General features: G+C 38.0%; 155 protein-coding genes, 1 tRNA gene, 1 other RNA gene, 1 pseudogene and 5 riboswitches (1 of these 163 cut by a window edge). Of the genes and pseudogenes, 127 read left to right on the forward strand and 31 right to left on the reverse strand.

The window, feature by feature from the left end; translation table 11 throughout:
• The 9 genes from prfB to ACE199_RS09495 form a co-directional block, all read left to right on the forward strand.
• The gene (gene prfB, locus ACE199_RS09455) for a peptide chain release factor 2 (RefSeq protein WP_375349536.1) occupies positions 1-537 on the forward strand (it extends 562 nt beyond the left edge of the window). Within the gene, positions 1-537 belong to an annotated coding region that runs on past the window's edge; the region does not span the whole gene.
• Between the two features lie 265 nt (positions 538-802).
• The gene (locus tag ACE199_RS09460; protein ID WP_375349537.1) at positions 803-1,666 is read left to right on the forward strand and encodes a YitT family protein; all 864 of its coding nucleotides are present in this window, start codon (positions 803-805) and stop codon (positions 1,664-1,666) included.
• A 50-nt stretch (positions 1,667-1,716) separates the two neighbouring features.
• On the forward strand, positions 1,717-2,037 hold the full coding sequence (gene cccB / locus ACE199_RS09465) for a cytochrome c551 (RefSeq protein WP_375349538.1): 321 nt from the start codon (positions 1,717-1,719) through the stop codon (positions 2,035-2,037).
• 207 nt (positions 2,038-2,244) lie between these two features.
• Positions 2,245-2,931, forward strand: a complete 687-nt coding sequence (ftsE, locus tag ACE199_RS09470; protein WP_375349539.1) for a cell division ATP-binding protein FtsE — start codon at positions 2,245-2,247, stop codon at positions 2,929-2,931.
• Entirely contained in the window at positions 2,921-3,814 is an 894-nt protein-coding gene (ftsX, locus tag ACE199_RS09475; RefSeq protein ID WP_375349540.1) for a permease-like cell division protein FtsX, read from the forward strand. The genes ftsE and ftsX overlap by 11 nt, the downstream gene beginning before the upstream one ends.
• 61 nt (positions 3,815-3,875) lie before the next feature.
• Entirely contained in the window at positions 3,876-5,183 is a 1,308-nt protein-coding gene (locus ACE199_RS09480) for a murein hydrolase activator EnvC family protein (protein WP_375349541.1), read from the forward strand.
• Between the two features lie 169 nt (positions 5,184-5,352).
• The gene (locus ACE199_RS09485; protein WP_375349542.1) at positions 5,353-6,258 is read left to right on the forward strand and encodes a nuclease-related domain-containing protein; all 906 of its coding nucleotides are present in this window, start codon (positions 5,353-5,355) and stop codon (positions 6,256-6,258) included.
• Positions 6,259-7,101: 843 nt separating this feature from the next.
• Positions 7,102-8,547, forward strand: a complete 1,446-nt coding sequence (locus tag ACE199_RS09490; RefSeq protein ID WP_375349543.1) for a S41 family peptidase — start codon at positions 7,102-7,104, stop codon at positions 8,545-8,547.
• 205 nt (positions 8,548-8,752) lie between these two features.
• A complete protein-coding gene (locus tag ACE199_RS09495; RefSeq protein ID WP_375349544.1) occupies positions 8,753-9,940 on the forward strand; it encodes a PDZ domain-containing protein in 1,188 nt (395 codons plus the stop codon).
• 81 nt (positions 9,941-10,021) lie between these two features.
• On the opposite strand, the gene ACE199_RS09500 is transcribed toward ACE199_RS09495, so the two are convergent.
• The gene (locus ACE199_RS09500) at positions 10,022-11,683 is read right to left on the reverse strand and encodes an N-acetylmuramoyl-L-alanine amidase family protein (protein WP_375349545.1); all 1,662 of its coding nucleotides are present in this window, start codon (positions 11,681-11,683) and stop codon (positions 10,022-10,024) included.
• A gap of 557 nt (positions 11,684-12,240) precedes the next feature.
• Between ACE199_RS09500 and ACE199_RS09505 the strand changes: the two genes are divergently transcribed.
• The 9 genes from ACE199_RS09505 (at position 12,241) to ACE199_RS09545 (ending at position 22,927) form a co-directional block, all read left to right on the forward strand.
• Positions 12,241-12,474, forward strand: coding sequence for a CsbA family protein (locus ACE199_RS09505; RefSeq protein WP_127762057.1), 234 nt, complete (start codon positions 12,241-12,243; stop codon positions 12,472-12,474).
• A gap of 202 nt (positions 12,475-12,676) precedes the next feature.
• Positions 12,677-14,662: an excinuclease ABC subunit UvrB gene (gene uvrB / locus ACE199_RS09510; protein ID WP_375349546.1), complete on the forward strand. Its 1,986-nt coding sequence runs from the start codon at positions 12,677-12,679 to the stop codon at positions 14,660-14,662.
• 7 nt (positions 14,663-14,669) lie between these two features.
• Positions 14,670-17,540 (forward strand): excinuclease ABC subunit UvrA, encoded by a 2,871-nt coding sequence (gene uvrA / locus ACE199_RS09515; protein ID WP_375349547.1) that lies wholly within the window; start codon positions 14,670-14,672, stop codon positions 17,538-17,540.
• A gap of 148 nt (positions 17,541-17,688) precedes the next feature.
• Complete coding sequence (locus tag ACE199_RS09520; RefSeq protein WP_375349548.1) at positions 17,689-18,795, forward strand: DUF4097 family beta strand repeat-containing protein; 1,107 nt, start codon at positions 17,689-17,691, stop codon at positions 18,793-18,795.
• Between the two features lie 244 nt (positions 18,796-19,039).
• The gene (gene hprK / locus ACE199_RS09525) at positions 19,040-19,975 is read left to right on the forward strand and encodes an HPr(Ser) kinase/phosphatase (RefSeq protein ID WP_375349549.1); all 936 of its coding nucleotides are present in this window, start codon (positions 19,040-19,042) and stop codon (positions 19,973-19,975) included.
• A 19-nt stretch (positions 19,976-19,994) separates the two neighbouring features.
• Positions 19,995-20,807, forward strand: a complete 813-nt coding sequence (gene lgt, locus ACE199_RS09530; protein ID WP_375349550.1) for a prolipoprotein diacylglyceryl transferase — start codon at positions 19,995-19,997, stop codon at positions 20,805-20,807.
• Positions 20,808-20,830: 23 nt separating this feature from the next.
• On the forward strand, positions 20,831-21,778 hold the full coding sequence (locus ACE199_RS09535; protein ID WP_375349551.1) for a nucleoside recognition domain-containing protein: 948 nt from the start codon (positions 20,831-20,833) through the stop codon (positions 21,776-21,778).
• Complete coding sequence (ppaX, locus tag ACE199_RS09540) at positions 21,768-22,421, forward strand: pyrophosphatase PpaX (protein ID WP_375349552.1); 654 nt, start codon at positions 21,768-21,770, stop codon at positions 22,419-22,421. Before ACE199_RS09535 ends, ppaX begins: the two co-directional genes overlap by 11 nt.
• The gene (locus tag ACE199_RS09545; protein WP_127762048.1) at positions 22,418-22,927 is read left to right on the forward strand and encodes an acyltransferase; all 510 of its coding nucleotides are present in this window, start codon (positions 22,418-22,420) and stop codon (positions 22,925-22,927) included. Before ppaX ends, ACE199_RS09545 begins: the two co-directional genes overlap by 4 nt.
• A gap of 45 nt (positions 22,928-22,972) precedes the next feature.
• Here the strand turns inward: ACE199_RS09545 and ACE199_RS09550 are convergent, their stop codons facing one another.
• From ACE199_RS09550 to ACE199_RS09560, 3 genes are all read right to left on the reverse strand, one after another.
• Positions 22,973-23,116: a hypothetical protein gene (locus ACE199_RS09550; RefSeq protein WP_252291818.1), complete on the reverse strand. Its 144-nt coding sequence runs from the start codon at positions 23,114-23,116 to the stop codon at positions 22,973-22,975.
• Positions 23,117-23,217: 101 nt separating this feature from the next.
• Positions 23,218-23,838 carry a class D sortase gene (locus tag ACE199_RS09555; RefSeq protein WP_375349553.1) on the reverse strand — a complete coding sequence of 207 codons (621 nt, stop codon included), beginning with the start codon at positions 23,836-23,838 and terminating at the stop codon, positions 23,218-23,220.
• A 3-nt stretch (positions 23,839-23,841) separates the two neighbouring features.
• Complete coding sequence (locus ACE199_RS09560) at positions 23,842-24,855, reverse strand: processed acidic surface protein (RefSeq protein WP_375349554.1); 1,014 nt, start codon at positions 24,853-24,855, stop codon at positions 23,842-23,844.
• A 473-nt stretch (positions 24,856-25,328) separates the two neighbouring features.
• On the opposite strand from ACE199_RS09560, the gene ACE199_RS09565 reads away from it, so the two are divergent.
• The 15 genes from ACE199_RS09565 to ACE199_RS09635 all read left to right on the forward strand — a co-directional run bounded on the left by ACE199_RS09565 (position 25,329) and on the right by ACE199_RS09635 (position 39,086).
• A complete protein-coding gene (locus ACE199_RS09565) occupies positions 25,329-26,513 on the forward strand; it encodes an ATP phosphoribosyltransferase regulatory subunit (RefSeq protein ID WP_127762045.1) in 1,185 nt (394 codons plus the stop codon).
• Positions 26,506-27,132 carry an ATP phosphoribosyltransferase gene (hisG, locus tag ACE199_RS09570; RefSeq protein WP_119117679.1) on the forward strand — a complete coding sequence of 209 codons (627 nt, stop codon included), beginning with the start codon at positions 26,506-26,508 and terminating at the stop codon, positions 27,130-27,132. The genes ACE199_RS09565 and hisG overlap by 8 nt, the downstream gene beginning before the upstream one ends.
• A 30-nt stretch (positions 27,133-27,162) precedes the next feature.
• The gene (gene hisD / locus ACE199_RS09575; RefSeq protein WP_375349555.1) at positions 27,163-28,428 is read left to right on the forward strand and encodes a histidinol dehydrogenase; all 1,266 of its coding nucleotides are present in this window, start codon (positions 27,163-27,165) and stop codon (positions 28,426-28,428) included.
• A gap of 103 nt (positions 28,429-28,531) precedes the next feature.
• Positions 28,532-29,119 (forward strand): imidazoleglycerol-phosphate dehydratase HisB, encoded by a 588-nt coding sequence (hisB, locus tag ACE199_RS09580; protein WP_119117681.1) that lies wholly within the window; start codon positions 28,532-28,534, stop codon positions 29,117-29,119.
• Complete coding sequence (gene hisH / locus ACE199_RS09585) at positions 29,120-29,749, forward strand: imidazole glycerol phosphate synthase subunit HisH (RefSeq protein WP_127762043.1); 630 nt, start codon at positions 29,120-29,122, stop codon at positions 29,747-29,749.
• Complete coding sequence (gene hisA / locus ACE199_RS09590; RefSeq protein ID WP_375349556.1) at positions 29,746-30,480, forward strand: 1-(5-phosphoribosyl)-5-[(5-phosphoribosylamino)methylideneamino]imidazole-4-carboxamide isomerase; 735 nt, start codon at positions 29,746-29,748, stop codon at positions 30,478-30,480. The genes hisH and hisA overlap by 4 nt, the downstream gene beginning before the upstream one ends.
• A gap of 1 nt (position 30,481) precedes the next feature.
• Positions 30,482-31,240 carry an imidazole glycerol phosphate synthase subunit HisF gene (gene hisF, locus ACE199_RS09595; protein WP_127762041.1) on the forward strand — a complete coding sequence of 253 codons (759 nt, stop codon included), beginning with the start codon at positions 30,482-30,484 and terminating at the stop codon, positions 31,238-31,240.
• Positions 31,237-31,881, forward strand: coding sequence for a bifunctional phosphoribosyl-AMP cyclohydrolase/phosphoribosyl-ATP diphosphatase HisIE (gene hisIE, locus ACE199_RS09600; protein ID WP_375349557.1), 645 nt, complete (start codon positions 31,237-31,239; stop codon positions 31,879-31,881). The genes hisF and hisIE overlap by 4 nt, the downstream gene beginning before the upstream one ends.
• A 302-nt stretch (positions 31,882-32,183) precedes the next feature.
• Entirely contained in the window at positions 32,184-33,686 is a 1,503-nt protein-coding gene (locus ACE199_RS09605) for a tetratricopeptide repeat protein (RefSeq protein WP_375349558.1), read from the forward strand.
• A 97-nt stretch (positions 33,687-33,783) separates the two neighbouring features.
• On the forward strand, positions 33,784-34,734 hold the full coding sequence (trxB, locus tag ACE199_RS09610; protein ID WP_375349559.1) for a thioredoxin-disulfide reductase: 951 nt from the start codon (positions 33,784-33,786) through the stop codon (positions 34,732-34,734).
• A gap of 599 nt (positions 34,735-35,333) precedes the next feature.
• Positions 35,334-35,792: an NUDIX hydrolase gene (locus ACE199_RS09615; RefSeq protein WP_375349560.1), complete on the forward strand. Its 459-nt coding sequence runs from the start codon at positions 35,334-35,336 to the stop codon at positions 35,790-35,792.
• A 33-nt stretch (positions 35,793-35,825) separates the two neighbouring features.
• On the forward strand, positions 35,826-36,737 hold the full coding sequence (rapZ, locus tag ACE199_RS09620) for an RNase adapter RapZ (protein WP_375349561.1): 912 nt from the start codon (positions 35,826-35,828) through the stop codon (positions 36,735-36,737).
• Positions 36,712-37,677 (forward strand): gluconeogenesis factor YvcK family protein, encoded by a 966-nt coding sequence (locus tag ACE199_RS09625; protein ID WP_375349562.1) that lies wholly within the window; start codon positions 36,712-36,714, stop codon positions 37,675-37,677. The genes rapZ and ACE199_RS09625 overlap by 26 nt, the downstream gene beginning before the upstream one ends.
• A 176-nt stretch (positions 37,678-37,853) precedes the next feature.
• The gene (whiA, locus tag ACE199_RS09630; RefSeq protein WP_375349563.1) at positions 37,854-38,807 is read left to right on the forward strand and encodes a DNA-binding protein WhiA; all 954 of its coding nucleotides are present in this window, start codon (positions 37,854-37,856) and stop codon (positions 38,805-38,807) included.
• Between the two features lie 21 nt (positions 38,808-38,828).
• Positions 38,829-39,086 carry an HPr family phosphocarrier protein gene (locus ACE199_RS09635; RefSeq protein WP_252287324.1) on the forward strand — a complete coding sequence of 86 codons (258 nt, stop codon included), beginning with the start codon at positions 38,829-38,831 and terminating at the stop codon, positions 39,084-39,086.
• Positions 39,087-39,289: 203 nt separating this feature from the next.
• Here ACE199_RS09635 and clpP read toward each other — a convergent pair whose 3' ends face one another.
• Complete coding sequence (clpP, locus tag ACE199_RS09640; RefSeq protein WP_375349564.1) at positions 39,290-39,895, reverse strand: ATP-dependent Clp endopeptidase proteolytic subunit ClpP; 606 nt, start codon at positions 39,893-39,895, stop codon at positions 39,290-39,292.
• Positions 39,896-40,187: 292 nt separating this feature from the next.
• Here clpP and ACE199_RS09645 point away from each other — a divergent pair.
• The 18 genes and pseudogenes from ACE199_RS09645 to ACE199_RS09730 all read left to right on the forward strand — a co-directional run bounded on the left by ACE199_RS09645 (position 40,188) and on the right by ACE199_RS09730 (position 59,248).
• A tRNA-Arg gene (locus ACE199_RS09645) sits at positions 40,188-40,259 on the forward strand.
• 481 nt (positions 40,260-40,740) lie between these two features.
• Complete coding sequence (gene rpoN / locus ACE199_RS09650) at positions 40,741-42,063, forward strand: RNA polymerase factor sigma-54 (RefSeq protein WP_375349662.1); 1,323 nt, start codon at positions 40,741-40,743, stop codon at positions 42,061-42,063.
• Positions 42,064-42,084: 21 nt separating this feature from the next.
• Complete coding sequence (locus tag ACE199_RS09655; RefSeq protein ID WP_375349663.1) at positions 42,085-42,321, forward strand: glutaredoxin family protein; 237 nt, start codon at positions 42,085-42,087, stop codon at positions 42,319-42,321.
• 142 nt (positions 42,322-42,463) lie between these two features.
• Positions 42,464-43,486: a sugar-binding transcriptional regulator gene (locus tag ACE199_RS09660; RefSeq protein ID WP_375349565.1), complete on the forward strand. Its 1,023-nt coding sequence runs from the start codon at positions 42,464-42,466 to the stop codon at positions 43,484-43,486.
• A gap of 38 nt (positions 43,487-43,524) precedes the next feature.
• Positions 43,525-44,532 (forward strand): type I glyceraldehyde-3-phosphate dehydrogenase, encoded by a 1,008-nt coding sequence (gene gap, locus ACE199_RS09665; RefSeq protein WP_252282708.1) that lies wholly within the window; start codon positions 43,525-43,527, stop codon positions 44,530-44,532.
• A 347-nt stretch (positions 44,533-44,879) separates the two neighbouring features.
• Complete coding sequence (locus ACE199_RS09670; protein ID WP_127762006.1) at positions 44,880-46,064, forward strand: phosphoglycerate kinase; 1,185 nt, start codon at positions 44,880-44,882, stop codon at positions 46,062-46,064.
• A 33-nt stretch (positions 46,065-46,097) separates the two neighbouring features.
• Positions 46,098-46,859 (forward strand): triose-phosphate isomerase, encoded by a 762-nt coding sequence (gene tpiA, locus ACE199_RS09675; protein ID WP_375349566.1) that lies wholly within the window; start codon positions 46,098-46,100, stop codon positions 46,857-46,859.
• Positions 46,852-48,387 (forward strand): 2,3-bisphosphoglycerate-independent phosphoglycerate mutase, encoded by a 1,536-nt coding sequence (gpmI, locus tag ACE199_RS09680; RefSeq protein WP_375349567.1) that lies wholly within the window; start codon positions 46,852-46,854, stop codon positions 48,385-48,387. The genes tpiA and gpmI overlap by 8 nt, the downstream gene beginning before the upstream one ends.
• A gap of 27 nt (positions 48,388-48,414) precedes the next feature.
• Complete coding sequence (gene eno / locus ACE199_RS09685) at positions 48,415-49,710, forward strand: phosphopyruvate hydratase (RefSeq protein WP_375349568.1); 1,296 nt, start codon at positions 48,415-48,417, stop codon at positions 49,708-49,710.
• A 159-nt stretch (positions 49,711-49,869) separates the two neighbouring features.
• Positions 49,870-50,772, forward strand: a complete 903-nt coding sequence (locus tag ACE199_RS09690) for a tyrosine-type recombinase/integrase (RefSeq protein ID WP_375349664.1) — start codon at positions 49,870-49,872, stop codon at positions 50,770-50,772.
• 700 nt (positions 50,773-51,472) lie between these two features.
• Positions 51,473-52,729: a hypothetical protein gene (locus ACE199_RS09695; protein WP_375349569.1), complete on the forward strand. Its 1,257-nt coding sequence runs from the start codon at positions 51,473-51,475 to the stop codon at positions 52,727-52,729.
• Positions 52,730-53,145: 416 nt separating this feature from the next.
• The gene (locus tag ACE199_RS09700; protein ID WP_375349570.1) at positions 53,146-53,955 is read left to right on the forward strand and encodes an SHOCT domain-containing protein; all 810 of its coding nucleotides are present in this window, start codon (positions 53,146-53,148) and stop codon (positions 53,953-53,955) included.
• A gap of 227 nt (positions 53,956-54,182) precedes the next feature.
• A complete protein-coding gene (locus ACE199_RS09705; RefSeq protein WP_375349571.1) occupies positions 54,183-54,770 on the forward strand; it encodes a recombinase family protein in 588 nt (195 codons plus the stop codon).
• Between the two features lie 115 nt (positions 54,771-54,885).
• Positions 54,886-56,019 carry a restriction endonuclease gene (locus ACE199_RS09710; protein WP_375349572.1) on the forward strand — a complete coding sequence of 378 codons (1,134 nt, stop codon included), beginning with the start codon at positions 54,886-54,888 and terminating at the stop codon, positions 56,017-56,019.
• Between the two features lie 292 nt (positions 56,020-56,311).
• Positions 56,312-56,428 (forward strand): annotated as a pseudogene (locus ACE199_RS09715) (hypothetical protein); the annotation flags it as partial.
• A 285-nt stretch (positions 56,429-56,713) separates the two neighbouring features.
• Positions 56,714-57,928 carry a translocation protein TolB gene (locus ACE199_RS09720; protein ID WP_375349573.1) on the forward strand — a complete coding sequence of 405 codons (1,215 nt, stop codon included), beginning with the start codon at positions 56,714-56,716 and terminating at the stop codon, positions 57,926-57,928.
• A gap of 246 nt (positions 57,929-58,174) precedes the next feature.
• Positions 58,175-58,438, forward strand: a complete 264-nt coding sequence (locus ACE199_RS09725; RefSeq protein WP_375349574.1) for a CD3324 family protein — start codon at positions 58,175-58,177, stop codon at positions 58,436-58,438.
• 159 nt (positions 58,439-58,597) lie between these two features.
• A complete protein-coding gene (locus ACE199_RS09730) occupies positions 58,598-59,248 on the forward strand; it encodes a FusB/FusC family EF-G-binding protein (protein ID WP_375349575.1) in 651 nt (216 codons plus the stop codon).
• Between the two features lie 41 nt (positions 59,249-59,289).
• On the opposite strand, the gene ACE199_RS09735 is transcribed toward ACE199_RS09730, so the two are convergent.
• From ACE199_RS09735 to ACE199_RS09745, 3 genes are all read right to left on the reverse strand, one after another.
• Positions 59,290-60,741 (reverse strand): DHA2 family efflux MFS transporter permease subunit, encoded by a 1,452-nt coding sequence (locus tag ACE199_RS09735; RefSeq protein ID WP_375349576.1) that lies wholly within the window; start codon positions 60,739-60,741, stop codon positions 59,290-59,292.
• A 160-nt stretch (positions 60,742-60,901) separates the two neighbouring features.
• Positions 60,902-61,708 (reverse strand): M15 family metallopeptidase, encoded by an 807-nt coding sequence (locus tag ACE199_RS09740; RefSeq protein WP_375349577.1) that lies wholly within the window; start codon positions 61,706-61,708, stop codon positions 60,902-60,904.
• Between the two features lie 23 nt (positions 61,709-61,731).
• Complete coding sequence (locus tag ACE199_RS09745) at positions 61,732-62,280, reverse strand: hypothetical protein (protein WP_375349578.1); 549 nt, start codon at positions 62,278-62,280, stop codon at positions 61,732-61,734.
• A 439-nt stretch (positions 62,281-62,719) separates the two neighbouring features.
• Here ACE199_RS09745 and secG point away from each other — a divergent pair, with 439 nt between their 5' ends.
• The 5 genes from secG (at position 62,720) to ssrA (ending at position 67,353) form a co-directional block, all read left to right on the forward strand.
• On the forward strand, positions 62,720-62,950 hold the full coding sequence (gene secG, locus ACE199_RS09750; RefSeq protein WP_127761997.1) for a preprotein translocase subunit SecG: 231 nt from the start codon (positions 62,720-62,722) through the stop codon (positions 62,948-62,950).
• Positions 62,951-63,209: 259 nt separating this feature from the next.
• A complete protein-coding gene (locus tag ACE199_RS09755; protein WP_375349579.1) occupies positions 63,210-63,956 on the forward strand; it encodes an alpha/beta hydrolase in 747 nt (248 codons plus the stop codon).
• 32 nt (positions 63,957-63,988) lie between these two features.
• Positions 63,989-66,346: a ribonuclease R gene (rnr, locus tag ACE199_RS09760; protein WP_375349580.1), complete on the forward strand. Its 2,358-nt coding sequence runs from the start codon at positions 63,989-63,991 to the stop codon at positions 66,344-66,346.
• Between the two features lie 50 nt (positions 66,347-66,396).
• Positions 66,397-66,864, forward strand: coding sequence for an SsrA-binding protein SmpB (gene smpB / locus ACE199_RS09765; RefSeq protein WP_252287308.1), 468 nt, complete (start codon positions 66,397-66,399; stop codon positions 66,862-66,864).
• A gap of 127 nt (positions 66,865-66,991) precedes the next feature.
• Positions 66,992-67,353: a transfer-messenger RNA gene (ssrA, locus tag ACE199_RS09770) on the forward strand.
• A gap of 231 nt (positions 67,354-67,584) precedes the next feature.
• Here the strand turns inward: ssrA and ACE199_RS09775 are convergent.
• Positions 67,585-68,907 carry a M14 family zinc carboxypeptidase gene (locus tag ACE199_RS09775; protein ID WP_375349581.1) on the reverse strand — a complete coding sequence of 441 codons (1,323 nt, stop codon included), beginning with the start codon at positions 68,905-68,907 and terminating at the stop codon, positions 67,585-67,587.
• An 842-nt stretch (positions 68,908-69,749) separates the two neighbouring features.
• Between ACE199_RS09775 and ACE199_RS09780 the strand changes: the two genes are divergently transcribed.
• Positions 69,750-70,136: a sporulation protein gene (locus ACE199_RS09780; protein WP_375349582.1), complete on the forward strand. Its 387-nt coding sequence runs from the start codon at positions 69,750-69,752 to the stop codon at positions 70,134-70,136.
• Between the two features lie 110 nt (positions 70,137-70,246).
• Here ACE199_RS09780 and ACE199_RS09785 read toward each other — a convergent pair whose 3' ends face one another.
• Positions 70,247-71,017, reverse strand: coding sequence for a serine/threonine-protein kinase (locus tag ACE199_RS09785; protein WP_375349583.1), 771 nt, complete (start codon positions 71,015-71,017; stop codon positions 70,247-70,249).
• Positions 71,018-71,321: 304 nt separating this feature from the next.
• Complete coding sequence (locus ACE199_RS09790; RefSeq protein ID WP_375349584.1) at positions 71,322-73,190, reverse strand: N-acetylmuramoyl-L-alanine amidase; 1,869 nt, start codon at positions 73,188-73,190, stop codon at positions 71,322-71,324.
• 307 nt (positions 73,191-73,497) lie between these two features.
• Here ACE199_RS09790 and ACE199_RS09795 point away from each other — a divergent pair, with 307 nt between their 5' ends.
• The 7 genes from ACE199_RS09795 (at position 73,498) to ACE199_RS09825 (ending at position 80,064) form a co-directional block, all read left to right on the forward strand.
• Positions 73,498-73,953 carry a hypothetical protein gene (locus tag ACE199_RS09795; RefSeq protein WP_375349585.1) on the forward strand — a complete coding sequence of 152 codons (456 nt, stop codon included), beginning with the start codon at positions 73,498-73,500 and terminating at the stop codon, positions 73,951-73,953.
• Positions 73,954-73,976: 23 nt separating this feature from the next.
• A complete protein-coding gene (locus ACE199_RS09800) occupies positions 73,977-74,273 on the forward strand; it encodes a hypothetical protein (protein WP_375349586.1) in 297 nt (98 codons plus the stop codon).
• Positions 74,274-75,557: a glutathionylspermidine synthase family protein gene (locus ACE199_RS09805; RefSeq protein WP_375349587.1), complete on the forward strand. Its 1,284-nt coding sequence runs from the start codon at positions 74,274-74,276 to the stop codon at positions 75,555-75,557.
• Positions 75,558-75,559: 2 nt separating this feature from the next.
• Positions 75,560-75,973, forward strand: coding sequence for a DUF350 domain-containing protein (locus tag ACE199_RS09810; protein ID WP_375349588.1), 414 nt, complete (start codon positions 75,560-75,562; stop codon positions 75,971-75,973).
• A gap of 660 nt (positions 75,974-76,633) precedes the next feature.
• Positions 76,634-77,065: a helical membrane plugin domain-containing protein gene (locus ACE199_RS09815; RefSeq protein WP_375349589.1), complete on the forward strand. Its 432-nt coding sequence runs from the start codon at positions 76,634-76,636 to the stop codon at positions 77,063-77,065.
• A gap of 42 nt (positions 77,066-77,107) precedes the next feature.
• Positions 77,108-78,289 carry an NAD(P)/FAD-dependent oxidoreductase gene (locus tag ACE199_RS09820; protein WP_375349590.1) on the forward strand — a complete coding sequence of 394 codons (1,182 nt, stop codon included), beginning with the start codon at positions 77,108-77,110 and terminating at the stop codon, positions 78,287-78,289.
• A 371-nt stretch (positions 78,290-78,660) separates the two neighbouring features.
• Positions 78,661-80,064 carry a polysaccharide deacetylase family protein gene (locus ACE199_RS09825; RefSeq protein WP_375349591.1) on the forward strand — a complete coding sequence of 468 codons (1,404 nt, stop codon included), beginning with the start codon at positions 78,661-78,663 and terminating at the stop codon, positions 80,062-80,064.
• Between the two features lie 196 nt (positions 80,065-80,260).
• Here the strand turns inward: ACE199_RS09825 and ACE199_RS09830 are convergent, their stop codons facing one another.
• The 3 genes from ACE199_RS09830 to ACE199_RS09840 form a co-directional block, all read right to left on the reverse strand.
• Positions 80,261-80,686 (reverse strand): MarR family winged helix-turn-helix transcriptional regulator, encoded by a 426-nt coding sequence (locus tag ACE199_RS09830; protein WP_375349592.1) that lies wholly within the window; start codon positions 80,684-80,686, stop codon positions 80,261-80,263.
• 199 nt (positions 80,687-80,885) lie between these two features.
• A complete protein-coding gene (locus tag ACE199_RS09835) occupies positions 80,886-81,620 on the reverse strand; it encodes an SDR family NAD(P)-dependent oxidoreductase (protein WP_375349593.1) in 735 nt (244 codons plus the stop codon).
• 13 nt (positions 81,621-81,633) lie between these two features.
• Positions 81,634-82,383, reverse strand: coding sequence for an SDR family NAD(P)-dependent oxidoreductase (locus tag ACE199_RS09840; RefSeq protein WP_375349594.1), 750 nt, complete (start codon positions 82,381-82,383; stop codon positions 81,634-81,636).
• Between the two features lie 241 nt (positions 82,384-82,624).
• A riboswitch (cobalamin riboswitch) is annotated at positions 82,625-82,836 on the forward strand.
• Between the two features lie 180 nt (positions 82,837-83,016).
• Here ACE199_RS09840 and ACE199_RS09845 point away from each other — a divergent pair.
• From ACE199_RS09845 to ACE199_RS09880, 8 genes are all read left to right on the forward strand, one after another.
• Complete coding sequence (locus ACE199_RS09845; RefSeq protein ID WP_375349595.1) at positions 83,017-84,576, forward strand: ABC transporter substrate-binding protein; 1,560 nt, start codon at positions 83,017-83,019, stop codon at positions 84,574-84,576.
• 5 nt (positions 84,577-84,581) lie between these two features.
• Positions 84,582-85,511 (forward strand): nickel ABC transporter permease, encoded by a 930-nt coding sequence (gene nikB, locus ACE199_RS09850; protein WP_375349596.1) that lies wholly within the window; start codon positions 84,582-84,584, stop codon positions 85,509-85,511.
• A gap of 14 nt (positions 85,512-85,525) precedes the next feature.
• Positions 85,526-86,353: a nickel transporter permease gene (gene nikC / locus ACE199_RS09855; RefSeq protein WP_375349597.1), complete on the forward strand. Its 828-nt coding sequence runs from the start codon at positions 85,526-85,528 to the stop codon at positions 86,351-86,353.
• 1 nt (position 86,354) lies between these two features.
• Complete coding sequence (locus ACE199_RS09860) at positions 86,355-87,071, forward strand: ATP-binding cassette domain-containing protein (RefSeq protein ID WP_375349598.1); 717 nt, start codon at positions 86,355-86,357, stop codon at positions 87,069-87,071.
• Positions 87,068-87,853 carry an ABC transporter ATP-binding protein gene (locus tag ACE199_RS09865; protein WP_375349599.1) on the forward strand — a complete coding sequence of 262 codons (786 nt, stop codon included), beginning with the start codon at positions 87,068-87,070 and terminating at the stop codon, positions 87,851-87,853. Before ACE199_RS09860 ends, ACE199_RS09865 begins: the two co-directional genes overlap by 4 nt.
• A gap of 225 nt (positions 87,854-88,078) precedes the next feature.
• Positions 88,079-89,104 carry a Delta(5) desaturase DesA gene (desA, locus tag ACE199_RS09870; protein ID WP_375349600.1) on the forward strand — a complete coding sequence of 342 codons (1,026 nt, stop codon included), beginning with the start codon at positions 88,079-88,081 and terminating at the stop codon, positions 89,102-89,104.
• Between the two features lie 78 nt (positions 89,105-89,182).
• Positions 89,183-90,322 carry a sensor histidine kinase gene (locus ACE199_RS09875; RefSeq protein WP_375349601.1) on the forward strand — a complete coding sequence of 380 codons (1,140 nt, stop codon included), beginning with the start codon at positions 89,183-89,185 and terminating at the stop codon, positions 90,320-90,322.
• Positions 90,319-90,918 (forward strand): response regulator, encoded by a 600-nt coding sequence (locus ACE199_RS09880; protein WP_375349602.1) that lies wholly within the window; start codon positions 90,319-90,321, stop codon positions 90,916-90,918. Before ACE199_RS09875 ends, ACE199_RS09880 begins: the two co-directional genes overlap by 4 nt.
• 129 nt (positions 90,919-91,047) lie before the next feature.
• On the opposite strand, the gene ACE199_RS09885 is transcribed toward ACE199_RS09880, so the two are convergent.
• Genes ACE199_RS09885 through ACE199_RS09895 form a run of 3 tightly spaced genes read right to left on the reverse strand, consistent with a single transcriptional unit; the run spans position 91,048 to position 94,819 of the window.
• Complete coding sequence (locus tag ACE199_RS09885; RefSeq protein ID WP_375349603.1) at positions 91,048-92,220, reverse strand: Ger(x)C family spore germination protein; 1,173 nt, start codon at positions 92,218-92,220, stop codon at positions 91,048-91,050.
• Complete coding sequence (locus ACE199_RS09890) at positions 92,217-93,719, reverse strand: spore germination protein (RefSeq protein ID WP_375349604.1); 1,503 nt, start codon at positions 93,717-93,719, stop codon at positions 92,217-92,219. The genes ACE199_RS09885 and ACE199_RS09890 overlap by 4 nt, the downstream gene beginning before the upstream one ends.
• A complete protein-coding gene (locus ACE199_RS09895) occupies positions 93,716-94,819 on the reverse strand; it encodes an endospore germination permease (RefSeq protein WP_375349605.1) in 1,104 nt (367 codons plus the stop codon). Before ACE199_RS09895 ends, ACE199_RS09890 begins: the two co-directional genes overlap by 4 nt.
• 137 nt (positions 94,820-94,956) lie before the next feature.
• On the opposite strand from ACE199_RS09895, the gene msrA reads away from it, so the two are divergent.
• The 9 genes from msrA (at position 94,957) to ACE199_RS09940 (ending at position 102,466) form a co-directional block, all read left to right on the forward strand.
• Positions 94,957-95,472: a peptide-methionine (S)-S-oxide reductase MsrA gene (gene msrA / locus ACE199_RS09900; protein WP_375349606.1), complete on the forward strand. Its 516-nt coding sequence runs from the start codon at positions 94,957-94,959 to the stop codon at positions 95,470-95,472.
• A gap of 114 nt (positions 95,473-95,586) precedes the next feature.
• Complete coding sequence (locus tag ACE199_RS09905) at positions 95,587-96,282, forward strand: response regulator transcription factor (RefSeq protein WP_375349607.1); 696 nt, start codon at positions 95,587-95,589, stop codon at positions 96,280-96,282.
• Positions 96,279-97,607 carry a sensor histidine kinase gene (locus tag ACE199_RS09910; protein ID WP_375349608.1) on the forward strand — a complete coding sequence of 443 codons (1,329 nt, stop codon included), beginning with the start codon at positions 96,279-96,281 and terminating at the stop codon, positions 97,605-97,607. Before ACE199_RS09905 ends, ACE199_RS09910 begins: the two co-directional genes overlap by 4 nt.
• Before the next feature lie 66 nt (positions 97,608-97,673).
• Positions 97,674-98,186 carry a PepSY domain-containing protein gene (locus tag ACE199_RS09915; RefSeq protein ID WP_375349609.1) on the forward strand — a complete coding sequence of 171 codons (513 nt, stop codon included), beginning with the start codon at positions 97,674-97,676 and terminating at the stop codon, positions 98,184-98,186.
• 193 nt (positions 98,187-98,379) lie between these two features.
• Positions 98,380-99,651: a right-handed parallel beta-helix repeat-containing protein gene (locus ACE199_RS09920; RefSeq protein WP_375349610.1), complete on the forward strand. Its 1,272-nt coding sequence runs from the start codon at positions 98,380-98,382 to the stop codon at positions 99,649-99,651.
• Complete coding sequence (locus ACE199_RS09925) at positions 99,648-100,202, forward strand: nitrous oxide reductase accessory protein NosL (protein WP_375349611.1); 555 nt, start codon at positions 99,648-99,650, stop codon at positions 100,200-100,202. The genes ACE199_RS09920 and ACE199_RS09925 overlap by 4 nt, the downstream gene beginning before the upstream one ends.
• Before the next feature lie 143 nt (positions 100,203-100,345).
• Positions 100,346-101,158: an ABC transporter permease gene (locus ACE199_RS09930; RefSeq protein ID WP_375349612.1), complete on the forward strand. Its 813-nt coding sequence runs from the start codon at positions 100,346-100,348 to the stop codon at positions 101,156-101,158.
• A complete protein-coding gene (locus ACE199_RS09935; protein WP_375349613.1) occupies positions 101,155-101,850 on the forward strand; it encodes an ABC transporter ATP-binding protein in 696 nt (231 codons plus the stop codon). Before ACE199_RS09930 ends, ACE199_RS09935 begins: the two co-directional genes overlap by 4 nt.
• Positions 101,851-101,863: 13 nt before the next feature.
• Positions 101,864-102,466 (forward strand): SAM-dependent methyltransferase, encoded by a 603-nt coding sequence (locus ACE199_RS09940; RefSeq protein WP_375349614.1) that lies wholly within the window; start codon positions 101,864-101,866, stop codon positions 102,464-102,466.
• A gap of 547 nt (positions 102,467-103,013) precedes the next feature.
• On the opposite strand, the gene shc is transcribed toward ACE199_RS09940, so the two are convergent.
• Both shc and ACE199_RS09950 read right to left on the reverse strand, forming a co-directional pair.
• Positions 103,014-104,891 carry a squalene--hopene cyclase gene (gene shc, locus ACE199_RS09945; RefSeq protein WP_375349615.1) on the reverse strand — a complete coding sequence of 626 codons (1,878 nt, stop codon included), beginning with the start codon at positions 104,889-104,891 and terminating at the stop codon, positions 103,014-103,016.
• A 137-nt stretch (positions 104,892-105,028) separates the two neighbouring features.
• A complete protein-coding gene (locus ACE199_RS09950) occupies positions 105,029-105,307 on the reverse strand; it encodes a DUF1450 domain-containing protein (protein ID WP_375349616.1) in 279 nt (92 codons plus the stop codon).
• Between the two features lie 417 nt (positions 105,308-105,724).
• On the opposite strand from ACE199_RS09950, the gene ACE199_RS09955 reads away from it, so the two are divergent.
• The 5 genes from ACE199_RS09955 (at position 105,725) to ltaS (ending at position 112,620) form a co-directional block, all read left to right on the forward strand.
• On the forward strand, positions 105,725-106,678 hold the full coding sequence (locus ACE199_RS09955; RefSeq protein ID WP_375349617.1) for an ABC transporter permease: 954 nt from the start codon (positions 105,725-105,727) through the stop codon (positions 106,676-106,678).
• A complete protein-coding gene (locus tag ACE199_RS09960; protein WP_375349618.1) occupies positions 106,668-107,624 on the forward strand; it encodes an iron chelate uptake ABC transporter family permease subunit in 957 nt (318 codons plus the stop codon). Before ACE199_RS09955 ends, ACE199_RS09960 begins: the two co-directional genes overlap by 11 nt.
• Positions 107,621-108,388 carry an iron ABC transporter ATP-binding protein gene (locus tag ACE199_RS09965; RefSeq protein WP_375349619.1) on the forward strand — a complete coding sequence of 256 codons (768 nt, stop codon included), beginning with the start codon at positions 107,621-107,623 and terminating at the stop codon, positions 108,386-108,388. The genes ACE199_RS09960 and ACE199_RS09965 overlap by 4 nt, the downstream gene beginning before the upstream one ends.
• A gap of 254 nt (positions 108,389-108,642) precedes the next feature.
• Positions 108,643-109,665 (forward strand): siderophore ABC transporter substrate-binding protein, encoded by a 1,023-nt coding sequence (locus tag ACE199_RS09970; protein ID WP_375349620.1) that lies wholly within the window; start codon positions 108,643-108,645, stop codon positions 109,663-109,665.
• A gap of 981 nt (positions 109,666-110,646) precedes the next feature.
• The gene (ltaS, locus tag ACE199_RS09975; protein ID WP_375349621.1) at positions 110,647-112,620 is read left to right on the forward strand and encodes a lipoteichoic acid synthase; all 1,974 of its coding nucleotides are present in this window, start codon (positions 110,647-110,649) and stop codon (positions 112,618-112,620) included.
• Between the two features lie 57 nt (positions 112,621-112,677).
• Here ltaS and ACE199_RS09980 read toward each other — a convergent pair whose 3' ends face one another.
• Positions 112,678-113,295, reverse strand: coding sequence for an RraA family protein (locus tag ACE199_RS09980; RefSeq protein ID WP_375349622.1), 618 nt, complete (start codon positions 113,293-113,295; stop codon positions 112,678-112,680).
• Positions 113,296-113,423: 128 nt separating this feature from the next.
• A riboswitch (guanidine-I (ykkC/yxkD leader) is annotated at positions 113,424-113,525 on the forward strand.
• A 53-nt stretch (positions 113,526-113,578) separates the two neighbouring features.
• Here ACE199_RS09980 and sugE point away from each other — a divergent pair.
• Both sugE and ACE199_RS09990 read left to right on the forward strand, forming a co-directional pair.
• A complete protein-coding gene (gene sugE, locus ACE199_RS09985; RefSeq protein ID WP_127761957.1) occupies positions 113,579-113,899 on the forward strand; it encodes a quaternary ammonium compound efflux SMR transporter SugE in 321 nt (106 codons plus the stop codon).
• An 82-nt stretch (positions 113,900-113,981) separates the two neighbouring features.
• On the forward strand, positions 113,982-115,661 hold the full coding sequence (locus ACE199_RS09990; protein WP_375349623.1) for a glycoside hydrolase family 13 protein: 1,680 nt from the start codon (positions 113,982-113,984) through the stop codon (positions 115,659-115,661).
• A 54-nt stretch (positions 115,662-115,715) separates the two neighbouring features.
• Here the strand turns inward: ACE199_RS09990 and ACE199_RS09995 are convergent, their stop codons facing one another.
• Entirely contained in the window at positions 115,716-117,167 is a 1,452-nt protein-coding gene (locus ACE199_RS09995; RefSeq protein WP_375349624.1) for an amino acid permease, read from the reverse strand.
• 175 nt (positions 117,168-117,342) lie between these two features.
• A riboswitch (Lysine riboswitch) is annotated at positions 117,343-117,526 on the reverse strand.
• Positions 117,527-117,905: 379 nt separating this feature from the next.
• Between ACE199_RS09995 and ACE199_RS10000 the strand changes: the two genes are divergently transcribed.
• The 5 genes from ACE199_RS10000 to rodA all read left to right on the forward strand — a co-directional run bounded on the left by ACE199_RS10000 (position 117,906) and on the right by rodA (position 122,766).
• Positions 117,906-118,826 (forward strand): metal ABC transporter solute-binding protein, Zn/Mn family, encoded by a 921-nt coding sequence (locus ACE199_RS10000; protein ID WP_375349625.1) that lies wholly within the window; start codon positions 117,906-117,908, stop codon positions 118,824-118,826.
• A gap of 12 nt (positions 118,827-118,838) precedes the next feature.
• Positions 118,839-119,591: a metal ABC transporter ATP-binding protein gene (locus ACE199_RS10005; protein ID WP_127761953.1), complete on the forward strand. Its 753-nt coding sequence runs from the start codon at positions 118,839-118,841 to the stop codon at positions 119,589-119,591.
• Between the two features lie 10 nt (positions 119,592-119,601).
• Positions 119,602-120,531: a metal ABC transporter permease gene (locus ACE199_RS10010; protein ID WP_375349626.1), complete on the forward strand. Its 930-nt coding sequence runs from the start codon at positions 119,602-119,604 to the stop codon at positions 120,529-120,531.
• Positions 120,524-121,402, forward strand: coding sequence for a metal ABC transporter permease (locus ACE199_RS10015; RefSeq protein ID WP_375349627.1), 879 nt, complete (start codon positions 120,524-120,526; stop codon positions 121,400-121,402). The genes ACE199_RS10010 and ACE199_RS10015 overlap by 8 nt, the downstream gene beginning before the upstream one ends.
• Before the next feature lie 203 nt (positions 121,403-121,605).
• Complete coding sequence (gene rodA, locus ACE199_RS10020; protein WP_375349628.1) at positions 121,606-122,766, forward strand: rod shape-determining protein RodA; 1,161 nt, start codon at positions 121,606-121,608, stop codon at positions 122,764-122,766.
• Between the two features lie 156 nt (positions 122,767-122,922).
• Here rodA and ACE199_RS10025 read toward each other — a convergent pair whose 3' ends face one another.
• Positions 122,923-123,057 (reverse strand): YuzL family protein, encoded by a 135-nt coding sequence (locus tag ACE199_RS10025; RefSeq protein ID WP_252283586.1) that lies wholly within the window; start codon positions 123,055-123,057, stop codon positions 122,923-122,925.
• Between the two features lie 198 nt (positions 123,058-123,255).
• On the opposite strand from ACE199_RS10025, the gene ACE199_RS10030 reads away from it, so the two are divergent.
• The 21 genes from ACE199_RS10030 (at position 123,256) to ACE199_RS10130 (ending at position 145,818) form a co-directional block, all read left to right on the forward strand.
• On the forward strand, positions 123,256-125,646 hold the full coding sequence (locus ACE199_RS10030; RefSeq protein ID WP_375349630.1) for a 3-hydroxyacyl-CoA dehydrogenase/enoyl-CoA hydratase family protein: 2,391 nt from the start codon (positions 123,256-123,258) through the stop codon (positions 125,644-125,646).
• Positions 125,647-125,702: 56 nt separating this feature from the next.
• Positions 125,703-126,881: an acetyl-CoA C-acetyltransferase gene (locus ACE199_RS10035; protein ID WP_375349631.1), complete on the forward strand. Its 1,179-nt coding sequence runs from the start codon at positions 125,703-125,705 to the stop codon at positions 126,879-126,881.
• Positions 126,882-126,928: 47 nt separating this feature from the next.
• On the forward strand, positions 126,929-128,713 hold the full coding sequence (locus tag ACE199_RS10040) for an acyl-CoA dehydrogenase family protein (protein WP_375349632.1): 1,785 nt from the start codon (positions 126,929-126,931) through the stop codon (positions 128,711-128,713).
• A gap of 121 nt (positions 128,714-128,834) precedes the next feature.
• Positions 128,835-129,191, forward strand: a complete 357-nt coding sequence (locus ACE199_RS10045; RefSeq protein WP_127761945.1) for an arsenate reductase family protein — start codon at positions 128,835-128,837, stop codon at positions 129,189-129,191.
• Positions 129,192-129,289: 98 nt separating this feature from the next.
• Complete coding sequence (gene gcvH, locus ACE199_RS10050) at positions 129,290-129,673, forward strand: glycine cleavage system protein GcvH (protein WP_127761944.1); 384 nt, start codon at positions 129,290-129,292, stop codon at positions 129,671-129,673.
• 137 nt (positions 129,674-129,810) lie between these two features.
• A complete protein-coding gene (locus tag ACE199_RS10055; RefSeq protein ID WP_483878201.1) occupies positions 129,811-130,185 on the forward strand; it encodes a toprim domain-containing protein in 375 nt (124 codons plus the stop codon).
• A gap of 3 nt (positions 130,186-130,188) precedes the next feature.
• Positions 130,189-130,503, forward strand: a complete 315-nt coding sequence (locus ACE199_RS10060; protein WP_375349634.1) for a thioredoxin family protein — start codon at positions 130,189-130,191, stop codon at positions 130,501-130,503.
• A gap of 83 nt (positions 130,504-130,586) precedes the next feature.
• Positions 130,587-130,689: riboswitch (SAM riboswitch) on the forward strand.
• 98 nt (positions 130,690-130,787) lie between these two features.
• Positions 130,788-132,092 (forward strand): O-acetylhomoserine aminocarboxypropyltransferase/cysteine synthase family protein, encoded by a 1,305-nt coding sequence (locus ACE199_RS10065; protein WP_375349635.1) that lies wholly within the window; start codon positions 130,788-130,790, stop codon positions 132,090-132,092.
• Positions 132,093-132,217: 125 nt separating this feature from the next.
• A riboswitch (SAM riboswitch) is annotated at positions 132,218-132,330 on the forward strand.
• A gap of 208 nt (positions 132,331-132,538) precedes the next feature.
• Positions 132,539-133,573 (forward strand): methionine ABC transporter ATP-binding protein, encoded by a 1,035-nt coding sequence (locus tag ACE199_RS10070; RefSeq protein WP_252287263.1) that lies wholly within the window; start codon positions 132,539-132,541, stop codon positions 133,571-133,573.
• Positions 133,566-134,234, forward strand: a complete 669-nt coding sequence (locus ACE199_RS10075) for a methionine ABC transporter permease (RefSeq protein ID WP_127761939.1) — start codon at positions 133,566-133,568, stop codon at positions 134,232-134,234. Before ACE199_RS10070 ends, ACE199_RS10075 begins: the two co-directional genes overlap by 8 nt.
• 15 nt (positions 134,235-134,249) lie before the next feature.
• Entirely contained in the window at positions 134,250-135,098 is an 849-nt protein-coding gene (locus tag ACE199_RS10080; RefSeq protein ID WP_375349636.1) for a MetQ/NlpA family ABC transporter substrate-binding protein, read from the forward strand.
• A gap of 541 nt (positions 135,099-135,639) precedes the next feature.
• Positions 135,640-136,425, forward strand: a complete 786-nt coding sequence (sufC, locus tag ACE199_RS10085; RefSeq protein WP_252291661.1) for a Fe-S cluster assembly ATPase SufC — start codon at positions 135,640-135,642, stop codon at positions 136,423-136,425.
• 15 nt (positions 136,426-136,440) lie between these two features.
• Positions 136,441-137,748 (forward strand): Fe-S cluster assembly protein SufD, encoded by a 1,308-nt coding sequence (gene sufD, locus ACE199_RS10090; RefSeq protein ID WP_375349637.1) that lies wholly within the window; start codon positions 136,441-136,443, stop codon positions 137,746-137,748.
• Entirely contained in the window at positions 137,748-138,977 is a 1,230-nt protein-coding gene (locus tag ACE199_RS10095) for a cysteine desulfurase (protein ID WP_127761936.1), read from the forward strand. The genes sufD and ACE199_RS10095 overlap by 1 nt, the downstream gene beginning before the upstream one ends.
• A complete protein-coding gene (gene sufU / locus ACE199_RS10100; RefSeq protein ID WP_127761935.1) occupies positions 138,967-139,398 on the forward strand; it encodes a Fe-S cluster assembly sulfur transfer protein SufU in 432 nt (143 codons plus the stop codon). The genes ACE199_RS10095 and sufU overlap by 11 nt, the downstream gene beginning before the upstream one ends.
• Before the next feature lie 53 nt (positions 139,399-139,451).
• Positions 139,452-140,849, forward strand: coding sequence for a Fe-S cluster assembly protein SufB (gene sufB / locus ACE199_RS10105; RefSeq protein ID WP_375349638.1), 1,398 nt, complete (start codon positions 139,452-139,454; stop codon positions 140,847-140,849).
• A gap of 210 nt (positions 140,850-141,059) precedes the next feature.
• Positions 141,060-141,905 carry a DUF72 domain-containing protein gene (locus ACE199_RS10110; RefSeq protein WP_375349639.1) on the forward strand — a complete coding sequence of 282 codons (846 nt, stop codon included), beginning with the start codon at positions 141,060-141,062 and terminating at the stop codon, positions 141,903-141,905.
• Between the two features lie 70 nt (positions 141,906-141,975).
• Positions 141,976-142,806, forward strand: a complete 831-nt coding sequence (locus tag ACE199_RS10115) for a sulfite exporter TauE/SafE family protein (RefSeq protein WP_375349640.1) — start codon at positions 141,976-141,978, stop codon at positions 142,804-142,806.
• A gap of 12 nt (positions 142,807-142,818) precedes the next feature.
• Positions 142,819-144,204, forward strand: coding sequence for a bifunctional metallophosphatase/5'-nucleotidase (locus ACE199_RS10120; RefSeq protein ID WP_375349641.1), 1,386 nt, complete (start codon positions 142,819-142,821; stop codon positions 144,202-144,204).
• Between the two features lie 71 nt (positions 144,205-144,275).
• The gene (locus ACE199_RS10125) at positions 144,276-144,569 is read left to right on the forward strand and encodes a YunC family protein (RefSeq protein ID WP_373995349.1); all 294 of its coding nucleotides are present in this window, start codon (positions 144,276-144,278) and stop codon (positions 144,567-144,569) included.
• Positions 144,570-144,744: 175 nt separating this feature from the next.
• Entirely contained in the window at positions 144,745-145,818 is a 1,074-nt protein-coding gene (locus ACE199_RS10130; protein ID WP_375349642.1) for an HD-GYP domain-containing protein, read from the forward strand.
• Between the two features lie 85 nt (positions 145,819-145,903).
• Here the strand turns inward: ACE199_RS10130 and yunB are convergent, their stop codons facing one another.
• The 3 genes from yunB to ACE199_RS10145 all read right to left on the reverse strand — a co-directional run bounded on the left by yunB (position 145,904) and on the right by ACE199_RS10145 (position 148,668).
• Positions 145,904-146,662, reverse strand: coding sequence for a sporulation protein YunB (yunB, locus tag ACE199_RS10135; RefSeq protein ID WP_375349643.1), 759 nt, complete (start codon positions 146,660-146,662; stop codon positions 145,904-145,906).
• Between the two features lie 234 nt (positions 146,663-146,896).
• Positions 146,897-147,889, reverse strand: a complete 993-nt coding sequence (locus ACE199_RS10140) for a M23 family metallopeptidase (RefSeq protein ID WP_375349644.1) — start codon at positions 147,887-147,889, stop codon at positions 146,897-146,899.
• Between the two features lie 125 nt (positions 147,890-148,014).
• On the reverse strand, positions 148,015-148,668 hold the full coding sequence (locus ACE199_RS10145; protein ID WP_375349645.1) for a YhcN/YlaJ family sporulation lipoprotein: 654 nt from the start codon (positions 148,666-148,668) through the stop codon (positions 148,015-148,017).
• Between the two features lie 114 nt (positions 148,669-148,782).
• Here ACE199_RS10145 and ACE199_RS10150 point away from each other — a divergent pair, with 114 nt between their 5' ends.
• Entirely contained in the window at positions 148,783-149,058 is a 276-nt protein-coding gene (locus ACE199_RS10150) for a YutD family protein (protein WP_119117223.1), read from the forward strand.
• A 134-nt stretch (positions 149,059-149,192) separates the two neighbouring features.
• Here ACE199_RS10150 and ACE199_RS10155 read toward each other — a convergent pair whose 3' ends face one another.
• Both ACE199_RS10155 and ACE199_RS10160 read right to left on the reverse strand, forming a co-directional pair.
• Entirely contained in the window at positions 149,193-149,486 is a 294-nt protein-coding gene (locus ACE199_RS10155; protein ID WP_375349646.1) for a cytosolic protein, read from the reverse strand.
• Positions 149,487-149,553: 67 nt separating this feature from the next.
• Positions 149,554-149,820: a DUF3055 domain-containing protein gene (locus ACE199_RS10160; RefSeq protein WP_375349647.1), complete on the reverse strand. Its 267-nt coding sequence runs from the start codon at positions 149,818-149,820 to the stop codon at positions 149,554-149,556.
• A gap of 597 nt (positions 149,821-150,417) precedes the next feature.
• Here ACE199_RS10160 and ACE199_RS10165 point away from each other — a divergent pair.
• The 3 genes from ACE199_RS10165 (at position 150,418) to ACE199_RS10175 (ending at position 153,010) form a co-directional block, all read left to right on the forward strand.
• Positions 150,418-151,611: an EAL domain-containing protein gene (locus tag ACE199_RS10165; protein ID WP_375349648.1), complete on the forward strand. Its 1,194-nt coding sequence runs from the start codon at positions 150,418-150,420 to the stop codon at positions 151,609-151,611.
• 21 nt (positions 151,612-151,632) lie between these two features.
• Entirely contained in the window at positions 151,633-152,070 is a 438-nt protein-coding gene (locus tag ACE199_RS10170; RefSeq protein ID WP_119117227.1) for a DUF86 domain-containing protein, read from the forward strand.
• A gap of 172 nt (positions 152,071-152,242) precedes the next feature.
• Positions 152,243-153,010 (forward strand): TIGR01457 family HAD-type hydrolase, encoded by a 768-nt coding sequence (locus ACE199_RS10175; protein WP_252291635.1) that lies wholly within the window; start codon positions 152,243-152,245, stop codon positions 153,008-153,010.
• 118 nt (positions 153,011-153,128) lie between these two features.
• Here the strand turns inward: ACE199_RS10175 and ACE199_RS10180 are convergent, their stop codons facing one another.
• Positions 153,129-153,626 (reverse strand): phosphatidylglycerophosphatase A family protein, encoded by a 498-nt coding sequence (locus ACE199_RS10180; protein WP_252291634.1) that lies wholly within the window; start codon positions 153,624-153,626, stop codon positions 153,129-153,131.
• Between the two features lie 152 nt (positions 153,627-153,778).
• Here ACE199_RS10180 and yutH point away from each other — a divergent pair, with 152 nt between their 5' ends.
• From yutH to thrB, 5 genes are all read left to right on the forward strand, one after another.
• A complete protein-coding gene (gene yutH, locus ACE199_RS10185; RefSeq protein ID WP_375349649.1) occupies positions 153,779-154,819 on the forward strand; it encodes a spore coat putative kinase YutH in 1,041 nt (346 codons plus the stop codon).
• A 353-nt stretch (positions 154,820-155,172) separates the two neighbouring features.
• On the forward strand, positions 155,173-156,078 hold the full coding sequence (locus ACE199_RS10190; RefSeq protein WP_375349650.1) for a L,D-transpeptidase family protein: 906 nt from the start codon (positions 155,173-155,175) through the stop codon (positions 156,076-156,078).
• 226 nt (positions 156,079-156,304) lie between these two features.
• Entirely contained in the window at positions 156,305-157,603 is a 1,299-nt protein-coding gene (locus ACE199_RS10195; protein WP_375349651.1) for a homoserine dehydrogenase, read from the forward strand.
• A complete protein-coding gene (thrC, locus tag ACE199_RS10200) occupies positions 157,600-158,661 on the forward strand; it encodes a threonine synthase (protein ID WP_252291627.1) in 1,062 nt (353 codons plus the stop codon). The genes ACE199_RS10195 and thrC overlap by 4 nt, the downstream gene beginning before the upstream one ends.
• Positions 158,658-159,596 (forward strand): homoserine kinase, encoded by a 939-nt coding sequence (thrB, locus tag ACE199_RS10205; RefSeq protein ID WP_375349652.1) that lies wholly within the window; start codon positions 158,658-158,660, stop codon positions 159,594-159,596. The genes thrC and thrB overlap by 4 nt, the downstream gene beginning before the upstream one ends.
• A gap of 135 nt (positions 159,597-159,731) precedes the next feature.
• On the opposite strand, the gene ACE199_RS10210 is transcribed toward thrB, so the two are convergent.
• Positions 159,732-159,974, reverse strand: coding sequence for a NifU family protein (locus ACE199_RS10210; protein ID WP_252282673.1), 243 nt, complete (start codon positions 159,972-159,974; stop codon positions 159,732-159,734).
• 136 nt (positions 159,975-160,110) lie between these two features.
• Between ACE199_RS10210 and ACE199_RS10215 the strand changes: the two genes are divergently transcribed.
• Positions 160,111-160,443, forward strand: coding sequence for a YuzD family protein (locus tag ACE199_RS10215; protein ID WP_375349653.1), 333 nt, complete (start codon positions 160,111-160,113; stop codon positions 160,441-160,443).
• A 60-nt stretch (positions 160,444-160,503) separates the two neighbouring features.
• On the opposite strand, the gene ACE199_RS10220 is transcribed toward ACE199_RS10215, so the two are convergent.
• Positions 160,504-161,571 carry an NAD(P)/FAD-dependent oxidoreductase gene (locus tag ACE199_RS10220; RefSeq protein WP_375349654.1) on the reverse strand — a complete coding sequence of 356 codons (1,068 nt, stop codon included), beginning with the start codon at positions 161,569-161,571 and terminating at the stop codon, positions 160,504-160,506.
• Between the two features lie 311 nt (positions 161,572-161,882).
• Between ACE199_RS10220 and ACE199_RS10225 the strand changes: the two genes are divergently transcribed.
• Positions 161,883-162,119: a YuzB family protein gene (locus tag ACE199_RS10225; RefSeq protein WP_375349655.1), complete on the forward strand. Its 237-nt coding sequence runs from the start codon at positions 161,883-161,885 to the stop codon at positions 162,117-162,119.
• A gap of 50 nt (positions 162,120-162,169) precedes the next feature.
• Here ACE199_RS10225 and ACE199_RS10230 read toward each other — a convergent pair whose 3' ends face one another.
• Positions 162,170-162,859, reverse strand: a complete 690-nt coding sequence (locus ACE199_RS10230; RefSeq protein WP_375349656.1) for a DUF2225 domain-containing protein — start codon at positions 162,857-162,859, stop codon at positions 162,170-162,172.
• Positions 162,860-163,067: 208 nt separating this feature from the next.
• On the opposite strand from ACE199_RS10230, the gene ACE199_RS10235 reads away from it, so the two are divergent.
• Together ACE199_RS10235 and ACE199_RS10240 are read left to right on the forward strand one after the other, a co-directional pair.
• The gene (locus ACE199_RS10235; protein ID WP_375349657.1) at positions 163,068-163,430 is read left to right on the forward strand and encodes a HesB/IscA family protein; all 363 of its coding nucleotides are present in this window, start codon (positions 163,068-163,070) and stop codon (positions 163,428-163,430) included.
• Positions 163,431-163,805: 375 nt separating this feature from the next.
• A partial coding sequence (locus tag ACE199_RS10240) for a helix-turn-helix domain-containing protein (protein ID WP_375349658.1) occupies positions 163,806-164,060 on the forward strand: 255 nt, incomplete at its 3' end.

Genomic DNA, 164,060 nt, shown 5'->3' on the forward strand with positions numbered 1-164,060 from the left:
TATGGCTATTTAAAAGCAGAAAAAGGGGTACATCGTTTAGTTCGAATTTCTCCATTCGATTCATCAGGTCGTCGCCATACCTCTTTCGTTTCTTGTGAAGTAATGCCGGAATTCGATGAGAATATTGAAATTGAAGTTCGTACAGAGGATTTGAAAATTGATACGTACCGTGCAACAGGTGCTGGTGGTCAGCACATTAATACGACGGACTCAGCGGTGCGTATTACGCATATCCCAACGGGCGTTGTTGTGACGTGTCAATCAGAGCGTTCACAAATCAAAAACCGTGCTCAAGCGATGAACATGTTGAAAGCGAAGTTATACCAACGTGAATTAGAGCAGCAACAAGCTGAATTAGATGAAATTCGTGGAGAACAAAAGGAAATTGGCTGGGGAAGCCAAATTCGTTCTTACGTCTTCCATCCATATTCAATGGTTAAAGACCACCGTACGTCAACGGAAACAGGAAATGTTCAAGCGGTTATGGACGGAGAACTTGACTTGTTTATTGATTCTTACTTACGTTCAAAATTATAATTTTTGTGAAGAGTGTCCAATTTGGATGCTCTTTTTTTATTTGGCGAGATTAGGCTTTGAATTGGTGAGATTATCTTTAAAATTGGCGAGATTTTTGGCTGAATTGGCGAAATTATTGTAAGGGCACCAAGGCAGGCTTACTCTTTAACGCTTTATCACGCTGTCATTTACCGAGAGGAGAGCGGATGTTATACTACTTTCGGTCAAATACTAACTCATAATGAAAATTATAGATAAAGGTTGGTCGTATAAGGAGGAATTTGTTGTGAGAAAGCGACGTCGAGAGCCGCAGCATCCGGTCATCGAAAAGGTTTTAGAATACATATTTATTTTAATTGGTTCGGCGTTAATTGCGCTTGCTTTTAATGTATTTTTGTTACCAAATCAAATTGCATCGGGTGGAGTTAGTGGGATTAGTACCATTTTTGCAGCGACGTTTGGGTTTGAGCCCGCGTATGTGCAATGGGCGTTCAATATCCCGTTGTTTATTGCTGGATTAATTTTTTTAGGGATGCAATTTGGTGTGAAAACACTGATTGGTACGCTTTTTTTGCCGTTTATTGTGTTTATGACACGAAGCTGGGAGCCGTGGACGAACGATGCTTTGCTTGGTTCTATTTGTGGGGGAATTCTTGTGGGCGTCGGTTTAGGTATTGTTTTTCTTGGCAAGGCTTCGACAGGAGGAACGGACTTAGCGGCGCAAATTATTCATAAATACACGCATTTATCGTTAGGTATGTGTGTCGCCATCATTGATGGACTTATTGTATTAAGTGCAGCGATAGTGTTCGATATTGAGAAAGGTCTGTATGCATTAATTAGTTTATATGCAACGAGTAAGACGATTGATCTTGTGCAAATTGGCTTTAATCGTTCTAAACTTGCGCTTATTATTACGAATAGAGAGCCTGAAGTGAGGAAGGCTATATTACATGAGTTAGATCGGGGTGTCACGAGACTATCTGGTCAAGGTGGATATACCGATGATACACGTCCGATTTTAATGTGTGTGGTGGATCAGTCCGAATTCACAAAACTGAAACAATTGGTCAAACTAGTTGATGCTAAAGCGTTTGTCATTGTAACGGATGCTTCGGAAGTACTTGGCGAGGGTTTTAAACGTGTATAAAGTTGCTATAATAGGATTTGGGTAAAATATACTCAGGAGGGGGATTATTCATGAAAAAGAAAATACTCGCTTTATTAATGGGAACATCACTCGTACTAGCTGCTTGCGGCGGCGGGAATGATGAGGGCGCTGAAACAACAGATACAGCAGGTGCCGGGGATGCTGCTAAGTTGTATGAAAATAAATGCTCTGCTTGTCATGGGGGTGATTTAGTAAGCGGTTCAGCTCCGGACTTAGATAAAATTGGTTCTAGATTGTCACAAGAAGATGTTGAGAAAGTGATTCTAGAAGGGCAAGGAGCTATGCCTAAAGGCTTATTAGATGAAAATGACGCAGCTAAAGTAGCGGAATGGTTAGCGGAGAAAAAGTAAGAATAACGATTATTTTAAAAAATAGTTCAAAAGCACCTGTTTAAGGTGCTTTTTTCATGTTCCAAATGAAATTAAATTGTAATATATTTATTCTTAAATTGTCAAAGTTTGATGTTATAATGGTGTCTGTGAGTAAAAAGAAGGTAGTTTCTTGTTGATTTTTGTCGAAGGAAGATAGAATTTAAAAACTAATTAGGTGGTTTTTATATGATAGAAATGAAAGATGTGTCTAAGACATATCCCAATGGCGTAGTAGCTGCCAATGGAATTAATGTGAAAATTGCAAAAGGTGAGTTTGTTTATGTAGTCGGTCCAAGTGGAGCCGGTAAATCAACATTTATTAAAATGATGTACCGCGAAGAGAAGCCTTCAAAAGGGAATATTATCGTTAATGGGATTAGCCTTCCAAGTATTCGCAACTCGAAAGTCCCTCTATTTCGCCGTAATATCGGCATGGTATTCCAAGATTTTAAATTGTTAGAGAAGTATACGGTTTACGAGAATGTAGCTTTCGCCATGGAAGTAATCGAAACGGATCCTGCAGAAATTAAACCAAGAGTAATGGAAGTATTGGACCTTGTTGGACTGAAGCATAAGGCCAGAATGAAGCCAACCGAACTTTCAGGTGGAGAACAGCAGCGTGTTGCGATTGCCCGTTCGATTGTTAATGATCCTAAAGTGGTTATTGCCGATGAACCGACAGGAAATCTAGATCCGGAAACATCATGGGATATTATGAACATATTTGAAGAGATTAATCGACGTGGCACGACGCTCGTCATGGCGACGCATAATAAAGACATCGTGAACAATATCAAACATCGCGTTATTGCGATTGAAGGCGGCCGTATTGTTCGAGATGAGCAGCGAGGAGAGTACGGATATGAGAATTAGTACGTTAGGTCGTCATTTCCGTGAAAGCTTTAAAAACATTGCGCGTAATGGCTGGATGACCTTTGCATCGATTAGTGCTGTAACGGTCACGTTGTTATTAGTCGGTGTTTTCTTAGTGATTATGATGAATTTAAACCATATTGCGGACAATGTGCAGAATGATGTTGAAATTAAAGCGTTTTTGGACAATGCAGCGGACGATGCTGATCGAGTTTCGGTTGAAAAGGATTTGAAACAGATTTCTGGTGTAGATACGGTTGTGTTTTCTCCAAGGGATAAAGAGTTAGATAATTTAATTGATGATCTCGGTGACAACGGTGATGTGTTTAAACCGTTTGAACAAGATAACCCGCTTCGTGATGCGTATATTATTAAAACGAAAACGCCAGAAGATGTAATTAAAGTCGCGAAAAAAATTGAAAAAATTGAGCTCGTTCAAAGCGTGAACTATGGTCAAGGTTTTGTAGAAAATTTATTTAGTTTTGTAGATATTGCTCGAAATATAGGGCTTGTATTAATTGCTGGATTGCTATTCACAGCTATGTTCTTAATCTCTAATACCATTAAGATTACGATCGTTGCGAGAAGTAAAGAAATTGAGATTATGAGACTCGTAGGAGCAACGAATTCATTTATTCGTTGGCCGTTCTTCCTTGAAGGATTATGGTTAGGTGTTTTCGGTTCTATTGTACCGATAGCGTTAATTTCCATTTTTTATTCTCAATTATATACATGGGCTATGCCGCAATTTACGATTAAATATTTAGAAATGCTGCCGACTGGTACATTTATTCTCCAAGTGTCTACGGCTTTACTGTTACTCGGAGCAATAATTGGTATGTGGGGAAGCTTAATGTCTGTTAGAAAGTTTTTGAAAGTATAAGCAAATGATTAACCTTCTCCTTGAAGCTCAGATTTTTGGAGAAGAAAGGAGAATGTAAGAAATGAAGAAGAAAATGATAGCATTGAACGCCGCTCTTGTACTGGGAGTAAGCAGTATATTTACAGCTCCAGCAGCTTATGCTGAATCTCTTTCGGATTTAAACGAAAAGAAAGAGAGTATTCAAGAGAAGAGTTCTGATATAAAGGTAGATATTAAGGATACGGAAGCAGAAATTGATAAATTGGAAGCTCAGCAGCTCACCGTTGAAGAACAGCTGGAAGAGCTTGCGAAAAGTCTAGAAGAAACAGCTAGTAAAATTGAGCAAAAAAATAATCAAATTGCTGAAACGAAAGCAGAAATCGAAGCGTTAAAAGCAGAGATTATAGTGTTGAAAGATCGAATTGCAAAACGAAATGAAGTATTGAAAGACCGAGCTGTTTCTTTCCAAGAATCAGGCGGCGATGTGAATTATTTAGAAGTAATCTTTGGTTCATCTAGCTTTAGTGACTTCCTTGATCGTGTGAATGCAGTAGCCACAATTGCTGAAGCGGACCGCGATATTTTAGTACAACATGAGCAGGATAAAAAAGAGTTAGAAACAAAGCAAAAAGCAGTAGAAGACAAATTAGCCAGTTTAGAAGCGATGAAGGCTGAGTTAGTAAAATTGGAAGAGAAGCAAAAGAAACAAAAGCAGCAAAAAGAAGCGCTTCAGAAAAAACTGAAGCACAAACATGAAGAAGCAGAAGAGTATAAAGTAGGTCTTGAGGAAGAAGCAGCGAACCTTGCTGCACAGGAATCGGCGATTAAAAAGGCGATTGAACTAGAAAATTCGCGTTTAGCAGAAGCAGAATCGGCTCGTAAAAAAGCAGCAGCAGAAGCGAAGCAGCAAGCAAGTAGTTCGTCAGCAGCATCATCGCCATCATCTTCGTCTTCATCTTCATCATCAGCTGTAAAAGAGGCTCCTGTTTCATCAGGCAGTTTCACGCGACCATCTGCAGGTGTTGTCACATCTCAAATGGGACCGCGCTGGAATAAACAGCATGCTGGAATTGATATTGCTGCAAGTGGAACAGTTTCAGTTGTTGCAGCCGCAGATGGGGTCGTGAGCCGTTCCTATTACTCAGATTCTTATGGAAATGTTATCTTTATTTCTCATTCGATTGGCGGCCAGTTATATACGACGGTTTATGCGCATCTAAACTCTCGTCAAGCAAGTGCTGGACAAGTTGTATCAAAGGGTCAACAAATTGGTATTATGGGGAATACGGGGCATTCTTACGGACAGCATTTACACTTTGAGGTACATAAAGGACCATGGAATGTTTCGAAATCCAATGCCGTTAATCCATTAAACTATGTTTCTTATTAATTGATAAAAAACGGGGCTGTCTCATAAGCTCCTAAAATAAAGCAGGTGGAGGGTTTTCCTCCACCTGCTTTTGTATTTTTTCCGTTAGTTCTTTTTTAAACTTATGACTTTTAACAAAATATTCATTAAAATAAATGTAGAATTCCAAAACCAAGAAAGGATGTGGGTTATGGCGTATAAATCTCGTACTAAATCATCTCAATTACTAATTCTGAAGTCGTTAAATATTCGTATGAATCTTTCTGACGATGAAAAGCAGCAATATTTCAACCTTGAAAAGGGCTATGAAGGGGAGATGTTTTTTGATACATTGACAGAAAAGCTGCAATGTGAATGCTTGATATTAAATGATCTGCTGCTCAAAATGAATAGCACCATATTTCAAATTGATTCACTTATTATTACGTCAGAAGCCATTTACTTTTACGAAGTGAAAAATTATGAAGGGGATTATTATTATGACTCTGACAGAATATATAAGAAATCCAAATTTGAAATTATTAATCCAATCAACCAATTGAGTAGAAGCGAATCTTTGTTACGTCAGTTACTCCACAATCTTGGATTTAATCTGCCTATTAATGCTTCAGTTGTTTTTATCAATCCGGAATTTACCCTATACCAATCACCTCTCAACAAGCCATTTATTTTCCCAACACAGGTTAATCGTTATTTAAACAAACTAAATAAGATATCTTTAAAACTAAATGAAAAGCACAAAATGCTAGCCGACAAATTAGTTAAGTTGCATATTGAAGATTCTCCTTTTCAACAGTTACCATCTTATGATTATGATCAGTTACGAAAGGGAATGACATGTGTAAAGTGCGATTCATTTGCTATTTCTATTGAGGGACACAAATGTATTTGTAAAGGATGTGGCCATAAAGAATTGGCTGAAACAACTATAATGCAAAGTGTGAAGGAATTTAAGCTTCTTTTTCCTAATCAAAAAATTACTACAAATCTAATCTATGATTGGTGTAAAGTAGTGAAGTCTAAAAAGAGGATACGGAGGATTCTAGAGAAAAACTATAAAAAAGTGGGAGTTCATCAATGGTCCTTTTATCAATAAAAGTAGAATGATAATTATCTACTTTCTAAATTAAAACTTTATTGGGGGGCTATTCTTTAATGTCCCCCTGGATAATGTCCTTCGTGATCTGGATGAAGGGCTTTTTGTGTGTGGGAATGCAGGATGATGTACTTCAAAGCTCGGATGAAGGCCATTTCGCGTATTGAAATGCAGGGAAAAGTCCTTCATGACGCAGATGAAGGCCATTTGGTGTGTGAGAAGGCAGGAAAAAGGCCTTCATAACGCAGATGAAGGCCATTTGGCGTGTGGGAATGCAGGAAAAAGTCCTTCATGCCCCGGATGAAGGCCATTTGGTGTGTGAGAAGGCAGGAAAAAGGCCTTCATAACGCAGATGAAGGCCATTTGGCGTGTGGGAATGCGGGAAAAAGGCCTTCATAACGCAGATGAAGGCCATTTGGCGTGTGGGAATGCAGGAAAAAGTCCTTCATAACCCGGATGAAGGCCATTTGGAGTGTGGGAAGGTGGGGAAAAGGCCTTCATAACGCAGATGAAGGCCATTTGGCGTGTGGGAATGCGGGAAAAAGGTCTTCATAACGCAGATGAAGGCCATTTGGCGTGTGGGAATGCGGGAAAAAGGCCTTCATAACGCAGATGAAGGCCATTTGGCGTGTGGGAATGCGGGAAAAAGGCCTTCATCCCCCGGCTTGAAGGCCTTTTTGTCCACCTAAACGGAGAGGCTGTCCCGAAATTCATTCTTCATGATTCGCCTTTTTTAATAGATAGGTAATCAGCTTCAGAGCTTTCGCTTTTCTAAATATCATCATATTTCTCTTAATTTACTCATATAGTGAAGTACATTACAGAGTAGAAAAGGTGAATAGGATGACTAAAAAATGGGTATTTCCGTTAGTAATTGTCGTCTCGCTATTGATGGGGTTTTCTGGTGGTTTATATTGGACAAGTTTTCAAAAGGATAGCGGGCAGCAGAGCAAGCAAATGGGAAATGAAGTAGAGGAATGGGATAAAATCGAACAAGCTTATCACTTAATTTTGAATCAATATGTGGAGAAAGTAGAGAGTGATCAATTAATTGAAGGTGCGATTCAAGGGATGGTTTCCACCTTAAAGGATCCGTATTCCGTTTATATGAACAAAGAAATGTCCCAACAATTCAATGAAACGCTCGATTCATCCTTTGAGGGGATTGGTACAGAAATTGGAATGGAAGAGGGGAAAATTATTATTGTCTCTCCTTATAAAGATTCCCCAGCCGAAAAAGCAGGCTTAAAGCCAAAAGATGAAATTGTAAAAGTAGATGGAGAAAGCGTAGAAGGGCTAGATTTATATGAAACTCGTTTGAAGATTCGTGGAGAAAAAGGCACCGTTGTGAAGCTTGAGGTTAAACGTGAGGGGATTAATAAACCAATTGAATTTAGTATTGAACGGGCAGAAATTCCGCTGGATACGGTTTTTTCTTCTATAAAAGAAGAAGCAGGCAAGAAAGTCGGTTATATTGAATTAACGACCTTCTCGGAAAATACGGCAAAGGATTTTAAAGAGCAATTGAGCAAGTTAGAGCAAGCAGGGATGGAAGGACTTGTCATTGATGTACGGGGTAATCCAGGTGGCTTGCTTTCTAGTGTTCAGGCCATTTTAGAACAATTTATTACAAAAGAAAAGCCTTTCCTGCAAATTGCGGAGCGATCTGGAAACACAGAATCTTTTTACACCAAGCTAACAAAGGAAAAGAGTTATCCGATTGTCGTATTAACGGATGGAGGAAGTGCTTCAGCATCGGAAATTTTAGCAGGAGCTCTCAAAGAGGCTGGTGGCTATCCGCTGGTTGGACAGAAAACATTTGGTAAGGGAACGGTTCAGCAAGCAGTGAAGATGGGAGATGGCAGCAATCTTAAACTGACACTATACAAATGGTTAACACCAGAAGGAAACTGGATTCACAAAAAAGGAATTGAGCCGACCATTCAAGTACAGCAGCCTCGCTTTTTCAATGTCCATCCTTTAACGGTTGAAAAAACATTGGAACGAGATATGACAGATGAACAAATTCAATATGCTCAAGCGATGTTAAAAGGGCTGGGCTTTGAAACAGGACGAGAAGACGGCTATTTTGATGTACAAACAGAAGTGGCCATTAAAGCCTTTCAGAAAGTGAAAAAATTGAACGTAACTGGAAAGCTTGACCGCGAAACCGCCTCAAAGCTAGAAGCGAGTATTTTGGAAAAGATTCAAGATGAAAAGAATGATGTGCAGCTAAGAACGGCGATTAAATATGTAGTCAGTCCATCGTTTAGCCGAACTAACGAGTAGCTACTATGTCATGTATCTAAAGGCTTTGAAAGGTAATACAACTTTTGACTCAGGTGTGCGTGACCACGGTCTCGCACGCCTTTTAACAGTGTTTTATTATCTAAAAAAGAGATCCTTCATCTAATCTTTTAATTAATGAATCCGACCCTCCACCGGCTACTGTATTTTTGGTAGAATAGGAGATAGCAAAGGTGGTGGAGATTTAATGACAGACTGGCTGATTGCGTGCTTAGTTGGATTAGGAGAACTCTTTTTAAATCCATTGTTTTATTTGTCTCTGATATTATGCTGGTGGATTGGATCTCAACGTGTGAAGCAAGAACGGCGCAATTTTAATACGAAAATTTTGGATAGCTCTCATGAATGGCAAGGCTTGTTGCCGCAAGGGCTTCTATGGGGTCTGATTCTTTCGATTATTACGCTTGGGACAGGGCTGACCATTCCGATAGCAGCTATGATTATTCTAACAGCTGTTACGCTAGTACTGGCGTTGACGTTCCAGTTCCGTTTCTTATCACCAGCTTACACGCTTTCGTTGACATTCTTTATCGTATTTTTCATTTATCAACAAAACGTGCAGCTTCCGGTATGGAATGAGTATTTTGAACAGCTAGAGAAGGCTATCTATCCAACATTGGCTATTTTGCTTGGGCTTTTGTTGATTGCTGAAGGATTTATCATTCAGCGAAATGGTGCCAAAATTATGACACCGCAGTTCACTGTTTCTAAGCGGGGACAAACAATTGGATTATATGCATCACGCAGAATTTGGTTGCTTCCGATGTTTGTTTTTATTCCCGGCGGGGAACTTGCTGCACCGTTTACGTGGTATCCAATCTTTTCGATTGGTGAAGCACAGATTGCGCCAATTGTACTTCCAGTCATCATTGGTTTTACCCAGAACGTGCAAGGAACGATTCCAGAACAAGCGGTCAAGGCTCATGGAAAACAAGTTGTCTCTTTAGGTTCCTTTATGACAGTACTTGCACTTCTAAGCTATTGGTATCCAGTGCTCGCGATTGTGACGGCAATCCTTGCGTTAGCAGGGCGTGAACTAATCTATTATCTACAGAAAACGGCTGATGACAAACGTCCATTTTACTTCTCGCAAAGTGCAAAGGGCGTCAAGATTCTTGGAGTTATCCCGAACACTCCAGCGGACAAAATGGGTCTTGAAAAAGGAGAAATAATCTCCAAAATTAATGGTGTTGTCGTGAAAACAGAAGCACAGCTCTACCAAGCTCTGCAAAAGAATCGGGCTCACTGTAAGCTTGAAGTGATTGGGAACAATGGAGAGATGCGTCTTGTACAACGAGCGTTATTTGAAGGAGAGCATTATGAACTTGGGTTGTTGTTTGTGGAAAGTCAGCTGAAGGACCTTCAAGTAATGTGACAGTAATGAATATTTTAACGAAAAGGTTGAAACCCTTAATGAAAAAAGCTTTGGACGACATTGACTCGTCCAAAGCTTTTTTTAAAATAAATCAAAGTATGCTTTTAGTCCATTTGTGATTCCAGTAGCGGCATCATTTTGAAATTCAGTTGTTGAAATAATCTCTTCTTCATCTGGATTAGAAATGAATCCTAGTTCTACTAAAAGCGATGCGCCGTCATTTGTACGTACGACTTGGAAGTTTCCTGTTTTTGAACCGCGATTTTTTAAACCTGTACTTTTAATTAATTCTTTTTGAACGATTTCAGCTAATTCTTTTTCATTCATGTACGTCGTCCAATAGAACGTATCAATGCCGTTGGCTGTTTTATCGGCACTTGAGTTATAGTGAATGCTAATGAATACATCTGCATTATTCTTTTTACTAATTTGTACTCGTTCTGATAGCGTTGGGTAGGTATCTCCCGTTCTTGTCATCACGACTTTAGCTCCAGCTGCTTCTAGTCTTGCTTGGACCTTTTTCGCAGTAGCGAGCGTTAGATCTTTTTCCCTATGCTCACTTCCAAGAGCACCAGGGTCTTGAGCTCCATGGCCTGGATCAAGCACGATAACTTTGTTCTTTAATCCTTTTGTCCACTTTTTATTAGATACATAGGCAAGAGAAACCCAACCGGTTACATTATTAGAAGTAACGACTTTCCCCCAGTCTCCACTTGTTTGTTTTAATGTTAAAGCATCCCCGCGAGAAGCTGTTTCTAAAATGGCAGATGAGGAGCTTGCTGATTGACGAACGTTTAACGTTTCCGATATAACATAGCGCATAGTGCTATTTGAAACCGTCTCAGCACTTGCTGTGACTTTTGGTTTTGTTGTAGATAAGTATTTCATCGAAACCCAACCGGTTACGCCGGAAGCCGTTTTAATTTTTGCCCAATCACCTGATTTTGAATAGTAAGTGACAGCTGCTCCTTTTTTAATGGCTGTAAGCACTTTAGCTGAAGTATTGCCAGCTGCTCTAACATTTAATGAATTCGCCGTCACGTAATACGTTTTTGTTACGGCAGGCTTTGTTTTCGATAAGTATGTAAGCGAAGCCCATCCTATCGTTCCTGAGCTCGTTTTTACTTTTGCCCAGTTACCAGACTTTGAGTAGTAGGTAACAGCATCGCCCTTTTTAATAGTTTTTAAGATTTTTGCCTTAGTAGTGCTGGATTGACGAATATTTAATGTATTAGAAGTCACATAATATGTAGTTGTAGAGGCTGTTGTAGCTGCTGCTTTTGTGCTGGAAATATTCTTTTTTGTAACCCAGCCTGTCTTTTTATTCGATGATACATAGACTTGAAGCCAGCTGCCTTTAGTCGCTTTAATTTGCACAGAGGTACCTTTTTTTAAGGTAGCTAAAGATGTGCTGTTAGAGCTGTTCGATTTGTATAGTTTTAATGTAGTAGAGGTTACATAGCCTATTTCATTTATGTATGTAGTAGAAATCCAGCCCGTTTTTGAGCCATATTTAATTTGAGACCAGCTGCTTTGTTGTTTCGTAATCGTTACAATCTTCCCTTTTTTCAGCGTACCGATTTTTTTGGAACTAGTCGATGCTTTTTCGCGAACATTGAGAGTGTTTGCAGTAACGATGCCTTCCTTACTCGCTGCAGAAACGAGATGGCTTTCGATGGAAGAAGAGAAGGTGGCAAAAAATACAAAGGTAGCTACGAGTATTGTCATTACTTTACTTTTCATAAAGCTTTCCTCCTATGATTTTTGATGGGTTAATACAAGGTTTTTTATACATTTGATAGTCTGGTTTTTACCCTTTTTACTATAAAAATAGAAAATTATTTCAGTCATTATAGTACATTATACGACAGTGGAATGGTAGTTATTTCAATGTGTTTGTGTCAAATTAGGAAATTATGAGTATTAATTTGTATAAAATAGGTATTTTAATAGAGTTTGTTGCAATGATGTGAAGGAGGGAGCATTTTGACTACTAATGAGGAAAAAATCAAAACCGAGCGGAAGACATATTGACAAATAGATGAGGACATCCTATGAAAAATAATTAGAGTGTTTGATTAAGAAGAGAAAGCAAATTTCTATTTCACGGGGCTTTGCTTTTTTTACGAGTTTTTGTTAATCAACAGTGTTTTACCACAGAGGCTTTACTTAATAAGTGTATCTTTTATGATTAAACGTTATAATGAATTCATTTAGGAAGCTATTTGTAAAGATTGTCAAAGAGAATGACTTTCACTAAACTAAGAAATAATGCCCTTTATGATAAGGAGATGGACAATATGATTACGAAATTTCTTGCTGCGCTTTTTTTGCCTTGTCTTCTTGTAATGTTATTTACAAGGGTTACGTATAACCATGTTGTAGGATTAGTTTTAACGGTGGCATTAATTGCAGCATCGGCATATAAAGGCTATACGCATACATGGCCTCTCATTGTGATCGATGCGTTTTCGTTAACGCTAGGTTTTTATTTATCATCGAAAATGATGAAGAGAACATCGAAAAGCGCCTGAGCAGGTGCTTTTTTAGTTAGGTTAATAGTGTTCACTTTTGGAAAAAATGAGCCAGACATTGTGTTATTAACCATATTGTTTAACAAAGCCTTATTTTTTTAAAAAAATAGGAATAAACGTTCGCTTTTGTTGGTTTGTAGATGGTCAGTTGTGGTAGAATGTGTATATATGAGATAAAACGGTTACGTAGGAGGCAATGTTAGTGAAGGATGTTTTTGAGTTAGTCTCTAAATATTCTCCTCAAGGAGATCAGCCTGCAGCGATTCAAAAGATTGTGGAGGGCATTAATGAGGGCAAAAGGTATCAAACATTGCTTGGTGCAACGGGAACAGGGAAGACGTTTACGGTATCTAATGTCATTAAAGAAGTGAATAAACCGACACTTGTGATTGCTCATAATAAAACATTAGCAGGGCAGCTTTATAGTGAGTTTAAAGAGTTTTTCCCGAATAATGCTGTTGAATATTTTGTTAGTTACTATGATTATTATCAGCCAGAAGCGTATGTGCCTTCGACAGATACATTTATTGAAAAAGATGCGAGTATTAACGACGAGATTGATAAATTGCGGCATTCGGCGACATCATCATTGTTTGAACGGGACGATGTCATTATTATTGCGAGTGTTTCTTGTATTTATGGTTTAGGTTCTCCTGAAGAGTATCGCGAAATGGTCGTATCATTGCGCACAGGAATGGAAATTGATCGAAATGCATTGCTCCATAAGCTTGTCGATATTCAGTATGAACGAAATGATATTCAGTTCACAAGGGGAACGTTTAGGGTACGAGGCGATGTTGTTGAGATTTTTCCGGCTTCACGTGACGAACAGTGTGTTCGAGTGGAGTTTTTTGGTGACGAAATTGATCGAATTCGAGAAGTAGACGCATTAACGGGAGAAATTACAGGGGAACGAGAGCACATCGCTATTTTTCCAGCGTCTCACTTCGTTACTCGTGAAGAAAAGATGCGCATAGCGATTGAGAATATCGAGAAAGAATTAGAAGAGCGTTTGAAGGAGTTACGCGACAATGATCAGCTGCTTGAAGCACAGCGCCTAGAGCAGAGAACGCGCTACGACTTGGAAATGATGAGGGAAATGGGCTTCTGTTCCGGGATTGAGAATTATTCACGTCATTTAACCCTTCGTCCGGCAGGAGCAACACCTTATACGTTATTGGATTATTTTCCAAAGGATTTTCTGCTTGTTGTCGATGAATCACATGTGACATTGCCGCAAGTTCGCGGGATGTTTAATGGGGACCAAGCGCGTAAGCAAGTGTTAGTGGATCATGGATTTCGTTTGCCATCAGCGAAGGACAATCGACCTTTACGTTTTGAAGAGTTTGAAGAGAAAGTGAGTCAGGCTGTTTTTGTTTCAGCGACGCCGGGGCCATTCGAATTGGAGCATACGCCAGAGATGGTCGAACAAATTATTCGTCCTACCGGTCTGCTTGACCCGCTTATTGATGTACGACCAATTGAAGGTCAGATTGATGACTTGATTGATGAAATCCAAGAGCGAATTCGGAAGAATGAACGTGTCTTAATTACAACCTTAACGAAAAAAATGTCCGAAGACTTAACCGATTATTTAAAAGAAATCGGCATTAAAGTGCAATATTTACATTCAGAAGTGAAAACGTTAGAACGGATTGAGATTATTCGTGAGCTTCGTATGGGTAAATATGATGTGCTAGTCGGGATTAACTTGCTTCGAGAAGGTTTGGACATTCCAGAGGTGTCGTTAGTAGCCATATTAGATGCCGATAAAGAAGGCTTCCTTCGTTCAGAGCGGTCGCTCATTCAAACGATTGGGCGAGCAGCACGAAATGCAAACGGGCATGTAATTATGTACGCCGATCGTATGACAAATTCAATGGAGCTAGCCATCGAAGAGACAAAACGTCGTCGTGAAATTCAAGAACGTTATAATGAAGAACACGGAATTGTTCCGCAAACGATTCAAAAAGAAATTCGTGATGTCATTCGCGCAACGCATGTAGCAGAAGAATCAGAAACCTATCAAGAACAATCTGCACCAAACTATGCAAAATTATCGAAGAAAGAGCGCGAAAAAGTGATGCAGCAATTAGAATTAGATATGAAAGAAGCGGCTAAGGCGTTAGACTTTGAACGAGCAGCCGAACTTCGTGATTTATTATTAGAGTTAAAAGCGGAAGGATGACGAGAGTATGGCAATGGATAAGATTGTAATAAAAGGTGCCAGAGCCAATAATTTAAAAAATATTGATGTGACGATTCCAAGAGATCAACTAGTGGTTATTACAGGATTATCAGGGTCTGGTAAGTCGTCCTTAGCTTTTGATACGATTTATGCAGAAGGACAAAGACGTTATGTAGAGTCTCTTTCCGCTTATGCACGCCAGTTTTTAGGGCAAATGGATAAGCCGGATGTCGATTCAATCGAAGGGTTATCACCAGCTATTTCCATTGATCAAAAAACCACCAGTCGAAATCCCCGGTCAACAGTCGGAACAGTAACAGAAATCTATGACTATTTACGACTGTTGTTTGCTAGAGTAGGGCGGCCTACTTGTCCGACTCATCACATTGAAATTAGTTCACAAACAATTGAACAAATGGTCGATCGGATTTTAGAATATCCGGAGCGGACAAAGCTTCAAGTGTTAGCGCCCATCGTTTCTGGACGAAAAGGGATGCACACGAAGCTATTAGAAGATATAAAAAAACAAGGCTATGTTCGCGTGAGAATTGATGGAGACATGTATGATTTAAGCGAGGACATTAGTCTTGAAAAAAATAAAAAGCATTCCATTGAAGTGATTGTTGACCGAATTGTCATTAAAGAGGACATTGCGTCGCGTTTAGCCGATTCGCTTGAAAGTGCGCTTAAATTAGGTGAGGGAAAAGTCATCATTGATGTGATCGGAGAGGAAGAATTACTGTTTAGTGAGCATCATGCTTGCCCGCATTGTGGTTTTTCGATTGAAGAGCTGGAACCGCGTATGTTTTCATTTAACAGTCCATTTGGGGCGTGTCCTGATTGTGATGGCTTAGGAGCTACATTAGAAGTGGACCGTGAATTAGTCATTCCAAATCCAGAGCTAACTCTGCGTCAACATGCTATTGCGCCTTGGGAGCCAACGAGCTCGCAATATTATCCGCAATTGCTTGAAGCGGTTGCTAAACATTACAATATCGATTTAGATACTCCGGTCAAAGATATATCAGAAGAACAAATGGAAAAGGTATTAATGGGTTCAGGTTCAGACAAAATCTATTTCCGCTATGAAAATGATTACGGTCGAATGCAAGAAGGGCATATTCAGTTCGAAGGTGTATTGAAAAATATTGCCCGTCGTCATAAGGAAACGAACTCCGATTATATTCGTGAACAAATGGAAAAATACATGTCCACACGTGCTTGCTCAAGCTGTAAAGGAAATCGATTGAAGAAAGAAAGCTTGGCCGTCCTTATTCAAGGAAAACATATTAGTGACACAACTTCATTATCCATTGAAGAGTCACTTGAATTTTTTGAGCACTTACAACTTACGGAAAAAGAAGCAGCGATTGCGAAATTAATTTTACGTGAAATTCGAGAACGACTCACTTTCTTAGCGAATGTTGGATTAGATTACTTAACGTTAAGTCGAGCGGCTGGTACATTATCCGGCGGAGAAGCACAGCGAATTCGTTTAGCGACACAAATTGGTTCGCGTCTAACAGGTGTACTGTATATTTTGGATGAACCGTCGATTGGTTTACATCAACGAGATAATGATCGGTTGATTGCAACGCTAAGAAATATGAAGGAAATTGGAAATACATTGATTGTTGTCGAGCATGATGAAGATACGATGCTTGCTGCCGATTATTTAATTGATGTCGGTCCTGGAGCAGGTACTCATGGTGGGCAAATTGTTTCATCTGGTAAACCGGAAGAAGTTATGAAAGACGAAAATTCCTTAACCGGTCAATATTTATCAGGGAAGAAATTTATTCCGCTTCCTTTAGAACGTCGTAAAAGTGATGGACGTTTTATTGAGGTAAAAGGTGCGAAGGAAAATAATTTAAAAAACGTCAATGTAAAGATTCCACTTGGGATGTTTGTAGCGGTAACAGGCGTATCTGGCTCCGGAAAAAGTACGTTAGTAAATGAAATTGTTCATAAAGAGTTAGCGCAAAAATTAAATCGCTCCAAAGTGAAACCTGGTGCATTCCGAGAATTAAAGGGAATCGAACAGTTGGATAAAGTCATCGATATTGATCAATCACCAATCGGTCGAACGCCAAGATCGAATCCAGCCACTTATACAGGTGTATTTGATGATGTTCGTGATGTGTTTGCGGCAACGAACGAAGCAAAAATTCGAGGGTATAAAAAAGGGCGCTTTAGTTTTAATGTAAAAGGTGGTCGCTGTGAAGCATGTCGTGGCGATGGAATTATTAAAATTGAAATGCACTTTTTACCGGATGTGTATGTACCTTGTGAAGTGTGTCATGGGAAACGGTATAATCGTGAAACACTTGAAGTGCGTTATAAGGGAAAAAATATTTCCGATATTTTAAATATGACAGTAGAAGATGCACTTGTCTTTTTTGAAAATATCCCGAAAATTAAACGGAAAATACAAACGCTTTATGATGTAGGGTTAGGTTATCTCAAGCTTGGTCAGCCAGCGACTACTTTATCTGGAGGGGAAGCACAGCGAGTGAAATTAGCATCGGAACTTCACCGTCGTTCAACAGGACGCTCTTTCTATATATTAGATGAGCCAACGACAGGTCTTCATGTAGATGATATTGCCCGTCTTCTTATTGTGCTCCAACGCTTAGTGGAAAATGGTGATACAGTTTTAGTCATCGAGCATAATTTAGATATTATTAAGGCGGCTGATTATTTAATTGATTTAGGCCCTGAAGGCGGCGATAAAGGCGGAACGATTGTCGGCTATGGAACGCCGGAAGAAATTTGCCAAATTCCTGAATCGTATACAGGGAAATATTTGCAGCCTATACTTACAAGAGATCGAAGTCGAATGGAAAAGAGAATTGAGGAAAGAGAGCAATTTGTGTAAAAAGGCAGGCCATTTTGGCTTGCTTTTTTTGTGGAATTTTTATTCAATATCGATTATTTCCGAGGAAATCGTCGAATGGAAGAAACATGAAACCTTTTAACCATCTGGGCGTATGTATAGAGTATAAAGCAGAAAGTGGGGAGTAGCGATGCAGGAAGAAAAGAAAAGAATTCTTCAACTCGTTCAAGATGGCAAAATCACTGCGGAAGAAGCGTTAACTATTTTAGAGGCATTAGATAAAGCAGGGAAAGAAAGTGAACAGAAAGAGCAAGTGTTGAAAAATGAATTGTCAACAGAAGTAATTGAGGCGAAGAAGCAATATCAAGATGACGCTCATGATACATTTAAGAAAAATATTCAATCATCGAAAGAGAAAATTTTTGAATTTGTTGAAAGTGCTTTTCAAAAAATTAAAGATACAGATTTAGATTTTAATTTTGGGAAATCATTTACTGTTTCTCATATTTTTCAGCATGATGAAAAGATCATTGAAGATTTAGATGTGGATATCGCAAATGGAAAAATAAAAATGATTGCTTGGGATCACCATGATGTGCGTGTAGAGTGTGAAGCAAAGGTGTACCGCGTGGATGACCAGGATCAAGCGCGTGAAGCCTTCTTAAATGAAGTGATATTTGCCATTGAAGATGGAACGCTGAAATTTTACTTACAAGAAAAGGGCATTAAAGCAGATGTACTCATTTATGTCCCGCAAAAAGAATATAAGCAGCTTAGGATTAGGATGTTTAATGGAGGAGTAGCCGCAGAATCCTTAGCTGCAGAAGAAGTCAAAGTCAAATCAGCGAATGGATCGATTTCCATGGATAGCGTCAGAGGAGAGAATTGTGAATTAGAAACAGGAAATGGCACGATTACGATTCAAGCGTCTCACTTTGATAAAGTTGAAGCTGAAACGTTGAATGGGGCGATTGAAGCTGGAGGACACTTTAAAAAGGTGGATGTACAGACCTTTAACGGGCAAATTATTTGTCGGAATGACAATGAAGAAAGTGATTCTTTATACGCTAAGTCGATTACAGGGAAGATTCAGCTATCTGTAGCGTCTGGAGCGGCGGTATCAGGGGAGTTGAAATCGAATTTAGGTGGTTTTAATGTCAACCTAGAAGGAATCAAAATCGTAGAAGAAAAGAGCGATGTAATTCAAAAAGTGTTAAAGTTTCAGACGGTGTACGATCAAACGCCGGTTTTGCATATTTTTGCAGATACGAAGACCGGTGCAATCTCAGTTTCATAATGATAATAAGGAGGCTTGTCGAATTCGGCAAGCCTCCTTATTATGGAAGGCTGTGTTAAATAATATGGTTGATTAAGTGAGCTAAAAATCCACAACGTTCTATAACAAAGCCATATAAAAAAATCACATCGATTTAGAAAATATTTGCTTATAAAAACGCATTGTTTGGATATTACGGGAAAAATGCTAAAATGGAATGAGCATTGAGTCAAAAAATTTTACTCCAAAAAGGAGGGCAGCCTAGATGGCTAAAGTTCGTATAAAAGATGTAATCGATGCGTTTAACCTTGAGCTTGTTAGTGGTGAAGAAGGAGTTAACCGACCGATTTTGACAAGCGACTTATCTCGTCCGGGACTTGAGATTGCGGGTTTTTTTGATTATTATCCAGCTGAGCGTCTCCAATTATTAGGGCGGACAGAAGTGTCTTTTTTTACACGACTTAATGAAGCGGAGCGTAAACATCGTATGAAAGAGCTTTGTCGTGACTCGACACCAGGGATTATTATTACGCGTGGTCAGATTGTGCCGGAAGAATTAATCGAGGCTTCTGAACGAGAATCGGTTCCAGTTATGCTGTCAAATATGAAAACAACACGGCTGTACAGTCGCTTAACAAACTTCTTGGAAAGCAGGTTAGCTCCAACAACAGCTGTGCATGGTGTGTTAGTAGACATTTATGGTGTGGGTGTTCTTATTACAGGTAAAAGTGGTGTTGGTAAAAGTGAGACAGCACTTGAATTAGTGAAGCGGGGACATCGCCTAGTGGCGGATGACTGTGTAGAGATTCGGCAAGAAGATCAAGATACGCTTGTTGGAAATGCACCAGAACTCATTGAGCATTTGCTTGAAATCCGTGGATTAGGCATTATTAATGTGATGACACTGTTTGGAGCAGGAGCTGTTCGCAGTAATAAAAAAATCTCGATTGTTATTCACCTAGAGCTCTGGGAGAAAAACAAGCAATATGACCGAGTTGGGTTAGATGAAGAAACCATGAAAATTATTGATACAGAAATTACAAAATTAACAGTACCTGTTCGACCTGGTCGAAATTTATCGGTCATTATTGAAGTGGCAGCGATGAATTATCGCTTAAAACGAATGGGAGTAAATGCTGCTGAGCAGTTTTCTGATCGTTTGAATCATGCAATTGCAGAAGCAGATCATGATGATTTTTAAGTAGAAAAGAGGGACATAAATGGAACAAGATATTCAACCGATTGGCCGTGTGGCGCTTGATTTAGGTGTGCTTCAAATTAATTGGTATGGCCTTATTATCGGAATTGGTGTGTTACTTGGCCTTGTGCTTGCTATTCGGGAAGCAGAGCGGAGAGGGTTACATAAAGAATTATTTGTTGATTTGATTTTATTTGCGGTGCCCATTGCCATCATTTGTGCACGTATCTACTATGTCATTTTCCAATGGGATTACTATTCGCAGTATCCAGGTGAGATTATTAAAATATGGAATGGTGGTATTGCGATTCATGGTGCGTTAATTGGTTCCGTGTTAACAGCGGTTGTTTTTGCGAAGGTTAAAAAAGTTTCTTTTTGGAAAATTGCTGATATTGCAGCACCGAGTTTATTACTTGGTCAGGCAATTGGCCGATGGGGAAATTTCATTAACCAAGAGGCACATGGCGGAGAGGTCACAAGAGCTTTTTTAGAAAATCTGCATTTGCCACAATTTATTATTAATCAAATGTATATTAATGGTGCTTATTATCATCCAACCTTCTTATATGAGTCATTGTGGAATTTACTTGGCGTAGTGATTCTTTTATTGCTAAGAAAAGTAAATTTACGCCGTGGTGAAATTTTCTTAGCCTATTTATTCTGGTACTCAGTCGGTCGTTTCTTTATCGAAGGATTGCGTACGGATAGTTTAATGCTAACGGAATCGCTTCGAATGGCACAGATTCTTTCATTAACTATTATTGTTGTAGCGGTTGCTTTATTCGTATATCGTCGATTTAGCGGGATGGCGAAGCAGCGATATTTAGATGCTTAGGATGAAAGAAAAGGAGAGAGTTTATGTACGGGGAGTCAGTGAAGAAGGGATTCATCGTTGGATTAAAGACAACATGGACGTTAGGAAAAGTCATTTTTCCAGTTACGTTGATTGTGACCATTCTTCAATATACTCCGATTTTGCCATGGGTGATTGATTTAATTAGTCCATTCATGGCGCTGTTCGGTTTATCTGGAGATGCGGCCATTCCGCTTGTTCTCGGAAATTTTCTTAATTTATATGCCGGGATTGCGGGAATCTTGACGCTCGATTTGACGGTAAAAGAAGTATTTATTATTGCCGTTATGCTTTCTTTTTCGCATAACTTGCTGATTGAGACGGGTGTTGCGATGAAAGTAGGCGTGAAGCTGTGGGTGATTTTGACGGTGCGACTTGGATTAGCTCTACTAGCTGCGGTGATGATTAACCTTTTATGGGATGGGGGATCAGAAATGGCGCAGTATGGGTTTGTCAGTCAACAAACTGCTGAAATTACAGGTGTGTGGGCCATTGTCTCTCATGGTATCGTGAAGGCGCTGTTGGGGATTGTCCAACTTGCGCTGATTGTCATCCCATTAATGATTATTATTCAAATTATGAAAGATAAAAAATGGCTGGAAGCTTTTTCACGAATGCTTGGGCCGGTTATGAAGGTATTAGGCATGAAGGAGAATGCAGCGCTGCCATTTGCAACCGGTTTAACAATCGGGCTTGCTTACGGGGCAGGGGTTATGATTCAAGCTGCTAAAGAAGAAGGTGTGTCGAAAAAAGATATGACATTAGCTTTTATCTTTTTAGTAGCATGTCATGCCGTAGTAGAAGACACGTTAATCTTTATTCCATTAGGGATTCCTGTTTTGCCTCTATTGATCATTCGGTTAGTGACGGCAATTGTCCTGACAATCGCCGTAGGATATATATGGAATCGCTATGAAAGTGTGCAAAGAAAGGGAGCTGTGTATGAGCAGTAATATTTCTACTTTATTATTCGATTTAGATGGAACTTTAATTAATACAAATGAATTAATTATTGCTTCTTTTACGGAAACACTCAATCATTACTATCCAGGACAGTATAAACGGGAAGATATTCTCCCATTTATTGGTCCGTCTTTAATAGAGACTTTTTCATCTATTAACCCGGAGTTTGCCGAGGAAATGATAGCTTTTTACCGCAAACATAATTGGGAGCACCATGACTTGCTTGTGACGCAGTTTGATGGCGTATACGAGACGATAGAAAGCCTGTTTCAAAGCAAGTATAAGTTGGCCATCGTTACGACAAAAAAACGAGATATCGTTGAAAGAGGACTCAAGTTAAGCAGATTAGATCAGTTCTTCGATGTAGTCGTGACGATGGATGATATCGAAAAGCCTAAACCAGATCCGGAGCCGCTTTTAAAGGCGTTGAATGCTCTTGGTTCAGATCCAGCTGAGGCGATGATGATTGGAGATAATTATCACGATATTCTCGGTGGAAAAAATGCAGGGACGAAGACGGCCGGTGTAGCGTGGTCGTTGAAGGGAACTGAGTTTTTGAAAACGTATCATCCAGATTATATACTGAATCATATGTCAGATTTAATCGATATTTTACAAGGGAAAACGGTATGAGAAGAACGGTCCGCTATCCAGTCGAAGGATCTAATTCGCTTTGGCAAGTGTATAAGACCGTGTCCTTTTGGAAAGTTGTCAAGTGCTTTATCATCATTCAAATTGCTCGTATCACACCCTTTATGTCCGTGAAGAATTGGATGTATCGAACATTCCTGCATATGAAAATTGGCAAGCAAACGTCCTTTGCTCTGATGGTCATGCCTGATACGATGTTTCCTGAAAAAATATCGGTTGGGAATAATTCCATTATTGGATATAATACGACCATTCTTGCCCATGAGTATTTAATTCACGAATATCGTTTAGGGGATGTTGTCATTGGTGATGAGGTGATGATTGGAGCAAACTCCACGATTCTTCCAGGTGTCATCATTGGAGATGGTGCGATTGTTTCTGCAGGGTCCCTTGTTCATAAAGATGTGCCAGCGGGTGCTTTAGTCGGTGGAAATCCAATGCGCGTCATTTATACGAAGGAAGAAATGGAAGAGAGAGCGCGAAACTAAATGATTGTAATAGAACTTATTCTCCATTAGGAGGGTAAGTTCTTTTTAGTGTAGTTTTTTAAAGATATCAGATAGGCCGCTTTTAATTTGGGCTAATATCTTTTCAATAGAGACATCTTCATCTGCCGTTGCAGATTCATAGGTTTGTCTTAATAGACGAAAGAAATGTTCTTGCTGTTGTTTATTCATGATTGATTGAGCCCCCTGAATCTTAGCTTTTGAACTTTACCTTACAGTTTGGTCCCCTTTATATTGTGAAAATAGGCTGTGATTTCTCACAGCCTATTTCTCTATTTCGATACTTCAGTTTTTACTAAATCTGCAATTAACACGTATCGTTCAGGCGCATTACCAATATATGAGAAAGGATAGCAGGTGGTGACGGTTAAGGTTGCCTTAGGCTTAGGAACAATGACGGTACGATCATCCGCATCCACAATTCGCACTTTTCGTACTTTAAATGTGAATGTACCTGCTTCTGTGTTCGTAATAAGTAAATCGCCTTTCCCTATTTCGCCTAGCTTTCGAAATACAGTATCGCGGTGTCCTGATAGTACGGAATTGTCTGCTTCACCAGGCAGCACCGAACCTGCATAATGCCCAACACCTTTCTCCAATTCATCTTCATCGGTTCCATGATAAATAGGCAAAGTGCTGTCTAATTTAGGAATGTAAAGATCTCCTATCATATCTCCTTTTTCAGGACGAGTAGAATATAATTCTTTTTGTTCTGTTACTTCGCTCTTTTCTTGAGCAGCCGTAACAGAAGCCTCTTTTTTATCCCCTTTATCATAACTTTTTAGCAGGGGATAAGCATTCGTTGCTGCGAAATATACACCTATAAATAACAGACAGATTGCTAAGAATAGGCTAATTCTTTTCTTTCGTTTGGAACGCCTATTGTTTTTCATAAATTAGTTCATTCTCGCTTTTCTGAATAAAACAAATGCTAAGCCAACCAGTAAAAGTCCTAGGATTGTGTTCATGGCATAATTGCCTGCCGTGTTAGGTAGTAAGCCGCCTTTAACGGTTTTTGGGACAGTTTTGTTTGCGTTAGCTTCTGATTTTATTTCTTTAATGACTTCAGGCGTCTCTTTCAAGCTTTGAGCTGTCTCTTTAATCAAATCACTGCCAAACATCTCACTAGTTACAATCAAATCTAGCAGCAGGTTTCCATTTAAATCATGGATGGCAATTAGTAAACTAGCATCCGGTAATTCTTCCATGCTATACAGTTCCTGTATGGAAATTGGGGTTGTCACACCATCTTTGATTAAGGCAAATTTAAATTGAACTTGAAGTAAGTCTTGTACATCATTATAGATAGAGAATAATTCTGCTATCTGTTCAACCGTTAGATCATCTAATGTTTCTAATTGTTCAAACTGTAACATACGGTCAGATAAAGCAATCATTTGATCTTCAAATCCAGGTTGTTCAAAAATCGGTTCTAGATATGTGAATAAGCGTTCTAACTCTTCCTCATGTATATCAAATTCAGAAAGACCGTCTAACAACTCAGCCGAGTCTATATCACCCATGTCTTGGTCGAAAAGAATGAGCAGTTCGATATCAGAGACGAAATAAAAGGAATCAAGAATCGTTTCTCCTTCTTCCATTTCTCCGTATTCAATGAGTAAAGCGGTTAACTCTTCTTCTGTCATATCATATTCATTTAGTAAATCTTCTAGGCTAGCTGGAGTTAAAGCAGGCCCTAACATATCACGAAGCTCATCAATAGAAGAAAATTCTTCTAATTCGACACCGTAGTAATCTAAGTACTCTTCCAATTCTGTTTGTGTCATATCTACTTCAGTTAAATATTCCTCTAAGTCTTGTTGACTAAGAGAGGCAGCAGCGTATCCAGGGCTGCTTGTTAGTGTAAAAAACACTACTGCTGCTAGAATAACGGATAAAATTTTCTGCATGTTTTTCCTCCTAAGTTATATTACCTAATTATCTATCAAATTCCAATTATAGTTCGTAACAGTTTTAGTTGTAAGCGGTAAATGATTCAAATATGAAATGGGTGAATAGTCCTGATATGATGAGCTTATTAGTTTCAGGTATAACAAGCCCGTAATTTTGGAGGATAACCTTCCAGCTCTGCTGAAAGGCGTGTGAAACCTCAGTTTCATACGAATGAGTCCAAAATCAACAACGTTATGTAACAGGACCATTAAGAAAAGGAAAAAGGAGTTTGCACTTGACTGTTCACAGGGGCAGGAGTACACTACATATAACTTCACTTTGTTACCATATTAGCGAACTAAAGGATTTTGCTTTTTTATTATAATAATTGTGATGATTTATAGGATTCTGTCCACTTTTTTGATACTATTTATAAATTAAAGAAAGATATGGTAAGAAAATATTCATTATATTAAAAGGATGTGCAGTCGTGACAAAGCCATTTATGTTTGAAAAACCGTTAGGCATGAGAGATACGCTGCCGGAGCTTTATGAAACAAAAGCAGCGGTCCGAAATAAAATGAGTGATGAAATTAAGAAATGGGGCTATCAATTTATTGAAACTCCAGCTTTAGAATATTATGAAACGATTGGTGAGGCATCAGCGATTTTAGATCAACAATTGTTTAAGTTACTGGATCAACAAGGGCATACACTTGTTCTTCGCCCAGACATGACGACACCGATTGCACGTGTTGCGGCATCTAAGTTATTAAATCAAAGAATTCCATTGCGCTTAGCGTATTCTGCAAATGTGTATCGAGCACAGCAGCGTGAAGGCGGACGTCCTGCTGAGTTTGAACAAATGGGCATTGAATGCATTGGTAACAAGTCGACTAGTGCCGACGCAGAAATGATTGCTTTAATGGCTGATGTGTTAAAAGCGGCAGGATTAGAGAAATTTAAGATTACGATTGGACATATCGGATTTGTTCAAGAATTGTTCCTAAGTATTTTAGGAAATGAAGAAAGAGCAGCCGTACTACGTAAATTTTTATATGAAAAAAATTATGTAGGCTATCGTGAGCATGTGAAATCTTTAACGCTTTCTTCTATTGATAAGCAACGATTAATTGAATTTATTTCTCTTCGTGGCGGGGAAAACACGCTAACAAAAGCACTTGATTTATTAGAAGGAGAGCACGGTCGCGAACAGCTTTCTGAGTTGCAAGAATTGGCGGTTCAATTAAAAGAATTTGGTGTTGATCAATATGTAAGCTTGGATTTAACACTTGTTAGTCATATGAGCTACTATACAGGAACGTTATTTGAAGTATATGCAGGCGGGGTTGGTTCACCAATTGGAAACGGGGGCCGCTACGATAATCTTCTTGATAAATTCGGATGGGATGCATCGGCAACAGGATTCGGCATTCGCATGGATCGTTTGGTGGAAGCGATTGGTGAAATACAGGAAGCGGACGTACCGGAATGTATTTTATTTAGCCCAGAGCGTCGTAAAGAAGCGTTAGACTTTGCTAAGCATAAGCGTGCGGAAGGCATTATGGTAACGATTCAAGATATTAATGCAGTAGAAAATGTAGATGCTTATACAAGAACGTTTTCAGATGTACATTTATTTGTAGGGAATGGAGGGAGAGTAAGCAATGAGTAGCTTTTTAACGATTGCAATGCCAAAAGGAAGAATTTTTGAAGAGGCTGCAGAGATGTTGCGTAAAGCAGGCTTTCGTCTTCCTCCTGAATTCGATGATTCACGTAAATTAATTATTGAAGTCGAAGAGGAAAATTTACGTTTTATATTAGCGAAGCCAATGGATGTTGTGACATATGTTGAGCATGGAGTAGCGGATCTTGGGATTGCCGGGAAAGATGTAATGCTTGAAGAAGAACGCGATGTGTATGAGCTTCTAGATTTAAAAATTAGTGCCTGTTACTTAGCGGTGGCAGGGCTTCCAAATACAAAAATTAGCGATATTGCGCCAAAGATTGCGAGTAAATATCCGAATGTTGCTTCAAGCTATTTCCGTGAGCAAGGTGAGCAAGTCGAAATTATTAAGTTAAATGGTTCCATTGAATTGGCACCATTAATCGGCTTGGCAGAGCGAATTGTTGATATTGTGTCAACGGGGCAAACTTTAAAGGAAAATGGGCTTGTTGAATACGCACGAATTGCGGATGTTACATCACGATTAGTAGCGAATCCTGTAAGCTATCGAATTAAAGAAGAACGGATTACGGAAATTGTCGACCGGTTAGCAGAAATTATCGAATAAGTGATCGGATTTTTTAAATGAGGTGAGCGTATGAAAATTGAACGATTAACAAAAGATCTTTCCTTGAAGCGCTCGGTTGACTCGGGAACCGAGGATCAAAGAAAAGCCGTTCAAGATATTATTAATGGTGTGAGAGAAAACGGAGATGCAGCTGTATCTCAATACACAGAAAAATTTGACGGTGTACAAGTTAAGGAATTACTTGTTTCCGAAGCAGAATTAGAGGCTGCTGTCGCAACTTTACCAGATCAACAGCTGGCGATTATACAAGAAGCGGCAGATAATATTCGAAAGTTCCACGAGAAACAAACGCGTAATTCGTGGATGACGACAGATGAAACAGGAACCATGCTGGGACAAAAAATGACGCCCCTTGATGCGGTTGGTGTCTACGTTCCTGGTGGTACAGCTGCTTATCCATCCTCTGTATTGATGAATATTATGCCGGCTAGAGTAGCGGGTGTAAAACGAATTGTCATGGTTTCTCCTCCAGGGAAAGACGGTTCATTATCTGCTCCTGTATTAGCGGCAGCCAAAATTGCTGGTGTAACAGAAATTTATAAAGTTGGCGGCGCTCAAGCGATTGCGGCACTTGCTTATGGAACCGAAACGATTGCTAAAGTCGATAAAATTGTCGGACCAGGGAATATTTATGTAGCGCTTGCTAAACGAGAAGTGTTTGGTGATGTAGCGATTGATATGATTGCAGGGCCTAGTGAAATTGCAGTTTTAGCAGATGAAACAGCAGTTGCTGCAGAAGTTGCAGCTGACCTTTTATCACAAGCAGAGCATGATGCTCGTGCGTGCAGTGTACTTATTACGACTTCGCCTGAATTAGCCGAAGAAGTGGCAAGTGAAGTGGAAAAGCAGCTTGCTTTGCTGCCTCGTCGTGATATTGCCGCAGCTTCTATTGCTGATTACGGTCGAATTGTTGTATGTGACAGCTTAGGTGAAGCCATTGATGCTGTAAATGAATTGGCACCGGAACATTTAGAAATTATAACGCGTGATGCGATGGAAGTCATGGCGCAAGTTCGACATGCTGGAGCGATTTTTATAGGTCGTTTTAGCTCGGAACCTGTCGGAGATTATTTTGCTGGTCCGAACCATGTATTACCAACAAACGGAACAGCACGTTTTTCTAGTCCATTGAATGTTGATGATTTTCAAAAAAAATCAAGCATCATTATGTACAGTGAAACAGCTTTTCGACAAAATGCTGAAAAAATCGCTACTTTTGCGCGAATGGAAGGTCTTGAAGCACACGCTCGTGCCATTGAAGCTCGTAAAAAATAAGAGAAGTGCAAAGTCAGCTCTGACCTTGAACTAGACATTAAATATCGAAAATATACTTTCTTACCTTATATATAGATACGATTGGACAGAAGGAGGGTTTATAATGGAGCGTTCTGCAAGTATTGAACGAAAAACGAATGAGACGAATATTAAGTTGGACTTTTCAGTTGATGGAGAAGGAAAAGCTTCGATTGAAACAGCTGTTCCATTTATGACACATATGTTGGATTTGTTTACGAAACACGGAAAATTTGATATGACGATCGATGCAAAAGGGGATACAGAAATCGATGATCATCACACAACAGAAGATATTGGGATTTGTCTAGGGCAAGCTCTTTCACAAGCTCTTGGTGATAAACGCGGGATTAAGCGTTATGGAAATGCGTTTGTTCCAATGGATGAAGCTCTTGCACAAGTTGTCATTGATTTAAGCAATCGTCCTGCCTTTGAAATTCGTGCGGATTTTCCTTCGCAAAAAGTAGGTACATTTGATACGGAATTAATTCATGAATTTTTATGGAAATTTGCCCTTGAAGCACGAATGAATTTACACGTCATCGTGCACTATGGTCACAATACACATCACATTATTGAAGCAATTTTTAAAGCGTTAGGAAGAGCTTTAGATGAAGCAACAATGATTGATCCGCGTGTCAAAGGAATTCCTTCAACGAAAGGGATGTTATAAATGATTGGTATTATTGATTATGGGATGGGAAATTTATTTTCTGTTACGAAAGGATTGGAACGTCTTGAAGCACAGTCCTTTATTTCAAATAATCCGGAAGAGTTAGCGAAAGCAAGCGGACTGATTCTTCCAGGTGTAGGTTCATTTCGTGACGCAATGAACTTGTTAAAAGAAACAGGGCTAGATACGTTTGTTAAACAATATGTGGCGAATGGCGGTTATTTATTAGGAATTTGCCTTGGCATGCAGCTATTGTTTGATGAGAGCGAAGAAAATGGTCCGGCAGAAGGCCTATCGTTGATTCCCGGGAAAGTTGTTCGTTTTACTGGAGAGGACAATGGTGAGAAGTATAAAGTGCCTCACATGGGTTGGAACCGCCTTTCTTTTAATCAATCTTCACCATTATTAAAAGGGTTAGAAGAAGACTATGTGTACTTTGTTCATTCTTATTATGCACAGACGGATGCAAGCTTTGTTACAGCTTCAGCCGATTATCATGTGGCAGTTCCCGCGATTGTGGGCAGCGGCAATGTGTTCGGGATGCAGTTTCACCCAGAAAAGAGCGGACAAATGGGGATGTCGTTATTAAGAAATTACTTGGCGTTAGTGGAAGGGAAGGATCAGGCATGAGCGAGTTCAAGATTTATCCAGCCATTGATATGCGCGGTGGCAAATGTGTACGTTTAATTCAAGGAGATTATAATCAAGAAACGGTTTATGGCGATTCTCCTTTTGATATGGCGAAAAACTTTGCAGACCAAGGAGCAGAGTGGATACATATGGTGGACCTTGATGGGGCTAAAGAGGGCAGCCGTATTAATGATGCGTATGTGATTCAAGCAGCGAAAGAATTAGGAGCAAAAATTCAAATCGGCGGTGGTATTCGGACAGAAGCTGATATTGCAACGTATCTTGATAACGGAGTTGAGCGTGTTATTTTAGGAAGCACAGCTGTTTCGGACCCTGCTTTTACTAAAGAAATGATTCGTAAGTATGGAAAGCATATTGCCATTGGAATTGACGCAAAAGATGGCCTTGTTGCAACGCATGGCTGGCTTCAAACATCTGAAACATTAGCGATTGAACTTGGAAAAGCATTAGCGGATGCCGGTGCCGAAACGTTTATTGTAACGGATATTGCAACAGACGGCATGTTGTCTGGTCCAAATGTACAAGGTGTTGTGGCGATGGCTGAAGCGACAGGAAAAGGTGTTATTGCTTCTGGCGGGATTAGTTCATTGGATGACCTCGTGGCTCTTCAAAACTATGAAAAGAGCGGTATTATCGGTGCCATTATCGGAAAAGCAATTTATACGAATCGCTTTACAGTAAAAGAAGCACTAGAAAAGGTGCGTGGTTAACATGCTCACAAAACGTATTATTCCATGTTTGGATGTGAAAGATGGACGCGTTGTAAAAGGAGTTCAATTCGTGTCGTTACGCGATGCTGGGGACCCAGTTGAATTGGCTGCTTTTTATGATCAAGAAGGAGCCGATGAGCTTGTTTTTCTTGATATTTCTGCTTCACATGAAGGACGTGAAACGATGGTCGATGTCGTTCGTTCAGTAGCAGGAAGCTTAGCCATTCCTTTTACCGTTGGCGGCGGGATTAACTCGCTGGCTGATATGAAGAAAATTTTACGTGCAGGTGCGGATAAAGTATCGCTGAATACAGCGGCTGTTGTTCGTCCTGACCTAATTAATGAAGGCTCTGATTATTTTGGAGCGCAATGTATCGTTGTGGCGATTGATGCTCGCTATGATGAAGAGCTTGGTTCATGGCGCGTCTATACCCATGGCGGTCGAACGGCGACCGATTGGGAAGTTGTTGCTTGGGCGAAGGAAGCGGTAAGCCGCGGGGCTGGCGAAATTTTATTAACGAGTATGGATTGTGACGGTGAGAAGCAAGGCTTTAATATCGCGTTAACAAAAGCGGTAAGTGAGGCGGTTTCTGTTCCTGTTATTGCTTCAGGAGGAGCAGGGAACGCGGAGCATTTCCAAGAAGCGTTTGAAGAAGGAAAAGCAGATGCTGCATTAGCCGCTTCTATTTTCCATTACAAAGAAACATCCGTTAAAGAAGTAAAGTCGTTTTTGAAGGAACAAGGAGTCGTTGTACGATGAAAATCGAAAGCATTAAATTCGATGAAAAAGGGCTTGTACCAGCCATTGTTCAAGATGCCAATACAAAAGAAGTGTTGACACTTGCTTATATGAACAAAGAGTCTTTAAAATTATCAAAGGAAAAGGGGGAAACGGTGTTCTTTAGCCGTTCTCGCCAAGAGCTTTGGCATAAAGGGGCGACAAGTGGCAATACACAAAAGATTGTGGATATAACATTTGATTGTGATCAAGATGCATTAGTTGTACGCGTTATTCCAAATGGTCCGGCGTGTCATACTGGTACAACAAGCTGCTTTACGAAAACAATCTACCAAGACAAAGGGGCGAACAACATGGCTAATCAAGATGCTGCATTTTTATTTGAACTAGAAGAATTAATTGGAAAACGAAAAGAACAAATGCCTGAGGGTTCATACACAACGTATTTATTTACAGAAGGCGTAGATAAAATTTTGAAAAAAGTCGGTGAAGAAGCAGCGGAAGTTATTATCGCAGCGAAGAACCGTGATGCAGAAGAACTGAAATGGGAAAGTGCAGATTTACTATATCACTTACTAGTTTTACTTCAAGAACAAGAGCTTCCATTGCAAGAAGTGTTAGCTGTATTAAAAGAAAGACATGCATCAAAAGAAGAGAAGTAATAAGCAGGGGGGCTGCTCTGAAAGTCATAAAAAATGGCTTTCGGGGTAGTCCTTCCGTCTATTTAAATTTAATCAAACGTTTGATTAAATGAAAAAAATCAATAAACACAAGGGTTTAACTGCTTTACACTCTATAGAAATTTTATAAAAAAGACACGTGATTATTCATGCAATCATGCACAAACCTGCTACAATAGATGTATCTGTGAATTTTCTAGTTCCTGTTATTTATTTACTGGTTCGGCAAATAATCAGCATTATGATATACTACTGTAGTTAACAACTTGTGGATGGAGGATTACATGAGTAAAGACGCTAAACTAGGACAGCCGGCGAAAGTATTGTCCTTTTACCCGACTGGGGAATATTACTTCACCAAGGGATTAAAAGCATATCACAAACGTGAATTATATAAAGCAAAAAAATATTTGGAGAGAGCGCTTGAGCTTGAACCAGGAGAGCCAATGATTTCGTGTCAGTTGGCTATTACATGTACGGAAATTGGCGAATACAATTACTCGAATAATCTTCTTGAAAATATTCTAAACGTGCTGGATCCTTATATGACTGAATGTCATTACTTCTTAGCCAATAACTATGCACATCTGGGTATGTTTGAAGAGGCGTATCGTCATGCTAATACGTATCTTGATAAAGAAGAACACGGTGAATTTAGTGAAGAGGCTGAGGATCTTCTTGAACTCATTATGTTCGAAACAGATGAAACGGAAGAAAGCTTATTTAGTCAAGATGGACTCATTATGAAGCAAGAAAAAGCACGTGAATATTTAGAAGCGGGAAATTTTCCGAAAGCGATTGAAGTACTAAAGAACATGATTGAAGAGTATGAAGATTACTGGTCTGCTTATAATAATCTAGCGCTGGCCTATTTTTATTTAGGACAAATCGATGAGGCGTATGCCACTTTAGAAGAAGTGTTAGAAAAGAGTCCAGGAAATTTGCATGCCCTTTGTAATTTGGCTGTGTTCCATCATTACCAGCAGGATGAAGTGAAGCTGGGAGAGTTAGTCAATACATTAGCGAAGGTTCGTCCAATTTTAATCGAGCATCGTTTTAAATTAGGTGCAACTTTTGCGTTAATTGGAAAGTATTCATTAGCGTACAAATGGTTAAAGCAGCTGCAAAAGAAAGGATTTGAAGGCGACGCCTCTTTTTATTTTTGGTTAGCTACGTCTGCATACCATTTAGGGCATGAACAGACTGCTCATAAGGCTTGGAAAAAAGTCGTGGAAATAAATCCTGATAAAGAGGGAATGGAGCCTTGGAGCGAATCCAATGTAGCTATTGCTGGCTTTGAACATCATTTGCCATCTATTTTAAAACGTTTAGAAAGCGAACATATTGAAGAAAGATTGTTTGCGATTTTTCTTGTAAAGCATTCAAAGCATAAACACAGCTTAGTGAAAAATAAGCTATTTGTGAAAAATACAGCTTTTACATCATTAGAAAAGAGCTATGCTGATTGTGTAAAAGATATAAATAAAGAGCGAGAGCTGACGGTCATTGATTTTGCGGATCGAACAGCGGATTTACTGTATCAGCATTTTAAGCCGATTAAATTGACTGAAGCGGGAATTTACTTACTATGGTTTTCCGTATTTGTGGAAGCGGTGAAAGTACAGCATAAATTTAATAATCCTGCTGGCTGGGCGGCTGCTCTTGAGTATGTGTGGTATCAGATTCGTGATGAGAAAAAAAGCCAGGCAGCAATTGCCGAGAAGCACTTTATTTCCGTTTCTACCATTTCAAAGTACATTAAGCTTGTTCAATCTTTCTTAAACTGAGCAAATATTTGGACTGATGATTATTTGTTATATAGGATAATAGATAGGAAATACTATCGTTAATTAATTGGTTGGAAAGTCAGAAGGAGTGAACAATGTGACAGAAGAAAAAATTTATGATGTAGTAATTATTGGAGCTGGTCCAGCTGGAATGACTGCTGCTGTTTATACATCCCGTGCGAATCTTTCTACATTAATGCTAGAGCGTGGAATGCCAGGCGGACAAATGGCAAACACAGAGGAAGTGGAAAACTATCCAGGGTTTGAAACAATTCTTGGACCAGAGCTTTCTACCAAAATGTTTGAACATGCTAAGAAGTTTGGTGCTGAATACGCTTATGGTGATGTAAAAGAAATCATCGATGGCGAAGAATATAAAACGATTATCGCTGGCTCGAAAGAATACAAAGCTCGTTCCATCATTATTTCTTCAGGTGCTGAATACAAAAAAATCGGTGTTCCTGGTGAGAAAGAATTAGGCGGACGAGGCGTATCTTATTGTGCCGTATGTGACGGCGCATTCTTTAAAGGAAAAGAATTATTTGTAATTGGGGGCGGAGATTCAGCTGTTGAAGAAGGTGTGTATTTAACTCGCTTTGCTTCAAAAGTAACGATTGTTCACCGTCGCGATGAGCTTCGTGCTCAAAAAATTCTGCAAGATCGTGCTTTTGCGAATGAAAAAGTTGATTTCATTTGGAATACGACATTGAAACAAATTAATGAAAAAGATGGCAAAGTAGGTAGTGTAACGCTTGTATCTACTGTTGATGGTACAGAGACAGAGCATCGAGCAGATGGTGTCTTCGTTTACATTGGTATGCTGCCATTAACGAAGCCATTTGAAAACCTAGGTATTACAAATGAAACAGGTTATATCGAAACGAATGAACGAATGGAGACAAAAGTAGCTGGAATCTTTGCTGCTGGAGATGTTCGTGAAAAAACATTGCGTCAAATCGTAACAGCTACAGGAGACGGAAGCATTGCTGCTCAATCTGTTCAACATTATGTAGAAGAACTAAAAGAAAAGTTACAAATAAAAGCATAAATGTTTCCATGGAAAAATTTAATCATATCGTCATTCTGTTTTAACTAAGCTGTAACACAGCTGAAATAAAGTTTAGGTATAGTAAGGGTAAGTAATTGACCCCCTTTTATAAGTAAACACGTTGTTGCACAGATCATTTTGGTCTGTGTCTTTTTTTGTGTGTAAGAAGAACGTCTGGAATTTTTTGATTTCCTTTAAGGCCTCGTCTAGTTCACCACCTCGGAGAATAGAGGATGTATCTGTCGGTTCTTTATGTTATATGGCTGTCGCGCTTCGCATCTTAAAATGACGGGCGTTGTTCATTGAGAGCTTATAGTAAAAAGAGTATAATAAAAAGATATAACATACATGAGTTTTAGCGAAAACAGACTTTTAAGAATCAGAAAGTATAAGATTTTCGAAACGCTTTGTTGTCTAGCTCCATCTTAGAGGCTCCGAGCCCTTCGAGGTACTTCGATTTAGCCGATAGAAAGTAAAAGAGTCGCTTCACATTTCGACTCGCAAGCAGCTGTTGGAGCTAATCAAGGCACTTACGCTTTTCTTATTACTATACAAATTCAGCCTGTTTAAGTTAGTACAGGGCAATCGAGGTGATAAATATGCAACGTGTGACAAATTGTGTATTAGTAAAAGATAATCAGATTTTGCTTTTGAAAAAACCTAGACGAGGTTGGTGGGTTGCTCCAGGAGGCAAGATGGAGCCTGGAGAATCCGTTCGAGATGCCTGTATTCGCGAATACCGAGAAGAAACAGGTGTGTATCTGAAAAATCCATCGATTAAAGGCATCTTTACTTTTATTATGAAGGATGGAGACAAAGTCCTGACAGAATGGATGATGTTCACATTCTATGCGACAGAATCAGATGGAATTAATAATGATGTGTGTGAAGAAGGAGAGCTTCATTGGCATCCGATAGATGAGACGAAAGAACTCGCGATGGCAGAAGGAGATCATCATATTTTAGAATATATGATTCACGGTAAAGGCATTATTTATGGGACATTTACGTATACACCAGACTTTAAATTGCTTTCTTATCGATTGGATCCAGGTTGATTATAAAGAATACTATAAGCGGGGGTGAAGAATTTGAATGAACCGAAGAATGAAACACAATTAGTCATTATTACAGGAATGTCTGGAGCAGGAAAAACCGTAGCGATTCAAAGCTTTGAGGATTTAGGCTTTTTCTGTATTGATAATTTACCACCTGCATTATTGCCAAAGTTTTTAGAGTTAATGAAGGACTCTAGGAATAAGATGAATAAAGTAGCGATTGTGATGGACTTGCGTGGACGTGAGTTTTTTGATTCCTTATTCGTTGCTTTAGATGATTTGTCACAAACACCATGGGTCGTTCCACAAATTCTCTTCCTTGATGCCGATGATGCATCATTAGTGCGAAGATATAAAGAGTCAAGAAGAACGCATCCACTGGCTCCACTTGACCGCCCTTTAGAAGGAATTAAGCTTGAACGCGACCTCTTAGATGAATTAAAGGGAAGAGCGCAGCTGATTTACAATACATCACAATTAAAGCCGCGTGAGTTAAGAGAAAAAATCACGATGGAATTTTCCACTAGTAAACAGCCTGTATTTACAGTCAATGTGATGTCTTTCGGCTTTAAGCACGGTATCCCAATCGATGCTGATCTTGTATTTGACGTTCGCTTTTTACCGAATCCTCATTATATTGAACATATGCGGCCACAAACAGGGTTGGAAGAAGAAGTATCGAATTATGTGCTTAAATGGAGTGAGACAAAGAAGTTTTTAGAAAAAGTAACCGATTTGCTTACGTTTATGCTGCCATATTATAAACGTGAAGGAAAGTCCCAGCTAATTATTGCAATCGGCTGTACCGGTGGTCAACATCGCTCTGTTGCGTTAACAGAATATCTTGCTAACCATTTCAAAAGAGATTACACAACGCAGATTGCTCATCGTGATATCGAGAAGCGTAAGGGGAAACAGGATGCGAAAAAAACAGAAACACCCTAAAGTAGTAATTATCGGCGGCGGAACAGGGCTGCCGGTATTATTACGGGGGCTCAAAAAACACCCTGTCGATATTACAGCCATTGTGACAGTTGCCGATGATGGGGGAAGCTCCGGCCGACTTCGTGAGGAAATGGATATTCCGGCTCCTGGAGACATTCGGAATGTATTGGCTGCGATGTCAGATGTGGAGCCCTTTATTGAAAAAATGTTTCAACATCGTTTTACTGAGAAAAATGAATTGTCTGGCCATTCTCTTGGGAATCTCATTTTGGCAGCTATGACTTCCCTAACGGGTGACTTTGTTCATGCGATTCAAGAAATGAGTAAGTTTTTGAATGTGCATGGAAAAGTTTTACCGGCCGCGAATCAAAGTGTTGTGTTACATGCAGAGATGGAGGATGGTTCGATTGTAAGCGGTGAATCGAAAATCCCTTTCTCAGGTAAGCGAATTAAGAGAGTATTTCTTACACCGGAACATATTAAACCACTAAGTGAAACGTTAACAGAAATTAAGCGGGCAGATTTGATTGTTATTGGACCGGGCAGTTTGTATACCAGTATTTTACCTAACTTGCTTGTTCCCGGAATTGGGGAGGCGATTGTAGAAGCCTCTGCTAAGAAAGTGTATATTTGTAACTTAATGACACAAGCTGGCGAGACACTCGACTATACAGCAAGTGACCATGTGAAAGCGTTGTATAACCATGTTGGCTGTTCTTGTATTGATAGCATTTTAGTGAATAATGAGGAGGTTCCTCTTGAAGTTCAACAACGTTATGAAGAGGAATTCGCTAAGCCCGTTGTTTATGATGTGGATAGCTTAAAGAACATGGGGCTTGAAATTATTCAAGATCGGATTTTTAGTTATGAAGGACATGTGGTACGCCATGATACGAAAAAAGTAGCGGAGTTACTTTATCGTATGATTGAAAAAAAGTAAGAAGCGGCGGGGAATGGTAAGCTGTAAATTGTCTAGCTCTGGCGGCTAGCTTGCTGTGAAAAACATAAGAGAGTCGCCAAAAGGCAAACAGCATTTGTGGGGACTCTTCCTATTTTTTCACGAGCTGTTCGAACCGCCTGCGCGTTTCTTCTTGTAATCGATTGGAGGTGAACAGGGTGTCTTTTGCTTCGGAAACAAAAAAAGAATTGACCACTTTAGAAAGCAAGGGCTGCTGCAGCAAAGCAGAACTCTGTGCGCTTATACGCATGAATGGATCTCTTTCATTTTCTAATCGAAAGTTAGTTATCGATATTCAAACAGAAAATGCAGCAATTGCTAGAAGAATTTATACGCTGCTTAAAAAGAGCTATGAAGTGCAAGTAGAATTGCTAGTTCGAAAAAAAATGAAGCTAAAAAAGAACAATGTATATATTGTAAGAATATCAGCTGGCGGACAAGAGATTTTAACGGATTTAGAAATTTTAGGTGAAGGGTTTGAAATTCTTCACTATTTATCCGATAACATCATAGGTAAGAAATGTTGTAAGAGGTCTTATTTAAGAGGTGCTTTTTTAGCAGGAGGGTCGGTCAATAATCCAGAAACATCGTCGTATCATCTAGAGATTTTTTCACTTTATAAAGAGCATAATGATGCACTATGTGAGCTTATGAATATATTTGGATTAAAGGCCAAAACGTTAGAACGTAAAAAAGGGTATATTACGTATTTAAAAGAAGCCGAGAAGATTGCAGAATTTTTGAGCGTAGTCGGTGCGCATTCTGCTTTATTACGATTTGAAGATGTTCGTATTGTAAGGGATATGCGTAATTCGGTGAACCGGCTTGTTAACTGTGAAACCGCCAATTTAAATAAAACGATTGGAGCCTCTTTACGACAAGTGGAAAACATTCGGTATATTGAAGAGACGGTTGGCTTAAGTGTGCTGCCAGATAAGCTTAGAGAAATTGCAGAGTTAAGAGTCGCTTATCAAGATGTGACATTAAAGGAATTAGGTGAGATGGTATCAGGCGGGAACATTAGTAAGTCAGGTATTAATCATCGGTTAAGAAAGATTGACGAAATTGCAGATAAACTTCGTGGAGGAGAAGCATTGTCGGCGAAGAAATAAAGGGGATAGGAGGAAGATGGGATGGTGGAAAAACAAATAGAAGTACAATTGAAAACAGGATTGCAAGCTCGTCCAGCCGCTCTTTTTGTTCAGGAAGCAAACCGTTTTAATTCAGACGTCTATTTGGAGAAAGACGGTAGGAAAGTAAATGCTAAAAGCATTATGGGATTAATGAGTCTTGCTATTAGCTCCGGTGTATCGGTGAAGGTTATTGCTGATGGGAGAGATGAGCAAGAAGCGTTAGAGTCGCTCGTCCAGTTTATTCAACAAGAAGGATAATACATCGAAAAAAAAGCGTCCTATAATAGGACGCTTTTTTCGATAAGATAAAAAATTATAAAATTTAAGATATGTTTTGGTGTCTAGCTCCGGCGGCTAGCTCGTTGTGAAAAAGATAAGAGCCACCAAAAGGCAAAGAACGCCTTATGGCAACTCTTCCTATTTTCTTTACGAGCTGTTCGAGCCGCCTGCGCTTTTCTTAATTAAGATTCTTTTTTCTCGTCTAGTACATTGCGAGTAATAACTTTATCAATTAAGCCGTATTCAAGTGCTCGTTCAGCTGTCATGAAGTTATCGCGCTCTGTGTCTCGTTGAAGAGTTTCTAACGATTGACCAGTGCGATCGGCTAAAATTTGGTTTAATTTTTCTTTTAAGAAAAGGATGCGACGAGCAGCAATTTCGATTTCTGTTGCTTGACCTTGTGCACCGCCAAGTGGTTGGTGAATCATAACTTCACTGTTTGGAAGAGCGAAACGTTTTCCTTTTTCACCCGCTGCAAGTAAGAATGCACCCATGGAAGCAGCCATTCCGATACATACAGTTGATACATTTGGTTTAATGTATTGCATTGTATCGTAAATTGCCATACCAGATGTAATACTTCCACCAGGGCTATTAATGTATAGAGTAATATCTTTCTCTGGATTTTCTGCCTCTAGGAATAATAGTTGAGCAACAATAGAGTTGGATACATTATCATCAATTGCGCTTCCTAGCATAATAATCCGGTCTTTTAATAAGCGAGAATAAATATCGTAGGCACGTTCCCCACGGTTTGTTTGTTCGATAACTGTAGGAATTAAGTTCATGTTTAGTTCCTCCTTTAATTAAGAAAGTGGTTAAATTTGTTTATGTATGTATGATACACTTTTTGGTCAATTTAGGTCAAACAAAACAAACTTATTTATGTATATATTTGTTCGACATTTTTCTAGTGACTCCTTCCAAAGGTTTGGATTTTGTCTCTTCTTTTTGGCAATTTTTAATTAACCGTGAAAGTTCTTTATCCATCATATCCAAACGTGGCAAATTTAAACCATAAATTCACTTGCAAACATACCTTATCTAGCCTATAATGAACTGTATTAAAAAAATGATTTTGCCCTCGTGGTGCAACGGATAGCACGTGAGATTCCGGTTCTTAAGATGTGGGTTCGATTCCTGCCGAGGGCGTCCAAAAGCTTTCTCCTTCATAAAGTGAAGGAGGGGGCTTTTTTTATTTTGCAGAGTGATTACCTACTATTTATTCACATATCCATTCCTTTACTCTACCTCTTAATTTGAAAGATTCATAAAGTGAAACTTTCACCCCCACTAATGGTTAGCCACGTCCTGCGGTTACTAAGATTTCTGCTTCGCTTCAATCAAGTGACCGTACGAAACTGATTGGTGAAAGCCTACCAATCGGACCTTTACGGGCCGTTATTTCTCGCCTATCTTCTTTGTTTCCTCATGAGTTTTAGGGTGGATTCTTATTGCCTACTAAGTGTGGGATAAATTTTTTAGCATGCATTCGTCAATCTTTGTCGTAAATATATGATTGCAACATATAGTGAATAAAAACAAATAAAAAGGTAAGCGTTTTCAAGGAAAAGTGTATGTTATTTTTTTCTAATATTGTAAAATAGAGTTGGGGAGGGATTTGCAAGTGAATATGAAAGCCGGATTGTTTCAACAGCAAACGTTAAAAATGGCAATGACTCAAGAGTTAACTCAATCGATAGCCCTTTTACAATATTCGACGCAGGAGCTTTCTGCCTTTTTAGAAAATAAAATGATGGAGAATCCTTTATTATCCGTTGATGAGCCTTCATCTACAATTTTTCATCAAGGAATGGATCGAAAAAAACGAAAACGGACGAAGAAAGATTATGATTCCGATTACTGGATTGAGCAAGCAAGTGAAGACCATCCTTCGCTTGAAGCCCATCTTCTATCACAAGTAAATCTTCAAAAATTAACGAAAGAAGAGCAGAAAGCCTTCGATCTTCTTATTCAAAACTTAGATGAAAATGGTTATTTACGTGTTCAACTAGATGACTTATGTACCCCTTCTATTACCTTTGATGCGTTACAAAACAGCCTGGAGTTACTCCAACAGCTTGAACCGCATGGTGTGGGGGCAAGAAACCTTCAAGAATGTTTATGGATTCAAGCCTATGCAGATGCTAGAGAGCCATTAGCCGAAATGATTTTACAAGACTATTTTCTTGAATTTGCTAATAAACGATGGAAAGAGCTTAGTAAGCAATTAGGTGTATCTTTACAAGACATTCAAAGAGTGTTTGATTATATTCAAACATTTAATCCACGACCAGCTTCATACTTTCACCAAGAAAAATCGACATATATTGTGCCGGATGTCATTGTTGAAGTTCGTGACGGCCAATTATTTATCGGCGATCTAGATGGCAATACACCAAAGTTAAGTGTTGATAAACAATATTTTTATAGAATGAAACAGCATCAAGATAAACAGGTTAAGCAATTTGTTCAAGAGAAATGGCAGGAGTATCAATGGATTTCACGCGGAATTCAACAGCGTAAGGAAACCATTTTACGAGTCATGCGCTGTATTGTGGAAAAACAACCAAAATGCTTTTATCATGGGCTAGAATACGTACAACCAATGACGATGAAGGATGTAGCCGATGAGTTAGAAATTCACGAATCGACAGTCAGTCGTGCAGTAAAAGGAAAATACGTACAGACTCCATTTGGCACGATTGATATGCGCACGTTTTTCTCTACTTCTCTTTCATCGACCGATTATGGAAAAGATATTTCGGGATTACAGGCTAAGAATCTATTAGCCGCTGCAATTAAGACAGAGAATAAGAAAAAGCCGCTTTCGGATCAAGACCTTGTTGAGCTATTACAAAAAGAACATGGTCTTGTATTAGCGCGGCGAACGGTGGGAAAATATCGTGAACAATTAGGAATCCCATCGTCGTCGAAACGGAAACGCTTTGATTAAAAAGGATGATGGTAATTGGCGGTGAATGCATTTCAATTATACAGTCGAAAAAAATGTTCTTTATGTGATCAAGCAAAGCTCGTACTTGAAGAAATAAAGACGGAGACGGGAATTTTATATGAAGAAATTGATATTGACTGCAGTGATGAATTAACCGAGCGGTATGGAATGATGATTCCGGTTGTGCAATGGCAAGGGGAAGTAGTTCAGTATGGTCATGTATGGAAAGGTGAATTGCTTCAGAGAATAAAAAGATAATTTTTTTTATTAATATTTGAAGAACGATTATAATCCTGCTAGAATAACATTATAGCAGGAATATTTTTTTGGTGTTCGTGGGACAATAAAGTCATGCGCGGGACGTATAATGTCCCTTTGGTTTAGATAGGAGTTTATACGAATGCAAATATTATTAGACATACAGAGAAAATTATTACCTGATCTCTTAGAAACGATGCAAAAACGCTACAACATTCTTCGTTATGTGAAGGCTATGGAGCCTGTAGGACGCCGAAGTCTTGCTAATCATCTGCAATTGACAGAGCGAACGCTTCGAAGTGAAGTTGACTTTTTAAAAAATCAGAATCTTCTTGAAGTGCATAGTTCAGGCATGAATCTTTCCCAAGAAGGGCAGGAGCTTCTTGAACAATTAGAGGGGATTATGCGAGAAGTAATGGGGATAAATATATTGGAACAAAGGTTACGGGAGATGCTTCAAATTGATGAAGTCATTATTGTGTCTGGCAATTGTGATGAGTCACCGTGGGTGAAAAAAGAATTAGCAAAAGCGTGTGCGGCTCGGATGAAGCATGAATGGAAAAATCGAAGGACCATTGCTATTACGGGAGGGTCGACAATGGCTGCTGTGGCAGATTCTCTCGTTTCGGATGAATATAGCAAAGGAGTTACCTTTGTCCCCGCACGCGGCGGAGTCGGTGAGATGTCTCAAAATCAAGCTAATACGATTGTTGAAAAAATGGCACAAAAAGTTCACGCTTCATACAAAGTTCTCTATGTTCCAGATCAATTAAGTGATGAAGTTTATGCTTCCTTGATGAAGGAACCGTCCATGAAAGAAGTGATTTCGACAATCAAGTCAGCGGAGATGGTCATTCATGGAATTGGAGAAGCGGTGGTAATGGCGGAAAGAAGAAAGTCTGAGCCAAGTGTTCTAACGCAATTAATGGAACAAAAGGCGGTTGGTGAGGCTTTTGGATATTACTTTAGTGAAAGTGGAGAAGTTGTTCACAAAGTGTTGACAGTCGGTCTACAGCTAGAGGATCTTACTCCTGAAAAGAAAGTGATTGCAGTTGCAGGGGGGAAAAAGAAAGCGAAAGCCATTCGGAGCTATATAAGAGGAACACATGCTACAACTGTTCTTATTACAGATGAAGGTGCAGCCCGGGAACTAATCTCTGATTAAAAAGAAAAGCTAGGACGAACTTTAAGGAGGAATTTATAATGACAGTAAAAGTTGGAATTAATGGATTTGGACGTATTGGACGTGTCGCATTTCGTGCAGCATTAGCAAACCAAAATATTGAAATTGTAGCGATTAACGATTTAACAGATGCCAATATGTTGGCTCATCTGTTGAAATATGACTCTGTTCATGGAACACTTGACGAACAAGTATCAGTCGATGGCGAGTATCTAATTGTCGGTAGTCATAAGACAAAGGTGTTAGCAGAACGTGATCCAGCGTCATTACCATGGAAGGAATTGGGTGTTGATGTTGTTATCGAATCAACAGGCCGCTTTACAAAACGAGAAGATGCAGCGAAACATTTAGAAGCTGGAGCGAAAAAAGTTATTATTTCAGCACCTGGAACAGATGAGGATATTACGATCGTTATGGGAGTCAATGAAGAACAATATGATGCAGCGAGTCACCACGTTCTTTCTAACGCATCTTGTACTACAAACTGCTTGGCACCATTTGCGAAAGTGTTACACAATCAGTTCGGAATTAAGCGCGGTATGATGACAACTATTCATTCATATACAAACGACCAACAAGTGCTCGACCTTCCTCATAAAGATTATCGAAGAGCGCGCGCAGCAGCAGAGAATATGATTCCTACTTCGACAGGAGCTGCGAAAGCGGTTGCTTTAGTTTTACCTGAATTAAAAGGAAAGTTAAATGGGATGGCTGTACGTGTACCTACACCGAATGTGTCGATTGTAGACCTTGTTGTGGAACTTGAAAAAGATGTAACAGCTGAAGAAGTAAATGCAGCATTGAAAGCAGCATCTGAAGGGGAGTTAAAGGGAATTCTTAATTATAGCGAATTGCCATTAGTATCTGGTGATTATAATGGAAGTCCTGCTTCTTCTACAATTGATGCTTTATCAACAATGGCATTGGAAGGTAATTTAGTTAAAGTACTATCTTGGTATGACAATGAAACAGGCTATTCTCATCGAATTCTTGATTTAATTGACTATATAGCGTCTAAAGGGTTATAAAGTGAAGCGTCACACTCTCTTAATTAATGATTAGTTGAATTTACGGGCAATCCCCCTCCTCATAATTTTGAGGAGGGGGATTGCCCGTAAATTGTGTTGTAAGAGAAGAGTTTTTAAAAAAATCTCACAAAAGTGAGATTTTTTTAAAACTCCACTAAAAAAATAATAAGGAAAATGATATCATAGATAGGGTTGTGCAGTTATAGCCGTGATAACCTGTTTTTGGATAAAACAAAGCAAACAGATTATACTGAAAAAGAGAACAGGGAGAGTCAGGATTCATCGGCATCTCCCTTTTTGACAGATAAATAAAAAGACGGACCAATTTTAAGGAGGTTCTTTACACTATGAATAAAAAGTCGATTAAAGATGTAGAGCTGAAAGGGAAACGTGTGTTTTGTCGGGTGGATTTTAACGTTCCGATGCAAGATGGACAAGTTTCAGATGATACAAGAATTAAAGCAGCGTTGCCAACGATTTCTTATTTAGTCGAACAAGGGGCAAAAGTGATTCTAGCTAGCCATCTTGGTCGTCCAAAAGGTCAAGTAGTGGAAGAACTACGTTTAACACCAGTTGCCAAGCGATTAAGTGAATTATTAGATAAAGAAGTACATAAAGTGGACGAAGCATATGGGGAGGCCGTATTAGCTGAAGTCAATAAGCTAGAAGAAGGCGGTCTTTTATTATTAGAAAATGTTCGTTTTTATCCTGGTGAAGAAAAGAATGATCCGGAGTTAGCGAAAGCATTTGCCGAGTTAGCAGATGTCTATGTGAACGATGCGTTTGGAGCAGCCCACCGTGCCCATGCATCAACAGAAGGAATTGCCCATTACCTACCAGCTGTTTCCGGCTTATTAATGCAAAAAGAATTAGAGGTATTAGGTAATGCCTTAGCGAATCCTGAGCGTCCATTCACAGCGATTATTGGTGGCGCAAAAGTAAAAGATAAAATTGATGTAATTGAAAATCTGCTTGAAAAAGTAGATCACTTAATCATTGGCGGTGGATTAGCTTTTACTTTCGTTAAAGCACAAGGCTATGAAATTGGTACATCTCTTCTTGAAGAAGATAAAATAGAACTGGCCAAATCCTTTATTGCGGCTGCAGAAGCAAAAGGTGTAAAGATGCATATGCCGATTGATGCTGTTATAGCACCAAAATTCGCTGCAGATGCAGAAGCGACAGCTGTAAACATTGATAGCATCCCAGCAGACCAAATGGCACTTGATATCGGTCCGAAAACGAGCGAACTATATGCGAATATTATTAAAGAATCGAAGCTTGTTATTTGGAACGGCCCAATGGGTGTATTTGAATTTGATAAATTTGCAAATGGTACAAAAACAGTCGCTCAAGCTTTAGCAGACTCAACTGATACATATAGTGTAGTTGGCGGTGGTGATTCGGCAGCTGCAGCTGAAAAGTTTGGCTTGGCTGAAAAAATGTCGCATATTTCAACAGGCGGCGGCGCATCTCTTGAATTTATGGAAGGGAAACAACTGCCGGGTGTTGTTGCGTTAAACGATAAATAAAAGCTCGTATAATAGAATGAAGGGATGGAGGAAATGCGTAAACCAATTATTGCAGGAAATTGGAAAATGCACAAAACGCTTTCAGAAGCAACATCTTTTGTAAAAGAAATTGGTCAGCAAGTACCAGCATCTAATGAAGTAGACACAGTTGTTTGTGCTCCAGCTCTTTTTCTTGGCCAGCTTGTTCAAGCATCCGAGAAAACTGATGTTAAAATCGGTGCTCAAAATATGCACTTTGAAGAAAGCGGTGCCTTTACGGGAGAAATTAGCCCTGCGGCATTAGCTGATCTTGATGTGGCTTATGTTATTTTAGGTCATTCAGAGCGCCGTGAGCTGTTTAATGAAACAGATGAAGCAGTAAATAAAAAGGTACATGCGGCTTTTAAGCATGGACTAACCCCGATTGTTTGCTGCGGTGAAACACTTGAGCAGCGTGAAGCGGGACAAACGTTTGATTTTGTTGGCGGCCAAATTGAAAAAGCTCTTGAAGGATTAACAGAAAAGCAAGTGAAGCAAACTGTGATTGCGTATGAGCCAATTTGGGCGATTGGAACGGGTAAATCTTCATCAGCGGAAGATGCGAATGAAGTATGTGCTCATATTCGTGCGGTTGTGGCGAAGCAAACAACGCAATCAACAGCGGAAGAAGTCCGTATTCAATACGGCGGAAGTGTGAAGCCGGAGAATATTAAAGAATATATGGCGCAACCTGATATTGATGGTGCGTTAGTTGGTGGAGCAAGTTTGAAAACGGCTTCTTTCTTACAATTATTGGAGGCGGGACGTTATGAGTAAGGCACCAGTTGCGTTAATTATTTTGGACGGCTTTGGATGCCGTCCTGAACAAAAGGGAAACGCAGTTTTTCATGCGAAAAAACCGAATTTTGATCGTTATTGGGGACAATACCCTCATTCACATTTAACAGCAAGCGGGGAAGCGGTTGGCTTACCTCAAGGACAAATGGGGAATTCAGAAGTTGGTCATTTAAATATCGGTGCAGGTCGAATTGTTTACCAAAGTTTAACACGAGTGAATATTGCGATTCGGGATGGGGAGTTTGCTCAGAACCAAACATTCCTTGATGCAATCAATCATGCTAAGGAAAAAGGTACAAGCCTTCACCTAATGGGGTTACTTTCAGACGGTGGTGTTCATAGCCATATTGATCATATGTATGCGTTGCTAAAGCTTGCTGCTAAAGAAGGCTTGAAGAATGTATACGTTCATGGTTTTTTAGATGGCCGCGATGTTGGTCCACAAACAGCAAAAGGCTATATTGAAGCAGCAGAAGCAACAATGAAGGAAATTGGCGTAGGTCAATTTGCGACGATTTCTGGACGTTATTATTCTATGGATCGCGATAAGCGTTGGGAGCGCGTGGAGAAATCTTACCGCTCTATGGTGTATGGTGAAGGTCCGACTTATACATCAGCACTTGAGTGTGTAAACGACTCTTATGCGAATGGAATTTATGATGAGTTCGTTCTGCCATCCGTTGTGACGGACGCAGAAGGCAAGCCGGTTGCTACGATTCAAAGTGATGATTCGGTTATTTTCTATAATTTCCGTCCAGACCGTGCCATCCAAATTTCAAACACGTTCACAAATGAAGATTTCCGTTCATTTGATCGGGGGGACAAGCATCCCAAGCACCTTCATTTCGTTTGCTTAACACACTTTTCAGAAACAGTAGATGGATATGTTGCTTTTAAGCCAACAAATCTTGATAATACATTAGGGGAAGTTCTTTCGCAAAACGGCTTAACGCAGCTGCGTATTGCCGAAACGGAAAAATATCCACATGTTACGTTCTTTATGAGCGGTGGACGTGAAGATAAATTCCCAGGTGAAGAAAGAATTTTGATTGCTTCACCAAAGGTTGCTACATACGATTTGAAACCAGAAATGAGTGCTTATGAAGTGACCGATGCATTAGTGGAGCAAATTGAAAATGATCGTTTTGATGCGATTATTTTAAACTTTGCTAACCCTGATATGGTCGGACATTCTGGTATGCTTGAGCCAACTGTAAAAGCTATTGAAACAGTTGATGAATGTCTAGGTCGCGTTGTTGATTTAATCGTATCTAAAGGCGGTACAGCGATTATTACAGCTGACCATGGAAATGCTGACGAAGTGATAACATTAGAAGGTAATCCAATGACCGCTCATACGACAAATCCAGTGCCTATTATTGTGACGAAAAATGAGGTAACATTAAGAAATGATGGTATTTTAGGTGATTTAGCTCCAACAATGTTACATTTGCTTGGTGTTGAAAAACCTGTTGAGATGACAGGGAAATCCCTAATCACTATATAATTACGAACAAAAAAGGAGAGATTTATTATGCCATATATCCAACATGTCTATGCACGTGAAGTATTAGATTCTCGTGGAAACCCAACAGTAGAAGTAGAAGTAGGAACAGAATCCGGATTTTTCGGACGTGCAATCGTGCCATCAGGTGCTTCAACTGGTGAATATGAAGCAGTAGAACTTCGTGACGGAGATAAATCTCGTTACCTTGGAAAAGGTGTTCAAAAAGCAGTTGATAACGTAAATGAAATTATCGCTGAAGCTATTATGGGCTTCGATGTAACAGATCAAGTAGGCATTGACCGTGCGATGATTGCTTTAGACGGTACAGAAAATAAAGGGAAATTAGGAGCAAATGCAATCCTTGGTGTATCTATGGCGGCAGCTCATGCAGCTGCTCAATTTGCTGAGCTACCATTATACCGTTACCTTGGAGGATTCAATGCGAAGCAATTACCAACTCCAATGATGAACATCATCAACGGTGGATCACATGCAGATAATAACGTAGACTTCCAAGAATTCATGATTCTTCCAACAGGAGCTCCTACATTTAAAGAAGCAATCCGTACAGGTGCGGAAGTATTCCATGCATTAAAATCAGTTCTTGCTTCTAAAGGTTTAAACACAGCAGTTGGTGATGAGGGTGGATTCGCTCCAAACCTTGGCTCTAACCGTGAAGCGCTTGAAGTAATTATCGAAGCAATCGAAAAAGCTGGCTATAAAGCAGGCGAAGATGTTTACCTAGGACTAGATGTTGCTTCTTCTGAGTTCTACAACAAGGAAACAGGTAAATATGATCTTGTTGGTGAAGGACGTACAGGTTTAACATCTGAAGAAATGATTGCTTTCTACGAAGAATTGGTAAATGAATTCCCAATCATCTCTATCGAAGACGGTTTAGATGAAAATGACTGGGAAGGTCACAAATCACTAACAGAGCGCATTGGTGACCGCGTTCAATTAGTAGGCGATGACTTATTCGTAACAAATACGAAGAAACTAGCTCAAGGTATTGAGCAAGGTGTAGGAAACGCAATCCTAATCAAAGTGAACCAAATCGGTACATTAACAGAAACATTTGAAGCAATCGAAATGGCAAAACGCGCTGGTTACACAGCTGTTGTTTCTCACCGTTCTGGTGAATCAGAAGATACAACAATCGCTGATATCGCTGTTGCAACAAATGCTGGTCAAATTAAAACAGGTTCTATGTCTCGTACAGACCGTATCGCGAAATACAACCAACTTCTTCGCATCGAAGACGAGCTTGGCGATTTAGCGGTATACGATGGTCTTAAATCTTTCTACAACATCAAACGCTAATTTTGACATAGTAAAAGTTGGCTGAGTTGTGTCGTACAAAGCATCTTAGGGACGCTTGAATTATGTCATACAAAAACATGAATTTGGTCGTACAGTTTATTGCTTTTAACCTCCTATTTATATGTGGTAACCCACTATAAATAGGAGGTTTTTTGTATGTTGATAAAGGATTTGTTAAAGGAATTTACATTTGATTTGCAGATTAAAAATTATTCAAAGAGGACAATTGAAACCTACAATTACAATGTTAATCAGTTGATTAGTTTTCTAGAAGAGCATCATGATATAACAGATATTGAGGATGTTTCGTCTTTACATATTAAGAAGTTTGTTCAATACCAATTGGAAGTAGGGAATAAATCCAACTACATCAACACGATAATTAAATCTTTGAGAGCGTTCTATAGTTATTTAGTGAGTGAGGAATACGTCAGTCTCAACGTGCTAGCTAAAATAAAGTTATTAAAAGAGGATAAAGTCGTTATTAAAACATTTACTGATAAAGAAGTAGCTAAGATGATTAATGTATACGATTTTAAAAACTACTTAAACGCTCGAAACAAAGTAATTTTGGCTATGTTTGTTGATACAGGGATACGAATGAGTGAACTAATCAATTTACAATCAGAATGGATTAATGAAACGAATATTAGAGTATTTGGTAAAGGAGCTAAATGGCGTTATGTTTCTACTAGCTTAATGTTGAAGAAATACATGATTAGGTACGAGCGGATAAAAGAGAATTATTTTAAAAAGAAAAAGCTTGAACATGCTAATTATTTTCTTTCAAGAAGCGGAAAACCATTAACGAGCGTTCAAATACAAAACATAGTAAGAGATGCAGGGAAGATGGCTAATATAAGGGAGGACATACGCTGTAGTCCGCATACTCTTAGACACTATTCGATTCAAGCTAATTTAAGAAACGGACTTGATTTGTATAGTTGTTCCAAGATAGCAGGGCATGAGAATATCCAAGTTACAAAGCGGTATTTGCAAGGATTAGAAACAGAGAATATATTAGAACTAGCATCAAAATCAAGTCCTTTGATGAATTTATAATCACTTGCGGTTGCAACTCCGTTGCCCCGCTCAACGACCTCACTACGTTCGGTTGGGCTTCGCCCCTCCTTTTACATAATAAAATTGTACTTTTATCAAACTACCAACAAAAACCGCTCTAAAGACATAACTTCGATCGAGTCTATTGTAAAATGACCAATTGAAAAAAATGTCCTTAAAAGAGCGGTTTTTATATATCAAATCTAAATGAAAAAGTCAATATGTATGTAAGAGGTTTCTTGGACAAAATTATAAAAATATGCTATAATATAAGAATAATTAGTTGACAGATTGATATTTTTAGTATCTTTGTCGGCTTAATTTGGGGGTGAGGTAATGTTTTAAAGCAATTGGAGATAAATCAAATAACATACATAAAGAAAAGGCAAATCAACTCATTCCGTTATTCGCTACGCTCATAACTCCATGAGGTTGATTTTGAAAAGCAAGCTTGACAGCTCGCTTTTCCGCTTACACGCAATCGTAATGTAAAAGGAAAAAGTATATTTTCACATACACAACGAAGTTGTGGATGTGGAGTCGGTGAATCGGAGCGACAGCGGAGATTTAACGGCTAAGGTTTTAGTTAAGGAAGAAAAAAGATACAACATCGACCTATAATAAAAAAATATTTATTATAAGGCAATCATGTATCTTTTTTGAAAGTATGAAATGGAAAATAAGAAGGAGATTGTTTTAAGTGAGCAAGACAGAATTTTCACAGAAAGAGATTGTAGAAGTCGAAGGTGACGACATTATAAAGGAACATATGGCTAAAAATAAAAAGTTGATGACAAATATGTTTAACCGCTTCGTAAAGGATTTAGGACAAAGATATGAAAGTATTGAGACAATTGGCAAGGGTGGCATGAGTACAAAATACATATTGGGTGCGAAAAGAGATGTTGAAGCTATCCGTAAAGATGGAAGAGTAAATAACGGAAAGGGGCAAGTGCCCTTGAAGTATGAACAGTGTTTTCCAATTATGATGTTACAGCATTTACAAATGAATGAAAGTGAAAGACCTCAGACAATTAATAAATGGTTGTTGGATACGAGTATTATTTCAAAAGATATGTTTGATGCAAGCAAGCTTAGATATGATTCTAGGGTACTTGAGAACGAAGTTGATAAATTGGTGGAAAAGGATGTGATAAAAAGAGGTGAAAGTTGTGTGGTTTCTGATTATGTAGAAAGAGAAATTCAAAGATTGAATACATATTTTATGCAGGTAGTAAGTAAATTACACAAAGCAAAGATTATAAATCATGTGCCATACTTAATGGGAAAACGTAAAATACCTCATACAAGTGAATTTATGAATGATGACAAACAAGAGATGGATAACGAAACCTCTCATACATATGAATACATAGAGTTATCCCCATTTATTGCAGGTAAAATAGCTTACATGGAATCGAGCTTACAAAATGAAGATAAATTTAAACATCTAACATTAAAAGAAATTCATTGTTTAAAAGGTATGAAACTTGTACAGGAGTATTGGAAGGAGTACAAATTACGCTTAAACCAAATTACAGATGAAAGTGGTGAAAGATTATATCTTGTATTGGTTTATACTGCACATGCACTATTTGTTAGGGCAGGTAAAAACCCAATCATCAAATGGTTAGAGAAAAATAATCGTGAAGCGATTGAACTATACAATAGTGACAATATGAAATATTTTTTAGAAAATGCAAAGGATTTTCATGAAACCAGAAATGACTATATTGTTAGTTTAGCGGAGAACAGACAAAAGATATATAATACTCCTTTTGAAAAAGTTGTGGGAGATAATAAAGAGTTAGGGATTGAAGGAAAAATTGTAAAGGTTGAAAATAACCCTTACGATGATAAACACAAATGGGATGAAACAAAAGAAATGATGTATTTGGGGTTGTATGCTAAAGCATACAGGAAGTTGCAAGAATACTACGGACATACTTTTAAATAAAACCACTTATAAACAACGCTACTAACAATTACTAAAATTATCTAAGGTAAGTGAGATTTGGAATTTGGATTAACCTTAGGATAAAACGTAAAAACACAGACCTTTACAAAGGAAATCTTAACGTTAATCGAATTTTTAAACACGAAGAAAAATGAAGAAACCCTCCATCATAAGATTGAGGGTTTTCTGTATAAAAGCAAGTTTGGTGACGTATTTAACATGATTGTGTTGCATCCCCACAATCATGTTAAATATTTATAACGTGTGAATTTAACAAAAAAACAGGTCAATAGACATATTTATGGCGTGTGCAAAATAAGTTTAAATCATTCATTTTTTTATAGACGAAATGGAATTTTAGAGTATATTTGAATTAGGTAATTTAATGTGTATTTGGATAATATCGGAGGGATGTTATGTTAATAATCATCGGTATAATTTTGGTGGGATGTATATATTGGGTATTTTTTAGTAAGTCAGCAAAAAATATTGTGGATAAGGAGTTGGCAAGGAAAGAAGAGGTTAAGAAAAGACATAATGAAAAGCTTAAAGGGATATTTGATAAGGAAAACTTAAAGATTACACAACAGTATACGGTGCCTAACTATTCTATTATAGCAGTTGACGAAAACAGCCAAAAAGTTTGTTTTTTGAAAAGTAATAGTAAAATTAATAATGATAAACATTTGCTTGAAATTGAAAAGGTTAAATATGATGTAAAAACTTTCCCGTATAGCGATATTTTAGAATCAGAAGTAATAATAGATGGGGAAACGGTGACAAAAACATCAAGGACAAGTCAAGTTGGGGGAGCAATTTTAGGTGGAGTATTGGCAGGTGGAGTTGGAGCAGTAATTGGTGGATTATCGGGTAAAACCTCTTCAAAAGAAAAAGTGAAATCTATTCAACTTAAAGTAATCGTTAATGACACAAAAAATCCATTACAAATTATTAATTTTTTAAATGAACCTACCTCAATTGAACGAAGCAATGAAAAGTTCACTAAAGCAAATAAAGAGATTATGCACTGGCACAGTCTTTTTAAGGTCATTATAGATATGGTTGATAAAGAAGATAAAAGTAAAAAAGTGATACAAGATAATAATACTGAGTCTAATACTTTCAATAATATTTCTGACGAGATTAGAAAATTACATGACCTTTTTAAAGAAGGGATCATAACCCAAGAGGAGTTTGAATCACAAAAGAAAAAGATTATATCGTAAACTATTGACCTCATCTAATCAAAAGGTGAGGTTTTTTATTATGTTTGTTTTTAATTATTATATTGGTGTGTATGTTACCGATAGACTACACTTAAACGGTAATGAACAGGTGTAAAATGAAATCTAGACGTATCAAGGGTTTCATGACCTTAAAATATTACCGTTTGACTATTACCGTAATTATTTGTAAAATATTACTATGGATTAACGGTACTGGAGTGATTTAAATGAAAACAGTAGGCTATATACGTGTTAGTAGCGAATCTCAAAATATTGCAAGACAAAAGAAATCGTTGAAAGAAGCGGGTTGCACTCGGTTTTATATTGAGAAGCTAAGTGGTGCTTCAATGGAGCGTCCAGAACTACAAAGAATGCTTGAGGAACTTGAAGAGGGTGATACGGTAATTATTCATGAAATTAGTCGCTTATCTCGTTCTACAAAAGACTTACTAACAATTGTTGATATAATTCAGAGTAAAAGAGCAGGATTAAAATCTATAACGGATAAATGGTTAGACCTCTCGGATGACAACCCTATGAGTGAGTTCCTATTTACTATCTTTTCAGGTTTAGCACAGTTTGAACGTAAGATGATAAAGCAACGTCAAAAAGAAGGTATAGAGATAGCTAAAAGTGAAGGGAAGTTCAAAGGACGTAAAACAAAGCTAATTGAAGGTGGCAAAGAAGAACAGCGAATGAAAGCCATCATCGAAGCTTATAAACAAGGGAAGTCTATAAGTGACATTCGTATAACTTTTAAAGTAGGTACAGGAACGATATACAGATTATTAGAACGAGAAGGGTTAAAAAGGTAGTCAATTGACTGCCTTTTTTAATTTAATTTCAGAGTAATTCTTTTAATGAGAATTTATAATTCCATAATCATGATAAAATGGAACTAATTATTATACTTAGTATGGAGATGGGGAAATGAAAAAGGGTTATATAACTCAAATTGCTTTATCTAAAAAAGTTGGATGGTCTGAGGGGAATGGTAGAAGATGGATAAAGATATTTAAAGATTACATACCTGTTTTAATTGATGGAAGAAATAAATATTATAATGAAGAATCATATAAGGTCTTATTGACAATCAAGACATTGAGCGAAAAAAACTTTAATAGTAGTCAAATTTTAGAGATTTTTAATGAGAACGGAGTACCGTCTACGGATAAAGAACTTGTTGATATTATTGAAAGTAAGTCAATATTTAATGAGTTTGACCAAACAATTGTTGATTCAATTCCATCCTCAAAAGAATTAATAATACCATTGTTAAACGTAATGAGAGATGGGAAAACCTATACAGGTTCTAATCTCAATGCAGGAGTAGCAGAATACTTTTCTTTATCAGAAGCACAATTGAGTATTTCATATCCAGATAGTAAGGAATTTATTTTTACTCATAGGATGAGAGCTTCGAGATATTCTTTGAAAAAGCAAGGTCACATTGAGGAAGTTAGTAAATTCACATATCAAATAACTGAATATGGATTGGCATTACTTAATGATAACTCTGAAGAAATAAATGAAGAAATTGAAGAATTAGAGAAGTTTATTGACCCATTTGAAGTTATACAAGATAAAGTTGAAGAAATTGAAGATGAATTAATAACTAAGTTAGTAGACGAGCTTAAAAAAGCACATTGGAGAAGATTGGAAACTATAGTTATTGACTTATTAACTGCTATGGGATACGGTGATGGTCAAGTTACGGAGAAGACTAATGATGGAGGTCTAGATGGTATTATTAAAGAGGACAAGCTAGGTCTTGATAACATTTATGTTCAAGCAAAGCGTTGGGAGAATACAGTTGGAAGACCAGAAGTAATGAGTTTTTCTGGAGCATTGGATGCTAAAGGTGCTAGAAAAGGTATTTTCATTACAACATCAAATTTTACTAAAGGTGCAGAAGAATACGTTGAACGCCTTGAAAGTAAAAAAATAATTCTAATCGGTGGTAAAAAATTAGCGAGGTTAATGATTGAAAATGATATTGGGGTAAGTGTGAAGAAAAGATTTGTTATTAAAGAAATAGATTTCTCCTATTTTGAAGGAGAGTAAGAAGGTTAAGGTAGCATTATTGTTTTAAACCAGATTTTTGAATAGTAGGGTGGCATATGACCAAATGTAAGGGGTTAAGTACGGTATTCAGTTATAGCACACCTGCTCCCGCATTCTAAGTTGGAAATTGGATTATTATAACAATGGTTATAAGGGTTATGATATAATTAAGTTAATTCATACAAAGCTTGAACTAATAATAATCGCAATGTATGAATTAAGCAATACAACCACATATATAATATGAAGAAAAAAATAATAAACGTTGATTTAATCATGTTTTGTATAAAATTCTATGTCACGTACAGACCGTATCGCGAAATACAACCAACTTCTTCGCATCGAAGACGAGCTTGGCGATTTAGCGGTATATGATGGTTTGAAATCTTTCTATAACTTGAAAAAATAAGTTTTTAAAACTAAAAATGTTCTTAACTTAGTCATATAGTTTATGGCTGTTAACCTCCTATTTATATGTGGTCATTCACAATAAGTAGGAGGTTTTTTGTGTTAATAAAAGATTGGTTGAAGGCATTTATATTTGAGCTAGAAATGAAAGCTTATTCAAAAAGAATAATCGGAATTTATAATAATAAAATGATGTATTTGCCCTTGAACGAAGTCCTATTGTTAGATTGGATGGTCGAATCTTACCCATCAATCAGGACACCCTATTGTAAGGAGGGGATAATTGATGAAGATTCGGATTGTATTAATACTATTGCTTAGTTTTTATTTTTCAACAAGTGTTTCTGCTGAAGCTCCGCTTAAAGCTGCTTTTATACGAGACCATCAGTTATGGATGAAAGAGGGCGATCGAGAAATACAACTTACAACGGGGCGATATGTTTACTCTCCGCAATGGTCGAAGGATGGTCGGTTTATCGCCTATTTAGATGGTGATGAACAGGCCGAAAAAACCTATTTGTTTATTTATGATGTAAAGCAAAAAGAAAGCTACCAGCCGTATTCAACTATTGAAACAAGAAATTTTCAATGGTCACCGGTTTCCAATCAACTTGCTTATAATGCTGGTGGTGTACTGAATGTTACAAAAACAGAGAATGGACGCCCAAAAGGTTTTGAGAATGTTTCTTTAGGTGTTAGTGATTTTGCCTGGTTTCCAAGTGGAAAAGAGTTCATCGTTTCATCACAATCCAATTTGCTTCCTACTGGCTGGGAACCTGTTCATTTTTTTAAAGTTTCAGTAGATGCTAAGCTTGATTCAGATAAAATAAAGCGTTTTTACACCATTCAAACAAATACAACGGACTTATTTGCGATTAATGCTGAATATTTTAAATGGAGCTCGGATGGTAAGTGGGTCAGCTTTTTAGCAACACCGACAGCATCTTGGTCCAATGATAGTAATACACTATGTGTGCTGTCTTCAGCAGGAGACCATTTTCAAGTTATAGGAAAAATGCTTTGGTATAAAGACTGGATAAAATGGGCTCCGACAAAAAATCAATTAGCCTACATATCTGGTGAAGGTAGATTTTTCGTTGAAAATAAAAAAACTGCAGTAGCTGACATTCCAATCTCGAATCAACAAAAGGAATATACACCTAAAGGCTATGTTGACCTTGATGTAGATTGGTTCTCGCCAGAAGAGGTGATTGTTGCACGTGCAAAAGAAAATAAGGAATGGAAAGAGGGACCCGTTCCAACAATGTTTACAACGCTATATGCCATTAATATAAAATCAGCAGAACAAAAGCAGATTTCCTTCCCGAAGAAAAATGAACTAGACGATAAACCTCAAGTGGTGGGGTCCTATATTACTTGGTATCGAAAGCATCAAAAGGGAAATCAAGGAGAGGTATGGATTAAGAATGGATTGAATGGTTCAGAAGATCGTTGGTTAAAACATGTAGACTCTGCCGCGGTTTTTTTCGATAAAAAGTAAACAAGATGCAAGGAACTGTCATTTACTTTATAATAATATGAATTATAGGGAGGTGGAGAAAATGGCAAACAGGATAAGCTTGCCAGAATCTGCAGCGACTCATGCAAAGCCTAGTATTGGGAAGGCGATTCTTTGCATGGGGCGGACTTTTAATTAAACGAATATCGCCCAAGTAAGCATAGATTCATTTCTAATATACGGCTTTGCACCTTATTTTCATTTTTAAAAAATAAGGAGCTGGCAGAAATGAAATATGTAAAAGCGACGGCTGTTTTACCGCAAGCGCTTATTAATGAAATTCAAAAATACGTTCAAGGAGCAACGATTTATATTCCAAAACCAGAAGCAGCTCATCAGAAATGGGGGACGCGTTCTGGAAGCAGAAAGTGGATTGATGATCGAAATACTCATATTAGAAGGGCCTTTCAAAACGGGTCAAAGATTGATCAATTAGCTGAGGAATATTGTCTCTCCGTAGAAACAATTAAGAAGATTGTATATTCTAAATAAGAGTGGGCAGCACTGAGGATCTTTCGTCTAGATAATCAGTGCTTTTTCTAATATGTCGAATTTGTTTCTTACTCATTTTCTACATTGAATAAAAAAAGTGAATCTTTTAAAGTAAAAGCTAGATGAGATTATTTTTTTAAATAAGTAGGAGTGATAAAGATGGAGCCGTTTATAAGAAGTGACCAATATAACTTTATCCGCAGGCAAACGCAGATTTTAATAAATGGTCATGCAACTGCTAATGATATACATGTTTTGACTACATTAAAGACACTTGCAAAAGAAAAAGTATTTGGGTTGTTTGAGGAGACAAGTGAGGAACAAGAACAGTTGCTCATTCCAATTATGGATGTAAAAGATAATGAAGGAGCCGAGGCCTTTCTTTTACAAGTGGAACCATATGTGATTCCTTTTCAAACGATAACGGAGCAAACGATAAAGAAATTGTTTCCGAAAGCAAAGAAGCTAAAGGTACCTGTATTAGAAAATGTGAATTTAAAGGAAACTTCATATGTAAGTTGGTATGATAAAGGATCCAATAGAAAGTATATAATAGCTCGACATAATCATAAGCTGAAAGGTCTACAAGGAACCTTTACGAGCTTAAATAAAAAAGGCATTTGCACATTATGTAATGCCCATGAGAAAGTAGGGATGTTTATGTCTGAAGCAAAAGGAAAAGGGGGAGAACAAGGCACATTTATTAAAAGAGGGAATTATATTTGTGAAGATAGTCAGAAATGTAATTATAACCTCATCACATTAGATAAATTACATGATTTTATCGAGCGATTGAATGAAACAATATAGTTATCTGGATATCCAAACAAAAAAACTAACTCGGAAGGGAGTTAGTTTTTTTGTTCAACGTTTACACGTTTAATAAACAAGGCACATATGAGCCCAATCACAGAGACGATTAGAGCGAATACAAAGGCATCTTGAATCCCTGCGTTTAAAGAGTTAACAGCATTTAATGGATCATTAGGGTTTGTCACGTTACTCATATAGCTTTTCTGACCAGCTGACATAATGGTTATAGCAACAGCTGTACCAATTGCTCCTGCTACTTGTTGGAGCGTATTCATAATGGCTGTACCATCTGGATAAAATTGTGGCGGCAGCTGATTTAAACCATTTGTTTGAGCAGGCATCATGATCATGGAAACACCAATCATTAAGAAAATATGTAGAGCAACAACAAAAGTAATGGCTGTATCCATGGAAACGCTGCTGAACAACCAAAGAACAATAGTTACAATGACCATCCCGGGAATAACCAACCATCTTGGACCATATTTATCAAACAAACGTCCCATAACAGGTGACATGAACCCGTTGAGAATACCGCCTGGTAATAAAACGAGTCCGGCAGCAAATGCGGATAGTGCCAACCCGCTTTGTAAATAGAGCGGCAGCATAATCATGGAGGACAGAATCGTCATCATTCCAATAAAGAGGAGGATGACACCTAATGTAAACATTGGAAATTTAAAGGCGCGTAAATTCATCATCGGTTGCTGCATCGATAATTGTCGAATAGTAAACAAAATAAGCGCAATGATTCCAACAAGTAAAGCGATGATTACTTTTGAACTGCCCCAGCCTTCTCCTTCTCCTGAGACACTAAAGCCATAAACGACTCCGCCGAAGCCAAATGTGGATAAGATAATCGATACTATATCAATTTTTGGTTTTGTGATCGTTGATACATTTTCCATAAATAGAATTCCGCATATAAGGGAAAGGGCGAAAAATGGAAGAGCCAGCCAGAAAATCCAATGCCAGCTAAGATTTGCAATAACCAATCCTGAAATCGTTGGACCGATGGCAGGTGCAAACATAATGACGAGACCGATAAGTCCCATAATAGACCCTCTTTTATGAATCGGGAAAATCAGTAAAATCGTATTAAACATTAAAGGTAAAAGCAGTGCTGTACCAATGGCTTGAATAACACGAGCTACTAATAAAATCTCGAAGCTTGGCGCAAGAGCGGCAATAAGCGTTCCGATAATGGAGAAAATGAGTGATGTAATAAAGAGCTGTCTCGTTGTGAACCATTGAAGTAGAAGTCCTGATACAGGAACTAATATACCGAGTGTTAATAAATAGCCTGTTGTTAACCATTGAACGGTTGAAGGTTGAATGGCGAAAATTTGAATTAAGTCGTTCAGTGCGATATTTAGCGCAGTTTCACTGAATAAACCGATAAATCCAGCAATTAAAAACGATAGTAAAATCGGAAAGGTTCTATACTGCCTCTCCTCTTGTTGAGTCTTTTCTTGCGTTTGTGCTTGCATGATATTCCCCTCTCAAAAAATAGATGAAACAGTTAAGAATAACTGTGTATTCCCCATTATTTCTTTAATGAAATTCCTCCAATATTTTTAGCCTATGTTAAGCTACTCGATAATAACATAAAAAGTGCCTAATAAACGGATTAGGCACTTTCTTTGCGTATTATTTTTTTGTTGCTTCTGTATCAACAGGTACAGCATTATAATATTCTTCTAATGTAATACCGTTTTCAAAAATTTCTGTTGCTGCTTCTACGCCAAGATAACGTAAATGCCAAGGTTCATATTTATAGCCTGTAATATGCTCTTTTCCCTCTGGGTAGCGGATAATAAAACCGTATTCATGTCCATGTTTCGCCAGCCATTCTGCCTCTGCCGTATCCCCAAAACAATCTTGCGCAGCGCAGGCCCCATCAGCTGTTGTGACATCGATAGCCAATCCTGTTTCATGTTCGCTTGTTCCTGGAAGGGCACTGTATGTTTTAGCATTCTCCAGACCGTCGCGTTTTACATAGTTGTTAAAAAGTGATACTTGGGTTTCGTGAGAACGATAGGCGGAAACACCGGCTAAATGTACGTTTTGTTTTTTAGCGGCCCCGAACATTTTTTCTAAAGCCTTTGCTGCTTCTGCTCGCATCATTCTTTTTTCAATTTTTTCTTTAAAAATAAAGTCTACTTTCGGATAAATGAGATCAGCAGGTTTATAATCTTCCGGCAGGCTATATTCTTTATTCACAAGAACAGCAATATTTTCAGGTTCGGCTAACGTGTACAGCCCTGCTTGAGCTGGTTGGGCGGATTGGTCGACTGCCACTTCACGTATTTCTTCGGGCTCTTCCTGCTGTTGTGCAGCTGGCTCTTTTTGTTCTTTTTCTTGAGAAATATGTTGATTATCTTGCTGCGTAAATGAACAACCTGAAATGAATAATAAGGAAGATAGGGCGGTTGCTGTAATTGCTGGTTTTAACATGAGTAAGACTCCTTCATTTGTACTTATCGAAACCAATATTCGCGCTGTAGTTCTTTCTGATATTTATCAAGGAATAATCCAATCCAAATAACCATTAATAAAATGGGATAATCATCACGAACAACAGCATCGATAATAGGTGCCGACCAAAAATGCTCTAAAAAACGGTTAGCAGGAAATTGACTAAATGTTTCATATAGGACGATGCCTTGAAGTGAGAGCCAAAGAATCGTTAACGTATTTGTTCCAAACCCAATAACAGCGGCAATTAAACTTAATGCGACGGCAATGAGTCCAAAAAGTAATATACGAAAATCAGCTTGGAAAAAGTCAATAGGGCTATTGGATAAACCGTTGTAAATAATAGCTGTAAAATAAATAGTTGTTGTAACATAGGCTGCAAATAGCAATAATCGATTTCCTTGATATTTTGCAAGCAAAAGCAAAATAGGGGAAAGGACGATTAGTAAAATGCTGACGATATTGCTGCCGCTTGTCCATAAAGCATAACTAGCTATACCAGATAAAATGATAGCTAGAAAATCGAGAAATCGCAATATATTTTGTAGCATAAACGCCACCTCTTTCTAGATCTTATGGAAATTATCTCAAAGTTTAGGTAGAAAAGAAATGAAGATTCAATTTTTTTACTTATAGGCAACAGGTTTTTGAATTGTTCTTAGGTTATTTATGAACGTTCCAAGGTGCTTTCGCTTTTGTGATTGTCTAGCTCGAGCACCTAGCTCACTGTGAGAAAGATAAGAGTCACCAAAAGGCAAAGAGCGCCTTTTTGGGCCTCTTCCTATTTTTTTCGTGAGCTGTTCGAGGTGCTTTCGCTTTTCTGATTGTCCAGCGCCAGCACCTAGCTCGCTGTGAAAAAGATAAGAGTCACCGAAAGGTAAAGAGCACTTTTTCGGGTCTCTTCCTATTTTCTTCGCGAGCTGCCCAAGATGCTTTCGCTTTTCGTGCGAATATGGTAAAGTAAAAGTAATGTCTTGGGGGTGTTCATGCATGCATGCTTTATTAGTGACACTTTTAGTAATCGTTTGTATCGCATTGATTGCTTGTGTATTACTGCAGTCAGGGAAAAGCGCAGGTCTATCTGGCGCCATTTCCGGTGGTGCAGAACAATTATTCGGTAAACAAAAAGCACGTGGCTTAGATCTAGTTCTACATAGAGCGACAGTTGTATTATCTGTTATTTTCTTTGCTTTAACGTTGCTAATCGCTTATTTTGAATAAACGAATATTAAAGAGGTCTAGCTAATGAAGCTAGGCTTTTTTCTATGTTCTTTTTTAAAGTATAAGCTTTGTTATAGCTAAACGTATAAAGTTTCGTTCCTATTTGGTGTCTAGTTTGAGCTAAGAGACACTCGCCTTGCGCTTTTATGACTCTAACAGGTATAGTTGAGAAGTAGTAAATGAAAAATTTAGTATGGTAAGAATATTTTTCCCTATTTATGAAGAGATATAAACGTTTCGTGTAAAAGGAGTTTTTGGAATGAAGATTAGATTGCCGCAGCCCTTTACATTTGAAGGCGGGAAACGTGCTGTATTATTGCTGCATGGATTCACTGGGAATTCATCTGATGTTCGAATGCTTGGCCGTTTTTTAGAACAACGAGGTTATACTTGTCACGCACCGCACTATAAAGGTCACGGTGTCCCACCAGAAGAGTTAGTCACAACAGGTCCTGTGGATTGGTGGAAAGATGTAATAATGGGCTATGATTTTTTGAAACAGAAAGGTTATGAGGAAATTGCCGTAGCAGGGCTGTCTCTTGGAGGCGTATTTTCTCTTAAATTAGGATATACTGTCCCTATTAAGGGTATTGTAACAATGTGTGCACCAATGTATATAAAAAGCGAAGAAATCATGTATGAAGGTGTTTTACAATACGCTCGTAATTTTAAAAAACATGAGGGAAAAGAGCCTGAGCAAATCGAATTAGAAATGAAGAAGTTTGTAGAAACACCGATGAATACGTTACAAGCGTTGCAGCAATTAATTAAGGATGTGCGGAATCATGTGGATCATATTTATGCGCCAACTTTCGTTGTTCAAGGGCGGCATGATGCGATGATTAATATAGATAGTGCCAATATTATCTATGATTCTGTACAATCTTCAATGAAAGAACTAAAGTGGTATGAGGAATCAGGCCATGTCATTACGCTAGATAAGGAACGTGCACAATTGCATGAAGATGTCTTTTCGTTTTTAGAAAGTTTAGATTGGAATGAGTAAAAATATACCCTAATGTAAGGAGGGTTTTGAATATGGAAGAACAAATCGATCAACATATCGAGCGGCTTCTATCTTATATGAAAGAAGAGGCATATAAGCCGTTAACTGTTCAAGAGCTAGAAGAAGCTCTAGGGATTGAAGATTCAGCAGATTTTAAGAACTTTGTGAAGGCGCTTGTCAAAATGGAAGAAAAGGGTCTTGTCATTCGGACGAGAAGCAATCGCTATGGCCTGCCGCAAAAAATGAATTTAATTCGTGGGAAGTTGTCTGGGCACGCGAAGGGATTTGCTTTTGTTACACCCGAAGATGAGCCGGGGGCAGATGATATTTTCATTCCACCAAATGAAACAAAGAGCGCGATGCACGGCGATACTGTTATGGTTCGGGTTTCTACGGAAACAAGTGGTTCAAGACGAGAAGGAACCGTGATTCGAATTCTTGAACGGGGCGTAACGGAGATTGTCGGTACGTATTCTGAAAGTAAACATTTTGGATTTGTCATCCCAGATGATAAAAAGATTGCAAGCGATATCTTTATTCCAAAACAAGTAAATGGCGGCGCTATTGAGGGACATAAAGTAGTTGTAAAATTAACTTCTTATCCTGAAGGGCGTACAAGTGCAGAAGGAGAAGTCATTCAAATTCTTGGCCATAAAAATGACCCAGGTGTGGACATTTTATCTGTGATTCATAAGCATGGTTTGCCATTAGAGTTTCCTCAGGAAGTGATGGACCAAGCGAATGCTGTGCCAGATACTATTGCGGAAAGTGAAATCGGCAACCGCCGTGATTTACGAAATGACGTGATTGTAACGATTGATGGCGCTGATGCGAAAGATTTGGATGATGCCGTTACGGTTACGAAGCTTGATAATGGCAATTACAAGCTTGGTGTTCATATTGCCGATGTTAGTCATTATGTAACAGAAGGTTCACCTATTGATCGAGAAGCGTTAGAAAGAGGGACAAGTGTTTATTTAGTAGACCGAGTGATTCCGATGATTCCACATCGTTTATCAAATGGTATTTGTTCTTTGAATCCAAAAGTCGATCGTTTTACCTTATCATGTGAAATGGAAATTACATCTGAAGGGGAAGTCGTACAGCACGAAATTTTTGAAAGTGTGATTAAAACGACAGAACGAATGACGTACAGCGATGTGAATAAAATTTTATTAGATCAAGATGAGGAATTGCTTGCGCGTTATGAGCCGATTATTCCGATGTTCCAAGAAATGGAGAAGCTTGCTGAGATTCTGCGTCGTAAACGAATGAATCGCGGAGCCATTGACTTTGATTTTAAAGAAGCAAAAGTGCTCGTTGATGAAGAAGGGCATCCATCGGACGTTGTGCTACGCGAACGCTCTGTAGCAGAACGATTGATCGAAGAGTTTATGTTAGCGGCGAATGAGACAGTAGCAGAACACTTCCACTGGTTAGATGTTCCGTTTATTTATCGAATTCATGAAGATCCAAAGCCAGAGAAGTTACAACGCTTCTTCGAATTCATTACAAACTTTGGTTATCTTGTTCGTGGATCAGCGAATGAAGTGCATCCACGGGCTTTACAAGAAATTATTGAAGCGGTAGAAGGCAAGCCGGAAGAAATGGTCATTTCTACGGTCATGCTTCGTTCGATGCAGCAAGCGAAATATGACCCGGAAAGCTTAGGTCACTTTGGTCTTTCTACGGAATTCTATACACATTTCACATCGCCGATTCGCCGTTATCCAGATTTAATTGTGCACCGTCTTATTCGCACGTATTTAATTGAAGGCAAATTGGACCCTGCTACACAAGAAAAATGGGATTCCTTGCTGCCTGATATTGCAGATCATACATCTAAGCGGGAGCGTCGCGCTGTAGATGCTGAGCGCGAAACGGATGAGCTGAAAAAAGCAGAATATATGCTTGATAAAATTGGCGAAGAGTATGATGGAATTATTAGTTCTGTTACGAATTTTGGTATGTTCGTGGAGTTGCCAAACACAATTGAAGGGCTTGTTCATGTAAGTTATATGACTGATGATTATTATCGCTTTGACGAACGTCAACTAGCGATGGTAGGAGAGCGAACAGGAAAAGTGTTCCGAATTGGGGATGAAATTTCGATTCGGGTTAGCAATGTAAATAAAGAAGAGCGTGCGGTTGATTTTGAAATTATCGGTATGAAAGTGAGTCGCCCACGTCCATCTTCTGGTGAGAAACGAGTATTTAAAGCAAATGCAGGAGAGAAAAAGCGCGGCCGCGGCGGACGAAATGGTCGTGATGAAGGACGTGGAGGTCGAAACTCTGAACGTTCCTCATCTGAACGAAAGCCGAAAAAGAAGAAAAAGTTTTATGAAAATGCACCGTCTGCTAAACGTAAGAAAAAACCAAAAAAGAGATAATGTATGAGAGAGGATGAGTCATCATCCTCTCTAAAGAAGGGGAGAGCAAGATGCCAAAAGGAGTAGGCAAGCAATTAGCACAAAATAAAAAAGCGTATCATGATTATTTTATTGAAGATACGTTTGAAGCTGGTATAGTGCTTCAAGGAACAGAAATTAAATCGATTCGAGCAGGCAAAGCGAATCTAAAGGATTCCTTTGCGAAAATTGAACGTGGGGAACTATATTTGCACAACATGCATGTCAGTCCGTATGAGCAAGGGAATCGTTATAATCATGATCCATTGAGAACGAGAAAGCTATTGCTTCATCGCAAGGAAATTAATAAACTAATAGGTGAAACAAAAGAAACAGGTTATACGATTGTTCCGTTAAAATTATATTTAAAAAATGGTTTTGCAAAAGTATTAATTGGGCTTGGTAAAGGGAAGAAGCAATACGATAAGCGTGATGACTTGAAGAAAAAAGAAGCAAAACGTGATATTGAACGAGCTTTCCGTGAACGTCAAAAGATGTAGTGTTTTTACAATAACTTACAATTGATTTTTTAAAGAAACATGCTATAATTATTCTTGTAACGATGACAACTGAATAACACAGCAAACAATGCTTGCTATTCATTCTCGTACGCTCCATTCTTATACTGGGGACGTTACGGATTCGACAGGGATAGTTCGAGCTTAGGTTGCGAGTCGAGGGGATCGGCCTCGTTAAAACGTCAAAGCCTATAACTGGCAAACAAAACAACAACTTAGCTTTCGCTGCTTAATAACAGTCGATAGCTGTTCCTCCCTCCATTGCCCATGTGGTAGGGTCAGGGACTCACTCTAAGTGGGCTACGCTGGATTCCACCGTCTGAGGATGAAGGAAGAGAACAATCAGACTAGCTGCTCAGACGCCTGTCGATAGGCAAATGAGTAAGCGAAACATGAATATGTCGACTACACTCGTAGAAGCTTAAGTGCCGTTATGTCTGGACGTGGGTTCGACTCCCACCGTCTCCACCAATACATATGTTGGTGGTTTTTTGTTTTATTTTTTAGGGGATTTTATGCTTGAATTTTGTGATTTTATTTAATATTGCAGGTACATTTGTTACTTTAAAATAAAATTTGATGAAATTAATACTAATAACCTTTATATAAAATGATTCCCTGTTCTAAAAATCTAAACAATTATAGCTTTAAAAGCAAAGAGCAGTGATTCTATCAATCACTGCTCTTTGCTTTTTCCCATGTTTAAAAACCTGTGTCAGCGTCTCGTGTTGTTGGATCACTGATACTGTTCGAGGATTCCGGAATGTCATCGTAAACTTGAGGATCAACATTGTAAATGGAACCGTCAGCCAGACCTTTAAATACCTCATACAATGGAACTTTAACAGTTTCCTTTAGCATACCGGCCTGTTTTTGGCCAAGTGTTTGGCTCTGTCCTTTTATTTCGATCAGCATAATCGCAGCGTCATTTAACGCAAATGCACCGAGAGCCGTACCAGGCAGGTTCACATCCCGATATTTTTGAATGGCTCCATAATGTGAGAAGCCTCGCTGTAATGCCAGATTGGACAGGGCATTTACTTGTTTGCCCAGCTTCAGAACATCTGCATCTACTTCATATTGTTTTCCGGTGAAAGGATCTGTGTAAGGGTCGGCAACCACTGCCGCAAATTGAACTGGAACGGAGCGGTTATCTTCATCTGAAACGGTATTGAAGCCTCGGTGATGAACATCTACGTATACGTCTGGTCTAAATTCTTTGAAGACAGAGGAAACAGTACGAGCCTCAGCCGTTACAAAAAATCCTCCGTAATTGCTGTTATTGGTTGTCCTGCTATTTAAAAATGCTGCTACCTGGGATTTGTCTTGATCTTCAATTCTGAAGTCTAGGTTCGGATTGTAGTCACGATTTTGGTCATATCCAGGAATGCCGTATACGACTCGGCCGTTATTGTTTTGTGCGCGTTCACTGCCGTCAGCGTTGTAGTACCAAGGTGCTGTAGTATCACCTGGTAATCCGATATTTCCTGGAAGCCATGTTTGGTGTGTATACCTGGTCGGATACCAAGTTCCTTCATATTGGTTATCGGCGCCTTCTGGATTGATGCGCGGCATAATCCAGATGGAAACCTTATCTAGTATTTCATCCACTTCCTTGCCGCCGCTTGATAGTTTTTGGATAATATCAATGGCTGCTTCGGTTCCGATTTGCTCATTTCCGTGAATTTGAGTGGTAATGAGAATCCGTTTCTTGTTTGTATCAGCCTCTCCAAACTTCACAACATACAATGGATCGCCCTTTTCTACTTCAGTTTGGTAGCCATCAGGAGCCAAATTTGAATATCCGGCAATATCCAGCTTCATCTTGCCTTTTGAGGAGGCTTCCAGTTTTTGAAGCTTTTTGGCCAACTCTTCATTGGACATGTAGCTTGAGAGCGAGATATTTTGCTCGTTTTCTACATAAGGTCCGTTTGGGTTTGATTGCGGCGCTGCAAGGGCTGTAGAAGACACTGCCATAGTTAGAGCCATTGCCGTCGGAACGACCAGCCTTGAAATTTTCCTCATCACACTTCCCCCTAATAATCTTGTAATCCCTTGATTTTCAGATATGTATAATAAGTGTTTAGGGACTCTAATAAAATAATAGTCGAAAATGAATTGGAAGTTCAGGTAAAATTTGTAAAATTTAGAAAATTGATTCTTTTGGTACAAATAAAATGATAAGTGAATTTCTTAAGAACTAAATTTTGCAGGTAAAAGGGTAGTGGTAAAGTCCCTTTTATTTACATTTTTAACAGTTCGCGGAAAGGAATCATCTCGTAATTATATTTGAAAGAATAACCCTTCAAATGATAGTTTAGCTCTTAATAATCATGGACTATATTTTCCATTTTTGGTCATTAACTATAGATATAAACAAGGTTCAAGTTTTTTGACATTCTGATAGAGTTTATTTATAATATTTTTAAATAGTTGAATACTTCTTCTTAAGGGGAGTAGCTTTTACAACAAAGTCGTCATTACGGAGTGTATCATTCCCGGCTTTGTCGGCAACATAACGTTGTTAGCCAGACCTTTTGCCTACTGGTAAAGGTCCTTATATGTGTATTTTAAACCTTTACCATCTACTGGTAAGGGTTTTTTGTTTTTATCCCACACTTAACGGGCAGTAAGACCCCACCTCAAGCTTATGAGGAAACAAAGAAGATAGGTGAGGGAGAAGTTTCCTAGCTATTTAAAAATAAGAAAAGGTTGGGGAATGTATCAAATAAAAACATGAAAATCTCATTCCATAAGCTAATGACTAATAACAAGCTTAGCTTTTGAAGGATAAGGTGAAGTAAAAATATTTGAAAAGCTTACGACAAAAAAATTACTGTTATATAAATAATTCAGGAGGGTGTTCATTGATATTAAGGAAAAGCATGGCTCTATTAGGAATAGGTTCAGCAAGAATTGATTTGATTTTGCAAAAGGAAGCGTATAGACCTGGTGAGGTCGTTTATGGTTATTTCTCTATCGACGGAGGAAGCATTGAACAAAAGTTAAAGAGAATAGATTGTAATCTCGTATTGACTGATAAAGCTGCAGGTATTGAAAAAGTAATAGATACTAAAATCACTTTGACTTCCAAGCTGATTAATTCTGAGGAACTATATACCCTTCCATTTACCTTCCAGCTTCCAGTATCTATTAGTGCTTCAACAGATGAAGTATCTTATCATTTTCAAACAAAGCTGCACTTTGATGAAGGTGTAACCAGCCAAGATCAGGATATCATTCAAATCCTGTAGTGTCCGTGATTGCATAGGCAAAAATTGAGGATTTATGGTAAAAGAAGTGTTTATGGATAAAATCCAATAGTCATCGATAAGAGGGCCCGCTTCAAAGTTGTGGGCCCTCTTTACAGTGGAAGTGCTTCATAAGCCGTCCGAGTATCCGGGAATGCTTGTTGGATTAGAAGTAAACGTTCTATATAATGCTGTACATAGAGAGGCAACTGCAATTCTTCCTGCCAGCATCGTTCCTTTTTATCATGAGGCGTGTAATTGGAATATAGTAAATACAGTAAGAAATGTCCGATATAGTAAAGGTCGCTAATATAATTTTCTACTTTTTTCGGATTTTTTATCGTATCGATGTTTATACTCTCTTTCATATAACAAGCTAAGCCAAAATCAATGACATATAGTTCATTATAATGAAGGAGGATATTTGGGATACGTAAATCGCGATGAACAATTCCGTGATCATGAATCGTTAGTACAATTTCAAATAATTGTTTGACGAGTGTTAATGATTCATGGACGGAGAATGTTTGTCCCTTATTAAAAATAAGATGTTCAAACGTCTGGCCTTCAATAAAATCCATCATATAAAATGGAAGGCCTTTAACAAAGCCTTCCTCTTTGATAGTGGGCAAGTTCGGATGCATTTCCTTTTGGAGAAACGCAATTTCTTGCTGAAAATTATTTTTTGTTGAGGCTTTATTTTTATGCTTAGCACGCAGTCGTTTTAAAACATACTTCTCATTAGTGAGCTTATGCTGAAGTAAATAAGCGACTCCAAAGGATCCTATCCCTAAGGTGTCTAAAAATTCGTACTTATTACTTTGGTTGATGTGGTCGATAAATAATCGATTGTATTTGATTTCATAAAGGTGTTGAAACATCATTCTCATAAGCCCTCATAATCAACTGCTTGAAAAGCTGCGAGAACTAAAAAAGCCCTTTTTATGTCCTTTTTTGTAATGTTTATGCCCATAATAATTTTGTTTACTTGAATAATGCTTTCTACGAGAGCTGCTTGAATAATATCTTTTATGTTTAGAGCTGCTTCCGCTATTTAAGAGTGATTTAATGATTTTCTTTAAAATAAGAATCGCCTCCTTTAGTTACCAAGTATAAAAAAGTCATTTTCTCATTGCAACAATAAGTAACTCTCTATTTTGTGAATAAAAAAATCCCCTATATAGGGGATTAATCAAAGTATTTTTCGAGACCTTTATAAATTCCGATTGCTGATTTGTATTGGTAGGTTTCTGTAGAAACTTTTTTTCTTTCTGTTGCATTGGAAAGGAAACCTAACTCTACTAATATAGCAGGTTTTTTATTTTCACGAATAACATGGAAATTACCTGTTCTTACACCTCGGTTACTTAAGCCTGTTTGTTTAACGACTTCATCCTGAACATACTGAGCAAGTGTTTTCTCATTAACATTTGTTGCCCAATAGAAAGTTTCAATTCCTTTTGCACTTGAACTTGAGCTTGCATTGTAATGAAGACTAACAAATGCATCTGCCTTATTGTTGTGGCTAATAGCTACTCGCTGCGAAAGTGTTAAGTACGTATCAGTTGAACGTGTCATAACTACTTTTGCTCCCGCCTTTTTAAGTAAGGTTTGAAGCTGTTTCGCCGTTTGAAGTGTTAGATTCTTTTCAATATAATAGGCTCCTGGATCTTTTCCTCCGTGGCCTGCATCAATGACAATGACTCGATCCTCTAATCCTTGAGAAGGCTTAGTTTTGGTTAAATAGGATAGAGAAGCCCAGCCTGTAATACCGGAACTCGTTTCGATTCTACCCCAGTTTCCTTTCGTTTCGAATAAGGTCACTGCTTGTCCTTTTTTGACGGCTGTTAATATGCCGTAGCTTGTGCCTGCACCAGTACGGATGTTTAAAGATGAGGCTCCATATACATAATACGTCGTTCCCTTTTCTTCCATATCACTTTTTTTAATATAACCTTTAGTAGCGACACCACTTATGTAAACAGTAGCTTCATACCACTCAGAGGTGAACGTTTTATACTTTAAAGTGGAACCTGAAGAATAGGATCTTAACTTTTTAGAATTAGTAGAAGCTTTTGCATATACAGATATTTTAGTTGGTGCGACACCACTTAATGATTCCTGCGGTGTTACTTTGTTTTCTACATCTTTCGTTCTAATATAACCTGTAACAGCTGTACCGGAGGAATAAACCGTTGCTTCATACCAGTCGGAAGCGAATGTCCGATATTTTAAAACGGAACCTTGAGCATAAGACTTTAAGATTTTTGAATTTGTTGTTGCTTTTGAATAAATAGCAAGCGTGTTAGTTGCAATCCCTGTTAAGTTCGTTTGCTCGGAAGCGATTGTTTCCACATCATCTTTTTTGATGAATGCTGTTGTTACGACACCGTTTACATAAATCTTACAAATGTACCAATCATTATTGAATGATGCATATTTTAAGATACCTCCTTCTGGGTAGCTTTTCAGTACATCGGCATTGTCCTCCGCTTGTGCGTAGACATTTGTAGAATCTTGTACAACTAACCCGCGCATCGTTGGAGCTGGAGCTTTAATCGTCTCCGATTCGCTTGACGATGGTACCTGTTCGACTGCAGCTTCACTTTCTGTCTGTTGTTCAGCTGCTAGTGCTTTTGTTTTTGTTTCTAGACTAGTTGTTTCAGGTGTACGTGTTTCTTCAAGAGCACTGTCTAAAGGTTCCTCATTCATTTTTGTGTCTGTTGAATCTGGATCCGCTGTCTCGGGTACAGAAATCAATGAATTTTGGATATACCCCGTTATGTCCTCATCCGTGAGTGAATCGGTAAAGCTTATGTATGTATAGCTTGTTCCTGTATGTAGTACATAAACTTCTGATTGATTTGGGATAGAAGTTAAAATCTCACTGTCTGATGTCTCTTCTTTTAAAACTGGAACCAGTTCTTCGTTTTCCGACGAGACGATGGCTTTCTCAGAGCTGCTCTGAATTGTTTCTGCATGGCTTAGCATGGGGAAGCCTGAACAAATCAACATGAAAGTGAGTACGCAGATGAGAATTTTTGTGTAGTTTGTCATGATGCCCTCCTAACTTTGTAATATTTAAGAGAATAATATTCTCCAACGAGTATAGTAACATATTAGGTTGTGACAAATTGACTAGGAAATGTTAACTAAACCAAGGGAATATTAGAGTTTAAACGGTTGTATGACTAATGTTACGATTATATTAAATTTTAGATATATTGTTTTTACGATAATGTTTCATAGGTATTTTACAAAAAATAGATAGTATTTCTCATATTGATTATGTGAATATTCCAGTAAAATAAAAGTCGAATTATAAATGAAACGTAAGGTAGATACATAGAAGAAGGGGAGTTGCATGAAGTTTCAATCTGTTATTTTAGAGTATCGGCTGCAAAAGGGACCTGAGCAATTTGTACCGATTTATCATTATCCAGGTATTGACCTAGAACAAATTCTGGCAAGAAGAGAATGTGAATTTTTCGTTAAAGAAGGGGTTACATATAAACAGCTTTCCTCCGCCATCGAAAATGATTTGTTTGTCATTTATGTGGAAGTGTATGAAGAGGGACTAATAGAAAAAGAAGAGGATTCGAAGCAGGGGATCAAGCTTGAAGTTCGTGAGTTGAATGCATGGAAGAACCATCCGCTTATTACGTCTAAATATATGACCAATCATCTAGATGTGTTAAGTGTAATTGGCAGTGTATATACATATGATTACGGTAAGGAATGGGAGCGAGATTCAGCAGAGATTGATGAAGACCGGAAAGTGTATGTGTTATATGTAACACCAACTGGCTATACGATGTGAACATGGGGAGAGGAGTATAGAAATTGAAAAAAACAAAGAAAATGATGACAGGAGTATTAACGGCGGCGCTTGCTGCTTCTTTAGCTGCTTGCGGGGAAGATCGTCCGCCTGAACCGACTGGATATGATTGTGATGATTGGGACTGGGATAAGAAGACGGGAACGTATTACTGTGATGACGATAGTTCCTCGCACTCAGGTGGCTACTATCACAACGGGACTGTTTATTCAAATAAAAAAGCATTAAAAACAAGTTCTTCTTATCAGTCCTATGTCAAGTCGGGGATTGGAAGTGGAACAAAAGGTGGATTTGGAGGGTAAATGAGTACGTTTCATGATGACAGGAAGCAGTTTTATGAACAAATCGACGGGTTTTGGTCTGATTTATATGGTATGGAATACGCTTTGTGGGATGTGAAAAAGGAAACATCAGAAACGATTGGACGCATCCGAACAGCGGCGGAGCGAATCGGTCATATTTTTTATAAAACGGCTCCATTGCTAAGGAATTTAGATGATGAGACATTCCTTCAACTTGGATTTCCGCCTGAATCTTTTTCGTATATTCGTTTGCAGACCCTGCCTTTTGAAAGTGTTATCGCCCGCCTTGATTTAGTGGTGACAGAACAAGATGTGAAATTGCTTGAGATGAATGCAGATACACCGACTTTTATTATGGAGACATTTAATATAAATGAAAAAGTGTGCAAAGCGTTTCAGCTTAAAGATCCGAATGAAGCTTGTGAGGATAAGCTCCGAGAAGCGCTTCAGCAGGCTATTAAAGCAGCTGTTCGCTTTCTCGGAAAAAGAAAAACTCCCCATATTGTTTTTGCTTCCCATGGAGATCACGCAGAAGACCGCTTAACCACTATGTATTTACAGCAATTGAGTGGCTTTAATAGCCGTTTTACAAGTCTTGATCGATTAAGAGTTGTACCGGAAGCGATTAAGGAGAATGGAGAAGTTGTAGTAGAACGCGGACTGTACGATGACCAAGGTGAAAAAGTAGATGTATTGTATCGTCAGACGTATCCACTTGAACATCTAATCGAAGATGAAGACCCTTTAACGAAAGAAAAAGTAGGACAATTTTTAATGAAGCTTGTGGAAGAAAAAGAGTTGGCTGTTATCAATCCTCCTTCGGCTTTTTTGTTGCAATCAAAAGCTATTATGGCTCTTATTTGGGGATTACATGAAGTGAGGCATTCTTTTTATACAGAGGAAGAACATCAATGGATTTCGACCTATTTTTTGCCTACTTATATGGATGAGGACTGGTTTTGGCAGCAAAAGGTGAACTATGTAAAAAAACCGTCGTTCGGTCGTGAAGGAGATACGGTTGAAATTTATGGAGGCACAGGTCAAAAGATGGACGAAGATCAGCATAAAACATATAAAGATTCAGTGCCGGTTTATCAACAGTTTATCGAGCTTCCTAAAACAGTTGTGCAAACAGAACAAGGAGAGAAGCAAGTACACTATATGTACGGTTGCTTCTATATAAATGGTCAGGCCAGTTCTATTGGCATTCGTGCTGGGAGACAGATTACAGATAATGAATCATATTTCTTGCCAATCGGCTTAGATACAGAGGAGGAAAAATAGAGATGGATTTTATATCTTCGGATAGCTTTTTAAATTTTTTAGCTTATGTGGGGACAGGATTTGTTTTAATTGTACTTGGATTAATCGCATTTGCGCTGACGACGAAGTTTTCAGAATGGCAATTAATTAAAGAAGGGAATCTTGCGGTTGCTTTAAAGCTATGGGGAAAAGTCATTGGTTTAGGGATTACGCTATATACAGTGTGGGGAAGCAGCGTGAATTTAGTGGATGCTTTTTTATGGGGTTTAATTGGAATCGTGACACAAGTGGTAGCTTATTTAGTCATTGAATATATTTTAACACCGAAAACAAATCTAGCGAAAAAGGTAGAGGAAGGAAACACAGCTGTCGGTTTTAGCTTATTTGCAGTCGGTATTACAGTTGGTCTAATTGTAGCAGGAAGCTTGACATATTAATGGAAGAAGTAAAGGACGGCTCAGAAGGAAAATGAGTCGTCTTTTCTTACGTTTATCACGTCTAGAGTTATTAAGGCTAGAATATGAATATTGTTGAGTAAAAAATTAACAACCTTATTTAACAGATTCATTTTAAAGCACATGGTTACATCATGTATGAATTATGTTATACTGTCATTGTCTGGATTCGTTTTAATTGCTGGCATAGTTTGTGATGTTATTCACATGTTGTTTAATATAGGAATAACGACCAAGTAGCCACATATTGAGTAGGTATTTGTCGCATACTTATTTTAAAAGAAAGTCGTGCATTTTAATGCGTCGCATTCTGTGTTAAGATAGGTATTGTCGTGAATCGCACGTTGGATTTTTTTCTATGAAAAAAATCTTAGCTAATAAACGCAGCTCTTGTTTATGGAGGTTTATTAGCGGATGTTTTTAATTTTGTTAATCCAGTTAAAGGAATTTTTTATATCTACTTTTAAGGTTTTCAATGATTATATAGCAGGATATAATTAGAAGAGTCACTGGTATTGGTACGTTTAAAAACATTTAAAAGGTTTTATTTTTTTGTGTAAAGTTTTACAAAGTTTCCTAAACTTATATGAGTTAAGAAAATGCAAAATTAAGCAATATGCTTATTGTAAAGGAGAATTGGATATGTCAGAAACAAGCACTCAACAAAAGTCTGAAGCATTGACAGCGAGCCAAGAACAACTGGATGTACTAGATCAGCTATTAAAACCTGAGGTACAAGAATCACTGACTACTTTAGTAGAACAATTACCGAAATTGACTGAATTAGTAAACATTTTAACGAAGTCTTACGATCTTGCTCAAGCGGTTGCCACGGATGAAGTATTAAAAAGCGATACGGTTAGTGCAATTACAGAAATCGTAGAACCAGTTACACACTCTGTAAAAGGTCTTGCTGCGACTGCTATTGAAGCAAAAGATCGTGCAGATGCAAATCAGGACGTAATCGGTTTATTCGGTATTTTAAAAATGCTTAAAGATCCACAAGCACAAAAGTTGTTCCGTTTTGCAAACGCTTTTCTTCAAATTACAGCAGAAAAAAATAGCCAAAAATAATAGTTTGTTTCACATTTAATTCGTAAGGACGGAGGATTAACTATGTCAAAACATATCGTCATCTTAGGTGCAGGTTATGGCGGAGTACTTTCTGCTTTAACTGTTCGTAAATATTTAAACAAGGATGAAGCTCAAGTTACAGTGGTGAATCAATTCCCAACTCACCAAATCATCACAGAATTACATCGTCTTGCAGGTGGAACTATTAAAGAACAAGCTGTTGCTGTGCCTTTAGAAAAGCTTTTCAAAGGAAAAGATATTAACCTTAAAATTTCTAAAGTTGAATCGTTCAACGCAGACAAAAAAGAAGTAAAACTTGCTGATGGTTCTATCTTAACTTACGATGCTCTTGTTGTTGGTTTAGGAAGTCAAACTGGATTCTTCGGTATCCCAGGACTTGAAGAAAACAGCCTAGTATTAAAATCTGTAGCAGATGCTAACAAAATTTACAACCATATCGAAGGTCGCATTCGTGAATATGCGAAAACGAAAAATGAAGCGGATGCAACTATCGTAATCGGCGGTGGCGGATTAACAGGTGTTGAATTAGTTGGTGAAATCGTTGATAACTTCCCGAAAATTGCGAAACAATATGGCGTAGACTTCAGCGAGTTGAAAATCAAGCTTGTAGAAGCTGGTCCTAAGATTCTTCCAGTTCTACCTGATAACTTAATCGAACGCGCAACGGCAAGCTTAGAAGCACGTGGTGTTGAATTCTTAACAGGTCTTCCTGTAACAGGTGTTAAAGGAAATGAGATTTCATTAAAAGACGGTCAAACAATCGTTGCTAACACGCTTGTTTGGACAGGTGGCGTAGCTGCACTTCCAATCGTTGGTGAGTCAGGTCTTGAAGTGGATCGTGGAAGAGCAACCGTTAATGAATTCCTTCAATCTAAATCACATAACGACGTATTTGTTGTTGGTGACAGCGCTGTTGCTTTCCCAGAAGAGGGCGGTCGTCCGTACGCACCAACTGCACAAAACGCTTGGCAAATGGGTGAACTTGTTGGATTCAACTTGTTTGCATACTTCGAAGGCCAAAAAATGGATAAGTTTAATCCTGTAAACTCAGGTACACTTGCAAGTCTTGGACGCAAAGATGGTGTTGCGACAATCGGAGCTAACAACACTCCACTTAAGGGTCTTCCAGCAACATTGATGAAAGAAGCAAGTAACATTCGTTACATGTCTCACATTAAAGCGTTGTATACTTACGTCTATTAATTTGGAGATATGTTAAGATAATCACAATCCCTATTTCGATTTTTTGGAATAGGGATTTTTATTGTTCATAAGTTTTATAAAAAAATCCAGCTATATTGCGATTTAGGTTCATATAATAATGATGAATAAAGGGTACACCTATATATTTGCTAACATTCTATTTTTCTCGTTGTTTTTCGTCAATTTCTTGATAATTATTTACTTTGCCATTGCTAAAAACATCAATACTGGTAAAATCAGAGAGAGGAAGATTTCTTGCCTTCGTGCAATCTAAATTGCTGCATACAAAACTTTTTATATAACTAGCGCTTGAGAGAACTGATATTTGAATGTGTTTATTTATTAGAATTATATAAGGGGAAGAGTAACAAATGGAAAGAAAGAGAAAACTGAATTATAAGAGGGTCTTTATTGCGCTAATCGGTTGTTGTATGTTAATAGGAATAGCTAGTTATTTGATTAATTCAAAGGCTCAAGCGGTAAAAAGTATGGATAACAAATATTCGGATGTAGAGATGAAAATGTTACTCAAAGATAGTACATATGGAGGTTATTCTGTTAGTTATCCATTTTTTGAAATGAACATAATTGATGAAACGTTGAAAAATTATGTAACAGAGAGAATTTCTCAATATGAGAAAGAGTTGAGTAAAAAAAATTCCTCACAAAAGGAAACTTCCGAGTTAAGTATTACTTATGATATCGTCCATTATAGTAAACAAACAGTGACGATTGTGTTTGAAGAATATAAGCAAATTGATAAACAGGATGGTTATATAGACCTACAGACGTTTAACTTCGATATTCCACTACAAAAGTCCCTTTCATTGGAGGATATTTTTAAGGAAAAATCAGATTACTTATCCATATTATCTACTATTTCTTATGCACAACTAAAGAAAAATCAAGACATTGCTGCTTCAATGCATACTTTAAAAGACGGAACTAAGCCGATAAAAGAGAATTTTCGTCATTTTAGTATATTAGAAGATACAATCGTGTTGTATTTCAGACCTAATCAAGTTGCTCCTAGTCATTTAGGAGTACAAACAGTTGCCATTAAAAAGAACGTCTTTAAAAATGATATTCTGGATACGTATAAAAATAATAAGGCTAATAAAAATAAAATTAAAGAAATTCAGCCGCCAAATGCTGTAGCAGAGCTTCCTAAAAGGGAAATGAATATTGACCCGAATAAAAAAGTCATTGCCCTTACATTTGACGATGGCCCGAATACAAGTACGACTACGACCATTTTAAAGGCATTAAAAAAATACGATAGCCATGCGACATTTTTTGTGCTTGGAAGTCGAGTGAAATATTATCCGGATATGATTACGGAGATGTTAGAGGGTGGAAATGAGGTAGGAAATCATTCATGGGACCATCCACAATTAACAAGATTAAATAAGAAGCAAGTGACAAGTCAAATTGGAGAAACCCAATCTATTATTAAAAAAGTGAGTGGATATGAACCCATCCATATGCGCCCGCCATACGGAGCGACAAATAAAAAAATTACTAAGTATTTTAAGAAGATGGATGTAATCTTATGGGATATTGATCCAGAGGATTGGAAAGTTCGTAATAAAGATAAGATTGTAAAACGAGTAATGGCTCAAGCAGAGGATGGAAAAGTTGTTCTCATGCATGATATTTATCAATCAAGTGCAGATGCCGCTGTTGAAATTATTAAACGACTTAATAAGCAAGGCTATCAATTAGTAACGATTTCGGAATTACAGGAAATCCAGAAATTAAGAAAAGTAGATTAGTATAATCCAAATTAGTTTTCTGCTAGGATTACATTTCATCTAGTTAGCAGAATGATTTTTGGCTCCTGCTCATGAGAAATCAATGTCTTGTACGAGTAGGGGCCAAAAAAACAACATTCTTATACCGGTTTAACAACTTAAATATATATAGTAAAAAACATATGCTTGGTCTTACATGAGAACAAGCATATGTTTTTTATTTCTCCAGTGAGTGGTTAAGCTTCTCATAGATAGTTAATAGTTGTTGCCGTTCTTCTTCTGATAATGTTTCAAATAAATTTGTGCGTAATGTTTTTCCTTTTTCATGTGCTGCATGAACCATTTCAACGCCCTTGTTTGTAATCGCTAAATAAATAATTCTTCGATCTTCATCATCAACAACTCGTGTAGCTAATTCTTTTTGTACGAGTTTTTCAGATAAGTGAGTTAAAGAGGGAGGGGTTAAGCCTAAAGCCCTTGCGATATCCGATGGTCGGCTTTTTCCATTTTCTTTAAGATAGCTTAGTACAAGAATATGGGAAATACCCAGGTTCTCTTCAAACATTTTATTCCATTTAATAATCATATTATTCGTTAATTGATCCATCATATGAATCAATTCAAAGATTGTTTGTTTTTTCATCCCTTATTACCCCTGTCTTTTATTTAATGGCTCCGTTATAGGACGTTGTATAATCAACAATATTGTGTAACAAAGCCTATTTAATAGGAAAAGCCCCTTTATATTTAAGGGGTCTATTACGACACTTAACATTCAGTAAAGCCCCCTGTCGAAACAGGGAGTGAGTGCAGAAAAGGTTCGTATGGCCATATAATTAATCTTATTGAGCAGAAAAGCCGCCGTCAATAACTAATTCTGCACCAGTGATATAAGACGATTCATCAGATGCTAAAAATAATGCTGCATTTGCAATATCTTCCGGCTGACCTAATCGTTGAAGGGGAGTTGCTTGAACTAACCGGTTTAGAAGTTCTTTTGATGTTTCTAACGATTTTGTCATAGGTGTTTCAATAATTCCAGGGAATAGGGCGTTTACACGTATTCCTTGATACCCAAAAGTCGTTGCAGCTGCTTTAGATACAGCACGTACTGCACCTTTAGACGCTGAGTAATGATTAAAGCCTTGACCGATTTGAGCTGTATAAGAAGAGATATTAATGATTGAGCCTTTCTTTTGCGCTGCCATATAAGGAGTAACATGTTTCATGCCGGCAAATGGACCAAATCCATTAATGTCCATCATTTTTTCCCAATCATTAATGTCGATCTCTTGGTAAGGTTTTTCTGAAGAAATCCCGGCGTTGTTCACGAGAATATCAATTTTCCCAAAGTGTTCGTTCACTTCTTTCGCTAAAGCTTTCCAATCAGTTTCTGAAGCTACATTTAATTTCATTCCATATACATTTTCTTTTTGACTTGCTTTTTCCAGTGCTGCTTCGTTAATATCAGCGGCAATGACGATTGCCCCTTCTTGGCTGAATAAATCAACCATACGTTCTCCAATACCTGATGCTCCACCTGTTATAATAGCCACTTTATTATCTAATCTTCCCATGTTAAATTCCTCCTTAACGTAATTTAATAGTACCGCCATCTACCATAAGTGTTTGTCCAGTCATATAATCTGAATCGCTGCTGGCTAAGAAAACAGCTACTCGACCGATATCTTGTTCTGGGTCACCAAGACGACGAAGCGGAATTTTGTTAATCATTGCATCGTATAATGTTGGATCATTTTCACGCCATTGTTGAACACCCGGAGTAAGCGCGATAGGTGAGATTAAATTGACGTTAATTCCATCTGGGCCCCATTCGTTTGCAGCAACACGAGAAATTCCGCGGATTGCTTCTTTTGCGGCTGCATAAGAAGTTTGTGTAGGTTGTCCATCAATTCCGGCACCTGAAGCAAAGTTAATCACTTTACCTTTAGATTTCTTTAGTTCAGGATAAGCAGCCTGCATAAAATGGAATGTAGGATAGAATCCAGTTCCGAAAGAAAGATTAAAATGTTCCATTGTTGTTTCATTGAAAAGCACTTGTCTTGATACATGTGCATTATTAACTAGAATGTCCAGTTTTCCATATTTTTCAATGACTTCAGCAACAATTTCCTTAATATTTTCTTTTATAGAGATGTCTTTAATAAAAAGCAAACCTTCTGTATATTGATTCACTTCGGCTAAGGTTTGTTTCCCTTTTTCTTCGTTTACATCGACAATAGCGATATGGGCACCTTCTTTAGCCATAGCTAGGGCCATTCCTCGACCAATACCAGAAGCACTACCCGTTACGATTCCAACTTTTCCTTGTAAGCGCATGTTGATTTCCTCATTTCGGTTATATATTTAGATGTTTAAATATTAGACAACTAAATAATATCAAATACTTTTATTTTTTGCAATTATAGTCTTTTTTAATTTTTATATGTTTTAAGTCAGTTGGATTTTTAGGGAGAAGATAAAGAATATGTTCCCTATAGTTCTCCATTGACAATCGTTAATTATATAACTATTATTTTTAATTAGAATATAAGTGTTTGAAATAACAGAATGTTAAAAATTTCATATGTAGAAAATAGGTGCACAATGAAGCTTTAGGAAGTTTCGTTTGCTTAATAGGGAAGTCGGTTTAATTCCGACACGGACCCGCCACTGTGTAGGGAAACAGTATGATATGCTGTGAGCTTTCAGAAAAACCACTGGGGTAATCCCTGGGAAGGATTGAGAGTGAATGCCCTGAGTCAGGAGACCTACCTATTTGAACATCACTGTTAGACCTACGGGACTTTAGGGAGGTGGTTAGTATGCTGATAATCACAAGTCTATACGTATATCATCTATGGATGATTCATAAGTTTAGATACCCTATTTTTTATCATGAAAAGCATTTCTGACCTCTTTACATAGTCAGAAATGCTTTTTTGTTTTTAATAATTATTTAGGGGGAAGAACATGTTGGAAAATTGGAATAGGAAACGAAACTTAGGATTATGGATGGTTCTTGCTTTATCCCTTCTAGCACTTATAGGATGTGCTGGGAATGATGAAACATCAACAGATAAAGGTACTAATGAAGAAGATTCAAACCAAAAAGCAACGTTAGCTTTTTCGTGGAGTCCAGCAAGCCTTGATCCACATGGAAGTGATAGCTGGGAAGTTATGCGTTCTGGAACAGCAGAAACATTAATTAAATTGAATGAAGAATTGGAACCTACAGCTTGGCTGGCAAAATCATGGAAACAAGAGAGTGACACAACATGGTTGTTTCAATTACAAGAAAATGTAACCTTCCATAATGGAAAAGCAATGGATGCTACAAGCGTGAAAGAATCATTACAGCGCTCTATGGATAAAAATCAAAGAGCGAAGGATCTATTGCAAATTAAGTCTATGGGAGTAGTATCAGATACTGAATTGAAAATTGAAACTACACAACCGAATGCGGCTTTAATTGCGCATTTAGCTGACCCATCTACAATCATTGTAGACGTAGCAACAATGGATGCCAAAGATAGTTATCCTGCTTTTACAGGAGCATTTAAAATTAAAAAATTTAATCAAGATGAATCACTTATTGTTAAAAGATATGAAGATTATTGGGGAGAAAAAGCACTATTATCTGAAGTGACAATTAAGTTTATCGCTGATGCCAATACGAGATTAATGGCCTTACAATCTGGAGATGTAGACGGGGCAACTGATATTTCTGTCGATAATATTGATGTTCTAGAGAAGAATAAAAAATTTGAAGTGTTAACCGCTACATCATTGAGAACACATATGCTAATGTACAATATGGAATCTCCTCTATTTAAAGAGTTAGCACTGAGGAAAGTGGTTGATATGTTGATTCCACGTGAAGAGATTGTAAGTTCTGTCATGAAAGGGCAAGGGACTGTAGCACATAGTGCATTTTCTCCTGTATTACCATTTGGTAAAGTGGAAAATAAAGAAGAAAAGCAATCTGTTGACCAATTAATGCAGCAAGAAGGTTGGAAGAAAAACGCTACAGGCATGTGGGAAAAAGAAGGGAAGCCATTTGAAGCGACATTATTAACGTTTCCACAGCGTCCAGAACTAACAGTAATGGCAGAAGTCATCCAAAATAAATTATTAGTTGAAGGAATGAAAGTCAATATCCGTCAAGTAGAAAATATCGATGACACATTAGCGAATGAGGATTGGGATTTATCGATGTACAGTATGTTGACGGCACACACGGGTGATCCTCAATTCTTCTTAGAAATATTTTATCGATCTAATAGTGAATCAAATGTGAGTAAATATGCGTCTCCTTCTGTTGATAAAATGATTAGTCAGCTAAGTCAAACAACTGATTTGGAAGAGCGTAATCAATTAGCTATTCAGATACAAGAGAAAATTAATGAAGATATTCCACAGTCATTCATCGTTTTTCCAAATACAGTATTTGCTGTTAAAGATGGTTTAAAAGGATTTGTAGCTCATCCAATTGAGTATTACTATAATCATTCGCAGATTGATGTGGAATAGTGTAGATGATTAGATTTTTCATAGAACATTTGATTCAATTAGTTCTTGTTGTTTTTTGCGTCGCGACACTTACTTTTTTACTACTAAGAGTATCGCCTGGAGACCCAGCTACAATTATGTTAAAAGTAAATGATGTTCCTGCATCAAAAGAAGCCTTAGATTCATTACGTATAGAGCTAGGATTAACAGAATCCATAGGGAGTCAATATGTCCAATGGCTAAAGGATGTTTTTACTGGGCAATGGGGAAACTCCTATGTATCTAAAGAGCCGGTCGTTGATGAATTATTCGAAAGATTACCAGCTACTTTAGAACTAGCATGTGCTGGTTTATTGATTATGCTAGTGGTTACCTTTAGTTTAGGAATTTCAACAGCTATCTATTCAGCTGGGATATTAGATAGAATCGGCAGACTTATGGCTCTTTTCGGGTCTGCCATTCCTTCTTTTTGGTTGGGATTTCTATTCATTTATTTATTTTCTGTTCAATATGGCTGGCTTCCTTCTATGGGAAATGGTACTTGGCAGCATCTTGTATTACCAGCACTAACATTAGGATTAGGATTAGGAACCGTTTATGCTCGAGTGTTGAGGACAAATATGTTGGATATGATGAATCAAAATTTTGTCAAAGCGTCTATAGCAAGGGGCATGTCCAAGAGACGAATATTAGTTTTTCAAGTGCTCAAGCATGCTTTTTTACCAATTTTGACGATGATAGGGACAAGTTTTGCTTTTATGTTAGGTGGAAGTATTATTGTAGAATCTATTTTCTCATGGCCTGGTTTAGGACGATATATTATTGAGTCAATCAATATGCGAGATTATCCAGTTATTCAAGGGTATGTTATTTTTGCTTCTATTCTATTTGTTGCTATTCACACAATTGTAGATTTTATTTATGTTTTAGTAGATCCACGGTTAAGGGTTCGTTAGGGGGAAAGATATTCATGCAGAAGATATTGTATCGATTAGATATAAACGTAATAGTAGGAAGTGGATTACTTATACTCATTTTTTTTATTGGAATCTTTGCTCCTTGGATTGCTCCTCACGATCCTTTAGCTGTGAATTTAGCTAATAGACTATCTTCTCCAAGTTGGGTGTATCCCTTTGGTACGGATCATTTAGGACGTTGTATATTATCTCGAATTATTTACGGAATTAGAATAAGTATGACAGCTACTTTCCTTATTATTATTTTCACTTTAGTAATTAGTATTCCAATCGGGTTAATAACAGGATATGTACGTGGTCGAACAGATCATATTTTTATGCGAGTAATTGATAGTATGCTAGCTATTCCTGATATTGTTCTCACAATTGCAATTGTTGGTGTCTTAGGACCTGGATTTATTAATATGATTATTGCGATCATAATCGTTCGTTGGGCGAATTATGTTCGCTTCATTCGTAGCCTTGTGATTAAAGTTTGTAAAGAGGACTATCTATTATCGGCACGCATGTCGGGAAATTCACCTCAGCGTATTATGCAACGTTATATTCTTCCGCAAATCTTTGTATCTGTTCTTGTTTTTAGTGCATTGGATATGGGGAAAATCGTACTGGCCATTGCAGGACTTTCTTTTTTAGGGTTAGGAATCCAGCCTCCGGCACCTGAATGGGGAGCTATGTTACACGACGCAACGGCTTATTTTCAAATTGCCCCGCATGTGATGATTTTTCCGGGATTAGCTATTGTATTTTTTGTATTAGCATGCCAATTGGTTAGTGATCGATTTAGAAAATTAGATTCTGCTACTCTTAAAGAGGTGTAAGATGAAGGACGTAAACCCCTTATTAAGTATGGAACATGTAGAAATTTCTTATCAGAATCAAGGGAAATGGAAAACGATTGTCCATGATGTATCGTTTCAATTATTTCCGGGTGAAATGGTTGCTCTTACTGGTCCAAGTGGCTGTGGAAAAAGTTTAACTGCACATGCAATGGTTGGATTGTTAGAGAAAGGGTTTCGTGTGACGCATGGACAAATCATATATAAGAATGAAAATATTATAGAGTATGATGAAAGACGTCTCCAACAGCTTCGTCGTGATGAAATCGCGTTGTTCATTCAACATTCTTTAAATGGATTAAATCCTATTCAAACTGTGAAAAGACAAATGGTTGAAACATTAAAGCATAAGAAAAAGTGGGACAAAAACAATATAGAAACATCTTTATATTCGTTATTAAACCAAGTTGGTTTCTCTAATCCAGAGCACATTTTATCTCTATATCCTTTTGAATTAAGTGGAGGAATGCGACAACGGATATTATTAGCGATGATGTTAAGCTTACAGCCACAGATATTTATTGCAGATGAACCAACGACAGCTCTTGATGTTATCAATCGTGAAAAGGTTTTAGCGTTGCTTAAGCAGCTGCAACAAGAATTAAAATTGACAATTCTGCTCATTTCTCATGATGATAAAAGCGTTAAAAAATATGCGGATCGTGTGGTTGAAATGGATCAAGGAGGAATCGTCCTTTGACCCTTCTTGAGTTATGTAATGTTACTAAAGAATACTCTGTCAGATCAAGAAAATTATCGTGGTTTGGAAGGAAGCAGAGTTTTACAGCTGTTAATCAAGTCAATTTAACGTTGTCTAAAGGAGAATGCTTGGGGATTGTTGGTGAAAGCGGCAGCGGAAAAAGTACGATAGCCAAATTGATTATGAAAATAGAATCTGTCACTTCAGGTCAGATTTTACTTGATGGGGAATTAATTAATAGTAATCAAATAAACGATATTCAGCTATATAAGCGGTTACAAATGGTATTACAAGATTCCTCTTCATCTTTGCATCCAAAGATGAATGTACAAGAAGTTTTAACTGAACCGCTTCGTAATTATTTTTCTAAAGAAGACGAATGGAGAGCTCGATGTATACAACTGCTAGAGTTAGTTGATTTGGATGCTTCCTATTTATCAAGATATCCTGACCAATTAAGCGGCGGACAAAAGCAGCGAGTCTGTATCGCGAAAGCTTTAGCTGTGAAACCAGACATTATTATTTTTGATGAATCAATAGCTAGCCTAGATTCTCCTTCACAAACTTCTATTATACGTATGCTAAAACGTATTCAAAAGCAAGAACAATTATCTTACTTATTTATCACTCATGATTTACAATCAACGAAGGCACTGTGTGATCGAGTAGCAGTTATGTATCAAGGAGAGATTATTGAAACATTTCATATTTTCGATGTTGGGCAGTTGAAACATCCTTATTCCAATTTACTATTTCAAACGCTAGAAGATAACGAAAGATAAATGATTTGTTTCTATAAAGAAATAGCGATAATAGCAACTGTCAAAAATCAATATATTGTTGTTATGTTATATTCAACATATAAAATTTGAATAGGTAGAGGATATGACATTTGTCATATCCTCTACCTGACGTTTATGACTATAACGGTATTGTGTTCTTTTTTATTATAGAAGAGAAGTAAATTGTTCAAGATAAAAGAGAAGTGAACTGTTCAGGAGGCAGAAATGAGTAAACAAAATCAAGTCAATCTAAGAAAACAAATCGCTCCTTTTGAAAAGTCTAATGTAAAAACGAGTGTGAAGCAGTTAGTTAATACGATTCCACCGTTTATTTTGTTATGGGTTGCTGCTTATTATAGTTTGGAAATTTCTTATTGGTTAAGTTTAGCGCTTTCGATTATTGCATCAGGGTTTGTGGTCCGAATTTTTATTATTTTTCATGATTGCTGCCATCAGTCTTTTTTCAAAAGCCGAAAAGCTAATGATATTTTAGGGACGATTACAGGTATTATTACGCTATTTCCATATGAAAAGTGGAAGCGCGACCATTCAATTCATCATGCGACGAGCAGCAATTTAAATAAGCGGGGGACAGGCGATATTTGGATTATGACGGTGGAGGAGTATGTAAACGCTTCGTTTTGGGTTCGTCTTCAGTATCGTTTATATCGAAATCCGCTTGTGATGTTTGGATTAGGACCAGCGTATCTATTCTTAGTGTCCAATCGTTTTAATCGAAAAGGGGCACGTAAGAAAGAAAGAATCAATACGTATGTAACGAATGTTTCTGTTATTGTACTGTATGTATTGTTATGTTTAGCAATTGGCTGGCAATCGTTTCTTATGATTCAACTTCCAATCATGTTTGTGTCAGGGTTGCTTGGAATTTGGCTGTTCTACGTACAACATCAGTTTGAGGATTCTTATTTTGAAGAGGAAGAAAACTGGGATTATGTGAAGGCTGCGATTGATGGAAGCTCATATTATAAGCTTCCAAAGCTATTGCAATGGGTGACAGGAAATATTGGTTTTCATCACGTACATCACCTCAGCCCGAAGGTTCCAAATTATCATCTTGAGAAAGCTCATGATTCTACACCACCTTTGCAACAAGCTACAACGATTACAATTCGTTCTAGTTTAAAAGCTCTTCGATTCCGTTTATGGGATGAGTCACGTAAAACGTTTGTTGGCTTTCAGGAAGCGAAGATTTTGGTAGAAAAATCTCAACCAAGCTTTCAAGAAAAATAAAAAGCTAAAAAACCATTCTTGCTATGAATGGTTTTTTAGTCTTTGATTAGATTACAATGTACAGGAAAGGAGGCTGCTATGAAAAAAAATTGGTATCATATTTTCCCGAAGAATACGGGGCTGAGCCCTTATGTTTGGATTATTTTTTGTATTCTACCGTTTTATTTTATTTTTAAATCGTCCTCTAAGTTAGAAATTGCAGCTGGGATTGGGATGATTCTTTTATTTTTTGTCGCTTATGGATTATCCTTTGCTGCGAAGGGGTGGAGTGTCTATTTATGGACGTCCATTCAAATTATCACTTCAATTGCGATGACGAGTCTCTTTGGTTATATTTATTTTGCTTTATTTCTCGCTTTTTTTATTGGAAATATTCAAAATAAGATTGGTTTTTATACACTATATACCATCCATATCATCACTACAATATTGGGGGTAAATGTAGGGTTTCTCTATCAAAATAAAATTTTTCTTACGCAGTTCCCGTTCATTGTCATTTGTGTGATTGGTGTAGTTTTGATACCATTTAACACATACAATCGAAAGAAAAGGGAGCAGTTGGAAGAACAGTTAGAGGATGCAAATAAACGAATTTCAGAGCTTGTTAAAATAGAAGAGCGACAGCGGATTGCTCGCGATCTGCATGATACATTAGGGCAAAAGCTTTCTTTAATCGGTTTAAAAAGTGATTTGGCAGGCAAATTACTGACTCGTAGTCCAGATGCAGCTAAAAATGAAATTAAAGATATTCAGCAGACAGCGCGCACGGCTCTAAAGGAAGTACGTGATTTAGTGTCTGAAATGCGTGGTACGCGTCTTGTCGAAGAAATGCTTCGAATTCGCCAAATCTTGAATGCGGCACAAATCAAGCTGGAGCTAGTAGGTTCTTCACAGCTTAAAGATACACCATTGTTAGTGGAAAATGTGTTAAGTATGTGCTTAAAAGAGGCAGTTAATAATATCGTTAAACATAGTCATGCTTCTTCTTGTAAGCTAGTGATTAAGCAGTTGCCGACGGAGTGGTATATAGAAATAGAAGATAATGGGGTCGGTTTTCAGCATAAAGGAGACTTTTTTAAAGGAAATGGACTTCAAGGGATGAAGGAACGATTAGAATTTGTTAATGGGAGTTTAGACATTCCAGCATCAAATGGAACGAAACTCGTTATTAGAGTGCCGAATGTGATTAAACAAGCGGAACGGGGGAAATCAATATGATTCGAATAGTCATTGCTGAAGATCAACGGATGCTGCTGGGAGCGCTGGGTTCTCTTTTGGATTTTGAAGAAGATATGGAAGTAGTCGGGAAAGCGAGCAATGGTGAAGAGGCGCTTGAGTTAGTGAATCGTTTGAAGCCGGATATTTGCATTATGGATATCGAAATGCCAGTCAAAAGCGGGTTAGATGTCGCTGAGGAAATTCAAAATCAAGCTTGCAAAGTTATTATTTTAACAACGTTTGCGCGTACTGGTTATTTTGAACGAGCGCGAAAAGCCGGTGTGAGCGGGTATTTATTAAAGGATAGTCCAAGTGAGGAACTGGCGAATTCAATTCGAATTATTATGGATGGTCGTCGAATTTATGCTCCTGAGCTCGTTGATATGGCGTTTCAAGAAGAAAATCCGTTAACTGAGCGAGAAAAACAAGTACTTGGTTTAATTGCTGATGGAAAAAATACGAAAGAAATTGCGAAAGAGCTTTATTTAACCACAGGAACTGTTCGTAATTATATTTCTATTATTCTTGATAAATTAGACGTAAGTAATCGAATTGAAGCCATCGTCCGTTTTAAAGAAAAGGGCTGGTTTAAATAAAGTTGATAGAGAAGCGAGTTCGGTTTGTGGCGAGCTTGCTTTTTTGCTTAGAGCAGGATTTGCAGTTCTTTCATAAGAAAAGGAGACAACCTAATTTGGGATTAGTGAGAAACTAGGTTGTCAGAGAGCTTATTTAATAGTAGAATGCTTTCGATTCTTTTCTCCATGAATTAAATGTACTTGGACATCCAGCTTCTGGATTGAATCCTCGGTCAATGGAACTTTCCCGTTTTGCTCTGCATTTTTCCAAGCTTGAACATTTTTTCTGTATAACATTTCTGATAAGCGGTATATATCTATATTGCTTTCAACCCCGTGTAAGTAAGTTTCCCTCACTTGCTGTTTAATTGTCTGTTCAGCAGCTTGAATTATGTTTTTTAAACTCTTATCTTTAGGGTTCTCTCGTAATACGGCATCCGCTTTAATAGAAATGGCAAATTGGATGTTATTTTTTTTAACAATCGGTTTTATTTTAACTTTTACCTTATTAATAAGTAAACTAACATCTGAAAATTCTTTAGTAGTGAGAGTTAACTCCTCACGCTTCATATCTTTAGTCATCCACCTAAGGCCGTATATGTTTTGATTCTTTATTATTTTTTGTAGTTTCTTATTTTTAACGGATGCAATGCCTTTTGTTTGAATGACCTGATGACTCTTTTTTTCTGTTCTCCAAATATTTTCCTTTGTTAAATTGATATAAGGTATATTGGCTTCGTAAGGCGGTTCATTTAGTAGAATGAATAATTCACGCATATCAATTGGCTTAACAAATGAACTTTGTTTATAGGTAGCAAGCGGATCGCTTACTCGGGATAGAGCTGTTGACATTTCCATAATGGGAACAGCTGTTAATACATCGACTAGTGGTTCATTCGTTGCATACATCCAAAGGCGGTATCGTGTTTCTCGATATCTGTCTAATAAATCGGTGGTTGCTTGAATCGCTTCTGATTTTAATGCTTCCTCGGTGAAGATAACAAAACCAAGATGTCCCCAAAAAATCCTGCGCTGAGATGACTTATATAACTTAAAGAACGCTTCATTGATTGTTTTTCCAGATGCGCGGCCGACCTCAATCTTTGTTCCTGAAGTACCGCCAGCTACTTCTGATTTAGCTAAAAGGCGTGGGTTAATGATTTGTAAATAAATTGTATATTGTTGGTCTTTATAATCGACGCCTAATCCATGAACGTATACCATTCGCTCTGCTTCATTAGTATCCCAACATCCCGCTAATGGAAGAGTCATAGTGAGAAAAAGAGCCAAATATATAAATTTTCTTTTTCCAGTTTGTCTCATGACTCTTCTCCTTGGGTAGGGTCATGAGGCTTAAGAGCGTTAGGTCGTGTATTCTTTTCACTATTCGGTAAGCGAAAAATGGTTTTTAAGATATTTATTATATTTAGCTGTGTGGCGATTGCTAAGTATGGTACCCCAAATGTTCGGATTTTGGCTACATAGGTACCGATTAAAAAGACTGAAACGAAAAAGCCAACAAAGCCAAAAAGAGAAACAAGGAAAATGACGAAAAAACGAATCAATGAAACGGTCCCTACAAGGGATTGATTGACTAAAGTGAATGTGGCAACGGTAGAACCGGCAATGACGACGAGCATAGCTGGACTCGTTAAGCCAGCTCTAATCGCCGCGTCGCCAATAATCAGCCCGCCGACCACACTTAGTGTTTGTCCAACAGCCAAAGGCAGTCTCATACCAGCCTCTCTAAATAACTCAAATAACAGTAACATTAAGATAGCTTCCATAGAGGTAGGGAATGGAACCCCCCTTCGTGATTCAATAACGGTCGCTAATAATGTTAGAGGCAGTTGGTTTTGATGGAAAGCAGTCAATGCCACCCAAAAGCCTGGCAAAAAAGCGGCAATGGTAATGCCAAACACTCGAAGGAATCTCTCAAAAGAGTTATATAAATAATTATATTCTTTATCTTCGGCACTTTTTAATAAATAAAATAGATTAACCGGTGTGATATATGCATAGGAAATGCCATCAATTAATAGAACAAAGCGACCATTTAATAAGGATTCAACAGCAAAATCAGGCCTTCCTGTATAAACATGACGAGGAAGAATGGAGTATGGGCTGTCATTGATTAGTTCTTCCAACTGTGTGCCGCTTAATAGACTATCGATATCGATGGAGTGGAGTTTGTTTCGAATTTGTTCGAGAAACTCTTGATTAGCGATATCCTCCATATATAAAAGCGATACTTTTGTTTTAGAGCGTTTACCAATTTCAAAAGCTTCCCCGACAAGCGTCGTTGTACGTAATCTTTTTCGAATCAATGCATAGTTCACTGTGATATTTTCAATAAAGTTATCACGTGGACCTTTGACACTGACTTCTGTTGTGGTTTCCTCCGGCTGCCGCTCGGGACGATCCGCAATATCTACTGACATGATAAGATTTTGCTCTTGTACAATGAAGAGCAGCCGGCCTTCAAAAATAGCGTCGGTAGCTTGTTCTTCCCCTTTCACTAGTTGAAGAGACGGAAGGGAAAGTTGTTGAAGGGAGTCTATTGTAACCTCTCCTTCTAATTGAGTAAAAAATTCTTCTAGGCGTTTAGCGACGACCTGATATAACATGTCTGTATTCACCAAGCCCGTACAGTAGACGAGGGTGATGGTGTGCTGATTATATTGCAACGATGAAAATTGAATATCGATACACTTTGTAAATAGCTTTCTTAAAGCTTCTTCATTCAGTGACGTGCCTTCGTTTTGCTTTTTAGAATCCTCTTTTGTAGGACGAATTAATTTTTTAGATGTTTTAAATTTCATAGGTGGCCCCCCCGTTTTTTCCTTGAAGAAATCATGACCAGTACACTCATTAATAAAGAAAAACTAAAAAAGAACAAAAATGTCCCAGGTAAAATAATATTGGCTGTTAGGTAAGAGAATTTAAAGTCACTAATAGGAACCAACACTATTCCTGCAATAATAAGGGAGAAGCCGAATAAATATTTGTTTTTTAGTTTGTCTGTTTTAGTTGGCAGTAGCTCTTTCATTAACAGAAGCAATAAGGAAAGCCGGATAAAAGCACCAGCCAACCATTGATAAATAGATAAAAAATCTACATGCTCTACAAAATTACCTAACGACACTAATCCCCATTCTTCATAGGGCGGAAATCGTTGTATAGAGGCTTCTGTTGGTCCGAATTCTATAATCGCTCCAACGAGGGGACCTATTGTTAGAATCGTTAAGATAAGAATGATGCTGACAAAATGACGCCAATTGAGCGGCTTTTGCACTTTATGCTGTAATAAAAGAAAAATGAAAATTTCTGATATACCAGCCGCTTGATAAATGGTACCACTCAAAACAGATTGATAGCCATGTTCTAAAAGTGGAAGAAGCAGCATGAAGTTTTTATGCTGAATATTAGCGAAAGAGACAAAAAAGCCAAGTATCGTAATAAAAAATAATAGAAAAATATTAAGAATATTTAATGTGCGCAGGTTTGTGATAGCAAGTTGCCAGCATGTAAAGATAAACAGAAAGGTTATTAAAAATACGGGTGTTTCTGGTAAGAATAAAATACTAATCCATGTAATTGTTTCTCTTAAAGTAAAGCCTGCCATCACTATAAGATAACTAATAAAAATAAGGGTTAAAATATTAGTTGCTTTTTTGCCAATAGATTCTTTAAGCCATTCAAATAAAGGCTGTCTATTCGTTTTTTTATGAATGTACATTAATAATGGTATCCACAGCATCATTAGCAGCATCGTAATGATAACCGTTATCCAAGCATCCCGTCCTACTTCTCTAATCAAAGGAGAGATGGCAAACACATGATTATTTAAACCAATGGTTGTCGTAGCAATAAGGATTAATTGAAATGGAGTAATCGAATCCGTTTTATGAATAGAAACCACCTACTATAAATTCTTATTTAGTATCTTTTGTTATATTTTCCTTTTTATACATAGTGTTTATGGAGAGATTGAATGCCGCTATTTGGTGCAAGGTATGATATATTTTTTTCATAATGGAGAGAGAGGAACTGATTTACATGCAAAAAGCAACATTTGCAGGCGGCTGTTTTTGGTGTATGGTTTCGCCTTTTGAGGAACTGCCGGGAATCGAAGGAATTATTTCTGGTTATACAGGAGGGGATGTTGAAAATCCGACGTATGAAGAGGTGAAAACTGGTACGACAGGTCATTATGAAGCGGTTGAAATTACATATGATCCAAAGTTGTTTTCTTATGAACGATTATTAAACTTATTTTGGCCGCAAATTGACCCGACTGATGCAGAAGGGCAGTTTCAAGACCGAGGAAGCCAATATCGGACAGCGATTTTTTATCATAACGAAGAACAGAAGCAATTAGCAGAAGCATCGAAGGAGAAGATTGCAGCTAGTGGGACTTTTAAGAAACCGATTGTGACTGAAATCTTACGAGCGCAGACGTTTTATCCTGCTGAAGAATATCATCAGGATTTTCATAGGAAGAATCCAGCTCACTATAAAGATGATCGAAAAAAGTCAGGGCGCGACGAGTTTATCGAAAAGCATTGGAAATAATGAGGGGGTTAAGTTGGGTGTGAATATTCACACCCAAATTTTTTTCTCTCTGTACTGTTCTCATAATATTTTAATGTTGGTTCGCTACACTAATAATAGAAAGGTGGGAATAGGATGGGGAAGCGAATCTTAATTATTGAAGATGAACAAAGCATTGCCCGTGTTCTGACGCTTGAATTGCGTCATGAAGGATACGAAACAGATACCGCTTATACAGGAAAAACGGGGTTAGCAAAAGCAGAACAGGAACAATGGGACTTAATTTTACTAGATGTTATGCTTCCAGAACTGAATGGAATTGAAGTTCTCCGCCGTTTTCGAAAAAACGATACACATACGCCCGTTATTCTCGTAACAGCTCGGGATGCCGTGCCGGATAAAGTAAGCGGCTTAGACCATGGTGCAAATGATTATGTGACGAAACCGTTTGAAATAGAAGAATTGCTGGCTCGAATACGGGTGTGCTTACGCCAATCCCATCACACAAATGTAGAAGAAGATAAGGACCTTTTAATTGTTGAAAATCTTCGTCTGCAGCTTGGAACGAGAGAGGTCAGAAGAGATAATCAGAACATTGAGCTAACGTCTAGAGAGTTCGATTTACTTGTCTATTTGATGCAAAATAAAAATCAAGTGCTGTCACGTGAACAGATTTTAACACATGTTTGGGGCTATGATTTTACAGGTGATACAAATGTAGTTGACGTATATATCCGTTATATTCGGAAAAAAGTAGACGATCCTTTTGAGTGTCCGTTAATTCATACGCATCGAGGAGTGGGGTATAGCATAAAGGAGCACCGTCGATGAAAATCAGAACGAAAATTCAATGGTATTCGATGTTATTTTTGGCAGTCATGCTATTGATGTTAAGTGCTTTAGTAGCAATCGCGTTCTTTTGGCTTTCCCTGCAAAGAGAACAGGAATTTTTAGAAGAACAAGCTCAACTGATTGAAGAAAATGTCGGCTTAACAAGCCATTTTGCTGATATCGAACCAATGATTCCGGATGATGGGATGGTGCGCATCTATCATGGGAAAGAGAACGCGGTCTCTCCATTTACGGAGGAAGAGGAATTGCTTGCTTTAAAGACAAAGTATGTATCAGAGGATGATTTTGAACTAAGTAAAGTTGATGGTGAGTACATTTTAACATATCGTTTGCCTGTAAAAAATAAAGGGCAGCAACAGGGCGTTATTGAAGTTTCACAACCAATTGAATCAGTGATCGATCATTTAGCAATGCTCACAGTTGTGCTCTTAGCTATGTCTTTATTCGTTATTTTTATCTCTATTTTTGCTAGTAAACGGTTAGCGACACTTATTTTAAAGCCTGTTTCCATTATGAGTCGTACGATGGTTGAGATTGAACAGAGCGGTCAATTTAAGAAAATTCCTTTGCCGGATAAAGCGAAGGATGAGCTTGAACAAATGGGAGCCGCTTTTAATAGAATGATGGCTCGTCTAGAACAGAATTATTATCAACAGCAGCAATTTCTCTCAGATGCTTCTCATGAATTGAAAACACCGATTACGGTGATTGAAAGTTATGCTTCTCTTTTGAAGAGATGGGGAAAGGAAGAGGCGGATATTCAAGAAGAGGCAGTAGAGGCCATTCATCATGAGGCCTTAAGAATGAAGGAACTAACGCAAAACTTATTGCAAGTGGCTTCTAAAAACAATCTTTCTATTGAAAAGGTTGAAATCGTTTCATTATGCAGGCAGGTGGCACGGAATTTTAGTCAAACGTCGAATCGCATCGTGCAAGTGATAGCGAAGCCAGAAGAGGTTACTTATGAAACAGATGCTAACCGATTCGAACAAGTACTAATTATTTTAGTTGATAATGCATTGAAATACAGCGAAACGGATGTTACGGTTTCGATTGAGGTTGCTGAAGAAGTCTTAATGATTCGTGTTCAAGATCAAGGAGTTGGAATTCCTAAACAAGATATACCACATGTTTTTGAGCGGTTCTATCGAGTTGATCCTTCAAGAACAAGAAGCACGGGTGGGAGCGGCCTTGGTTTATCGATTGCTAAATCAATTGTGGATTCACTAGGAGGAAGAATTGCCATTGAAAGTGAAGTAGGAGTTGGAACAACTGTGAATATCTCATTTCTCATCAAATTTTAATCTAGCTCTTATCTTGTTTTCATTTTACTATCCTATGATGAAGTTACTAACAGATAGGAGGGTTTTATGATGAAAACATTTTTTACAAAGAAAATGATGATAATAGCAGTGGTAACGGGAGTGTTAATTATCGGAGGGATTTCCGGGATTACGGCTTATGCTTTAAACGCAGGGGCGGTTTCAAAAGAGGAAGCGGTTAAAAGTGTTTCTGAACAAATGAAAGGTGAAGTGACGAAAGTTGAGCCAGATTTAGATGATGCATCGTTGACATACGAAATGACAGTGAAAACCGAAAATGGTTATGAAGATGTTGAAATGAACGCCTCTAATGGGAAAGTAATTGAGCGAGAGTACGATGACGATCATTATGCTAGCTATCCAACAGCTAAGATTAGTCTTGAAGAAGCGGAGAAAATTGCTTTGAAGGAAGTAGCGAATGGGACGATTACAGATGTTGAGTTGGATATGGAAAATGGTCTGCTCGTATATGAAATTGAAGTAGAGAAAAAGTGGTTGGAGTATGACTTAGTGATTGATGCAAACACGGGGGATGTGCTTCATGTAGAGAAGGAAGATTAAGGAGAAGAGTTTACCTGCCTGTTATATAGGTAGGTAAACTCTTTTTCGTGTTTAAAAAATAAAGATTTTCGCGATACTGTAAGGAAGAATGCCAAATGGTTTTGTATTCATTCATATATTCTTCAAACTTTTTTCACAATTATAGAATTTAATAATAGAGAGAAGTTTTTTAAGGGAGCGAGGTGAAGGCGTTATGAGACAGTTGAAGTATATGCTATTGACCCTCGTTCTAGTTTTGCTTTTGCCGTGGGAGACAGATGCAGCAACATTACAATCTAAAATTGAACGCGCTGTACCTGGTGAAACGATTGAGATATCGGAAGGGATATATGAAGAAAATCTCATAATCACAAAACCGATTACATTGAAAGGTCAAGGGGAGGTACTGATTCGTTCATGTGAAGAACAGCCCGCTATTACGATTAAAGGAGAACATGTTTCACTCGAACAAATCCAAGTAGAATATTGTGGTGAGGAAGAGGAAGCAACAGCTATTTCAATCTCAGGCTCTAAGCATCAGTTAACTGATTTTGAAATTGAAACAAAACGTTACGGTATTCGACTTGATGGAGCGAGCGAAGTAAATATACAAAACGGCCTCATTATTGGTCAAAGAAAAGGAAATGGTATTGATTTATGGGAATCTAGTCATAATACGATTCAAAATATGAAGATTGCCAAGGTGCAAGACGGAATTTACTTAGAACAAAGTCACAAAAATACACTAAGTCAAAATCATATTCAAGGCTCTCGATATGGGATGCATTTAATGTTTGCCGATGATAATGTGCTCGAAAAAAACATCGCTCAGTATAATATGACGGGAACGATGTTAATGCGTGTTAATCGTGTGCAAGTGGTAGGCAATGATTTCTCTTATAACCGTAATAATGTTAATGCACAAGGGCTGTTAATTTATTTTGTAGAAAATAGCCGCATTGCTGAAAACTCACTTACTGGAAATCGAGTCGGAATCTATATGGAAACATCTGAAGACAATGTGATGGCAAACAACAAAGTCATGGATAACTTTATTGGAGTTCAGTTTACTAAAGCGAATAATAATCAATTAACTCAAAATACGTTTGTTGGAAATGTAAATGAGGCGCAAGCAATTGAGAGTTCGAATAATGAAATTCATCATAATTATTGGGACGCTTCAGCTAAGCTCGATCTGAAGGGCAAAGGGGAAAGTATATTCCCGTTTGTGGCGGATCCTTATTTTTTAACATTAACAGCGGATGTGCCTGAATTTCAATTATTCTTTCAGTCACCTGGCGTGCTGCTGCTGCAAAAAATGTTGAAAAGCCCGGCTGATCAAGTATTAACGGATGAAGCACCTTTGGTGGGAACAACGATGGAAGTGGAAAGAACAGAGACGTCTACATCAACGTTATGGGTGATGAGTGTAGGAATGATGATTGTTAGTACAAGCTTATTTATAGTAGGGAGGAAAAGAGTATGAAAAAGAAGTTTTTTAGTTTTTTAGTATTAATAGGTGTTCTATCTATGTTAGCTGCATGCGGTGATCAGGAAGTTCAACCAGTAGCTATTAATGAAGAAACAGATACGTGTGCGACTTGTAATATGGCTGTAGCAGATAATCAGTATGCTACCCAAGTTATTTTAGAAAATGGAAAGTCGCTTATATTTGATGATTTGGGCTGTATGTATGGATGGCTGAGTGAAAATAAAGATCAAAAAATCGATGCCGAGTTCGTACGTGATTACGATAATAAAGAGTGGGTATCAGCGGATGATGCTACCTATGTATATAATCAATCGGTGAAAACACCAATGGCTTATAATGTAATTTCCTTTGAACAAAAAGCGGATGCAGAGAAATTTGTAGCAGATCATGCAGGTAGTACATTAATGACAGCAGATGAGTTAGCAAAACATAGCTGGACGCAAAATCATGAAATGATGCAGAACATGGGAGAAGGGCATTCTCATTCTGAAGACGGAACAGAAGAATCAGGTCATGATATGAAGCAACAGAATACAAGTCATTAATGGATTAGTGGGAAGAGGGCCGGCGCATTTTTCTGTGTCGCCCTTTTTCTATGAGGAATAGATAAAAAACATCATTTGGTTGATAGGTTTTGATGTCTGGCTGCAGGCACATTGCTCTTTTCTTAAGGAGGGGGAGAATTACGATGTGGAATATTTGGCGTTCTGAATTACGGATGACAGTGCGGCAGCGTTCGTACTATTCATTTCTCATTTTATGGGTCGTTGTGTTATCTTTGCTTTTTTTACTGCAAAATAGCGCGCCATCCTTAACTGGCTATACAAATATGACAGGGACAGTTGCGAATATTGCATTGTATATTATTCCGCTGTTCATGCTCATTATCGGTTCATTTTCAATAGCGAATGAAGTGGAGAATGGACAATGGCGTTTATTAAGTACGTATCCACTGTTTACCTTATCTTACGTAATCGGAAAAATCGGAGGTCAATTTACCGCCCAGTGGATTGTATTTACATTTAGCTTCGGGATTAGTATGGCGATTAGTTTAGTCATCGGTGGCGGCTTTTCGATGAAATGGCTATGGGCCATTTATCTTTTTTCCGTTACCTTACTATTTTTCTTTCTTGTTATAGGAGTTTGTATCGGTTCTTTTGTAAAAACTCGTTGGCAGGCATTATCGATTTCCGTGATGCTATGGTTTTTCTTAATTATGATTTGGCCAACTGCTTTAATTGGGATACTTGGCGCAGTACCATATACGTGGATTGCTCCGTTAATGAATGTATTGTTATTCCTTAATCCTGCAGAACTCATTAGGGTTGCTTTTGTTATTAGTCTTGATGCAGGCTCTGTTTTTGGTCAAGCTTACGATCCTTTAGTTAGTTTTTTAGAAACGTCTCTTTCTATACTGATTTATATCCTCTATTTTATCTGCTTTTTATCGGTTTCATTTTTATTTTCGATGGGGATGCTTGAATGGAGGAAGAGACGATGACAAGATTGAAGGTGGATGGCGTTTCTAAAGTATATAAGGAAAAAACAGCTCTGCACTCATGCTCTTTTGAAGCAGAAGCAGGTAGCTGTGTCGCTTTATGTGGCGGGAATGGGGCAGGGAAAAGCACGTTACTCCAAATGATTGCGGCGATTAGCACACCGACTACAGGTACAACCATTATTGATGATATTAATATAAAAGATGATCGAGAAAGTTATTTGAAGAAAATTGGGTTTATGCCCGATGATTTCTATGCTCAAGAAATGATGACAGTGGAAGAGTTTTTGAACTTTTACGGGGCATTTAGAAAAGTAAAGAAACAACGGATTAATCAAGTGATTGAATTAATTGGATTAACAGATAAACGTCGTGAATTAGTAAAAAGCTTGTCTAAGGGAATGAGACAGCGGTTAATATTTGGACAATCGATTCTAGCCGAACCAGCTGTTTTATTAATGGATGAGCCGACAAATGGCTTGGATCCATATTGGGTCAATCGTTTTGTTGAAATTATTAATGAGATCAAGAAGAGTGGAACTACTATTGTTTTCTCAACACATATGATGGATGTGGCTGCTGAGACAGGGGACTTGATTATATTTATGAAACAAGGTGAAGTGATTGAAAAGATTGTTCATAAAGGAACAGTTGAAGAAACAACGATTCAATTAATGAAGCTTCATCGTCAATAAGGAGGGGGCGTTTATGAACCCGTGGAATACGCGTTTTGAAAATGAGAATTATGTATATGGAACAGAGCCGAATGCATTCTTAGCGGACATGCAGCTAAAGCTTAATCTGTCAGGTAATGCTTTAGCGATTGCAGAAGGCGAAGGTCGTAATGCTGTTTTTTTGGCAGAGCAGGGTCTAAATGTGACAGCTTGGGATTATGCTCAATCTGGTCTACTGAAAACAGCAAAGTTAGCAACATCGCGTGGCGTTGTTGTTGAAACCGAGCTTGTTGATTTGCAGACAGCACAATGGATAGATAATCGCTGGGATGAGTTGGTTTGTATTTTTGGTCACTTTCCGAAAGAATTGCGCCAAAAAACGTTACAAGGTGTGAAAGCTGTGGTAAAACCGGGTGGTTATTTTATAACAGAGGTGTACTCCATTCATCAAATTCCATATAAAAGTGGCGGACCGCGAGAACAGGAACTATTATATGCACCAGAAGAATTTTTAGAAACGTTTGGGGACTGGCGAATTGTTCACTTTTTTATGGGAGAGGTCATTCGCCATGAAGGGGAGCTTCATAATGGCTTATCTCATGTGATTCAGTTTGTAGGACAGAAGCCAATCAAGTAGAGAGAAGGAGCTATTTCAAAGCAGAGGCTTTGATGCAGCTCTTTTTGGTTTGAAACTGACCACTCCCATGGCTAAAGCCGCTGGGGTTCTTTCTCACAAATATCCCACTTACCACCTTCCATAGGAAGAGGCAGAGGCGAGACTTGGGTGAGCAACACTTGAGAGAAAAACAGTCTTTCAAGAGGGCAAGGTCGGTGCCAACTACGCCGTTCAACCGGCGATACTTGTCTAGGATTACGATACCGCACTCTTTCTATGAAGAGTGTTGGTCGGCAGAACGTTGAACATTTTACGTGACAGACGTTTTTCCTGCCACAACCACCTATGTTCAGTTTTCAAAGAACATCCTATATACCAAATTATACCATTTGAAATGCGTGATGTACAGAACGTATTTTCGGTATTTTATCTGTACACCGCATTTGAACGAACATTCATCCCATCCCTAAAGGGGGGGCAGTGCACCGTAATGGGCTTTCTTTTCTCAAAATCTGTAAAAATCCCGCTAATTCATGGAATTAAGGCAGGATTATAAGAGATAGTGAAATTAGCTATATTTATTTTGATAATGACTTAATGCAAGCAGTGGGAACAGATATTTATAACTGTGGTAGTTCCAATAGATATAACCTGCTAAACCTTGACCAACGGGATAATTTTTCGCCCGGTTTGACGCTTCGCTTTGATTAAGAAGAAAGGAAATTCCGCGTTCAATGGCAGGGGTTGGCTCATTACTAACCGCAATAAGAGCATCTACCGCCCATGCGGTTTGTGTGATGGTGCTTGTTTCCAGTGGTATATACGTTCTATGGATATCACTGTAACAAGATTCTCCCCAGCCGCCATCTTCATTTTGAATCTCTTTTAACCAATTGACTGCTTTTTGGACAGCATAGTGCTCGGATGAATATCCAACTGCGGCCAATCCAGTTAGAGCGGCCCATGTTCCGTAAATATAGCAAACACCCCAGCGACCAAACCATGAACCGTTGCTTTCTTGGTGACGAATCAGCCATTTACTGGCTTGCTTGCTGACGTGATTAGGGTTTTTAATATTAGCAAAATTGCCGAGAAATTCTAATGCTCGCCCCGTTAAATCAGCTGTGGATGGATCGGATAGAATGAAATCAGCATTTTCTATTGGAAGATAAGTAATCCACGATTTATCCACATTTCTTTCAAAAGCCGGAAATCCACCATCTTTATTTTGCATGGATAAGGTAAAGTTAAGTCCACGCTGCCAGTTGTTTTGAGCATGTAATTGATGTCTCAGCGCTCGTAGTGAAGCGGTTGTATCATCTACATCGGGGTTCATCGTACTGCCATTTGAAAATCCCCAGCCGCCGGGTACAGCTTGTGGATTGTGAATCACCCAATCGCCATATTTCTCTTGCTGTTGAGAGAGTAAATAAGCAGTCGCTTTTTGAATGACGGAATCTTGACTAGATACGCCAGCTTCTTGAAGAGCATAACTAATTAAAGCCGTATTCCAAACAGAAGCTGTTGTAAATTGAACATGCGAATATCCATCGATTGAAGTGGTCATTGCTTTAAGGCCGGCGACGGCTTTTGTAATGATGGGAGCGTCTTTAGAATAACCAAGAGCAAGGAAGGCAAAAATCATAAAAAAAGTTGCGCTGAAGTAGTTGTATAATGTACCATCACTTTCAATCCGATCTGTCATATAGCGTTTGACAGAGGCTGTAGCTAAGGAATGTAAAGAATGAGGTAAGCCGATTAATGAGGCGACCCCTTCTTGCACTTTCGAAAATAGAGAACGATATTCATCTGTGCGAAATTCTTCCCACAACTGTTCCTCTTCTCGTTCTTCTTTTTTTGCATATAAATCCTGTAAATTCGGACTACTGCTTAGTCTGATCCGAAATTTTTTATGAGCGAGAAGCAGGAGGGGAACGAAATGAACGCGGCTATAGACAGAAAAATCGTACATGCTAATAGGGCTGGTCGGTGGCAGTAATATCGATTCGAGCGGGATCGGAAACACGAGGGGCCATTTAATTTGTCCAGTAATGGTCAGCATCGCTTTAGTAAATAGTTTAGCCTTTTTTATGCCGCCCTTTGAAAGGATAAACTGGCGAGCTTTACGTATAGGCGGATCGTTTTTTTCATAATGCCCACTATAAAGCAGAGCATAATAGGCTTCAATGGTAACCGAAAGATTTCCTTCCTTTTCGTCTTTGAAAGTCTTCCACGCCCCATTAGCTTCCTGTTTACTTGCGATTCTTTCTACTAAGGAAGAAATCAATGCTTCATCCTTCATATCAAGAATGGTAAGTAAAATAATCATATAGGCGTCTGGTGTGATGCCCATTTCGAATGGATATTCCCATGCTCCATTAGTTGTTTGATCAGTTTTTAAGCGTTGAATGAGACGATCGATTTCGGGTTGAACATGCTGAGTCAATCAGAATCCTCCCTTGTATACTTCATTTTTCATAAATATATGCATGAAATGATGTAGCGTGCGGTCTATCTTGTTGCTTTCATTTGGGTTTGTTAAATAATCTTTAGGGTCAAAATCAAGTCCTGGGTGAAGGGAATCTAGAGCTTTTTTGGTAGCTGTTCTTTAAGAAGTTGCAAAAGCTCGTCCATATGATTGGCTTCAATTACTTGTCCATCTACAATGGCATAGGCAGCTTTGCGACAAGTGGAACAGTTGCTTATGCATTCATATTCCTTATAGTGAATGTGTGATTGGTTTAGAAAGTGACCGAAGTCGAGTGCTGTTTCTTCATTTAAATAACGATCGAGATTATTTTGACAAAATTCTATTTGTATCTTTTTTTTAGAGGGGAAAAATTTCGAGAAAAATATTTTCATATATATCGCGTCCCTTGTACAAAAATGGCTTGTTACATACATGATTCGACAAAATAAACATATATAATTGGCAAAATCGGTTGACACTATAATATTAGATGTTAAAATATTTATTGTAAAGTTTTATTGATAATGAATATCATTTGCTATATTCCATTATATGGGTTTAATAAAAATTCTAATGGAAGTGACTGCTTGTTTCAACTAGATTAAAAAAAGCAGAAAGAATTAGGATGAAGTGAATGTTAGATAAGTGTTTGAAATTATGAAAATATTCATTTTCTTATCTATCTTTTTTGTAGGATGGTATTTCGGGATCGATTTAAAAATTTTCTTTATATACAATTGAATTGGCACTCAGAATGATAATCATTTTCAATTGTCATACTGGGAATAAACACATTATGAGGATTACAAATGAGAATATGGATGTTAATAGTTGCAGCTGTAGTCCTGTCATTTATATCGCTATTTATCGGGGCGATTGATATTAAGCCGAGTGACTTGCTCGACTGGAATTCGGATAAGACACAAATTTTCTTAGCAAGTCGAGTGCCTCGTTTAATGGCGATTATATTGGCAGGAGCAGGAATGAGTATTGCTGGTTTAATTATGCAGTCTTTAAGTCGAAATAAATTTGTCTCTCCAACGACTGCTGGTACGTTAGATGCAGCAAAATTAGGAATTTTAATTTCAATGCTGTTCTTTACCAATGTAACCTATACGCAGCAAGTTATTTTTAGCTTTGCCTTTGCCTTAGTAGGAACATTAATTTTTATGCAAATTTTGGATCGTATTAAATTTAAAGATGTCATTTTCGTTCCATTAATCGGGATTATGTACGGGAATATTTTGTCATCGGTTACGACATTTTTTGCATATGAAGCAGATCTTCTCCAAAATATTTCATCTTGGTTAATGGGAAGCTTCACATTAATTATTGCAGGACGCTATGAACTGTTATACATAAGTATTCCAGCGGTTATTTTAGCGTATCTTTATGCGAATAAATTTACAGTCGCAGGTATGGGAGAAGATTTTGCCAAAAACTTAGGCTTAAGTTATAAGTTTGTGTTAAATATAGGTCTTATCCTTGTGGCAATTATTGCTACAACTGTCGTACTAACTGTCGGTGTTATTCCGTTTTTAGGTTTAATTGTTCCTAATATTGTATCTCTTTATTTAGGTGATAATTTACGCAAAACTATTCCACATACAGCAGTATTAGGCGTTGTCTTCCTGTTAGTATGTGATATTATTGGACGTATTATTGTTCACCCTTATGAGATTCCGGTTAACGTAACTGTGGCAGTAATCGGTAGTGTGATCTTCTTAATTATGTTATTTAGGGGGAGAGCATATGCGAAATAATAGTACGAAGTTGATTTTTTTAGCGGTATTAGCGATTATTTGTATTTTACTTTACGGATTTTACGATATAAAAGGCGGCTTTGATTACGCCTTCCCAAAACGTATGATGCGTGTTACGGCAATGGTTATAACAGGTATTGCGATTGCGTATTCGACAGTCGTGTTCCAAACAATTACACATAACCGCATTTTAACACCTTCTGTTATGGGCCTTGATTCTATGTACGAAGTAGTGCAAACCTTAATTTACTTTTTTGCAGGGTCAATGTCGATTTGGGTATTAAATAAATATTTGAATTTCGGTGCAGCGATTATCGCAATGGTATTATTTGCACTCGTTTTATATCGTTTCTTATTCCGAGCGGATAAGCATCCTATTTATTTACTTCTTTTAATTGGGATGATTTTAGGAACGCTTTTAGGAAGTCTTGTGACATTTTTACAAGTACTGATTGATCCAGTGGAATATTTAAATCTGCAAACTCGCTTGTTTGCGAGCTTTACAAACGTAAATTCTGACTTGTTATATATTGCAATCGGTATTTTACTCCTTGCGTTTATTTACGGTTATCGCATTATGGGGAAGTTGGATGTTATGTCACTTGGTCGTGAAAATGCGATTAACCTTGGGATTAACTATGACCGTCTAGTAATGAATATCTTAATTTTATCGTCGGTTTTAATTGCGACATCAACAGCACTAGTTGGTCCGATTACGTTCTTTGGCTTAATCGTAGCGAATCTTTCCTATCAGTATTTAGTTACATATAGGCATTCTGTTTTAATTTTAGGTGCAAGTTTAATTAGTATTATTGCATTAGTCGGTGGCCAGTTCCTCATTGAACATATTTTTGAATTACGTACGACGTTAAGTGTAATTATTAACTTTATCGGTGGTATTTACTTCATTTATTTATTATTAAAGGAAAGTAGGTCAGCAGGATGATTGAACTTAAAGGACTAACAAAGCGATTTGGTAAAAAGCCTGTTGTAGAAGATGTATCTGTAACCATCGAGCAGGGGAAGATTACATCGTTTATCGGACCGAACGGTGCCGGGAAATCTACACTTCTTTCTATGGTGAGCCGATTGCTAGATGCAGATACAGGGGAAGTATTACTTGATAAAAATGACGTTAAAAAGTGGAAATCTTCTGAGTTTGCGAAGCGTGTTTCGATTTTGAAGCAAGCAAACTATATTAATGTTCGATTAACGATACGTGAGCTGGTTGCATTTGGCCGCTATCCGTATTCGAATGGACGTCTTACAGCAGAAGATGAGAAATTTATTGACCAAGCGATTGAATATATGAACTTAACAGAGATGCAAGATAAGTTTTTAGATGAGTTATCGGGCGGTCAAAGACAACGTGCGTTTATTGCAATGGTTATTGCCCAAGATACGGATTATGTATTACTTGATGAGCCTTTAAATAACTTAGATATGAAGCATTCTGTTCAAATTATGAAGATTTTACGTAAGCTTGTAGATGAGCTTGGTAAAACAGTTGTCATTGTATTACACGATATTAACTTCGCGTCTGTTTACTCAGATCGTATTGTCGCGTTGAAAAACGGTAAGCTTGTGAAAGACGGGCCGACGCATGAGATTATTAATTCGGATGCACTGCGTGAAATTTACGATATGGATATTCCAATTCAAGAGCAAAATGGATGTCGCATTTGTGTGTACTTCAATTCACATACGTAAGCCAAGTGAATGGTCGTAAAGAGCAGCCTAGAGAAGACACAAGTGTAACTTCTCTAGGTGTTTTTTTAAAAATGACACAACTGTAACTTTAAACTATGGATTATTGATAGATCACTTGTTCTGAAAAAAATAAATAATTATTCAAAATGGTATTGACGATAACAATTAATAACCCTATAATGAAAATGGTTATCACTGATAATGATTATCATTAATAATAAAAATATAAACTACATAAAAGGGGAGTAACACGCATGAAAAAATGGAAATTAGCTAGTGCAATGTTAGCCATGTCTTTAATGCTTACTGCTTGTGGTTCTAACGAAGAGACTGCAAAAGAAGAACCAAAGGAAACTACAACAGCTAAAGATCAAGCTACAGAGGGACAAGATGCTGTTTATCCAATGACTGTATCTCCAACAACTGCTTCAACTGAAAGTGAGGAAGCAGGTACAATCAACTTTGAAGATGTGACATTTGAAACTATGCCGAAAAAAATCGCAGTGTTTGACTATGGATTCTTAGACACATTAGATGCGCTTGGTGTTGAAGGCGTTGTAGGTCTTCCTAAAGACTCTACTTTACCAGATCACCTTGAAGAATATGCGGATGATAAGTACACAAGTATCGGTACTTTAAAGGAGCCATTACTTGAAGATATCGCTGAAATTGACCCGGATGTAATTTTTATTTCTGGTCGTCAAGCTCCATATTATGAACAATTAAAGGAAATCGCTCCTGTAGTATTCGTTGGTACTTCTCAAGATGACTATTGGAACACATTTTTAGCTTCTGTAGATACTGCAGCTAAAATGTTCGGTAAGGAAGCCGAAGCTAAAGAATATCTTGCTAAATACGATTCAGCTTTAGAAGAAATTAAGGCTTTAGCTGGTAACTATGAAACATCATTAGTTACTATGTATGATCAAGGTAAATTATCTGGCTTCGGAGAGGACTCTCGTTACGGTTATATGTATGACATCTATGGTTTCAAACCAGTAACAGATAATATCGAAGCTTCTTCTCACGGTTCTAACTTCGGCTTCGAAGCAATTTTAGAATTTGATCCGCAAGTGTTATTCGTAATCGACCGTACAGCAGCTACAGGTGAAAAATCTAACATCAAAGCTGATATGGAAAATGAAATCATCAAGAAAACAGAAGCTTACAAAAACAATAGAATCGTTTACTTAGATGGTCCACTTTGGTACTTAAGCGGTGGAGGCTTACAATCAGAGCTTGCAAAAATTGAAGAAGTTTTAGCTGAATTAAAATAGGTCAATAATTTGTGTATGGGGCTTTCCAAAAGTTAGTGAAAACTGACTCTTTGGAAAGCCTGTTTTGGTTGTTTCATGGCTAGCATTCTCAATACAAAGATACAGCAGAACATGCAGGCGGATTAAAAGAGCCTGACTTTGAAGCAATTAATGAATTAGCACCAGAATGGATGTTAATCTCTGGGCGTTAAGCAGAAGTATATGAAGAATTAAACAAAATGGCTCCAACTGATAAAAAAGGTCTGATTGTTTTAACATCTGGTGGCAGTTTAGTGTCTCTTGATAAAATGATCAGTGATATTGAAGCAGCTGTGAAGTATTTGAAGAAGGCAGCCTAATTTCGTTCATTTGACGAGGATAGGTGGCTTTTTCATTTATATAGGAAGAAAAAGATAAGCGACTTTACTTTTGATTCTCCAGCGCTTGTATTTTCGCTTTAATCGGTGAATAATAACTTATAATAAAGGGGCTACCTTGAAATAACGGTTATTTCATTCAGTTATGTGCCTAATATTTTGCATGGCTGTTTGTTCAATAATGTTGTTAAATTTAGCTCATTCATGTGAAATCGTTCAATAATATTCATTAGAATAGCGATTATAAACAAGGTTTATTTTCTTCCAAAATATTGAACTTTGTAGCATTTTTTTTATAAGTCGTTTATAATTGAGTACAGCCTAGATGCGTGTAGTTTATAGTATTATTTATTGGCAAGTTCACGAATGATTTTATATAGTATAAGAGTGAATGTGAGGATGCAAAGAGCAATATGAAAATTAGGTGATGATTTGTAAAGTTCATTCATAAGATAGTGAGGTGCCAGAATACAAGTTGTCTCAGAATGTAGCAACAATGGGTTTTATAGGTGATTGATTAATGAACTTATAAGTGTTAGTATTAGCTTTATTGTTTTTCCGAAGTTTATAAAGAAGTTGTAACAGTAGGTATATACGTTACCACTAGATTAGTAGAGGTGAAACCATGAATAACTTTTTTAAAAAAGGCCAGCAGTTCTTGATTGATCATACTCTTGGCTTTTTCTTAATTGCAGTCGTCATGTTTTGGATTAAAACATATATTGGGTATCAAGTGGAATTTAGTTTAGGCATTGAGAATGGATTACAAAGCTTTTTATTATTTATTAATCCCTTAAGTTCGGCCGTTCTATTCTTTGCTTTAGCATTATTAGCAAAAGAGAAAAAGATGATTAAATGGATTATTCGTTTAAATGTAATTTTCTCACTATGGTTATTCTTTAATATTGTGTATTATCGTTCATTTACGGACTTTATTAGTTTACCAACATTAACACAAGTACAAAATGCGGGGAATTTAGGATCGAGCGTATTAGCGCTTTTTAAACCATATGATGTATTGTACTTTGTAGATACTGTTATTCTCTTTGTTCTATATAAATGGAAAGGGAAAAAATTCGTAGTTGTTAAACCAAAGCGTCGGACAGTTGCAATAGTGTTTCTAACAGGGATTGCTATTTTTACTGTAAACCTAGCATTAGCAGAGAAAGATCGTCCGCAGTTATTATCAAGAACGTTTGACCGTAACTATATTGTGAAATATTTAGGTCTGTATAATTACACAATATATGATGCTGTTCAAAATACAAAAACATATGCTCAACGTGCAACAGCTAGCAGCACGGACTTAACCGAAGTTGTCAACTATACGAAGGCAACGAAGGCTGAACCAAATCCGAAATACTTTGGTGCAGCAGAAGGAAAGAACGTCATTTACCTTCATTTAGAGTCGATGCAAAACTTCTTAATTAATTATGAATTAAATGGTGAAGAAGTAACACCATTTTTAAATTCATTAGCTAAGAGTAAGGACTTTATGTATTTTGATAATTTCTTCCATCAAGTGGGACAAGGGAAGACAGCGGATGCAGAGTTTATGTTAGAAAACTCTTTATTCGGATTACCGCAAGGAGCGGCATTTACAAATCGGGCACAAAATACGTATCAAGCAGCTCCAGCTATTTTAAAACAAGAGGGATATACATCAGCGGTGTTCCATGGGAACTATAAATCATTCTGGAATCGTGACAAGATGTATAAAGCACTTGGCTTTGATAAGTTCTTTGATGCGGAATATTATGATATGAAAGAAGAAGATGTTGCAAGTTATGGATTGATGGATAAACCGTTTTTCAAGGAGTCTATTCCTAAATTAGAAACGCTTCCACAGCCTTTCTATGCGAAGTTTATTACGGTATCTAATCATTTCCCTTATGCAATTGACCAAGATTTAACAACAATTGGTAAGCATACAACAGGTGATGCATCAGTAGATAACTACTTCCAAACAGCTCGTTATGCGGATGAAGCACTAAAGGAATTCTTTGTATACTTGAAGGAATCAGGATTGTATGATAACTCAGTGATTGTGATGTATGGTGATCACTATGCTATTTCTGATAATCATATGTCTGCGATGTCAAAAGTTATGGGTAAAGAAGTTGGCGAGTTTGAACATAGTCAATTACAACGTGTGCCATTATTAATTCATGTACCAGGTGTTGAAGGTGGCGTACAACATCAATATGGTGGTCAAATCGACCTTAGACCGACATTGCTTCATTTATTAGGTGTAGATACGAGTGAATATGTACAATTCGGTACAGACTTATTATCTAAGGACCATAATGAAATTGTCCCATTCCGAAATGGCGATTTCGTAACTCCGAATTTCTCATTGGTTAAAGGAAAATATTATGATACGAACACAGGCGAAGTGCTTCAAGAAAATGAAGAAATAAAAAAAGCTAAAGAGTCTGTTGAGATGAAGCTAAATCTTTCTGATAAAGTTGTCAATGGCGACTTGCTTCGTTTCTATGAACCAGAAGGCTTTGTACCTGTTGATCCAAACGACTATGATTACACATATAGAGAAGAAGAGCAAACAAGTACACCTTCTTCTAATAAAGAATCCAAGTAAAGTAAAAGGAGCCTAGAATCAATTTCTAGGCCCTTTTATTTTTGTATGGAAGTTTCACTATTTAGCAAGCATTTGTGCAATATATTTTCTTATTTCTTCTGGCTTTCCAGCAATGGTATCTTCACGAACTTGATCTTTTGCAACCTTTTCCTTTGCCTTTGTTAGAATTTCTTCAGCATTTTTTTGTGCCACAACAACAACACCGTCTGCATCGCCGACAATAATATCTCCTGGGTAAACAGCGACGCCGCCGCATGAGATTGGCACATTAATATCGCCAACTCCTGCTTTGCCGCTAGAAGCGACTGTTGTACCTCTTGAGAAAACAGGGAAATCTAGCTCTTTAATGGCTACGATATCTCGAATTACTCCGTCAACAACTAATGCACGGATGCCCATCGTTTTCATTAAACCAACAACAAAATCTCCAGCAATAGCACGATATGTATCCCCTTTGCTATCCACAACAAGTACATCACCAGGTTGTGCGGCTCCAATGGCCTTTAAGACAGCACGATTATCATTAATCGGCAGCTGAACGGTCAATGCTCGTCCAGCAAAGCGATAATGCTCCTGTAAAGGTTTGATAGCGGAATTGAGGTTGTTTAATCCATCGAGTACATCTGAAATCGCCGTTGTGGGGATATTTTGAAACTCCGTAATGATATTTTCCATCCAATGATTCCTCCTAGTAAACTGTTATATAACAATTATACTATTTTAATGAATAAATAGAAAATATTTCTTTGTAAAAAAATTCATGTGTTTGCCCCTATATATATTGTGTGTTATAGTAAGGGCGATATTAAAGTTTCTAGGGTTCCGCGATTGTGAAGGTCGGACTGGTCCGAGAGAAACGCGCAAGATTCAGTTTGCGTACACGGAGGGATAAAAGCCCGGGAGGTATTGAAAAATATACTTTCCGGGCTTTTTGCTGTGAAAAAGAGGAGGAGAAAAAATGGCGTGGCTTTATTTAATCATTGCAGGAGTATTTGAAGTGATATGGGCAACCAGCTTAAAATATACGGAAGGATTTACGAAAATCATTCCATCTGTTATTACTGTTGTTGGGATGATTATTAGTTTTTATTTTTTATCAGCAGCAATTAAAACATTACCGCTTGGAACGGCTTATGCGATTTGGACAGGAATTGGCGCTGTCGGAGCGGTTACTATAGGAATTATCTTTTTTCAGGAGCCGAAAGACTTCCTGCGTCTCTTCTTTGTAGGTTGTATTGTAATAGGGATTATTGGTTTAAAGGTTACTTCTTCTCAGTAGGCAAGTTTTTTTAGGTATTGCTCTGACTGAGCATATTTAACAGTTTTCCTTTTTATAATAGGGATAGAAGGGAGTGGCTGAAATGGAGAGAAGATGGTGGAAAGAGGCGGTTGTCTATCAAATTTATCCACGGAGCTTTATGGACAGCAATGGCGATGGAATTGGTGATTTACAAGGCATTATGATGAAGCTCGATTATTTGCAAACGCTTGGTGTCGATGTCATTTGGCTATCTCCAATTTATCAATCTCCTAATGATGATAACGGATATGATATTAGTGATTATCACTCGGTCATGAGCGAATTTGGAACAATGGCTGATTTTGAAAGGCTGTTAAAGGCGCTTCATGAACGGGGAATGAAGCTGGTGATGGATCTCGTTGTCAATCATACGTCAGATGAGCATGAGTGGTTTGTTGAATCAAGGTCGTCTAAAGACAATCCGAGGCGAGAGTATTATATATGGCGCCAAGGCAGGAATGGACAACCTCCTACGAACTGGGAATCTGTTTTTAAAGGGTCTGTCTGGGAATATGATGCCAATACAGATGAATATTATTTACATTTATTTAGTAAAAAGCAGCCGGATTTGAATTGGGAAAATGAAGCGGTACGAAAAGAAATTTATGAAATGATGAAGTGGTGGCTGGATAAGGGAGTCGATGGATTCCGAATGGATGTTATTAACTTGATTTCCAAGGACCCTGCTTTTCCAGATGGATATGTGTATCCAGGAAAACAGTATGGAGACGGTAGTCCGTATATTATGAATCGCCCTCGGTCACATGAGTTTTTGCAAGAAATGAATCGGGAAGTATTGGCGCAATACGATATTATGACAGTTGGTGAGGCGCCTGGAGTTAATCCAGATCAAGCGAAATTGTATACAGGGCAAAAGCGGAATGAATTGCAAATGGTATTTCAATTTGAACATGTGGATTTAGGGGGAGGACCAGAAGGGAAATGGAGTAATGGTCCGTGGAAGCTGACTGATTTGAAACATATTTTAACGAAATGGCAAAAGGGTTTAGAGGAGGATGGCTGGAACAGCTTGTATTGGAATAATCATGATCAGCCACGAGTCGTTTCTCGATTTGGTGATGATGGCATGTATCGAGAAGTTAGTGCCAAAATGTTAGCGACTTGTCTTCATATGATGCAGGGCACTCCTTATGTTTATCAAGGGGAGGAGCTTGGGATGACCAATGTGGCCTTTAATCAGTTAGATGAATATCGAGATATTGAAACAATTAATGCCTATCACGAGCTCGTATACAGCCGAGGGTGGTCACATGATCAGATGATGGCTGCTATTCATGCTCGCGGGCGTGATAATGCGAGAACACCGATGCAGTGGAATAACTCTAAGCATGCAGGTTTTACATCGGGTACTCCATGGATTGCAGTAAATCCTAATTATCCACAAATTAATGCTGAAGAGTCTATTAATAATCCAGCATCTATTTTTTATTATTATCGAATGTTAATTGAACTGCGAAAGAAATATAGCATTATTGTCTATGGTCGTTATGATTTACTTTTTCGAGAAGATGAACGTATTTTTGCGTATATGAGAACATTAGGAGAAGAGAAGCTGCTTGTGCTTTGTAATTTCACAGCTGATGCTGCTGACTTTTTCTTATCGGAAGAATTCCTTCACAAATCAGCTAAGCTATTAATTAGTAATTATAATCAGAGGAATGAGGATGAAATAAACGAGGCTCCACTACGCCCTTATGAATGCCGTGTGTACTATCTATAGTAGAATCTATAAAGAAAGAACCCGATATAAAATATCAGGTTCTTTTTCTTTATATTATTCAGCTTTAAAGTCGCATTCCTCAAGAGGAATCAATTTCGTTTTATGTCTAATTTTATATCCAATCCACACAATGAAGAATAGGACTAAGCCAATGTACGAGACAAGCATAGAATTCCAGTCAATTCCGTCCGTTGAGAACGCTTGATATCCTTGTCCAATAATGATGATGATACAAAGAACCAATGCTAATATTGGGCCGAAAGGGAATCCTTTTGCACGATATGGTAAATTATCTAAACTATGTCCTTGAGCAATGTAAGCCTTACGGAATCGATAATGAGCAATAGCAATTCCGACCCATGTTACAAAACCAGCCATACCTGAAGCATTTAATAGCCAAATATAGACGACACCATCTCCAAATAAAGAAGCGGAGAAAGCAAGTGTACCGACTAATGCTGTGACAATAAGGGCATTCACAGGAACGCCGCGTTTGTCTAATTTACCAAGGAATTTAGGTGCCTTTCCATCGCGGGCTAAATCCCAAAGCATACGCGTAGATGCGTACATACCAGAGTTTCCAGCGGACAATACAGATGTTAGAATAACTGCATTCATAACAGAAGCAGCGAAAGCAAGACCGGCTCTTTCAAATACAAGTGTAAATGGGCTAACCGCAACCTCATCACTTAACAGACGGGCATCTGTAAATGGAATAATCATACCAATAACTAGAATAGCTAAAATATAGAATAAAATAATACGCCAAAATACAGATTTAATAGCTTTAGGAATATTTTTCTCAGGCTCTTCACTTTCTCCTGCTGTTACGCCAAGCAGTTCAGTTCCTTGGAAAGAGAATCCGGCCACCATGAATACACCAAGGATTGCGAAAAATCCACCGTTAAATGGACCACCATCTGCGACGAAGTTAGAGAACCCGATTGGATCGTTTCCTCCCATAATGCCAAAAATAATAAGGATTCCGGTAACAATAAAGATTACAACTGTTACAACTTTAATCATGGCAAACCAGAATTCTGCTTCTCCAAAGCCTTTAACAGATAAGTAGTTGAATAAAAACATAATCACTAGTGCCAAAGCGCTCCATAAAAGAGACGGGCTGTCCGGGAACCAGAACTTCATAATAAGAACAACGGCCGCTAGTTCTGCAGCGATTGTAATGGCCCAGTTATACCAGTAATTCCAGCCAATGGCAAAGCCAAAGGATGGATCAACGAACTTAGATGCGTATACGCGGAATGAACCTGCAACTGGCATAAAGGCCGCCATTTCGGCCAGACTTGTCATTAAGTAGTACACCATAAGTCCAATAGCTGCATATGCAACAAGTGCTCCGCCAGGTCCAGCTTGATGAATAGCTCCTCCACTAGCTAGGAATAAACCAGTCCCAATTGTTCCACCTAAAGAAATCATCATTAAATGACGAGCTTTTAGATTTCGCCTTAATTGGGATGGTGGTGTTGATGAGTTTAAATTTTTCATACATGTAACACTCCTTTTAAATTAGAAGGAAGGGACATTAGAAAAACATGAATTATCGCTTTTAATGGCGAAAGTCGATGTGTTTTTATACTTAAGAGAAGTTAAACTTTCTTAAAGTATAAAAAAACAGCCATCGAAAGATCGACGGCTGTTTTCTATAAACCCGTGTAATCCTTCCGAAGATAGCTCCCCACGTTGCTGAAACAACGTGACAGTAATGTGCCTATTCGGTCACACCACCAGCAAGATGACTCCAAGAAAATCGTCTTGCTTCGGCAACTTATCCTTTTAAACGAAGTCATCGATATTCTTGTATCTCACTCGTTCTACTTTTATAAGCCGCAGCCTCTACCCCATCGGTTAATGAGGAAATATGCATTTTTTATTATACCAAAATTATAATCTAGTGGCTTGAATAGTGCAATAATAACTTATTGGAAAGGGCTGATAGTTACGGTTTGAGTTTTCTGAATATTCGATATAAATGGTGTTTTACGAATAGGTTTAACAGATTTTTTAAATGGCTCTATTATTATTCTAGAATATAAAATATTTAGATAATTAAATAAAAACGTAAAAAAAGGTTGCACCTTTGCATATAAATTATGTATATTATAAAATAAGTTTACCTAAGGAAACTTTTTGGTGCTTGTCCATAAGATAGTTCGGTCTGTATTTTTTTATACTTAGTTTTGCATTAAGGAAACATTTATAACTACACGAAAAAGGGGGATGTATATGAAATTCATATGGAAGTCAATGGTGAGTGTTGTGCTTGTTTTTCTTTTATTAGTCGGATGTTCAACGGAGACGGATAATCAAACAGAAGGCAAGCTTGTGGTAGTAGCGACAACGGGAATGATTGGAGATTTGGTGGAAAATATTGGTGGGGAGCATGTGGAGGTAACAAGTTTAATGGGGCCAGGAGTCGATCCACATTTATACAAAGCAACTCAAGGTGATGTCAAGACACTTGATGGGGCAGATATGATTCTATATAACGGTCTTCATCTTGAAGGGAAAATGGAAGAGATTTTTGAGCAAATGGGTAAGAAAAAAACGACGATTGCGGTTTCTAAAGATATTGCTAAGGAAGAACTGCATGAAGTAAAGGCTGGGCAATATGATCCGCATATTTGGTTTGATGTTACGCTGTGGATGCAAGCTGCCGATACGGTCAATGAAGCATTAATAAAGGAAGATCCAGCCAATAAAGAAAGTTACCAAAAGAATTACGAAGCATATATTGAGAAATTAAAAGAACTACATGAATATGTTCAATCTGAAATCAATACGATTCCAAAATCACAACGTGTACTTGTTACAGCGCATGATGCATTTGGCTATTTCGGTGCAGCGTATGGATTAGAAGTGAAAGGGCTGCAAGGAATGAATACCGTATCTGAATACGGTTCTAAAGATGTCACCGATTTACGTGATTACTTAGTAGAAAAACAAATTAAAGCGATCTTCGTAGAAACGAGCGTTCCTAAAAAAGCGATTGAAGCGGTTATTCAAGGTGCTGAAAAACAAGGGCATACTGTGAAAATTGGAGGAGAATTATTCTCAGATGCAATGGGAGAAAAAGGAACAGAAAAAGGAACGTATCTTGGAATGGTTCGTCACAATACCGATACGATTGTAAATGCGTTGAAATAAGGAGGGGTTTAGATGCCGAATGTATTAAAAGTGGAAGATTTTACGATTGCTTATCATAAAAAGCCAGTTATTGAATCCGTTTCTTTTGAAGTACCAGAAGGCAAGCTAATTGGGATTATCGGGCCAAATGGGGCAGGGAAATCAACTTTAATTAAAGGAATTTTAGAACTTGTTCCGCGCATTTCCGGGAAAGTAACGATTCAGGGAAAATCATATAGAGCGATGCGAAAAAACGTAGGCTATGTGCCGCAGCGTGAATCTGTTGATTGGGATTTTCCGACGAATGCTTTAGATGTTGTTATGATGGGGCGTTACGGCCACTTAGGATGGCTAAAGCGCCCTGGCAAGGCGGAAAAGCAAAAGGCGTTAGAGTGCTTAGACAAAGTAGGGATGGTTGATTATGCAAATCGACAAATTAGTCAGCTATCGGGCGGGCAACAGCAACGAATTTTTTTAGCAAGAGCTTTGGCGCAGGAAGCCGATTTATATTTTATGGATGAACCGTTTGTTGGTGTGGATGCAGCAACAGAGAAAGCGATTATTCAATTGCTTATGGAGCTAAAGCAGAGTGGCAAAACGGTGCTTGTCGTTCATCATGATCTTTCAACAGTAAAAGAGTATTTTGACTGGACGATTCTACTGAATAAACAGCTTATTCAAATAGGACCGACAGAAGAGGTGTTTACTCCGGAGCATTTACAAAAAACGTACGGCGGTAAACTTGCCATTTTATCTGATTCACAATCAGGATTGTTAATAAATTGAGGTGGAATCAATGAGTATATTAGAGGTCCTTCGTGACCCCAACACACAGTGGATTTTACTTGGAACGCTTTTGCTCGGTTTAAGTAGTGGTGTTATTGGAAGCTTTGCTTATCTTAGAAAACAATCTTTACTTGGAGATACACTTGCTCATGCAGCGCTTCCGGGTATTTGTATCGCTTTTATTTTAACCGGGGTTAAATCGATTTCTTTCTTTCTCTTTGGGGCAGCTATTGCTGGGATGATTGCGGTATTCTTCATTAGTGTATTAACAAAATATAGTCGAATTAAGCAAGATTCGGCGCTTGGGATTGTATTATCTTCTTTCTTTGGATTAGGTATTGTTTTATTAACACAAATTCAACAAAGTTCTTACGGAAATCAGAGTGGATTGGATAAATTTTTGTTTGGACAGACGGCCTCTATGGTCATGACCGATGTGTATGTGATGATGGGGGTGTCACTTGTTTTAATCTTAGCTTGTACGCTGTTTTTTAAAGAATTTAAACTTTTATCTTTTGATCCAGGTTTTGCAAAGGGAATTGGTTTACCTGTCTTGTTATTGGATTATATTATTATGCTATTAATTGTTGGAGCGGTTGTGACTGGAATTCAAGCGGTTGGCGTTGTATTGATGGCGGCTTTACTCATCACACCAGCTGTTTCAGCTAGGTATTGGACAGAGCGATTACATGTAATGGTGATATTATCTGGTGTGTTTGGTATGGTAAGTGGAATAAGTGGTACGCTGCTCAGCGCAACTGTGAACAATTTACCCACCGGTCCACTGATTGTTCTTTCGGCAACGGGGTGGTTTGTATTTTCCTTATTATTTGCTCCGAATCGCGGCGTGGTAGCGAAGCTTTGGCGAAGGGTAGATACGAAACGGAAATATGAATTAATGCGTAAACTGCAAAAACAAGGAGTGCATCGCTATGAATGATTTTTGGATTATCCTTGTTGGGGCACTTGTTGCTTGTTCTTGTAGTGTTGTCGGTTGTTTTTTAGTGGTCAGAAAAATCGCGATGGTGGGAGATGCGATTAGTCATTCCGTATTGCCTGGAATTGTGTTAGCGTTTCTGTGGAGCGGATCAAGAGAATCTATTTTCATGTTAATGGGAGCTGCGCTGCTTGGGCTATTAACTGTTTTTTTGATTCAACTATTTCAAAACTCAGGTGTTCAGGGGGATGCAGCGATTGGTGTTGTATTCACATCGCTTTTTGCTATCGGTGTTTTATTAGTTAGTTTGTATACGCAGCAAATTGATTTTGACTTAGAACATGTTTTGTATGGGGAGATTGCGTATACGCCGTGGCATATGCTGACGATTGCAGGTCAGGATATGGGCCCGAGGGCCATATGGATGGTTGGAAGCAGTTTCCTCATTAATATAGTTCTCATCTTTGTATTCTTTAAGCAGTTTAAAATTTGTTCATTCGATGCAGCACTGGCAGCAGCAATGGGAATTCCCGTGATGTTTTTTCATTACTTATTAATGAGCCTTGTTTCCGTAACAACGGTCGCAGCTTTTGATAGTGTCGGTGCGATTCTTGTCGTGGGTATGCTCATTATTCCGGCTGCTACAGCGTATTTATTAACAGATCAATTACATCGGATGATTATAATCAGCATGGTTGTGGGCATTTTAAGCTCGGTAGTTGGCTATTATGCAGCGACTGCTTTAGACGCTTCAATTTCGGGATGTATGGTATGTGCTGCCGCTCTATTCTTTACTTTAGCGTTCTTGTTTTCACCGAGTCATGGGCTAATCAGCCGGGTTTGGCGTCGTAAAGTCTCGTTAAAGAGTATTTAAAGAATGTACGATGTTTAGCGCAAGCTGCCTAGCCTTGAGAGGGTGACCAAGGCTCCTTGCGCTTTTCTTATACTATCAGAATTTATAAATGGTCATAACTTCTCCTTCGATATAGTTGTGATTTTGACTGTATAAAGTATAATGGGTAAGTGTGTTATTTTACTTTATATCTACAGTAAGATCCTTGCTAGGGGAGAGTTAGTATGCAGGAACAAAATAATTTTTCGTCGCGTATAGATTTTGGGTTAGTTACCATTTTATTGTTACTGTGTATTACAAGCTGTGTAGCCATTTATAGTGCACAATCAACAGGACAGTATTCAAGTAACTTTTTATTGAAACAAATTATTTCTTATATCGTTGGAGTCGGGATTATTTTGGGAGTCATTACATTAGACTCTGATCAATTAAAGAAAATATCTTGGTATGCATACGGCTTCGGGCTGTTTGTACTCCTAATGCTCATCATCATGCCAGAAAGCATTGTCCCTCAAATTAATGGAGCAAGAAGTTGGTTTAAATTCCCAGGTTTTGGTACGATTCAGCCTTCGGAATTTATGAAGGTATTCCTCATTTTGGCGCTTGCAAATGTCATTCACACGCACCATTTGAAAAATTCGTTGAAAACGATTGAAACGGATTTATGGTTGCTCGGTAAATTAATTTTAGTTACTGTGCCCCCGTTACTACTCATTATGCAACAGCCGGATTTAGGAACATCTCTTGTACTATGTGCTATTTTGGCAGGGATGATTTTTATTTCAGGAATATCGTGGAAAATATTGCTGCCGATTGTTTCAACAGCGGTTCTGCTTATTTCTACCATTTTTTATTTTATTTTATGGCAGCCTGATTTAATTAAGAAATATTTAGGCGTTAAAGAGTATCAGTTTGGACGTATTTATTCTTGGTTGGATCCGTATAACTATTCAAGTGCTGAAGGGTTTCATTTAATTAAATCGTTACTTGCAATTGGTTCGGGTCAAACATTTGGAAAAGGACTTGGCTCACGCGAGGTATATTTACCCGAAAGTCAAACCGATTTTATTTTCAGCGTTATTGGTGAAGAATATGGTTTTATCGGTTCTAGTTTTGTGATTAGCTTATTTTTCTTATTGGTGTATCATATTACGAAAACAGGGATGGAAACGAAAAACAATTTCTATACGTATATTTGTGTCGGTGTAATTAGTATGCTGACGTTCCACGTGTTCCAAAATATTGGGATGACAATCGGCGTTATGCCGATTACAGGGATTCCGCTGCCTTTTATTAGCTACGGAGGTAGTTCATTGATGGGGAATATGATGGCGATGGGCTTAATCTTCAGTATTCGTTATCATCATAAGAAATATATGTTCTAAAAAAAGTCGACCTTTGTCGACTTTTTTTAGTTTAGGTTCTATTGAATAATATTGTTGGTAAAACGGTAGGAGCCAAAAATCAACATCTTCTATAACAAAGCCTTAGTTTACATAAAGACTTGTAATGAATCCTGAAACTACATAATTCATGCTATCCTATTTTTTAAATTGGTTATTTTGGCTGTTTACTTTGTTTTTTCCATGACGGTTTTCTCCGCCAGGTCCAGCATCACCTTTGACGCTCGCTGCACTAACAGCAGCTTTCGATGGTTGATGTTTCTGCTTCATAATTGTTGTCACCTCCAGTAATCACTTCTTTTATGTTTTCTAATTCGTGTGAAAATAATCAAAAAATAACTTAAAAAAAATACTGTTTAATCATTGAAAATTTTACATAAATATCCTATTATTAAAAGTAACAAAAGATTTTCACTTTTTTTTGCTTGAAAAATGAATGAGTATTCATTCAATACACTGCGTAAGGGGGATATGAGCTTGGTGCGACAAATACGAAAGGCTGCTGTTTTAGGATCAGGAGTTATGGGATTAGGGATTGCGGCACATCTCGCTAACATCGGCATTCCGACTTTATTATTAGACATGGTTCCTCGGGAACTCACAGAGGATGAGAAGAAAAAAGGGCTAACGCTTGAGGATAAATCCGTTCGAAATCGTATCAGTCAAACGGCGCTTTCAAAGCTGTTAAAGCAAAAGCCAGCACCGTTAACATCCAAAAAAAATCTAGCATTCATTGAAGCAGGAAATTTTGAGGATGATTTAGAACGGTTAAAAGATGTTGATTGGGTCATTGAGGTCGTTGTAGAGAATTTGGCAGTGAAAAAGAGCATATTTGAAAAAGTGGATCAGTTTCGGAAACCGGGCAGTATCGTTTCTTCAAATACATCGGGAATTTCTATTGAAGCGATGGCAGAGGGACGTTCAGAAGATTTCCAAAAGCATTTCCTTGGCACGCATTTTTTTAACCCTCCGCGTTATTTGAAGTTATTAGAAATTATACCAACGAAAGCAACCGATTCCACAGTGTTTGCTTTTATGAGGGAATTTGGTGAAAATGTGCTTGGTAAAGGTGTTGTTGAAGCAAGGGATACACCGAACTTTATTGCAAATCGTATTGGCACATATGGCTTACTCGTGACTGTTCGTGAAATGCTAAAAGGCGGTTACAGCGTAGGAGAAGTGGATTCTATCACAGGTCCGCTTATCGGCCGACCGAAGAGTGCGACATTCCGCACGCTTGATGTCGTTGGGCTGGATACATTTGCACATGTTGCCAAAAACGTTTATGACCAAGTAAAAGGCGATGAGCAAGAAGTCTTTCGTACACCGGATTTTATGCAGAAAATGCTTGAAAAAGGCTGGATAGGCAGCAAATCAGGGCAAGGATTTTTTCTCAAAAAAGGTAAGGAAATTTTGGAGCTAAATCCTGAAACACTACAGTATGAAGAAAGAAAAAAATTACAAGCACCATCCATTGAGATAGCAAAGCAAACAAAAGGGTTTGCTAATAAAATGAAAGCGCTTGTATACAGCGAAGATCGTGCAGGTCAACTGCTATGGAATATAGTCATGCCAACGCTTGTTTATTCTGCTCAACTACTTGGTGAAATTGCTGAAACAATTGTAGATCTAGATCGGGCAATGAAATGGGGATTTGGCTGGTCAGCTGGGCCGTTTGAAATATGGGATGCGATTGGGATAGCGCAGTCTACAGCTCGTTTAGAACAAGAAGGAATCGCTGTACCGCAATGGCTAAAAGATTTTGTAGCTGCTGGACATGAAACTTTTTATAAAGAAGAGAACGGTATTGTTTCTTATTACGACAACGGCAACTATAAACAAGTAATTGAAAATCCAAGGGTCATTCATTTACAGACTATTAAAAAGCAAAAAGGGGTTATTAAGAAAAATAGTGGAGCAAGTTTAATAGATATTGGTGATGGTGTTATTCTACTTGAATTTACTTCATCAAACAATGCGATTGGTCTAGACATTGTACAAATGATTAATGCCGCTGTAGATGAAGCGGAAGCTAATTATAAAGGGTTAGTCATTGGAAACCAAGGTAAAAACTTCTGCGTTGGAGCCAATATCGCGATGATGTTAATGGAAGCCCAAGATGACAATATTTTTGAATTAGACTTCGTCATCAGGCAATTCCAAAATGCGATGCTCAAAATTAAATATAGTGCTGTTCCAGTAGTAGCTGCACCATTCAATATGACACTTGGAGGGGGAGCGGAAGTATCATTACCAGCCGCTCGGATTCAAGCCACAACGGAAACGTATATCGGTCTTGTTGAGGCAGGCGTCGGTTTAATTCCTGGCGGTGGCGGAACGAAAGAGCTGTATATGAAAGCATTAAAAGGGCTTCCAAAAGGAGTATCTGTAGATATTCAACAAGTTGCTAATAAAGTGTTTGAAACAGTGGCGATGGCGAATGTTTCTACGTCTGCAGCAGAAGCTCGTGAAACGAACTTCTTGAACTTTGCCGATGGCATTAGTGTTAATCCGGATCATCAATTATATGATGCTAAACAAGTTGTCCTTTCCCTGTATGAACAAGGGTATACACCGCCTGTTCGTGAAAAAGTTCCGGTAGTTGGTGAAAGCGGCTATGCAACGCTATTGCTTGGTGCAGAAGCGATGAGACTGTCCGGCTATTTGTCTGAACATGACATGATGATTGCTAAAGAACTTGCTTATGTATTATCGGGAGGAAAACTTCCATTTGGAACGGAAGTCGATGAGCAATATTTATTAAACTTAGAAAGAGAAGCATTTTTACGATTAATCTCTATGCCGAAATCTCAGCAAAGAATGCAGCATATGCTTATTAAAGGGAAACCGTTACGTAACTAATAGAACGATAAGAATAGTTTGATAGAGTGCATTTTAATATGGATAGGGGGATCTGCATGAGAGAAGCGGTTATAGTAGCTGGAGCGCGGACTCCGGTAGGAAAAGCGAAGAAAGGTTCTCTTGCGACTGTACGACCGGATGATTTAGGGGCTCTTGTTGTGAAAGAAACATTAAAACGTGCTGGAAATTATGAAGGCAATATTGATGACTTAATTATGGGCTGTGCGATGCCTGAAGCAGAGCAAGGTTTAAATATGGCTAGAAATATTGGAGCATTAGCAGGTTTGCCGCATACGGTTCCAGCCATCACGATTAATCGTTATTGTTCAAGCGGTTTGCAAAGTATTGCTTATGGAGCGGAACGAATTATGCTGGGGCAAAGCGATACCATTCTTGCAGGAGGAGCGGAGTCGATGAGTATGGTTCCGATGACTGGCCATGTTATGCGTCCTAACGCAAGGCTAGCGGAAACGGCTCCACAATATTATATGGGGATGGGACATACCGCGGAGGAAGTAGCGAAGAAGTATGGTATTTCCCGAAAAGATCAAGATGAATTTGCAGTACGAAGTCATCAAAAAGCGGCTAAAGCGATTGCAGCAGGTAAATTTGTTGATGAAATTGTGCCCGTAGATGTAACGGTTCGTTCGGTAGATCCAGATTTGAAACTAAAAGAAACGTCATTTCGCTTTACGGAAGATGAAGGAGTGCGAGCAAATACAACGGCTGAAGTACTAGGAAAGCTGCGCCCAGCTTTTTCAGTGACAGGAACTGTAACCGCTGGGAACGCGTCACAAACAAGTGATGGTGCTGCAGCAGTGATGGTCATGGATCGTGAAAAATCTACCTCCTTAGGTTTAAAGCCAATTGGTAAGTTCCGTTCCTTTGCCGTTGCGGGTGTTCCGCCTGAAGTGATGGGAATCGGACCAATCGCAGCCATTCCTAAAGCGTTAAAATTAGCAGGCCTTGAATTATCAGATATCGGTTTGTTTGAGATAAATGAAGCGTTTGCTTCCCAATCAATTCAAATTATTCGTGAGCTTGAATTAAATGAAGAGATTGTAAATGTGAATGGCGGAGCGATTGCCCTAGGACATCCGCTTGGCTGCTCAGGAGCGAAGTTGACTTTATCGTTGCTTCATGAAATGAAACGACGCAATGAACAATTTGGAATTGTAACGATGTGTATTGGCGGCGGTATGGGTGCTGCTGGTGTGTTTGAATTACTAGCTTAATCAAGTGGAAGCTGTAAACGATGGATCACTAAATAGGGGGTAATCGGATGTCTAATCAAACAGAAAAGTTAATTAAAGGCGGCGGGTTTTTAGTTGAAGAAATTTCTTGTGAGCGTGTATTTACACCGGAAGACTTTACCGATGAACAATTAATGATTGCAAAAACAACGGAAGACTTTTTAGTCAATGAAGTGCTCCCACAAGTAGAACACTTAGAGAATCATGAATTTGAACGCTCTGTAAAACTATTAAAGCAAGCGGGTGAGCTTGGATTACTAGGGGCTGATGTTCCGGAAGAGTACGGTGGGTTAGGGCTTGATAAAATCAGCTCGGCTTTAATCGCTGAGAAGCTAGCACCAGCGGGTGGTTTCGGTATTTCTCATGGTGCACATGTTGGTATTGGTTCTTTGCCAATCGTTTTATTCGGGAATGAAGAGCAAAAACAAAAATATCTTCCGCTGCTTGCTACAGGTGAGAAGCTGGCTGCGTATGCTTTAACAGAGCCAAGTTCAGGATCGGATGCACTTGGAGCAAAAACGACAGCAAAGTTGAATGCCGAAGGCACCCACTATATTTTGAATGGCGAGAAGCAATGGATTACCAATGCGGGCTTTGCTGATGTATTCGTTGTCTATGCTAAAATTGATGGTGAGAAATTTACGGCTTTCATTGTAGAACGTAATTATCCGGGCGTATCCACGGGTGTGGAAGAAAAGAAAATGGGGATTAAAAGCTCATCTACTCGTACATTAATTTTGGAAGATGCACAAGTTCCGGTAGAAAATCTGCTTGGCGAAATTGGCAGAGGACACGTTATTGCCTTTAATATTTTGAATATTGGTCGTTATAAATTAGGGGTAGGCGTGGTAGGCGGAGCGAAGTCAGCCTTTGAAACGACAGCTGCGTATACAAATCAACGCCAGCAATTTAAGACCCGTCTTTCTTCTTTTAATTTAACGAAAGAAAAGCTTTCAACAATGGCTTCTAAAATCTATGCAGCTGAAAGCTCTGTATACCGCACGGTTGGATTGTTTGAGCAGCGAATGGGGCAGCTTACAGATGAACAAATAAAGGATGGTAAAGCCGTAGCAGATTCAATTGCAGAGTATGCAATTGAATGCTCGATGAATAAATTTTTTGCATCGGAAGTATTAGATTATGTGGTGGATGAAGGGGTTCAACTACATGGCGGTTATGGATTTATGCAAGAATATCCAATCGAAAGGGCGTATCGTGATTCGCGTATTAACCGCATTTTTGAAGGAACAAATGAAATTAATCGCTTGATTGTACCCGGTACATTTTTGAAAAAGGCGTTAAAAGGAGAGCTGCCGATTCTTCAAAAAGCACAAAGCTTGCAAGAAGAGCTTATGATGCTCATGCCGGAAGAAGTTGGTGATGAACCATTAGCGCAAGAAAAAGCCTTGGTGCGAAATGCGAAGAAAATTGGTATTTTAGCAGCAGGATTAGCGGCTCAAAAATTCGGTACAAAGCTTGAGCAAGAGCAAGAGCTGCTCGTCAATATTGCAGACATTGCCTCGCTTGCTTATGCAGCAGAGTCTGTCGTTCTTCGTACAGAAAAAGCCATTGCTAAAACAGGGATAGAAAAGAATCAACAAAAGTTGCTGTACACACAAATCTTTGTGCAAGAAGCCTTTAATCAAATCGAACAGCATGCAAAAGAAACACTAATTGCAGTCGAAACAGGAGACACATTGCGAATTTTCCTTGCTTCACTTCGTAAATTGACTCGTCACACCCCAACGAATGTTATTGCGAAGAAACGCGAGGCTTCCGTTAAACTAATCGAAGCAGAGAAATATGTGGTGTAAACGCTCTTAAGCGAATAGAAGAAGAGAATATCATGACAGGTATTCTCTTTTTTGCTGTACAGAGGTAAAAGGTTTGTAAACGAAGGAAAAAACAGTTATTCTATGTCTAGGAGGTGAAATAATGAGCTTAACATTTTATTGGTACCCAAAATGCGGCACATGTCGCAATGCGAAAAAATGGCTCGATAGTCATCAACTTCAACATGAAACCATCCACATTGTCGAAAATCCTCCTTCTAGAGCTACAATTGAAACACTTTATAAGAAAAGTGGCCTTGAGTTAAAGAAATTTTTTAACACAAGCGGGCAAAAATATCGTGAGTTAGGTTTGAAGGATCGTCTAAAGGATGCTACTGAAACAGAGCTGCTTGATATTTTAGCGACAGATGGGATGTTATTGAAGCGACCAATTGTAACAGATGGCGATAAAGTAACAGTCGGATTTAAAGAAGATCAATTTGAACAAACATGGAAATAAGAATTTTTATTGGAAAATTCTTATTATAAACAATCATATTGTATAATCTATCTTATAATAGAAAAGATTAACTAATACATAGTATGGAGGGAATTAAAATGACAACACCAAAAGAATTGCGTTACTCTGAAGAACATGAGTGGGTAAAAGTAGAAGGCGGCAACGCTCGCATTGGTATTACACACTTTGCTCAATCTGAATTAGGGGATATCGTATTTGTAGAGCTTCCTGAAGTTGGAACTGAATTAAAAGCAGACGAGCCATTTGGTAGTGTAGAATCTGTAAAAACGGTTTCTGAATTATATGCACCAGTTAGCGGAAAAGTAGTTGAAGTAAACGAGGAACTTAGCGACAGTCCAGAGTATGTAAACGAATCACCATATGAAAAAGCATGGATGATTGTAATCGAACCATCTGATAGCAGCGAAATCGAACAATTAATGACAGCTGAACAATATGAGGAAATGACAAACGAAGGTTAATTACAAGGAGAGGAGGCTTATATTGGCCTGCTCTCTTTTTTAAAAGAAGGTTTTGTTAAATATATAGTGTGAACACTATTTGTTTCAGAGAGATATTTCGTATACTTTTAGCTCATCTATTATAACTCGTGGGGAGGATGATTACCGTGGAATGGAGAGAATCCGATAAAGTAATCATTGTCGAAGGAAGTTCTGATAAGAAAAGAGTTCAGCTTGTATTAAATGAAGAAGTTGAAGTTGTTTGTACAAATGGAACGATTTCACAAGTCAAGCTTGACGAGTTCGTAGAAGAATTTGAAGACCGCGATGTATATATTTTCTTTGATGCAGATCAATCAGGAGAAAAGCTTCGAAGACAATTTAAGCGAGAATTACCAGAGGCAAGGCATATGTATATTAATAAAATGTATAAGGAAGTGGCAAGTGCACCTTTATATCATCTCGCTTCTGTTTTACTAGCTGCTAATATAGATGTAAAAGTACAATTTTTAGAACAAAGGGTGAATGAATAGTATATGCAAGATTGGACAGAGACGGATGTACAAGCAGCTGCTAGGCAAGGTGACACCTTTTGTGTATATGCCTATACGCCGATGTGTGGAACATGTCAGGTTGCTTCTAAAATGCTCACTGTTGCATTAGAGCTTGTTCCGCAATTGACGATTGGAAAGATGAATGTGAATTTTTTTCCGAGCATTGCGAAGCATTGTGAAATAGAGAGCGTACCATGTTTATTACTATATAAAGAGGGGAAACTGATTCAGAAGATTTATGCTTTTCAATCTGTTCCTTATCTATACACGACTCTTAAAGAATTTTTAGATAATTAGAAATAGTCTATCAATATCTATTGACGGACGATTATTAAAAGTGGTAAATTGACTGTAGTGAATTTTACACGACAATCGAATAATACTTATCGAGAGAGGCGGAGGGACTGGCCCGACGAAGCCCGGCAACCGGTATAATCTACACGGTGCTAATTCCAGCAGAGTATTGTCTCTGAAAGATAAGAAGAGTATATAGCCTCTTCTTAGGAAGGGGCTTTTGTTTTTGGTAGCTCCTTCGTAGAAACATAAAGAGTTATAGTAAAAGAAGAAGGGGAGAATAAAAAATGGCAGATAAAAATTATCGTTTTGAAACATTAAGTATTCATGGGGGATTGCAAGTTGATGAAACAGGGGCACGTTCATTGCCGATTTATCAAAGCAATGCTTACTTATTCAAAGATACAGAGCATGCCGCTAATTTATTTGGATTAAAAGAAACAGGTTATATTTATACAAGACTTCATAATCCAACAGTTAGTGTGTTTGAAGAACGAGTGGCCCTTTTAGAAGGCGGAATAGGTGCTTTGGCTACCTCAAGTGGAATGGCTGCTATTACATTAGCGATTTTGAATATTGCTGGTGCAGGCGATGAAATTATCTCTTCTTCAACTATTTATGGCGGAACATACAATTTATTTGCTAATACACTTCCTAAATACGGAATCAAAGTGAAGTTTGTTGAGCCAAATGATTTAGAGAAATTTAAAGAATCGATTACACCTAGAACAAAGGCGATTTATGGAGAAACAATTGGAAATCCAAGCCTAAATGTATTAGATATTGAAGCACTTGCTGACATTGCACATGAAGCAGGGATTCCACTAATTGTTGATAATACATTTGCGACTCCGTACTTATGCCGACCAATTGAATTTGGAGCAGATATTGTTGTGCATTCTGCAACAAAATGGTTACTAGGAAATGGAACAACGATGGGTGGAATCATTGTAGATGGAGGTAAGTTTGATTGGAATTCACCGAACTTCCCTGGATTTACGGAGCCAGATCCAAGTTATGATCATTTAGTATTTGCCGAGGCACTTGGACAGGCTGCATTTATTGTGAAAGCTCGTGTTCAATTGCTTCGTGATATTGGTGCAACGTTAAGTGCACAAAGTGCCTTTCAATTTACATTAGGACTTGAAACGTTACATGTACGAATGAAAGAGCATCTTGCTAATACAAAAGTGATTATTGACTATTTAGAACAACATCCGGCCGTTGAGTGGATTTCATATCCAGGTAAGGAAGACCATCCGGACAAAGCATTAGCTGATAAATATTTGCCTAAAGGGGCAGGTTCGATTATTACATTTGGTATTAAAGGTGGCCGAGAAGCTGGAGCGGCATTAATTAATTCCGTTCAACTATGGTCACATGTTGCGAATGTTGGAGATGCGAAGAGCTTAATTATCCATCCAGCTAGTACAACACATCAACAATTGAGCGATGCTGACTTACTGAAAGCAGGCGTAAGCGCAGACTTAGTTCGTTTATCTGTCGGCATTGAAAATGTAGAAGATTTAATTGATGATTTGAATCAAGCAATTGAAAAAGCGACAGCTGCGGCAACGAAAGAAGTTGAATAAAACAGAATAGTCGGAAATTATTGACTTTTCTAAGACAATTGCACTCCCTATATATCTGTGATAAAATCACAAACATAATTATATATGAACTTAATCTATGTACGATTTAATTATATAGGATGTTACTCTTATCAAGAGCGGTGGAGGGATTGTGCCCGATGAAGCCCGGCAACCGGCAAAGCACTCGCTTTGAAAAGGTGCCAATTCACACAAAGTGTTACGCTTTGAAAGATGAGAGGAAGGATTAGTTTTTCCTGCCTCTCTGCTCATGTAGAGAGGTTTTTCTATTAAGGGTATATAAATCACTACATAGGAGAGTTTACTATCTTAATAGGTTTTATCTATTTTAGCGGGATGAACAGTCTCTATATTGTCGGGAGTGACAACTCGTTAAAGCAACTACCTTCAATGATATAGTTCGTTGATTGGATATAGAGGTGAGTGCAGTGATTTCTTTGTCAAAAGTCAACAAGTATTTCCGCTCAGGGACTGCGAAAAATGAGACCATTAAAGCGGTTAATAATGTGAATTTAACGATAAACAAGAGTGAAATTTTCGGTATAATTGGCTATAGCGGGGCTGGGAAAAGTACCCTGATCCGAATGTTAAATGGCCTAGAAACTCCTACAGAAGGTTCGGTTGTTGTAGCTGGTAAGGAAATTTCTAAAATTAAAGGTGCTGAGCTTCGCAAAGCACGCCAAGAGATTAGTATGATTTTCCAGCATTTTAATTTATTATGGTCAAGAACAGTTCAAGAAAATATTGCCTTTCCGCTTGAAATTGCGGGTGTTCCAGCTAAAAAACGAGCAGAACGTGTAAATGAGCTGATTAAGCTTGTTGGGTTAGAAGGTCGTGAAAAAGCCTATCCTTCTCAACTAAGCGGTGGACAAAAGCAACGAGTCGGCATTGCGCGAGCGCTTGCAAATAATCCGAAAGTGTTGTTATGTGATGAGGCGACTTCAGCTTTAGATCCTCAGACGACGGACTCCATTTTAGATTTACTTGTCGATATTAATCAGCGTTTAGGGTTAACGATTGTACTGATTACACATGAAATGCACGTCATTCGTAAAATTTGCCATCGTGTCGCTGTAATGGAAAGTGGACAAGTTGTCGAGCAAGGTCCAGTCCTTGAAGTATTTAAAAACCCAACGGCTCCGATTACAAAGCGTTTTGTTCAGCAAGTAACAGAGCCAGAGGAAACAAAAGAAACGATCGAGAACTTGCTAGAACGTTTCCCAAAAGGAAAAGTCATTCAACTTACTTTCGTTGGGGAAGATGTAGAAAGTCCTCTTATTACAAAGTTAGTTCGTAATTTTGAATTAGATGTTAATATTGTCCAAGGGAAAATTTCGCAAACGCGAAATGGCTCTTATGGAACACTATTTATTCATATTGATGGAAGTCATGAGGAAATTCTTCGCGCTATTCAATTTATAGAAGAGCAGCAAGTAGGCGTGGAGGTGATGACGCATGCTTGAAGAATTATTGCCGAATATAAATTGGGAAACGATGATTGAAGCAACAAATGAAACGTTATATATGACAGCGATTTCTGTTGCGGCCACTTTCTTTTTAGGGATTATACTTGGACTAGTTTTGTTCCTAACAGGGAAGGATAATTTATGGGAAAACCGATTCATCAATTGGATTATCAGTGCTTTTGTTAATATTTTTCGGTCTATCCCGTTCTTAATTTTAATTGTGTTATTGATTCCATTTACGAAAGCGATTGTCGGAACGATGATTGGAGAAAATGCAGCATTACCTGCACTTATCATTGGTGCTGCACCGTTTTATGCACGAATGGTTGAAATTGGTCTTCGTGAAATTGATAAAGGGGTTATTGAAGCGGCAAGATCGATGGGAGCCAAAACGAGTACAATTATATGGAAAGTATTGCTTCCAGAATCTATGCCAGCCCTTATTTCCGGAATTACTGTTACATCAATTGCTTTAGTCGGTTATACGGCAATGGCTGGAGTAATTGGGGCTGGAGGACTTGGAAATTTAGCTTATCTAGAAGGGTTCCAGCGTAGTCAAAATGACGTAACACTAGTAGCAACGATCATTATTTTAATAATTGTCTTCATTATTCAAATGATTGGAGACTTTATTACATCAAAATTAGATAAAAGATAAGAGGGGATGAACAGAATGAAAAAGTTTTTAGGGTTTGCTTTAATTTTAGTTTTATCAATCGCCCTAGCTGCTTGCGGCAATGACAACAAAGATAATCAAGACGAAAAAGCCGCAGATAATGCAGAAGGAAACACAACGCTAAAAGTTGGCGCATCTAATACGCCGCATGCTGTTATTCTTGAAGAAGCAAAGCCGCTTCTTAAAGAAAAAGGTATTGATTTAGAAATCGTTCCATTCCAAGATTATGTATTACCGAACAAAACATTAGCAGAGGGAGAATTGGATGCTAACTATTTCCAACACATTCCTTACTTAGAATCGCAAATTGCTGAAAATGGTTATGATTTTGTGAATGCGGGTGGTATTCATATTGAACCAATCGCGATTTATTCTAAAAAATACAAAAGCTTAGATGAGCTTCCAGAAGGTGCAACACTTATTATGAGCAGCTCAGTAGCTGACCATGGTCGTGCGCTTTCTTTACTTGAAGAAAACGGTTTAATCACTTTAAAAGAAGGTATTGATAAAACAAAAGCAACAGTTGAAGATATTGTAGAGAACAAACGTGATATTAAATTTGAAGCGAAATACGAAGCTGCTCTTCTTCCAGAAATTTATGCAAATGGAGAAGGCGACGCTGTATTAATCAATTCTAACTACGCTATTGATGCGGGTTTAAATCCTGTTGAGGATTCAATTGCTATTGAAGATTCAAAATCACCGTATGTAAACGTTATTGCAGTGAATAAGAAAGATGAAAACAACGAAGCGATTAAAACATTAGTAGAAGTGTTACGCTCAAAAGAAATTCAAGATTTCATCACGAAAGAATTTAAGGGTGCGGTTGTACCTGTAAGTGAATAAGTGATGAAGAGAGACGACTTGTTAATAGGCAAGTCGTCTTTTTCAAGTGTTTCTAGGGTGGATAAAAGTCAAGAAGTACTATTTTACTCTGATTAAATGAAAAAGGTCTTTCAACGATAAGTCTTGAAGGGTAAAATGATAAGTGTTGAGTTTACATACATATGGGAATACTATTTAACAGGTTTTGTTTCTGCTCAACGTGTGATTTCAAATGAAGTCATCCAACAATCAACAGCGTGTCACACGGAGACTTCAATGTTAACTATTAATTGTGTAATGTCATAACGGATGTTTTCTCGTATAATAATATGTCGTAAACAAAAGATAGTAGAGGTCGATGTTTGATTTTATGTTTACATATTTGTTGATGGAATAATGGAATAAGTAATAAAGTAAGGTGTGACATAAATCACGTATAATGGTTGCTTCTTAATTAAATTTGTTATAAAATTGTAATGAGAATAAAATGAGAATACATGTTAAGAAAATAAAACACATTATTTTCTAAATAAAATAGGAATTAGTTCACGGAGGTATAATTATGTCAGGTTCTACTTTAACGATTAAAGATCTTCATGTATCAATTGAAGGTAAAGAAATTTTAAAAGGGGTTAACCTTGAAGTAAAAGGCGGAGAAATCCATGCAATCATGGGACCGAATGGTACAGGTAAATCTACTCTTTCTTCAGCGATTATGGGTCATCCTAAATATGAAGTAACAAGCGGAAGCATTACTCTTGATGGTGAAGACGTATTAGAAATGGAAGTAGATGAGCGTGCTAAAGCTGGTCTTTTCCTTGCTATGCAATATCCAAGTGAAATTAGCGGAGTGACAAATGCTGATTTCTTACGTTCAGCTATTAATGCACGTCGTGAAGAAGGCGATGAAATTTCTTTAATGAAGTTCATTCGTACAATGGACGCAAAGATGGAATTTTTAGAAATGAACGAAGATATGGCACAACGTTATTTAAACGAAGGATTCTCAGGTGGAGAAAAGAAACGTAATGAAATTCTTCAATTGATGATGATTGAACCAAAAATTGCAATCTTGGATGAAATCGACTCTGGTCTTGATATTGACGCCCTTAAAGTTGTATCAAAAGGAATTAATGAAATGCGCGGCGAAGATTTCGGTTGCCTTATGATTACGCACTATCAACGTTTATTAAACTACATTACTCCTGATTACGTTCACGTAATGATGCAAGGTCGAGTTGTGAAATCTGGCGGTCCAGAATTAGCTGCACGTTTAGAAGCAGAAGGATATGACTGGATTAAACAAGAATTAGGTATTGAAGACGAAACTGTCGGCGAAGAAGCATAAGTAGGAGGATTTGTCATGACTACAGAAACGAAATTACCGTTTGAAAAAGAGGATATTAACTCTCTTTCAACTCAAAATAATGAACCAGCTTGGCTAACTGAGCTTCGTGTTCAAGCGTTTTCTGACTTAGAAAACCTACCGATGCCAAAGCCAGACAAAACAAAGATTGATAAGTGGAACTTTACCGCTTTCCGTAAACATTCAATCGAGAGTGAAGTTTTTACATCATTAGATGAGCTTCCAGAACAAGTGAAATCGATTGTTGCTATTGAAGAAAAGCGTAATTTATATATTCAACGTAATAATACGCCGGCTTATACAAGTCTTTCAGCTGAGTTGAAAGAACAAGGTGTTATTTTTACAGATATTCTAACAGCGGCTCGCGATCATGCAGAGCTTGTGCAGAAATATTTTATGAAAGACGGCGTGAAAGTGAATGAGCATCGCTTAACAGCTCTTCACGCAGCATTGTTAAACGGAGGAGCTTTCGTATACGTTCCAAAAAACGTAGAAGTAAAAGAACCAATTCAATCGATTTTCTTAGTCGATGATGCTGATGCAACGCTTTTCAACCATGTATTAATCGTGGCAGAAGATAACAGCTCTGTAACGTATGTAGAAAACTATTTCTCAACTGTAGAAACGACAAATGGTATCGCAAACATCGTAACAGAAGTCATTGCCAATGCAAATGCGAAAGTAACATATGGTGCAGTGGATACGTTAAATAAAGGGTATACAACATATGTAAACCGTCGTGGTGTAGCTGGGCGAGATGCACGTATCGAGTGGGCACTTGGCTTAATGAATGATGGAGATACGATTTCAGATAATACAACGTATCTAATGGGCGATGGCTCTTCAGGTGATACGAAAACGGTTGTTGTTGGTCGTGGAGAACAAAAACAAAACTTCACTACGCAAGTGATTCATTACGGTTTACGTTCCGATGGACAAATTCTAAAGCACGGGGTTATGAAAGATAGTGCTTCTAGTATTTTCAACGGAATCGGAAAAATTGAGCATGGTGCAACAAAAGCAAATGCTGAACAAGAATCACGCGTGCTTATGTTAAGTGAAAAAGCTCGTGGAGACGCGAATCCAATTCTTCTTATTGATGAAGACGATGTTACAGCAGGACACGCAGCATCTGTAGGCCGCGTAGATCCATTGCAACTTTATTATTTAATGAGTCGTGGTATTTCCAAACAAGAAGCAGAACGTTTAGTAATTCACGGATTCTTGGCCCCTGTTGTTAATGAACTTCCAATCGAAGGTGTGAAAAAACAACTTGTTGAGGTCATTGAAAGGAAAGTTAAGTAATGAACCCATACGAAATTCGTAAGCTTTTCCCTATATTAAATCAAGAAGTGAACGGTCAGCCATTAGTATATTTAGATAGTGCTGCGACATCGCAAAAACCGGCTGTAGTTATCGAAGCGATTGAACAATATTATCGCGGGTACAATTCGAATGTACATCGCGGAGTGCATACACTTGGAACAAAAGCTACGGATGCGTATGAAGGAGCTCGTGAAAAAGTACGTAAATTCATTAATGCTTCCTCTATTGAAGAGATTATCTTCACTAGAGGAACAACCACTTCTTTAAATACGGTAGCAAGAAGCTATGGTCTGGCTAATGTACAAGAAGGGGATGAAATCGTCATCTCGTATATGGAGCACCATAGTAATATCATTCCTTGGCAGCAAGTTGCGAAACAAACGGGTGCTGTGTTGAAATATATTCCACTTCAAGAAGATGGTACGATTTCACTTGAGGATGTACGAGCAACGGTAACGAATGCAACAAAAATCGTATCTGTTATGCATGTGTCAAACGTTCTTGGCACAATCAATCCCGTTAAAGAAATTGCGGCGATTGCTCATGAACACGGGGCGATTATGGTTGTGGATGGGGCACAAAGCACACCGCATTTAAAAGTGGATGTGCAGGACCTTGATTGTGATTTCTTCGCTTTCTCTGGTCATAAAATGGCTGCTCCAACTGGTATTGGAGCGCTTTACGGTAAAAAAGAATTATTAGAAAACATGGAGCCGGTTGAATTTGGCGGCGAAATGATTGATTTTGTAGGTTTATATGAATCAACATGGAAAGAGCTTCCGTGGAAGTTCGAGGGTGGTACTCCGATTATTGCTGGAGCGATTGGCTTAGGAGCGGCTATTGATTTCCTAGAGGAAATTGGTTTAGATAATATTGAACGTCATGAGCATCATTTAGCTGCATATGCAATGGAAAAAATGTCGACGATTGAAGGTATGACAATCTACGGTCCGAAAGATTCGGCAAAACGTGCAGGTGTTATTACATTCAACTTGGAGGATGTACATCCGCATGATGTAGCTACAGTTCTAGATGCAGATGGGATTGCCGTACGTGCAGGTCATCATTGTGCTCAACCATTAATGAAATGGTTAGATGTTTCAGCGACAGCGCGAGCAAGTTTCTACCTATATAACACGGAAGAAGACATTGATAAGTTAGTTTCATCACTTATCAAAACAAAGGAGTATTTTAGTAATGTCTTTTAATAACTTAGATACACTTTACCGACAAGTCATTATGGATCATTATAAAAAACCGCGTAATAAAGGTATTCTTGAAGACGGCAGCCTGACAATTGATATGAATAACCCAACTTGTGGAGACCGAATTCGTTTAACGATGAAGGTTGAAGAAGATAAAGTGGTTGACGTGAAGTTTGAAGGAGAAGGATGCTCCATTTCGATGAGTTCAGCATCCATGATGACAGAAGCAATTAAAGGAAAAGATATTAAAACGGCAATGAAGTTGTCACATATTTTTTCTGAAATGATTCAAGGCAAAGAATACGATGAAGAAGATTTGGACCTTGGAGATATTGAAGCACTTCAAGGTGTATCGAAATTTCCAGCACGTATTAAGTGTGCGACATTAGCTTGGAAAGCGATGGAAAAAGGACTTCAGGAATAAACAATCAAAATGCTGATTCACATTCAGCATTTTGAAAAGGAGGAATACGAGCTATGGCAAAGAAAATGCCTGAGATTGGTGATTATAAATATGGCTTTGCGGATAGAGATGTCTCGATTTTCCGTTCAAAGCGTGGCTTAACAAAAGAAATCGTGGAAGAAATTTCACGCATGAAGGAAGAGCCGCAATGGATGCTCGACTTCCGTTTAAAATCATTAGAACACTTCTATAATATGCCAATGCCTCAATGGGGCGGGGATTTAGGAAGTTTAAACTTCGATGAGATTACGTATTATGTGAAACCATCTGAGAAATCAGAGAAATCATGGGATGAAGTACCGGATGAAATTAAACAAACGTTTGATAAACTAGGAATCCCTGAAGCGGAGCAAAAATATTTAGCAGGTGTGTCTGCTCAATATGAATCAGAAGTTGTGTATCACAATATGAAGGAAGATTTAGAAGCGTTAGGAATCGTCTTCAAAGATACAGACTCTGCTTTAAAAGAGAATGAAGACATTTTCCGTGAGCACTGGGCGAAAGTCATTCCACCGACAGACAATAAATTCGCAGCATTAAACTCTGCTGTATGGTCTGGTGGTTCATTCATCTATGTTCCAAAAGGTGTAAAAGTAGATACACCATTACAAGCGTATTTCCGTATTAACTCTGAAAACATGGGACAATTCGAGCGTACGTTAATTATTGTTGATGAAGATGCACATGTTCATTATGTAGAAGGATGTACAGCTCCTGTTTATACAACGAACTCTCTTCATAGTGCGGTTGTTGAAATCATCATTAAACGTGGTGCATATTGCCGTTATACAACGATTCAAAACTGGGCGAACAACGTCTTTAACTTAGTTACAAAACGTGCAGTATGTGAAGAAAATGCAACAATGGAATGGATTGATGGTAACATCGGTTCTAAATTAACGATGAAATATCCAGCTGTTATCTTAAAAGGTGAAGGCGCACGTGGGATGACATTATCTATTGCCATTGCTGGTAAAGGACAACACCAAGATGCTGGTGCAAAAATGATTCACCTTGCACCAAATACATCTTCTACAATTGTATCTAAATCAATTGCCAAACAAGGTGGAAAAGTAACGTATCGTGGAGTCGTACAATTTGGACGTAAAGCGGACGGAGCGCGTGCTAATATCGAGTGTGATACATTGATTATGGATAATCAGTCTACTTCTGATACGATTCCATACAATGAAATCCTTAACGACAACATTTCGTTAGAGCATGAAGCGAAAGTGTCTAAAGTGTCGGAAGAGCAATTGTTCTATTTAATGAGCCGTGGAATTTCTGAGCAGGAAGCAACAGAAATGATTGTTATGGGCTTCATTGAGCCATTTACAAAAGAACTTCCAATGGAATATGCCGTAGAAATGAACCGTTTAATCAAGTTCGAAATGGAAGGTTCTATCGGTTAATGATTATCGTTAAAAAAAGCTGCCTATTTTATAGGTAGCTTTTTTTATTGATAAGTAGCCGAAAGTTGTTGATAAATGGACGGTTCTGATTGGTAAAACAAAAAACTCGTTGTAAACATTCATACAGGGACAGATTCGTCTTTAGCTTAACTTTTTGGTCCTTTGAGATATATGTTAAAATAAAGAAAACTGCGGAATAGGTTGATTTGGATGATTTATATCGGAGTAACAGGTTGGGGGGATCATCATTCTTTGTATCGTTATGGCGTGTCCCAACGTGATAAGTTAAAAGAGTATGGTGCACACTTTCCGATTGTGGAAGTGGACGCGTCTTTTTATGCTGTTCAACCGAAGCGAAATAGTGAAAAGTGGGTGAGTGAGACACCTGCTAATTTTCAATTTATCGTAAAAGCATATCAAGGAATGACAGGACATCAGCGCGGAGAAATTCCGTTTTCAAATAAGAAAGAGATGTTTGCGGCTTTCCGTGATTCACTCGAACCTTTCCAGAAGGCTGGTAAACTGGCAATGGTACTTTTTCAGTTCCCGCCTTGGTTTGATTGTACACGTCAGCATGTCAATTATCTTCGTTTTTGTAAAGCGGAGATGGGCGAAGTTCCAGTTGCGCTAGAATTTCGGCATCAAAGCTGGTATTCCGCTGTCTTTAGAGAGCAAACCTTACAATTTATTAAAAATGAAAAATGGATTCATACTGTATGTGATGAACCACAAGCTGGGGCAGGGTCGATACCGATTGTACCTGAAGCGACAGATGTAAAAAAAACATTAATTCGTTTTCATGGCCGCAATGTGCATGGTTGGCAGCACCCATCGGCACATAATTGGCGTGAAGTTCGCTATCTTTATCGCTATACTGAAAAAGAGCTTGTAGAATGGGTGGACCGTCTTCGGTTGCTAGAGAAGCAAACGCAGGATATATATGTGCTTTTCAATAATAATTCTGGTGGTGACGCGGCTGATAATGCAAAGCAATTTATCGATTTACTAGGGATTGAATACGAAGGGCTTGCTTCTAAGCAGCTTGATCTATTTTAAATAATAGATAATAAACAGGCTGTGTTAAAATCTATCATTTTATTTAACAGAGTCAAGAGGACGGATAGTAATGGAAATAATTGTGTTAATCATTGTTGGATTTTTATCTGGAACGATTGGAGCGCTCGTTGGTCTTGGCGGAGGAATTATTACCGTTCCAGCTCTACTTTTTTTAGGGAGTTCTACTTCACTGCTTGACTCCATTACGCCTCAGGTTGCAGTTGGTGTTTCGACAATCATTATGATTTTTACCGGTTTATCATCAACATTAGCTTATATGAAGCATCAAACTGTCGATTATAAGGCAGGGGTTATTTTCTTTGTCGGCAGTGGGCCAGGTGGTATAATTGGAGCTCATGTTAATAAAATTCTTGATATACATTCTTTTTCGTTATACTTTGGTTTGTTTATGATTTTAATCGCAACAATTCTACTTGTTAAAGACCGTTTAAAGCCGCTTACATTTAAACCAGGGAAAGGAAAGGTTATTAAGACATATCGCAATAAGGATGGAATGCAAACTACATACGGCTATCATCCACTTGTTGCGATATTAATTTCCTTTGTCGTAGGTTTTAGCTCAGGATTATTTGGCATTGGTGGTGGAACAATTATTGTACCTACCATGATTCTCTTATTTTTCTTTCCTCCACATGTGGCGGTTGCGACATCCATGTTTATGGTGTTCTTATCATCGATTACGAATTCGATTACACATATTTCACTTGGAAATGTGAATTGGTTATATGCTTTAGCGCTTATTCCAGGCGCTTGGTTTGGTGCCAAGTTCGGTGCTTTTATCAATACTCGTTTAAAAAGTCGCTCTATTGAACATGTTTTGAAAATTGTATTAATTATATTTGGATTCCGTCTCGTATATCAAGGAATTACAGGACAATAAGGGAGGCAAATGATGTCTGAAATCATTCATTTATATCATACTAATGATTTTCATAGTCATTTTGAAAACTGGCCTAGAATCGTAGAATTTCTTAAAGAAAGACGTTTGCTTCATCAAGAGACAGGTGAAGAAGCGCTTATTCTCGATATTGGGGACCATGTAGATCGTTGGCATCCCTATTCAGAGGGGACGTTAGGCAAAGGGAATATTACGTTGCTCAATGAGGCTGGCTATCAATATGTAACGATTGGAAATAATGAAGGGATTACATTACCGCATGACGCACTAGATTGTTTATATGAACAGGCGGAATTTGAAGTACTTGTCGCGAATCTATATGAGGAACATGATAGAAGGCCTAAGTGGGTGCTGCCTCATTCGATTCATATAACGAAGCAAGGAACAAGAATTGCTTTGATTGGTTTAACTGCGTTTTTTCAAAAATTTTATTCTGCACTTGGATGGGAGGTAAAAGATCCATTCGTTGAGTTACAAACACAGCTTCAACAAATTAGAGGAGAAGCAGATATTATCGTTGTTCTTTCTCATCTAGGTCTTAATGATGATGAGAAGATGGCAGAGGACTTTCCCGAAATTGATATTATTCTAGGGGCGCACACCCATCATGTACTTCATCAAGGTAAATTAGTAAATGATGTTCTTCTTTGCGGAGCAGGTAAGTTTGGCTTCTTTATTGGGCAAGTGGAAATTGATTTTGATGAGCATAGAGGAATTACAAAGAAAAGTGCCTATTTGTATGACACAAATGAGCTGCCAGAACTCGTTGGAGAAAGAGAATGGATTGAAGCTATGTATCATGCTGGTGGAGAAGCACTTCAAGAAGTAGTAACGAATTTGCCAGAACCGTTACATAATGATTGGTTTCAAAGAGAGCGGTTATCAGAAGTTTTATGTTCAGCATTAAGAGAGTGGGCCGGGGCAGATTGTGCTTTTTTAAATGCAGGCTTATTACTAGAAGGGTTGCCGAGCGGAGTCGTAAAAAAAGGCGACATTCACCGAATTTGCCCCCATCCGATTAACCCGTGTGTAATTGAAATACAAGGCAATGAGCTAAAAGAAATTTTATTGCAATCTAGAAATGAAGAATGGCCTCATCTTCAAATAAAAGGATTTGGATTCAGAGGTAAGGTGATGGGAACCATGCTGTACGATCAAATCGAATTTTTGCAAACGACTAATGGGGTAATTAAACAAATTAATATAAATGGAAACAAACTGCAGCCACACGACATGTATAAATTAGTTTTACCTGACATGTTTACGTTTGGTTACTTCTTTCCACAAATTCAACGTTTGAAGAATAAAGAATATTTAATGCCTGAATTTTTAAGGGATATTTTAATTTGGAAATTAAAAAAAATGTATCCTGATTATTAAAGGATATTTCACGGTTTCGTCCTCTTTTTCATAATGTAAATAGGAGAAAGGGGCGAAATCAATTGATTAGCATGAATCCTATTAAGCTGAAAGAGTATACTTTTCTAGCAATTTCAGTTGAATTGCCAAAGACAACGTTACTTGTTGTGACTTCTGATAAAGGCTATATTATGTGTGGTGCTCTAGATGTGGCCCTTTTAAATGATAAATTAAAGGATCGAAGGATCGTAGCAGGCAGGGCAACGGGTGTTAAGACGATTGATCAGTTGTTAGAAGCACCGTTAGAGTCCGTAACATATGAGGCAGAAGTTTTGGGCATTCACCGAGGAATGATTGGGAAGGATGCATTATTGAAAATGGTCTAATGCTGAATGTAAGCGAATTTTCTATTTATACTAGAAAATTCGCTTTTTTAATGTACAATAAATATGGCTTTTTCGAAGAGGGGCATTAAAAAATTCTCTTTTTAACCGATAATAGTTATATATTGTACAAAGTATGCTTGTGAGAAATACATGCTAATGAGAACGGAGTACGGCCATGAGACTATTAGCTACAGAATCATTGAATCCAGGAGTTATCCTTGGGAAAACGATTTTTAATGAGCAAGGAAATATTCTATTAGGTGAAGGAATCACCTTAACAGAGAAAATGATCAATCGATTAATGGTTCTTAATATACGATTTGTTTATATTGTAGATGAACAAACAGCAGACATTATACCAAGTGAGCCTATTTCAGATCAATTAAGGATGGATATGTTTAAAGCGATTGAATCTGTTTTTACTCAATTACAAAGCGATAATAAGCTTAAAACGAAAATTGTTGTCGAAAAAGCGGCTGCACGATTTACAGAGCTTGTCCGGAATATCACAGCTGAATTGAAAAATAATAAAGAGTTATTTACGTTACTAGGGGATCTTTTTATATATGATAATGAAATTTTTAGTCATTCATTAAATGTCACTTTATATTCATTAGCGTTAGGAATTGAATTAAAATTAGATGAAAAACAACTAGAATTGCTCGGCATAGGAGCTATTTTTCATGATATTGGAAAAATGATAGTGCCTGAGGATATTTTGCGAAAGCCTGGAAAGCTGACAGAAAGTGAATTTGAACAGGTGAAGAATCATTCAGAATATGGATTTATGTTACTGAAAGATATTCATACGATTTCTTTACATGTTGCTCATTGTGCATATCAGCATCATGAGCGAATTGATGGCTTAGGCTATCCACGTGGGATTAAAGGGAATGAAATACATCAATTAGCGAAAATCATTTCGGTTGCCGATGTTTTCGATGCCGTTACGTCCCATCGTGTGTACCGAAAAGCGATGCTTCCAAGTGAGGGGTTAGAAGTTCTATATGCCGGTGCAGGGAGTCAGTTTGAAGTGGGAATTGTTGAAGCATTTCGTCGAGCAGTAGCCATTTATCCAAATGGGCTGACTGTGCAATTGAATGATGGAAGAAAAGGGGTGATTTCTGGTCAAAATATTAGGCTGGGGGATCGTCCAATCGTTCGTATTTTAGAAGAATTCAATCAGACGTACGAATTAAATTTGAAAGATTATCCTCAATTAATGATTGTGCAGTGTGCGAATGCTTAGTAAAAGCTCCCTCGTGTCATCTAAGGAGTGAGAGGGAGTCTTTTGAATTATTATATGATTCATACGTATGGAAAGAAAAAAACGCTTATTCCTTCTTCTCCTCCTCCTCAGGCTTCATGATAGCGGGGGCAACTGTGCTTGAACCGTTACTGTAATAGCTTGGTACATCTCCCTCAATTAATATCCCTCCAGCATTGATTTTATGTTCGACAATCATATCATCGGCTAAAGATGGAATAACAATTTGCATGTTGACCTTAAAATTAACCGTCAATTCAAGAAAGACTGTATTAATGCCTGCATGGGTTAAATGTGTATTAAAGTCTGATTCGACGTGACCGATAGCCGCCATTTTTACGGGGATTTTTGGACCGTAATTGGCGAGAAGAGCATTGCCTGTAATAACGCCTAAAGGAATATAATACACCACTTCTTTGAGTTGTTCATCGTCTATCGATGAGGCTGTCGTAAATGGATTGGACTCGATAATCCCAAGCTTTTTTTGGATGTCATTCCTAATGTCTGCTTGCAAGCGAATCGATGCTTCCGGATTAATCGTATAGGAAGGAGGATTATTGTCTCCTGTATCATTCTTCATAATAACTTCATTTAAGTTTGTTTTTTCCATATTTTCATCTATAGATTCGTGAATAGCTTTTGTGGCAATTCTGTCCACTTCATTTTTAGCGATATTCATAATAACAGGTTCAACCGTTTTATTAACAAAGGAAAGAGATAAAATACTTGTGAAAATAAAAAGAATGAACGAGATGAAGAATACGTGACGTGTTTTTAGAGGTCCTTTTTTACGAAATAGTTTGGATTTTCGTCTTGCTCGAAACATGTTAAGAGCCTCCTTTAATAAAGGCTGTACGGAAAGGCATGCAAAATTATGGCTTCGCAGAAAATAAGCCAAAAATAAACAGTGTCCTATAAAGTGAAATTTCCATCAGTGGGGGGCTTACTGCCTGTTAAGTGTGGGATAAATAAAGCTTTATTCAAAAGATATGCATTATGCTTAGTGGATTATGTTAAAAAGCGGTGAGAAATCTATCTTCTCACCGCTGAAGGTTTATTCCTATTTTTTCTTTATTCTGTCATTTCGTTCCCAAATTTTCAAGTATGGATAAGGGTCGAAACTCCATTCAGTAATGCCATTATCTTTATAGAGACCAAAATGTAAATGAGGAGGGAACTTCCCAGAGGTTCCAGGAGGTCCGTAGCCGGTACTTCCAACACTCCCAATCAATTGAGCGGGTTTAACGACTTGTCCTACTTTTAGACCGTCGGCAAAGCCGTTGAGATGAGCAAAGTAATGATAATTATTATTTAAATCTCGAATGCCTATTCGCCATCCCCCATATTTATTCCACCCTTTCATTTCAATGATGCCATAACAGGTTGAACGAACAGGAACCCCATAAGAGGCAAAAACGTCCGTCCCTTCATGAATACGTCTCCCGCCCCAACCGCGAGCAGAGCCCCAGGTACTTCTGTACGTATAATGACTTCCAATAGGGAGAGGAAACGCTTTTTCCTGTAAATGTAACGTCCCAAATGTTTTATAAATTCGGGCATTTCCGATAATAATACTTACCGCTTTATCTCTTTTGTAATAATTCCATAATCCAATGCGTATATTTTCTTCATCCGTTCCATAGTTAAGTAAATAGTTTGCAAAGGTATATAAACGGTCAACATCGCTATTGATGTCGGCACGTCCATCTCCATCTCCATCTAAGCCAATACCGTCAAATAAGCTAATTGACAGCGGCTTAACATCAGCAAGGTTTGGATTTAATGCTCCTACCCATTTCGAAGGTTCAATATAGATGCCAATGACTCCTTTCGCTTTTTCACGGTCTTTACGGGTTAAGCGTAAATTATGTTCATACTGATCTGCTGCGGCGAGATAATACCAAGGAATCTGTAGGATAGTCTCCATATTTTGATACAATTCTAATCTCTTGGTAAATAAATCAGCCTCGGATGGTGGCGGAGTAGCAGCGAAGACTGATCCGCTGCTGCATATTATGGAAATCATTATCAGAGAAAGGATGGCTCTTTTCACAATGTCAGTCTCCTTTCAATGTATGCTGTCATTAGTGTTCATCATTAGAGGGGAAATCATGAAAGATAAATTGTGGTAATCCTGCAAAAAGAGGGATTGGTTATCAAGTCCCAATCCCTACAATTTTACATATTCCTTGTGTTTTCATGGATGTTTTTGTTATTATGTCGTTCAGTAACATTTTCTCCATTTTCATTTTCTTCATCGCTTATTTTAGAGCCTTGTGGAGATTTAAGCATTTCTTGAATGGTTTTATTAAGCGAGAACTCCATGCCTTCATGATCTGATTCTAAATTTGCATAATTTTCGATATATGGAGCTAATGCAATATTGTCACTCACATACACATGATAATAGCGAGGAACAGCAGACATAGCGGTTCGCTTTACTTGATCGGCTGTTTCTTGGCGATTATTTGAATCGGTTTCATACACGACAAGTACTTCTTCATCTGTCACAAGTGTTGATACATCACGTACATTAGGGAGTTGGATACTTAAATTAGAAATGACATCGGCTAACTGTTCGCGGTCAATGGATGAAATTTGATTATCAATGTTTTGGCCCTCTACGGTTGTTTTATTAACTCGAGTAAAGCCGAAATCATCGCGGTCTCTAGCAGTATTTTGATAATCTTCATCATAGTAGTGAGCTGGGGTTCGGACTGTAAGCGGTTCTGCTGTATTTGTGTCCATGCTTGTATCGTTGTCTCCATTTGTTGAACAACCACTTATGATAAACAGTGAACTAAGTCCAATGGATAAAATTACTTTTCTCAAAGCTGACACCTCCTTATCGATTAGGTTGAGCATCTTTCTGTAAATTTCGCTTAGTAATTGATGGGGAATCAGTTATAATTTAAGGATAACTATGTATTTTGAGAGGTGAAGAACATGATTACGATCAATAATATAGCCTACGAAGTAATCGATGAGCGAAGAGATGGCTATAATGAAGAGGCATTTAAAGCCCGTTATAGTGAAATCTTAACGAAGTATGATTATATCGTTGGCGACTGGGGATATGGACAGTTAAGGCTTCGTGGCTTTTTTGATGATCAAAATCATAAAGCCACCTTTGATACGAAAATAAGTACAGTAACAGAGTACTTATATGAATACTGCAATTTTGGCTGTCCGTATTTTATCGTGAAAAAAATAAAGAAATAAGAAAAGGGGGGCCCCAAAAGGTCGTATTTTTTACGATTTGTTTGGGGCACCTTCTTTTTATGAGTCGAGTAGTTCATTCCATAACTAAAGAATTATAGGGTAATCTTAATAATTTCAGTAAGGTATTTACACTTTTAATTTTCTCTCGTACCGTCGCTATAAGGGCGTTGAGATTCTGTACTTGGATCGTCGTGAGTAGGATGAGCACCCGGATATTGACGAGGTAAGTTTTCATGAAAGGGTTTATTTTCATAGTTAAAGGCGCTGTAGGAGCGCTGTTCTTCTCGCCATGGGGTACTTTTATTTTCGACAGGCGTATCAGTGCCTCGTGGTGCTCCGTAAGGTCCTTCCGGAAAATCCTCAGGGATAACATAATTTCGTCCTTTTTCTACATTAGAAAAATCATAATATTTTTCCTTTTTATTCAATATAATTCCCTCCTATAGATAGTCGTTCATCAATAGGATGTCCAATAAGAACAGGGTCATGAAGGAATTAAATGACTTCGGTTAAGAATCCACGCAGCTCTGTCGCTTCTTCTTCAGTTAGTTGAAAGGCTTGTTCAAGATACCCTTCTTCTTCTAAGTCATCGTGTCCGATAATGGCAAAACGATTGCTTTGTAAATTTAGCACTAATTTTTTGCCATAGAACCGGTCAGTCATTGTAATAGCTAAATCAAAGCGAGATTCCTCCCCCATAAAGCTCACAAATCGTGTCTTTGTATCAATTAAATCGTTGTATAAATAAAAGCGCTCTCCCACATGCATTCTCCCTTCAATATTTTATTTCTTCGTTTTATCCCACACTTAACGGGCAGTAAGACCCCCACCTCAAGCTTATGAGGAGTCAAAGAAGATAGGCGGGGGTCAACTGCCCGTAAAGGTCCGATTGGTGAGATACAGTGAAACTTACCTTTGCGGTTTTCAAAGGTAAGCTTTCACCAATCAGGTTCGTACGGTCACTTGATTGAAGCGAAGCGGAAATCTTAGTGACCGTAGAACGTGGCTAACCATCAGTGGGGGATGAAAGAAAACCCCCACTGATGGAAGTTTCACTTTATCATAACAAAATCTAAATAATAGTGAAATGTGTGCATAGAGAAGATATCTGTATCTTTTTGATGAACTTATGAAATTTTTGTGGAGGAAGGAACATCTAATGGTCGATATTTTTGACGAGATTTCTTTATTTAAGAAAAAATATGATAAGATATAGGTAATATAGCCCGGGTGAAAGGGATGGGGAATATGTCGCTGAATGATAAGAAAGGTTATAAATCACTAGGAAAGTGGCTTAAACTGTTTAGTCCATTGTCTAGGCTTCGCTTCTATCCACCTCAGTTCATTGTGAGGAATCCGATGGTACAAGCAGTAAATGTATCGTTTTCACAAGGATATGAAGTAGCCGTCATTGTGTTTGATATTCAAGATGTACTTCAATTCAAAGAAGAGATGGGTAAACAGCAATATGATACCTATATCAAACAGTTAAAAAAGGCATTCAAAGAAGCAATTGTAGATACAATACCGAAAGAAGATATTCTTATTTTGCATGATTATAACAGCGATAACGTTACATTCCTTATGCGGATAGATTATACGGAGAAAAAGTCACGTGAATTGGATGAAATCACTTATATGATTACAGCAAATGTTCAAGAACATTTGCAAGAGATAAGTCCGCAATTTAAGTCCTCGTTTATAACCGGCTATATGTTTGTTGAGAAGAGCCAGTATCCAACTGAACATGCTGTGAATAGAGCTTATAAGCAAGCGGTTATAATGACGGAAGAAAAGAAGAAAGCTGGATTTAGTGGATTAATGATGACGATAGATGACATTATTTCTAATCAACATATTCGATTGATGGTACAACCTATAGTTGAAGTAGCTACGAATCAGATGAAAGCTCATGAAGTGCTTACCCGTGGGCCGGCCGGGACAGATTTAGAAAATCCGTTAGCATTATTCTCAGCGGCCAGGCAAACAGGGAGGCTCTATGAATTAGAGCAAATCGTACTAGAAAAAACGTTTAGGCAGGTTTCAGAAAATGATTTATTGAAGCAAGTATTTATTAATCTTACACCTGTTACAGTTGAGAATTTACGCTTTCCAACAGACATTAAGGCGATGTTAGACAAGTATCCAAGTATTTCAGCTGAGCAATTTGTCCTTGAAATTACGGAGCGGGAGGCCATTAATCATATAGATTATTTTATTGTCAATATTCAAAGCTTAAGACAATTAGGTTTCCAAATTGCTGTCGATGATACAGGCGCAGGTTATTCAAATTTAAATACTATTATTGAAATTATGCCGGATATTATTAAAATTGATCGCTCTGTTATTCAAAATATTGATAGTAGTACCGTAAAAGAGTCGATGTTAAAGGGACTTTTATTAATTGCGAAGGAAACAGGTTCGATTGTTGTAGCTGAAGGAATTGAGAGTAAAGGGGAAGCTATGGTATTATCAAAGAATAATGTTGATTTGGCACAAGGATATTTCTACGCAAGACCTACAGGTGTGGAGAAACTTAAAGTGTCATCTTAGAATAGAAAGGATCTGGAAAGAATGTACTTTGTAGACCGACAAAAAATTGAACAAATTTTATGTTTCCTTGAGGCACAGTTATCGAGGTTAGAACAAAAAAAAGAATGGAATGATGAGCTGTCACAATTGGCTTTGGAAAGGATTGTTCAAACGTCCATTGATTCTGTTTTGGATGTGGGCAATGCGATGATTGATGGTTTTATTATGAGGGACCCTGGTAGCTATGAAGATATTGTGGATATTTTACTTGATGAGAAAGTAATTAGCGAGGAAATTGCGACACAATTTAAAAATGTGCTGCCACTTCGCAAAATGCTTATCCAAGATTATATTGAAGTGTCGCATGAACAGTTACAGACTGTATTTACAGCTAATCTTGCAGCCTTTACTCAATATCCGGAGTTAATTAGAACATACTTAACTAATGAATTAGGAGCTGTTTCTGCTTTTAAAAATTAGGCTATGTTGCGAGAAGGATGAAATCGTAGTTTCAGAAGCAATAAGCCATATAAAAGGCTAAAATGAACATAGTAACTCTTTATACAAGCGACCGGTAATGGCGCTTGTATTTTTTTAGGGATGACTATGTGACATAAGTTGGGAGTATCATCTTATGAAGGGAGCATTATGTATGAAATCTTATAAAGGGTATTTGATTGATTTAGATGGGACCATGTATCGTGGATCTGAGCAAATAGCTGAAGCTGCAGGATTTATAGATGAATTGCGCCAACGGAACATTCCTTATTTATTCGTCACCAATAATTCTTCGCGTACACCTGCGCAAGTGGCAGAGAAATTACGGAATTTTGGGATAGAGACAGACAATAAACAAGTATTTACTACAAGCATGGCCACAGCGAATTTTATTGCGGAAAGAAAGGCTGATGCAACGGTATATGTGATCGGTGAAGAGGGCATTCGAAACGCTTTACAGGAAAAAGGGCTAGAGCTTGTGGAAGAGAATGCAGATTTTCTCGTTATGGGTATTGATCGAGCTATCGATTATGAAAAATTAACAAAAGCTTGCTTAGCTGTAAGAAATGGTGCCGCATTCATTTCAACCAATGGAGATATTGCTATTCCAACTGAACGCGGACTGCAGCCTGGAAATGGGGCCATCACATCGGTTGTGGCGGTATCGACGCAAGTAAAACCGACTTTCATTGGTAAGCCGGAATCGATTATTATTGAGCAGGCATTACAGGTATTAGGTGTCTCAAAAGAAGAAGTCATTATGGTTGGAGATAATTATGATACAGATATTATGGCAGGAATCAATGCAGGGATGGATACTTTACTCGTTCATACAGGAGTGACGAAAAAAGAACACTTGCCGCAATATGAAAAACAACCAACCTTTGTTGTCGATACACTGGCTGATTGGCAGTTTGAATAGTGCAGGTAGATAAGGAGCCAAGTACAGGGAAGAAGATTGTACTGGCTCCTTGTTCTTTTTAAAAAGAACATTATTGATGCTGGGTTCATGGAGAGCCAAGAATCGGTGATAGTTTTTCTTAATCTGTCTTTTCTGCTCGATGGGCTAATCGACTAGACGCAGCAGCGGCGATAGCACCGACAATATCATCTAGAAATGTATGCACGTGTCCTGACGTTTTATCATTTAAAGATTTCAATATTCCTGGCTTCTGTTTATCTACGTATCCATAATTCGTAAACCCAATGGAGCCGTACACGTTAACAATTGAGAAAGCAAGAACCTCATCTACTCCGTATAACCCTTCATCTTTTTCAATAATCGTTTGCAGCGGCTCTTCTAATAGTTTTTTTTCAGCTAGTAAATCCAGTTGAATGCCTGTTAAGATGGCATTTTGTACTTCTCGCTTAGACAGAACGCGTTCTACATTATAAATGCAATCTTCCATTTGTAAATTCTCATGATAATCTGCTTGTAAATACATAACAAGATTGGCGATATCTTCAATTTTAACTCCGCGTTTCAAGAGCCATTCTCGTGCTACTTGTTCCGTTAGTGATACTTCTGATTTAGCCATAGAATCACACTCATTTCGATTATTTTGAATGATGCTTAGCGGTTTAGAAATGTTATTCAGAAACTGTAATTTGTATCATATATATAATGTATCCCTGAGTAACAGGTTATGATACCCTACCCTTCATTTTTTTAAGCATTGTACGAGTTTGGTTGGATGATTTTCAAACTTTAGTAAAGGCGGCGATTGGAATGATAGAAGAAATCATTTATCAAAATTATGGAATTTCTGTTGAGCGTGAAGAGAAGAATAATCGCTACCCTTCCTTTCGTTCAGGTAATGTCATTTACAGCATTATTCCGCTTGAAACAGTTGAACAAGATGAGCTTATGGAAAGGCAAAAAATGTCGGAGCATTTAAGAATTCAAGGAGATCAATCCGTCGCTGCTTTTGTTTTGGCGAATCACGGCAGCTATATTTCTGAGGCAGACAATCAATTATTCGTGTTACTTGCTAATGAAGTAATTGAGCCAAGACGAAATCAAAAGACAGGGAGAGCGTTAAGCATTTTTCACGCACAAGGACGCAGTATCGATGAGAAAATTACAAAATGTGCGCGAATTGGCCAATGGAAACAGTTATGGGAAGCTAGAATCGATCAATTAGAAAGAATTTGGAGCGATAAATTGCAAGCACATCCGAACAATGCGTTTGAGCAGTTATTTATTGAAACTTTTCCTTATTATATGGTGTTAGGAGAAAATGCGGTCCAATATTTAGTCGACACAGAAATAGACGATTACCCAGATGCGATTGACAGTGGGACAGTTTGTTATGAACGCTTTACACAAAGCACATGGAACGACGAGAGATGGATGAAAAATCCGTTTGATTGGGTATTTGATCATGCCACAAGAGATTTGGCAGAATGGGCAAGAGATTATTATCGGCGTAATATCCATACATACCAACGTGGACTTACGCAGTTCTTTCAGGACTATCAAAGCGTAGAGCATTTATCCAGCTTCTCAGCCCGTTTATTGTACGCTAGAATGCTTTTTCCGATTCATTATTACGAAACGGTTGAAGAGTACTTTACAAGCCCAACAGAGTCTAGAGCGAATGAATTAGAAGACACTCTTTCACTCATTACAAAATCCTCTCAGCAGTACGAGCATTTTTTAAAGCATTTTTATGAACTAGCTGAAATTCCAGCGCAATACATGCAGTTACCGGAAGTGGGCTGGCTGTAAAGTGAAAGTATCATCAGCTGGAAGAATTCATGTCTTACTGATAGTTAGTTGAATTCATTTTTTAGGTTCTGTTCAATAACGTTGTTGATTTTGACTTATTTTTGCTGACGGTTTATCATCTGCTCTAGATCAGCGTTAATCGTTTCCAAAGGCAACAAGAACGGTTAGGTGTCTAGAGCTTTTCTTATCTCTCATTGGCTTCTCCCTGTTTAGATAGAATCGTTTGATTAGCTGCTCCTTTGCCATAAAAAAACCTTGTGTAAAATGATTTCTCCTTGTATTCCTATGTTATGATAGGAAGAGGAATTTTTAGAATAGTACTACAATTAAAAAAGTTGAAAGGATGTGGATAGATGAAACAATTTGTAGCTGCTGTTCTTATCTGCTTGCTTACTTTACATATGATAGTGGTTCCAACTCAAGCTGCCTCTTCCAATCAATGTATAGAACCGCAATTTTCGATAGTGTTAAAGACAAATGCTGAGCTAAAGGCGAAGGCAAGTCATGCAAGTAAAACGGTTAAAACTTATCCGAAGAATAAGAAGCTTTCGGTTATGAAACGCAGCGGGGATTGGTATTCTATTTGTTATAGTAAAAAAATAGTTTACCTAGCGATAGAAGATGCGCGTGAAGTATTTAATGCTAAGGAACGAGCGGTACTTGTGCAAGCGGATGCTAAACCAGATGTAAAGCAAGTTGTTTCCGCAGTTGGCCCAAAACTTCAGTCCACGAAGGTAACCATTCAAGCGTTTGAGCAACGAAAAGGAGAATGGCGCAGGGCATTAACCGAAATGAAGGGCATAGTAGGAAAAAAAGGCTTTACTACGAATAAAAAAGAAGGCGATGGCAAATCACCAATTGGAATGTATTCATTTGGAACAGCATTTGGCAGCCAAGCAAAGCCATCGGGAATGAAGCTAACTTATAAAAAAACAACGAAGTATGATTATTGGGTTGATGATGTCACATCCAAGGATTATAACAAATGGATTACATATAAAGGCGTCCCAACTAAGAAGTGGAAGTCTTTTGAAAGAATGAATCACTCGTTATATAAATACGGGGTTGTTATTAATTACAATGTTAACCCCATTGTGAAAGGAAAAGGGAGTGCAATCTTTCTTCATATTTGGCGAGGGGAAAATGGAGTTACAGCAGGCTGTGTAGCAACATCAGAGAAAAATGTTTTACGCTTATTAAATTGGCTAAATCCAAGTAAGCACCCTCATATTATTATGGATACAATAGAAACCTTATAAGAGAGTAAGAAGTCATAGGCAAAAGGAAACGATTCTTTTATGCATATTCTTCTATTGTTCCAAAAAAGATATATTTTTTTGAAGCTTACTCTAACAAGGGATTGAAACAAATTGTATGCAAATCTGTATTTTCTAACTATTGATAATTATGAATAAAAATCATATAATGTCTACTATAAAAAAACAAATGTTTTCTTCAGATAAACAGTGGTTAGGGGGAACCGAAATGAAAGCTATCTCAATCGGTTTATTAGGACTAGGTACGGTAGGTTCAGGAGTTGTCCAAATTATTGAAAGTCATCAAGACAAATTAATGCATCAAATTGGATGCCCTATTCAAATAAAGAAAATTTTAGTGAATGATCTAACGAAAGAGCGTGCGGTTCATATCGATCGCAATATGCTAACAGATAACCCAGAAGATGTTATTTACAACCCAGAGGTTGATGTAGTCATCGAAGTAATGGGCGGTATTGAAAAAACGCGTGAATACTTATTACAAGCATTAAAAAATAAAAAACAAGTTATTACGGCAAATAAAGATTTAATGGCTTTATATGGTCCTGAATTATTAGCGGTTGCGACTGAAAATGGCTGCGATTTATTTTATGAGGCAAGTGTAGCTGGTGGAATTCCAATTCTACGTGGACTTGTGGATGGATTATCCTCAGATCGCATTACAAAACTGATGGGGATTGTGAACGGTACTACAAACTTTATTTTAACGAAAATGAGTAAAGACGGCAGCGCCTATGAAGATGTATTAAAAGAAGCTCAAGAGCTTGGTTTTGCTGAGTCTGATCCGACAGCGGATGTAGAAGGGTTAGATGCAGCACGTAAAATGGCAATTCTAGCAACGCTAGGTTTTTCGATGAACGTCGGTTTAGAAGATGTATCTGTTGAAGGAATCACAAAGATTTCTGAGGAAGATTTAGCATATAGCAAAAAGCTTGGCTATACAATGAAGTTGATTGGTGTTGCATCAAGATCAGGCGATAAAGTCGAAGTGAGTGTCCAACCTTCACTATTACCTGAAACGCATCCGCTAGCTTCTGTTAATAATGAATATAATGCAGTATATGTATACGGAGAAGCAGTAGGAGAGACAATGTTCTATGGCCCAGGAGCAGGTAGCTTGCCAACCGCAACAGCTGTTGTCTCGGACTTAGTCGTTGCTTTGAAGAATATGAGACTCGGTGTTAATGGTCGCAGTGCTATTGCGCCTCAATATCCAAAGGCATTAAAAGGGCCAGAGGAAATTCAAGCTAAATTCTTTATTCGCTTGCATGTAAAAGATGAAGTAGGTGTGCTTGCAAGGATTACAAATCTATTTGCTGAGTATGGTGTTGGATTTGATAAAATTCTTCAGCTTCCAATTGATGATAAAGGTGCGTCTGAAATTGTGTTAGTGACACATACGGCTTCTATGGCAGCATTTGAACAAATTCAACAAAAGTTAAATGACTATGAGATGGTTAAGGAAATTAAAAGTACGTACCGTGTTGAAGGAGAGAATACGAAATGAGCTGGCAAGGTTTAATCAAGGAATATAAAGAGTTTTTACCGGTGACGGAAAATACCCCTGAATTATCGTTATTAGAAGGAAATACATCATTAATTAAATGCAACAATTTATCTGAACAGTTCGGGGTTGAACTATATGTAAAATATGAAGGATTAAACCCGACAGGATCATTTAAGGACCGTGGAATGGTATTTGCTGTGGCGAAAGCGATTGAAGAAGGTGCAGATACAATTATTTGTGCATCTACAGGGAATACATCAGCAGCTGCAGCCGCTTATGCAGCTCGCGCTAATATTCGCTGTATCGTCGTGATTCCAGAAGGGAAAATTGCAATGGGGAAACTAGCTCAAGCGGTTATGTATGGTGCAGAAATTGTATCGATTGAAGGAAACTTCGATCAGGCACTTCAAATCGTTCGTAACATTAGTGAGACATCTCCCATTGCGCTTGTAAACTCTGTAAACCCTTATCGTATTGAAGGGCAAAAAACAGCAGCATTTGAAATTTGTGATGTGTTAGGGGCAGCACCAGATATTTTAGCTCTTCCAGTTGGAAATGCAGGAAATATTACTGCGTATTGGAAAGGGTTTAAAGAATACAATGATCATAAGCAAACAGGTCTTCCAGAAATGAGAGGATTTGAAGCGGCGGGAGCAGCTGCGATTGTTCACGACCGTGTGTTTGAAAATCCTGAAACAGTAGCGACAGCGATTCGTATCGGAAATCCAGCAAGCTGGAAATTTGCTGTTGAAGCGGCGAAAGAATCTAACGGAAAAATTGATGAAGTAACAGATGAAGAAATTTTAGAAGCCTATGTATTACTAGCAAGAAGTGAAGGGGTATTTGCTGAACCTGCTTCTTGTGCAAGTATCGCAGGAATCATTAAACAACTAAAAAGCGGTGAAATTAAAAAAGGCAGTAAAATCGTTGCTGTGTTAACAGGAAACGGTTTAAAAGATCCGAATGTAGCGGTGGATACAAGCACAATTACACCAACATTACTGCCAATGGATGAAAAAGTCATCTTAGAACATCTGCAAGGTGTGAAACAAGTATGAGTCAAGAGTCCGAAATGTTTTTAATCCGTGTACCAGCAAGTACGGCAAATCTGGGCCCAGGCTTTGATTCCATAGGGCTTGCTCTAGGATTGTATTTGGAGATACATGGATCTTTATCAGATAGATGGGAAGTTGTTCCACTAACGGAGGAAATGGCTGCTTTTCCGAAAGATGAAAGCAATTATATTGTTCAAATCGCAGAAAAAACAGCAGCCTTCTATGGAAAAGAGTTAGCGCCATGTCGCCTGTTTGTTTCAAGCGAAATTCCACTGGCACGTGGATTAGGAAGCAGTGCATCGGCGATTGTCGCTGGTATTGAATTAGCTAATTTAGTCGCAGAATTACACTTAACGGATGATGAAAAAGGCCGACATGCTTCACTTTTTGAAGGCCATCCGGATAATGGCGGAGCTTCTGTTTATGGCGGGCTTGTTGTCGGCCTGCATACGGAAGAGCAAACCGATGTTGTATCGTTTCCAATCAAAGGTGTCAAAGTGATTGTAGCGATTCCAAATTTTGAACTTCTAACAGAAGATTCAAGAAGCGTGTTACCAAAGACATTAGCCTATAAGGAAGCGATTGAAGGAAGTGCAGCTGCCAATATGCTGCTCGCAGCAATTGTTTCGGATAATTGGAAACTTGTTGGTCAAATGATGCAGAGAGATCGTTTTCATCAACCATACCGCGCTCCACTAGTGCCACATTTGGCTCAAATTGAGGAAATAGCTGCTCAAAATGGAGCTTATGGTACAGCGTTAAGCGGTGCAGGTCCAACCGTCCTTTGTCTGGTTCCTGAAGCGCAAGCGGAGCAAGTGCAAGAAAAATTATCCAATAAATTCCCGGATTTCGTTATTAAGGAACTTCTGATTGATAACAAAGGAAGCCAAACAATGATTTTATCAGAAGCAGATAAGGAAGAGTTAAGTTTTCTATAAGAAGAAACGAGCAGGGGGATATGTTCATCTTGCTCGTTTCTTTGTTTAAGATAGAGCTAATAAAAAAGCTGATTTTCTTCAAGTGTATGTATATCCATACAACATGAAGAAAATCAGCATTAGCTTTTATAACAATTAGAATACTTGTTCAACTTCAATAACACCAGGAACTTCTTCAAGAAGTGCACGTTCAATTCCTGCTTTTAATGTAATCGTTGAACTTGGGCAGCTACCGCAAGCTCCAAGCAAACGTAATTTAACAATTCCATCTTCTACATCGACAAGTTCACAGTCACCGCCATCGCGAAGAAGAAACGGACGAAGTTTATCAAGTACTTCTTGAACTTGACTTTCCATTGTTTGTTCAGTCATTGCCATCGACTCCTTTCCTAATCATATTATAATGCGAAGGTTATAAAAAATCCAATTAGAACTTAGCGGAAAAATAATCTATCTTTATATATAAAAAAGAGATACAATACTAATAATTCCAATCAGAAAAATGGAGGTTTATATGGAACAAAGATCTATCGACATCCAAGTATATGGTGCTGAACAAATTTGTGCGAGTTGTGTAAATTTACCGTCTTCAAAAGATACCTGTGAATGGCTTGAAGCAGCGTTACAACGAAAATTTCCTAATCAGCCATTCTCCATTACTTACATTGATATTCATCATCCGCCAGCTTCTACGAAAGAAAGGGAGTTTTCGTTAAAGATGATCGAAGAAGATTTGTTCTATCCACTTGTATTAATTGACGATGAAATTATAGCAGAAGGAAATGTGCGTTTGAAAACGGTCGTCGATAAAATGATTCAATGCGGGTATAAGCAAGAAACTGTCTAATCTCTGTAAAAAAAGTTTTGAAGCATCCTGCTTCAAAACTTTTCAATCTATATTTAAGTATTAATTGTTATGGTATTTATAAGCCCACAGGATACCAGATTTAATTAATCGAGCAAATCTTCCTGTGATGGCACGATTACCAACTAAGCCGAAGCCTTGTTTTTTCCCTAATGAACCAAGAGTTCCTTTTAATTTCATAGGAGGGAAGCTTTCTGGAAGTGGTTCGTTTGCCCATTTTTTTACAAGAACTTGAACAATTTGTTCTGCTTGTGCTTCCGCTAATTGAGCACTTGGAGCAAATGGCAAGCTTGCACAGTCTCCTACAACGAATACACTGTCGTTGTTTGGTAAGAAGTGTTGTGGCGTTAATACGGCTCTGCCTTGTCCATCTTTTTCGATATCCATATCTCTAATAATTTTGCTAGGTTGGATACCAGCTGTCCAAACGATAACATCACTATGAACAGCTTCTTCACCATTGTATAAAGTGTTTGGTTCAACTTTTGTAATATTAGAATGGTGAACAACTTCAATATTATTTTTAGCAAACCAAGATTCTACAAATACGCTTAAACGTTCTGGAAAAGCGGATAAAATATGCGGTCCACGGTCAAATAATCTTATTTTTAAATCAGCACGGCTTTCAATTAATTCACTTGCTAATTCAACCCCGCTAAGTCCTCCACCAATGATGGAAACTGTTGCACCAGCCCCTAAATTATTCAGTGCTTGATAGGTTTTACGAGATTTATCGATGGTTTGAATACTGAATGTGTGCAGATTTGCTCCTGGAATACCGTGGTATTTATCTTCGCAGCCAAGCCCGATGACTAAATCATCATAATCTACAGGCTCTTGATCTTCTAAGATGACTTGTTTTTTGTCCATATCAATGGATAATACTTCACCATATACATTTTGTAAGCGTGGATGCTCAGGAAATGCAACACGAATATGGTGATCGGAAATTGTTCCTGCCGCTAGCGCATAATATTCTGTTTTAATACAGTGATATGGATTGCGGTCAATAAGTGTAATGCGAACATTTTCAGGCAGCTGATTAGGCAGCAATCTTTGAAGCATGCGCATTCCACCATACCCGCCACCGAGTATGACTAAATTCTTCATGTAAAAATCCCCTTTGTTTAATCTGCAAAAATTGTTATTTCATTTACTTGTAAAAGTAGGTATACTACTATAAAAATCCCCAAAACATGGTGCTAAAAAATAAAAATTATGTTTAAAGATAGTTTTAATCCCCACAAAAGTATAACGAAAATGTGTAAAAATCACAACTGTATTATGAAAATCAACTGTTTTTATCGTTAAATATTGACGATATATAGAAAAAATATAGGTTATTTTTTGAATAACATTGAAAACATGTTTAAAGTGAAACATATATGAATATTTAGCTCCAATAAATGAGGTGAGACTGGATGAAACCAATTATCGAATTTTGTGTTAGCAATTTAGCGAGCGGTGCATATAAAGCAATGGAACAATTAGAAAAAGACCCCAATTTAGACATTGTTGAATATGACTGTTTAAGTTATTGCGGGATTTGTTCAAGCAATCTTTTTGCTCTTGTTAATGGTGAAGTCGTTACTGCAAGCTCTATAGAAGAGCTTGTGGCCAATATATATCAATATTTAGATGAACATCCAATGTTTTAAATCAATTAAACACTGCAAACCCTTTTCAGTTTGCAGTGTTTATATAAGCATTAGTGTGCGGGCAATTCCCCTTTAATGTCTGCCCAGCGATCGCGTGCCATTTGAATGATGGACGTTTCAACAGCTGATTTTCGCTTTTCAAGAACCATGGAAAAATATTTTGTAGCAGCCTGCAGCTCTCCTATCCGTCTAGATAACTCCCCGGCTAAGTATAAAATACGTACTTCAGACACTTGAGTCCCATTATAGTCCCCGATAGAAAAGGATTCCTCATATTCATGACGTGCCAATCTCATAAAGCGATGTTCTTGTTCTTCATTTTGCTTCAGACGGTAAAGCCAAGCCGTTCGTAAATAAAGTCCGGCAATGGTAATATGCTTTTCTTTTTTTAAGATGGCACTATAACAAGCTAATTTATACGTTTGAATGGCATCATTAATGGTGCGTTCACCAGAAAAGGAATGAGGCACCCAATGAGAGCAAATTTTCTCTAAAATTTCTTCTTTTGTACCAGGAGCGAAATATTTAGAGAATTCTTTTGAAAATGCAAAGCCACATTTAGGACAAACATGTATATTATAGAATAGTCCATTAGTTGTACCTTCCGCATATTTTGGACAAAAATCCGTATCATATTCAGATACTTTAATAAAACGAGAACGAATTTTTTTCGTAGTGGCTGGTTGTTTACAAAGAAGACAATCTATACTTGTGTCAAATAGCGGTGGTATTTCCCCCATGAATATCATCCTTCCTATAGTATATAAGTTCTGGTTATATGGATGTGTTATTGGCTTAATTATAGCTTAATTTGTGAGAAAAGGCTCATGAGAAATAAAAGGATTTACATCTTTTTCAGGCAGGAAAATTGAGCATGAGAAATTTTTTAGTATATACTAGTAGTAGTTTGAATTGACTTACTGAATTTTAGAGAGGGAGGGCTTTATTGTGAGCGATGTTGTTAATATTACGGAAGCGGCAGCTTTTCAAATAAAAGAAATGATGAAACATAATGGCGAGGAAGGTTCTTTCTTACGAGTAGCTGTAAAAGGTGGCGGTTGCAGCGGTCTATCCTATGGAATGGCATTTGAACAAGAGGCAGGCGAGAAGGATCAACAATTAGAACAGTTTGATATTAAAATTCTCGTTAGTGAGGAGGATGCTCCTATTTTAAATGGAACAACAATTGATTATAAACAATCGATGATGGGCGGAGGATTTACCATTGATAATCCAAATGCCATCGCGTCTTGTGGCTGCGGGTCATCGTTTAGAACGGCGACAAATACGGGAACACCAGAGAATTGTTAAGGTTTTAACTTCGGTCATTGAACGAAAAGTTAGGCGATGGGGATTACGTTTTTAATCTATTGCGAAACCTATATCCACTTTATATAAAGCGCTTCCTGACGTATTTTACTGATACGCTAGGAGGCGCTTTTTTCTATGTCCGAGGGAAGAACAATTAAACAAAGAAGAGCGATTGATAGAAAACAACAACTTTTATCGAAAAAATAGGCGAGAATACCCCTTCCTCAAGGAATGTGAAGGGTGATAGCCTGATGAGTAGGGAGGGGATGAATCGCCTTCTGATTAGTGACTATTTCACAAAAAAGGGAACTAATGTTTGTACCCTTGATTTTGTATATGGTATAATAAGGTAAATGGTGAAGGAGGTGTTCAACCATGTTCATCCACAAAGCCTTTAGATTTCGCTTATACCCTAATCAGAAACAAATGGAACTCATCCATAAGACGATCGGTTGTTCAAGATTTGTCTTTAATCTCTTTCTTGGTAAACAGAAAGAAAAAGATGCCTACTGGTCTATCACAGAAGAAATGAAGCAGAATGGTCAACTTTCCTCAAATAATTGGAAAGGGGACTATTTGAATAAATATGAAACCATCAAAGAACTTCCAGAATTAAAGAAACAGTATTCT

It is taken from the genome of Peribacillus sp. Hz7 (assembly GCF_042136355.1).
Taxonomy (GTDB): Bacteria; Bacillota; Bacilli; order Bacillales; family DSM-1321; genus Peribacillus; species Peribacillus asahii_A.

Coding starts and splice junctions, on each gene's coding strand:
- ACE199_RS09980 (WP_375349622.1), bottom strand. CDS start 113,295: ATGGAAAATATCATTACGGAGTTTCAAAATATCCCCACAACGGCGATT.
- ACE199_RS10065 (WP_375349635.1), top strand. CDS start 130,788: ATGGCAGATAAAAATTATCGTTTTGAAACATTAAGTATTCATGGGGGA.
- ACE199_RS09700 (WP_375349570.1), top strand. CDS start 53,146: ATGTTAATAATCATCGGTATAATTTTGGTGGGATGTATATATTGGGTA.
- ACE199_RS10005 (WP_127761953.1), top strand. CDS start 118,839: ATGCCGAATGTATTAAAAGTGGAAGATTTTACGATTGCTTATCATAAA.
- ACE199_RS09720 (WP_375349573.1), top strand. CDS start 56,714: ATGAAGATTCGGATTGTATTAATACTATTGCTTAGTTTTTATTTTTCA.
- ftsE (WP_375349539.1), top strand. CDS start 2,245: ATGATAGAAATGAAAGATGTGTCTAAGACATATCCCAATGGCGTAGTA.
- sufB (WP_375349638.1), top strand. CDS start 139,452: ATGGCAAAGAAAATGCCTGAGATTGGTGATTATAAATATGGCTTTGCG.
- thrC (WP_252291627.1), top strand. CDS start 157,600: ATGAGCTGGCAAGGTTTAATCAAGGAATATAAAGAGTTTTTACCGGTG.
- ACE199_RS09670 (WP_127762006.1), top strand. CDS start 44,880: ATGAATAAAAAGTCGATTAAAGATGTAGAGCTGAAAGGGAAACGTGTG.
- ACE199_RS09905 (WP_375349607.1), top strand. CDS start 95,587: ATGGGGAAGCGAATCTTAATTATTGAAGATGAACAAAGCATTGCCCGT.
- hisB (WP_119117681.1), top strand. CDS start 28,532: ATGGAGCGTTCTGCAAGTATTGAACGAAAAACGAATGAGACGAATATT.
- rnr (WP_375349580.1), top strand. CDS start 63,989: ATGGAAGAACAAATCGATCAACATATCGAGCGGCTTCTATCTTATATG.
- ACE199_RS10035 (WP_375349631.1), top strand. CDS start 125,703: ATGAGAGAAGCGGTTATAGTAGCTGGAGCGCGGACTCCGGTAGGAAAA.
- uvrA (WP_375349547.1), top strand. CDS start 14,670: ATGGCAATGGATAAGATTGTAATAAAAGGTGCCAGAGCCAATAATTTA.
- ACE199_RS10130 (WP_375349642.1), top strand. CDS start 144,745: ATGAGACTATTAGCTACAGAATCATTGAATCCAGGAGTTATCCTTGGG.
- ACE199_RS09920 (WP_375349610.1), top strand. CDS start 98,380: ATGAGACAGTTGAAGTATATGCTATTGACCCTCGTTCTAGTTTTGCTT.
- ACE199_RS09935 (WP_375349613.1), top strand. CDS start 101,155: ATGACAAGATTGAAGGTGGATGGCGTTTCTAAAGTATATAAGGAAAAA.
- tpiA (WP_375349566.1), top strand. CDS start 46,098: ATGCGTAAACCAATTATTGCAGGAAATTGGAAAATGCACAAAACGCTT.
- ACE199_RS09500 (WP_375349545.1), bottom strand. CDS start 11,683: ATGAAAAGTAAAGTAATGACAATACTCGTAGCTACCTTTGTATTTTTT.
- ACE199_RS09490 (WP_375349543.1), top strand. CDS start 7,102: ATGACTAAAAAATGGGTATTTCCGTTAGTAATTGTCGTCTCGCTATTG.
- ltaS (WP_375349621.1), top strand. CDS start 110,647: ATGAATAACTTTTTTAAAAAAGGCCAGCAGTTCTTGATTGATCATACT.
- ACE199_RS09495 (WP_375349544.1), top strand. CDS start 8,753: ATGACAGACTGGCTGATTGCGTGCTTAGTTGGATTAGGAGAACTCTTT.
- ACE199_RS09705 (WP_375349571.1), top strand. CDS start 54,183: ATGAAAACAGTAGGCTATATACGTGTTAGTAGCGAATCTCAAAATATT.
- ACE199_RS09785 (WP_375349583.1), bottom strand. CDS start 71,017: ATGATGTTTCAACACCTTTATGAAATCAAATACAATCGATTATTTATC.
- hprK (WP_375349549.1), top strand. CDS start 19,040: ATGGCTAAAGTTCGTATAAAAGATGTAATCGATGCGTTTAACCTTGAG.
- ACE199_RS09965 (WP_375349619.1), top strand. CDS start 107,621: ATGATTGAACTTAAAGGACTAACAAAGCGATTTGGTAAAAAGCCTGTT.
- ACE199_RS09875 (WP_375349601.1), top strand. CDS start 89,183: ATGAAAAAAAATTGGTATCATATTTTCCCGAAGAATACGGGGCTGAGC.
- hisD (WP_375349555.1), top strand. CDS start 27,163: ATGAAAATTGAACGATTAACAAAAGATCTTTCCTTGAAGCGCTCGGTT.
- ACE199_RS09535 (WP_375349551.1), top strand. CDS start 20,831: ATGTACGGGGAGTCAGTGAAGAAGGGATTCATCGTTGGATTAAAGACA.
- rodA (WP_375349628.1), top strand. CDS start 121,606: ATGCAGGAACAAAATAATTTTTCGTCGCGTATAGATTTTGGGTTAGTT.
- ACE199_RS09890 (WP_375349604.1), bottom strand. CDS start 93,719: ATGAAATTTAAAACATCTAAAAAATTAATTCGTCCTACAAAAGAGGAT.
- ACE199_RS10030 (WP_375349630.1), top strand. CDS start 123,256: ATGAGCTTGGTGCGACAAATACGAAAGGCTGCTGTTTTAGGATCAGGA.
- rpoN (WP_375349662.1), top strand. CDS start 40,741: ATGAAAGCCGGATTGTTTCAACAGCAAACGTTAAAAATGGCAATGACT.
- ppaX (WP_375349552.1), top strand. CDS start 21,768: ATGAGCAGTAATATTTCTACTTTATTATTCGATTTAGATGGAACTTTA.
- ACE199_RS09775 (WP_375349581.1), bottom strand. CDS start 68,907: ATGAGGAAAATTTCAAGGCTGGTCGTTCCGACGGCAATGGCTCTAACT.
- hisH (WP_127762043.1), top strand. CDS start 29,120: ATGATTGGTATTATTGATTATGGGATGGGAAATTTATTTTCTGTTACG.
- ACE199_RS10215 (WP_375349653.1), top strand. CDS start 160,111: ATGGAACAAAGATCTATCGACATCCAAGTATATGGTGCTGAACAAATT.
- secG (WP_127761997.1), top strand. CDS start 62,720: ATGCATGCTTTATTAGTGACACTTTTAGTAATCGTTTGTATCGCATTG.
- desA (WP_375349600.1), top strand. CDS start 88,079: ATGAGTAAACAAAATCAAGTCAATCTAAGAAAACAAATCGCTCCTTTT.
- sufU (WP_127761935.1), top strand. CDS start 138,967: ATGTCTTTTAATAACTTAGATACACTTTACCGACAAGTCATTATGGAT.
- ACE199_RS09560 (WP_375349554.1), bottom strand. CDS start 24,855: ATGCAGAAAATTTTATCCGTTATTCTAGCAGCAGTAGTGTTTTTTACA.
- clpP (WP_375349564.1), bottom strand. CDS start 39,895: ATGAACTTAATTCCTACAGTTATCGAACAAACAAACCGTGGGGAACGT.
- ACE199_RS09925 (WP_375349611.1), top strand. CDS start 99,648: ATGAAAAAGAAGTTTTTTAGTTTTTTAGTATTAATAGGTGTTCTATCT.
- ACE199_RS09995 (WP_375349624.1), bottom strand. CDS start 117,167: ATGAAAAATTTAAACTCATCAACACCACCATCCCAATTAAGGCGAAAT.
- ACE199_RS09810 (WP_375349588.1), top strand. CDS start 75,560: ATGGATTTTATATCTTCGGATAGCTTTTTAAATTTTTTAGCTTATGTG.
- ACE199_RS09625 (WP_375349562.1), top strand. CDS start 36,712: ATGCGAAAAAAACAGAAACACCCTAAAGTAGTAATTATCGGCGGCGGA.
- ACE199_RS09480 (WP_375349541.1), top strand. CDS start 3,876: ATGAAGAAGAAAATGATAGCATTGAACGCCGCTCTTGTACTGGGAGTA.
- ACE199_RS09795 (WP_375349585.1), top strand. CDS start 73,498: ATGAAGTTTCAATCTGTTATTTTAGAGTATCGGCTGCAAAAGGGACCT.
- ACE199_RS10180 (WP_252291634.1), bottom strand. CDS start 153,626: ATGGCTAAATCAGAAGTATCACTAACGGAACAAGTAGCACGAGAATGG.
- ACE199_RS09955 (WP_375349617.1), top strand. CDS start 105,725: ATGAGAATATGGATGTTAATAGTTGCAGCTGTAGTCCTGTCATTTATA.
- eno (WP_375349568.1), top strand. CDS start 48,415: ATGCCATATATCCAACATGTCTATGCACGTGAAGTATTAGATTCTCGT.
- hisG (WP_119117679.1), top strand. CDS start 26,506: ATGAGTAGCTTTTTAACGATTGCAATGCCAAAAGGAAGAATTTTTGAA.
- ACE199_RS09615 (WP_375349560.1), top strand. CDS start 35,334: ATGCAACGTGTGACAAATTGTGTATTAGTAAAAGATAATCAGATTTTG.
- sugE (WP_127761957.1), top strand. CDS start 113,579: ATGGCGTGGCTTTATTTAATCATTGCAGGAGTATTTGAAGTGATATGG.
- ACE199_RS09660 (WP_375349565.1), top strand. CDS start 42,464: ATGCAAATATTATTAGACATACAGAGAAAATTATTACCTGATCTCTTA.
- ACE199_RS10230 (WP_375349656.1), bottom strand. CDS start 162,859: ATGGGGGAAATACCACCGCTATTTGACACAAGTATAGATTGTCTTCTT.
- nikC (WP_375349597.1), top strand. CDS start 85,526: ATGCAGAAGATATTGTATCGATTAGATATAAACGTAATAGTAGGAAGT.
- ACE199_RS09820 (WP_375349590.1), top strand. CDS start 77,108: ATGTCAAAACATATCGTCATCTTAGGTGCAGGTTATGGCGGAGTACTT.
- gap (WP_252282708.1), top strand. CDS start 43,525: ATGACAGTAAAAGTTGGAATTAATGGATTTGGACGTATTGGACGTGTC.
- ACE199_RS09605 (WP_375349558.1), top strand. CDS start 32,184: ATGAGTAAAGACGCTAAACTAGGACAGCCGGCGAAAGTATTGTCCTTT.
- ACE199_RS09990 (WP_375349623.1), top strand. CDS start 113,982: ATGGAGAGAAGATGGTGGAAAGAGGCGGTTGTCTATCAAATTTATCCA.
- ACE199_RS09915 (WP_375349609.1), top strand. CDS start 97,674: ATGATGAAAACATTTTTTACAAAGAAAATGATGATAATAGCAGTGGTA.
- ACE199_RS09520 (WP_375349548.1), top strand. CDS start 17,689: ATGCAGGAAGAAAAGAAAAGAATTCTTCAACTCGTTCAAGATGGCAAA.
- smpB (WP_252287308.1), top strand. CDS start 66,397: ATGCCAAAAGGAGTAGGCAAGCAATTAGCACAAAATAAAAAAGCGTAT.
- sufC (WP_252291661.1), top strand. CDS start 135,640: ATGTCAGGTTCTACTTTAACGATTAAAGATCTTCATGTATCAATTGAA.
- ACE199_RS10115 (WP_375349640.1), top strand. CDS start 141,976: ATGGAAATAATTGTGTTAATCATTGTTGGATTTTTATCTGGAACGATT.
- ACE199_RS10225 (WP_375349655.1), top strand. CDS start 161,883: ATGAAACCAATTATCGAATTTTGTGTTAGCAATTTAGCGAGCGGTGCA.
- ACE199_RS10125 (WP_373995349.1), top strand. CDS start 144,276: ATGAATCCTATTAAGCTGAAAGAGTATACTTTTCTAGCAATTTCAGTT.
- ACE199_RS10040 (WP_375349632.1), top strand. CDS start 126,929: ATGTCTAATCAAACAGAAAAGTTAATTAAAGGCGGCGGGTTTTTAGTT.
- ACE199_RS09805 (WP_375349587.1), top strand. CDS start 74,274: ATGAGTACGTTTCATGATGACAGGAAGCAGTTTTATGAACAAATCGAC.
- ACE199_RS09755 (WP_375349579.1), top strand. CDS start 63,210: ATGAAGATTAGATTGCCGCAGCCCTTTACATTTGAAGGCGGGAAACGT.
- sufD (WP_375349637.1), top strand. CDS start 136,441: ATGACTACAGAAACGAAATTACCGTTTGAAAAAGAGGATATTAACTCT.
- hisF (WP_127762041.1), top strand. CDS start 30,482: ATGCTCACAAAACGTATTATTCCATGTTTGGATGTGAAAGATGGACGC.
- ACE199_RS09845 (WP_375349595.1), top strand. CDS start 83,017: ATGTTGGAAAATTGGAATAGGAAACGAAACTTAGGATTATGGATGGTT.
- ACE199_RS09960 (WP_375349618.1), top strand. CDS start 106,668: ATGCGAAATAATAGTACGAAGTTGATTTTTTTAGCGGTATTAGCGATT.
- ACE199_RS10080 (WP_375349636.1), top strand. CDS start 134,250: ATGAAAAAGTTTTTAGGGTTTGCTTTAATTTTAGTTTTATCAATCGCC.
- ACE199_RS10095 (WP_127761936.1), top strand. CDS start 137,748: ATGAACCCATACGAAATTCGTAAGCTTTTCCCTATATTAAATCAAGAA.
- ACE199_RS10120 (WP_375349641.1), top strand. CDS start 142,819: ATGTCTGAAATCATTCATTTATATCATACTAATGATTTTCATAGTCAT.
- ACE199_RS10170 (WP_119117227.1), top strand. CDS start 151,633: ATGTACTTTGTAGACCGACAAAAAATTGAACAAATTTTATGTTTCCTT.
- ACE199_RS09730 (WP_375349575.1), top strand. CDS start 58,598: ATGGAGCCGTTTATAAGAAGTGACCAATATAACTTTATCCGCAGGCAA.
- ACE199_RS09930 (WP_375349612.1), top strand. CDS start 100,346: ATGTGGAATATTTGGCGTTCTGAATTACGGATGACAGTGCGGCAGCGT.
- ACE199_RS09970 (WP_375349620.1), top strand. CDS start 108,643: ATGAAAAAATGGAAATTAGCTAGTGCAATGTTAGCCATGTCTTTAATG.
- ACE199_RS09545 (WP_127762048.1), top strand. CDS start 22,418: ATGAGAAGAACGGTCCGCTATCCAGTCGAAGGATCTAATTCGCTTTGG.
- ACE199_RS09635 (WP_252287324.1), top strand. CDS start 38,829: ATGGTGGAAAAACAAATAGAAGTACAATTGAAAACAGGATTGCAAGCT.
- ACE199_RS10045 (WP_127761945.1), top strand. CDS start 128,835: ATGAGCTTAACATTTTATTGGTACCCAAAATGCGGCACATGTCGCAAT.
- ACE199_RS10110 (WP_375349639.1), top strand. CDS start 141,060: ATGATTTATATCGGAGTAACAGGTTGGGGGGATCATCATTCTTTGTAT.
- ACE199_RS09825 (WP_375349591.1), top strand. CDS start 78,661: ATGGAAAGAAAGAGAAAACTGAATTATAAGAGGGTCTTTATTGCGCTA.
- ACE199_RS09735 (WP_375349576.1), bottom strand. CDS start 60,741: ATGCAAGCACAAACGCAAGAAAAGACTCAACAAGAGGAGAGGCAGTAT.
- nikB (WP_375349596.1), top strand. CDS start 84,582: ATGATTAGATTTTTCATAGAACATTTGATTCAATTAGTTCTTGTTGTT.
- ACE199_RS10150 (WP_119117223.1), top strand. CDS start 148,783: ATGATTACGATCAATAATATAGCCTACGAAGTAATCGATGAGCGAAGA.
- gpmI (WP_375349567.1), top strand. CDS start 46,852: ATGAGTAAGGCACCAGTTGCGTTAATTATTTTGGACGGCTTTGGATGC.
- ACE199_RS10010 (WP_375349626.1), top strand. CDS start 119,602: ATGAGTATATTAGAGGTCCTTCGTGACCCCAACACACAGTGGATTTTA.
- ACE199_RS09740 (WP_375349577.1), bottom strand. CDS start 61,708: ATGTTAAAACCAGCAATTACAGCAACCGCCCTATCTTCCTTATTATTC.
- ACE199_RS09815 (WP_375349589.1), top strand. CDS start 76,634: ATGTCAGAAACAAGCACTCAACAAAAGTCTGAAGCATTGACAGCGAGC.
- ACE199_RS10195 (WP_375349651.1), top strand. CDS start 156,305: ATGAAAGCTATCTCAATCGGTTTATTAGGACTAGGTACGGTAGGTTCA.
- ftsX (WP_375349540.1), top strand. CDS start 2,921: ATGAGAATTAGTACGTTAGGTCGTCATTTCCGTGAAAGCTTTAAAAAC.
- ACE199_RS10210 (WP_252282673.1), bottom strand. CDS start 159,974: ATGGCAATGACTGAACAAACAATGGAAAGTCAAGTTCAAGAAGTACTT.
- ACE199_RS09505 (WP_127762057.1), top strand. CDS start 12,241: ATGATTACGAAATTTCTTGCTGCGCTTTTTTTGCCTTGTCTTCTTGTA.
- msrA (WP_375349606.1), top strand. CDS start 94,957: ATGCAAAAAGCAACATTTGCAGGCGGCTGTTTTTGGTGTATGGTTTCG.
- ACE199_RS09485 (WP_375349542.1), top strand. CDS start 5,353: ATGGCGTATAAATCTCGTACTAAATCATCTCAATTACTAATTCTGAAG.
- ACE199_RS10190 (WP_375349650.1), top strand. CDS start 155,173: ATGAAACAATTTGTAGCTGCTGTTCTTATCTGCTTGCTTACTTTACAT.
- ACE199_RS09950 (WP_375349616.1), bottom strand. CDS start 105,307: ATGAAAATATTTTTCTCGAAATTTTTCCCCTCTAAAAAAAAGATACAA.
- ACE199_RS09860 (WP_375349598.1), top strand. CDS start 86,355: ATGAAGGACGTAAACCCCTTATTAAGTATGGAACATGTAGAAATTTCT.
- ACE199_RS10075 (WP_127761939.1), top strand. CDS start 133,566: ATGCTTGAAGAATTATTGCCGAATATAAATTGGGAAACGATGATTGAA.
- ACE199_RS09830 (WP_375349592.1), bottom strand. CDS start 80,686: ATGAAAAAACAAACAATCTTTGAATTGATTCATATGATGGATCAATTA.
- ACE199_RS09840 (WP_375349594.1), bottom strand. CDS start 82,383: ATGCGCTTACAAGGAAAAGTTGGAATCGTAACGGGTAGTGCTTCTGGT.
- hisIE (WP_375349557.1), top strand. CDS start 31,237: ATGAAAATCGAAAGCATTAAATTCGATGAAAAAGGGCTTGTACCAGCC.
- ACE199_RS10055 (WP_483878201.1), top strand. CDS start 129,811: ATGATTACCGTGGAATGGAGAGAATCCGATAAAGTAATCATTGTCGAA.
- cccB (WP_375349538.1), top strand. CDS start 1,717: ATGAAAAAGAAAATACTCGCTTTATTAATGGGAACATCACTCGTACTA.
- ACE199_RS09835 (WP_375349593.1), bottom strand. CDS start 81,620: ATGGGAAGATTAGATAATAAAGTGGCTATTATAACAGGTGGAGCATCA.
- ACE199_RS10220 (WP_375349654.1), bottom strand. CDS start 161,571: ATGAAGAATTTAGTCATACTCGGTGGCGGGTATGGTGGAATGCGCATG.
- yunB (WP_375349643.1), bottom strand. CDS start 146,662: ATGTTTCGAGCAAGACGAAAATCCAAACTATTTCGTAAAAAAGGACCT.
- thrB (WP_375349652.1), top strand. CDS start 158,658: ATGAGTCAAGAGTCCGAAATGTTTTTAATCCGTGTACCAGCAAGTACG.
- ACE199_RS09880 (WP_375349602.1), top strand. CDS start 90,319: ATGATTCGAATAGTCATTGCTGAAGATCAACGGATGCTGCTGGGAGCG.
- ACE199_RS10175 (WP_252291635.1), top strand. CDS start 152,243: ATGAAATCTTATAAAGGGTATTTGATTGATTTAGATGGGACCATGTAT.
- ACE199_RS10015 (WP_375349627.1), top strand. CDS start 120,524: ATGAATGATTTTTGGATTATCCTTGTTGGGGCACTTGTTGCTTGTTCT.
- gcvH (WP_127761944.1), top strand. CDS start 129,290: ATGACAACACCAAAAGAATTGCGTTACTCTGAAGAACATGAGTGGGTA.
- ACE199_RS10000 (WP_375349625.1), top strand. CDS start 117,906: ATGAAATTCATATGGAAGTCAATGGTGAGTGTTGTGCTTGTTTTTCTT.
- ACE199_RS09745 (WP_375349578.1), bottom strand. CDS start 62,280: ATGCTACAAAATATATTGCGATTTCTCGATTTTCTAGCTATCATTTTA.
- ACE199_RS09725 (WP_375349574.1), top strand. CDS start 58,175: ATGAAATATGTAAAAGCGACGGCTGTTTTACCGCAAGCGCTTATTAAT.
- ACE199_RS09910 (WP_375349608.1), top strand. CDS start 96,279: ATGAAAATCAGAACGAAAATTCAATGGTATTCGATGTTATTTTTGGCA.
- lgt (WP_375349550.1), top strand. CDS start 19,995: ATGGAACAAGATATTCAACCGATTGGCCGTGTGGCGCTTGATTTAGGT.
- hisA (WP_375349556.1), top strand. CDS start 29,746: ATGAGCGAGTTCAAGATTTATCCAGCCATTGATATGCGCGGTGGCAAA.
- ACE199_RS09885 (WP_375349603.1), bottom strand. CDS start 92,220: ATGAGACAAACTGGAAAAAGAAAATTTATATATTTGGCTCTTTTTCTC.
- ACE199_RS09790 (WP_375349584.1), bottom strand. CDS start 73,190: ATGACAAACTACACAAAAATTCTCATCTGCGTACTCACTTTCATGTTG.
- ACE199_RS09550 (WP_252291818.1), bottom strand. CDS start 23,116: ATGAATAAACAACAGCAAGAACATTTCTTTCGTCTATTAAGACAAACC.
- ACE199_RS09555 (WP_375349553.1), bottom strand. CDS start 23,838: ATGAAAAACAATAGGCGTTCCAAACGAAAGAAAAGAATTAGCCTATTC.
- ACE199_RS10165 (WP_375349648.1), top strand. CDS start 150,418: ATGGTACAAGCAGTAAATGTATCGTTTTCACAAGGATATGAAGTAGCC.
- ACE199_RS09940 (WP_375349614.1), top strand. CDS start 101,864: ATGAACCCGTGGAATACGCGTTTTGAAAATGAGAATTATGTATATGGA.
- ACE199_RS09710 (WP_375349572.1), top strand. CDS start 54,886: ATGAAAAAGGGTTATATAACTCAAATTGCTTTATCTAAAAAAGTTGGA.
- ACE199_RS10060 (WP_375349634.1), top strand. CDS start 130,189: ATGCAAGATTGGACAGAGACGGATGTACAAGCAGCTGCTAGGCAAGGT.